The organism is Micromonospora sp. U21 (assembly GCF_018070045.1).
In the GTDB taxonomy this organism is placed as follows: domain Bacteria; phylum Actinomycetota; class Actinomycetes; order Mycobacteriales; family Micromonosporaceae; genus Micromonospora.
The window spans coordinates 1-230,686 of sequence record NZ_JAGPYK010000005.1 but is presented as its reverse complement, the minus strand read 5'-3'; the positions used below and the strand labels follow the sequence as shown (position 1 = coordinate 230,686).

Below are 230,686 nucleotides of genomic sequence, written 5' to 3'. Positions count from 1 at the left end.
GCGCGGGGCCGGCGGTGGAACCAGACGTACGAGTGGCACGTGCTGGGTGTGGCGTACCGACTGGATCTTTTTTGGCCCGTGGAGGGTCTTGCGGTCGAGGTGGACGGCCCGGAGCATCGTGGGCGAATCGCTTTCGCCAACGATCGGCGGAGGGACGTGCAGCTGCAACTACTCGGGCTGGACGTGCTCCGCTTCACCAATGAGCAGGTGCTCTCCGACGTGCTGGCGGTGGTCGACGGGATCTGTCGGCTGCTGGCCCGGCGACGCGCGGACGGCACGCACTCCCACGGAGATGAGACATCATGACGAGCCCGGCGGACGTCCCGCACCTGACGCCGAACCAGATCAACGCCCTCGTGGTGCTGATGGTCGAGGCACGTCGACTCACCAATGTCGAACTACGCGACCTGGCCGGTTTCGCGCTGACCGGCAAAGACAATGAGAAGCTCGTCAAACTTGGCCTGGTCGAGACCGATCGGACCCACCGGCCGTTCTCCCACGAGCTGACCGACGAGGGCTGGCGTGTGGTGCGTCAGCTGCACACCGCAGCGCCGCCGAAGCAGGGCGGCTCGGCGACCCGGTCCCTGTTCGTCGTCCTGTCGAACCTGCACCGTTCGCTGGACCGGCTCCGGCTCAGCCACGGCGACTTCTTCAAGCAGACCGACGCATCGGCCCCTCCGGCCAGCGAACCCCGGCACGACGCACCGGCACCCGCACCCACATCGGCGCGGGACGTGGAGGCGCTGGTCCGGGCGGCGTACCGGGACCTGGCCGGGGCGCCGGGCGCCTGGGTCGGCCTCGCCGACGTCCGGGACCGGCTCGTCGACACCGACCGGACCGCTCTGGACGCGGCGTTGCGAGCCATGGTCGGCCGCCAGGACGTCCGCATCATCCCGGTGGCGAACACCAAGTCGCTGACCCCACGGGACCGCGCCGCGGCCGTCCGGATCGGGAACGAGGACAACCACGCCCTGGCGATCGGTCCGGCGTGATCTCCGACGACGAGCGGGCCGCGCTGGAAGCGGTGAGTCTCAACCCGGCGGTCACTCCGGACGACGTCTGGCGACCCAGCCCGCACAACGTGCCGGAGCTGCACGAGAAGGTGGTCGCGGAGATCCTGCGCGGGGTGGCGCGGGCCCGCACCGACGACACGACCGTGCCGCTCGGCGTGGCCATGCAGGGCCGCGCGGGCGCCGGTAAGACGCACCTGCTCGGGGCGGTCCGCGAACGGATCCAGCGCGACGGCGGCTACTTCTTCCTGGTCGACATGGTCAGCGGAAAGACGTTCTGGGAGAGCGTCGCCCTGGCCCTCGTGGAGGGCATGGGCCGCGCCCACGTCGGCTGGGGCACGCAGCTGAAGACCTTTCTTCGTCGACTCACTCCCCAGCTCGGCCTGCCGGTGGAGGTCCGCGACGCGGTGGCGGGCGCCCGACCCGTGACCCGTGCGGAGCTCGACGCCTTCATCCGGGCGCTGCGCGCCCGCGATCGGGAGGTCGGGCGGGACGCCCAGGACACCGCTCGGGCGCTCGTCCTGCACGGCGCCATCGACTTCGAGGCGCAGGACGTGGGTTACGCCCACCTGATCTCCGAGCCGGGCGACCCGGACGCGCGGGCGGCCTGGGGGTTGAGCGCCACGATCCGGACTCCGCAGCAGATCGTGCAGGACATCTCCCGGCTGATGGCCCTGACCCTGGACCCCACGGTCATCGCCGTGGACCAGCTCGACACGCTCTTCGCCCAGACCAGCACGTCACTGCTGAACCACCACAACGGGCTGGAGGACGGTCAGGCCAAGGTGCTCGGCCCGATCGCCGACGGCCTGCTCAAGCTGCGCGACGCCACCCGCCGCACGCTGGTGGTCGTCTCGTGTCTGCCGGACACCTGGGTCTTGATGACACGGACCGTGCCCACCCCGGTCGGCGACCGCTTCCGTGAGGCGACCCTCCCGGACCGCATCCCCACCCCGGAGATCGGGCAGTCGATCGTCGCGAAGCGCCTCTCCGCCGCTTTCGCGGGTCCGCACTTCGTGCCACCCCACCCCACCTGGCCGATCGCCCCTGTTGCCTTCGCCGACGCGTCCACCCTGACGCCGCGCGCCCTGCTGCGGCGGGTGGACCGCCATGTCGCCTGGTGCCGCGACCGCGACGAGGTGGTCGAGCTCGACCGGCTCATCGACGGCGTCGACTCGACGCCGATGGCCGTCTCCGTCCGCGGTGTGTCCGGCGACCCGACGACCGACGAGAGCCGCCTGCGCGAACTGGACGCACGGTTCGCCGAGCTGGTAGCGGCCGCGGACGTGTCGGCCGCCGTCGCCCCGGCGGGCGAGGACGAGCACATGCCGCCGCTGCTCGCCGCCGGCCTGGCCGCCTGGATCGCCGAACAGGCGCCGACCGGCGTCACCTACAAGTACGATCCGCCGCCCGGGCGCAAACCCGCGCTGCACGGGCGGCTGATCGAGGTTCTCGACGAGGCCACCGAGAACGAGGCGCACTGGTGCTTCCGGGCCATCGCGCACCCGAACGCCGTCGCCGTCACCGCCCGGGTCAAGTCCGCGTGCACACTGTCCGGTTTGGACCGGGACCTGCCGCAACGGCGCCTGGTCCTGCTGCGCAACGGTCCGTGGCCGACCGGGAAGCGTACGACCGAGGTGTTGACCGGCTTCGACGCGGCCGGCGGCCTCCGCCGTGAAGTCTCGGAGGCGGACCTACGGGTCTTCGCGGCGCTGCGCGTGATGGCGACCGAGCCGTCCACGGCCTTGCAGGAGTGGCTGGTGGCCCGTCGTCCGGCTAGCGGCACCGACCTTCTCCGGGCCGTCCTGCCCGGGCTCGACCGAACGCGCGACGGCAGCCCACCAGCAGCACCCGAGAGCGCCGGCCCCGGCGCAGCACCCGAAGGCACCGGCCCGGTGCCGGGCGGAGCCGGTCCCGGCCCGACGAACGCGCCGACCGCCGACGTGACCGGTGGATCGTCGACCGGTCCGGCCGCCGTGCCCGTCACCCCGGACGGCGCCGTCCGCCCCGACGGTCGGGCCGTCGGGCTGGGGCGGACCGTCGACGACGGTCACCCGTTCACGGTCGCCCTGGAGTCGCTGCGCCGGCACGCCGTCGTGTTCGCCGGGTCCGGCTCGGGCAAGACGGTGCTCATCCGCCGGCTGGTCGAGGAGTGCGCCCGCGAGGGTGTCTCCGCCATCGTGCTCGACCCCAACAACGACCTCGCCCGGCTCGGTGACGCGTGGCCCGAGCCGCCGAGTGGCTGGCGTCCCGGTGACGCCGAGCGGGCCACGGACTACCTCGCACACACCGAGGTGGTGGTGTGGACGCCCCGGGTCACCGCCGGCCGGCCGCTGAGCTTCCAACCTCTGCCCGACTTCACCTCGCTGCGGGACTGGCCCGACGAGTTCGACCAGGCGGTCCGCTCCGCCGTGGAGGCGCTCGCGCCCCGGGCCGGCGTCGACCGGTCGAGCAGGCTCGCCCAGCAGGGCAAGGCCGTCCTCACCGAGGCCCTCCAGGGGTACGCGCGAAGCGGGATGGTGGGCCTGCCAGGCTTCACCGAGTTCCTCGCCGACCTGCCCGAAGGAGTCAGTCGGCTGGCCCGCGCCGGCAAGCTCGCCGAGGAGTTGGCCGAGGCGCTCAAGGCGGCGATGGTCACCGATCCGCTCTTCGGCGGGGTCGGTGCTCCGGCCGACCCGGGCCTGCTGCTGACGCCCTCGCCGGGACGGCGGGCTCGGGTGTCGGTGATCAGCTTCGTCGGTCTCACGTCGGACCAGGAGCGGCAGAGCTTCGTCAACCAGTTGCAGATGGCGCTCTTCGCCTGGATCAAGCGGCACCCCGCCGGCGACCGACCGCTGGGTGGGCTGTTCGTGATGGACGAGGCGCAGACGCTCGCGCCGTCGACCGGTACCACGGCCTGCACGGCAAGCTCGATCGCGCTCGCCTCGCAGGCCCGCAAGTACGGGCTCGGGCTGGTCTTCGCCACCCAGGCCCCCAAGAGCCTGCACAACCAGATCTCCGGCAACGCGACGACGCAGTTCTTCGGGCTGCTCAACGCTCCCGCGCAGATCGACGCGGCCCGTCAGCTCGCCGAGGCCAAGGGCGGGCGGCTTCCGGACATCGGCCTGCTGAACAGCGGTGAGTTCTACGCCGCCGGGGAGGGGTTCTCGTTCGTCAAGGTCCGTACCCCGCTGTGCCTCACGCACCATCCGAAGGCACCGTTGAGCCCGGAGGAGGTTGTCGCCCGCGCCCGCCCGGGCGGCGTCGACGGCTGATCAACCCGCCTGGGTAGCCTAAGGCCATGATCTTCATTACCGCCAAGTTCCGCGTCCTGCCCGAGCACGCCGACCGGTGGCCGCAGATCGCCGCCGGGTTCACCGAGGCGACCCGGGCCGAGCCGGGTTGCCTGTGGTTCGACTGGTCCCGCAGCCTCGACGACCCGACCGAGTACGTGCTGGTCGAGGCGTTCCGCGACGACGAGGCCGGCGCGGCGCACGTGCAGTCCGCCCACTTCCGCAAGGCGCAGGAGGATCTGCCGGCCCATCTCGCCGAGACGCCGCGCATCGTGAACACCACCGTGCCGCAGCAGGACTGGTCGCTGCTCGGCGAGATGGCCGTCCCCGAGGGGCGCTGATCACCGCCGGGGCCTGCTCGACTGACGCATCGGCTTGGATGGGCTGATGGACGTCACCAGGGACGGGCGACGCTGGCGGATCGGTACGGCCAGCGACGTCGCCTGGCTCGCTGGTCGAACCACGCACGGCGTCTCGATCACCACGGCGATCCCGCCGGTCTTCGACGCCTACGCCACCTTCCATCCGCCCGATGGCGTCACGCTCGAAGCCCACGAACGCGCGGTGGTCGACGAACTCGCCGAGCAGACCCCCGACCAGCCCTGGTGGCTGGGCTATCTCGACACCGGCGCACACGACATCGTCTTCCCGTTCGCTCCGACGGTTTCCCTCTACTGGGACTGGCGCTATCTGCTGGTCGAGGCCGGCCCCCGACAGGCCCTGACCTGGCGGACCGGCCACATGCGCGGCGAAGGATCGCTGCCCGACCTGTTCTTTCCCGCGGATCACTCCTGGCTCGTCTCCGCCCTCTGGGACGACACCTGGACCGACATCGGCGGCGATGCGGCCCTGGTCACCGCGCTGCACCGCAACCCGCTGGTGAACGCCCGCCCCGTCGGACCCGACGACGACGCCCTCCCGCCAGGGCTCACGCGCGACTGACCCCGACGGTGGCCCCCGCCGCGTCGATCGTGATGGCCCATCCAGGGCCGGGGCTGGCATGCGGGCGGCCCGGCCGTCGCCGGCCGGGCCACTCGATCGGGCGTACGGTCAGCCGCCGAGGCTCGCGGCGGCCGAGGCGATCGTCGAGGCGAAGTAGCTCACCTGGGTGTAGACACCCGGATAGTTGGGCCGGGCGCAGCCGTTGCCCCAGCTGACGATGCCGACCTGGACCCAGGCGTTGCCGGCGTCGCGGCGGAACATCGGGCCGCCCGAGTCCCCCTGGCAGGTGTCCACACCGCCGCTGGCGTAGCCGGCGCAGATCTCCTGTGCGGGGATGATCTCGCCGCGGTAGTAGGAGTTGCAGGTGGAGTCGCTGACGAACGGGACGGTCGCCTTGAGCAGGTACCGCTGCTGCGAGCCGCCCTCGCGAGCGGCGCCCCAGCCGGCGACGGTGAATGTGCCGTTGTCGTACGCGGTCGTGTTCGCGATCTTCAGCGTGCTCAGCCCGGTGACGGGGGTGGCCAGCCGGATCAGCGCCCAGTCCCTGCCGCTTCCGTTGTAGCCGGGAGCCCGGTAGACGTAGTTCGACCGGACGGTGATCCGGCTGGACGACTGGAGGTCGACCACCCCGAGCGTCGCGGTGATGCGGGTGTTGGTACCGGTGGCGCCCACGCAGTGCGCCGCGGTGAGCACCAGCCGTGAGCTGTACAGGGCCCCGCCGCACCCCATCGAGAGCCGGACCATGAAGGGAAACTCGCCCTGGGCGGCCCGGGTGCCTCCGACGACGTTGGGCGTCGGAGTGACGTCGGCCGCGGCCGCCGGCGCCGCGAGAGAGAGGCTGCCCGCGGTCACCACGGCCAACGCGGTGGCCAAGAGGCCGGTGAGGGTACGCCAACGAGCCATGCATTCCTCCGCATCAGGACGGCACGCCTCGTGAGCGCACCTGAATCACGAATGCGGTCATCATATTGAGATCAATGGATCCGAAAGGACATCCTCTCTGGGTCGTACCGCCGGCGCTATGGATCCCCACGGGGGCCGGCCGCTCCGGCTCATGCCGAGCGCAGGTCAGAGTTGGTGGCGGACCCACACGTTCGGTTCGACGTAGACGCCGTGGTCATGCTCGACGTCGCACCAGACCGGGACGAGCGCATCTGGCACGCGCACCGGGCCGGTCTGATCGAAGGGCAGGCCGGTCCAGCGCCGCCACTCCTGCAACGTGCCCGGGATGGTCATCGACCGTGGCGCCACGGAGTCGATCACCCCGCCGGCACGGACGTGCGTCCGCAACCACGGGTCCGCTGGCAGGCCGTCGTCGCGGACGCGGAAGGCGTACCGCTCCATCGGCTCGTCGGGAACCGCGTGCTTGCCGCTGGGGCGTACCGGCGCGACGAGAGTGTCATAGCCGAGCCGGCGGGTGTTCTCGCGCATCGCGTCGACCATCCGAGCGGACAGGCCCCGGCCGCGGGCCTCGGGACGGATGCAGATCTCCAACGCGGAGACGGTGTTCGTGGGCGTGCCGGCGAGGCGGTTGATCGTCGCCCGTTGCACCATCCGGTCCCATCCGCCCGGCGGCAGCCGCTCCTCGGTCCAGGACAGCGGCACGCTGTAGGCCCGCGCCACCGCCCGGCCCGGCTCCGTGGGGTCGATGGCGAGCAGGACGAACTCCGGGTACAGCTCGTCGGCCACCGCGTAGTACAGCGAAGCCATCGGATCCCATTCCATGAACTCCGGCCAGGCGCCGTCGAAGTCGTCCAGCAGCGGCGCGAGGTCGGGCCGCTGCGCGACCGTCACGATTTGAAGATCCATTTGGCGGACGATAGCGGACCGGTTCGGCGACGGCATCCGGGTTTTCCTTCTCGCCCTGCCAGGGTCACCGGTCCGGTCCCGACATGTACGAAGCGGAAGCGCCCTGCCCCGGCGCCGTCATCACTGCTGCTCGTGACTGCCTCTCGATCGCCGTCACACCCCCTACCTGTTTGGCCGGTCGGCGACTGTCACACGGGAATCGTGCTCTCCCGGCGGATCAGCCGGAACGGCGTCTGCACGGTCAGTGGCGCCGTGACCTCCGCACCCTCGATCCGGGCGACGAGGCGGCGTACCGCGAGACGGCCGATCGCCTCCTTGTCCGGCGCGATGGTGGTGAGGGTCGGGGTGCTGAATCGTCCCTCCTCGATGTCGTCGATACCGATCACCGCGACGTCCTGCGGCACCCGGTGGCCGGCCTCGGTCAACGCCCGCAGCGCGCCAATGGCGACCAGGTCGTTGTAGCCGAGCACGGCGTCCGGGAGTTCACCGAGGGCGAGCAGGTCACGCATGGCGTTCCTGCCGTCACGCCGGCCGAACTCGTGGGTGGGGGCGACCAGCCGCGGGCGGTACGGCAGGCCGGCCGCGGCCAGGGCCTCCCGGTAGCCGCGCGTCCGCAGGTGCGCCGACTGCCGGTCGCCGTCGTCGGCAGCTCCGATGAACGCGATCCGTCGGCGCCCGATCTCGACCAGGTGCTGGATCGCCGCGTGACTCGCGGCGACGTTGTCAATGGCGATGTGGTCGTGCGACACGTCGTGGACGCCCTCGCCGATGAGCACCAGCGGGCTGTCGATGGTCCGGGCAAGCACCTCTTCCCTGCCGATACGCACGGGACTGAAGATCAGGCCGTCGATGATGTGCCGCCGCGAGCCGTCGAGAAGCAGCAGCTCCGCCTCCCGGTCCGCGGCGGTGTTCTCCATCAGCAGGGTGTAGCCGAGCCTCGCCGCCTCCCGGATGGCGATCTCGGCGAGCTCGGCGAAATAGGGGTTGTTCAGCTCCGGGATGGCCAGGGCGATCAGCCCGGTACGCCCCCGACGGAGGTGCCGGGCGCTGAGGTTGGGGCTGTACCCGAGTTCGTCGATCGCCTGCTGCACACGCTGACGCGTGCGCTCCCCCACCGGTCGGTACCCGTTGACCACGTTGGAGACCGTGGCCAGCGAGACGCCAGCCCGCCCGGCGATGTCTTTCAGGCTGACGCCCATCCACCGACCCTTCGCGCACCCGACTGACGAGCCGGCAAGACATTGACAAACAAGGATTGACGGCAGGTCCGCCGTGCCTCTATAACGTTATACATGTGGTGATGGGTGTCAATGCAACTGCGATCGGTCGTACGTGGAAATCCCACCGGCATCCGTCGATAACGTCCGTCCCTCGTTCGCGTGACCACCCGATGCCCACCGCCAACGCGCTTCGGGCCAGCTGCACCGCCCGTGGCGACTCGCCCCCCGGAGACGGCATGACACGTCAGGTCCCCATCCGCCCCGCCCTGCCCCTGCTGCTCATCATCGCCCTGGTCGCCGGCGTCCTCGCCGCGCCAGCCCCACGGGCACAGGCCGCGCCGCCGAAGACGCCGCCACTGACGACCCCCTGGACCAACCAGGCGCTGGTCGGCACTCCACTGCCCGAGTACCCCCGACCGCAGATGACCAGGCCGGACTGGCTCACCCTCAACGGGGAGTGGCAGCTCCGGCAGTCCGCCACCGACGACGCCCCGCAGTTCAACACGGACCTGCCCGAGCGGGTCAACGTGCCGTTCCCGGTGGAGAGCGCGCTCTCCGGCATCCAGCGCGCCGCCAACGACAACCGCAACTACCTGTTCTACCGGCGCACCGTCACCGTCCCACCGAACTGGTCGGGCCGACGGACCCTGCTGCACTTCGGCGCGGTCGACTGGCAGAGCACCGTGTGGGTCAACGGCGTCCGGGTCGGCGCGCACACCGGGGGCTACGACGCCTTCACCTTCGACGTGACCCCGCAGCTCACCACCGGGACGAACGAGATCGTCGTCAAGGTGTGGGACCCCACCGACAGCCGGCAGAACGGCAGCCTGCCGCCCATCGGCAAGCAGACCAAGCAACCCGGCGGGATCTTCTACACTCCCAGCTCCGGCATCTGGCAGACGGTGTGGCTGGAGCCGGTGCCCGCGGCCTCGATCAGCAGCGTGGACGTCTATCCGAACCTGAGCGACAACACCCTGCGGGTCCGGGTGTTCACGCGCGGCGACGTGAGCGGCCACAGCGTGCTCGCCGAGGCGCTGAACGGGAGCACCGTGGTCGGCTCGGCCACCGGCGGCTTCACCGACTTCAGCGTGCCGGTGCCCAACGCCCGCCGCTGGTCGCCCGACGACCCGTTCCTCTACAACCTCCGGATCACCCTCCGCAACGCCGCCGCTGCCACCGTCGACCGGACCACGCACTACTTCGGGATGCGTGAGATCACCAACGGCCTGGTGAACGGGGTGCTACGGCCCAAGCTCAACGGCCAGTTCGTGTTCCAGGTCGGCACCCTCGACCAGGGCTACTGGCCGGACGGGCTCTACACCGCGCCGACCGACGCCGCTCTCGCCTTCGACCTGCAGAAGCACAAGGATCTCGGCTTCAACATGGTGCGCAAGCACATCAAGGTCGAACCGCAGCGCTGGTTCTACCACGCGGACCGGCTCGGCCTGCTGGTCTGGCAGGACATCCCGTCGATGACCGCGCAGGACATCAACGCCACCGACGCCCAGCAGGCGCAGTTCGAGACGGAGGCGCGCGAGATCGTCGACGAGCACCGCAGCTCCCCCGCCGTCGTCGTGTACACCCCCTACAACGAGGGCTGGGGCGAGCGGTCCCTGGCGGACACCCGCCGGGTCGCGCAGAACATCAAGAACCAGGACCCGACCCGCCTGGTCAACCCGCACAGCGGTCACAACTGCTGTCAGTCCCTCGGCAACCCCGGCAACGGCGACATCGACGACTGGCACGCGTACCTCGGGCCGGACTCCCCCGCGCCGTCGACCAGCCGGATCGCCGCACTCGGCGAGTTCGGCGGTCTGGGCCTGCACACCCCGGGCCACGAGTACAGCCCGAACGGCAGCTTCTTCGCCTACGAGTGGCAACCCGATTCGACCACGCTCACCAATCGCTACGTGGGCCTGGTGCAGGGCAGCCAGAACCTGATGCTCGGCAAGGGGCTCAGCGCGTCGGTCTACACGGAGATCACCGATCTGGAGGGCGAGCTGAACGGCTTCCTCACCTACGACCGCCAGGTGATCAAGATGGATCAGGCGCGGGTCCGTGCCGCCAACACCGCACTGATCAACGCCTCGAAGACCATCGGCAGCTCGGCCCCCGTCGCTCTCCCGGTCAACACCCGACGGTCGTTGCAGGTGACCACGCCCGGCCACACCAACCGGTACCTGCGGCACCAGGCCAGCCTGGCCTACACCGAGGTGGTCGACGCCGGCAGCCCGACCCTGCTCAAGAACGACGCGACGTACATCATCCGGCCCGGCCTGGCCGACGCCGCCTGCTACTCGTTCGAGTCGGTCAACTTTCCCGGGCAGTACCTGCGGCACCAGGACTCGCGGGTACGCAACTCGCCGAACGACGGCTCGGCGCTCACTCGCGCCGATGCCACCTGGTGCGCACGGGTGGGACTGACCGGCACGGGCGTGTCGCTGGAGTCGTACAACTTCCGGGGCAGGTACCTGCGGCACTACAACTCGGAGGTCTGGCTCAGCAATGGCGCCGGCGGCGACCCGTACAACACGCCAACGCTCTGGGCCGCCGACAGCACCTGGAACATCGCCGCACCCTGGGCACCCTGACCGATGCGGTGACCGCGGCAGATGGTTCGCCGCCACAGAACGACCGCGGGGGTTCCGGCCTGAGCCGGAACCCCCGCGGTGGCGATCAGGGGCGCGGGTGTTACGCGTCCAGCGATGCCCTGGACCGGCGCAGGGTCAGCCGAGCCGCCGTTCCGGTCACGATCAACGCCAGACCGGTGCCGAACAGCCACCACAGACCCGACGCGTCACCGCCGGTGACGGGGAGGGTGGGGGTGACCGTCGGCGGCTGCGTCGGGTCGCCCGCCGGAGGCGCCGTGGGCTGGGCCGGCGACGGTGTCGGCTGGGTCGGGGTCGGGGTCGGCGACGGGCCCAGCGGCCGCTCGCAACGCGCCTCGGCGAGGATGACGGTACCGACCGGGATGTCCAGCAACGGCCCGCCGATGACGCTGCCGGTCAGGCTCAGCGTCGCCTGCACGGCGATGGCGGTGGCGCCGTCCTCGGTGACGGTCTCCACGTTGGTGAGGGTGGCGTTGAGCGCGGCTTCCACCAGGCCGGGGACGGTGACCGCGGCGCTCGCGGTGACGCCGGGCGTGTCCGGGAGCAGCTCGACCGGCTCACCGAACAGTTCCAGCCCGACGAAGGTGGTGTCCGCGGTCTGGGCGCCGACCTGCGGGCAGTTGACCGCCGCAGTGATCACGTCGGCGTCGATGACCGGGGTGCCGAGGACGGCCAGGGCCAGATCCGCGATCTCGGCGTTCGCCGACGAGGCGGTCTCGCCACGTGTGGCGCTGACCTCGACGACCGTGCCGGTGGCGGTGACGCCGAGGGCGCCTGGAATGGCGATCGCCAGCGCGGTGTCGGTGTCGGTGCCGCCGCCCGCGGGTGCGGTGGCCGTGCCGATGACGGCGTCCGCGGTGATGACCGTCGTGCCCAGGACCGCTGCGGACAGGTCCACCACCACCCCACGGGCGCTGGCGTCGCCAGGCGCGGCGAGCGCGGGAGTCACAGTGGACAGGGCCACGGCGCCGGAGGCCGCAACGGCCATCGCCCCGAGAGCCGGAAGTCGCCGGATGAGTCTCACGTTTGCCTCTGCTCTTTCCAGTCCCCTCTCGACCATCGAGAAGGCCGACTCGAAGGTATAGGGCATTCAGTGAGTTATCAGGAGGATTAAGACATTTGCCGTATCCGAAGGAACCACGTTTTCCACAGGGCGATGGTGGTCAGCCGGCGCGGCGCAGGCGTCCGAGCATGCCGTTGAGGTCCTGGACGAACAGGTCGCGGCGGAAGTAGTGCCCGCCGGGCACCTCGCGCCACTCGTGCCGCCGTGCAGCAGGTACAGCACCGGGTAACGCCTGCCGCTGGTGTGGTAGCCGTCGGGCAGCAGCACGTTCACCGCCGGATCCCACCCGATCGCGTCCGTGGCGAAGCGGTAGTACTGGAGGCGGCCGGCGTTCTCGTTGCGGTCGACGATGCGCAGGCCGTACCCGTCGCCGGCGGCCCGGGCAGCGGCCGGCGCGGTGAGGGCGCCGCCGAGCATCCCGGCGGCGGCCACCGCCGCGCCGCCGATCAACCGCCGCCGGCTGATCGGCGAGGACGCGGGAACGTTGGACATCGGAACCCCCTTGGTCCGGTGACAGGGGGAGCCGCGAGCCGGGAGGCCGCGTACGGGCGGGTCAGAGGGTCGTCTCGTTGGGCAGTCCGAAGAAGTCGTGCCACTTGACGCCACCCTGGAAGGCGGTGCCGGTCGAGAGGCCGACGTAGACGTCGTTGAGGCTGCCCCTGGTGAAGGCGATGACGTCGTCCCTGCCGTCGCCGTCGTAGTCGCCGAGGTAGGGGAACTCGCCGGCCAGGCAGAAGAAGTCGTTCCACTTCACGGTGGTCCCGGCGAACGAGGTGCCGGTGGAGACGGCCGCGTAGACGTCCGCGTCGGCGTTGCAGGTGAACGTCACGATGTCGTCGCGACCGTCACCGTTGATGTCCCCGACGCGCGGCTGTTCCGTCCCGACGGCGAACAGGTCGTGCCACGTCTGGGCGGCGCCGAACGAATTGCCCGTGGAGAGCGCGACGATGACGTCCGATGCCGTGGCCGGTCCCTGGGTGAAGGTGATGACGTCGTCCCTGCCGTCGCCGTCGACGTCACCGAGGGCCGGATACTCACCGGCGATCGAGAAGTACTCGTGCCACTTCAACGCCGTACCGGTGAACGACGACCCGGCGGACAGCGCGACGTACACGTCCCCGGCGCCGTCGTGGGTGAAGGCGACGATGTCGTCGCGGCCGTCGCCGTTGACGTCTCCCACCGCGGCGACCTCGGCGTTCGGCGCGAACCAGTCGTGCCATTTCGTGGCGCCCGCGAACGACGACCCGCTCGACAGTGCCACGTACACGTCGGCGAGCGCGCCGTGGGTGAACGCCACGACGTCGTCGCGCCCGTCGCCGTTGAAGTCCCCGGACAGCAGCGTCTCGTCGTTCAGCCCGAAGAAGTCGTTCCACTTCACCGACGTCCCGTTGAACGAGGAGCCGGTGGACGCCGACACGTACACGTCGTTGAGCGATCCACGGGTGAACGCGACGATGTCGTCGCGGCCGTCGCCGGTGAAGTCCGTCGGCGAGCCGGCCAGGTACCGGCCGCCGGACGACCCGCCGCAGTTGTCACTGACCAGGTACTTCTGGTTGTACTGGGCCGGGTAGGGGGCGAGCGAGACGCCGTTGATGACAATCGTCTGCCCGACGCCGTTGTAGAGCTGCTCGTAGTGGACGTGCGGGCCGGAGGAGTTTCCCGTGCTGCCCGTGATGCCGATCTGCTGGCCCTGCTGCACGTACGCGCCGTTGGGCACGGAGTAGGCGCTGAGGTGGAAGTGGTAGGTCGTCCACCCGCCGCCGTGGTCGATGACGATGTAGTTGCCAGCCCCACCGGGTTGCGAGTAGTGCCGCGCCACACCGGCGGCGGAGGCGACCTGCGGGGTGCCTCCGGTGGTGCCGCCGTCGGCGCGGACGAAGTCCAGCGCCTGTCGGACCTCGGCGCTGTGGTGGTCGTACGTCCACCGTTGCCCGCAGGGGAACGGCGCCTTGAAGGTCGGTGCGGCGAACGCGGGCGAGGGCGGCGCCACCACGGCGGCCAGGACCGCCGCGGCCAGGGTGAGAAGCGCGACCAGTGCGCGACGCGCGGGGGTACGCGAATGCCGGAACATGGCGTGACTCCTGTCGGGAGTGCTCAGAGGGTCGTTTCGCCGTTGAGGCCGAAGTAGTCGTGCCACTTGGTGGCGCCGAGGAAGCCGGTGCCGGTGGACAGCCCGACGTGGACGTCGTTGGTGGCGCCCTTGGTGAAGACGATGATGTCGTCCATGCCGTCACCGTTGGCGTCGCCGAGGTACGGGAACTCGCCGGCCAGGCAGAAGAAGTCGTTCCACTTGACCGTCGTCCCGGCGAAGCCCGTCCCGGTCGAGACGGCCGCATAGACGTCGGCGTCGGCGTTGCAGGTGAACGTCACGATGTCGTCGCGGCCGTCGCCGTTGATGTCACCGACCCGCGGTTGCTCCGCGCCGACGGCGAACAGGTCGTGCCACTTCTGCGCGGCACCGAACGAACCGCCCGTCGACAGGGCGACGATGACATCGCTCGCAGCCGCGGGACCCTGCGTGAACGTGATGATGTCGTCCCTACCGTCACCGTCGATGTCACCGAGCGCGGGAAACTCCCCGGGGATCGAGAAGTACTCGTGCCACTTCACGCCGGGCCCGAAGCCGGTGCCGGTCGACAGCGCCACGTAGACATCGGCGTTGGTGTCATGGGTGAAGGTGATGATGTCGTCCCTGCCGTCGCCGTTGACATCGCCGACCGCGGCGACCTCGGCGCCCGGCGCGAACCAGTCGTGCCACTTCAGTCCACCGCCGAATGAGGTACCGGTGGAGAGGGCCACGTACACGTCGGCGAGGGTGCCGTGGGTGAACGCGAGGATGTCGTCCTTCCCGTCGCCGTTCACGTCTCCGGTGAGCAGGGTTTCGCCGGTGAGACCGAAGAAGTCGTTCCACTTGACGGAGGTGCCGGCGAAGGCACTCCCGGTGGAGGCGGCCACGTAGACGTCGTTGAGGCTGCCCTGCGTGAAGGTGACCACGTCGTCCCGGCCGTCACCGGTGAAGTCCGTCGGTGATCCCGCCAGGTACGGACCTCCCGAACCACCGGCGTTGACCAGAGAGATGTAGTGGTTCCAGTTCCAGTGCGGGCCGGGGTCGGTGTGGTCGTTGCCGGGCAGCTCGTTGTGCCCCTTGATCGCCGTGCGGTTCTTGGGCAGTCCGTACTTGTCACAGAGGTAGCGGGTCAGCGCGGCTGACGACCGGTACATGGCGTCGGTGAACCAGGCCGGGTTGTCGACGAATCCCTCGTGTTCGATACCGACGGCGTACGGGTTGGCCGAGCGCGCATGGTAGGCCGTGTCGCCCTCGCGCACCATCTGGGTGATCTCACCGTTGCTCGACTTCACGACATAGTGCGCGCTCACCCCCGAGGACGGGTTCTGGAACCAGCTCACCGTGCCCGCGTACGACCCCTGGGTCACGTGCACCACCACGGTGGTGATCCGCGAGGATCGGCCCGCCTGATAGTTGCCGCCGTTGGCGGCGATCCAACGGGCCGGCCCGTACTCCGGCACCGCGGCGGCGGCGAGGTTCGGACCGGCGCCCGCAGGGGCGACCCGCGCGTAGCGGCCGAGTTCAGGTCGGACCGGGTACGGCGCGACCCGTACCGAGCCAGCCGTGATGCCGGATCGCAGGAGGTCGTAGACGTGGTCGGCGTAGAGGCGGGCCGTCGCGTCGTTGACGGCGGCGCTGTACCGCGCCACGGCCGGATACCAGGCGGAGAGCCGGTCCCGGGCACCGGCCGTCAGTCCTTCGCTGTCGGCCAGGTCGCGGAGCACCGCTGCACCGCCCCGGACGTTGACCGAGGTGACCGAGCGCAACCGGTCGACCGGCTCACCGGTGAGCGTGGCCGCCCGTTCGAGACTGTGCTGGGTGGGGTTGCTGACGAGGTGCATGACGCCGTATCCGTTGGCCTGGCTGGGCAGGCCGCCGTGCTCCTCCAGCCGCGACTCACCGTAGGCGACGGCGACCAGCAGGTCCCGTGGCACGTCGAACTCGCCGGCGGCCCGGTCGAAGGCCGAGGCGAGTGGACCGGCGGCGACGGGATGGGAGGCGGCCGCCGGCGTGGCCGTCATCTGGCCGGCGAGCGCCGTCGCCAGGAGGAGGGCGCAGGCGCGCCACGAGAGCCTGGTCAGTCGCATGGGGGTCTCCAGTTCGCTGCTCACAGCGTCGTCTCGCCGTTGAGGCCGAAGTAGTCGTGCCACTTGGTGGCGCCGAGGAAGCCGGTGCCGGTGGACAGCCCGACGTGGACGTCGTTGGTGGCGCCCTTGGTGAAGACGATGATGTCGTCCATGCCGTCACCGTTGGCGTCGCCGAGGTACGGGAACTCGCCGGCCAGGCAGAAGAAGTCGTTCCACTTGACCGTCGTCCCGGCGAAGCCCGTCCCGGTCGAGACGGCCGCATAGACGTCGGCGTCGGCGTTGCAGGTGAACGTCACGATGTCGTCGCGGCCGTCGCCGTTGATGTCACCGACCCGCGGTTGCTCCGCGCCGACGGCGAACAGGTCGTGCCACTTCTGCGCGGCACCGAACGAACCGCCCGTCGACAGGGCGACGATGACATCGCTCGCAGCCGCGGGACCCTGCGTGAACGTGATGATGTCCTCCGCGCCGTCGCCGTTGACATCGCCGAGGGCCGGGAACTCACCGAACGGGCTGAAGTACTCGTGCCATTTCAGGCCGGGGCCGAACGAGGTGCCGGTGGAGAGGGCGACGTACACGTCGCCGGCGGGATTGTGGGTGAACGCCACGATGTCGGCCCGGCCGTCGCCGTTGACGTCACCGACCGCACCGATCTCCGAGCCCGGCGCGAACCAGTCGTGCCACTTCAGGCCGCCGCCGAACGAGGTGCCGTTGGACAGCGCGACATAGACGTCGCCGGTGTTGCTGTGGGCGAAGGTGACGACGTCGTCCCTGCCGTCGCCGTTGACATCGCCGGTCGAGGCGGTCTCCCCACCGATGGAGAAGAAGTCGTTCCACTTCACCGAGGTGCCGGTGAAGGAACTCCCGGTGGAGGCGCCGACGTAGACGTCGGCGAGAGAGTTCTGGGTGAAGGTGACGATGTCGTCGCGGTCGTCGCCGGTGGCATCGGTGGCGGAACCGCCGGCGATGGCGTGGGTACGGGCCGCCTCGCCGAGCTGGGCTCGGGCGACGGCGGCCACCTGGTCGTACCGGTCGGGGAAGCCCGACCGTTGCACACACTGGGCGACCTGACCGGCGCTGTACCCGGGGTTGTTGCGGTCGCAGACGATCGCCCTGGTCACGTACTGGGTGCTGGCGTAGACCGGGTCCATGATCTGCTCCGGAGTGCCCCAGCCGTAGTCCCAGCGCTGCTGGAACACCCCGAGCGACGACTTGTCGCCACACGGCAGGTTGTTCATGTGTGACTCGACCCAGCCCGCCTCGAAGGCGGACAGCATCACCTTGTCGTTGGCGTTGTGGGCGCGCGCGACCCGGTAGACCACCAGGGTCACGGCGGGGTCGCGGTAGGCGGGGATGGACGGGCAGGCCAGGGTGCCGATCGGCTCGGCGTGGGCCGGCGCCGTCGCGACCGTCGCCACGGCCACGCCGAGGGCGACCAGCAGGGCCAGGAGAGTACGTCTCACGGTGCTCCTCGCGAGGTCGGGGGGTCAGCTTGGTGGCTTCGCGTACCTGTCTCAGGCGTCGATGTCGATTGCCGAGTTTGCCACCAACGCGATGACAGATGTCAATGCTCGGCGAAGATTTCCTTCACGGTGCGGGCAGGAGCGGGCAGGTATTGACATCGACGATCGTCGCAGGTTAACTCGCCAGCAATCGATGTCCAGCCGCCTGGCCGGGAGGAACGACCATGGGCATGCGTCGCCGCTCGTTCATCGGTCGCGTCGCCGCGGTTGGTGCGGCCAGCGCCCTCGGAGCCACCGGGGCCGCCCTGACCGCGGCCGGCCCGGCCCGGGCGGCGACGTGGAAGAAGCGGTTGACCGGCGCGGACCTCGACACCAACAGCCGGTGGCGGGTCGCGGGCACCGATCTGGGCATCCCCTACGTGCTGGAGAACGGGTCGATCGGCTACCTCTTCGGTGACACCTTCGACACGCCGTGGCCGGAGGGCCCACCCCTGCCGAACGACTGGCGGTCACCGGTCATGTTGCGCTCCGCCGTCCACCCGGGCGCGGCGGGCGGAGTGGTCTTCGACAGCGCGGCACGGGTCGCGGGCAACGGTCGCGCCCCGGAGCTGATGCACAACGGCCATCACGGCATCGGCATCGACGGCCTGCCGGAGGTGACGGTCATCCCCAACGACGGCATCAGCTTCCCCGAGACCGGCCGACAGCTCATCTCGTACATGAGCATCGAGAACTGGAACTCCGCCGGCCCCGCGGGACCACACTGGAAGTCGCGCTACGCGGGGCTGGCCTACTCCGACAACGGCAACGACTTCGTCCGTACGCCGCTGAAGTGGTGGAACAGCCCGGACAACCGGGACCCGTTCCAGATGTGGACCATGCAGCGGGCCGGTGACCACGTCTACGTCTTCTCAGTACGATCAGGTCGCCAGAACGGCCCGATGATGCTGCGTCGCGTCCGGTGGGACCGCCTCTTCTACCCGGAATCGTATGAGGGGTGGGGCTGGAACGGCACGGACTGGGGCTGGGGACGGCCCTGCACACCCATTCTCACCGGCCGCTTCGGCGAGCCGTCCGTACGCCGCCTCGGTGACGGCACCTGGGTGATGTCGTACCTGAACTGCCAGAACGGCTGTCTGGTCACCCGGACCGCTCCCGGGCCGGACCAGGCGTGGACGGCGGAGAAGATCCAGGTCACGAGCTGGCAGGAGCCGGCCCTCTACGGTGGGTTCATCCATCCCTGGTCGAGCCGCGACGCGAACGACCTGCACCTGCTGGTCTCAAAATGGACCCGTACCCCGGACGGCCGCAGCACCGCCTATCACGTCAGCCAGTTCGTCGGCTCGGTGTGACCAGGCCGACCCGGTAGAACACCCGCACCGGGCGGACGAACCACAGCAGCCAGATCAACGACGATCGCCACGGCAGCGCCCGCCGAACACGCTCCTTCGGCCACAGGTTCGATCAGCCCGGCAATCGTCACCCGCCGCGTCAATGGCACATCCGGCATTGCCCCAGCCGCGACCAGAGACAACCCCGAGGCGCACCTCTGAATCTCTTGCGGCGGTCAGGTTGAGCATCGCCAGGACCGGCAGGGCGCACCTCGGCACTCCGCGAGCATTCCTACCATCCGGGCCGGCGATCCGATCCCGCGTCACCTGCTGTCCCGGGTGTCGTTTCCCCGGTCATGAGGGAAATGCGGCGACCTGTTATTCCCACCGTCCGTCGTGGTCTGTCCCATCTGGTCCGCCTGCTCCCGGGCACACCGATTCGACCCGCCCAACTGGGCTGACTCAGGCAAGGACCGCTTCGCAACTTGCATCCGGCCGGGATTGACCCGTTCGTTGCACCACGCAATTACGACGTCTTATAAATAGACGTCAGCCAATCTTGACTTGTGCAGCTGGTCAGCGCACCGTGAAGGGTAAGAGGCAGATGCGCGCCATTATCGGCCCGACTGAAGCGGTTCGCTGAATGGGGGCGCTGCCGATTTCACGCCGCGCGCAACAGGAGGCGTTACATGCGGTTGAATCCGTTTACCGGGGCCTATCTCACCGATCCGGCCAGCGTGTGGCGACGCATTCTCGACGATCCCGCCGGGGTGCGATACGCCGAGGATCTGGGCCTGTGGCTGATCAGCAGGCACGAGCACGTCCGGCGCGCTCTCGCCGACGCCGGGACGTTCGGTAACGCCCTCACCCTCGCTCCGGTCTACGAGGTCTGCCCGGAGGCGATGAATGTGATCATGCAGATCGACGCGCCGCCCACCACCGCCGCCGCGGATCCGCCCGTGCACCCGCGCACCCGCCGGGCCCTACGCGCGACCTTCGCGAACACCCCGGACCGGGTCAAGGCCGAGTACGGCCCGATCGTCCGTCGCCGGGTCGACCAACTGGTGTCCCGGCTGGTCGCCCGCCAGGGCGGGCAGGCCGATCTCGTCCCGGAATTCGCCACCGAGCTTCCCCTGCTGGTCGTCCTGGACATCCTCGGAGTGCCCGACGCCGACATCGGCCGGATCCGGAAATGGGCGGACGGCCAGATCGCCCTCATCTGGGGGCAGCCCGACCCGGAGGAACAGGTACGCCTGGCGCAGGACCTGCTGGAGTTCTGGCACTACTGCCAGGAGCTGGTCCGCCAGCGGACCGACAGTGGGCACCTCGGCGACGACTTCATCAGTCGGGCACTGACCTACCGCGACGACGATGACGCCGTGCTGACGGTGACCGAGGTGGCGAGCCTCGCCTTCAACCTTCTGGTCGCCGGCCACGAGACCACCGCCGGGCTGCTCGCCCACGCCCTCGACCAGGCGCTGTCCAGTCCGCAGCGGTGGCGGGCGATCGCCGCCGACCCGCTGTCCGCCCCCGCGTTCGTGGCCGAGACGCTGCGGTTCGCGCCCGCCATCGACGGCTGGCTCAGGGTGACCCGCCGAGAGGTCACCCTGGAAGAGGTGACCATACCGGCGGCGGCACGCTGCCTGCTGTTGATCGGAGCTGCGAACCGGGACCCCGCGGTCTTCGCCCATCCGGACCGGTTCGACCCGCACCGTTCCGACGGGAGAGATCACCTGTCGTTTGGCCACGGGCCACATTTCTGTATCGGTGCGGCATTGGCGCGACTCGAGGCCGGTATCGCCCTCACCCGACTCGCGGCTGCCATTCCCGGCCTACGGCTGACACCCGAGCAGCATCGTTCATACAAGCCCAATGTTGCATTTCGCGCACACCACACACTGGCCGTAACAATCGATATCGGGGCACCGGTCGACGACCCGACGGTGCGGAGGGCGGCGAGCGCCGAGGTGCACGCCGCCTGACCGTGACCGCGATCCGTCCGCACGCCAAGGGGGCTGGCCTGCGGACGGATCGGGCGTGGAGCGGCCGGGCCCACCGCGCACCGCGGGCGCTCCGGAGCGGGTCCGCCGCACCCCTGGTCGCGCTTTCCTCGACGATCCAGGTCGGCCAACGTCTTCACACCCATACCATCATGGGTTAAGAATTGCCCCCTATGAATGTTCGACCCATCAGCTAATCTCGATCGGACGCCCACTGTCGATTCGCTGGTGCCATGAAGGTGAGCGCATGGAACACACGTCCCCGTCGAGCGCTGCTCACTCCGCCGCCACTGAGCGGTTCCGATGGGAACTCCGCAGCTGCCGGGTCCGACGGGGCCTGACGCAGCGGGCCCTGGCGGACCTGGTGCGGTTCAGTCGGGAGACGGTCGCGGCGGTGGAGTCGGGTCGCCGGTTCGGTAGCCACGAGTTCGCGGTCCGCTGTGACGACGTCCTCGACACCGGCGGCCGGCTGGCGGAACTGTGGCCGCAGGTCGCGGCCGAGCAGTTGGCGGCCGATGGCCGCCGCGGCCCCCGCTCCCCGGACCCGGTACGGCCGGACCCACCGGTGCCACACCAGCGTGGTCGGCGCGACGCGCGCGACCCGGGCGCGGTGGTGGACGCCATCGACGAGCTGCGTGAGCTGATCGGCCAGGTGCTCAACGGCCAGCCGGACCCGGACGATGGTGCACGGCGTCGGGCGGCCGGCCCCCACGACGACCAGCGCTGACCTCGCAGACCCGCGTCATCGCCGCCGCGTCACCGCCTGCTGACTCTGGGTACAGATGCTGGTACGGGCAGTTTGTACCACGGTCAGGTCTGGTCTCCGGGCGCGCGTTCCGGCCGAATGGGACTTGCATTCGGCAACGTGCGTATAGACCGTCATCGACGAGTCGTGGGAGTCAATCTTGGCGTCGAGCACGAGGTCCCACGCGGCCCGACCCTACCCGACCCGGCGACGCGGTTGGAAGATCGCCGGACGGATGCGCCTCATCGTCGCGGCACCGCTGGTCGCCGTGATCGGGTTCGCCGGCCTGGCGCTGACCGAGAGCGCCCGCCAGACGACCCGCGCCAGCGATCTGGAGGTGCTGGCGCGTCTCGGCGCCGAGGCCGGTGACCTGGCCTACCGGCTGCAACGCGAGCGCATCGCCGCCGCCGACCTGCTCACCTACGCCGCCCCGGAGCAGCAGGACGCCTTCGGCGCGGAGATGGCCGCCACCGACGATGCCGTCGCTCGCTACCGCCGGCAGCGCGACCGGGTGCCCGCCGACGCCGACGCCAACCGGCCCCTCCTGCGACGCATCGACACGGCCCTGGACGGCCTCGCTCCACTGCGAACCCAGGTGCGCACGGCGGCGCACGCCTCGGTCTCGGCGATGACCTTCAGCTACCGCATCGCGATCGCCGACCTGATCAATTTCCGGGAGAACGTCTCGCACGGGGTGGTCAACGCTCAGCTCGCCGACGGGATCCGGGCCTCGGCGGCGCTGTCGAAGACGGCGGAGGCGATCGGCCAGCAGCAGGTCGCCGTGCTCCGCGCGGTCGCGGCCGGCGAGCTGACCCCCGCCATGCAGCAGGACATCACCGCCGCCCGTACCAGTTACACCGAATCGAGCCTGTCGTTCCTCGCCCTGGCCCCACCCGACTGGAGCCTCTGGTGGGACCAGGTCGGTACCGGCAAGGAGGCGCTCGTACTGCAACGGATGCAGGACGAGGTGTCCCGAGCCCAGCCGGGGACGCGACTGCAACTGGCGACCAACTCCTGGGTGTCCACGACGCAGGACCGTGCCGCCCGCCTCTCCGAGCTGCGGGGCCGGGTCGACGACGCGGTGCTCGACGACGTCCGGGCCGCGCACGCCGACCAGCGCCGCCGGGCCGTGGCCGAGGCGGTCAGCGTCCTCCTGGCACTGCTGCTGACCGCGCTGGTGACCTGGGCCGTGGCCCGGCAGATCACCCGGCGGTTGCGTCGCCTGCGCGACGCGGCCAACGCCGTCGCGTTCGAACAGCTGCCCGCCGTGGTGGCCCGACTCCAACAGCCGGGAAGCGCCGCCGTCGACCCCCACGAGCTGGCCCGCCAGCAGTCCAGCGCCGCCCTCGAACCATCCAGTGACGACGAGATCGGCGAGCTGGGCCAGGCGTTCAGCGCGGTGCACCGGGCCGCCGTGCGGACCGCCGCCGAACAGGCCGTCATGCGCGCCAACACCGCCGACATCTTCATCCACCTGAGCCGCCGTGAGCAGCGGCTGGTCGACGCCGTCCTGGCCCAGGTCGATCTGGTCGAGCGGGACGAGACCGATCCCGACCGGCTCCACCAGCTCTACACCCTGGACAACCTGGCGACCCGGATGGGACGGATCAACGCCAGCCTGCTGGTGCTCGGCGGCGTCGGCGTGGGTCGGGTACGCCAGCACGACGTGCCGCTGCAACAGGTGCTCCAGGCGGCACTGTCGCAGATCGAGCACTACGCGCGGATCCGGCTCGGCATGATCGACGGGGACGTCGCCGTCGCGGCCAAGTCCGTCGACGAGGTCGTGCACCTGCTCGCCGAACTCATGGACAACGCGACGACGTACTCGCCGCCGGGGAGCGAGGCATGGGTGACCGGCCGGAGCCTGGGTGACCGGGTCATCGTCCAGATCAGCGACGGGGGCGTGGGGTTGTCCCCGCAGCGGCTGCAGCAGCTCAACGAACTGCTGGCCCGCCCGCCGGCCATCGATGTCGCCGCCGTACGCGCGATGGGGCTGGTCGTCGTGGGCCAGCTCGCGGCCCGGTTGGGGGCGAGCGTCCAACTGCGACGCGGCCCCCGACGCGGCACCCTCGCCGAGGCGACACTGCCCGCGGCGATGATCCGGTCTCTGCCACCGGAGGAGTACCTGCTCGCACCCGGGCGGCTGTCACGCCGGGCGGCCCGTACGACCAACCCTCCACCGCCGTACCAGCCGCGCCCGCAGCCCACCGCAGGGCGCGCCCCGGTCGAGCGGACCCTGCCGGCGGCGCCGGTGTTCCGACCCGCCCCCACGCCGACGGACCGGGGTGAGGCGTCGACCGAGGAGCTGCTCATCTTCGAACAGGTCAACCACTGGTTCCACACCGATGTCGTCGACGGTCAGGACGGCCGGGAGTGGTCCAGTCCGGCCGACGACGCCTGGCGCACCGCCGCCCAGGCGACCACCCCCGAGGTCGCCACGACCACAACATCCGGCCTGCCCAAACGGCAGCCGCAACGGCATCTCGTGCCCGGTGGCGTCACCGTGCCCCAGCAGCAGCGGTCCGAGTACCGCGATCCGGCCCAGGTGGCGACGGCGATGGCCGCGTACGCGCGCGGAGTGGCGACCCGACGACGTACCCCGATCAACCTCGGCAACAAATGACGCGACAGGAGAGCACGTGAGCGACCAACAGGATCTCGGCTGGCTGCTGGACAACTTCGCCGCTCGCGCGACCGAGGTCAGCCATGCGATCGCCATCTCCAGCGATGGTCTGATGGTGGCCGCCACCCGCGACCTGCCGCCGGATCGCGCCGACCAACTGGCCGCGACGGGCAGCGGGCTGGTCAGCCTGCTGCGGGGCGCGGCGGCCTTCTTCGACGCCGGCGCGGTGATCTCCAACGTCACACAGCTCGAAGGCGGGTTCATGTTCTCGATGGCCTTCAACGACGGCGCCTCGCTGCTGGTGCTCGCGGCACCGGAGTGTGACGTGGGCAAGGTGTCCTACGAGATGACCGAGCTGGCCAACCGGATCGGGGACGCGCTGACCCCCGCGGCCCGGGCTGCGCTCGCCCGCAGCCGCTGACAATCCCGGCGCCCCCACGCCGGAGACCCCTCCCTTCCCCTGGAGAAAGACATGCCTCTCACCACCCCTCGGCGCAGCCGTGCCGTCACCGCCTCGTTGCTCGCGCTCGTGCTGACCGTCGGCACAGCGTGCGGCGACGACGGGCCGGGCACGAGTGCCAGCGGATCGATAAAGATCGGCCTGCTCGCGTCGCTGTCCGGGACGTACCAGGCCGTCGGTAAGGAGATCCGCGACGGCTTCGAGCTCTACCTGGCCACCCACGACGGCAAACTCGGCGGCCGACAGGTCGACCTCGTCGTCGCCGACGAGGGCAACGGCGCCGCGACCGCGGTGCCGGCGGCGACCAAACTGCTCAAGCAGGACCGCGTGGTCGCGCTCACCGGCATCGTCGGTGGCGGCTCGGTCGCCGGGGTCTACCCCCTGCTCAACGAGACCAAGGTGCCGCTCGTCGGCTCCAACGGCCGACCGGAGCTCAAGGAGGTCTCCCGGGTCTGGCACACCTCGTACCTCTCCGACGAGCCCGGGGCGGCGATCGCGCAGCACGTCCGGGACAACGTGAAGGGCTCGGTGTACGCGATCGGCCCGGACTACCAGGGCGGGTGGGACGAGCTGCGTGGCTTCACCGACGCGTTCGCCCAGGCCGGCGGGAAGCTCGCCAACCCCGATGGCAAGACCACGTTCACCCCGTTCCCGGCCACGACCAACTTCACCCCGTACTTCGCCCGGATCAAGGCCTCGGGTGCGGCGGCCGTCTACACCTTCTACGCCGGTAGCGCCGCCGTCGACTTCGTCAAGCAGTACGCGCAGTCCGAGATCAAGGACGTCCCGCTGTACGCGGCAGGGTTCCTCACCGAGGGCGGCGTGCTCAACGCGCAGGGCGAGGCGGCCCGGGACATCTACTCGGTGCTCAACTACTCGCCCGACCTCGACAACGCCGAGAACCGCGCCTTCGTCGCGGCGTGGAAGGCGAAGCACGACGGCTCCCCCACGACGTACGCGCTGGCCTCCTATGATGCGGCGGCGGTACTGGACCGGGCCATCGGGGCCGCCGGGAGCGACCCGACTCCGGAGGCCATCAACACGGCCATCGGTCAGCTCGGCCAGATCGCCAGCCCGCGCGGCACCTGGCAGTTCTCCACCACCACGCACTCGCCGGTGCAGAAGTGGTACCTGCGGCAGGTCCGCCAGGATGGTCGGGCGCTGTCCAACACCGTCGTGGGTGACCTCGCGACCATCGGCCGGTGATCGCGGTGGCGGCCGGCACGAACCGGATCGACCCGTACCTGATCCCGGCGCTGGACGGGGTCGCCTACGGGCTGCTCGTCTTCGTGGCGGCGTCGGGCCTGGTCTTCTGTTTCGGCGTCGCCAACATCCTCAACCTGGCGCACGGCACGCTCTACGCGATCGGCGGGTACACCGCCGCCGCCCTGCTCGACGGCGGCTGGGCGAGCCTGGCGCTGGCACTGGCGGTCGGCGTGCTGGCCGCGGCCGCGGCGGGTGTGCTGCTGGCCGGCCTGCTCACGCCGGTCGCCACGGGCAACCACCTCACCCAGGCGCTGCTGACCTTCGGGGTGGCGCTGGCCGGCGGCAGCCTGCTCGTCGCCGGCTTCGGCCCCGACGATCCGCAGGTCCAGGTCCCCGCCGCCCTGGACGGGTCGGTGGTCGTCGCCGGCCACCGCTACGCCGCGTACCGGCTGGTGTTCATCGTCGTCGCCGCGGTCATCGCCGCCGGGCTCTACCTCGCGGTGCGGCGCACCCGGGCCGGGATGCTGGTCCGGGCGGCCGTCGACGACGCCGAGATGGTCGCCTGCATGGGTGTGAGTCCCGCGCGGATCCGGGCCGGTGTGCTCGCCGCCGCCGGCGCGCTGGCCGGCGCGGCCGGGGTGCTGGGCGCGCCCATCATCGGCCCCGGCGCGGACACCGCCGACACCGTCCTGTTGCTGTCCCTGGTGGTCGTCGTCCTTGGTGGTCTCGGGTCAATGGCGGGCACGCTGCTCGCCGCGCTCGCGATCGGGGAGATCCAGACCCTGGGAGTGGCGCTGCTGCCGTCCGCCGCGCCGTTCCTGCTGTTCGCCGCCATGGCAGCCGTCCTCGCCGTGCGGGCGCGTGGCTTCGCCACCAACCGGAGGGTGACATGAGGGACGAGGTGATCCGCCGGGTACGCGGCGCCGTCGCGGCTCTCGTCCTGGCCGGCCTGGTCGTGGCGCCCTGGGCGGTCGACGACTACACCGCGGCGATCCTCGCCCGGACGCTGGCGCTGGGCCTGGTCGGGGTGAGCGTGGCGCTGCTCACCGGTGTCGCCGGCATGCCCACCCTCGGCCAGACCGCACCGTACGCGGCCGGCGCCTACGCCTGCGCCGTGCTCGGCAGCCAGATCTCCGACGTCGGCGTCGTGCAACTCGCCGTCGCGGCCGGGGCCGGGGCGGTGCTGGCCGCGTTGACTGTGCCGCTCGTCGTCCCCGCCCGGGGGGTGATCGTCCTGATGATCACTCTGGCCATCGGTGAACTCGTCGTGACCGTCCTCGGCCGGTGGCGGTCGGTGACCGGTGGCACGGACGGGTTGGCCGGCATATCCCCGGTCCGCCCGTTCTGGGGCCTGCCGGTCCTCGCGAACGACCAGGCGCGTTACCTGTACACGCTGGTCGTCGTGGCCACACTGGTCGGCGCGGTGCTGCTGCTGTTGCGTACCCGGTTCGGGCTGCTGCTGCGTGCCGGCCGGGACGACGAGACGCGGCTGCGGGCCAGCGGGCACCGGGTGCCGCTGCACCTGTCCGGCGCGCACATCGCCGCCGGCGCGATAGCCGGTGCCGCCGGCTCGCTGCTGGTCGTCGCCCAGCAGTACATTTCGCCCGCCGACTTCGGCTTCGACACCTCCGCGCTGCTGCTGCTCGGTGTCGTCATCGGTGGTACGGCCTCGGTCGGTGGCGCCCTGGTGGGCGCGGCGCTCGTCATCGCCGTGCGGGACTGGCTGTTCGGGGTGCTGCCCGGCCACGCGCCGCTGGTGCTGGGCGCGCTGTTCGTGGCGACGGTCTACCTGCTGCCCACCGGCGTCAACCGGGTCCGGGGCGCACGGGTCAGGTTGCGCCCGCCGACCGCCCCGCCGAGTAGACCGGACGCCCCGGCCGCCCGTGACCACGCCCCGGTACCGGAGCTGCACGCATGACCGGCCTGCTCAGCGCCCAGGATGTCAGCGTGCGCTACGGCTCGCTCGCCGCGCTCGCCGGCGTCGACCTGTGCATCCACGACGGCCAGCGGCACGCGCTCATCGGCCCCAACGGAGCCGGCAAGACGACCCTGCTCAACGTGATCGGCGGGTCGACGAAGCCACACCGCGGCACGGTGCGGTTCAACGGTCGGGACGTCAGTCGGCTCGGCCCGGCCGCGCGGGCCCGCCGAGGCATCAACCGGATACACCAACGGCCCGCGGTCTTTCCGACGCTCACCGCGACGGAGAACGTCGTGGTCGCCGCGCTGCCCCGGGTGATCCGGCGCCGCGGGTGGCGGCCCGGCGGACGTCGACGCGCCGCGCACCACCGGGCGGGCCCGCTGCTGGAGCAGATGGGCCTGACCGACGTCGCGGCGGTGCCCGCCGGCCACCTCGCACACGGACAACGACGCCAGTTGGAGATCGCGATGGCCCTTGCCGGTCGCCCCCGGCTGCTGCTGCTCGACGAACCGGCGGCCGGGCTGTCCGCCACCGAGGTCGGCCGGCTGGTCGAGCTGCTCCGGGCGCTGCCCAGGGCGGTCGCCGTGTTGCTGGTCGAGCATCGACTGGACCTGGTGTACGCCCTCTCCGACGCGGTCACCGTGCTGCGCGACGGCCGGACGTTGGCCGCCGGGACGCCGGACGAGATCCGTACCTCGCCGCTGGTGCGGCAGGCCTACGCCGACGGGGTGTCCTGATGCTGTGTGTGGAGCGTCTCTGCGCCGGCTACGCCGGCGGAACCGTGCTGCACGAGGTGAGCCTGCGGGTGCCTCCGGGCAGCGTCCAGGCCGTGGTGGGTCGCAACGGCGCGGGCAAGAGCACCCTCGTGCACACGATCGCCGGCCTGGTGCGCGCCTCCAGCGGTCGCATCGAGATCGGCGGGGTGCGCGTGGCCGGCCGGCAACCACACCGCATCGCTCAGGCCGGGGTCGGTCTCGTCCCGCAGGGCCGGCGGGTCTTCTCCCGGTTGACCGTGGCCGAGCACCTCGTCCTGGCGGCCGCACCGTGGCGTGCCGCGACCCCCGGCGGCGAGGGCTGGACGGTGGCGCGGATCCTCGAGCTGCTGCCTCGGCTGGCGGTGCGGCTGCGTCACCGCGGGTGCGAACTGTCCGGCGGCGAACAGCAGATGCTGGCGATAGCCCGTGCCCTGCTCGGGCAACCACGGGTGCTGCTGCTCGACGAACCGTGTGAGGGGCTCGCCCCCGACCTGGCGGCACGGGTCCGCGAGCTCATCGGTGGCCTGGCCGCCGACGGGTTGACCGTGCTGCTCGTGGAGCAGCAGCTCCAGCACGCGATCGAGATCGCGGACCGGGTGGCGGTGCTGGAGTACGGCCAGGTGGTCTACGACCGACCGACGGCCGAGGCCCGGACCGATCCGGCCCCGCTGACGGCGATGTTGAGCGTCGCCGCCGCCCCGCCGCCCCCGGCCAACCGACCAACACCTCGGCTCTGGGCCGACACCCCGTAGGTCACCCGACCCCTCTCGGAGAGGTAGACACCGATGGCAACCGCTACCACCGATGGCGCGTACACCTTTGACAACGGCGCACCGGACGCCGTCCCACAGATGCAGGCGCTGGAGTCCTTCCTGGATCCGATCACGATGCGTCGCCTGGCCCGCCCGGTACTGCGCCTGGGGGCGAGGTGCTGGGAGGTCGGAGCCGGCGGGGGCTCGATGGCCCGACGGATCGCCCGGGCGGTCGGCGAGGACGGTCACGTGCTGGCCACCGACATCGATCCCACGCACCTCGTGGCCGATGGCAACCTGCACGTACGCCAGCACGACGTCCGCACCGAACCGCCACCCGGGGACGCGTTCGACCTGATCCACGCCCGGCTGGTGCTGCTGCACCTGCCCGATCGACGACGGGTCCTCGGCACGCTCGCCGGCGCGCTGGCGCCCGGCGGGTGGCTGGTGGTCGAGGAGTTCGACTGCACCGCACCACTGCGGGTGCTGACCGCACCGAGCGACGACGCGGCGAAGCTCTTCGCCCAGGTGATGGACACCATGATGGGTGTCCTTCAGGAGCACGGCGCCGACCTGGGGTGGGCTCAGGACGTGCACACCGAGATGGCCCTCGCCGGTCTGACCGATCTCGACACCATCACTCACTCGCAGAGCTGGGTCGGCGGATCGACCGGAACGTCGCTCTACGAGACGAACTCCCGCCAGCTGGAGCCGGACCTGCTCGCGGCGGGACTGTCAGCCAACCAACTGCACGCGTTCCGCAGGCTGGTCCGCGATCCCGAGTTCGCCGTCATGTCGTACCACTTCGTCTCCACGCGGGGCCGTCTACCGGGCTGAGGGGCAGCTGGACCACCGCGCGGAGAACGGTCGCGCCTCGCGTGCCTGTCGCGCCGCAGCCCACCCCCCGCTGAGCCGGACAGCTCCGCGGAGGCGATGACCGCACCGGCCGGGCTCCCCGCCAGGGAGCCCGGCCACCTGCGTGCCGGCGGGTCAGTGGCGGCGGCCCTCCCCCACCCGGTACGTGCGCAGGTTCGGGTCCGCCTTGATCTGCGCCTCCGTGTACTTGATCGTGTCCCACCCCTTGCCGGAGTAGAGCGCGGTCTGGTCGGCGTACCAGGGCGAGTTCGGGTTGGTCGACTGGGAGTAGGTCAGGATCTGCCGCCCGGACGGCCCGTGTCGGCCCAGCTCGACGGCCATCACGAACGACGAGCCGTGCACCACCTTCGGGTAGCCGGCGCCCGGCACCCGGTTGTTGACGATCATGTTGAAGATGCCGGCCTCGGCGCGTCCGCCATGGATCGGGATACGCCGATCGCCGCGCGGCTCGGTCTGGATGTCGCCGAGTCGGGCGTCGAGCGGGATGCCGGCGAGACGCTGTACGGCGTCGGCGAGCGCGGTGCGCACGGCCGGGTTGGCGGTGTCGAGCCGGCGCGGCGTGCGCACCGGGTCGGTGACGACGAAGGTGTCGGCGAAGCGCAGCCCGTTGGCCAGGACGAACTCGGTGAACAGGTGCGCGCCGCGACTGTCCAGGTCCGCGTGCAGGTCCCAGCGGGCCAGTGCGGCGCAGGCGGCGCGCAGGTCGACCTTCGCGCCGTTCGAGGCGGTGCCGGTGGGCTGGGCGGTGCAGAGCGCGACCAGGTCGTCGCGGACCAGTTCACCGCCGTACACCCGGTTGCCGAAGACCGTCCGCCACAGCCGCTCGGCGGTGAACCCGCGCCCCGGCAGCCCGTCGGTGCCGGCGAGGCGCTGCCGCACCTGGTCGAGGCCGAGACGGGTACGCAGGCTGCGCGGGGTCCGTTCGTCGCCGAGGATCCGCGCGTAGCCCTCCAGCGGGGCCTGCGGGTTGGCCAGCCAGTAACTGTCGTTGGAGTTGGTGACGTAGTCGGTGCGGAAGCGGACCGGCAGGTTCGCCGGGCCGAGGATGCCGGGCACGGCGGCGTCCGGGTCGGCGCCGAGCGCGCAGGCCGACCGGGAACCGTCCAGGACGGCCTGGCCGCTGCTGGCGTAGAGCGGCTGGAACGGCACCGGGATGCAGGCGGCGGCGAGGGCGTCGGTCACCCGGGGCACCACCGAGTGGTCGGCGTAGAGCGCCTCGCCGCGGGCGTCGGCGGCGATCACGTTGACCCAGGGCAGGAACTGGTAGCGGTCGAGCACCCGCTTCAGGTCGCGGACCGTCTCGGCGCGGCCCATCTGCAACCAGCCGTCGAAGGCCCGGTTGTTGGTGGCGTTGATGTCGGTGATGGCGTACGCGGTGCCGGCGGTCCAGTCGAAGGTGCCGGGCACCACCACGACCGGCCCGAAGTGGGTGTCGTGGAAGGTCCGGCTGACCGGTACCGTGCCGCCGTTCGGGCCGGGCACCTGAACGGTGACCGTGCGGGTGGTCATCCTCCGCGGCTCACCGTCGACGTAGTACGAGGTGGGGTCGCCGGGGACCAGCGCGAGGCGGTGCCACACGAACCGGCGGGCTGTGGAGACGGTGTGGCTCCAGGCGAGGGTGCGGTTGTGCCCGATCTCGACGATCGGGTCGCCGATCAGCGCGGCGCCCTCGACGTCGTAGCGGCCGGGCACCTTGAGGTGCATCCGGTAGAAGCGTTCCGCGCCGTCCCACGGGAAGTGCGGGTTGGCCAGCACCATGCCGCCCCGGTTGGCGGTCGCCGCCTCGCCCAGCCCGTACGCGTTGCTGCCCACCCCGGCGGGGGCGCCGTCGCTGGCGGCGAGCACGGCGGCCGCGCCGGGCGCGTCCTGGACGGCGGCCGGGCCGGTGGCGGTGGGCGGCGCGGCGGCGACGATCCCGTCGAGCACCGCCCGCGAGCCGGCCCGGACCATGCTGGCCCAGGTGGTACGCCAGATGTCCAGCTCGGTCAGCGGACGCACCCACGGCCTGGCCCGGCACGCCGGGTCGGTGAGCCTCGACGCACCGGTGCGGCGCAGGTAGGAGTTGTAGCCGGCGACGAAGCCGCGGATCTGGTCGCGGACGTCGTCGGACGGTGAGTGCACGCCGTCGCGGCGGCCGTCGAGCAGCCGCTCCACCGCCCGGTCGTCGATGGCCTTGCGGAAGAACAGGTCGCTGCGCACGTTCGCGTCGGTCGGACCGGTCGCGCCGAAGTAGCGGGAGCGCTCGCCGTTGACCGTCACCACCTTCTCGGCGATGACGCAGAGGTTGTCCTCCGCCTGCACGTATCCGACGCCGAAGCCCAGGTTGGCGTAGCTGGTGGCGGTGATGTGCGGGACGCCGTAGGACGCGCGGCGGATCTCGGCGGAGTAGCCGCGATCGCGCTGGTGCGCGCCGGCCGGGGGCACGCTCAGGCCCGCCATGATCAGGCCCAGGACCACCCCCGCCGCGCCGAGGCGTGTTGATGTTGACACCGCGTCCTCCCCCCGTCGTCCCCCCGGACGCCGCTGCCCGAGGGACATTCACGTTGATCGGCATTCTCGTCGCTGCCGCGCCGCCCCGTACACCCCCGGCGTGCCGACCGCGCGCCGTGGTGCGGTCAGCGGCACCCGCCGGCGCGCGGGGGCGCAGCCGCCACGGCCTCGGCAACGTGTCGGCACGCTCCTGACCCCGGACGGCGGCACCGCCCGGATCAGTGGCTTCGACGTCGTACGTGACGCCGAGCGGGTCCGGCAGACCATCGGCCTCACCGGCCAGTACGCCTCGGTCGACGAGGACGGGGCTCGACCGAGTTAAGCGCGAGGACATGTGGGACGTGGTCCGATCGTTGGTCACGAACGGCTCGACCGTGCTGCTCACCACGCAGTACCTGGAGGAGGCCGACGCGCTCGCGGACGCGATCACGGTGATCGACCGCGGCACGGTCATCGCGTACGACACACCCGAGGGGCTCAAGCGGGTGGTCGGCGGCCAGACAAGCGCGCGGACCACCGCCGTGAGCCGCTCCCCCCGGACCGGCTGGCCGTCGACGGCGAGCGGGCCGAGGATCGTGATCTGCACGCATCCCCCACCCGTACATCGGGCCGCCGGCAACCCGCTCATGGTCATCGGCCACGCGCCGGACAGGGCTAGGGGGTGTGCGCCGAGGTGGCGGCGGACCCGCCGCGGAACAGGCCGAGCCGGAGCGCCCGGAGCACGGTGCCGGGCCGGCTCAGCGTCGCCGGATGGTCCAGCATGGTGGTGACCCGGCCCAGCCGGGCGCTGAGCACCGGATCGGTCAGCGACGTCCGGAAGACCAGGTCACCGAACCACTTCGTGACCTTGTACCCGGGTGGGTACGGGCCGTCGACGTGTGGAAGCTCGATGTCGGCCGAGGTGGAGATCTGCCAGGCGGCGTCGACGACCACCCGCACCTGGTCGAAGTACGCCCGCGCCGGCTCCTCGTGCAGCTCCGGGTCCGAGCGCAGGTACGCCGACAGGCAGGAGGCGTGCAGCATCGCGGAGGTCATGCCCTGGCCGTACACCGGGTTGAAGGACGCGATCGCGTCTCCGGCCGCGACCAGTCCGGCGGGCATCCGGTCGAGCAGGTGGAAGTCCCGGCGTCGGCTGTCCGCCTGGTGGTACGTGGCCACCCCGCCGAGCATCTCGCCATGTTCGGCGATGTCGCCGAACATGTGCGGGTAGTGCTGGCGGCAGCGGGCGGTGAAGTCGGCGACGTCGCGGCTGGGCCGGTCCTCGTCGTAGCCGGCGACCAGCATGATCCAGCGGCCTCCCTCGACCGAGTTGATCCCACCGATCCGGGCGGACCGGCCCTTACCGGCCATGGTGTGGTAGACCACCACCCAGGTGTCGCTGACCGCCGGGTCCTGCTTGTAGAGCGCGGTCGCGTAGTTGAGTTTGATCGGCATCCGCTGCATCGGCGGGCGTGGCCACCCGTTGTCGGCCAGCCAGTCGCTGAGCCGGCTGGACCGGCCCATCGCGTCGACCACGAGGTCCGCCGGTTCGGCGATCGGCTCGGTCCCGCCGTCCGGCACGTACCGGGCGCCGGTGACGCGCCGGTCGGCGAGAACCAGGCCGTCCGCGCGGCCGTACGTGATCCGGATGTTGTCGATCGCGAGGGTCCGCCGCCGGACCAGCGCCTCCAGGAACGGACGCGTGGTGATCAGCATCGGGCCGGTGCCGGACGGTGCCGGTGGCAGCCCCAGCACACCGTTCACGAAGATCTTCGCCGCGCCCTGATCCCCCGGCGGCGGTGGGGCGCCGAGCGCGAGCGCCTCGTCGACGATGCCGGGAAACCAGCGTTCCAACTGGATCTGACCGGAGGGCAGCAGCGCGTGCACCTGGCTGCCCTGCGGCACACCGAGCCGAGGCCCGTCGTCCACATCGGACGGATCCCGCTCGATGATCAGCACGTCGTCGGCGTGGTCACTCAGCACCCGGGCCGCCATGAGCCCGGCGATGCTGCCACCCAGCACCACCGCCCGCCGCATGACCACCCTGGTCTCGGCCGGCCGTTCCGCTGTCGCTATCTCGGAGAAGAGCCGGGACGGCGAGGGGGTCATACGGTCACTCCTCGAGTGGTCGGGGAAACCTCGGCATCCACGACCGTAGCCACCAGATCGGCCGCCGTCAGTGTCAACGACCCGCCAATTCTGGTTGCCACCCACCGGTCTGGCATTCCACGCCGGCTCAGCTATGTCGATGAGCGGAGCGCCGCACGAATTCGCAGGTCCGGACCGTCTTGACAGGCCATCCTCGGGTTAGGTTAGCCTAACCTCATGCAGAAGGAGTTGGCGTCGGCCGCCGGAGAGCACAGCCTGTCGGGCGTCGACCTCCGCCTGGGCTATCACGGCGTGACCGTGGTGCACGGGGCGACGATCGGCCTCCGCCGGGGTGCGGTGACCGCGCTCGTCGGGCCCAATGGCAGCGGCAAGTCAACCCTGCTGCGTGCCCTGGCTCGGCTGCACCCGATCGAGGCCGGCACGGTTCACCTCGCCGACGGCGACGCCGCGGCAAGCCTGCCGGCCAGGGAGTTCGCCCGTCGGGTCACCCTGCTCACCCAGAGCCGGCCGGTACCCAGCGGGGTCACCGTCCGTGACGTCGTGGGGTACGGACGGCACCCCTACCGGGGGCGCTGGCGGGCGGAGGATCCGAACGGTCCCGTCGCCATCGCCCGGGCCATGGACGTCACCGGCGTCACCGCGATGGCGGACCGACCGGTCGACGAACTCTCCGGCGGCGAGCTGCAGCGGGTGTGGCTGTCCACCTGCCTGGCCCAGGACACCCCGGTCCTGCTCCTCGACGAGCCCACCACATTCCTCGACCTGCGCTACCAGGTGGAGATCCTCGACCTGGTCCGTGACCTCGCCGACGACCACGGCGTCGCCGTCGGCGTCGTGCTGCACGACCTCAACCAGGCAGCCGCAGTGGCCGACGAGGTGGTCCTGCTGCACAACGGCCGGGTCCGCGCCACCGGCACCCCGACCGCGGTGTTCACCGAGAACGCCCTGACCGAGACCTACGGGATCCGGATCGAGGTGACCGCCGATCCATTCACCGGACTGGTCACCACCCGCCCCGTGGGGCGGCACCTGACCCGCACCCCGATCTGAACGACCACTCCGATCCGCACCAGAGAAAGATCGTCATGACCCGTACCCGTTTCACCGCCCTCATCGCCGTGGTGGCCGCGCTGTCGCTCAGCGCGTGCGGCACCACCGAGAACGCCGCGACCCCCGAGGCCTCCGCCTCGGCGGCCGGCGGGCCGGTCACCGTCACCGACGGCCGCGGCAAGGCCGTCACCCTCAAGGCCCCGGCGACCAAGGTCGTCGGCCTGGAGTGGGGTGAGGTCGAGATGCTGGTCAGCCTTGGCGTGATGCCCGTCGGCGTCGCCGACGCCAAGGGCTACGGCACCTGGGTCACCGCCGCCAAGCTCGACCCGGGCGTCAAGGACGTCGGCACGCGCGGCGAGCCGAGCGTGGACTCGATCGTCGCCCTCCAGCCCGACCTGGTCGTGATGGAGGACGATCGGGCCGGCAGCCTGGTCAGCCAGCTCGAGAAGTACGTCCCCGTCGTGGTCGCCAAGGGCAGCGACGCCAAGGACAACCTCGGGCGGATGCGCGCGGACCTCACCATGATCGCCAAGGCGGTCGGCAGGACCACCGAGGCGGAGAAGCTGCTCGCCGACTTCGACGCGACCATCGCCGACGGCAGGAAGAAGATCGCCGACGCGGGTGCCGCCGGCCGCCCGTTCGCCATCGCCGACGGTTGGAAGGAGGGCAGCACCGTCAGCATCCGGATGTTCGGCCAGGGTGCGCTCGTCTCCCAGATCGGCATCCAGCTCGGCCTCAGCAACGCCTGGAGCGGCAAGACCGACGAGGTCTGGGGTCTCGGCCAGACCGACGTCGAGGGCATGACCGTCCTCAAGGACCCGAACCTGCACCTCTTCTACAACGCCTCCGACGGTGTCGACGTGTTCGCTGACGGTCTCGCCGGCAACGCCATCTGGAGGTCGCTGCCGTTCGTGCAGCGGGGCAACCTGCACAAGATGCCCGACGGCGTCTGGACCTTCGGCGGCCCGCTGTCCGGCAAGCAGTACATCGACCAGCTCGTCAAGACCTACACGGTGTGAGCGTGCTGATCGCACCCCCGCGCCCGGAGCCGGCCACCCGGCCAGCTCCGGGCGGACGGCTGGCCGTGCCCCGCGTCGTCGCCGTCTTCCTCGCCGCGACCCTGCTGCTGCTCGTGGTCGGCGCGGTGCACCTCACCCAGGGCACCTCCACCGTCGGCGCCCTGGACCTGCTGCGGCTCGCCGCCGGCGCCGACGACGAGGCGGCCCGCGTCCTGGTCGCCTCCCGGCTGCCCCGACTGCTCGCCGGGCTGGCCATCGGCGTCGCGCTCGGTGTCGCCGGAGCCGCGCTGCAATCCATTGCCCGCAACCCACTCGCCTCCCCGGACACCCTGGCCGTCAACGCGGGCGCCCACCTGGCGATCGTCTCCGTCGCCGCGTTCGGCATCTCGCTGCCCGCGCTGCCCGCCGGCGCACTCGCCTTCTGCGGAGGACTGGCCGCCGCCGCTCTGGTGATGGCGATGTCCGCCGGCGGACAGGCCGGCACCACCCGACTCATCCTCGCCGGCTCGGCGACCGCGCTGGCGCTCAGCTCGGTGACCACCCTGCTGCTGCTCCTGTTCGAGCAGGCCACCATCGGCATGTTCGCCTGGGGGAACGGTTCACTGGTGCAGAGCGACCTGGTCGCGCTGACCCAGCTCACCCCGGTGATCGTCGGCGCCGTCATCGTGCTGGTGTTGCTCGGGCACCGCCTCGACATCCTCGCCCTCGGCGACGACACCGCCACCGTGCTCGGTCTCGACGTCCGGCGTACCCGACTCACCGTCACCGTGCTGGCGGTCCTGCTGTCCGCCGCGGCGGTGACCCTCACCGGCCCGGTCGGCTTCGTCGGCCTCTGCGCCCCGGTGATCGTCCGGCTGCTAGCCCCGGTGGTGCCCGGGGTGCACCGGCACCGCGTCCTGCTGCCGCTGTCCGGCATCACCGGGGTCGTCATCGTGCTCGGCTCCGACGTGCTGCTGCGCGCCATCATGGGCGGGCAGGCCGGGGTGGAGGTTCCCACCGGCGTGGTCACCACCCTGTTCGGCGCGGCGATCCTCATCTGGTTGGCTCGCCGGCACCGCGACGCCGGCCCCACGCGCCGCCCGCCCGGCGGGCACGCGGCCGTCCGATCCCCGGCCTTCCACCGCACCGTCGTCGCCGTCACCGCCGTGGTCACCGTCGCCGCCGTGACGGTCGGCATGCTCGCCGGCGACACCTGGGTGCTCCTCGGTGACCTCGTCAACTGGGTCAACGGCAGCACCGGGCCCGCGTACACCTTCGTGCTGGACCAGCGCTGGCCGCGCGTCGCCGCGGCGGTCCTGGCCGGCGCGGCGCTCGCGGTCGCCGGCACCACCGTGCAGGCGGTCTGCCGCAATCCGCTCGCCGAACCCGGCATCCTCGGCATCACCGCCGGCGCCGGACTCGGCGCGGTCGCGCTGCTGACCTTCGTGCCGCTGGCTGGCGTGTGGGCCGTCTCCGGCGTCGCCGGGCTCGGCGCGATGCTGGCGTTCGCCCTGGTGTACGGCCTTGCCTGGCGGGGCGGCGGGCTCAGCTCCGACCGGTTGGTGCTGATCGGCTTCGGCGCCTGGCAGGGCGGCACCGCGCTGATCACATACCTGATCGTCGCCTTCGACCCCTGGAACACCGGGAAGGCGTTGACCTGGCTCTCCGGCTCCACCTACGGCCGCACGTCCACACAGGTGCTTCCGGTGGTGATCGCCCTGCTGGTGCTCACCCCGGCTGTGGTCGCCGCCCGGCGCGAACTCGACCTGATGACGCTGGACGACGACACCCCCCGGGTGCTGGGCGTCCGGCTGGAGCGCACCCGGCTGGTCGCGCTCGGCGCGGCGGCGCTGCTCACCTCCACCGCCGTCTCCGCCGTCGGGGTCATCGGCTTCGTCGGCCTGGTCGCCCCGCACGCCGCCCGAGCGCTCGTCGGCGGCCGGCACTCCCGGGTGCTTCCGGTGGCGGCCCTGCTCGGCGCGGCGCTGGTCAGCATCGCCGACACCCTCGGACGGACGTTCATCGCCCCGGCCCAGATCCCCGCCGGCCTGGTCACCGCCATGATCGGCACCCCTTACTTCGTCTGGCTGCTGTGGCGCTCCCGCGCCGTGGCGAACCACCCCCGGTAGCACGCCGGCCGAGCACCAGAGAGGCACCATGACCGAGACCCGGCCCATCGCCCCGTGGCGCATGTTCGCCGTCGAGGTCCGCGCGGTACGCCGGCTGAGCCCGTCCTTCATCCGGGTGACCTTCACCGGAGGAGACCTCGACCGCTTCGCCGACAACGGTTACGACCAGCGGATCAAGCTGGCTCTGCCGCTGCCCGGCCAGCGCGAGGTGCGCCTGCCGGAGGGACCGGACTGGTACGCGAAGTGGCGGGCCCTGCCCGAGCACCTGCGCAGTCCTGTGCGCACCTACACCGTACGGGCGGTCCGGCCGCACCTGGCCGAGGTCGACGTCGACCTGGTGCTGCACGGCGACGGCGGCCCGGCGACCCGCTGGGCCCGGCGAGTGAGCGCCGGCGACGAGATCGCCATCCTCGGGCCGGACGCCGGCTACGACGGCGACCACGGCGGGATCGAGTTCCGGCCGTCATCGGCGGCGAGCCTGCTGCTGGCCGGGGACGAGACCGCCGTGCCGGCCATCGGCGGCATCTGCGAACGGCTTCCACGCGATGCCCGTGGCACGGTCGTGCTGGAGGTTCCCGACGTCGACGACGTGCTGCCGCTGGTGGCTCCCCCGCGAGTCGAGGTCCGCTGGCTGGCCCGGGGCGCGGGCGGGCACGGCAGCCGGCTGGTGCCGGCCGTCGCCGCCGCGGCGGGGGAACTGCTGGCCGGCGGCGCGACGGGGGCCGCCCAGCCCGTCGCGGACGTGGACGTCGACACCGAGATCCTGTGGGAGGTTCCCGACGAGGTGCCACCGGTTCCGCTGTACGCGTGGCTGGCCGGGGAAGCGGGCGTCATCCGGGCCCTGCGCCGGCACCTGGTCGCGGAGCGGGGTCTCGACCGGCGGGCGGTGGCCTTCATGGGCTACTGGCGACTCGGCCGCGCCGACCCGGCCTGATTCGTCGCCGTGCCCGCCGCCGAAGCGTCCCCGCCCGCCGCACTCCGGCGGCGGGCCAGGTAACCCGCGAATCCCAGTAACAGCAGGGCCTCGGCGAGCAGCACGGCGACCGCCCAGCCGGACCCGAGCCAGCCGGCCAGCGAGACGTACCAGAACCGGACCAGCAGCGTCAGCACGGTGACCGCGAAGACCGCCGAGGCCACGCCGTATCCGGTGTAGATCAGCCGGTCCCTGCGGCGGTAACCGGCGACCGCCGCAGGGCCACCGCGCAGCAACCGACCCCAGAACCGGTAGGTGTCGGCCCGCAGATCGGCCAGGTTGAGGGCGTGGCTGAGCATGTGGTAGCCGTCCAGGCGCAGGAATGGCACCAGGTTGAGCGCGGCGGTCGCGGTGCCGAAGAGCAGCATGGTGCCGGCCAGGTCGCGCAGCGCACCGGGCCCTACCCAGATCCGGATCGCGGCGAACGGCACCAGGGCCAGCATGCTGACGAACACGCCGGCGAACGCGGTGGCCACCCGCCGCCGGGGGGTGAAGAGAACGATGTCGTCGACCTTGCAGTACGGCGCCAGCAGCGGGAACCGCCACATCACCCCGATCTCGGTGACCCGGCCGCCGAAGTGCCGGCAGGTCAACCCGTGCGCACACTCGTGCAGGAAGACGATCGCCCAGGTGGTCACCACCGCCGCCACGATCGCGGCCAGCGGGCGGTGTCCGCCACCCACCCCCTTTATCAGGTCCGGCAGGTGCACCGCGACATAGCCGGTCACGGCGAGCACCGCCAGCAGGGCCGGCAGCACGAACCACCAGCTGAACAGTGGGCCGAGCCGAGGAAGCAGCCGGTTGAAGAGCCGGTCCGGGTCGAAGAGCGGCCACCGGGCCGACAACGGCCCCCGCCGGGCCTTCGCCGCGCCCTCGGCAGCCGAGGCGGTCAGGTGGGCGATCGTCTCCGGGTCGGTGGCGTCGGCGAGCAGCTGACGGCGGTGCAGCATGCCGAAGAGCTGCTGCCAGTTCTCCGGCCCGAGCCTGCGCCGGTACGTCGCGGCGTACTCGGCGGCGAGGTCGTCGAGGGTGCGCGTGCCGTCCATCCGGGAGAGCAGGAAGTGCTCGCGCGGCCCGACCCGGTAGTACCAGCCGGTCTCGCCGTCCTTGACGTGGTGCACGAGCTTCTCGCCCCGCCACTGGCCGGGGCCGAGCACGACGGCGGCGCGCAGTCGGGGGCGGGCCCAGGTGGCGTCGACCGTCGTCATCGTGCGCCGGCCGGTGCGTCGTCGAGCAGCGCGGCACGCATCAGGTACGACAGGTAGATCTCGTCGAGGATGCTCACTCCGAGCCGGTTGTTGGTCATGTGCACGTACGAGCTGAGCAGTATGGGCAGCGCGGCGTCGAGGTCCGTGAGCGGGGTGGGTGCACCACCGCCACGCTGAAAGACCAGCTCGCCATCTCGTGCCAACGCCACCACCCGTTCGCGCAGCGTGCGACAGTGCGCCAGCCAGCGGCCCTCGATTCCGCCCACGCGCGCGGTCGCCTGCTCCCGCGCCGCCGCACGGATGTCGGCGAGCCGGCCGCACAGGGCGCCGCCCATTCGCCGGTAGCTGGTGTCGAAGCTGGCGTGGTAGTCGTCGCTCGGCTCCGAGTAGGAGACCTCCCAGAAGCGCCGGTACTCGTCGAGAAAGCTGGCAATCCGCCGGTCGTCGTCGAGGAAGACGGCGCACATCATCATGGCGAGCTGGGCGGAGAGCCCGAGCAGCACCGGACGGACGTGCACGTTCGTGGTGGCCAGCAGGTCGAGCACCACGTCACTGGACTGCTCGAAGTGCCACTCGGCCAGCTGGACGCCGGCGGGGCCGCCGTACCGGCCGTACTCCCGCTCGTACGGGATGTGGTGGTAGCTGTTGTTCGCCCGCATCGGCATGTCGCCGTTCGGGCCGTACTCCTCGTCCCACCGCTGCCGGCCGTACTCGGCGAGGAACATCTGCTTGTACAGGTCGCCCAGGCCCGCGCTGTCCACCTCGTAGAGCGCGGGCCGGCGGCGCAGGAACGCGCCGATGGCCGCGTCGACCCGGGCGCAGACCAGCGCCGGGTCGGCGCCGGGGGCGGGCAGCACCCGCAACCGGACGTGCGGGCCCTCCATCCAGTACTTGATGAAGAAGTACCGGCTGATCAGTCCCTCGGCGCGCAGCTCGTCCACCAGCGGGCGGACCCCCTCGACCAGCATGGGGTTGGCGTTGCTGGCGTAGAAGACGTGCACGCTGAGCCAGCCGTGGTCGATCGGCGAGGGGTGGTCAGTCATGGTCTGCTCCAACTCGGACACCGTTGAGTTCGACGGTCAGTTCGGTGACGTACGTGCCGGTGCTGTCGTGTAGCACCTGCTCGTCGCGGCCCGGCAGCATCTCGGTCAGCACCAGCCGGCTGCCCGCGGCACGCGCCGTTGCGTCCAGCAGTTGCAGGGAGAAGTGGCTGTCGAAGTCCACGTACAGCGGCTTGTGGTCCGGCCGGGCGCCGCCCTGGGCGGCGTCGTCCCCGGCCGCCGGGGCGAGCCGGGTGCCCTCCGGGGTGGCGAACACACGGCGCGGAAGGCCGTTGTCGCGCCGCCACCGCTGCCACGCGAGGAACCACTCGGCGTCGCTCTGCCCGGCCGTCCGGGAGGGCAGGTGATCCGGGTGCAGCTTCCACATTCGCCGTTGCAGCACCAGGTCGCCGTGCACGATGCGGGGGTATCCGGCGATGCCCCGGCCGGGCAGCGGCACGGTCGTACCGGCCCACAGATCGGGTTGGGCCATGCCCAGGTAGGCGAACGTGAGCAGCACCTGCTGCACCTCCGGCAGCGCCATCGGCAGCAGGAAGCCGAGGTAGACCGGGATGACCTCGGCGTCGAGCCGCCGCGAGCGCAGCAGCAGGCGGTCGGCGACCGGGTCGTGCTCGACGCTGAGGTCGTCCATGTCGATCTGCTCGGCCGCCGGCCGGTGGCTGATCTCCCCCGGGCAGACCAGCTCGTACGGGGTGACCACCGGGTGCAAGTTGAGGTTGGTCGCGTCGTACCCGCCCTTGAGTTCGGCGAGCACCGCGCCGGGCGGCTGGAGCCGGACCAGTTCGGCGCGGAGCGCGCCGGCGAGGTCCTGCTCGGCGAAGAGGTGCGCGAAGCGGGAGAAGAGCAGTGTCATTCCGGAGTAGACCCGGTTGACCACCACCCGGTGCCGCCCACCCTGGTCGGCGAGTTGGAGGAAGAACGACCGGGGGTCGAGCGTGCCGAGCGTCTCCGGCACCATGGCGGCGATGTCGGCCATGAACGCATCGTCGAGGACGAGCTCCTCGGCGCCCGCCGGCAGTCGGTCGTACGCGTCGTTCATCCGCCGGGCCACCTCCAGCCGGGCGTCGTCCAGCGCGGTGATCTCCTCCTGCCGGAACCAGTTCTCCTGCCGGACGTAGCGGTTGTCCGCGTCGAACGCCCGGCGGCGCATCATCCGGCCGCTGTAGTGCTCGAAGAAGTCCTGCTGGAACTCGTGGGCGAAGGTGAGCAGGTCGTCGCAGCGACCGCCGGCGCCGTACCGGGCCCGGAAGAAGCCTTTGGTGGCCAGCCGGCGGGGAAGGTTGATGTCGAACACCGGCATGATCCGGGCGAGCGCCCGCAGGCCGGGTAGAACCTCCCGCTCCCAGCGCTCGCGGTCGGCGGTCACCGGGGCGCCGGTGTGCCGCGTGGCATCCTCGTAGACCAGAGTGCGGGGGGCGGGGACGTCGGGGCGGCCGAGATCGGTGTGGGCGGCGACCAGCTCGTCACGGATCCCGTCGAGCGCCCGGCGACGCCCCGGCAGGTCAGCGGTCGGATAGGCGGAGGCCAGGCGGTTCGCCGCGGCCACCCGCTCGGCCAGCCGGTCGGACCAGTCCCGGCCGATCCGCCGCAGCGCCGCCCGGTAACCCTCCACCGGGTCGTCGGCGTGGATGTCCAGTTGCAGGTTCGGCACCACCAGTAGACCGACCCGGAGCAGGTGGTGCAGGTACTGGGCGATCTCCTCGGCGGGGCGCCCGTCGGTGGCCAGCTCGGTGACCAGGTCGCACATCCGTCGTACCCGGCCACCGGCGAGCGCGTCCAGGATGTCGTGCAGCACCCGGCCGGTGGGGAGCACGAAGAGCGACTCGTGGATCGACTCCAGGGTGATCGCGGCGTCGCCGTCTTCCGAGCTGGTCCGGCGACGGCGCAGGTAGCGCAGTCGGCCGTGGGCGATGCGCCAACCGCTGGTCACGGTCACCGGAAGGTCGGCGCGGAGCGTCTCGTCGGCGAGCACGATGGTCGACAACCGGCCCAGCGCGGCCAGGTTGAGGCGGGCACTGCCCCGCATCGCCGCGCCCGCCTCGTCGGTGCTCGGCGCGACGTCGAGGATATGGCCGGTCCCGGTCTCGAAGGTGCCGACGTTCACGGTGGTCAGCCTGCTGAACGGGCTGGTCTTGGCGGCGGTGCGGTAGGCGTACTCCAGCAGCGACCGCTCTACCCGGCGGGCCCGCTTGCCGAGCGGGCCGGTCCCGGTGAGGTAGCCGGTGAGGTACCGGTCCAGCGACGGGGAGGCGAGCAGGATGCCACCGCGCAGGTTCGGATCGTCGGCGAGGCCACGCAGCACGGTCCGCCGCCGCCCCAGCTCGTCGTCCAGCAGCGCCGGGCCGGCGGCCAGCTCCCGGCGATACGCGGCGAAGGTCTCCAGCCAGTGGGCCAGCTCCCGGTGGGTGTCCCCGCCCAACGCCGCAGCCGGCCAGGCCGACGGGTCTGCGGGGCGGGGCGGGCGGAGGTTGAACACGTCCCGACGCAGCCGGATCAGCCGCTGCCGCAGCCCGTCATCGGTCAGATTCCGGCCCACCGCGACCTGGAGCGCGTCGGCCAGGTCCCGGCCGGTCGTCCGGAGCCGGTCCTCCAGGTCGAGCACCCGGCGGGACCAGCCGGCGGTCCGGTCGAAGGCGAGCTCGTCGGCGACCTCGATCGGCAGTCCGGCGGTGCGCAGCATGAACACCCCGGGCATCCGCCAGGAGATCGGGGTCACCGGGGGTGCGGGCAGGGACACCGTCACGGGTCTCTCCTTCGTCGGCGGATGGTCACGGGTCGGGGGGCCGCCGCTGGCGGGTCGGCGCGGGTCGGGGCCGTCACAGCCGGTACGCCAGGTCGGCGGTGGACTCCGGGTGCCGCCCGAGGAGCAGGAAGAGCACAGTTCGTTCGTCGGTGCCGTCCAGCCCGAGGGCGGTGTTCATGGCGACGTTGTCGAAGCCGAGCACCGCGCCGCAGCCCAGGCGTTGCGCGGTGGCCGCGCAGTACGCCCGCTGGGCGACGGAGCCGACCTCGGCGTTGAGGATCCGGTAGCCCCGCGGGCCGAACACGTCGAGGACCGCGTCCGGCCGACCGGAGATGGCCAGCACCGCGCCGACCTGACCCATGGTGTAGTTGGTGAGGAAGTACTGCTGCTGCAGGAAGGCGGACATCCCGTCCTCGGGTTCGGGACCGGCCGGCAGCAGAGCGTGTCGCCGCTCGCAGTAGGCGTAGCCGCCACCGGGCAGGCCCTCGACGTGGTTGGCGAAGACCCAGAGCCGGGTCAGCTCGGGCCCGCCGTCGGGTCGCTTGACGTCCGCCGGGTAGCGCCGGGCAGCGGCGGCGAAGGCGAGCGTGGTGCCGAGGTCGGCGGCGGTCAGCTCGGGTGGCCGGCGGAACCGGCCGAAGCTGCTCGACCGCCTGGCCAAAACCGTCGAGAGTGGACGGCCGAGCCGGTCCAGCTGCGGCGCGGGCAGCGCGACCGGCTCACCGGGCAGGTCCCGGGGGGCGGCGGCGTCGACGGTGTCCGGGGCCGGCACGGCGGGCGCGGCCGCCGCCCGGTGGACCGCGGTGACCGCGGGGAAATCCCGCACCCGACGGGACCGTTCGAACGCGGGGTGCCGGGCGCGCACCTCCGCGAGGGCGTCCGCCGGCGCCACCGGTGGGCGCGTGTCCACGCCCGTCCAGTCCAGCGGCACGACCGCGAAGACGCTCTCCGCGTCGCTGTCCAGGTCGAGCAGCCGGTCCAGGGGCGCCGGATCGAAGCAGAGCAGCCGCCGCAGCGGTACGCCCAGAGCGGGCGCCAGCAGGTCCCAGGAGCCCAGCAGGGCGCCGAGATCCTGGGTGACCACGTGGTAGCAGAAGCTGTTGTACTTGAACGAGTTCTTCCAGAACCGGACGCCGGCCAGCAGGTAGCTGCCGCCGGCCGTCCCCGGGTCGTCGGCGCCGAGGGCGGCGCGGACGGTGCCGGTGACGTCGCCGAGCAGCAGCCGCTCCAGCACGTGCGCTCCGGTGTGGTAGTGGTAGACGCCGGGCAGCAGCGGCCCACCCGCCCCCACCACCAGGTACAGCTCCATCGGGTACATTCCGCCGCCGGACGCGGTGCCGCGTCCCCACACCGCGTGCTCGAAGTGCGCCCGCTTGGCGACGTCCTGGTTCCAGTTGACCGTCATCCGCCGGTCCAGCACCCCGTACGACAGGCGCAGCAGGGCGGCCAGCCCGGCCAGCGACCAGCCGGCGGTCGGCGGCAGGTTCTCCCCGGTGTGCAGGTCGCGCAGGGTGGGCAGCTCGGGCAGCTCGGCGGGCAGCGGCAGCCGAGACGCGCCGGGGTAGCTCTTGTGCCGGGAGGGCTGGTCGGCCCAGTCCACCTCGTAGTTGAGCGGTTCCATCGGGGTCCGGGCCCGCCCGAACACCGCCTCGATGTAGTCCCGGACGACCTCGCGGGCCTGCTGCATGTCACTGCTCCTACGGGAAGGGGTGCGGGTGGGGGTTGCGGGCGGTCGCGCCGAGCCCGTCCGGTCCGTGCCGGCCCCGGGCCAGGTACCGCTCCAGCCGGTCGCTCCAGAGCACCCGCTGCCGCTGCCAGCCGAAGTCGATCGGGACCAGGGACGGAGCCACCATGGCCATCGTGTGCACCCCGGCGACCTCCTGCTCCGGGCAGGTCTGGTCGACGGCGACGACGTCACCGCCGAGGCCGGCGATCAGGCCGGCGAGGTAGGTCATGTCCGCGCGCAGGTCGTCGTGCTCCGGCCGGACGGCGAGCCAGTCGCCGTACAGCTCCGACATGGACCGCAGCGGCGGGTCGTCCAGGAGGAACGCCGCGTGTCGTGCCATCTCCGGCAGGCCGTAGAGCAGCGCGTGGTGGCTCAACTCGGTGACCCGGGTGTAGTCGCGGACCATCTCTCGCAGCTCGGGTTCGCTGGCGGCGACCCGCTCGTCGAAGCCGGGGACGTAGGAGGCGGTCTCGCAGAGCGCCGCCCGGACCGCGTCGTCCGGGTCGAGGCTCGCTCCCGCGGCGAAGCAGAGCTGACCGAGCCCGTCGCCGCGCCTCACCGCGACCGCGGTGACCACCGGGACCGGCAGGTCGGCGCGGGTGTCGAAGAGCCGGATGTCGTAGCCGAGCAGGTCGACCCGGTCGAGCATGAAGTGCACCCGCTCGTCGCGGCAGGTCGCCGGGTCGATCTCGGCCAGCCGGGCCGAGCCGTACCAGGCGAGCAGGAAGGCGTCCCGCTCGACGAGTTCGAGCATGCCGTGCAGCAACGCCTCCTCCGGGCAGCTGCCGCTGGCGCAGCCGTTGGAGCACTCCTGAACGAACTTGCGTTGGTCGGTGCGGCGGTCCAGGTAGTAGACGAGCTGTTCGGGAACGAGCCGGGGCCGGCTGTCGCGCAGCGACCACCCCCAGACCCAGTGCATCGGCTCGTCCGGCGAGTACGGGGCGTAGTAGAGCCCGTGCCCTTGGTAGAAGGCCGGGTGGTAACCCAGGCCGGCCGGGTCGAGCGCGTCCGGGGCGAGGTTGGCGTAGCTGTCGAAGACCTCGGTGCGCTTGGCACGCGGGAACTGGCCGGCGTACCGCTCCAGCCCCTCCAGCAGCGCGTACGTCTGACTGCCGCCGTAACTGTTGGCGTGCCCGCTCCACCACATCTCGTGCAGGTCGTACCGGCTGCGGACCCGGAAGTAGCCGGTGACCGGTGCGGTGGCGGTGGCGTTGTACGCCCGCAGCGCGTTTCCGCCCAGTGCCCCGGCGACCGGGTTGGCCAGCGCGCCGACCGGCAGGTCCAGCTCGTCGGCCGCACGCAGCCGGTACGAGGTCGGGTCCGGTTTCGGCCGGCGGGTCAGCGGGATGACCGCCGCCTCGGCGGTGTCCGCACGGGTGGTCACGCAGGCGGGGCATTCGGAGTCGGCCAGCACCTCGACGACCGTCGTCTCCAGGGTGTCCATCCGCAGTTGGTGCAGCCGGGCCACACCGGGGCGGTCGGTCCGGGGGCGGCACGCCTGCCGGAACAGCTGCCAGAGAGCGTCGACCGCGAACGGCGTGAGGTGCGGCAGGGGCGCCACCACCCCGACCCGGGCGCCGTGCTCCAGGGCGTGCCGTTCCTCCCGGAGCCGGATGGCCTGCCAGCGCCGTTGGACGCAGAGCGGGCACGGGCCCGGTCGGGCTTCCAGCGGGTCGCTCGCGCCGGCCCAACGGGGACCGACCAGCGCGGTGGCGCCGTGCAGCCAGATCGGCACCACGTCGCTGGTGAGCCCCTCACCGCCGTCGGCGTACGCGTCGGTCAGGCCGAGGGCGGCGATGCGGACGGTGATCCCGGCGGGTAGCGGGCCGTTGTCGGCCGGCTGGCCCGCCCGGTCCTGGAGCCGCTCGTGGAACGCCTCGCCGAGCTGCTTGAGGCTGGCGTCCCACCCGGTGGAGGTGGTCCGGACGTCGACGATCATGCGGTTCACCTGTCTGCGGTCGCTGCGGGTCTGGTGTCGGGACCGGGGCTCCCCGCCGGCGTGGCTCGCCGGCGGGGACGGCTGCGGCGGGGTTACCCGCCGCCGCATCCGGTGCTGGTGCTGCTGCTGCAGCAACTGGATGTGCTGCAACTGCAGCAACTGGAGCAGGAACAGCTGGAGCTGGACCAGTCCATGACCATCGCGTCGATCGCGTCGACGTCCTCAATCTCGAACGTCTCGGTCTCCAACGCGCGGAGTTCCTCCGTCAGATCCGGCATTTCCCTCTACCTCCCCTCGGGCGTCTGCGAACCTCTGCGCCGTCCGACCGTCCGGAGCGGCCGGTGGCGCCGAGGCTCAGCTGGTGCTGCTGCAACTCGACGAGGTGCAGCTGCAACAACTGGACGTGCTGCAGCTGGAGCAGCTCGAGGTGCTGGTGCTGCTGCTGCAGATGTCCATGTGGTCGGCGGACAGATCGGCGATGTCCTCGACCTCGAACGTCTCGGTCTGCAGGTCCCGCAGTTCGCCGCGGACCGATTCGGACAGCGCGGCGGATGACAGGGGTTGTGTCACGGGCCTCTCCTTGAGCCGCGGTCGGCGCCAGTCGTGGTGGGTCTGCGTCCGCACCACCACGATGGAGCCAGCGGAGGCACGCAGGGGCTACTCGCCGGTGTCAGCCGGCGGCGGTTGGTGCGTTCAGATGCGACGTCCCACCGGGGACTGGACTGCGTCAGCGCTGTGGGGGTCAACCCCGTCCACCCGGTCAGCCGCAGCTGGAGGTGCTGGTGCTGGTGCTGCAGCAGCTCGATGTGCTGCAACTGCAGCAGCTCGAGCAGGAGCAGCTGGAGCTGGTAGCAGCGAGCGCCTCGCCGCCGTCCTCAACCTCCTCGATCTCGAAGGTCTCGGTCTCCAGCTCGCGGAGCTCGTCATTCAGTGTGATCGGCATGTTTCCACCTCCTTTCACGGTGCGTGCCTCGCTCGGACCACTGGTGTGGTGGTTCAGTCGGCCGCGCGGCCGTCGTGCCGCAGCAGGACCACGCCGCTGCGAAACGCCCCGCTGGCCCGGAGGTCCCGGGTGGTGGTCTCGACCAGCAGCGCGCTGATCCCCCGCTCGGCGAGGATGGCGAGCACCGCGTGCCGATCGGTGCCGCCGACCGCCGGGGCGCCGTTGGCGGCGCGGCCGGTGAGGGTGGCCGGGTCGAGGTCCGCGAGCACCGGGTCGCCGAGGTCGGCCTCGGTCCCCTCGAAGTGCCGCACCTGGATCCGTCCGACCAGGTCCCGGAGGGCGCTGAGGCGCGTGGCGATCGGGTCGAAGCCGCCGGCGAGCCGCCAGTCGCGGTCGCCACCGCCCGGCGCCGCGGTGACGGCGAGCACGGCGTGCGCCGGTGCGGCGTCGGTGAGGGCGAAGACCGCGAGCTGACGGCCGAAGCGATGGGCCGCCTTCACCACGAACGCGATGTCCTCGTCGGCGACCAGCTCCTCCTCGCCGAGCACGGCGAGGCCACCGTCGCCCCGCATCGCCGCAATCAGGGCGTGGTACGCCAGCGCATCCGCAAGGCCTTGATCGATGACACCGTCGAGGCTGTCGGCGGCCGCCGCGCCGGCGGGGGTCCGCTCGGCGAGGCCCTCGCCGTTGGCAGCCGAGGTGGGCAGCGCCAGCGCCGCTGGAACCCAGACGCTCTCCGGACGGCCCAGCACCGTCGCCGGCAGCCATCGGACCGCTCGGCGCGGGTCGTACGGCACCGCGCCGGTCGCGCTGTGCAGCTCGGTCCACGGCACCGGGTGCCCGCCACGTTCCCGCAGCTGCTCGGCCGTGGCCAGCACGCCAGCGCGTGGGTCGGCGTACCGGGCGGCGTGGTCACGCACCGCCACCCGGTAGGCGGCCAGCCGGGCGCTCAGCACGGTGTGCACGTCGAACGCGGTCACCTCGCGCGGCCCGCGCCGGCCGGGCAGCCGCAGCCGGGCCGTCTTCAGCGGTGCCTGCTCCAACGGGTCGTCCACGAACCGGGTGAAGACCCCCGCGTTCGGCGACACCAACGCCTGGGCGCGCTGGTAGGTCTCGTCGTCGGAGCCGCCGGGCCCGACCGGCTCGGGCACCTCGACGTCCCGGCAGACCGGGCAGGCCGGATGCGGCAGCACCCGTTCGCGGGCGGCCTCCAGGGTGGACCGGTCCAGCAGCAGCACGCCGTCGGCCGTGTCCGGTGCCAGCGCGCCGGTGAGCACCCGGAACAGTTCGAACGCGGCGGCGTTGCCGACCATCCGCGCGGTCACCTCCGGCAGCGGCGCGGGCGCGTCGGGGCCGGGACCGACCGCGAGCTGCCGCCAGAACTCGACGGCGACATCCGCGTCAGCGGCGGCGGTGAGCCTCAGCTGGGCGCAGAGCCAGCAGGGGGTCTGGCCCGGCTCGACCGTCGGCCCCACCACCGCCCGCTCGTCGTCCCACAGCACCGGAACCAACAGCGGGCCGTCCCGGTGGCAGGCACGGGCCAGCTCGGCCAGGCCGGCCAGGCCCGTCCGGTCGGTGCAGTACACCACCGCGTCCGCTCCGGTCAGCTCGACCGGCCCGTCATGTGCCCGGAACTCGGCCGCCAGCCCGTCGTCGCGCAGCTCCGCCACCTCCGGTCGCAACGCCTCGGCGTAGCGCGACGGATCGTCGTCCGGGTACAGGTCGAGGCGGAGACACCCGTTGCGGAGCAGGCCGCTCGCCACGGCCAGCAGGGTCGCTCCCCCACCGACCAGCACCACCCGGGCGGTGTGGAAGCGCAGGAACCGGCCGGTGGGGTCGTCGGTGAAGTGGTCGACGAACTCGATCTGCGGGGCGAACCGCCGGGCCACCGGTTCCGCCAGCTGCGTGCGGTCGCCGGCGTCCTTCGCGAAGCCACGGGCGAGCAACGCGCGGACCAGGGTGAGCACGGTCTGCCGCTGCCCCTGGTCCAGGGACGCGGTGAGCTGCCCCAGGGTGTGCTCCCCGGTCAGATAGGGGCTCAGCGAGGTCAGCCAGCGGAAGGCGGATCTTCCCTTGATCAGGAACGCGGTGTCCGGCCCGCGCAGGTAGGCACCGGCCGGCGCGTCCAGGAAGACCACGTCGTGTCGCAGCTTAGGTCGCACTTCCAGGTTCTCCGCACCGTCCGGCGGCAGGTTCATCCAGGCTCCTATGCCAACGGTCACCATCGACTCGAAAGTGTCTACATGCTGCCCAAGGTCAATTCATTCGTCAACAGATTGTTTCGTAGGGCGCAGCGGCGGAAGTCAATTGGAGGGCACTGAGCTGCGGCTGAGGAAAATTTTCCCGCACCCCGCCGTCGCGGGCCTTCCCGAGCCGATCAACCTCCGCTACTCTGTGGGCGTCGTCGACCCCTCCGCAGGTCAGAGGCTTTTACATCGTTCCAGGCCGGCGGCGGGCAGACGGCGTGATCCCGGGGTTGACGGTCCTCCACCGCCACCTCGACCGCGCCTTAACGAACAGTTAATTGACCGCGCGCAATTAACCCTGCGTCGTGGTCGGGAATCAGTAAGGACCCCTCAGATGAAGGCGAAGGAAAATCCCCTCGGCGGCTTCCGCCACACCGAAGGACGATTGCGGCAATCCGTTGGGGAATGACCGATTCGCCATCGAATTGCACGAGGTCACCAAGCGTTATCCCGGTGGTGTCACCGCGGTCGACGACCTCGACCTGCGAGTGCCCGAGGGGATGGTCTTCGGCTTCCTCGGCCCGAACGGCGCCGGCAAGACGACCACCATGCGGATGCTGGTGGGGCTCGTCCGGCCGACCTCCGGCCGGATCCGGGTGCTGGGCCAGCCGCCCGGCACCCCGGACCAGTTGGCCCGGGTCGGCGCCCTGATCGAGTCACCGGCCTTCTACCCCCATCTGTCCGGCGTGGACAATCTGCGGTTGGCCGCCCGCTACGCGGCAGTGCCCGACAGCGCCGCCGACCGGGTGCTGGCCGAGGTGGGCCTGACCGCACGTGCACGCTCGGCGTTCCGGACGTACTCGCTGGGCATGAAGCAGCGGCTCGGGGTGGCGGCGGCGCTGCTCAAGGAGCCGAGCCTGCTGATCCTCGACGAGCCCACCAACGGGCTCGACCCGGCCGGTGTGTCGGAGATCCGGGAGCTGCTCCGGTCGCTCGGGCAACACGGGCGCACCGTGCTGCTCTCCAGCCACGTGCTCGGTGAGGTGGAGCAGGTCTGCGACCGGATCGCGGTGATCAACCGTGGCCGGCTGGTCGCCGAGGGCACCTCGGACGAGCTGCGGGCGGCGCTCGGCGGCGGCGAGTTGCTCATCGCCGCCGACCCGGTCGACAAGGCCGCCGCGTGCCTGCGCGACCACCGGAGCGTCCGCGCGGTGGAGACGGTCGACGGCCGGCTACGGGTCGACGCCGATCCGGCGCTGGCCGCGGAGCTCAACCGGCGGCTGGTCGAGGCGGGCATCGACGTACGGGAGCTGCGGCCGGTACGCCACTCGCTGGAAGAGGCGTTCCTGGAGCTGACCGGGCCGGACCGGCCCGATCGGGAGGAGTCGACGACCATGGGAAGCAAGCGGTGATCGCCTCGGTACGCGCGGCCTGGTTCGCCGACCGGAAACGGCCGGCGGTCTGGACCGTCACCCTCACCTGGATCGTGTTGGCGCTCGCCTTCGGCATCGGCGTCCCGTACCTGGTGCATCTGACGCTGGCCGGCGATCCGAAGCAGGCGGACTCCGCCGCGTCGCTGCTGGACGCCGTGCTGCCCGGCCAGCTCGTCACCACCGGAATCGGGTTGTTCCCGCTCTTCGGTGGGGCGATCGTGGTCATCCTCGGCGCTCTGGTCGTCGGCAACGAGTACCGCTGGGGCACGCTCAACCTGATCTTCACCCAGCGTCCCCGCCGGGCGCAGGTGCTGGCCGGGCACGCCGTCGCGCTCTGCGCCCTGACCCTGCTGCTCGTCGCGCTCACCTTCGCCGCGATGGCCGGGGTCACCGCGCTGCTCGCGCTGGTCGAGGGGCGCGGCCTGGACTGGCCGGCGGCGAGTGACCTCGCCGGTGCCGTCGCGGCGGCCTGGCTGATCTGCAGCGCGCACGCCAGCGTGGGCTACTTCCTCGCGATCGCGTTCCGCAGCACCGCGACGGCGATCGCCGTCGGCCTGGTGTGGACGCTGGTGCTGGAGAACGCGATCAGCGGCCTCGCCCTGGTACTGAGCCCGCTGGAGATGGTCCAGAAGCTGCTGCTCGCCCCCAGCTCCGGCGCGCTGGCGGGCGCGCTGGGAGCCCGGTCCCAGTTCGACGGGGGCACGCCCGGGGTGATCGAGTCGACCGGCGCCGGGCTGCCCGCCGCCGTCCTGGCGGGATACGTGGTGCTGATGTTCGGACTGGGTATCTGGCTCGCAGTACGCAGGGACGTCGGCTGACCGGAAAGGATGTCGAGATGGACTTCCTTCTCGCCTTCGTGTTGACCGGACTGGTGGCATGCAGTGGCTGGATCGCGTGGGCCGTGGCCCGCGCCTGGGCCCGGGCACGCGACCGGCGGCACGAGCTGCGCCTCGCCCAGGCCCGGTCGGTGGCCGAGCTGCGCCAGGCGGAGCTGACCGCCCGCGTCCGGGAGCAGGAGCTGGCCAACGAGACCTACCAGGACTTCGTCCGGCGCCACCCGGAGAGCTGACCGGAGCGGCGTCACGGCGGTCTGCGGCGCGCGCGGGGTGCATCGGAGGCCGTGTGGTGCGTACAGTTCCGGGTCGGACTTGGGGTGGGCCGGCTGGATCCGGCGCAGGGAACGGGACGAGACAGAGACTCATGACGGCGGACAACGGTACGGAAATCGGTCAACCCGGGATTGACCGGAGCCAGCTGGAGACCTGTCTCAGCGTCTTCGAGGCGTTGGAAGCTCTGCCGTCCGATCACCCCGACGTGGTGCGGGTGCAGCGGGCCACCGCGAAGCTCTACAAGGTGATCAAGCAGCGGCGGCGCGAGGAGCGGCGGGACGCCATCGTGACGGCCGACCGTGCGGTGACGGCGGCCACCGCCACCGGCGCCCCCGGCCGGATCGACGACGAGACGCAGGGCATCCCCCTCGCCTCTCCCACCGCGGGCGCAACGGCCGGCGTCCTGCACAACCCGCGCGGCTGCTACGTCTGCAAGCAGCGCTACCGCGAGGTGGACGCCTTCTACCACCAGCTCTGCCCGTCCTGCGCCGCGCTCAACCGGCAGCGCCGGGACGCCCGCACCGACCTGACCGGCCGGCGCGCGCTGCTCACCGGCGGCCGGGCGAAGATCGGCATGTACATCGCGCTGCGGTTGCTGCGTGACGGCGCGCACACCACCGTGACCACGCGGTTCCCGCACGACGCGGTCCGCAGGTTCGCGGCGATGCCGGACAGCGCGGACTGGCTGCACCGGCTGCGGATCGTCGGGATCGACCTGCGCGACCCCGCCCAGGTGATCGCTCTCGCCGACTCGGTCGCCGCCCAGGGGCCACTCGACATTCTGATCAACAACGCCGCGCAGACCGTCCGCCGCTCGCCCGGGGCGTACTCGCAGCTCGTCGCGGCGGAGGCCGCGGCCCTGCCGGAGGGCCCGCTGCCGGAGCTGATCACGTTCGCCAAGCCCGGCGGTGCGGGCACCCCGGCGGGCAGCCTGACCGCCGGGCCGCAGTCGACCGCGCTCACCCCGCACGCGCTGACCGCGTTGGCGCTGACCAGCGGCTCCGCCTCACCGGAACGGATCGCGGCGTCCACGGCCATCGACGCCGGCGGCCTGGTGCCGGACCTCGACTCGGTCAACAGCTGGGTCCAGCGGGTGCAGGAGGTGGACCCGGTCGAGCTTCTCGAAGTGCAGCTGTGCAACGTGACCGCGCCATTCGTGCTGGTCAGTCGGCTGCGACCGGCGATGGCCGCCGCGAAGGCCCGCCGCAAGTACGTGGTGAACGTGTCGGCGATGGAGGGTCAGTTCGGCCGCGGCTACAAGGGGCCGGGGCACCCGCACACCAACATGGCCAAGGCGGCGCTGAACATGCTGACCCGCACCAGCGCCCAGGAGATGTTGACCGACGGCATCCTGATGACCAGCGTCGACACCGGCTGGATCACCGACGAGCGGCCCCACCCGACGAAGATGCGGCTGGCGGACGAGGGCTTCCACGCCCCGCTGGACCTGGTCGACGGCGCGGCGCGGGTGTACGACCCGATCGTCCGCGGCGAACAGGGCGAAGACCTGTACGGCTGTTTCCTGAAGGACTACGCCCCCTGCGCCTGGTGATCGCCACGTCGGTCACGGCGATCCACTCCGCCGCCGGCTCGCACCCACGACCAGCGGGTTTGCGACAATCAACAGGTACGCCCACTCGACGAGGAGAAGGTACGCATGCCATCTGACCAGGACCCGTGGCCCACGCTGGACGAGCTGCTGCGCGAGGAGAGCGAGCTGGAGCTCGCGGGCCTGTCGGAGACGGACGCGTACGAGTTGGGGATGCTCGCCGTTGCCGCAGCGAGCGAGCAGCGGCTCCCGATCGCGGTGGGTGTGTGGCGGGCCGGGCGCCAGCTGTTCCACTGCGGCCTGCCCGGTTCGACGGCGGACAACGACGCGTGGCTGCGCCGCAAGGGGCGCGTGGTGATGCGGTTCGAGCACTCGTCGCTGTACATGGCCCGGCTCTGCCAGGACAAGCAGGTGACGCTGGCGGAGCGGTTCGGCCTGCCCGCCTCCCGGTACGCGGCCGCCGGAGGCGCGGTGCCCCTGCGCGTTCGCGGCACCGGCGTGGTCGGCTGGGTCGGCGTGTCCGGCCTTCCGCAACTGGACGACCACCGCTTCGTCGTCGACATCCTGCGCAAGACCCAGCGATAGCCGCACGGACCGATCAGCGCGTCCGCCGGTTGGCGCGCAGGGCGCCCAGAATCACGCGGGGTGTGGCCAGCGAGAGCGGGTGCTCCCGCATGGAGACGACCTGGTTGAACCGTCGCGCGGTCGCCACGTCCGTGACGGTCGCCGTGACGATCTGCCGGCTGGCCCAACTGGAGAACCGGTAGCCACGCGGGTAGGGCCCGTCGACGTGCGGCAACGCCAGGTCGGCGGAGGTCGACGTCGACCAGGCGGCGTCGACCACGACCTTCTGCAGGGCGAGATACCGGCGCGCGGGCACGTTCAGATCCGGGCCTGACCGCAGGTACATCGAGAGGCAGGCCGCGTGCAGAGCCGCCGCGGTCATCCCCTGCCCGTACACCGGGTTGAACGACGCGACGGCGTCACCGACGCTGACCAGCCCCGCCGGGAAACGCTTCAGCGCGTGAAAGTCCCGCCGGCGACTGTCGGAGTGGCGGTAGGTCTGGACGTCGCCCAGCATCTCGTTCCCGGCAACCTCGCCGAACTCCGGTGGGAACTGCTCCCGCAGCCGACGGACGAAGTCCTCCGCCGTACGCCCCGGGCGGTTGTCTCCGTAACCGGCCATCATGGCCATCCACCGGCCGTCCTCGATCGCGAAGAACGCGGCACCGGCCACGTCCAAGGACATCTTCGGCGTGTGCAGGGCCAGCACGACCGTCGAAGCCGGGGTCGCCTCGGGACGCCGGAACAGGGCGGTCGCGTAGTTCAGGTGCACGGTCATCCGCCGTGTGACGGGTCGGTCCCAACCGGCCTGCTCCAGCCAGTCGGAGAGCCTGCTCGAACGCCCCATGGCGTCCACCAGGAGGTCACCGCTCTCGACTCCGGGAGCCCCGCCGACGTCGTAGCGGACTCCGGTGGTGATGGCACCGTCGAACACGAGACCCGTGGCGCGGGCGGTGACCGTCTTGACGTTCGGCAGTCGCAGCACCTGCTGGCGGATCAGCCCCTCCAGGAGAGGCCGGCTGGCGGCCAGGCTGTCGGCGTCGTCGGGGACGATCACCTTCAGGCGGCCGTCGAGGTAGTTGCGCCTCGCCGGGGGCGGAGCCTCGATCGCTCCCTGGGCCAGGGCCTGTTCGCGGAATCCCGGGAACAGGCGCTCGAACTGGAGAAGGCCACCGGGCAGCAGCGCGTGCAGCTGCGTCCCCTGTGGCACGCCGGGCCGCTCGCCCGTCACCTCCAGGTCGTCCCGGTCGATGATGACGACGGTTTCCGCGTAGTCGGACAACACCCGGGCGGCCAGCAGCCCGGCGATGCTGCCGCCGAGCACGACGGCCTTGCCCAGCACCGGGGACGCCTGGTCGGGGGGCAGCACAGCATTGAGCGCGGCGAAGACCCGAGCAGGGGAGAGGGACATCGTGCTCTCCAAGGGGTACGAAGTGTGGCGGGACGCACGCCGATCGTTGCATAGGTGCCCGACATCGCCCGGCCCGGTTCGCCGCGCGGGATCTGTCGTGAATCAGCTCCTGATCCGGTCCCGGCCGCGGAGGCGTTCGAGCCCGTCCAGGAGCAGGTTCAGGGTGAACTCGAATTCGAGCTGGCTGTCGCACCAGCCGAGCGTGGGGTCGGTCCCGTCATGCATCTCGGTCGCCACCATGGCCGTCAGGTGCGGCAGAGCCGAGGCCATCGCGGCCAGGTCCGCCTCCGCCACGTCGGCCTCCATGCTCGCACCCGCTGCCGGGCTGAAGACCTCCTGCGCGAACCCGAGCGGCAGGCTGCCGAACGCGTGCAACGCGCGGTGCGCGAGGTGGTGCGAGAACCCGGCCTGGAGCAGGGTGCCCACGATCCCGTCGTAGTACGTGTACAGGCCGACGGGGATGGCGCGGCGCGAGCCCAGCAGCCCTGGCATCCACGGGTGCCGCAGCATGATCTGACGCGCCGCGAGGAACTGCCCGCGCAGCCGCGTACGCCAGTCTTCGCCGTCACCGTTCGCGGAGAGACGGCCGACCACGGCGTCGATCTCCGCGATCACGGTCTCAACGACGCCGTCGAGGAGTGCCTCCTTGGCGGGCAGGTGGTGGTAGAGCGACATGGCCTCGACGCCGAGGTCGCCTGCGAGGCGGCGCATCGTCAGGGCCTGGATCCCCTCCGCGTCCGCCAGGGCGACCGCCGCCGCCAGTACGCGCTTACGGCTGAGCGGTTGCCGAGAAGCCCTTGCTGCCACCTGTCTCCCAACTCTTGCCAGCACCTTACATCGTATGGTTACCTTACGTTGTAAGGGAGCTGGTTGGATCGCGACCACTTCACAAGCCGGTACGGCCTCCCCAAGGAGCCACAATGCCCGCGCTGATCCGTACGGCCCGCACGACCGGGATGCTCTACCTCGGCCTCGCCATCACCGGGGCACTCGGCTTTCTGCTCATCCGGCCACGCCTCTTCGCGGCCGACGACCCCAGCGCGACGCTCGCCAATCTGGTCCAGCACCAATCGCTCGCCCGGGCCGGCGTCGCCTTCGAACTGCTCATCGTCATCACCCAGGCTTTCGCCGCCGCCTGGTTCTACCGGCTGTTCCGCACCGCGGACGCGCGCGCCGCCGGCGCCATCGCCGCGTTCGGCCTCATCAACGCCGTCGTGATCCTCGTCAGCGCGGCGCTGCTCGCCACGGCGCTCGACATCGCGCTCGACCCCGCCGGCGACGCGGCAGCCACCATCCAGCTGCTCTACCTGACCAGCGGAAACCTGTGGGGCGTCGGCGGGCTCTTCTTCGGCCTGTGGCTCATCCCCATGGGCATCTGCGTGCTCCGCTCGAACTGGATGCCCCGCCCGCTCGGCCACATCCTCGTCGGCGGCGGCATCGGATACCTGCTCAGCACATTCATCGGATATCTCGCCCCGGAGGCGCACGCTGTCGCCGACGCTCTCGTCCTACCGGCGACGGTCGGCGAGTTCTGGATGATCGGCTACCTGCTGACGCGCGGCGTCCGCGGCCACGCGCTCGACCAGGCGCTGTCCGACCGGCAGCCGGAAGCCGCACCAGAGACCATCTCGGGATGACGCGCCTCCCGGCCTCGTCCGACGGTCAGCGGTGGCGGCGGATGCGTTCCCAGGTGGTCGGCGGTTCCATCGCGGCCCTGGTGCGTAGCGCCGTGGCGACCGGCTCGCCGTCGCCAGCCGTGGCGGTGAGCTGGCCGTGTTCGGCGCCGGCGGCGATCCGCGACGACACGGCGGGGATCTGCGCGTCGAGCCGTACCCGCAGGCCCGGCCAGCCGACGACCTCGACCTTCTCGGCGGCGTTGATGGTGCTGCCGGTGTCGAATGGGCCGCGCACCGTGGCGACCTGCTCGCCGGCGTCGACGAGCGTGTGGACGGCGAGCGCGGCGGCTGTCGAGCGGAGCAACGACCGGGTCACCGCGAAGACCCGGTCCAGCTGGACCGGGGTGTTGGCGCCGGGCTGACCCAGGACCGCGCCGACGATGCTGAGCTTCCGGCCACCCACGGTGACCACCGCCGCGAAGACCAGGCAGCCGCCGGCCTCGTCGGTGGAGCCGGTCTTGATCCCCACCACGCCGTTGCGGCCGACCAGCTCGTTGTAGTTCTGCACCGTGCCGGCCACCGGTATGGTCGCCTGTTTCTGCTTGACGATCTCGGCGAACGCCGGCAACGCCATCGCCCTGCTCGCCAGAATCACCTGGTCCCGCGCCGTGCTCACGGTGTCGGGGTCGAGGCCGGACGGGTCGGTGTAGTGGGTGTCGGACATGCCGAGGTCGTCCGCGACGGCGTTCATCTTCTCGACGAAGGCGGCGACGCTGCCGGAGTCCCAGGCAGCGAGGATGCGCGCCATGTTGTTCGCCGAGGGCAGAAGCACCGCCTGCAGCGCCTGCCGTTCGGTGATCACTTCCCCGGCCCGCACCTCGACGAGCGACTCGCCGCGTGCCTTCTCCGCCGGGTACGCGGCCGCCTGCTCGGCGCTGACCGTCAGCTTCGGCCCCTGCTCGCCGACGGCGAGAGGGTGCTCGGTGAGGATGACGTAGGCCGTCATCACCTTCGTCACGCTCGCGATCGGCAGCGGCTTCGACCCGCCGAAGGCGCCGAACGTTCCGAGCCCGTCGACCGAGATCATCGCCTGACCCGAACGCGGCCAGGGCAGTCGCGGCGCCGCACCGGGGATGGTCATCGACGCCGGTACGGTCAGCTCGACCGCCGGGGCGGGCAGCGGGTCGCGCAGCGGCGCGACGGCGTACAGCCCGCCGCCGAGCAGCAGCAGGACCAGCAGGCAACCCAGCACCCACGGCAGGCGACGCCGGCCGCGCCGGGCTGGCGGCGCTGGCAGCAGCACGCCAAAATCCTCGGTCGGCGATTCCGCCGGATCACCCATCGTGTTGCCTCCCCCGTGATGGAAACCCGGAGGTTAACAGTCCTGGTCGGCCCGTAGCTGGCCGTGCTCCGGCCCGGGAGTCACCGGTCCATCGCAGCGCCGATGCCGCCGGCTCCTCAGCGCGTGGCGCCGCCGGGTCGACCCGGGCCGGTCCCGGAGCGCCGGTGCGCGACCCGTGGAGCCCGTACCACCGGGGAGTTGCCCGATCCCGGGCGGAAACCTCGCGCCGCACTGGCCACCGTCTCGTCGGGGTCACTCTCGAGAGCCTGCCGGATGTGCGACGGGATGACCTCGGATTTCGCCATCGCCAGTCGGACCAGCGCCGAACGGTCGTCGACCAGGCGTTCCAGATCCGCCTCGTCCAGCTCGACCGCGCGGACCAGCGCGGCGCGGACGTCGACCACCGGGTCCTGGGCGAGCACGCTGCGCTGCGCGGCGGTGGTCCGCGGGTTCCGGGCGACCCCCTTGCGGACGCGGGCGGTGCGATCGGCCATCAGGGCGGTGATCACGTCGGGGTCGTGGGTGTGGGTGGCGAGGCGTTCCCGTACCTCGGGTGACACGTCGTCGATCAGCCGGGCGGCCAGCTCGGGCTCCAACCCCCGCGTCTCCGCGAGGAGACCGCGAAGCTCCTTGTCGGGCGCCTCCACCATCACCTGACGAACCGACTCGTCGCAGGCCGGGTTGCCGGCGACCGCCCAGCGCACCCACCGGTCGGCGTCCTTGACGAGACGCAGGAGATTGCCGACCGAGGTCGAAGAGTTTCTCGCCACGGTCTCCCGGACCTGACGATCAGGGTCCCGGGTCAGCGACCGCAGGGCCTGCGCGGGTGCGTCGGTCCGGGACGCGACCGCCTTGCGAACCACCGCCGACGGGTCGGACGCCAGGTCGATGAGGGTCATCTGTGGCGTTGCGGGGTCCTGCGCGAGGGCGAGCTGCGCGTCCGCGCTGCCACCGGCCCCAGGATGGTTGGTGGTGCCTGACCCGCTGTGACGGTCGGGCCCGCCGACGTCCTGCTGCTTCCCCATGGGCGCAATCATGTCACGGGCCGATCGGGGCAGCGCGAGCCTGACCAGCCCTTCGACGCTGGGTTCCCCATTCTGACGGCCGACGGTCAGGCCGGCGCGCCTCGATCGTCACGCATTCTCGCCTGGGACGGGAGGCGGCGCCGGATCGCGACGACCACCGCCAACACCGCGCCGACCAGCACACCGAGCGGCGCCAGGACGGAGGCGGCCAGCACCGCCAGCCCTCGAACGGGCGTCGTGGAAGCGGGGAGGATCACCGATCGACAGAGACGGCGTCTCGTCCCCAACCGAGGCCGTGCAGGTCACCGTGTACGTGCCGGTCGGCCCGGCACCCTGAGACGACGCCCGGAGCAGGATTCATGCAGGCATGATCGCCGGTTGCCGATGGCCGCGCCATCCCGTTCGCGGTGGATGGTGGCGGCGCCGGCGGGCCCGGCCTGATGCGCGACCAGGCCGGGCCCGTCGTCCGTCAGCCGGTCAGGGCGAACTTCTCCCAGGACCCGATCGCCGCACGGTTGGCGATCAGCGGCGCCGCCCCGGCGTTCTCGGCGGTCACGATCTGGTTGTTGGCCAGGGCGCGCAGGCTGACACTCCCGTCGGAGTTGGTGATGAGCTGGAAGGTCTCCCAGGGGCCGATCGCCGCACGGTTCGCGATCAACGGCGCCGCGCCCGCGTTGTCGGCGCAGACGTACATGCCGTTGACGCGCGACCGCAGGGCGATGTTGCCGTTCCCGGCGTCGACCCGGTCGAACTGCTCCGCCAGCCCGATGGTGGCGGCCTTCGCGATCAGCGGCCCCGCGCCGCCGTTGTCGGCCGTCACGTACTGGCTGTTGACCTGCGCCCGCAGGCTGACCGCCGCACCGCCGCCCGAGCCGGTGGTGAAGGTGAAGGAGTCGACGTCGAACAGGTTCCCGGCCCCGCCCTTGAACACCAGGTACAGCGTGGTCGTCGCGGCGGGCGGGTTGCTGATGGCGCCGGAGACGGTGGTGAAGGTTTCCCAGCCGCCGGTCACCGGGACCGTGACGGTGCCCAGCAGGGTGCCGGTGGCGGATCCGGCGCGCACCTCGATGGTGCCGCCGGCGCCGGCGGATGAGACCCGCGCGGCGAACCGGGTGGTGTTGGCCAGGTGGTACGGCTGGTACGAGATCCAGTCGTTGTTCTCGATGAAGCCGGCGGTCCGGCCACCCTCGGCGCTGGCGTGGTCGGCGATCTGGATGCCGGACTGGGCGCCGAAGTGCTCGCCCTGCCGGTGCTTCGGTTGCAGGGTCTTGATGCTGTGCATGGTGAGCCCGCCGTTGTCGGTGTAGGAGGCGTCGAAGACGCCGTAGATGTTGGCCGCCGTGTCGTGCTCGCCGTCCACCGGGATGATGATGGTGCCGCTGCAGCCGGTCTTCGAGGTGATCTGGTGGGCGTGGCTGTCGTGGCCCAGCGCGTAGTTGACGGTCACCCGCGCACAGTTGATCGTGCCGTCCTGCGGGTCGCTCACGGTGACCTGGAACGGCACGGTGTCGCCGAAGGCGAAGAGCTGCCCGTTGGCGGGCAGGGTGAGCGACACCGTCGGGGCGGTGTTGCCGACGGTGATCACCAGGCTCGCCGTGCCGGCCAGGCCGGTGGGGTCGGTGACCCGCAGGGTGGGGGTGTACGTCCCGTTCGTGGTGTACGTCTTGGTCGGGTTGGCCGCCGTCGAGGTCGTCCCGTCGCCGAACGTCCACAGGTAGCTCAGCGCCCCGCCTTCGGGGTCGGAGCTGCCGGCCGAGGAGAAGGTGACGGTCAGCGGGTTCGACCCGGAGGTGGGGTTCGCCGAGGCGACCGCGACGGGGCTGCGGTTGCCGCCGCCGATGTACTCGACCCGGTAGAGCGCCTGGTTGTTCGCCCCGGTGCCGTAGTCCAGCACGTACAGCGCCCCGTCCGGACCGAAGGCCATGTCCATCACCTGGGTCCCGCTCCACGGGAAGTCGGAGATCTCCCCGCGCGAGCCGTCGGCGTTGACCGCGATCGCCTTGATCCACCGGCGACCGTACTCCCCCGCGAAGAAGCGGCCGTCCAGCGACGCCGGGAACTTGATGCTGGAGTTGAGCCCGGCGTTGTACCGGTAGACCGGCCCACCCATGGGCGACTCCGAGCCGCCGCCGAACTCCGGGGGCGACCCGGCGTCGCCGTACTTGATCCAGCTCGGCTTCGCCGCGGGCAGCGTGGTGAGCCCGGTGTTGCGGAACGAGTTGTTGGTCGGCCCAGTGGCGCAGTTGTACCTGGCCAGCGACGGCCCGGACGGGAAGGTGTACTCGTTGTACGTCTCGGCCGGGGTGTTGGTGCCGGTGCAGTACGGCCATCCGTAGTTGCCGGGCCCGGTGATGCGGTCGAACTCGACCTGGCCGCCGGGACCGCGGTTGGGGTCGGCGGCTCCGGCGTCGGGGCCGTAGTCGCCGAGGTAGACGATGCCGGTCGGCTTGTCGACGCTCATCCGGAACGGGTTGCGGAAGCCCATCGCGTAGATCTCCGGCCGGGTCCTGGCCGTGCCGGGCGGGAACATGTTGCCGGCCGGGATCGTGTACGAGCCGTCCGGCTGCGGCTTGATCCGCAGCACCTTGCCCCGCAGGTCGTTGGTGTTGCCCGACGAGCGCTGGGCGTCGAACTGCGGGTTGCGGTTGGTCCGCTCGTCGATCGGGGTGAACGAGTTGGACTCGAAGGGGTTGGTGTCGTCCCCGGTGGTGAGGTACAGGTTGCCGGCGGCGTCGAAGTCGATGTCGCCGCCGACGTGGCAGCACTGGCCCCGGTCGTTGTCGACCTGGAGCATGATCCGCTCGCTGCCCAGGTTGAGCGTGTTGTCGGCGTTGAGGGTGAACCGGGACAGCCGCAGGTGCCCCTTCCAGCGGTCGAAGTCCGCCGCCGTCCCGCTGGTCGGGGCGTCCCCGGCCGGGGTGTTCAGCGCGGGCGAATAGTAGAGGTAGACGTACCGGTTGGTGGCGAAGCTGGGGTCGACGGCGACGCCCTGCAGGCCCTCCTCGTCGTGCGTGTAGACGGGGAGGGTGCCGGCGACCTTGGTGTTGCCGGCCGCGTCGGTCACCCGCACGGTGCCGTTGCGGGCGGTGTGGATCACTGAGCGGTTGGGCATGACGGCCAGGGACATGGCCTCGCCGAGCTCCGCCGAGCCGGTCGCCAGGGCGACCTGTTGGTAGTCGGCGGCGGGGATCGGAGCCGCCTGGGCGGGGGCGGCGACGGCGAGGGTCACGCTCGCGACGGTGGTGAGCGCCGCGAGGAGTGCCCGGGGCCAGCGCCGGGGGTGAGCGGGCATGATCGTCCTTTCTCGACGACCGGGGGCTGGGCGCGTGGGGGCGCGCCACGGCCGGATGGTGGCGACGGTGTGGTGGCGCGGACCGGGACGGGCGCGGTCAGCCGGTGACGAGGTCGAACTTCTCCCACTGGCCGATGGCGGTCCGGTTGGCGATCAGGGCAGCGGCGCCCGCGTTCTCCGCCACGACGTACCGGTTGTTCACCAGGGCGCGAAGACTGACCGTGCCGTCGGAGTTGCGGACGAGCTGGAAGGTCTCCCAGGCGCCGGCGGCGGCCCGGTTGGCGATGAGCGCGGCGGCGCCCGCGTTCTCGGCCGCGACGTACATGCCGTTGGCCTTGGCGCGCAGCGCCACGTTGCCGCCGCCGAGGTCGACCAGGTCGAACCGCTCGGTGGCGCCGACGGCGCTCCGGTTGGCGATCAGCGCGGTGGTGGCGTTCGGCGCGCTGACGTACTGGTTGTTGGCCCGGGCGCGCAGGCTGGTGCCGCTGGGTGGCGGGGTCGTACGCGGCGTGCAGTCGGCCGCCACGGCGCCGGCGGCGACCCGCAGGCCACCGAGCAGCATCCGGGTGAAGTTCGGATCGGTGTACGACTCTTCGGTGTGCCCGAGCCCCGTGTACCAGGCTCGTCCGCCGCCGTATGCCCGGCACCACGTGATCGGGTGGTCGCCCATGTTGCCGCCGCTGTACGAGGACTCGTCGAGGCTGGCCAGGACCCGCACGTTCGGCCGGGGGTTGGTGCGGTAGTTGTACCACTCGTCGCTGCGGACCCAGGTGTCGCCCAGGTGGGCGGTGGACGGGTTCGTCCGGTCCTCGACCCGGACGGTGGCGGACTGGATCGCCGGGTGCGAGTCGAACCATGCTCCGACCAGCCCCCCGTACCACGGCCAGCTGTACTCGGTGTCGGCGGCGGCGTGCACACCGACGTACCCGCCGCCGGCGGCGATGTACGACTCGAAGGCCGTCTGCTGGCTGGCGTTGAGGACGTCGCCGGTCGTCGACAGGAAGACCACCGCCTGGTACTGGGCCAGGTTGGCGGTGGTGAACTGGGCGGCGTCCTCGGTCGCGGTCACCGTGAACCCGTTGGCGGTTCCGAGCTGCCGGATGGCGGCGATGCCGTTGGGGATGGACGAGTGGCGGAATCCGGCGGTCTTGCTGAAGACCAGGACCTTGGTCAGGGGTGCTGCCGAGGCCGGGGCCGGCAGGGCTACCAGGGTGGCCAGCAACATGGCCAGGCTGGTGACGAGTGCTAAGGCACGGGAACGCATGCTGTGCTCCTCTGCTGAGCGTCGACCCGGGCGCGCACGCCACTGGCATGCGGGCCCGCCGGGGCCGGGTTGGCGGTGGTACGAAAGCCGGGCCGCCGATGCTCGGCTGAGGCGGTGCAGGGTGGTGCGGTGGGGTCGGGTGCTGCCGGCCGCTGGGATCGCGCCGGACGGGTGGCGGCGCAACGCTGCGCCTCAGGCGGTGCCCGCTCCCGTGGGCCTCGCCGCGATGGCATGGCCGAGAGCGCCCGACCGGCCAGTGTGGACGGTCGGAACGCATCGACTTGTATCGCTGAGGCAGTTAACCTCCGATGTCTGCGCTCCGTCAAGCCCGGCTTTCCGGGCCTCCACGCGACACGCCCGCACCACCCTGAATCGGGCCCACTCGGTGCCTTGACCCGCGCTTCCGTAAGTTGTAGCTTACCGTTCGTGGCTACTTACCGAGCTAGTGATGGCTGGGACGCGCTGGGAGACCCCACCAGGCGCGCCATCGTCGCGTGCCTGGCCGAGCGGCCCCGGGCGGTCGGCGAGCTTGCCGACGGGTTGCCGATCAGCCGGCCGGCGGTGTCCCAGCACCTGAAGGTGCTGAAGGACGCCGGGCTGGTCACCGACCGCGCAGCGGGCGCGCGCCGGGTCTATCGGCTCAATCCGGCGGGCGTGGCCGCGCTGCGAGATCAGCTGGAGACGTTCTGGAACCGGGCACTGGACAGCTATCAGGACGTCGTCGAAGAACCGACCGAGGAGGACCAATGACCCAGGCAGCCGCCGTGGTGATCCGACAGATCGTCGTCGAGGCGTCGATCGCACGAGCCTTCACCGTGTTCACCGAGCGGTTCGGCGACTTCAAGCCGCCCGAGCACAACCTGCTCGGCTTACCGATCGCCGAAACCGTGTTCGAACCGAAGGTTGGCGGCCACATCTACGACCGGGCCGCCGACGGCAGCGAGTGCCGCTGGGCGCGGGTGCTCGCCTACGAACCGCCGCACCGCCTCGTGTTCAGCTGGGACATCAGCCCGCAATGGCAGGTCGAGACCGAGCCGGAGAACACCAGCGAGGTCGAGGTCCGGTTCGTCGCCGAGACCCCGCAGCGCACCAGGGTCGAGCTGGAGCACCGCCACATCGACCGGCACGGCCCGGGATGGCAGTCCGTCAGCGACGGCGTCTCCCACGACGAAGGGTGGCCGCTGTACCTCACCCGATACGCCGCCCTGCTCACCCAGGACAGCTGAACCGAACAGTCGCGCCCGTACCACCCGTACCGGCACACGACAGTCGCATTCGCGCACCCCGGACCGGCAGCGAACGCGCCGGGATGACTTGCGTGTGGCCGGGAACCCGGTGGAGAGATCGGGCGGCGCTCGGCGGCGGTCATCAGCCGCGGGCAACACCCGCGCGGGCAGGCAGCACAACCTGAGGAGGTGTGGGTGACCGCGACATCACGGCGGCCAACGCCTGCGGATCCCCGGCCGGACACGTCGATGGGGCGCCGGGTGTCCAGCGGCGCTTCTCGGGACCTGCCTCCGGAGCTGGGGCCCGACGCCGTCGGTGTGCTGGAGGGCCGCACGTTCATGTTCTCCGACGCCGCGGGAAACGTGCCGAAGGGCTCGATCGGCGGTCTCGTCCACGACGACACCCGGTTCCTCGACCAGTGGGAGCTGACCATCGACGACGCCCCGCTGCTGGTGCTCTCCTCCGGGACCGTCGACGCCTACTCGGCGGCGTTCTTCCTGGCGAATGCCGACCTGCCCCACCTGTCCGCGAACCGGGTCGGCGTACGGCGGCAGCGCTTCGTCGGCGACGGCCTCTACGAGCGCGTCGAACTTCGCTATTTCGGCATCGAGCCGACGTCGATCCGACTGCGCCTGGCGGTCGGGACCGACTTCGCCGACCTGTTCGAGATCAAGGAGTCCGGCCGCGACCGCACCGCGGACATCACCCGCCAGGACGGACCCGACGGCTCGGCACTCGCGTTCCACTACCGCAACGGCAGCTACGCCGCCTCCGTACACATCGAGGCCAACCCGCCGGCCGACCTGGTCGACGGCGACGCCCTGGTGTGGGACCTGCGCCTCGAGCGGGGACAGCAGTGGAGCTGTGAGTTGAGTGTGCCGCTGCGCTGCGGCGAGGAGAACCGCCGGCCCGTGGTGCGCGGGTTCGGCGAGGCGTTCGATCACGGGCCGGAGGACCCGTCGACGCGATGGGCGGCCGAGAAGCCGCATCTGCACGCGGAGACGGATCTACTGCGCGACGTCTACCACAGGTCGGCGATCGATCTGGTGTCCATGCGACTCGAGAAGACCATCGCCGGCGAACCGGTCGTCCTCCTCTCCGCGGGACTGCCGTGGTTTCTCACCACCTTCGGCCGCGACACGCTGATCACCGCCTACCAGACCATGACCTGCGGCTCGGAGGTTGCCCGGGGAGCACTGATCGTGCTGGCCAGACACCAGGCCACGGTGTTCGACGACTTCACCGACCAGGAGCCGGGCAAGATCTTCCACGAGTACCGCTCGGGTGAGCTCAGCCAGCTCGGCGTCAAGCCCTACCGCCCCTACTACGGTGGCGCCGACACCACGGCACTCTGGCTGGTCCTCCTGTCCGAGTACTGGCGGTGGACCCGCGACGCCCAGCTGGTGCGCCGGCTGCGCGAGAACGCCGAGGCCGCGCTGCGATGGATCGACCACCACGGTGACCGCGATGGCGACGGCTACGTCGAGTACGCCACCCGCTCCACGCAGGGCCTTGGTAACCAGTGCTGGCGCGACTCCCCCGACGGTGTGCAGTACGCCGACGGGACGATTCCCGTCCTCCCGATCGCCACCTGTGAGACACAGGGCTACACCTACGACGGGAAACTGCGCATGGCGGAACTCGCCGACGGGCCATGGCACGACCCCGCGATGGCTCACCGCCTACGCGCCGAGGCCGCGGGGCTGCGCGAGAGGTTCAACCGGGACTACTGGATCCCCGAACGGGGCGGCTACTACGCCATCGGCCTGGACGGCGACAAAAGGCCCATCGACTCGATGACCTCCAACATGGGTCACCTGCTGTGGAGCGGCATCGTCCCCGACGACCGTGCCGGACAGCTCGCGCGGCAGCTCATGTCTCCGGAGATGTTCTCCGGCTGGGGCGTACGCACCCTGTCGACCCTCGACGTCGGCTACAACCCGATCGGCTACCACGTCGGCACGGTCTGGCCGCACGACAACTCCATCATCGCCGCCGGGCTGGCCCGTTACGGCTACCGGGAGGAAGCGAACCGGATCGCGATGGCGATGCTGGAGGCCTCCCAGCACTCCGATCACCGGCTACCCGAGGCGTTCTCCGGCTACGACCGGTCCTTCGGTCGTCAGCCCGTGCCGTACCCCACCGCCTGCAACCCGCAGGCCTGGGCCAGCGGGGCGCCATTGCTGTTTCTGCGCACGATGCTCGGCCTCGAACCGGGCGAGGACGGCCTCCTCGCCGACGCCCACGTTCCCGACGACCTCGGACGGATCGGCCTGCACCGTGTGCCGGTGGCCGGCCGACATTGGACTGTCGACGCCACAGGTTCCGATTGTCGGGTCTCGCCCGCCGACTAGAACCGCATCGGTCCGGCCGGTCTGACCGGTCACGTCCCCGTCCCCGGGCCATCGTGGTGGCGCACCACGGCGACGGTCAGCCTCCGTTCCACTCGGTTTCGCCGAACCGGTAGTCGTGTCCGGTACCGGGTAGAACAGCGACATGAGCAGTCCCCGCGCGGTGGTGATCGGCCAACTCGCCCGCGATCTCGTCCTTCAGCTCGACCAGTGGCCGGAGGTCGGCCACGCGGCCGACGTCGGGGGGCGGCGCGAGATGCTGGGCGGCAAGGGCGCCAACCAGGCGGTAGCACTCGCCCAGCTCGGCGTGACGGTGGCGCTGGTCGCGGTGGCGGGCGACGACGACATCGGCGACAGCCTGCTCGCGCAGGCCACCCGGGACGGGGTGGACGTCACACAGGTGGTCCGCCGACCGGACACATCCACTGGGCTGATCGTGGAGGCGCTCGACGGGGCCGGGCGGTGGCGGTACCTGCAACACCTGCCCAACGAGGTGCTCCTCACCGCGACCGACGTCGAAGCCTCCGCGGAGCTGCTACGCGCCGCGGACGCCGTACTCGTGCAGTTGCAGCAGCCGCCCGCGGCTACCCTCGGCGCCGCGCGCCTGGCCCACGACGCTGGTCGGCTTGTGGTGGTCGACGGTGCACCGGCCAGCGAGAGCGACCGTCCGGCGTTGCTCGCCGTGGCCGACGTCGTCCGCACCGACGCCCACGAAACACGCCTGTGGACCGCAGCGCCCACCGACGACATCGACCGGGTGCTGACCGCGGCCGGCGACATCCTGGCAGCCGGGCCGCGGCTGCTCGCCTTCGGCGTGAACGCCGGGAACCTCTTCGCCTGGCGCGACCAGCGGTGGGGCGACGGGCACCTGCTCGTCCCCCTGACCGATCAGAAGGTGGTGGACACCACCGGCGCCGGCGATGCCCTCGTCGCCGCGTTGACCGCGGCGCTACTGCGCGGCGACCCGCCGCCGACCGCCGCCCGGCACGCCGTCGCCGCCGCCGGGGCAACCGTCGGGCATCCGGGCGGCCGGCCGAGCCTGAGCCAGGACGCGCTGCGCGCCGGGCTGGGCGACGTTGCGGCGAAGGCGACCACGTCGACAAGCCGGTGAGAGCCGCATGGGCACGCGCTCAATCAGTCGGGTAGCCGGCCGCGACTGCCCGAACGAACCATCTGACGCAGATCTGCCGGCAGCGCCGACTGGAGGCGGTCCATGATCCGACCCTGCGTGGCCTCGTCGACGACTTCGAACACGACACGGGCGGCATAAGCGGCCTGAGGCGGATCCATGCCTGCCCGGTCCGCGACCCGAGCGACGAACGCATCGCGGTCGAACCGAACTCCGGAGCTTGGCGCGGGCGCCGCCTGCCGCAGGTACTCGCCGATCTCCTGAGGCAGCTCCGCGGCCAGGTTGTCGGCCAGCCCTTCAGGAACCCGCTCGCCCAGAGTCTGCAACGTCCCCCGGATCGCCGAGGTCGCCTCCCCGATGTCCGCCAGTCGGGCCCTGGCCTGCACCTGCCCGACGAATTCGTGATGCTGCACGACGCCACCTCCTCTGTTCCGGCTGTCCGGCATGTCGCAATGTCCGTGGTCAAGCCTTTACCGGCCGCCTACCCGAGGGGCACGGACCTACACACGGAGCGCCGCCGTCGAGACGCCCGCCACGCAGCCGTACACCCTTACTCGGACGGGCCCGATCTTGGCGCTGCGCGGACGTGCGCGCGTTCGCCCTGTTTGCCGATCAGGCTGAGGTACTCGACGGGACCGGAACTGGTGGAGCCGAACCAGTGCGGGGTGCGGGTGTCGAACTCCGCGGCTTCTCCGGGTCTGAGGATGAGCGTGTGCTCGCCGAGGACCAGGCGCAGCGTGCCGTTGAGGACGTAGACCCAGTCGTAGCCCTCGTGGGTGCGCAGGTCGGGTTCGCGGTCGTCAGCCCCGGTCGGGAGGACGAACTTGTAGGCCTGGATGCCTCCGGGCCTGCGGGTCAGCGGCAGGACCGTCGACCCGTCACTGCACGCGACGGGGCGCAGGTTGATGCGGGGATCACCGGTAGGCGGCGCGTCGACGAGCTCGTCGAGAGTGACGCCGTAGGCGCGAGCGAGCGGGAGGAGCTGCTCGAGCGTGGGGCGACGCAGGCCCGCCTCGAGCCTGGACAGCGTGCTGGCGGAGATGCCGGTTTCCCCCGCGAGGTCGGTGAGCGTGATGTCGCGGCGGAGCCGCAGGTGCTTCAGCCTCGGCCCGACGGCGTCGAGCGTGCGGTCCAGGTCCGTGTCCATGCCCCCAATTTTGCCATTCGGCAAGAAGTTTTGCGTATCGGTTCGTCGCCGGTCACAGTCGGCAGCAACACACGAAGTCGGTGAAGGGGCAGGTCAGATGGCCGAGCAGGCGATGACGCACGGGTTCGACAAGGACTACTGGGAGCGGCACTGGCACCAGGCGCACCGCGACGGACCCGCAGCGGTGGCCGGGAGTGCCCCGCATCCGTATCTCGCCCGCGAGACCGGCAGCCTGGTGCCGGGCACGGCGTTGGATGCCGGGTGCGGCGCCGGCGCCGAGGCGATCTGGCTCGCCTCGCACGGCTGGCATGTCACCGCAGTCGACATCGCCCCGGAAGTCCTCGCCCGCGCCGCCGAGGCCGCGACGAACAGCGGAATGTTCGAGCGCGTGCAGTGGGTTGAGGCGGACCTGACCGTCTGGGACCCGGGCACGCGGTTCGACCTGGTCACGACGCACTACGCGCACCCCGCGATTCCGCAACTGGCCTTCTATGACCGCATCTCCGGATGGGTGGCGCCCGGCGGCACCCTGCTGATCGTCGGGCACCTGCACACCTCGGGAGCCACCGGGCACGGGCACCACCCTCCAGCCGAGGCATCGGTCACCCTCGCGGACATCACCGCGGGCCTGGACAACACCACGTGGGAGATCACCACCGCCGAAGAGCACGTCCGCACGGTCACCGGCCCCGGCGGCCAGGCGGTCCCTCTGCACGACGTCGTCGTGCGCGCTACACGACGCCCCTGAGCACACCATTTCCTCCAGCCGGTGGGGGCCGTCCTGGCGCCGGTCGCATCTCGGCGAGAACACATCTCGTCACAGTTCAGTGGCTTATGGTGAAAAGCCGGTACGGCCACAGTCGTCCGATTTGATGCCACGCGGGCGTCAGATCAGGACCAGGGACCTGCACGTTGTTCAGCCAGAGGACGGACCGATGACCGAGAGAACGTCGCGGTGCCGCGTGCCGCGCGACGTTCAGCGCTGCTGAGATGGACTGGGCCGGATGGGCGTTGTTCGGGTTGGTCGCCACCGCGGTGCTCACCGCAGTGCTGATCACTGCTCAACTGGCCGGCCTCACTCGCCTCGACTTTCCCCTGGTACTCGGGACCCTCGTCACCGAGGATCCCGACCGGGCCCGGGTCGTCGGGTTCTTCATGCACCTCTGCGCCGGTCAGGGCTTCGCCCTCGGCTACGCGGCCACGTTCGCCCTGCTGCACCGCGCCACCTGGTGGATCGGGGCGCTGCTCGGGACCATCCACGTCGGGGTTGCGCTGACGCTGCTCCTGCCGCTACTGCCGGGTGTCCACCCGCGCATGGCCTCCCAGCGGGCGGGCCCGGCCAGCAGGGCCGTGCTGGAGCCGCCCGGTCTGTTCGCCGTCAACTACGGCATCCAGACTCCCGCGGTCGTGGCTGTCGTCCACGTCCTCTACGGGGTGGTCCTCGGGCTGCTCCTACAGGCCAAGTGACCCGCGTCGCACGACTCCTCAGGGAGCGATCTCCATGACCGGTGGGTACGACACGACGTGTCCCCGGCCCCCGGCGGCGATCAGCGACTATGGATTGCTGGGTGATACACGCACCGCTGCCCTCGTCGCCGGTGACGGCGGGATCGACTGGCTCTGCGTGCCCCGCTTCGACGGCGAGCCCCTGTTCGGCCGGCTGATCGGGGGCCCCGACGCGGGAACGTTCCGGGTCGGCCCGGCCCGACCGGCTACGGTCGTCGAACGGCGCTACCGGCAGTACACCGCCACCCTGGAGACGACGTGGGCGGTGGGCAGCAGCCGGCTCACCCTCACCGAGGGCATGGTGGCCGAGGTGACCGGTCGCCTGCTGCCCACGACACTGATCGTGCGGCGTCTGTCGACCGATGAGGCAGCCGTCGACGCCGTCGTCGAGTTCGACCCCCGCTTCGGCGTACGGCACCGCCGGCCCCGAATCCACCAACGGCGCGAGGCCCTGGTGTGTCAGTGGGGTTCACTGGCGGTTTCTCTGGGCAGCGCACCCACGCTGGATATCGAACCAGGTCGGCCTACCTTGATCACGGTCAGGCCGGGCCGTCCGGTCACACTCGTGCTGGCCGTGGCCCACCGCGAACCGCTGATCCACGTCGAGCCGGCATCGGCCTGGCAACTGCTGACCGAGGACGAGGACCGCTGGCGGGCCTGGACCGTCGACATCGACAGGTCACTGCCCTTCCGGGAACACGTCGTACGAAGCCTGCTGACCCTGCGGCTGCTGACCTACTCGCCCTCACGAGCCCCGGTGGCCGCACCCACAACGTCTCTGCCCGAGGATGCCGGCGGGGTGCGGAATTGGGACTACCGCTATGTCTGGCCCCGCGACGCCAGCATCGGCGTCAGTGCCTTCCTCAGCGTCGGCAAAGCCGACGAGGCCCGCGGCTTCCTCGCGTGGCTGCTGCACGCCAGCCGGCTGCAGAGGCCACGCCTGCCGGCACTGCTCACCCTGTACGGGCGTCATGTACCAGCAGAACGGGAGGTGCCCGGCTGGCCCGGCTATCTCGGCAGCGTCCCGGTACGGATCGGCAACAGCGCCGCCGGGCAACACCAGCTCGACGGTTACGGCTGGGTGACCGACGCCGCCTGGGCGTTCGCACAGGCTGGGCACCGCCTCTCCAGCGAGACGTGGCGGGCGGTGCGCGGCTTCGCCGACGTGGTCACCCGTTGCTGGCAGGAGCCCGACGCCGGCATCTGGGAGGTCCGCGAACCGGCCCAACACGTACACTCCAAGCTCATGGGCTGGCTCGCGCTGGACCGAGCCCTGCGCATCGCCGACACTCACCCCCTGGCGGACCGTCAACGTCGCCGCTGGCAGAAGGCACGAGATGCCATCGCCGCCGAGGTCCGGACATCCGGCTTCAACCCGACGACGGGCAGCTACGTCCGCCGCTACGGCTCGGAGGGCCTCGACGCGGCGCTGCTCGTCCTGCCGCTGCTGAACATCGACAGCGTCGATTCGCCCCGTGTGCACGGCACCATCGACGCCATTCGGGACACGCTCTCCGCTGGCGGTCCGCTGCTCTACCGCTATCCGCCCGGGCGTGACGGCTTCCCCGGCACCGAGGGCGCGTTCCTGCCCTGCTCATTCTGGCTCGTTCAGGCCCTCGCCCGCACCGGGCGCCGCACCGAGGCGGTCGAGCTTTTCCAGACCATGCTCGACCACGCCAGCCCACTCGGCCTCTACGCCGAGGAGCTGGACCCCGCAACCGGCGCCCACCTCGGCAACTACCCCCAGACACTGACCCACGCCGCGCTCGTCCAAGCCGCGCTCGCCATCCGGGACGCCCCCACCAGCTAACGACCGCTTTGAAGGTTTCACCTCATCGTCCTGCTGATATCGACGGAAAGCCTCCACCGTTGGTTCAGCGATACGGTTTAGGGCATGACTGCTGGTATCACAGACGCCGCCCACGTCGTCGACGCTCGTACCGTCATGGCGTTGCTCGCGGCCACGCCGCGGCTGCTTGCCCTGGGCGAGCCCACCCATGGCGAAGGCGATCTCCTCGAGCTGCGGAACGATCTTTTCCAGCAACTCGTCGAACAGGAGGGCTACCGGACGTTCGCCATCGAGAGCGACTGCGTGCTGGGCCTGGTCGTGGACGACTACGTCACCTCGGGCAATGGCATCCTCGACGAGGTCATGGAGCGCGGCTTCAGCCACCAGTGGGGCGCCTTCGCCGCCAACCGTGAGCTGGTGCGCTGGATGCGCGCGTACAACGACGGCCGGCCCGCGTCACAGCACCTGCGCTTCGCCGGTTTCGACGGCCCGCTGGAGATAACCGGCGCCGCGAGCCCCCGGCAGGCCCTCACCGCGCTCCACTCCTACCTCACCACCTGGGTCGACCCCGACCTGCTTCCCTGCACCGAGCAGACGCTCGACCAACTGCTCGGCGGCGACGACCGGTGGACCAACCCCGCCGCCATGATGGACCCGTCCCGGTCCGTGGGGCAGACGCCCGACGCCACACAGCTGCGGCTGCTCGCCGACGAGCTGGTGGCGCTGCTCGACGCGCAGACGCCACGCCTGATCACGGCGTCCTCACGGGAGTACTGGCACCGGGCACGCCTGTACGGGCGCACCGCCATCGGCCTGCTGCGCTACCACTTCGGGATGGCCGACACGTCATCCAGCCGCATGGCGAGGCTGCTCGGCGTACGCGATTCAATGATGGCCGCCAACCTGCTCGCCATCGCGGAGCGGGGCCCGGCGCTGGTGAACGCCCACAACGGCCACCTCCAGCGGGACATGAGCACGATGCGGATGGGCGATCTGCCGGTGAAATGGTGGAGCGCCGGCGCGATCGTCAGCGCCCACCTGGGCGAGGCGTACGCGTTCCTCGCCACAGCCCTCGGCACGATCCGCCACCAGGGCGTGGACGTCCCGGCTCCGGACACCATCGAGGGTCTGCTGTACGCGCTCCCGCAGGAACGTTGCTTCGTCGACGCCCGCAGACTGGCCACTGCCCTCGCCAACGTGACGCCCGCTGCCCGGGTCTCTCCCTGGTTCGGTTACTCCCCGCTTGATCCGGCCAACGTGGCCAGCACCGACGGGATCGTCTTCGTCAAGGATGCCCGGCGGAGCCAGGCTCCCCAACATGCTGGATGACCCCGGTCGGGTTGACCATCCTGCCGCTGATCCGTTCGGTCACGACACTTCCATGCGATCGAGCGCGAGCAGGGCGGCGCCGAGGCGGCCAGCCCCGTCGCCGAGCGCGGCCCGCACCAGCCGCGGCTCCCGGTGAAACGCGAGCCGCCCGCGCAACGCCGCCCGGAGCGGATCGATCAACCCGGCCCCGGCCTCGGCGAGCCCGCCGCCGATCACCATCACCTCCGCATCGTAGAGCGACTGTCCGGTGAGGAGCCCGTCGGCGAGCGCGTCGACCGTGTCGCGCCACACCTGCCCAGCGAGTTCCTCCCCGGCGGCGGCCCGCGCGGCGACGTCAGCCGCGGTGGCGGGCGTACCGGCCAGTTCCGCGTAACGCCGGCCGACCGCGGCCGCCGAAGCGACCGCCTCCAAACAGCCGAGCCGGCCGCAGCCGCAGCGCGGCCCACCGGGACGGACCACGATGTGACCGAGTTCGCCAGCGGCGCCGTGGGCGCCCGCGTAGGCCGACCCGCCGACCACGTGAGCGGCGGCGATGCCGGTGCCTATCGCGACGAAGAGCACGTGCCGGCTACCCCGCCCGGCGCCGAGCCGGGCCTCGGCCACGCCGCCCACCCGAACGTCGTGCCCGAGCGCCACAGGCAGCCCGAGCCGCGCGACGGCGAGGTCCCGCAACGGTACGTCCCGGAAGCCGACGTTCGCCGACCAGACCGCCACGCCGGCCACCTCGTCGATCACTCCGGGCACCGCGATGCCCACCGCCACCGGCGTCAACCCATCGGTGCGGGCCTTGCCAGCCAGCCCTCCGGCGACGGACAGGACGGTCTCCACGACCGCCTCCGGACCCCGATGAGCGCCGGTGGCGTGCCGTTCGGTGTGATGGCTGGTCCCATCCGCCCGGACCAGCGCGGCCTTGATGCCTGTACCGCCCAGGTCCAACGCGACGACCACCGCGTCCTCGCTCACCGCTTCCCCTCGCCACACTCGCACCTGAGGCTGCTGGTCCGGGCACCGGGTCGGGCACGGACAATACCGTTCGTGCCCGACCCCGGAGGTCAGCTCAGCCCGCGTTCGTGCCTACCGGCGCGGCCGGCCGTTGCCGTCCAGCCACGGGTCCTCCGGCCGCGGACGGTCGAACGTGGGGCGCGCCTGCGTCCAGTGGCCGCGCGTGAAGTCGGGCACCTTGACCGACTTGAAACCCTTGCCCTTCAGCGACTCGTGGCTGAGCGGGATCACCGAGCACCACGCCGCCGAGTCGTAGACGTCGATGTCCGGGGTCATGCCCAGGCGCATCAGCTGGACCATCCGGAAGATGGAGATGAAGTCGCCGCCGCCGTGCCCACCGTACTGGCTGGCCAGGTCCTGCAGGGCCGGCCAGATCCAGTGGTCGTGCTGGTTCATGATCGTGCTGAAGGCACTGCCGGTCCGCCACGCGTGGTTCGTGTGACCGAGTGACTCCAGGTAGATCCGGGCGTTGTCCAGTTCCAGTGAACCCCGGGTCCCGGTGAGCGTGGTCTCCCGGCTGTACGGGTGGGGCGAGTTCACGTCGTGCTCGACCCGGATGAACCGGTCGTTGACGGTCTTGATGAAGACCTGCTTGCGGTCCCCGGAGATGTAGGGATCGTCGTCCCAGGACGGGTGGTCCGCGCCGACCCGCGGGTCCTCCTCGCGGAACAGGGCCAGCGCCTTGGGTCGGGAGGCGACCGCGACCAGTTCGTCGAAGCGGTCGCCGCGGTTGATGTCCAGGCAGGCCGAGACCGGCCCGAGCCCGTGCATCGGGTAGTGGGCGGCGTTCATCCGGGTCTGCCAGCGCCGCCGCCAGTGCTCCGGGTGGTAGGCACCCCCGAAGGTGTACGGCCAGCGCAGGTCGTGGACGTAGCCACCGGAGGCGTGCTGCAACTCGCCGAAAAGCCCCGCCTTGGCCATGTTGAACATCTGCATCTCGGGGCGGAAGTAGTTCACGTTCTCCAGCAGCATGCAGTGCTTGCCGGTGCGCTCGGACGTGCGGACAAGGTCCCAGATGTCGTCCAGGTACGGCGCGATGGGCAGCTCGATGGCAACGTGCTTGCCGTGCTCCATGGCCGCCTTGGCCATCGGGTGGTGCCACTCCCACGGCGTGGCGATATAGATCAGGTCGATATCGTCGCGGCGGACGAGCCGCTCGAAGTCCTCCTCGCCGTTGGAGTAGCCGACCGGCTCCTTGTCCTGGAAGCCCTGGTCCATGATCCGGCTGATGGTTTCCGCGACGTGGTCGGGCCGGATGTCGCAGACCGCGGTGATCGTGGAGACGGCGGCCCACCGCATGGCCTGGTCTCCGCCGCGGTTGCCAAGGCCGATGATGCCGACGCGCACCTCGTCGAAGCCCTCGAAGGGCACGTTGACCATGGACTTCTCTTTGCCCTTGATCCGGGCAGGTTCGGCCGCGGGTGCCGCACTGGCCGCCGCTCCCGGAAGCAGGGCACCGCCCAGTCCGGCCGCGGCGCCCAGCGCGCCCACGCCCTTCAGGACGTTACGACGCGACGGGTGGGACCCGGCTGCCGCGGTGGACTCGTTCGGGATGGCTTCGTTGGGACTCACGTGGATCAGCTCCTCTGCGGGAATGTGACGCGTCACGCGAAATTTCAAGCAGTATTGGTCACTCCACTTGCGAGCGCAATGGCCGATCGGAAATCTTTTGCTTGAATCTGATCGTTTGACGCATGATCCTGGCACACTTGCTTAACCCTGCTGGGCCGACGCGAGGCAGTCAGCGCCGGGCCACCTGACCCGGCCACCGGCGGCACCCTGGCCCGGGTGTCGAGCGGTCAGCCGTCGAGGATGACCGACCGGGTCAGGTTGCGCGGCTGGTCGGGGTCGAGCCCTGCTGCCCGAGCTCGCAGCGAACACAACTGGTGGACGCGGACCAGATCGGCGAGCGGGTCCACGTCGGACCACTCGAAGTGTCCGCCGGTGGCGCGGACCTGATCCGGCAGGCCGACGGGGACCTCTCCGAACGCCCAGACGACCCGGCCGGGCGCGGTGATGCTGAGCGGACCGTGCCGGTACTCCATGGCCGGGTAGGACTCGGTCCACAGCTGGGTCGTTTCGCGTAGCTTCAGGGCCGCCTCGTGTGCGAGCCCGACCGTCCAGCCGCGTCCGAGGAAGGTGATCTGGTCGGCCGACGCGGCCGGGCTCGTCGCGTCGCCGCCACGGTCGAGAATCTGTCGTGCCTGGTCGGCGACCGGACGCAGGTCGTGACCGAGGGCCGCCCGCAACAGCGCGAGGGTGGTCGTCGCGAAGCGGGTCTGTACGACCGAACGCTCGTCGACGTCGCCGAGCACGACCGGACGGGCCAGGCTCACCGCCGGGGACGTCGCGTCGGCGGTGATGACGGTGGCCGGCGTGCCGTCCCGGCGCAGCTTGAGGACGTCGAGCACCTCGGTCGTGGTGCCCGAGCGTGTTATGCACAACACCCGGTCGTAGCCACGGCCGAGCTGGTGTTCACTGGCCGGCCACGCGTCGGTGATGCCCTCGCCGGCGCTCTCGCGCAGGGCCGCGTAGGCCTGGGCGATGAACAGCGACGTTCCACATCCGAGCACCGCGACTCGCTCGCCAGGCTGCGGAAGGTCCATCGCCACGGAGGGCAGCACGTCCAGGACACCGAGCCAGTCATCCGGCTGGGTCTTGATCTCGGCCGCCAGGAAGGTTCCGTCACTCATCGGGTGCCTCGTCCTCATGGTTCATGCGAGCGGGTCTAAAGCGACTCCAGAATGGAGCGCTCTGCTCGAATCTGTCAACAAGGCCGTGGAACCGGTCAGGAACATGCATCGGGACGGGGAGAGGCCGCGCGCTATCTGAGCAGCGGTTACAGCGAAGGGCCTTGACGTTGCTCGCGGCGGCACCGCAGAATCCCTCCAAGCGACGGCATGATCGTGCACGGTTCCGAAGAGAACCAGTCAGGAACGATCACAACAAGCCAGGATTCCGATCACGACTTTGGCGATGTCCTTGCGCCGGTGGAGGCGGATATGAAGAGATTCGTGCGTTCGTGGGCAGCCGTAGCGGTTGCCGGCCTGACGCTGACGGGCTGCGGCTTCGGCGGCGGTGACGGTCAGAGTGAGGGCGGCAGCACGCTGTCGTTCCTGGTGCCCAGCTACAGCGACGGCACCAAGTCGCTCTGGGAGGGCATCATCGCCGACTTTGAGACGGCCCACTCGGACGTCAACGTGGAGCTGGAGATCCAGTCCTGGGACAACATCAACGACGTCGTCCGTACCAAGGTCCAGTCGAACGCGGCACCGGACATCCTCAACATCGACGCCTTCTCGGGCTTCGCGGCGGACGACCTGTTGTACCCCGCCGACGAAGTGGTCTCGGCGAACACCGTGGCGGACTTCCAGCAGTCCTTCGCGGACAACGCCTCGATCGACGGCACCATGTACGGCCTGCCACTGATCGCGTCGGCCCGAACCATGTTCTACAACACCGAGCTGTTGGAGCGGGCCGGCGTCGCGGCACCGCCGAAGACGTGGGACCAGCTGCTCGACGCGGCGAAGAAGGTGGCCGGTCTCGGCGACGGCGTCTACGGCTACGGCATGCCGCTGGGCAGCGAGGAGGCCCAAGGAGAGACTTCGATCTGGACCTTCGGCAACGGCGGATCGTGGACCAACGGGTCGACCATCGCGGTCAACACCCCCGCGAACCTCGAAGCCGTCACGTTCATGAAGCGGATGATCGACGAGAAGGCCACCCAGCCCGACCCCGGAGCATCCGACCGGACCCCGATGCTCGACGTGTTCATCCAGGGCAAGATCGGCATGGTGGTGGCGCTCCCGCCCACCGTCGGGCAGATCGCGGAGAAGAACCCGAGCCTCAAGTACGCGAGCGCGCCCATCCCCACCAGGGACGGTCAGCCGATGACCCTCGGGGTCGCCGACCACCTGATGGCGTTCAAGAACAAGGGTGACAAGCAGGAAGCGGTCAAGACCTTCCTGGACTACGTGTTCAGCGCACCGGTCTACACGAAGTTCGTCGACACCGAGGGGTTCCTGCCCACCACCAAGTCCGGTGCGGCGGCGCTGGCGGGCAAGAAGGAGATCGCGAGTTTCCTCGAGGTCCTGCCGAGCGCCCGCTTCTACCCCAGCACGAACCCGCAATGGGCGACCACCCAGGGCGCGATGCAGAGCCTGATGGGACAGATCGGGCAGGGCAAGGAGCCCCGGGCGGTGCTGGATGAAATCCAGGCCAAGGCCAACGGCTAGAGCCTGCGCGGTTCACACATGATGACCAACAAACTCATGGAAGTGCCGGCACCCGCGATCTCGGCGCGTCGTCAGGCACGCCGGGACCTGGTGGCCGCACTTCCATGGCTGTTGCCGGCGCTGACGCTGATTGTCACCATCGTCCTGTTCCCGGCCGGCTATCTGGTCTGGACCTCGACCCGGGACGTGTCGGTGGTCGGAGTGGACCGTGGCCCGGCCGGATTCGACAACTATGTGACGCTGTTCGACTCCCCCGCATTGGGCAGGGTGCTGCTCAACACCGCGATCTGGGTGGTCGGCGTCGTCGTGGTGACGCTGCTCGTCTCTATGGCGCTCGCGCAGTTCCTGGACAAGGCCTTCCCTGGACGCCGACTGGTTCGACTCGCGGTCATCGTCCCGTGGGCGGCCAGTGTCGTGATGACGGCCACCGTCTTCTACTACGGACTCGATCCCTACTACGGCGTCATGAACCAGTTCCTGGTCGACGTCGGGATCTTGGACACCGGGTTCGGCTTCACCCGACAGCCGGTGCCGGCCTTCCTGGTGGCCATGGGAGTGGCGGTGTTCGTCTCGCTGCCGTTCACCACGTACACGATCCTCGCCGGGCTGCAGATGGTGCCGCGCGAGGTGGTGGAAGCCGCCTCAGTGGACGGCGCCGGACCGGTGCGGACGTACTGGAGCGTGATCTTCCCGGTCCTGCGGCCAGCGATCGCCGTCGCCGTGCTGATCAACATCATCAACGTCTTCAACTCGTTGCCCATCCTTCGCACGCTGACCGGCAGCATTCCCGGGTACGACGCGGACACCACCACCACGTTGATCTTCAAATACATCCAGCAGGACCGCCAGGTCGAGACGGCGAGCGCACTGAGTGTCGTGAACTTCGTCATCGTCCTCGCGGTCATCGGTATCTACCTCCGGGTTGTCCGGCCGATGAGGGACGAGTGAGCCTTGGCGACGACGACAACCACATCTCAGGGCGATGAGCGTGCCAAGAAGTCGGTGCGCGCCGGCGGAGACAACGGTCGCACCCGAAGTCGTGGCGGGCAGCGCCGCGGCGGCCGCCGATGGTTGATGGCATTGGCCGGCGCGGTGGTGGCGTTGTTCTTCCTGGCGCCCTACCTGGTGATGTTGATCGGCTCGTTCAAGCGGCACTCGGAGATCCTGCGTATTCCGGCCACATACGTGCCGACCGAATGGGTGCCCTCGAACTACGCGTCGATGTGGTCCACGCCGGAGACGCCGCTCGCCTACAACCTCGTCTCCACCATTGTCATTTCGGCTTGTGGGACACTGCTGGTCCTGGTGGTGGCCATGCCGGCCGCCTATTACACGGCCAAGCACCGCTTTCCCGGACGACTGGCGTTCCTGCTCCTGGTGCTGGTGACCCAGATGCTCCAGCCGACCGTACTCGCGGCGGGACTGTTCCGGCAGTTCCTCGCGATCGGCATCGACGACACCTGGCTCGCTATGATCCTCGTCAACGGCGCGTTCAACCTCAGCTTCGCGGTGTGGATCATGCACAGCTTCTTCGCCGGGGTGCCCAAGGAGATAGACGAGGCGGCAATGATCGACGGTGCCAGCAAACTGCAGACGCTGCGGCGGGTAACCCTGCCGGTGGTCTGGCCGGGCATCGTCACCGCGATCATCTTCACGTTCGTCGCGTGCTGGAACGAGTTCGCGGCCAGCCTCGTCATCTTGACCACGGCGGAGAACCAGCCGCTGACCGTCGCCATCACAAAATTCGTCGGTCAGTACGATTCGGCGTGGCAATACGTCTTCGGAGTCTCTATCGTCGGCATCGTGCCCGTGATCATTCTCTTCGCGTTGGTTGAAAAGCGCCTGGTGGCAGGCCTCACGGCGGGGGCCGTCAAGTGAGCACGGTCGAGGCCGCCACCGACCGGGCGGACGGCCGAGACCGCCCCCAGCGCCTGCAGGCGCTGCTCGACATCCTGGGTGCGCGCGGCAGGCTGTCCGTCGCCGAGGCGGCCAGTGCCCTGCAGGTCTCCGAGGCGACGGTCCGCCGGGACTTCACCACCCTGGCGGAGCAACAGTTGGCGGCTCGGACGCACGGCGGGGTCGTGGCCACGTCCGTCTCGTACGACCTGCCGGTCCGCTACCGGGGCCGGGGCGACAACGGCGCCAAGGAACGCATCGCCGCGATCGCCTGCGAGCTCGTCGAACTGGGCGACGTGGTCGCGTTCAACGGTGGCACCACCACGTCCGCGACGGCCCGACGCCTCGCCGCGCGGGTCGACCTCGCCCAGGCCGTTCAGCGGCCGGCCGTGACGGTGGTGACGAACGCACTCAACATCGCCACGGAGATGGTGCTGCGACGCCACGTCCGTACCGTCATCCTCGGCGGCGTGGCACTGCCCCAGTCGTACGAGCTGACCGGGCCGCTGGCCACGATGGTCCTGAACGAGCTGTGGCTCGACGTGCTGATCCTCGGGGTCGACGCGTTCTCCCCCGACGGCGGCACGTCCTGTCACGACGAGGGCGAGGCCGGCATCGACGCGACGATGGTCCGGCGGTCCCGTCGGGTCGTCGTCGTGGCCGGCTCGGAGAAGCTGGGCCGGCACTCCTTTGCCCGGATCTGCGACGTCAACGCGGTGGACACCCTGGTGACCGACGACGGCGCGGACGCGAAGGTCGTCGCCGACCTGCGCGCCGCCGGGGTCAACGTGCTGCTGGCCTGAGGCCGGCCCGGGACGTCACGGGGCGAGCAGGGTGACCAGATGGGCGACCTGCCCGGCCACCGCGTCCCTGCCCGGACCGAGGTACCTCCGCGGGTCGACCAGGTCCTCGTCGGCGGCGAGCGCACGCCGGACCGCACCCGTCAGGGCCGCATTGAGATGGGTCGCGATGTTGATCTTCGACATCCCGTGCGCGACTGCCGACCGCAGGCCCGCCTCGGAGACCCCGGAAGAGCCGTGCAGGACCAGCGGCACCGGCACCTTCGCCGCGATCGCCGCGATCAGTTCGTCATCGAGGACCGCGTCACGGACCAGCATCGCGTGCGAGGAGCCGACCGCGACCGCGAGCGCGTCGACGCCGGTGGCGGCGACGAAGGCGACCGCATCGTCCGGATCGGTCCGTACGCCGGGCTTGTGCGCGCCGTCCTTGCCCCCGATCTCACCGAGTTCGGCTTCGACCCAGACCCCGCGCGAATGACACCAGGCGGTGAGTTCCGCGGTCAGGGCGACGTTCTTCTCGTACGAGTACCCGGACGCGTCGACCATCACCGAGGGCACGCCGAGTTCGACCGCCTGCTCAACGAGCTCACGCTGGGTGGCGTGATCCAGGTGTACGCAGACCGGCACGGACGCTTCCGCCGCGATCCGGAGGCAGGCCAGCGCCAGCGGTGCCAGACTGCCGTGGTAGCGGGCCGTGTTCTCCGACAGCTGCAGCACGACAGGGCGTACCGCGCGTTCGGCGCCGGCCACGATGCCCTCGGCGTGCTCAAGCTGGATGACGTTGAACGCCCCGACGGCCCGGCGGTCCCGCGCTGCCGGGATGACGAGTTCCGCCATCGAAGCCAGAGTCATACTTCCTCCACTTTCACCTGATCCCGCCAGCGCCGGTAGGCACGGACGTCTACCTCACCGGCGACCGGACGCAGCACCGCTGCCGACGACAGCGCCACCGCGTCGACGAGCAGGCCGCGCCAGTCGACGGCGTCCAGCGACCCGGCGGCCGCGAGTTGCCGGGCGACGGCCGCGCAGGCCGCGTCGCCGGCGCCGGTCGCGTTCCCCTGGATCCGCTCCGGCGGCGCGGCCAGGATGGCCAGATCCGGTCGTACCACAGCCATCCCGTCGGCGCCCAGGGTCAGCACGACCGCGGGGACCCGGCCGGCGGGGGGCAGCAGCCGGCGGGCCGCACGCACGGCCTCGGCCGGCGTCGAGGGCAGGTGAGCAACCAACTCGGCCAGCTCGTCCGCGTTCGGCATCAGCACCGCCCCGCCAGCAGCCGTCGCCGCCTGCAGCGCCGGGCCGCTGACGTCCACGACGGACGGCACTCCGGCGGCCACTGCCGCGCCGACCAAGCGAGCCGGAAGCCCCGGGTCCACGCCGGGTGGCAGGCTGCCGGAGACGACCAGCGCGTCGGCACCGGCCAGGAGTTCGCTCACGTGCCGGGTCAGGGCGTCGGCGGCGGCCGGCGGATCCACCGGTGCATAGCCAGGCTCCCACAGCGACGTCGTCACTCCGTTGGTCTCCTGTACGACCAGCGTGCGCCGGACGTCCGGCAGCACGTCGAGCAGGTCGGACGGCACGCCGGCCCGGTCGAGAGCGGCCTGCAGGGCCACGCCCCCCGGGCCGCCGCACATGCCGGTGACGATGACCCGCTCCCCCAGGTCGTGCAGCACCCGGCCGACGTTGACGGCCTTGCCACCGGGGCGCTCGCTGACGGTTCGCACCCGCTGCACCTGGCCCCGGTGCAGTTCCCCCAGCCCGTAGGTCACGTCGAGCGCCGGGTTCGGCGCAACGGCGAGAATCACGTTTCCCGCTCGGTCATCGCGACTCCTCGTCAGGGGTTGACGCCGGCAGTTCAGCATGGAGTTTCGTGCTCGATATTAACAAGAAGCTGTCGCTATCGCGCACCCCCGCCCGTCCGGTCGCCAATCTCCGACCGGTTGATCCCCGACAGACACAGGCCGGATGGTGGCAGCCCATGAAGGAACACAAGCCCGACCCACCACAGTCCACACAGGACCGGTTCGACCGTCGGCAGCCGAGGTTGGACGGCCAACTCAAGCATTGCTCAAGATCCGGGTCACGCGACCTGTCGATGTGAAGAATTCGCATACACTCACCCCGCTCGGCTCGCTCACAGCCCCGCACGCTCCTTCTCACGACGGCGACCGTCGCCGTACCCAGGCTCACCGTGGGTGAGCTCAGCATGGCTGTCCTAACGGACCGGTCCGGCCCGCTCGTGGGCCGGCCCCGGCATCAACCACAGGCCGCAAACAGAAGGAGGGAAGCATGCAACGCGGACGACCGCGCATCGCGCTTCTCGCGCTGCCCGCCCTGGTGGCGAGCGTCCTCATCGTGCCCGCGCCCGTGCCCGCAGGGGCGGATCCCGCGGGGTCCACAGCCACGGCGGGTTCGCAGCGATCCCACCTCGAGGACCGGGAGTTGGTACGCCTCGTACGCATCCAGCTGACCGGCGCCAACATGCTGGACAAGGTGGTCGCCGCCGGCTTCGACCTCGAGCACGGCCTCAGGCGCGTCCCCCGCGGCATCGAAGGCGAGGCGGTGGTGACCGCCGAGCAGATCGCCGAACTCGAGGCGATGGGCGTCGAAATCCTCGGCGAAGACGAAGGCTTCACCTGGAGCGAAGAGGCCGACGGCGGCATCCAAGCCTTCCGTACGCAGGCTGCCCAGCCGCTCAGCCACGAGGAGACGGTACGGATCGTCCGCGCTGACTGGTTCACCACGAAGGGCCAGGGTTTCCTCTACGTGGAGGCGCGGACCACCGAAGGGCAGCAGGCGGACCCGATCGTCACGATGCAGCTGGAGAACGACTCAGGCCGGCGTACGCCGTTCGGCTTCGCCCGGACGATGAGCCGGTTCGTCGACTCCGGGCAGTACATGTTCCACCGGAATCTGTTCAAGCTCGACGCGCGCCCGAACCAGATCCGGGTCACGAGCTCGACCGGCGGCGTCGTCACCGGTGACGTCTCCGACTGGCTCGAGGACGCTCCGCCGCCGCTGACGGAGAATCGTGGCTACAAGTCGGACTTCGTCGACGGCTACCGGAACCCGCAGCAGCTCTACAGCCGCGCCAAGGAGATCGCCCGGCAGTACCCGGACATCGCCGAGATCGTCTACCTGCCGAACCAGACGAATGGCTACCAGCGCAAGGCGCAGGCCACGATCGGCGGTACCGGGCAGTCTGCGGTCGTCGTCAGCTCGGCGGCGTGGGGCCACGAGGGCGGCAACGACATCACCGTCGAGTTCGTGGACCGGCCGGGTGCGGACCTCCCGCTCAGCGTCGAGGTGGCGGGCAAGGCGGTCCGCGTCCTCCTCGCGAAGGACGCCTCCGCCGGGGTCGCGAGTACGGCTACCGAGGTGGCTGCGGCGCTGGAGACCCGGTCCCAGGGCCTCATCGACCGGGCGCACCCGTACCGGACCAACACGGGCACCGGCATCGTCGCGCCGACGTCCGGCCCGGTCGCTCTGACCGACTTCCTGGACCAGAAGCGCGTCGGCGCACCGGAGGGCGAGGTGCCGCGCGGCCCGGTCACGATCCCCGTTCTGCGGATCGGTAAGCATCGCGACGGCAGGAACCCCGGTGTCCTGATCCAGGCGCAGGACCACGCCCGCGAGTGGGTGCCCGCGACAACCTCGCTGGAGTCGGCCGAGCGTCTGGTGCACAACTACAGGTCCGACAAGGAGACCAAGAAGATCGTCGAGGGCACCGACGTCTTCTTCATTCTGTCCAACAACCCGGATGGGGCGAACTACAGCTTCTACAACTTCGCCTCACAGCGCCGGAACATGACGAACCACTGCCCGGACGAGAACGCCGATCCGGCCCGGCGTGACTCCTGGGGCGTCGACCTGAACCGGAACTACCGGGTCGGGTCGGGTCACGACGGCTACGCGGGTGCGTCGACCAGCTGTGTCAGCAACACCTACCAGGGACCGGAGAAGCTGTCCGAACCTGAGTCGGAGAACATCATCTGGCTGGTCGAGAAGTACTCGAACATCAAGTTCATGATGTCGGTGCACTCCAACGGCGGCCAGCTGTTCTGGCAGCCCGGTGCCTACATCGCGGACGGGCGGATCACCACACCGCGCCCGCCGCTGGGTGACGAGGCGTTCTACTGGCAGTCGGCCGGCCGGATCCTGTCGCAGGTCAAGGCGCACAGGGAGACCGTCGTCACGCCGGAGAACGTCGGCGGCTCGTCGGACGTCCTCTACTCCTCCGCGGGCAACGTGCGCGAGGACCTGTACCACACCTACGGGATCTACGCCTTCGGCTGGGAGGTCGGCGGCTCGGTCTACAACCCTGCCACCGGCAACTGGCAGGGCGGCTCGTTCCAGCCGGTGTGGGAGGGCGATCCCAACCTCGTCAGCGGCCACGCCGAGACGATGGAGTACGCCAACGGGATCATGGAGATGTTCCGGGTCGCGGCGGACTGGGGCAAGGACAAGAAGGACCCGACGTCCAAGCTCGTTCCCGGCGGCGGGAAATACTCCAAGCCCGTCGACGTGCGCTTCGAGACGAGCGAGCCGGCCACCATCTACTACACGACGGACGGCAGCCGGCCCACACTCCAGTCGCCACGCTACGAAGCGACCGAGTTCCGGGAGCCGGGCGAGGTGTTCCACGTGACCGAGACGACGACGTACCACTGGTTCTCGGTCGATGCGGCGGGCAACATCGAACAGAACTACGACCCGACGAAGAACGACAAGCGCAACAACTACCGCAAGGCGACGATCACGATCCGCAAGTAGGCGCCCATCTGGTCCGGGCGGCATCGCGGGTCAGTTGTGTGAGCCCGGTTGCATCAGATTGGTCCGCCGGTGCAGGTTCTCCTCGGAGAACCTGCACCGGCGGACCTCGCACTGGGCCTTCAACCTGTGGATCCGCGGGTCGTCAGTTCCCTGCGAACCAGCATCCTCTGCGGTGCTGGATGCTCGCGCAGCGTACGACGCACGGAAGCGGGCAGGACCCGCGTTGCTCAGCCGACCGGTCCCGTTGTCGCGTGCGGCCGTACCGCCGGCTCGAGGAGCGACAATGTTCGCTGCTGCGCATCGAGGCTGACGCGGATGCCAACCGGCATCGGCAGATTCGGGCCGGCGTGTCCAAACTCAACGTTGCCCAGGACCGGGATGTCACGGTCGCCCAGGACGTCGAGGACAATCTCGGGCAGGGTCGGGGACGCGTCGGGCGCGCCGAGCCCGTCGATCGCGTACGGGACGCCCACGACCATGCCGGAGATCCGATCGAGGATGCCGCAGTGCCGCAGCACCTGCAGATCGCTCCACACCCACGACGCGTAGCCGCCCATCTCCTCCCAGAACAGCACCGCGCCGTCGAACCATTCGAGCGGCAGCGCGTACCGCGTCGCCTGCGCCCGCATGATGCGATTGAGCACCCCGCCGATCAGCCGGCCTTCGGCACGACCGGCACGCCAGCACTCCCACGACCGGGTGGCCGGCAGCGCACCGATCGCCTCCGTACCGGTCAGCAACGTCGAGTAGAGCTTTTCAAGTTCCGCTCGGCGCGCCGCGGGCACAGCCTGCCACGCCCCGCCGAGTCCCGGCGTGGCCAGGTCGGCATGGAACCCGACCAGACCCGTGCGTGCATAGAGCACCAGATGCAGCAGCGAGACGTCGCTGTAGCCGAGGATCGGTTTGGGGTCGGCAGCGATCGCCTCAACGTCGATCAGGTCGAGGTAGCCGAGCGCCGTCTGGCCGCCGTCATGCGCGATGATGGCGCGCACCTCAGGATCACGCAGAAGAGCATTGAATTCCCTGCCGATCTCCGCCGGCGTAGCGGCGCTCCACCAATGGTGCCGCCCTGCTAGGAGTAGCGGTGCCCGACGCACGCGGAACCCCATCCGCTCGAGCACGACTATCGCCTGCTCGAGGTCGGGCTCGTAAGCGGCATGCAACGGCCCGGACAGCGATGCGACAACGACGAGATCTCCGGGCCTCAGGGCACGAGGTCGAAGCAGTCGAGGCAGTGCAGAACCGGTCACCGGCGCAGTGTCCCCACACGGGCAACAACCCGCTACACATTTACCGATCGACCGCCCAGCAGGCCTGGGGCGTGTCCTGCCGATCATGAGCTCGGTGGATCGTCCGGGGCAGCGCCGACACCCAACCAGATGCCATAGTGCCGCGATGAAGGCAGACCTACACAGTTACTTGAAGGGCGGCCGCGACGCGCTGCTGTGGAAGCTCGACGGGCTCGGCGAATACGATATTCGGCGGCCGTTGACCCGGACGGCAACCAACCTGCTCGGTCTGGTGAAGCACTCGGCGGCCATGGAGATCCTCTACTTCGGCGTCGTGTTCGGCCGGGCGTTCGAGCAGGAACTGCCGTACGTCGGCGACGGAGCGGAGACCAATGCCGACATGTGGGCGACCGCGGATGAGGCCCGCGAGGAGATCGTCGCACTGTACCGTCGCGCGATCGCCCACGCCGACAGCACCATTGAAGCTCTTGCACTGGATGAGGTCGGCCGTGTGCCGTGGTGGGGCGATGGAGCGGTCACGTTGCACCACGTCCTGGTTCACGTCATCGCGGAAACACAACGGCACGCGGGCCACGCTGACATCGTGCGCGAACTCATCGACGGCGCGGCCGGGCTGCTGCCCAGGAACGACAACCTGCCCCCCGCCGACGAGTCATGGTGGCTGGACTACCGCCAGCGAGTGGAGCAGGCTGCCCTCGACGCCAGCAAACGGAGTAACTAGGGCCTGTGTCGATCATCGAAGCCAGATGATGGCGGCGATGAAGACCAGGTTGCCCCGGTAGAGGGCTGGACGTTCGGCGTATCGAGTGGCCAGGTCACGCCAAGCTCCGCACGGCCGTCCGCACGGACGAACTCAGACGTGCAGGGTGGGCCGGTAGATGAGCTCCTGAACGCGACCGTCGAGTGTCCGGCTCTCTATCAGCTCCAGGTCGAAGTCGGCCGCCCCCTGGAAGATCGGCTCCGTTCCGGTCTGACCGGTGATCACCGGGAAGAGCGTCACCTGGACGAGGTCGACCAGACCGGCGGCCATCAGCGCCCGGTTCAACGACAGGCTGCCGTGCGATCGCAAGGGCAGCTCGGACTCCTTCTTGAGCCGGGCGACGACGTCGACGGCGTCACCGCTCGCGATGGTCGCGTCCGGCCAGTCGAGGGGTCCTTCCAGCGTGTTCGACACCACCGTCGCCGGGAGGCTCCTCATCCGGGTGACCCAGGCGTCACGGACCTCGGACTCCTCGGTGCTCGCGGCCAGCATCCGCGCGAACACCCGGTACGTGCCGGCTCCAAAGACCATGCGCTGCTCCTCGCCGTACAGGGCGAGTCGGTGTTCAAGCAACTCGGGGCCCTGCTTACCCCAGTAGCCGCCCCAGTTGCCGCTGGTGGTGCCGAAGCCATCGAGGCTGGAAAAGACATCGACGGTGTAGGTGGCGGTCATGATGTTCTCCATTCACGGGTGAGTGCGGTACGACGGGTCTGCAGGAAGGCACGCTCGGTCTCGTTGGTGGCCAGTGCCACGGCCTGGTCGTAGGCGGCTCGGGCCTCGTCGTCACGTCCGAGCCGGGCGAGCAGTTCGGCCCGGGTGGCGGGCAGCCGGTGGTAGCCCGGGAGGTCGACATCCTCCAACGCGGCGAGGGCCACCGCCGGCCCGTGCACCTCGGCGACGGCGACGGCACGGTTGAGCGCGACGACAGGGGTTGGCGCGAGCGCGAGGAGCTGGTCGTACAGTGCCAGGACCTGCGGCCAGTCGGTGGCGGCGCCGTCGGTGTGCACCGCGCTGATCGCGGCCTGGATCTGGTACGGGCCGGGCCGGTTGCGCCGCAGGCAACGGCGGACCAGGTGGTGGCCCTCGGCGATCAGCGGTCGGTTCCACAATGACCGGTCCTGGTCAGCCAGCAGCACCAGGTCGCCGGTCGCGTCGAGCCGGGCCGAACGGCGCGCCTCGGTCAGCAGCAGCAGGGCGAGCAGGCCCAGGACCTCGGGCTCGTCTGGCATCAACGCGGCGAGTTCGCGGGCGAGCCGGATCGCCTCGGTGCACAGATCCGTTCTGATCAGCGGCCCAGCGGTGGACGCGTAGCCCTCGTTGAACATCAGGTAGAGCACGGTGAGCACGGGCGGCAACCGGTCCGGCAGCTCATGTTCCGCGGGCACCCGGTAGGGGATGGCGGCGTCTCGGATCTTCTTCTTGGCGCGCACGATCCGCTGGGCGACGGTCGCCTCCTGAATGAGGTAGGCCCGGGCGATCTCCGGCACTTCGAGGCCGCCGAGCAGGCGCAGCGTGAGGGCCGTCCGCGCGTCCGGAGCGAGCGCCGGGTGGCAGCAGGTGAAGATGAGTCGCAGCTGGTCGTCCTTCACCGGTCCCACCTCTCGTGGCTCGTCCTGTTGATGCAGCAGCAGGGCCTGGGCGTGCCGGGCCTCGCGGGTCGACTCCCGGCGGAGCCGGTCGACGGCCCGGTTGCGTGCGGTGGTCACGATCCAGGCACCCGGGTTCGGCGGTGGGGTCTGCCACTTCTGCAGCGCCGTGGTGAAAGCGTCCTGGACCGCCTCCTCGGCGAGGTTGATGTCACCGAGGAGGCGGGCCAGCGTGGCGACGCAGCGGCCGTACTCCGCGCGGTAGATGCTCGCCAGGTCCATGTCGGAAGACCGGCTCCTGGTCAGGCTTGGGACAGGTCGTCGAAGGGACGTACCTCGACCGGGCCGCAGGCCGCCGAGCACCTCTCGGCCCAGGCCAGCGCCTGGTCCAGGTCCGCGCACTTGATGACCCAGAACCCGGCGATGTGCTCCTTCGTCTCGGCGAACGGCCCATCGCTCATGGTGGTGGTGCCGTTCTCGACCCGGACGACGGTGGCGCTGTCCGGCGACGTGAGTCCCCCGCCGAAGACCCAGGCGCCCGCGGCCTGCATGTCGTCGTTGATCCGGCCCGTCTCCCTGAACATGGTCTGCATCTCCTCGTCAGACGGTGTCGGCGCGCCCTCGACGAAGTGCACGGCCAGCAGGTACTGCTTCATGATGATCCTCCGGTAGCTCGATGGTGGGATGGCGACAGGTCAGGCAGCCAGGCGGCGCGCGACAGCGGGGATCACGATCGCGGCCGCGACCAGGTGGGTGAGCATCAGCAGCGCCTTGGTGGCCGTCCCGGCGTCGGCGATCACGTCCGGCACCAGCGACAGGACCGTCAGCACCACCGTCGTGCGGACGAACATGCGCCGTGGACTCCGAGCGAAACGAGACAGCAGCGCGGCGATGACCACGCCGATCAACGAAAATGCCGCGGTCAGCACGCCGAACCCCACCACCGGAATCGGGGCGCCACCCATATCGAGGCTGACCCCTGCCGCGTGGCCGGCGGCGGCGACGGCCATGGTGGCGGCGCTCGCGGCAACCGTGGCGGTGACACCGGTCCGGATCAGCGCACCGAGAGTCGAAGTGGTGGCGCGGGTCGTGTTCACAGTGGTGGTCATCGTGCCCTCCAGTGGTTGTCTGGCCCGTCTCGGTGCCGGGCTCTCACCAGGGCTACGAAAAGGATCAGCCCCAATCGACAAGCAGACCCAGATCTTTTCGAAGACTTTCCGCTCCGGTGTACGTCGAGGCAGTCGCCGGGCGCAGCGGAGGATCCCCGACGATACGCCGCCGCCGCTCTCGGCCTCGATGAGCCGCGCGGCACGACCCGACGTGCGCCGCCGATACCGACGATCCGCGCGACACGTGGATCGGCGACTTCGATCTTGACGCCAGCAGGCCCAGCGGGTACAGCGCGAGTCGTACGCCGCCGGCGTCGAACTGCACGAACTCGTCGTCACCGCCGTCGCGCTCGGTCCAGCCCCACGAGCGGTGGAACGACCGCAGCGTCGGCAGGTCGCGCGTACCGAGGCGACCGGTCTCACCTGCCCCGCCTTGGCCGCCGGCAGCGTCACCAACCGGTGCGAGTCAGCGGGTCCGGTAGCGCGCGTAGATCAGTCCGCTGTCGAAGGCACGCTCCTCGACCAGCTCGAGATCGAGGCGCACGCCGTCGGGGAAGAACCGCTTGCCGCCGCCGACCACGCTCGTGGTGATGAACAGGTGGTACTCGTCCACCAGGCCGGCCGCGATCGCCTGGGCCGCGAGGTTCGGGCCGTCGACGGTGAGGTCGTGATCAGCCTCGGCCTTGAGCTTGCGCACCGCGGACGGGTCGAAGGTCCGCTCGATCCTGGTCTTCGCACTGGAAACCGACGCCAGCGTCGTGGAGTACACGATCTTGTCAGCGGCCTGCCAGTCGCGGGCGTACTGCAGGATGTGCGGCAGCTGGTCGGGCTCGGTGTGCGCGGTCTCCCAGTAGACCATCGTCTCGTACATCCGCCGGCCGTAGAGGTACGTGCCGACGGGGCGGAAGAGGTCGTTGATGAAGGTGTGCACCTCCTGATCGTCGGCCCCGGTGCCGAGGTCGCCCTCCGCCGCCTCGGCGTAGCCGTCGAGCGAGGTGATCATCGAGTAGATGAGCTTTGCCATGCGTCTCCTTCGGGTACGAGCGCGTCCTTCTGCCAGCGGTCCTACAGGCTGTGACCTCCGCACGACCCGGAACTCATCGCTCGGCTGGCCGGCCGGCACCGCACTCGGTCGGTAGTTGGGCGTTGGGCCCAGAGGTCGCTCGGGCAACCGGCAAGGCCCGACGATGCTACGATCGATCTTCATCGATCCTGCTTCGTACGCCGCGTGCTGTCGGCAGCCAGCATCGGCAACCCACCGACGGGGAGATCATGACGAGCCGCAACCAAACACGCCGTGCGACCTGGTCACGCATCATTCCCGCAACCATCGCGCTCGGCTCGCTGGTCGCGTCCACGATGACCGGGCCGGCGCCCAGCGCCGCAGCCGCGACCTCCGGCACCGGCCCCACCAATCCGGTCGTCACATGGGACCTCAATGCCCAGACGGCGATCTGGGACGTCGCGGCTCAGCAACCGAACGAGCAGGTACGCAGCTTCGCAATGGTGAGCGGAGCCGTCTACGACGCGCTGAACGCGATCGCCGGCACCCCGTACCAGCCGTACCTGGCCGCGCCGCCGTCGAGCGGGACCGAGTCGGCGGACGCTGCCGTCGCCGTCGCCGCGCACAACGTACTCGCCGCCCTTTTTCCCAGTCAGCAGGAGCGGCTTCGGGCACAGTACGACGCGGCTCTCGCCGAGATTCCCGACGGACGGTCGAAGCAGGGCGGCATGACGATCGGGGCACGAGCCGCGGCCGCGATGATCACCGCACGGCAGAACGACGGCGCGTTCGGCGACCAGCAGTGGAGGAACGGGACAAGACCCGGCCAGTGGCGACCCACGCCGCCGCTGTTCCTGTCCCAGGGCGCATGGACCGGACACATGCGGCCGTTCCTCATCCGTCGTGCGTCGATGTTCCGCACACCCGAGCCGCCGCGACTGACCAGCAGCGCGTACACCCGGGACCTCAACGAGGTGAAGGAAGTCGGCTCGGCGACGAGCACGGTGCGCACCCAGGACCAGACGGAGGCCGCGATCTGGTGGCACGACCGGCGTTCCGCGTCCTGGGAGATCAAGCGACAGCTCGCCACCACCCAACAGCTGGACGCCCTGCAGACTGCGCGCTTCTTTGCGATGACCGACCTCATCGTGGCCGATTCAGGAGTGGCGTGCTTCAGCCAGAAGGACTTCTGGAGCTACTGGCGTCCGGTCACGGCGATCCAACTGGCCGACACGGACGGTAACCCGAGGACGGCCGCCGACCCAGGCTGGCAGTCGTTGCTCGTCACGCCCCCCTTCCCCGAGTACCCCTCCGGCCACGCCTGCGGCACCGGCGCACGGATGTCGCTGTACCGGTACTTCTTCGGCCGAGACGACGTCGCGTTCAGCGGATCCAGCGTCGACTCCGGTACGACCAGACAATTCACCAGCTTCTCGCAAGCGCTCAACGAGCTCATCGGCGCGCGCGTCTGGGGCGGCGTCCACTTCCGCAGCGCTGACGTCGAGGGGGCGAAACTCGGTGAGGAGGTCTACCGCTACGCGGTCCGGCACTACTTCCGCCCCCTGAGGTAGCCGGCAGCGGCTCGTGAAGGAGGTCGAGCAGTCATCTGGGCGCGCCGAGAAGGATGATCGCCGAGTCGCTTTCGCAATGCCGAGACTGACGAAGCGAGAAAGCGAGGCAGTAAGCCCGTCCACCACCCGCAACTCAGCACGTGCGCGCGCCGCCACCCGTCAGACGGCTGCACTCCACGACGCGCGGCCTGCGGCACGTGAATTCACCGACGCCGGAGCAGCCCACGTCTGGCCATGAAGGTTCGCAGCGTCTCGGCATCCTCGGCGGACATCAACTGGCGTGGGATCACGGTCGCCGGCATCCGGCCGACGTACACGATCCAGAACTCCGGGGTGCCCCTGACCTGGGCGACCCCGTCCCAGGCGATACCGCCGGACTCCGAGCCGCTGCGCATCATGATGTTGTCATCGGTGATGTCGTAGGCGCCCTCGACAGCGTAGCGACCGGAGCGGCGCCGGGCGCGCCACCGCACCCACGGCCAGTACAGCATCGACAGCAGGCCACCCACGACCATCGCCATCCACAGCGGTGAAATCTGCTCGCCCCACGCGAACCCCCGCGAGACGACCAGACCGATCGCCCCGACCGCCGCCAGCACCGCGCCGACATAGCCGTACCTGCGCAGCCGAACACGGGCGAGCGCAGCGGCCACGCGGCCTGGGTAGGCGGGATCGGCTGGGACGTCAAAACGGATGTGCACGCCAGAACGATAGTGCCCGAGCCGTCTCGGTCAGGTGTGCCAGGGCCGGGGACAGGGCAGGCGTCCAGGTCGTGTAGCCCTGGTCGGGCGGTGACGCTCGAGCAGTCCGAGGCTGTGGCATTCGGCCTGAGCAGATGCGGCTGTCGTTGGCCGGGGCCTGACAGGCTAGTTTGCTTGGATGAGTCTCCTCGATGACGTCGCGAGGCGTGACAGTTGGCGATGCTGGGTGTGCGACGAGCCGGTCGACGCCGACATGTCGGTGAACGACCCGCGGGGTCCCAGCGTCGACAGCCGCACCGCCGACAGGAAGGCCAAGGTCACCGAGCGACTCGCGCACCGTGCCTGCAACACCCGCAAGGGCGCGGTCAAGGTGGTCATCGCCTGGCCGGACCGTCTGAACGTGGTGGAGCCCGCGCCGCTGATCACCGTCGCCGAGCGACTCGAACGCAAGGGTGGCCGCGAGCTGGTCGCCCGCTGTCCGAGCAAGAAGGACGCCCAGGAGGCGGCGGACTGGCTGGTCGACCGGTTCGCCCGGCTGGTGCCCGGACTGCCGGTGACCGCAAGCGTCGACGCTGGCGGCGGACAGTACCTCGTCGCCCTGGCCACCGGCCGCCGCTGACCGGTGGCCCTGGTCGGCAGGCCGCAGCCGACGCAGGGCAGCCCGGACCCGAGCCACCACCGGCGCTGCCGCACACCCGCGACACCACCGCCGCTCACAGTGCCCTTGACGGCGGCAAGCGGTTCGAGCGTTCTCAGCGGCAGATCCGGGCGATGTGGGGGCAGCGTTGACGGCGCGGCGCGCTGTCTGTCGTACCCAACTGTGAGGCTTTGGGTCATGGCGACTTTCGTTCTGATCCACGGCGGCGGGGGCAGCGCCTGGGACTGGCATCTTCTGGTCCCTGAGCTGGCCAGCCGCGGCCACGACGTCGTGGTGCCGGAACTGCCGATCGAGGACGGATCGGCGGGGTTCGTCGAGTTCTGCGAAACGGTCGTCAACGCGGTCGGCGACCGGCGTGACCTTGTGGTCGTCGGGCACTCGTATGGTGCGTTCACCGCGCCGCTGATCGCCGACAGGCTGCCTGTGCGGCTGATCGTCCTGCTCACGCCGATGATCCCGGAGCCCGGTGAGAGGCCCGGCGACTGGTGGGGCAACACCGGTTACCGCGGCGCGGAAGGGCTCAGCGAGGAGCAGCAGTTCTACAACGGTGTGCCGGCCGAGATCGTCGCGGAGGCAGCGGCGCATGGGCGGGACCAGGTCAGCGCGGAAGGGAACGAGCCGTGGCCTCTGGACGCCTGGCCGGACGTGCCGACGAAGGTGCTCATCGCCCGCGAGGACCGGTTCTTCCCGCCGGACTTCCAGCGCCGGGTGGCCGCCGCCCGGCTCGGCGCCGCCCCGGATGAAATCGACGGTTGCCACTCAGTGGCGCTCAGCCACCCGAAGCAACTCGCCGACCGGCTGACCGCCTACCTGCTGCACTGAAGGCGCTGGCAACCCCTCCCACAGCAACGGACGCTCAGCGTCTCGGCGCCGCATCGGGGCATGCCAGTGCGTTCAGCACAGGGTGAGCCGACGCTCGCAATCTGTTCTTTCACCGGCCGACCAGACCAGGCCAACCATGGCTCCGCACCGGACGTGGCACGACCACAGGCCCGTTGCGTGCCAAACCGTCAGATAGGTGACCTGACTCGAGGAAGGCGCGAGCCTGGCAGCTCACGGCCCACAGGGTCTCGTGCTCCCGCACGGCGGCGATCACCCATTCCCCCGTGAGCCAAACGGGCCACCGCGGTCAACTCGGTCGTCTCAACGTCCGCTTCACTCGCGTCGAGTTCGCGAAGTAGACAATGCCCACGACGCTCGGCAACGAGTCGATGACCGTGCCGATCGATGACTTCATCCCCAGCACGTTCCAGGCCACGAGACAGCCGATTGAAGTCGCGCAATACAGGTAGTTGTGGACGATCGCGGCCCGACGCTTGGTGCAGATCAGCCACACCAGAACGAGAATGTAGACGGCGAGGAGGCAGTTCGTCACCACATAGAAGGCGACGTGGCTCCCAGGCGCGAGGTCCGTCATCCCCGCCAGGGACGGGTTCGTGTCGATGACCAGCGTCGCGATCGTCAGACCGATTCCGTGGATGAGCAGCAGCACAAGAAGCACCACGTACCCGACAAGGAGGGCGCCGAGGCGCGGGGCCGACGATCGGGCCGGTACCTGGGCCGCGGCATCGTCGACCGAGGGACCGTCGTGGAGCGATCCCTGACCGGGCGGTTGTTCGACAGGTATCACGGGCTTGACGGTAAGGTCCGGTGCTCCAGCGCACCATGGTGCCAACCCTCGTATCCGACGTCGGGCTAACCCGACCTAGCCGGGCAGCGTAGCGGGCCATCCAGCGGCAAACGGTCACTCCCGCGCGTCCTTGCGGTCAGTCCCCGGGTCAACCGCTCACCGGCGGATGAGGACTTCTCTACTGCTGCGGGCACCCACGGACCGTGCCGCCTTCGGGGTCCGCTGATCGATCCGCGAGGACGGCACGTCCGGCATGGCTGCCCGCAGGTCACGGTCCACACTGGTTTTGGCAACGTGTCGTTGCCCTCGATGCGTTGAGTCCGCACGAGGTGGATCAGCGGGGCCATGGGATTCTGATTGATCTGCTAACGTCGATCTGCCTGCACGACGCAAGAGGACCCATCCAACCCGACGGCTGAACGGCAAACCGGTCCGGCCAGTCAACGCTATTTCAGCATGAGCGAAGTCGACGTCGAGCGTCGACCAAGGAGGCGCAGATGCTCAAGAGACTTGGGTCCTTTCTCGCTGTGGTGGTGACGGCAAGTGCCGCGCTCTTGGTGCCAGGTTCACCTGCGCAGGCGGCTGCAACCGCATACAACACCAAAATCCAGTGGCTGTCCGCGAACCCTAACGGTTCCATGGCCACGTCATGCCAGACCATATCCATCAAGCTGGCTAAAGGGCGGTACGCGTGGGGCAATGTGAGAGGTGCTGAAAACATTTGGGTCGTAGACATAACTCTTGATGCCGGGACCTACACGTGGCGAGCTTGCCTCGACCCACACGACGGCGGCATCTACTACTTCACCTCGACGCTGGACGGGCCTTCTGTCCCCGCCAACATCCACCTATGGATTGGAATTCCGGCAGACGGCCACTGGCGTTGGGGCAGTTACCTGGACCCCTACTTCTAAGGATGTCTCGTAACTCGCTGAAGGTGTTGCCCCGTCCGGACTGGCGGTTCCGCCAGCGAGGATGATGTTGTGGAGATGGGCGATGCCGGAGGCAGCGTCGGTCAATGTGTGGGCGGCGCGCCGGTAGTCGCGGAGGATCTTGAAGTATTTCATCCTGGCCAGGGCGTGTTCCACCTGTGCTCGGACGGTGCGGTGTTCAACTCGAACTCGTCCGCGTCACGGGAGCCGTCGCGTTGATGCCGGCATTGACCCTGCCGGCGAAGGACTCCGCTCTCGCTGTCCGTGACGTTGCCGAAGCCAACCTCAGGCGCCGTCTGGTCGTGGTCACCCGAGACACCCCGCCGGCTCCCGCCCTGACCGCCCTCCTGGCCGCCGTCCCAGACCAGGCGCACAAGCTCACCTGAGTCGGGCCGGACCACATGCTCGACCGCCCGCCGGGCACGCTGACCGCCCTCGAGCCCGGGACGTTCTGACCCGAGCGGGACGCCACTGACCCACCAGCCGTCAGCGTCGTTCCGGCTCGCTCGTCACGCGCTGCGGCAAAGCTATCGAGCCGAGACCGATCACTTCGGTCCTCCCCCGGATGGCTGTCGAAGCCGCTTGCGTCCGTGCCGCGTGGTGGGCCATAGTCACCCCATGATCTCTTCACGGAAGGGCGGCGACGCCCAGGCGCGATGAGCGCCCCCGCGCGGCGCAACGACGCCGCGATGCCTGCACAGGCCGTCTACAGCAACAACGTTCGTGACCTGTGGCAGCAGGCCGTCGGGATTCGGCAGGAGTGGCTCGGCCACGCCTTGTCCACAGAACCGGCTGACAAGTCGACCGCCGAAGGCTGTTTGACCGCCATTTACGCCAGAATGAAGCGGCCACGACCCCGATTTGAATGGGTCGAGTCGCCCGACAAGGCACGCTCCCTGATCACCGGATGGCCCACCCTCGACCAACTCTACGAGTGGATCCGCGACCCTCGCCCGCGCGGAACCCCACCACTGGCGAGCGATCTCGCAATGGTCACCTCGCAGCTCCGTGGCGCGCTGAGCGCGAGCGTCACTCACGCCGACCCGGAGCTGTCACCGATACGCGCGGGCAAGACCAAGGAACCATGGCCCGAACTGGCACCGCTACACGCGCTCGACAGCGGCGTTCCACTCGGTGTCGTGCTGCACCAAGGCGTACGCACGGCACTGCACCGGAGCCTCGCGCACGGGTACTACCTACCCGTGCGGGCCGCAATGGCCGGCAGCGGTCCGGTCCCCGTTTGCTGGTACGGCCAGCAGGACGCGTCCTGGGTCGCCTACTACGACACGCTGCATCGGCTTGGTCTTGCCGGGTACGGGCCGGACGAGGCCGAACACCTCGACGCCTGGGCCAACCTGGCCCGCTCCTGCGGCTGGTGGTGGCCGGGCGAGGACGTCTGCGTCGTGGTGGACCGGCCCCAGGAAATCCGAATCGAGCCGGTCTCCGCAATGGTGCACGAGCCGGTCCGACTGCGACCTCGTGGTGTGCGCTACCGCGACGGCTGGCAACCGCTCCTGAAACTGTGACCTGAGACGATAGCCGGCCGGGTCGGGGCTCCCATCAGGCCCGGCCGGCACCGTCGTCCACCAGCCAGCGGCTTCCGCTACGTCTCCTCTCCTCCACGGACAGAGCACGCACGAGACGTCGCAGGCAGGCTAGGAAAAGGCGATTCCCACGTACTTGCTCTCAAGATATTCCTCGATTCCCTGGGTTCCACCCTCTCGACCGAGGCCCGACGCCTTCATACCACCGAACGGCGCAGCCGGGTTGGAGATCACTCCCTGGTTGATGCCTACCATTCCCGTTTCAAGCCGCTCAGCCAGCCGGATCGCTTTATTCAGGTCGCGGGTGAAGATGTACCCAGCGAGGCCGTACTGTGTGTCGTTGGCAAGAGTTGTTGCCTGCTCGTCGTCGGAAAAGCTGGTGATCGGAGCGACCGGACCGAAGATCTCCTCCGACAGCAGCCGTGCGTCGGCCGGGACATCGATCAGCACCGTCGGCGCGTAGAAGAAGCCTTCACTTTCGAGTCGGCTGCCCCCGGTCAGAACCCGGGCTCCCGCGGTCGCCGCGTCCGAGACCAGCCGCTCCACCTTGCGCACCGCAGCCTGGCTGATCAGTGCTCGCCCGGACCGTTGGTGTCACACACGAAAACCGAGCCTCTATCGAGTACGTCGAACATGCTCCTCTTGGCGTTCAGCGCCTCGACCTCGCAGTGCCCAGGCGTGACGAGGAATTCCTCGGTCTCGCCGGAACCGAGCACCAGACACTTTACGAGTCCCAGGAGGTATTCCCTACGAGTCGTTCGATCCTGACCACGTAGCTGGCGCTGATCCACGAGGGCCTGGTTGCTCCCGCCGGATCCTTTATGGACGAACGCGGATGATCGTCTTTCCCTTGGTCCGCTCGGTCGGGTTGAGGGCGGCGACGGCGTCGTCGAGGGCCGCGACGGTGCCGATGTTCGTCCGCACGCGTCCGTCCCGCAGCCGCCGGGCGATCTCACTCAGCTGGGCGCGGTCAGACACGACAATGAAGTCGATCGCCAGGCCGTCAGCGGGCCGCGCTTCCGGCGGCCCGGTGACGGTCACCAGCGTTCCTCCGGCTCGAACCAGACTCGCGGACCGCTTCTGGATGTCGCCGCCGATGACATCGAAGACCAGATCGACTCCGCCGACGTCTTCCAGGGTGTCGTTGTCGAGGTCGACGAACTCGTGCGCGCCGAAGTCGACTGCGCTCTGCCGGCCGCTGGCACGTCCGGTGCCGATGACGTAGGCGCCGACCTGACGGGCGAGTTGCGTGGCCATCGAACCGACCGCGCCGGCCGCGCCGTGTACCAGGACGCTCTGCCCCTGGAGGAGGTGGCCGTGATCGAACAGCCCCTGCCACGCGGTCAGGCCCGCCATCGCGACGCCGGCGCCCACCGTGAAGTCAACGTCGCCTGGCAGCGGCGCAAGGTTGCGCGCTTCAACGACTGTGTACTCAGCGAGGGTGCCGTCGCGTGTCCAGTCCGTGAGGCCGAACACCCGCTGCCCCACCGACAGGCCGGTTGCTCCATAGCTGAGGGCGGTGACCACACCGGCCACCTCGTGTCCTGGGATCGACGGCGTGCGGTCACGGCCGAGGCGATCGATCCAGGTCGAGGGCCACTCCAGCTCATTCCCGGTGAAGCCCGACGCATGAACTTCAACGACGACATCGCCGTAGTTCGCGCCCTCAAGGCTGGCGAGCCTCGCCGCGTCCGGCTCGGGCCGCTGCGCCAGCGTCATCCCCGCCGTTCCCGCGGCCTGGTCCGTCACCACGATCGCTTTCATCTGAATGCCTCTCTGTATCAGTCCTCGCCCACCCCCGTTACGACGCAACGGGGCCTCAGCTGTCCCCGCGTCCTCATGAACGACCGCTGATAATGGTCTTGCCCTTGACCGACCCGGCCGGGCTTGAGGCGGCCACGGCGTCGTCGAGGGTCGCCACGGTGCCAATGTTCGTGCGCAGCCGACCATCCCTGACCCGCTCGACGACTCGAACCAGGTCCGAACGTCGGGCGGCTACGCCATGTCGTTCTCGAACGCGGTGAGCTCCTCGTCGTGGTCGCCTTCCGCAGGTACGCGCGGAGGGTAGGCGCCGACGCCGGGATGAACCCTGTCGATGAGATCGAGGTATCCCGGGTTGCGGGCAATGAACCTACCCACGACCGGGCAGATGACGGTGATCTTCTTCCCGCTCTCGCGGATCTCGTCCAACACGCGAGCGACGAGCTCCGTGGCCACCCGATTGTGTCGGTAGGCCGGGTCGACCCAGGTCGTTAACAGCACGACACGGCCACCCACGAACCGGTACTGGAGCTCGGCGATCGCTTCGGCGCCGAGCGCGGCGATCCAGCGACCGCGCTCCACGTCGTTGATGACATCGAGCTCCCAGCTGGATTCCACTTCGCTGAGACTTGTCTCGTTCAGAGCAGCGATGACCGCCGCATTGTTCTCTTCCCGGGTGGCCGCCTCGGCCTCAAGATCGATCGTCATCGTCACACAATCCGTCGAAGGAGCTAACAGGTGGGTTCAGGACAAACGGGGATTACCCGGGGTTACACCCGGGTGCTCCGGGTCAATAAGATCCGCGTACTCAGGGTTGTGCTCGATGAAGGAACGCACGATCTGACACATGATGGTGACCGTCTTACCTTGCACCCGCACGTCGTCCAGGACACGTCGGATCAACTCGGTCGCGATGCCCTGCTTGCGGAACTCGGGGAACACCGAGGTGCCCAGCAGCACGAGTCGGTCGTCTCCGGCGACGTTGTAGGTCAACCCGGCCACCTCTCGGTCCCCGACGATGGCGTCGTAGATGCCGAGTTTCTCGTCGTTGACGACTTGGAAGTCGAACGCGGGGGCGTGGGGATCGTCGATTACCTCGTCGCTGAGGGTGCCTTTCTCGTCGGAGTACTCGAAGGCGTAGCGGGTCGGCTCGGTTGGGTCGGTCATGGGGATGTTCCCTCGTTGATGGTCAACAGATCACTTCCGGGTCGTGGCGGTAGTCGTACTCGCCCAGCCATATGTCGTCGACGGGAGGTGAAGACCCCTCGACGTACTTCTCGCTCCTGCGGGGAGGGCTTTCTCCTGCTCGGGCGTGCCGAGTCCTTACGAGCGAACGCGGATGATCGTCTTTCCCTTGATCCGCTCAGTCGGGTTGAACGCGGCGACGGCGTCGTCGAGGGTCGCCACGGTGCCAATGTTCGTACGCAGCCGACCATCCCTGACCCGCTGGACCACCTCACCCAGTTGCACCCGATCGGCCTCGACAACAAAATCCACCGCCAGGCCGTCCACCGGCCGCGCCTCAGGCGGACCAGCAACGGTCACCAACATCCCACCGGCCCGCACCAGACCCACAGAACGCTTCTGAATATCGCCACCGATCACGTCGAAAACCAGATCCACCCCACCGACGTCCTCCAGGACATCATTACCGAGGTCAACAAACTCCTGCGCACCGAAATCGAGCGCGGCCTGACGGTCCCCCGCACGCCCCGTGCCAACAACGTAGGCACCCGCCTCCCTGGCCAACTGCGTCACCATCGAACCAACCCCACCGCCCGCACCATGGACAAGAACACTCTGCCCCGCCTGGAAACGACCATGCACGAACAACCCCTGCCACGCGGTCAAACCCGAGATCGGCAGACTCGCCCCAACCGCAAAATCAACATCACCCGGCAACGACGCAAGGTTCCGCGCCTCCACAGCCACATACTCCGCCAACGTCCCGTCACGACTCCAGTCCGCCAGACCGAACACCCGCTGCCCCACCGACAGACCCCGCGTGCCATAACCGAGCGCGCTGACCACCCCAGCCACCTCATGCCCCGGAACCGACGGCGTCCGATCCCGCCCAAGTCGATCAGTCCAAGTCCCCGGCCACGTCAACTCACCCGGAGTGAACCCCGACGCATACACCTCAACAAGAACATCATTCGCCGTCGCCTCCGGCTCCGCACGCTCCACCAACGCCATCCCGGCCGTCCCCGCAGCCTCATCCGTCACAACAATCGCCCTCATCTGGACACCTCCCTGCATCAGTCACCCACCAGCACGACACTTCACTTCCCCCATTTACTGACGCCAGACGTCCGTGTCCCACCCAGCCGACCGAAAAGATCGGTGACGCGGAGTGCGGCCCGGAGACGGACTGATGAGTCCATCTCCGGGCTTGGCGTGGAGCAAGTTCAGCTGGGGGCGTCTCGACCCTAACCGCCTCTCAGTACAGCTTAAAACACCCTGAGGTGGTGGTTCACGAGGGCCGAGCGGTTCTGGCAACGAGCGATCGACTGGACTATCTGGTCCAGTAAGGCTAGCCTGCGGAGACGGCGGCCAGTGTCTTGCCCGAGCCAGGAGAGTTCGATGGACCCGAGGCCCAGCCATCGCTGAGGGTGCAGTGGAACGTTTGGGGCCGGTAGGGGCGGGCCTTCTTCACGGTGACGCCTAGCTCGTGGCAGGCGTCGCGCCAGGCGGAGGACCTGTAGGCCGAGCCGGTTGTCCGACAGCGCCCGCTCGATGGTGACACCCCGTGCGGTGAACCGGGCGACGGCGTTGCGGAGCACGTCGATGGCGATGGCGGCTTCCTCGTCGTCACGGATCTCGGCGTAGGCGACGCGGGAGTGGCCGTCGATGACGGTTTACACGAACGCGGTCCCGACTTTCGGTGCCCAGTTCCCGGAGGGCGAGCACCGCCGATGGGGAATATCCGGACATCGGGAACCCAACAGCACCCGGCGTACGTTGGCGACTGCGCGCGCCGCGACCGGCGCACGGTCCACCGCGCGGAGCGTAGTCGAAGTTTGATTCACCCCGTACCGCCTTTCGGCAAACATTCCTGAGGTTCGTCCGCGCAACTAACGTGAGTGTCATCCCTTCCAGTCAGGTCGGCCGGCACGGACGGCTAGGACCTGGATGCACCAAAACGGAGGCAGCATGGACAACTGGTTCATCTCAGAGGCGGTGTCACGCAGTGCAGAATCCGAAACTGATCGACGAAGGCTCGCGGCCTTGGTGGATCCAGGGGTGTGCAAAGCCGACCCGGCGGGTGGTGGCTCGCCGAGCGACGCGGCTATCCTCAACTTCGCGCTCAATCTCGAATATCTCGAAGCTGAGTTCTATCTCCGCGCGACAACGGGATCCGGGCTTCCTGACGAGATGACTACCGGCACCGGGGCGCGCGGCGAGGTGACCGGCGGAGGATCAGTCAACTTCAGCAGCAAATTCGTGCAGAGGTTCGCGAAGGAAATCGCCTCCGACGAGATGCAGCACGTGGCCTTCTTGCGATCCGCGCTCGGCAACGCCGCTGTTGCTCGTCCCGCGATTTCGCTGGACGCGAGCTTCACTGCGGCGGCGACTGCCGCTGGTCTAATCAAGCAAGGCGAAAGCTTTGACCCGTACGCGAACGACCTTAACTTCCTCTTTGCGGCGTTCCTCTTCGAAGACGTCGGAGTGTCGGCGTTCAAAGGATCCGCGTCACTGCTGTCGAACAAAACGTACCTTGATGCGGCAGCCGGACTGCTGGCCACCGAGGCATACCACGCGGGGATTGTCCGATCCGCGGTCTACAGCGCCGGACTCGCCGACGAAACAGTATTTGACTCGGTACAAAAGATCTCCGACGCGCGCAACAGTCTTGATGGTCCTGCGGATGACGACCAGGGTGTCGGCACGGCGGCGGACCCGAACTTTATCCCCACGGATGAAAACGGGATGTGCTACGGCCGATCGGCCCAGTCCGTTTTGAACATCGTGTACCTGAGCCTGACCCCGGCGGCTTCGGGTGGCTTCTACCCAGCCGGCATGAACGGCGAAATCGTGGTGAGCGCCGGAACGGCCTGAGGGTTCAAGTCGCCCCGAGCGCGCAGTCCGGAAGACCCTCCGTGTGTGCGGGGACAACGCACGGATGATCATGGCCGGCCGATACAGGTCCAAAAGGCCCCCACGCGTGCGGGGGGGTCCGATGTAGCCGTTGCTGACCCGGATGCTGACCCCGCGGCCCCTGCACGCGGGGTCTTCCCTACCTGAGCCCGGCGGCCGGCATTCCCCTGGTGTCGTCCCCGCACGTGCAGGCAACTTCTTGTCGGACTCATCGTCGACCATCGCCCCGCCACACCTCGCGCCGAGCCCGCCCGGCTCCGCGCATCCTGCACAGCGCCAACCGCACCGCCTCGACACGCAGAACCATCCAAGGCATCCTGCACCGAACCTGGCTGCCCTACCGACACCGCGACCGCGTCAGCTGGATCCCCGCCGACGCGATCGTGGCGTGAAATTGGTCCAACTCGCTGACCTTGCCAGACACAGTGGAGCAATAACCTGGACCAATGCAGGTTCAGCGGCAGGTAGAGCCCGCGTTCCGCGGAGCGTCCCGCCGTCTGCTCGTGGATGGGCTGATCGGGCACTTCGACGAGCTGGCCGGCGGCGGGCCGGCCCGGTGGATCTCGCTGGAGGCCCCGTCCGGGTGGGGCAAGACCCGGGTGATGCGTGAGTTCTACGCGGTGCTGGCGGCCTCCCGGCAGTCGGCGCCACCGTACTGGCCCGCATCAATCCTGGGCGCGACGCGCGAGGGCCCCGCCGTGGGTTCAGGCGGCCCGGGTCCGGTGGGCCAACGCCGCAAGCGCGTTTACCCCATGGTTGTGACACGGCCAGGCGGCTCCCTGCCGGACTGGTTCTGGTGGGGCATCGTATGCGGCAGCCGCAACGGCGTCCCGTCAGTGGCGCTCACCGAAGATCTCCGTCAGCTCGCCGAGCACCAACAGTGGCTGGAGGCGCGCTGGCACAGCCTGGCGACGTTCCGCGAGCGGCACGGGGGTAAGGCCGCACGCGCCGGACGCACGGTTGGCGAGGAGACCGCCGCCACGGCCCGGGATCAAGCCGTCGAAGCCATCGTCGGCCACGCCGTGCCCGGCCTCGGCTTGGCCTGGTTGCTCGGCAAATGGGTGACCGGCCAGGTCCTCACCGCGCGGGATCAGCACCGGTCGGTTGCTCAGGAGGCGACCATCGACACCACGGACGGCGGCGACGTGGTCGACGACACCGCGTCCACGCTGGTCCGGCTCGCCCGCCCAGGGTTTCCGACGGTGATCGCGGTCGAGGACCTGCACCTCGCGGATCCGATCCTGATCGAGCTGCTCGGACGCCTGCTCCGCTCGGACGCTCCGATCCTCCTGCTCACCAGCACCTGGCCGGGCATGCTCGATGCTGATGGCCCGCCGCGCGAGCTGGTGGACGTCGTCGCGGCGGGCAGGCTGCTTCGGATCAGGCACGACCTGACGAATCCACCAGGCATGCCCCCAGGGGCGGGGCTCGGCGTGCTGGACGACGCCGACCTGGCGACGATCGTCCGTTTCTACCATCCGGCGACGACCGACGAGACGATACAGCGGCTGGTCACCCGCTACCCCAATCCCCTGCCCCTGGAGCTGGTCTGCACGTTGCCGCGGGTCCAGCGGCGGGCCACGCGCGGCGCCGTCGCGCTCACCGAGGTCGAGGTCGCCGAGCTTCCCGCTACCGTCGAGGACCTCTACCGGGCGATCTGGCGGGAGCTTCCCGAGCCCGTCCAGCAGGTTCTGGTGCTGGGAGCCTGGAGTACGCCGGGCAGCACAGGCTCACCGTGGGCAGCGGGCGAGGATCGGTGGGAAGCCGCTCTGCTCGCCGATGTGGCCGGAAAGCTCTTCCCAGACATCGCCGATCGAGCCGCGCTGGACAGTACGCCCACCCGCTACGGTTGGGTCCGGCGCGTCGACGACGTTTTCCGGCGCTTCCACGAGCCGGTGCAACGTGATATCGCGCTGAGCGACCCGACAGACCTGTTCGGCCGCGACGAGCGGCACGAGTTCTACCGCGGGCTCGCCGAGCGGTTGTCCTCGGGCACGGATGACGACGACCCGTCCCGGGATCGAGCCGAGCACCAGGCACGGATGGTGCTCGCTCTGCACGCTGGCGGGATCCTGCCAACCAGGCCAACCGTGTTGGAAGCCTGCCGGGTGATCGCCTCCAACCTGCTGCGCCATCCGCGGGAGCTGCAGCGGGTCCTCGAACTGACCGACCTGGCGCTGGGCATCGCCGAGGACGATACGCCTGGCTTCGGAGCCGAGACCGGCGGCACCGCGATCCGGGACGCGCTGTGGTCGATCCGGGAAGTCCGAGCCGTCGCGCTCGGCCAACTCGGTCGTACCGAGCAGGCCATCGAGCTGTGGCAGCAACTTGTCGTCGAACAGCACGCCGCGGTGCCCCCGGAGCATCATCGGATACTGACCGGCTGCGCCATCCTGGCCCGCGAGCTGCGCACTGCTGGCCGTTTGGATCAAGCGCTGGAGATGGCCCGCACTGCGGTGGCGTGGGCCGAACAGGCACTCGGCGCCGCAGCGGCCCGCACTCTGCGGCTGCGTGGAACCCTGGCAGTCAACCTGGCCGCGGTGGGCCAGGTTGACGAAGCCCTGACGGTCAATGCTGAGGTGCTGCATCAGCTCGGCGACGAGCATCCCGACGCGCTCACCATCCGCAGCAACCTGGCATCCATGCTGCAGGACGCCGGTCGCGTCGAAGAAGCGATCACGGAACAGCGTGCTGTGCTCGCTCGGTGTGTGGAGATCTACGGCACCGACCATCCGGAGACCCTGACCAGCCGGAGCAACCTGGCGTACGCGCTGAGTGCGGGCTGGCATCTGGATGAGGCGGCCGCACTCAACGAAGCGGTGCTGGCCGACCGGCTGCGCGTGCTCGGCGCCGACCATCCCAGCACGCTGACCAGCCGGAGCAACCTCGCTTCAGTACTCCGCCGGGCGGGCCGGATCAACGAGGCTGTCGCGCAGCAACGTGCCGCCTACGAAGACCGGCGGCGGATCCTCGGCGGCGACCACCCCGACACTCTGATCAGTCAGGCCAATCTGGCATCGGCGCTGGCAGACGCGGGTCGGCCCGACGAGGCGATCCCGGCGTTGGTCGAGGTGGTGGCGGCATTCGCCCGGGCTCATGGGCCGGACAGGCCGGAGACGTTGATGGCTCGTAATCTGCTGGCCGCGACCTTGATGGACGCAGGCCGGGCCGATGAAGCGATTGCCGAGTTCGAGCCGGTGGTCGAGCGTCGGCTCCGACTGTACGGAGCCGACCACCCGGAAACCATGGGTGCCCGGGGCAACCTGGCGGTGGCGCTGCAGTTCGCGGGCCGGCTCGATGAATCGCTGGCGCTCAACGCGGCAGTTCTGGCCGATCGACGCAGGGTGCTCGGCGACGATCACCTGGATACGCTGACCAGCTACAACACCTATGCCCAGGCGCTGCACAAGGTCGGCCGGCTGGACGAGTCGGTCGAGCTGCAGCGCATCGCCCTCGACATCCGGCAACGCCGTCTCGGTGCGGACCACCCGCACACGCTGAGCAGCGCGAACAACCTGGCCGTCGCTCTGGTGGCCATCGGCCGCGCCAGCGAGGCTGTAGAACTGCACGAACGCACAACCGAGGGTTACCTGCGAACGTACGGCCCCGACCACCCAAACACCTTCACCGCTCGGGACAACCATGCCTCTGCATTACGCCAGGCGGGCCGGCGCGAGGCGGTCGGGTTTCTGATCAACCTGCTGACCGACCGGGTACGAGTGTTCGGGCCGAGCGATCCGCTGACCATCCGGTGCGCCGATCTCCTCGGCAACGTGCTGAGCAGCGCGGGACTGCGCGCCGAGGCGATCGAAATCTTCACCAAGCTCGCCGAGATACGCGCGGAGGCCCTCGGCGCGGAGCATCCAGACACCGTCCGTACCAGGGCGCAGCTCAACGATCTGCGCGGCCAGGCGGAGTAACGCGGCAGACATCCCAGCATGCGAGGTCGACCTCCCCTTGAAGCTGTGAACAACGGGGCATGCGACGGAGGAGTCTGTGAGGGTTGCTGCCGAACGGGCAGCCAAACTGGCGAGCATGAGCGGACGATCGCGAACCGGGACACCGTGTCGAGCACGAGGACCAAGCGGTGGACCGGCGCAGGGCCACCGACTCGTAGTGCGCAGGTCGACGGTTCGATCCTGTCAGGCCGCTCGGCACAGAGCCCAGATCACCGACCCGGACTCTGTGTCAGTGCGGGTACTTCCCGAAGGCGCTGCTCAAGGCGGTCTCCGCAGTGCAGCTCATCTCGCCCGGGGCTAGCTGAGTGTGCGAGGGCCGCCAAAGCTCCGCTCCCTTTGAGGTGGTGCGGGCCAGGATGCAGTCGTACTGCGAGGCTCGCAGACCGACACCAACGGTGCCGTTCCGCGCGCCGACGTCCTGGCGAATCGCCGGGTCGAGCTGCAGGCCGGCGAGCGCCGCGCGGACGGCGTCTTCGTTCGAGCCGGCGGACTGCAGGGCGCTCTTCAGGCGGTCATCGATGCCGGCAAGCGACGGGTCCTTCGTGACCGGTAAGGGGGCACCCGTCGGGCATGCGATGTCGTCGTCGCGGGTGTCGTTCTCCGGGCCGAGCTGGAGACGAAAGCAGATGTGCTCGTCGCGTTCCTTGATCACTGAGCCGTCCGCGCCGATCTCCACGCCATGACCGGCCACCTGGAGCACCAGGGTCACGCCGGTCTGCCAGTGCGTCTCGCCGGTGACCACGAGAACCTTGACGTCGGCGTGCTGGCCCGCGGAGTGTGCGTACTTGTCAGCCTGGTAGAGGTGGTCGTATTCGAACCGGAAGAGGACCCTGTCGACCTTCTCCGCGGCGTCGGCCACTGCGCTCTCGTGCAGCGGGCTCTCCCGAAGGTCGACGATGTCGCCGACCTTCTCCTGGAGGCGACCCTCCAGATTGTCGAGGAAGTGCCACGAGGCGCCGCCCACCAGCGCCATGACCAGGAGCACCGCAGCACCGGACGTCATCCGCTGTGTTCGGCGATCCATGAGTGGAAGTATGCCGGCGCCAGGGAAGCCGCGCCGCCCTGCAAAGGCTGCCGCTGGCGACCGTGCCAGGAATGTTGTTGGAAGGAGCTTGTGGCAGAGCAGCTGCCCGCTGAAGGGATGCAGCGAGCGGGGAAGCAGCAGGAAGGCAGCGAGATTCTCGATCCGGGGTTTGCTCCGAAAAGGTCAACCGATGACGGCCGGCACCTGCTCGTCGGTGCTGCTCGTCACCAGCCGACAGATCGAGACCGCATCCCCCAGCGGGGGTCGGAGATCCCTCCGGACCTGATTGCAGTGCAGCGCAGAAGTACAGCATGCGGCTCCGCCCGGCGGCGTGATGCGTTGGCGCCGCCGAGCCGTGACAGATCTGGACCAGCAAACGGTGAGACAAGTCATGACGTGACCGACAGACGCTGGGGCGACACGATCCGCGCCAGGTCGTCAGTGGGGCCGATAGAAGTGCCGATGGGAGCGGTGGCGCACGCCGTAAGAGTTCCGAAAGGGTTCTCGGCCAGCTCGACGGCTGCGGTGGTCGTACGCTGCCGGGGTGGGAAAACGGATCTTCCGGTCGCCGGTGGCATGGGCCGGTCTCGCCTTCGCTGTCGTCGTGGCGATTCTGGCTGTCTACTGGTTCCAGCCGTGGAAGCTGTTCACCGATACATACGTCGACGAAGCACTTCCCCTCGTAGGGGCGACGTCGGCCACCCCCGCTCCGGCGTCCGCGACCCCGTCCCACGCGGCCTCGGCCGCCGCGCCAGTGGGAAACGTGATTCTGGCTGCCGGCGAGTTCGTCACCCATGAGCACAAGACGACCGGCAGTGCCGAGATCGTCCGGCTCGCCGACGGGCGCCACCAGCTCGTCATTCGAGACCTGAATACGTCGAACGGTCCGGACCTGCGGGTGTGGCTGACCGACCAACCGGTGACCCGAGGCACGGCCGGCTGGCGAGTGTTCGATGACGGCGAATGGGTCGAGCTGGCAAGGCTCAAGGGTAATCGGGGCGACCAGGTGTACGAGCTGGCGGCATCGGTTGACCCCCGCGACTTTCGCAGCGTCTCCATCTGGTGCAAGCGATTCTCGGTCTCCTTCGGCGCCGCCGATCTCAAGACCACCTGACACGCTGAATTCTGCCGGGTCCACCGGGTCATCGAAGTGGATCTCGACGTCACCCACCCTGCCAACCGGAGGCGGGAACCTTCGGGCCTGGCGCCGACGGGGAGGCTGTGACCGTTGTACGCGTCAGGGACGTACAAGAGCCTTTGCCATCAACCGGTGGCGCCGTAAACGGCGGCGCCCATCGGCTCGTCGAGTTCCAGGTCGGTTGCTGCGGCGACCCGGGCGATCATCATGTATTGCCCGATCACCATCAGGAGTTCGACCACCTCGCGCGGGGAGAGTCGCCCTGTCAGTGCGGTGGCGGTTTCGTCGGAGGGGCGGACGTCGCGGACGACTTCGGTCGTGAAATGCAGGACGAGCCGCTGGTCTGCCGAGAAGCAGTCGGCTTCGATCTCGTCGCGCCCAAGCGCGTGGATCATCTCGTCTGTGGCGCCGACGGAGCGGGCGATCGGCTCGTGCTGAACCCACTCGTAATTGACGTCGCTCAGCCGGGCAACTCGCAGGATCGCGATCTCGCGGAGCAGCGGGTCGAGGGCCAGGTCCTTGAGCAGCGTGCTTCCCCAGCGCATCCAGTCCGGAAACGCCGTCTCGGCGTTGGCCATCACGCCGAAGAACTTCAGGGGAAGCGCGGCCTGCAGCGCCTCGCGGACCGCCGCTGGGGCGTCGGCGGGGTTCACGTATGGTAAGCGGCTCACAATTTCCCTCATAATCGGCAAGTCAGGCGTCGGGGATCATTATCCGATCGCCGCCAGCTGCCGGACCGGCATTCGGGAAAGCGCAGATGGTGACGAACCACCCGCCGTCACGGCGACCTGGTGAAGAGTGTCTTCGATGATCTACGCCGGCGGTGGCGGGGAGCCCGTTCAAGCTGGGCCGAGCGGTACCGGCAGCGCCAGGATGATCGAATGCCACACAGTTCATCGATCTATGCCGGCCCGTGCCCCGGCTATCTCGGCGCCCCGTCGCACTGGCCGGCGCCAACCACCATGGGAGCCAGCGCCTTGTGCGAGCACCTCGGACGGCACTGGATGTCAATTGCTCCGGAGCGAGACAAGGTTGCTGCTCATTCTCTGACCTGCGGCAACGATGAGCCGCTGGTAGGGGTGGGTGCAGTTGAGCGCCGTCCGATGCCGTTGGAAGCGGTTTGTGGCGTCAAAGCGAGTGACGCCCAACGGTAACGGCCCCACGCTCGTGCTCTGGGTTTCGCGGCTGATACTGCTCACCGCTGGGTCAAGCGTCCGCAACAATGGTGCTGCGTGCGGGCGGAGGGTGCAGGACCACCACGCGTCCGCCAACCCGTCGGGCCCAGGGGCCGGAGGAATGCGTGAGCCAGGAGGGCGCGGTGGGCGAGCCCAGGTGCGTCAAGCTCGCCCTGCTCGCCGACCCGGACCTGCCCCAGGAGATTGCGCAACGCCTGGCCGCCGAGCTTCCCAATCTGCTCCGTCGATTCGTTGCCGCCGACGTGACCTGGGACGTCACCACGTTCGTGACCGCGGTCGTCGGCGATGAGCAGGTCGACGTGGCGGAACTGGTTCAGGTAACAGACAGGGTGGCGCCGAGCGATGACTGGCGATTGGTCATCGTCCTCACGGATCTGCCGCGCCGCGACGGCACCCGGCCGGTGGCGGCGGAGGTCAGCGTCGATGATCGGGTAGGCATGGTGTCGCTCCCGGCGTTGGGCAGCATCCGCCTCTACCGCCGCGCTCGCGAGACCATCATCGCGGTTGCCCGGGTGCTGGTCGGCACCGCGGACCGGCTGGTCGCGCAGGAGCAGGCAGCCCGGGAACGGGCGGTACTCCCACGCCGCCGCGGTGCCCGAATCAGGATCGAGCCCGATGAGCGGGGCGGCATCCGGTACGTCACGCGTGGGTTCGGGGGGCGCCTGCGGCTGCTCGCCGGAATGGTGCGCGCCAACCGGCCCTGGCGGCTGTTCACCGGCCTGTCGAGGGCGCTCGCCGGCGTCTTCGCCGCGGCCGTCCTCGCGGTCGTCAACGACGTTGTCTGGGATCTCGCGACAGCACTTGGCAGTCTGCGACTGATCCTACTAACCATCATTTCGCTAGCGGCTCTCGTCGCATGGCTCATCATCGATCACGGGTTGTGGGAGCACGGTCACGCTCGGAGCGCCCGCGAACGTGCCGTCCTCTACAACGCATCGACCGTCGCCACCCTGTTCATCGGCGTGCTGTGCTTGTACGTCGTGCTCTACGTCGTGCTCGGCTGCACGGTCGCGTTCCTGCTTCCGCAGGACGTCGTCGCCGAAGCCATCGGCCGTGAACCGAGTTGGGGTGATTACGCCGCCCTCACGTGGTTCACCACGTCGCTGGCGATGCTCGGCGGCGCGCTCGGCGCCGGGCTCGAGGATGAGGCGGCGGTGCGGCGGGCGGCGTACGGGCAACGCCAGCGCGAACGGCAGCTGGACGGTTCGCGCGAGAATTCCTGATCCATGCGGACAGTACTTCCTCAGCTGAGGCGGGCTCCGTCGGACCCGACGGTCAGGGCTGGTACTGGCTGCGGGTGCGGGGCAGCCACTGGGGGTGCTGGTCCCGCAGATAGCGGACCAGTCCCTCGCGCAGGTCGCAGCGCAGGTCCCAGGCGCTGGCGCCGTCCGCGGCCGAGGCCTGCACCTGGATTACCACCGTCTGATGGGTGGAGTCGACCATCTGGAGCACCCACTGGCCGCGATCCCACAGCGGCGAAGACTCAACCAGCCGGCGCGCCTCCCGGCGCAGGTCGTCCAGGTCGGCGGTGTGGTCGACATGGATCTGGATCTTGCCGACCACCCGGGACTCGTTCCGGGTCCAGTTCTGGAACGGCCGCTCGGTGAAGTACGTGGTCGGCAGGATGAGCATCCGCTCGTCCCAGAGCCGAATCACCACGTTGGTCAGCTTCACCTCTTCGACTCGGCCCCATTCGCCGTCGACCACCAGCACATCGCCGACGTGCATCCCGTCGGCGAAGGCGACCTGGATGCCGGCGAACGCGTTGCCGAGCGCGGTTCGGGCGGACAGCCCGATCACTGCGCCGACCACTCCCGCCGACGTCAGCACGGAGATGCCGAAGAGACGTACCGGGGGAAAGGTGATCAGGATCAGGCCGATCGCGACGATCGTGACCACGGCGACGGTGAGCCTCCGCACCGGGCGGATCTGCGTCCGGGCCCGCCGGATCCGCCGACTGGTGACCTCGTCGCCCGGCAGTCGGCTGAACGCGACCGCTTCGGCGGCGTGCAACGCCTTGATCACTAGCCACGCGCCGAAGACGACCAGGACCAGCAGGGTGACATGCCGCAGGTACCGCTGCCACCCGGCCGGCCCGAACGGCAGCGAGTAGTACAGCGCCCCGACCAGCAGAACCGCTGCCGCCGGGCGGCGGCAGGCCTGCCGCAGCGGCTCCAGCAGCCACTTGTAGCGGCCGCGGGCTACCCGGCGGACCAACATGCCGGAGATCAGGTCCACGACCACCGCCGTCGCCAGCGTGGCTACTACGATCAACGCGGTATGCATCAGAGGCCGTTCACCGTGATCCCGATGCCGCCTTTCCCCAGCTCACTGCCCAGTCCACCTGCCCAGGGTGCCATCCGGTCCGTTGGTAGGCCGCGAACATCGACAAACGGTCGATGAATTCGCACCTGGACCTGCGTCAGCCGCGCGGCGGCGGCTTCCCGGTTGTCGGTTTCGCGCCCTGGAAGATGCTGAACAGCCAGAGCAGGGAGGGCGTGAGGAGCAACGCTCCAACGACGAGGACGGCGAGCACGGTGGCAAGCACGGTGGGATCACCGGCCGCCTCGGCGACGGTGAGATCAGGTGGCAGCAGGACCGGGTACTGGGCAGCGCCCCAGGCCCAGAGCACGGCCGCGACCGCAAGGGCGGCGGTCACCCGCACCAGCCGGTAGCGGCCAGTACCGATCAACACCAGGGAGACGATCCCGGCGACGAACGAGAGCAGGACCAGGACGAGCGCCCGGCCGCGCAGCTCGGCGAAGAGGTCCGGTGCGTCCGCGGCGACGACGGCCAGCCCGGCCGCCGCCCCGGCGCCGACAACGACGCCGGTGATCAGGGCGCGGCGCCGGAACTGAGCCACCAGGTCGGCGGCGCCGGCGCGACGGGCGTCGTGGATCAGGTACACCGCGGCGAGGTACGCGCAGACACCGATCGCGAGCAGGCCCGCATAGCCGGAGGTGGGGTTGAGCCAGCTGCGCCAGATGTCACCCTCGGCGATGCCGGGCGGCACGCGGCCGGAGGCGACGGCTCCGACGATACTGCCGAGGAAGAACGGGGTGGCAACCGAGGAGATCGCGAACGTGGCGCCGTAGAGGCGCTGCTCGGCGAGAGTGTGGCTGGCCTTGCGGAAGGCGAAGGCCGCCCCACGGCCGATGATTCCCAGCGCGGCCAGGGTCAGCGGGACATAGAGGGTAGAGGCGAACGCGGCGAACGCGGGCGGAAAGGTGGTCCAGATGAGAGTGATCACCAGGATCAGCCAGACGTGGTTGGCCTCCCACACCGGCCCGATCGAGTGCGCGATCAGCTCCCGACGGGCCGCGCCACGTCGCGCGCCACCGGCGAATAGGTCCCAGATTCCGGCCCCGAAATCCGCGCCGGCAAGCAGGGTGTAGAGCGTCAGGCCGGCCAGCAGCACCCCGAGCAGGACGTCGGCGACGGTCATCGGCCGCTGTCCACCGGCTCGGGGACGCCCTCCTGCGGGGCGACCGGCTCGTCGCGGTGCCTGGCCATCCGCCGCAGCACCGCTACGGTGGCGACGGTGAGCACGGCGTACACGGCGGCGACCAGCGCCAGACCGGTGGCCAGCCCGGGCGCCGGGTTGACCGCCTCGGCGGTGCGCATCACCCCGTACACGATCCAGGGTTGCCGACCAACCTCGGTGACGACCCAGCCGGCCTCGACCGCGACGGCGGCGGCGATGCCGGCCAGGGCGGCGGCCCGCAGGAACCACGGCGAGCGGGGCGGGCCGCGGCGCCGCCACCACGCGAGCGCCCACCAGCCGGAGAGCGCGACCAGCCCGAACCCGATGGCCACCATCAACTGGAACGCCCACTTGACCACCGTCACCGGTGGCTCCTGGTCGTCCGGCACCTGGTCCAGGCCCAACGCGCATGCCGCGATCCAGGCGGAACCCGGGCTGCTATCCGCTGCGGGTGCCAGGCAGCGCCTGCAGGTGTGGCGTTCCAGAAACCTGCGGACGATGCCTCGCCCGCGACGTCCTCATCCGACGCTTCGCCGAGCGCGACCACAACGTGGGCACCGGTCGGAGCATGACCAGGGCCAGCGCTCTTGCGCGTTCGTCGTCGGCATCCGCCAGTTCTTCCGGAAGGTCCGCTGAGTTGGGCGCCCGCCGGTCGGAACTGTCGCCGCGCCGGTCGGGGCTGTTCGACCGGCAGCACTCACCGCGACATTGGCTGCTCCTACCCGACGTCACCGACCACCCCGCCGCCGAGGCAAGCTCAACCTGCGCGATCAAGGACGTGCACTCCGGCTGGATCGTCGGCTACTCCATCGACTCGGGGATGAAGGCGTTAGGTTCAGGCCGACGCGAAGGAGCAGCCCTGCGGCCAGAGACCGTAGATCTTCTGGAGGACGTGGATCGGTCACACGAATTTGCCCTAGATCGACTCTGACTGGTGAGGTATCGGGTACGCGTCAGCGTGGCGGCGAGGCCTGCTCCAGTGGGCGTCCGTGGGCTCGGATCGTGTCCGAGACGGCAACCCCGAGCAGGACGGCGACAGCTGCTGCAGCGACCCCGAGTGGCGGCAGGCCGACCATCACCGGCGCCATGGCCGCGAGGACGAGGATCCCGATCGGCCGTGGCCGGGACACGCGGGCGAAGGCCACGTACTCGAATACTGAGCGCCCGGCGAGGTAGAGCACGGGCCCGCCGAGGATGGTGCCGACCCAGGCGGGTTTGGCGTGTCCGGATGGATCTATGAGGACGAGTTCGGAACCGGCTGAGGTGGCGAGGATGCCGGCCACCATGAGCAGATGGGAGAACTCGGCCAACCGACCGAGCCGGCCGGGGTCGGCGGATGCCGCGATGGCCTCGCCCAAGATCTGGCCGGCTCGGTAGAAGTAGATCCGCCACAGCAACACCGTGGTGAGGAACGACAATGTGAGGGCCAATGTTCGTTCAGCCACGATCGGACCGCGTAGAAGACTCGATCCGGAGGTCAGGATCGTCTCACCAAGCGCGACGATGACGAGCTGCCAGTAACGTTCGGCCAGGTGCTCGCCCGCGACGGCCCACGGCGACACCCGCGAGCGACCCAGCCACGGTACCGGCCAGCCGAGTCTGCCCCCCAGGTAGTCGATCGCCAGGGCCAGCGTCCACAGCGAATTGCGCGTCACCTCAGGTGCGAAGGCTCCGGTGAGCCACGGCACGGCCGACGCGCCGAACCAGACGAGCGCCAGCATGTTGACGCGGCGCAGATCGTGACCCCGCACGAGGACGAAGAAGAGGGTGCGGCCCACCTGGATCGCGACGTACGTGCTCGCGAAGAGCAGGCCAGTCTCCGCGAGAGCCCCGGATATCGCGACCGCCAGGAACAGGCTCCCAAGCATCGTCGCGAGGACAACGAACTGGGTCGCCGGCTGGAACGGATCGAATCTGCTGGTCATCCATGCCGTCTGGGTCCAGATCCACCAGACGGCCAGGAGCAGCAGCAAAGTTTCGGCGTTCTCGGACAGGGAAGTGGTCAACGTGTCGGCGACGTGATCCCTGGTGTAGTCCAGCACCAACTCGTGCACGATCCGGGTAAGCGCGAAGACGTACACGAGATCGAAGAACAGTTCCAGGAAGGTCGGCCGCTGCGGACTCTCACGCATGCGCAGCAGATTGGCCACTCTGTTCGTCGTCACCGGCCCGCCCGCTTCGTCGGCTTTGTCGCTGATGCAGTCGTACCACGTCGCCGCGCCGCCCACGGACAAGACGCACCCTTAATGACTGGGGGCCTGACGGCCGACGAGGGCTGCCACCGCGCCCAGCATCGTGGGCCTGGCGACTCGCCACCCCGCATCGACCATTGATCGAACGCTTGTGCGATGCGCTGGTGGAGGACGTCGCGGGACGCTGGTGCAACGGCACCTTGGATCGACCGGCGTAGCGGAGTCGTCCGTGCTGGTCGCAGCGGCCGAGCAGGAGGTTCTGCATGATCATCGGAGCCGCCGCCGTCCACCTGCTCTCCCGGGCGATGCAGGACCTGCCGGCCGCCTACGCCGTGTTCACCGGCATCGGCGTGATCGGCGCGATCTCGCTCGGAATCGTCGTGCACAGGGACCCGGTCAGCATCGGCCGCTTCACCGCACTGGCATTGATCACCGGCGGCATCATGCTCGCCCGATCACCAATTCCAACTGATCACTCGGCGAGTCCACACTTCGGACCACCCGTCGACAACGCGATCAGCATCGAGGATCATGCATATCTATGTCTACCCGAGCCGCCGACGGCCCGCCGGTCGCCGCGAGCGACGGCCACAGCCCGGTCCCCGCCGCCCCGACCCCTGACCGCTGGGCCCGGTGGCGCTGGTTACGCCACGAATGGACCGGAGCGATGGTCGGTGGCCTGCTGCTCGCGGTGGTGCTGACCTGGCCCACGATGCGGCATCCGGCGAGCACGGTGCCCGGCGACCTCGGCGACCCGACGTTGCAGGCGTGGCAGATGGCCTGGTCGGGCCATGCCCTGCTGAGCCAGCCCCTCGACCTCTGGCACTCGAACACCCTCTACCCGGAGAGGTACACGTTCGCCTACAGCGACACCCTCCTCGGATACGCCCCGATCGGCGCGCTCGGCTCGGGCTTCGAGGCCGCCCTGGTCCACTACAACGTCATGTACGTGCTGGTACACGCGTTGGCGTTCGTCGGGGCGTACGCGTTGGTCCGGCAGCTCGGGGCGGGCCGGTGGGGCGGCGCGGTCGCCGGGCTCGCGTGGGCGTACGCGCCGTGGCGGCTGGCGCACGCGGGTCACCTGAACATCCTCTCCAGCGGTGGAATCGCGTTGTCCCTGGCGATGCTGGCACGCGGGCACGGCTGGTCGTTGCGGCACGGGTACCGGCCCGAGCGACGCCGACCCGGGTGGGCGTTGGCCGGGTGGATCGTCGCCGCCTGGCAGGTCAGCCTGGGCTTCGGCATCGGGCTGCCACTGGTCTACTTCCTGCTCGCCGCAGTGCTGGTGGCCCCCGGCTGCTACGGCTGGTCGTGGTGGCGGCGGCGGGCGCGACTCCCGTTCGGCCGCCGGTTGCTGCTGGCCGATCTGGCCGGTGGGCTCGTCTTCGGCGCGGTGACGCTGCTCCTGGGGCTGGTCTACCTGCGGGTCGTCGACCTCAATCCGCAGGCCGTGCGGTCCCTGGACTGGACGGAGATGTTCTCGCCGCCGCTGATCGGCTTCGTCACCGCCCCGGCGGACTCCTGGTTGTGGGGTGAGCCGCACGCGGCGGCCCGGGTGCAGCTGTCCTGGCCCCCGGAGATGGCGTTGCTGCCCGGCATGGCCCTGATCGGGATGGCCATGGCGGGGCTGTTCGTCTCGGTGTACCCGGTCCGGCACCGGGTCGCGTTGGGGCTGGGCGTCCTAGGGACGGTGCTGCTGGGCCTCGGCGCCACGCTGGGTGGCGATGGTGACCCCGGCTACCTCACGCTGTCCCGGCACCTGCCCGGCTGGGACGCGCTGCGGACGCCGGGCCGGATGATGCACTGGACCAGTCTGCTGCTGGCGGTGCTGGCGGCCGGGCTGGTGACGGCGATCGCCGAGTCGGCGCGACGGTCCCCCACCCGGAGGCGCACGCGGCTGCTGGCGCCGGCGGTTCTCCTGATACCGCTGGCCCTGGTCGGGCTGGAGGGGGTGAACCGGACGCCGCACCCGGTGGTGCCGCGGCCACCGGCCGCGATGCGGGTGGCGGAGGAGCCCGTCCTGCTGCTGCCGATCGGCGGCACGAACGACCTGCACTACATGCTGTGGACGACCGACGGGTTCCCCCGGGTGGCGAACGGGCTGGCCGGCTTCGAGCCCGCCACCCTGGCGCAGACCCGGGCGGCGGCGGCCTCTTTCCCCGATCCCGGGAGCGTGGCCTACCTGCGTGGCATCGGGATCCGGTCGGTCGTGGCCATGCCCGACCGGGCCGTCGGGACGTCGTGGGAGGGCATCGCGGCCCGGCCGGTCGACGGACTGGGCATCACGCGGGAGGAGCTCGATGGTGTGCTGGTCTACCACCTCGGGTGACGGCTCTGCGGGTACGGGCCGGGCGGGGTGACGACGTGCGGCTGTCGGTAGTGGTGCCCTGCTTCAACGAGGAAGCGTCGGTGGAAGGGCTGCACCGGGCGGTGACCGCCGCGCTGGCCGAGCTGCCCGACGTCGATGTTGAGGTGGTCTACGTCGACGACGGGAGCGCGGACGGCACCCTCGTGGCGCTGCGCCGGCTGGCCGCGGGCGACCCGTCGGTGCGGTACACGTCGCTGAGCCGGAACTTCGGCAAGGAGGCGGCGATGCTGGCCGGTCTGGAGCGCGCCACCGGGGACGCCGTGGTCATCATGGACGCCGACCTGCAGCACCCGCCGCGACTGCTGCCCGACATGGTGGCGCTGTACCGCCAGGGATTCGACCAGGTGATCGCCCGCCGGGACCGGCATGGTGACCGGTTCCTGCGGATGCTCGCCTCGCGGTCCTTCTACCGGATGGTCAACTGGTGGATCGACGTACGGCTGCTGGACGGCGCGGGCGACTTCCGGCTGCTGTCCCGGCTCGCGGTGGACGCCGTGCTGGCCATGCCCGAGTACAACCGGTTCTCCAAGGGACTGTTCTCCTGGATCGGGTTCCGGACGGTCGTGGTCGCGCACCGCAACGAGACACGTCAGGCCGGTCGGAGCCGGTGGACGTTCGGCAAGCTCTTCAACTACGGGTTCGACGGTCTCCTGTCGTTCAACAACCGGCCGCTGCGACTGGCCATCTACTGCGGCCTGTTCCTCACCCTGATCGCGCTGGGATACATGATCTGGGTGGTCGCCGACGCCGTCGAGAAGGGCATCGACGTCCCCGGCTACACCACCATCATCGTCAGCGTGATCGGTCTCGGCGGGATCCAGATGATGATCCTCGGCGTCATCGGGGAGTACATCGGCCGGATCTACTACGAGACCAAACACCGGCCGCACTACCTGATCCAGGAGACGGAGGACCTGCTGACGGAGAGCGGGCAGGCCCCGCGCGTGCCGGCCCGGCCGGTGGACCCCGTCCGGCAGCGGATGCCGGCCCGTGAGGAACCCTCCCGGCACGACCGCCTCCGTCGCGCCGCCGACCGGTCCGTGCGGGGCGACGCACCGTAGCTGCCGGGCGGGGACCTGGCGGCCTCCGCGGTGCTGATTCCGCCGGCGGTCATCGCGGGGTCTCCTGGAGTTGTCCGGTGCGGGCGATGCGGGCGAAGACGTGGGCGCTGGGTTTGGGCAACCGGGCGAACGAGTCGTCGACGCTGATGAGTCCGAATCGGGGTCGATATCCCTCGCTCCACTCAAAGTTGTCGAACGCCGACCAGTGCAGGTATCCGCGCACGTCGACGCCTTCGGCGCAGGCCTGGGCGAGGGCTGCCAGGTGGGTGGTGAGATACGTGATCCGTTCGGTGTCGTCGGTGGTGGCGATGCCGTTCTCGGTGACGTAGAGCGGCAGCCCGGTGGCGGCGGCGCGGTGCAGCATCTCCCGCAGGCCGTCGGGGTGCACGGCCCAGCCCATTTGGGTCAGCGGGGTGCCGGTCGGCGGTTCACCGAACCAGGTGGGTGAGGCGGGGTCCACCCATTGTTTGCGGTAATACTGCACTCCGAGCCAGTCACCGCCGTCGGGGCCGGCGAGGTTGTCGAGGTAGCGGTCGACGATCTCGTAGCGCATCAGCCGGTGCAGAGAACGACAGGCGTCGTCGTCGCGGGCCGGGGCGAGCACCGGCAGCTGCACGGCCAGCCCGATCTGGGCGCCACCGGCGGCGCGGATCGCCGGGACCGCTGCGAGGTGTGCGTCGAGCAGAACCGAGCCGACGCGTCTCCACAGGACCGGGTTGGTCAGGCCGGGCGGGTGGTAGCCCTCGAGGTAGCCATGCAGGGCGATCATCTGCGGCTCGTTGAGGGTGCAGATGTACGGCATCAGCGAGCCCAGCTCAGCCGTGACATGAGCGCAGTACCGGGTGAACAGGTCGATGGCGTCCGGGGCGAGCCAGCCGCCGCGGGCGGCGAACCAGCGCGGCAGGGTGAAGTGGTGCAGGGTGACGAAGGCGGTCATGCCGGTGCCGGCGAGCGCGGTGAGGACCCGCCGGTAGTGGGCGATGGCGGTGCGGCTGAACTCGCCGGGCGCCGGTTCGATCCGAGACCACTCGATCGACAGGCGGTGTGCGTTGTGGCCCAGGGAGCGAAGAAGCGCAAAGTCATCGGAGTACCGGTGGAAGTGGTCGATGCCGTCGCCCGACGACGTCTGCGCGGCCGACGTGGGGTGGTGTTCGAAGTCCCACCAGTCGTTGTTGGTGTTGCCGCCTTCGACCTGGTGGGCCGAGGTGGCGGTGCCCCACAGAAAGTCGGCAGGTAGGTCCACGCGAGTCCTCTCGGCAGGTGGAGTCGTGGCCTCCGCGCCCAGGGCGCGGAGGCCACGTCACATCACCTGGTGGTGAAGGTGTAGGTGCCCGACGGCGACCGGTAGACGGAATAGCCGCCCTCGGTGCGCAGGAGCTTCGTGCGGTGCGGAGCGCCGGTCACCTTGCCGCCGAGGGTGGGCACCCACACCTCGGCGGTGCTGTTTGGCGGAACGGTGACGGTCAGCCGCAGGCGGTCTCCGGTACGGGTCCACTCGGAGCGGGCCGTACCTTGCGGGGTCGTGTAGCTGCCCTTGACGAACGTCAGGTTGCCGACCACCTTCGGCTGGATGACCAGGTCGCGGTAGGCGGTGGTGCCGTCGGCAGCACGGATACCTGCCAGGCCGGCGTGGAACCACTCCTCGATCTGGGCGAGGATCATGTGGTTCTTGGAGTCGCCCCGGTTCCACCGCTCCCCCACGGTCGTCATGCCGCCCGGGTTCGCTGTGGTGGACTCCATGAAGTAGCCGTAGCTGGGCTGCTCATCTTCCTGGATGAGGTCCCACAGCACGTCGTCGCGGCCGCCGGCGGACAGCGCCCGCACGGTCGGTGCCATGCCGATGGTGCCGCCGCTGAAGTGCGGACCGTCACCGACCGGATGGAACGTGTAGACCAGTTCCACGAGTGCGTCGAGGACGGGTTGCCGTTCCCCGTCGGGCACCAGGCCGGCGTCGAGGGCGAGGGCCTGCGCCGTCTGGGTGGCGCCCGCGGTGCCTGCGGTGCCGTCGGTGGTGTAGCGGCGCAGAGTCGTGTTGTAGAAGGCCGCGTTGAACGCCGTCTTGATGTCCGCGGCGAGCGCCGTGTACTTCTGCGCGTCCGCGGGACGGCCGGTCAGCTCCGCCAGCTTCGCGAGTTCGCTGATCATGAGGTAGTAACCCCAGGTTCCGGTGATGCGGCCGGAGGTCTGGTCGGCGGACACCCAGTCGGCCAGCGCTGCGTCGACGATGTGCCCGACCGCCTTCTGCCGCTGGATGTAGTCGGCGAACCGCACCATCGGCTCGTAGTAACGGGCCGCCGTCTCGGTGTCGCCGTACAACTGCCGCAGGAGTCCCGGAACCAGGATGATGGCGTTACCCCAGTTGATCTCATCACCGAAACGACCCGAGTAGCCCCAGTCGTAGACGGGGGTCTTGAGCGCAACGTTGCCGAACATCGGGGTGTCCGCCATCGACTGGCCTTCGACCAGGTGCCGCTCGTGGGTGCGCAGATAGGCGGACAGGTCGAAGTTGCGGTGGATAGAGCCCATCGGCATGGTGTAGTCCGCCGGGTAGGACAGCTTCTCCCGGCCAGGGCAGTCGGTGAAGACGGACATGATGTTGCCGGCGAACGAGTACCAGGCCATGTCGTGGATGCGATTGACTCGCGCGTTCGACGTGAGCACGGTGCCGGCAAGGGGCGTATCCGCCTGCACTCGCAGCCCGGTGATGGTGTCCTTGGTCGGCAGATAGCCTTCGGGCAGGCCGGTGACCTGCACCCACTGCATGCCGAAATAGTTGAAGTCCGGCCGCCAGGTCTCCCCGCCGCGTAGCCCACCGGAGGTGTAGGTGTTGAACAGGTCGGTGCCGCGGCTACCTCCGCCACCCATCAACGAGGCCTGATCCACAGTGCCGTCGGCCGCGAGCGACTCGGCTGGCGACAGGCGGATCGTGGTGCCGGCCGGCACACCCGGCTTGAGCGTGAGTTGCGGCAAGCCGACGATGTTCTGCCCGAAGTCGAACACCCAGGTGCCGGGCTTCGGGTTGGTCACCGCGACCGGGGTGAACTTTTCGGCGATCTTGATTGGTGGGGCGGTGCGTCCGACCAGCTTGGTCGCGAGGTTCGGCGGTGGTGCGATTCCGGCGGCGATCCATTCGGCCGGGCTGCCGTCGCGCCGCTTCGCCGTGGCCGTCAGGTCGGCGCCGGGCTGGTCCCATCCGGGCTGCTCGCGGCGGGCGTCGTGATCCGACCCGGAATACCAGGCGTCGGTGACGAGCGGGCCCAGCGAGGTGCGCCACTCGCGGTCCGAGACGATCACCGTCGAGGACCCGCTTGTGTACGAGACCTCGAGTCGGGCGATGAGCCGTGGGGTGACGGCCGCTCCGGCGCTGGCATCGCTGGCTGCGACGTTGTTGCCAGACCCGGTGACCGTGGCGCCGGTGGAGTGCGGTTTGGACAGGCCGGGGGTGAAGGTGATGCCGGTGCCGTCGGCGCCGGCCGTCCCGATCGCGGTGATGGTCCGCGACTCCAGGCTGTCGCCGCCACCCGCGGTGTCGACGTTGATGGTGCCGCCGACGTGGTAGCCGGTGACGCTGTCGAGGCGCACGGTGGTTGCCCCGGCCTCGGTGTCGCCGGTGAGCACGCCGCGGCCTTTGAGTTGGCTCTGCCACCACGAGTACGGGGACGTACGCCCGACCGCCGGGTTGGTGACGCTGCGCCGCACGTACGCCGGGCCGTTGCCCAGCTTGACCCCGACGGTGTTGTCACCCTTGCGAAGCTCGTCGGTGATGTCGAAACCGCGGTACTCACTCGAGAGTTGGTAATTCGAGTAGCCGGGAGCGAGGACCTCGTTGTTCAACTCGCGGCCGTTGACGGTCGGCAGGTGCATGCCGACGCCGGACAGGTAGAGCCGCGCGTGACTGACCTTACGGCGTGGGTCGATGCTGAACTGGCGGGCGAAGATCGGCATCGGTTGGGTGTCGACGCGGTCGGGATACTCGATCCATTTCGCGCTGCCCCAGTCGGATTGCTGGAGCAGGCCCATCTCCCAGGTGGAGCGGGCGCTCCAGGCGGAGGCGCGTCGGTTGGCGTCCCAGACCCGGACCTGCCAGGCGAGGCGTTGCCGGGAGCTGAGTGCCGTGCCGGAGTAGCGGACGCCGGATTGGATGGCGGAGGTGACCTTGCCGGAGTCCCAGATGAGCCGATTGTGGCCGAGGTCGCGGACCTGAATCTGGTAGGCGGTCTGCCGGTCAGCGGCCGCTGACCGAGTTTCGGCGAAGCGCCAGCTCAGCAGGGGGTTGGGGTTGTCCAGCCCGATCGGCTGGTCGGGGCGGCCGTCGACGCGCAGATCCACGACTCGCACGTCGGGACCGATGGCACCGGCCGGGGTGGCAGCGAGGACGGAGGTCGCGGCGAGCGTCGCGGCGAGCCCGAGTGCGGTGATCAGGCTTACGGCTCTCATGATCCTGCCTTGTAGTCGGCGTCCATGTCCTTGAGGACCTCGGCGGCGGTGGCCTGGTCGCTGAAGATCTCCTGCAGGCCGCTGAGCATGGTCTGCTGGACCTTGGCGTTGGGCCACAACTGATCCATGAACGGCACTGTGCGGTTGTCCTTGACGTACGCGGTGAGTTCGGTCAGACCCGGGTCGATGGTGGTGGTGGCGGTGGGCAGGGTCGGCAGACTGCCTTGTGCCTCGTTGAACAGCTTCATGCCCTCCGGTGACATGACGAAGTTGACGAACTTGAGCGAGAGTTCCTTGTTCTTCGCTTTCGCGTTGACGCCATAGCCCATACCGGCAGCGGCAGGCATGAGGAAGCTCGCCGCGTCGTCGGTCGCCGGCAGCGCCTTCATGGTGAACTTGCCGTTCGGGTTCTTCTGCTTGAGCAGGGCGATGACCCAGTTGCCCTGGATGATGCCGAGCGTCTTACCGGTCGCGGCCAGGGTCTGGCTGGCCTCGTAGCTGGTGCTGAGGGGGCTCTTCTGGAAGCAGCCGGCCTTGTTCATCTCCTGGTATTTGGCCATGGCGTTGGCCCACGCCGACCCGGCGAAGGTGGCCTGGCCGCTCTGCATCTTGGTGTCGAAGTCCTTGTCCGTGCCATAGACATCGGTGGCCACCAGGGCGTACAGGGCGAGCTGGGTGACCCAGTTGTCCTGGATGCCGAGGGCGAAGGCGGGGGTGCCCTTACCGGCGGCGGATTTGCAGAAGGCGAGCAGGTCGGTCCAGGTCCCCGGCGTGGTCAGGCCGGCCCTGCTCACCGCCTCGTCGTTGTAGACGGCGCCGATGCCGTTGAGCCCGAACAGCGCGTTGTAGGTCTTCCCCTCGTACTGGGAAAGCTTCTTGAAGGCGTCCGGCAGTTGCGCGGCCCACGGCTGGTCGGACAGGTCGAGCAGGTAGCCGGGCTTGGCGATCACGTAGGTGGCGCCGGGATTGCCGTTGCCCGGCCAGACCGACATCACGTCCGGCGCGGTGCCGGACGACAGTTGCGTACGAATCTGCTGCTGGTGCTGGTCGGCGCCGCTGGTGGTGAGGTTGACCTTCACGCCGGGGTTCGCGGTTTCGAAAGCTTTCACTACCGGTTCGATGGAGCCCTGGTCGACCGAGGCGATGGTGAGGGTGTTGTCGTCGCCGGAGCCGGCGTTGGTGCCGCTGCTGCAGCCGGCGATCAGGGTCGCGGCCATCAGTGCGGCTGCGGCAGCGGTGAGTCTGCGTGAGTTCACGATGTCTCCCACATTGGAGATGAATCAGGCGGGGCGGTGAAGGTGTAGCGGCCCGATGTCAGCGCAGGGTGATCCCTGCGGCGGACGGTTCGGCCCCGAGAATCCCGGGTGTCCCGGCGGCAGGCACGTCATTCTCGCGCGCTGCCGGGATCGGTGGGGATCTGCAGTACGGCGGTGCTTCCCGGCGGCACCGTGTCGATCACGGTGAGCCGGCGCTCTGGTCGATGCCGGCGACCCCGGCCGTAGAGCCAGTCGCCGACGCTGCCGCGGGCGGGGTTCGTCGACGCCGAGCGGTTCGGTGAGCTGCTCGGTCCGCAAGCCGTCAGGAGTCATCCCTTCAGCCCTCCGGCGAAGCCGTTGATGATGCTGCGCTGCAGTGCGAGGTACACGGCGAGAACGGGCACGATGCTGATCAGCAGGGCGGCGAAGATGAGATTCCAGTCGGAGACGAACTGGCCGACGAAGCCGGCGACCGCGACGGGCATGGTCTGCTGGTCGCTGCCGCTGAGGTAGAGCAGCGGGGTGAAGAAGTCGTTCCAGACACTGACCGCGTTGAGCACCAGGGCGGTCACCGTTATCGGTTTGAGCATGGGTAGGACGACGTAACGGAAGGTCGCCAGCGGTGTGCAGCCGTCGATTGCCGCGGCGTCCTCGAAATCACGGGGCAACGCCCGCAGGAAACCGACGTAGAGGAAGGTCGTGAACGGCACCTGCAGGCCGGCGTAGAACAGCACCAGCGACCACACCGAGCCGAGCAACCCGAGGTCGCGGACCGTCTGGTAGAGCGGCAGTGACGCGAGCTGGAACGGCAGGACCAGTCCCAGCATGATCAGCAGGAAGGTGCCGCGCGACCAGCGAGCGGTGGAGCGAGCCAGGGGGTAGGCAGCCAGCGACGAGACGGCGAGCACGATCAGGACGCTGACGGCGGTCACGAGAATACTGTTGATCAACGCGCCACCGAGGCCGGCCTCCTGCCATGCCTGGGTGAAGTTGCCCAGGGTCGGTGCCACGGTGGGACTGATCGGCGACGAGGTATCCGACGGCGACCGCAGGGCCAGGTTGACCAGCACGTAGACGGGGAACGCGAACGCGATGGCCACCGCGATCATGACCACTTCGAGCGCGAAGGTGCGCTTGGTGTAGCGGTTCATGACGCCGCCCTCTCGTTGCGGGACAGCACGGCGTACTGGCCGGCGGAGGCGACCGCGACGATGACGGTGAGCACGACGGCGAGGGCGATGCTGTAGCCGAATTCGCCGAGGGTGAAGGCGTCCTTGTAGATCAGGGTGGAGATGGTGTCGGTGGCGTGGCCGGGGCCGCCGCCGGTCAGCGCGTACACCTGGTCGAACAGCTTGATGCCGCCGATGATCGACAGCATCAGATTGATGGTGATGGCGGGGGCCAGCAGCGGCCGGATGATGGACCAGAAGCGGCGGACCGGACCGCTGCCGTCGATGGCGGCCGCTTCGTAGATCTCCTTGGGCACCGACTGCAACCCGGCCAGGAAGATGACCATGGAGTAGCCGGCGAACTGCCACACCACGACGAGCACGATCATCCACAGCGCCAGGCCTGGGTCGCCGAGCCAGTCCTGCCGCCACGAGCCGAGGCCGACCGCGCCGAGCAGGCTGTTTACGGCGCCGTCGGGGCCGAGCAGGTTGCGCCACAGGTAGGCGGTCACGATCGGGGTGACCACCGCCGGGGCGAACAACAACACCCGCAGGAAGTTCCGGCTCTTGATCATACTGTTGACGCCGAGAGCCAGCAGCAGCCCGACGCCGTTCTGGATCACCGTGACCGCCACCGCGATGAGCAGGGTGTGCCAGACGGCCGACAGGGCGTCGGCGTCGTCGATCATGTCAATGAAGTTGCGCAGGCCGATGACCGCGAAGTTCGGGTCGAGGCCATCCCAGTCTGTGAAGGCGTAGAAGACCCCCCGCGCACTGGGCACCAGGACGACGAAGGCGAACAGCAGCAGCGCCGGGATCATGAACCACCAGGGCGGCGCACTGCCGTGGTGGCGTCTGGGCAGAACCGCCATCGATGGCGAGGAACGTTCTTTCACCTCGAGTGTCACTGGGTACCCACTTGATTGAATCGTTTCAGACGGCCAGGACCGGGGGCTCCACGATTGACGATGCGAACGGTGAGGGGCGCCGGACTCGCACCTCGCGACACGGCGGCGATGCGAGATGCGGGTAACGTTTTCCAAGATGTTTCGCCGACCTTAAGAGTCGATACCGACAAGCGTCAAGAGATGCCCGAGCAAGTCCCCGGCATCCGTGAACCGCCGGCAGCAGGCCGCTGCGTTGATCACCGGGTCTGGTTCCGGAGCTGCGCCTCCCCTAGAGTGGGCAACGTTTCCCAAGATGAGGAGATCGGATGCCGAGAGGTCCAGCACCGGCGCGCCGAGTGACGATCATCGACGTGGCCAGGCACGCCGGAGTGTCCACCACCGCCGTGTCCAAGGTGCTGAACAACGCATACGGCGCAAGCTCGCAGATGCAGGCCAAGGTCCGCGCCGCCATCGACGAGCTCGGCTACCGCCCTTCAGCGTCCGCCCGTGGGCTCCGCGGGCAGACGTACACCATCGGCGTGATGTTGCCCGACATTCGCAACCCGTTCTTCGCCGACATCCTCGACGGGATCAACGCCCAGCTCGACGGCACCGATTACCAGGTGCTGATCGCCGCGTCCTGCAACAACGAGCCCGGCGAAGCCCACGTCACCGACGCCATGATCGACCGCAACATGGACGGCGTCATCCTCATCGCCCCGCTGACCTCACGCCAGCGCCTGGAACGCATCGCGGGCACCATGCCCACCGTCGTCGTCGGCCGGCACGGGCACTCGGCCGTCTACGACACTGTCGCCGACGACGACTTCGTCGGCGCCGGCCTGATCGTCGCCCACCTCGCCGAGCTCGGGCACCGCCGCATCGCCCACATCGAACATCACGAGACCAACCCGGTACGGCTCATCGAGATGCCCAACGCCGTGCGCGCTGACGGCTACCGCCACGCCATGCGTGCCCACAGCCTCGGCGAACACATCGACCTCGCCTCCACCACCTACACCCAGCAGGGCGGCTATCTCGGCGCGAAGCAACTGCTCGCCCGGCCGCAGCGGCCGACGGCCATTTTCGCCGGTGCCGACATCGTCGCCATGGGAGTTCTGGACGCCCTCACCGAAGCCAGCCTGTCGGCGCCCGCCGACATCTCCGTCGCCGGCTACGACAACACCACCTTCGCCGCCTTCGGCCCGATTTCACTGACCACCGTCGACCAAGCCGGCAACCAGATCGGCACCAACGCCGCCCGGCTACTACTCGATCGCATCAGCGACAACAACCGGCCCACGACCCAGGTGAAGCTCTCCCCCACCCTTGTTGTCCGGCGGACCACAGCACCCCTGTAGTTGCGGGTCTTGCCGGCCCGTGCTGCCGCAACCAGCAGAAGTCGATCCAATCCACCCCGGGGCGGGTGGCTCTTCGGCTGCCTTTCGGTCCGCTGTGGCTAACTCGGTGTCGGCGGGTGCCCGCCGTTCCCCGTTCGCCGGGCACCCGCTCCTCACCCCGTGAGACAGGGGTGGACGACATGCGGATCAGCATCAGGACCGGGCTGGCCTTCGCCGGGGAGCGGCCGCAGGTGCTCGTCGACGGCCAATCACCGGCTCCTTCGGTCGTGGGCCAACTCCTCCTGGCGTTACGCCAGGCAGGCGTGGCGCAGGTGTCGGCGCCGCGCTGCGCAGGTGTCGGCGCCGCGCTGCGCGGGTTGCGGCAAGGGCCTGGTGAGGAACATGTGGCGACGCGGCGGGCAGTGGTACTTCCTGGTTGGCCGCGGTCAGCCGCATCGGCCGGGCGGTCGGCCGTCGGGTCATCGGAGCCACCGGTCGAACCATGCGCGGGTGCGGCGGAGCACGTCGAGCTGGTGGTTGCGTTCGCGGATCGAGTGGTTCTCTCGGGGATAGACGACGTACTCGTGCTCGACGCCGAACCTGCGTAGCGCACGGTGGAAGAACTCTGCCTGTGATACCGGAACGTTCGTGTCAATCTCGCCGTGCAGGATCAGCACGGGCGTGCGGACCTTGGAGGCGTACGAGATCGGGCTGAGCCGGTCGTGGCGGTGCGGACCCGTTCCTTCCCAGCCGCTGCTACCACCGAGGGCAGCCTCGAACGGCCCCTGTTCTCCGGTTGCGGCGAGCATTCCCCAGTCGCTGATTCCGGCTCCCATTACGGCGGCCTTGAACCGGTCGGTCTGCCCGACCGCCCAGGCGGCCATGAAGCCGCCGTGGCTCCAGCCGCCGATGCCCAGCCGGTCGGGGTCGGCGACGCCATCGGCGATGAGTAGGTCGATGCCGGCGCAGATGTCGGTCCACTCGTCGAGGCCGACCGCGCCGGCGACGCGCAGGGCGAAGTCGTGGCCGTGCCCCTGGCCGCCGCGCGGGTTCGGCAGAAACACGGCGTAGCCGGCGGTCGCCAGCCACTGGCCGGACGGGTCCCAGCCGAGCATGAGCCGGTCGGCGTGCCGGTCGTACGGGCCGCCGTGGACCAGTGTCACCAGTGGAAAGGGCCCGTCCTTGTGGGACCGGCCGGCGGGCAGGATCAGCAGGCCGTCCAGCGTCAGCCCGTCAGATGCCTCGTACGACAGGCGTTCCTGGACACCCCACCGGATGCTGCGGAGTTCGGGCCTGAGGTCGGTCAGCCGCGTCAGCGGCCCGCTCCTGGGGCCGGCGTAGATGTTTCCGGGCTGGTAGGACGTGCTGACGACCGCCGCGATGGCGTCACCGTGCCGGTTTGTGGTCAACGACGTGGCGAGGCCGTCGACCCGGGACACCTCGACGAAGGTGGGCCCGGCTGGATCGAGCCGGTGGATCGCGGTATCGAGCCCGTCGGCGACCAGCGCCAGCGGCGGACCGGTGTCGACCTGAACCAGGTTGCTCGGGCAGATGGGCCTGCCGACGGTCAGGTTACGGTGCTCGCCCACCGGCCCGTTCACCGGCACGGCGACATCGAGAACCGCGTCTCCGCCGACCAGAGCGGGCGGGGTCTTCGCGACATATGCCAGGTGCCAGCCATCGTAGGCGGACCACCAGACGAGCGACGACGCGTTCGCTGCGGCCGGGCCGAGGTCCCGCGTCCCGCCCCTGTCCGGATCGAGGAGGTGGAGACCGGGCTCCACAAGGCCCGGGTCCACGTCGGGGGTCGACCAGGTCAGTACCGCCAGGATTCGGTCGTCGGGCCGCTGGGCCACCTCGACGACATGGCGATCGGCGAACGCATCCGGTGTCCGGATCTCGCGGCTCCGTACGTCGAGCAGCCGCAGCCGGTCCGGGCGTACGCGTTCACCCCACACCCGAGCGTCGTCACGCTCCCTGCCCCGACGTTCGTCCTCAGCGGACGGTTCATCGGCTGCGATCACCACGACCAGGTCCGGATCGGCTAGTGGAAGGTACCCGGACACCCCAACGGCCCAGGATGTGACCGCCTCCACGATGCCGTCGACCAGCCCTACCCGGTGCAGTTGCGCCGTGCCACGCTCGGCCCGGTCGGAGAGAAAGTAAATCAACAGCGAATCTCCGGCCCACCGCGGCGCTGAATCGTACGCCTCACCCGAAGTCAATCGTCGCGGAGATCCGGTCCCGTCGACGGCGGCGACCCAGAGTTCGCTGACCGGGTGATCACCAGCCCGCCCGACCGGGGCCACCACGTAGGCGACCCACTTGCCGTCCGGCGACAGCGCCAGTGCGTGCGGAACACGACCATCAACCACCAACTGGGGGGTGAGCTGTGCACGGGCCACCGACGCACAGTATCGATCAACTACTACGGCGGCCAACCGCTGCCGCAAACCGCGCTTGGCGAACACCGACCAGATCCGCTGTTGGGAACAGCCGCGCGACCCGGTTCGGGCCGGCGGTGATGCCGTGGGCGGGGAGTTCGTCGGCGATGAACCGGTACCCGAACGCGGGGTCGTCGTGGTGGATGTCGAGGGCGGCGTTGATCAAATACGCGTCGTCGAAGTCCCGACGGGTGACAGGGGTTTTCTTCCACGCGACGCCGACCCCGACGACATAGCCGAGGTCTATCGGCGGCTGGGCCTGCGGCTGACCTACCAGACAGAAACGCAAACGGTGCGCGCTGCAGTGGATCTCAGCGCGCACCGTGGGGTTATGGTTCGTGTCCGCGGGGGGATCTCAACCTTGAATCGATGACCGTCGTTCATGAGGACCTACAACTGATTCCCAAATGACGGCAGCAGTCGTTGCTGGTGCCCGTTGTTTGCGCGGCGGCGGCGCAAGACGACGATCGGGGTCGGGGCTGCTGCCGCCCGATCGCCCTTGGCCGGCGCCTCCTCCGCCTCGCCGTCGACGCCCGGCACATACAGCCACGCCAACTCCGCACCAGGCCAGTTCGCCCTCAACGACGCCACCTGCACGATCGCCTGCCCCGTCCCGGGGAACCCATGGCGGCTTCGCCATCCCGAGGCGGTCCGTCTGTGGGCGTCTCCGGTTCGGCGAGCCGACCCACGCGGTGCGGTGGCTCCGGTATCCATCTGCCGGAGCCACCGCCCGCGGTGGTCAGCGGTAGTTGCTGGCGCAGGTGAAGTTCTTCGCCTCGCTGGTGCTGCCGTGGCCCTTGTACCTGGCCACGAGCGGGTACTGGCAGACGGGGCGGCTGAGTACCGGGTTGCCGGCCGAGTCGTTTCGCTGCCCGGTCAGCTGATTCGGAGCCTTGCCCCGCTCGACCCAGTTCACGACCGCGTCCAGGAGGTTCGTGGGTGCCGCACCCTGGCCACCGCCGCAGTGCCCGACGCCGGGTGCCACGAAGAAGCGGGCGAACTTCTGCGTCTGCTTGGTGCCGCCCATCGCCGCCTCCAGCCGCTGGTAGTAGTCCACAGTGCCGCGGAAGAAGATCAGCGGATCGGCGGTGCCATGCCAGAAGGCCACCTTGCCACCAGCGTCGCGGAATGCGGACAGGTCCGGGTCGTCGGTGGCGATCACGGCCTGGTACTGGAGCACCGACTGCTGGAAGAGCAGCAGGTACTGGTCGTACGTCATGGTCCGCCAGTCCCAGCCCGGGTTCTGCAGCAGGAAGTACCGGAACCACTCCAATCCGACGCCGAAGGGCAGCTGTGTGCCGTTCGCGCTGTTGTTCAAGCTCTGCAGGTTGGCGCCGCGCTCCAGGCCGTACCAGAGGAACTCGCCTTCGGCGTCGCGCGGGCCTTCCCAGATTTTGTTGACCAGGTCCGCGTCGGCGGCGGTGAAGGTGCCGCAGTCGGTTGTCGTGCCGACCAGTTTTCGGGCGTCGAACCGGCAGCCCTGCCAGTCACCAATCATCCCGTCGGTGACCCCGTCGCGCGGGTCACATGCGGTGATCGCGGCTTCGGCCGCCAACGCCAGCTTGCACGGCGCGACGACGTTGCCAGAGAGCATCATCTGCAGCTGTCCCCAGAACTGCGCGGGGTGGAACTTGGTCCAGTTGACTGCCGGGGAGGCGGCGGCGATCCCGTCGTAGTCGCTCGGGTATCTCTGCGCCTCCATCAATGCCTGCCGACCGCCGGTAGAGCAGCCGTTGAAGTAGCTGTAGAAAGAGGAGCCGCCGTAGAACGCCTTGACCAGGGCCTTGCCTGTCACCGTCATCTCGTGGATGCCGAGGTAGCCGAAGTCGGCGATCAGCTGCCAGTTGAGCGTGCGGTCGGGGTTGAGCGCGAAGCTGCCGCTGCCGCCGGTGTGCCCGGCGTCCGTCGCCGCGGCGGCGTAGCTGTCCCGCAGCGCGGCGGCCGGGGTCGCGGTCGGCGAGCCGCCGGAGAAGCCGCCGCCGCCGGTGCCCTGGAACCGGCCGTTCCAGTTCTCGGTCGGCAGCCACACCCCGATCCTGACCTGGTCCTTGGCCGGTGGATTGGTGACGGTCAGCTGCACCGCGCAGTGCGCCGGGACCGACGCGGTCGCCGGGACCGAGGTGGCACTGAGGACCGTGGTGTGGGGGAGGTTCACCGATGCCAGACTCGCGCAGCTGCGAGCCGGGCGGTTCGGGCCCGCGGCGCTGGCGCCGGGTCCGACCGACAGGACAAGCGCGGCGCTGGTGAGCAGGGCCAATCCGCTGAGATAACTGCGTCTGGATCTCATCATCCGTCCTTCCGGTGGAGGTGGGGATACCGTCGCTCCCACCGGAAATCAGGGCAATGAAGTGCTTCCGGCAGATGGAAGGGTCTGGATGGATCCCGCACCACCGGGTCTGCGGATGGTTCGGCTCTGCACGACGCAACTGGATCCGTCGCGCCTGGCCGACGTCGGGCCGGGCGTGGCGTTCACCGGGTCAGGCCGGCTCGCAGGTCCTCCTCGATGCGCTTCGCGGCTGCCAGCAGCGGCGGAAGCAGCTCCCGGCGGATTACCTCGGACGACCCACGGCTGGCATGGGCGGAGACGTTCACCGCCGCGACCACCGCCCCGTGCTCGCCACGAATCGGCGCGGCCAGCGACCGCAGCCCTTCTTCGAGCTCCTGGTCGACGATCGCGTACCCCTGGGCAGCGATTTTCACCAGCAGGGTACGTAGTTTCGCTGGGTCGGTGACGGTACGCCGCGTCAGTGGGCGCAGCTCCGCCTTGGCGAGGTAGTCGTCCAGCCAGTCCGCCGGTTGGGCAGCGAGTAGCACCCGTCCCATCGACGTGGCGTACGCCGGAAACCTGGTGCCGACGCTGATCCCGACCGTCATGATCCTTTTGGTCGGGACGCGGGCGACGTAGACGACCTCGTCGCCGTCGAGCACCGACGCCGAACAGGACTCGTGAACCTGCGCGACCAGCGCCTCCATGTGCGGCTGGGCGACCTCCGGCAGACTCAGGCTCGACAGATACGCATAGCCGAGTTCGAGGATCCGCGGCCGAAGCGAGAAGAGCCGGCCGTCGGTGTGCACGTAACCCAACTCGACCAGGGTCAGCAGGAACCGGCGCGCGGCGGCCCTGGTCAGGCCAGTCAGTCGCGCCACTTCGCTGAGCGTGAGCTGCGGGTGCTCGACGTCGAACGCGCGGATGACGGCGAGCCCGCGCTCCAGCGACTGGACGAACTCAGGGGTTCGCGTCGCCTCCTCGGTCACGGGGCCTCCTGCCGCAGAGTCTGTTGGGCCACCTTGAATGCCCGGTTCGCCGCTGGTACGCCAGCGTAGATGCCGACCTGGAGCAGGACCTCAGCGACCTCCTCCGGAGTCAGGCCGTTACGCAGTGCCGCCCGGACGTGCATCGCCAACTCCTCGTCGTGGTGCAGGGTGGCGAGAATGGCCAGGGTGATGCAGCTGCGGGTCCGCCGGTCCAGACCGGGCCGGGTCCAGATCTCTCCCCAGGCGTAGCGGGTGATGAGGTCCTGGAAGTCCGAGGTGAACTCGTCCGTGCCGGCGACCGCCCGGTCGACGTGCTCGTCGCCCAGAACCTCCCGACGGACCGTCATGCCGGCGTCCCGGCGCTCGTGGTCGTTCATCCGCTCACCACCTGCTCGAAGTGTTCCGACAGCAGCCGAGACACCTGCTCGGGCTGCTCGACGTTGGCCAGGTGCGCGGCCTGCTCCAGTACCGCGAGTCGCGCGCCGGGAATCCGCTCGACGATTGCCCGGCCGTGCCGGACGGGCGTCGCTGGATCGTCCCCCCCGGCGACGACCAGGGTCGCGGCCCGGATCCTGGGCAGGTCGTCGCGCAGGTCCATCGCGGCGATGGCCTCGCAGCAGGCCGCGTAGCCGGTCGCGGGTATGGCCGTCAGCATGGCCCGATGCGCGGCGACCACCTCGGGACGGGTGGCGGCGAGGGCCGGAGTGAACCAGCGGGCCACCACCGCGTCGGCGATCACCTCCAGGCCTGCTGCCCGTACGGTCGCCGCCCGGTCCCGCCACATCTCGGCGGGGCCGAGCGACGGGGACGTGCAGAGCAGCGCCAGCCGGTCGACCCGCTCGGGTGCGCGCGCGGCGACCCACATCGCGACCATGCCGCCGAGGGAGAGCCCGGCGTGGTGCGCTCGCGACACGCGGAGGTCGTCCATCAGCGCCAGCAGCTCCCGGCCGAGCTGCTCGATCGTGTACGGCCCGGGTGGCACCGCCGAGAGGCCGTGCCCGAGATGGTCGTACCGGACGACACGGAACCGTTCGGCGAGCTGCGGGACCTGTCGCTGCCACATCGCTGCGGTGGTGCCCAGAGAGCTGCCAAGTATGAGCACAGGGGCGTCTGGCGGGCCGTCCACGGAGGCGTGCAGCTGGGAGGTCATGCCGTCGACCCGCGGTGCGTCGCTAGGGCCTGGCCGACGAACCGGTCGGCCGACCCGAGCCAGCGGCGTGCGTCGAGGGCCTCGTCCACGTCCTGTTCGCTGAGGTGTGCGCGCACGGCGGGGTCGGCGAGCAGCGCCGCGCGGAAGTCCGGTTGGGCGGTGGCGCGGGTGACCAGGTCATGCGCGGTGCCGCGGCCGAGGGCCGGGGCCAGCCGGGCGGCAACGGCCTCGGCGAGGATCAGGCCCCCGGCACCGTCCACGTTGGCCCGCATCCGGGCGGCGTCAACCTGCAGTCCGGTCAGCATCCGGGCGGTGCGTGCGGCCGCCCCGCCGGCGAGGTGCAGCAGGTCGAGCAGAGGCTCCCACTCGGCGTGCCAACCGCCGGTGGCGCGCTGGTGCTCCTGCACGGCCGCGGTGAACAGGGTGGCGACCAGGCCCGGGGCGCGCCGCGCGGCTGCGGTGACCAGAACGGAGTCGACGGGGTTGCGCTTGTGCGGCATGGCGGACGATCCACCGCGCCCGGCACCGCTTTCGGCGACCTCACCCACCTCCGTCTGAGCGAGCAGCCCGACATCGACGGCGATGGTGCCGGTGGCTGCGACGAGCCCGCCGAGCGCGGCGGCAAGGTCGAGCAGTGGTTGACGGCGGGTGTGCCACGGCATCGGCGGGTCGACCAGGCCCAGGTGCGCGGCGAACCGCTCGACCACCGCCGGGCCGGCCGGGCCGAGCGCCGCGAGAGTACCGACCGCGCCGCCGAGCTGTGCGGGCAATGTGGCGCAGATGTGTTCCAGGCGGACTCGCGCTTGCACCAGGCCGAGTAGCCAGCCCGCTGCGGTGAGCCCGAAGGTGGTGGGTGCGGCCTGCTGGCCGAGGGTACGGGCGAGCTGCACGGTGTCCCGGTGGGTGTCGGCGAGGCCGGCTGCGGCGTCGGCGGCGGCGTCGAGGTGGCGCAGCAGTGGTGCGGCGGCCCGGACGGCCATCAGGACCAGGGCGGTGTCGAGCACGTCCTGGCTGGTGGCCCCGTGGTGCACCCAGGGCCGGGCGGAGCCGCTGACCGCGGCGGTCAGCTCGCGTACCAACGGCACCACCGGGTTGCCGGCGGCGTCGGCCGCCCGGCCCAGCGCGGCCAGGTCGTACCGCTCGGCGCGGCATTGCCCGGCAATCGCCTCCGCCGCCGCGGCGGGCAGCAGGCCGCACTCCGCTCCGGCGCGGGCGAGTGCGGCTTCCACGTCCAGCATTGCCTGCAGCAGCGAGGTGTCGCCGAGTTCAGCGTCGACGTCCGTGGCACCGGAGAGCCTGCCGAGTAGCCGGTCAGACGGCGAAGAAGACGGTTTCATGCTCTCCCTGCAAGCGGATGTCGAAGCGGAATCCATCCGGCGCCGGCGTGGCCAGCAGCGTGTCCCGGCGGTCGGCGTCGATGATGCGCAGCACCGGGTCTTCGGCGTTCGCGGCGGGCTCGTCGGGGAAGTAGAGCCGGGTCACGACGCGATGCAGCAGGCCCCGCGCGAAGACGGAGAGGGTGAGGTGAGGCGCCTCGGTCTCGCCGTTGGGGGCGGGCAGCGGTCCCGGCCGGACGGTGAGGAGCGCGTACTGCCCCGCCGCGTCGGTTTCACTGCGCCCGAAGCCGCGATAGCCGGGGACGGTGGAGGGTTGGGCGCCGCGGGGGTCGTCCGGGTGGTCGAACCGACCGTCCGGGTCGGCCTGCCAGCTCTCCACCAGCGCGTCGACCACGGGCATGCCGGCGCCGTCGACGATCCGGCCACGGATCCAGAACGCTCCAGGCGTGCCTTCGGGCACCGCGTACGGGCCGTCGGGCCAGCGCAGGCCGATGTGCAGGTAGGGCCCGACGGTCTGGGCCGGCGTCACACCGAGTCGTTCACTCATCGTCGTCCCCGTCCTCGAAGGGGGTGCTCTCCCGGCCTCGCAGCACGATGTCGAACTCGTAGGCCAGCGCCCAGGACGGGACGGTCCCGGCATGGTCGTACCGGGCGACCATGCGCTCTCGGGCCTTCGGGTCAGGGACGGAGTTGAAGATCGGATCCTGGAAGAAGAGTGGGTCGCCGGGGAAGTACATCTGGGTGACCAGCCGCTGGACGAAGGCCCGGCCGAAGAGAGAGAAGTGGATGTGCGCGGGCCGCCAAGCGTTGTCGTGATTTTTCCAGGGGTAGGCGCCGGGCTGGATGGTGACGAAACGGTAGTGGCCGTGTTCGTCGGTGAGCGCCCGTCCCACCCCCTCGAAGTGGGGGTCGAGCGGCGCCGGCCAGGTGTCGATCACATGGCGGTAGCGGCCGGCGGCGTTCGCCTGCCAGATTTCCACGAGGGTGTGCGGCACCGGCCGGCCGTCGCCGTCCAGCACCCGGCCGTGCACGACGATCCGCTGCCCCTGTGGCTCCGCGTCGTGCTGGCGGGTGAGGTCGTGGTCGAGCTCGCCGATCCTCCCCTCCCCCAGCAACGGCCCGGTGACCTCGGTCAGCCGCTGGGGCAGGTAGGTCAACGGCCGTTGGGGCGCGCGCAGCACCGTCGAACCGTACCCCGGGCTGAGCAGCGGCGGGTGCGCGTCGACGGCGTCGCGCCGGTACTGCGGCAGCGTCAGTCCGCTACCGATCGGATGGGCGGTCTCCTGGGTCATCAGCCTCTCCCGTCAGGCTTCGAGCACGACGGCCAGCCCCTGGCCGACGCCGATACAGATGGCGGCGAGTCCTCGTCCGCCACCCCTGCGGTGCAGCTGCCAGGCGAGCGAGCCGAGGTCGTCGGGGCGTACGCCGGCCAGGCCGCCGCCGTAGCGTCCGATCGGGGTGCGGACCGCGTCGAGGACGTAGACGTCGCGGCTCATCGGGTTCCCTTCGTCGCTTCCAGGGCACGGAGCACGGCGAGTTCGTCCGTCGTGGGTGGCTCGTTCGTGGTGGGGCGGTCGGCGACGGCGAGATCCCAGCCGGTGGCAGCGCGGGCCTGCTCGACCGTGACACCGGGGTGCAGGTGGGTCAGGGTCAGCGCGCAGGTGTCCGGGTGCGGTTCCAGGATGCCGAGGTCGGTGATGACGATGCGTGGACCGCCGCCGCGCAGGCCGAGCCGCTGCCGGTCGCCGGGCCCGGTGCCGTAGCCGAGAGAGGTGACGAAGTCGACCCGTTCGGTGAACGTCCGCAGGTTCTGTCGGACGATGACCACCACCTCCCCGCAGGAGGCGGCGATCTCCGGTGCGCCGCCGGCGCCGGGCAGGCGTACCTTCGGATCGGTGTAGTCGCCACCGATGACCGTGGTGTTGATGTTGCCGTATCTGTCGAGCTGCGCGGCGCCGAGGAACCCGACGTCGATCCGGCCGGGTTGCAGCCAGTAGTTGAACACCTCGGGTACGGAGACCACGGCGTCCGCCGTGTCGGCGAGCACCCCGTCTCCGATCGAGAGCGGGAGACGGTCGGGCTTCGCGCCGAGGCAGCCCGACTCGTAGATGAGCACGAGGTTCGGAGCGTGGGTCGCCCGGGCCAGGTTGGCCGCGGTGCTGGGTAGTCCGATCCCGACGAAGCAGGCAGTGCCGTCCCGCAACTGACGGGCGGCGGCCACCGTCATCATCTCGTCGGCGGTGTACTGATCGGTCATACCATCGCCTCCGACGTCAGCACCTGCCGCCGCATCCAGTCCTGGAAGGTGTCGCGGTCGCGGCTGATGGCGTCCCAGGCCACGTAGAAGTCGTTGTCTCGCACGGAGTAGCTCTGGGCGTAGGAGGGGTGCGCACCGCCGGGCGCCTCGGCCACCGCCGTGACCGCCCAGCCCGGCAGGACCACCTGGCCGGGCACCGGGACCAGCTCGTCGACCACCTCCTCGACGGTGACCAGGGACCGGCGTGCGGCGAGCACCGCCTCCTTCTGCACCCCGGTGATGCCCCACATCTGCACGTTGCCGGCCCGGTCGGCGCGCTGTGCGTGCACCACCGTCACGTCGGGTCGCAGGGCGGGGACGGCGGTGAGCACCTCGCCGGTGAAGGGGCAGGCGATGGTGCGGATGTTGGTGGTGTGCCGGGGCAGGTCGGTGCCGGTGTAGCCGCGCAGGACGGCGAACGGCAGCCCGGACGCTCCGGCCACGTACCGGTTCGCCATGCCGGCGTGGCTGTGTTCCTCCAGCTCCAGCGGTCGCGGCCAGGCGTTCTGCACCGCGTCGCGGAAGCGGTGCAGTGAACCCACACCCGGGTTGCCGCCCCAGGAGAAGACCAGGCGGCGTGCGCAGCCAGCCCCGATGAGCTGGTCGTAGATGATGTCGGGTGTCATGCGGACGAGGGTCAGGTCCCGCCGTCCCTGACGGATGATCTCGTGCCCGGCGGCGAACGGGATGAGGTGGGTGAACCCTTCCAGGGCCACCACATCGCCGTCGCGGACCAGGTCCGCCACGCCTTCGGCCAGCGAGACGAGCTTCGCCATGAGCCTCCCCGCCTTCTGCGAATCACTATGGACCGCGCGCTGTTCGCTATGCGGACTGCCGTACTTATCTCGAACGTAATGCCCTGCGATGGCATCCGTCAACGAGCAACGGACGCACGGCGAACCAGCGTCCGGCGCGTTGCAGAAATGTTGCGGGGACCCGTTGACGTGAGCCAGACCACGTGCCAACGTTCTATATGAGAACAGCCGTTCGGTAAGCGAACAGGATGTGACACCCCCGGGGGCTTCTCCGGCATGGAGGCCCACCACACCCCCGGTCCCTTCCGGGACCACCGGACGCGGGAGTACCTGCATGCGCCGTCTAGTCATCAGCGCCATAACCGCCGCAGCACTGCTCACAGTCACCACCGCCTGTGGCTCCTCCGACGCCGACGAAGCCGGCGGGCAGGCGGGCGGCACCACCAAGATCAAGGTCGGTGCGATCCCCATCGTCGACGTGGCTCCCCTGCACCTCGGCATCCAGAAGGGCTTCTTCAGCGAACAGGGCCTCGACGTCGAGGTCGTCAACACGACCGGCGGCGCGGCCGCGGTTCCGGGGGTGGTCAGCGGCGAGTTCGACTTCGCCTTCGGCAACCTGGTCTCGCTCATCGTCGCCCGCTCCGAGAACCTGCCGCTCAAGGTGATCGCCGAGGGCAACTCGTCAACGGGTCAGCAGGGTAAGGACTTCGGCGGGATCGTGGTCCCCGAGGGCAGCCCGATCACCAGCGCGGACCAGCTCGCCGGCAAGACGGTCGCCGTCAACAACCTCAAGAACATCGGTGACACCACCGTGCGCGCCTCGATCCGCAAGGCCGGTGGCGACCCGTCCACCGTGAAGTTCGTCGAGCTGCCCTTCCCGGACATGCCCGCGGCCGTCGACGCCAAGCGGGTCGACGCCGCGTGGATCGTCGAGCCGTTCTTCACCATCGCGCAGGACCAGGGCGCCAAGGTGATCGCCTCGAACTTCGTCGACACCGCTCCGAACCTGACCATCGCCGCCTACTTCACCAGTCAGAAGACCGCCCAGCAGAAGGCCGACGTGACCAAGCGCTTCACCGCGGCCATCGAGAAGTCCCTGGCGTACGCGCAGCAGCACCCCGACGAGGCGAGGGCGGTACTGCCCACGTACGCCAAGATCGACCCGGCGGTTGGCGCGAAGATGACGCTGCCGGCCTGGTCCGGTCAGATCAACCGGGAGTCCGTCCAGACGCTCGCGGACCTGATGCTCACCGACGGACTGATCAAGGAAAAGGTCGACATCGCGGAGCTGCTCCCGTGACATCCACGCTCACGGCGCCGGCCCGGGCCTCCCGGGCCGGCGCGGCGAGCCGGGCGGCCCGCGGCACCACGCTGCTGGGCGTGCTGGGTTTCGCCACCTTCCTCGCGCTGCTGGAGGTGGTCCCGCGCAGCGGCCTCGTCTCGCCGGACTACCTGCCACCGCTGAGTCGCATCGGCGTCGCGCTGGCGGAACTCGCCGGCGAGGCCGGTTTCTGGACCGCGATCGTCGACACCGTCCAGGGGTGGTTCCTCGGCCTCGCCATCGCGGTCGCCGCTGGGATCGCCGCCGGATTCGTCATCGGCACCATCCCCGTGCTGCGGGAGTTCACCGCATCGACGATCGAGTTCCTACGGCCCATCCCCTCCGTGGCACTCATCCCGCTCGCCGTGCTGGTCTTCGGCAGCGAGCTGCGCTCCGTGCTCCTGCTGGTCATCTACGCGGCGTTCTGGCAGGTTCTGCTCCAGGTGCTGTACGGCGTGCAGGACGTCGACCCGGTCGCCCAGGAGACCGCCCGCACCTTCGGGTTGCACCGCTGGGCGCGGATCCGGCACGTGACCTGGCCGACCGCGCTGCCGTACGTCCTCACCGGCGTCCGGCTGGCCGCGGCCGTGGCACTCATCCTCGCCATCACCGCGGAGCTCATCATCGGCGCGCCGGGGCTTGGTAACGAGATCGGGGTGGCGCAGTCGGGCGGCGCGGTCGCCCGGATGTACGCGCTGGTCATCGTCACCGGACTGCTCGGCGTGGCGGTCAACGTCCTGGCCCGACGCCTGGAGCGGTGGCTGTTGTCCTGGCATTCGTCGCTGCGCCGGGAGGTGGCATGAGAATCGCGCGCCGCGTCACCCGCGCGATCCTGGCGGCACTAGCGTTGCCGGCCATCCTGCTCACCCTCTGGTGGGTGCTCACCGCCGACAGCGAGAGCTACTACCTGCCGCCGCTGTCGGAGATCCTCGCCGCCGTCGATGACGTGTGGCTGCACTCCGACCGGCTGAGCGCGGACGTGTTGCCCAGCGTGCTGCGTCTCTTCGGCGGCTTCCTCCTGGCCGTGGTCATCGGCGTCGCACTCGGCGTCGCGATCGGCTCGTCCCGCCGGCTGCGGGCGTTCTGCGAGCCGGTGCTGGAGTTCCTCCGGGCGATCCCTCCACCGGTGCTGGTGCCGGTGCTGATGCTCGTCGCGGGCATCGGCGACACGATGAAGGTGCTGGTGATCGTCTCCGGCTGTGTCTGGCCGATCCTGCTCAACACCGTCGAAGGGGTACGCGCCGTCGACGAGGTGCTGGTGGAGACCGCCCGATGCTACGGCGTGCGCGGCCCGTCCCGGCTCTGGAACCTGGTCATCCGGTCGGCCAGCCCGCAGATCGTGGCGGGGCTTCGGCAGGGCCTCTCGATCGGGATCATCCTCATGGTCATCAGCGAGATGTTCGCCGCCAGCAACGGGCTCGGATTCAGCATCATCCAATTCCAACGGACGTTCGCGGTGACCGAGATGTGGACCGGCATCCTGCTGCTGGGTCTGCTCGGTTTCCTGCTCGCCACGCTGATGCGGCTGTTCGAGCGGCGAGCCCTCAATTGGTATTTCGGCCTGCGGCAGGCGCAGCGAGGTGGGAGTCGATGAGCATCATGAGCGAGACCCGGACCCAGACCGCCGACCCACGCACCGAGGCACTGCTCGACGTCCGCGGTGTGCGCAAGGTGTACGAAGGCCACGGCCGGTCCGTCGAGGCCGTCCGGGACCTGACGTTCACGGTCGCGCGGGGTGAACTCGTCTGCGTGGTCGGCCCGTCCGGCGCCGGCAAGACCACTTTGCTCAAGTGCATCGCCGGCCTGCTGGCTCCGACCGGTGGTGAGGTGGTGCTGGAGGGTACCGCGGTCGACGGCCCGTCGCCGGGCATGGCAGTGGTCTTCCAGGAGTACGGCCGCAGCCTCTTTCCCTGGATGAGCGTCCGCAAGAACGTGGAGCTGCCACTGAAGCAGAAGAAGCTGCCCAGGGCGCGCCGGGCCGAGCTGGTCCATCAGGCGCTGGACGCGGTTGGCCTCGGCGATGTGCAGTCCGCCTACCCGTGGCAGCTCTCCGGCGGTATGCAGCAACGGGTCGCCATTGCCCGGGCGATCGCGTACGAGCCGCACATCCTGCTGATGGACGAGCCGTTCGCCGCCGTCGACGCACAGACCCGCGCGGATCTGGAGGACCTGGTCCGGTCCCTGTGGCACCGGCTCGGAGTGACCACGCTGTTCGTCACCCACGACATCGACGAGGCGGTCTACCTGGGCCAGCGGGTGCTGGTGCTCTCCGCCGCGCCGACCGTGGTGCTCGATGACATCGCCATCGACCTGCCCGATGAGCGCGACCAGCTCACCACCCGTTCCTCGGCCCGCTTCGCAGAGCTGCGGGCGCAGGTGTTCGCGCAGATCCAGCGGGCCAAGAAGCACCACGCCGGGGCGGACCACCCATGACGACGGTACGCGAGGCGACCCTCGACGTCCTGCGCCGATACGGGATGCACCGCATCTTCGCCAACCCCGGCTCGACGGAGATCGCGTTCCTCGCGGACCTGCCGGACGACCTGCAGTTCGTCCTGGCCCTGCACGAGGGATCGGTGGTCGGCATGGCCACCGGGCACGCCATCGCCACCGGACGGCCCGCTTTCGTCAACCTGCACACCGCCGCCGGTCTCGGCAACGCGGTCGGCGCGCTGGTCACCGCCCGGGTGAACCGGGCGCCCCTGGTCGTCGTCGTCGGTCAGCAGGACCGCCGCCACCTGGCGCTGGAGCCGTTCCTCGCCGGTCGGTTGGAGGGCTTGGCAGGGCCGTACCCGGTCTGGGTCAACCAGCCGGTGCTCGCCCAGGACGTGCCGGCGGCGATCCGGCGCGCATGGCACGAGGCCATGCAGCATCGTGGCCCGGCCGTCGTCGTCGTACCGATGGATGACTGGATCGCTCAGCTGGACCCGGCGCTCGGGCTGGCCGCGCCGGCGACCGTGCTGCGCGCCGAACCGGCGGCGGGCCCGGCCGCCCGGGAGCTGGCTCAGCTGCTGAACCAGGCGGCAAAGCCGGTGGTGGTGGTCGGCGCTGGCGCCGACGACCAGGACACCTGGGATGCCCTGGTCTCGCTTGTCGAGCGGCTCCGCGCTCCGGTGTGGCAGGAGGCCTTCGGCGCCCGCGCCGGCTTCCCGCAGGACCATCCGTCCTTCGCCGGCCATCTGCCGGCCGGCCGGTCCCGGCTGCGCGCGGTGCTGGCCGCGCACGACGTGGCCCTCGTCGTCGGCACTGGCGCGTTCCGGCAGTACCCGTACGAGCCGGGTCCTCTCGTGCCGGAGGACCTCACCGTCGCGGTGGTCTCGGCGGACCCGGACGAGCTGCACCACAGCCAGGCGGAGCTGGCCGTGCTCGGTGACCCGGCAACGCTGTGCCGCGCGGTCGCCGAGCAGCTGACCGCGAGGACGGCGACGACGCCGACGCCACGCACCGAGGCCGTCGCGCCGCCGTCGGCTGGAGAGCCCATGCGTGCCGCGCACGTCTTCGCCGCACTCGCCGAACGGCTACCCAGGGACGTCGTACTGGTCGAGGAGAGCCCGTCGTCGCGACCGGACCTGCACCGGCTGCTTCCCGCCCGGCAGCCGCGCGGCTTTGTCAGCGCGGCCATGGGCGGCCTCGGGTTCGCACTGCCCGCGGCGGCCGGGCTGCGGATGGGCGACCCGACCCGGCCGGTCGTCGCGGTGCTCGGCGACGGCTCCTCGCTCTACAGCATCCAGGGGCTGTGGAGCGCCGCCCGCTACGGCTGCGGCGCATTGTTCGTCGTCCTGTCCAACGGCCGGTACGCCGTCATGGACCGGCTCGCCGACAAGGTCGGCGGCAAACCGCCCTGGCCCGCCTTCGAGGAGGTCTCGGTGTCCGGTCTGGCGCGGGCCCTCGGCTGCCCTGCGCGCCGGGTGAGCGACCACGCGGAGCTTCTGACCCTCCTCGACGAGGTGGTTCCAACGCTCGCCGAGCGCACCGACCCTCTCCTGCTCGACGTGCCGGTTCACGTCGACACGCACTTCGAACCCTGACCGCGGGCACACCGCACTAACCCCCTATCGAGGAGACCACCATGGCCCTGCTCGACACCGGCATCTGGCACGGCATGCTCTACAGCGACGGCTGGACCGAGCCCACCGGCGGGGCGGCGGCGGTGCGCTCCCCCGCGACCCGCGAGGAGATCGGCGTCGTCGGCGTCGCGAACGCCGACGACGTGGCCCGGGCCTGCGCCAGGGCATCCCAGGCGCAGCGCGCCTGGGCCGCCACCGGGTATACGGAACGGGCGGCGGTGCTGCGTCGGGCCGGACAGCTGTGGGAGCAGCACGCCGCCGAGGTCGGCGACTGGCTGGTGCGAGAGGCCGGGTCGATCCCGCCCAAGGCCGGCGTCGAGACCGACACCGCGGCGCAGGAGTGCTACGAGGCCGCCGCGCTCGCCTCGTGCCCCCTGGGCGAGATCATCCCCAGCGCGCAGCCCCGGCTGAGCCTCACCCGCCGGCTGCCGGTCGGCGTGGTCGGCGTCATCGCCCCATTCAACTTTCCACTCATCCTGGCGATCCGCTCCGTCGCGCCGGCGCTGGCCCTGGGCAACGCGGTGGTGCTGAAACCGGACCTGCGCACCGCGGTCGCCGGCGGGCTGGCCATCGCCCGGATCTTCGCGGAGGCCGGCCTCCCCGAGGGACTGCTGCACGTGCTACCCGGCGGAGTGGAGACCGGAGAGGCGCTGGTCGCCGACCCGCACGTACGGGTCGTCAGCTTCACTGGCTCCACCGCTGCCGGGCGCAAGGTCGGGGAGGCCGCGGCCCGGAATCTCAAGCGAGCGCATCTGGAACTGGGCGGCAACTCCGCGCTCATCGTGCTCGCTGACGCGGACCTGGACCTCGCCGTCTCCGCCGGCGCCTGGGGCTCGTTCCTGCATCAGGGGCAGATCTGCATGACCACGGGCCGGCACCTGGTGCACGAGAGCCTGGCCGACCGGTACGTCGCCGCACTCGCCGAGAAGGCCGACCGTCTGCCGGTCGGCGACCCCGCCAAGGAACAGGTGGCGCTCGGCCCGATCATCGACGAGCGGCAACGGGACAAGATCCATCGCCTGGTGCGGGCCAGTGTCGAGGCCGGTGCGCGCCTGGCCGCCGGCGGCAGCTACGACGGCTTGTTCTACCGCCCGACCGTGCTCGCCGACGTCACCACCACCACCCCGGCATACGCGCAGGAGGTCTTCGGACCGGTCGCCCCGGTGATCACCTTCGCCGACCCGGAGGAAGCGGTGGCCCTGGCCCGGGACACCGAGTACGGCCTGTCCCTCGGCATCCTCAGTGGCGACGTGATGCGGGCGATGGCGCTGGCCGATCGCATCCCGAGCGGCATCGTGCACATCAACGACCAGACCGTCGGCGACGAGGCCCTGGCACCGTTCGGCGGTACGGCCGCGTCCGGCACTGGCTCGCGCTTCGGCGGGGCGGCGGCGAACGTTGAGGCGTTCACCGAGACCCAGTGGCTCACCGTTCAGGGCGACATCACCCGATACCCGTTCTGACCGAGGGAGACCACCGTGGCGGGCGGAATACGGGCCCCGGGCACGTCGGTGACAGCCCGGGTGCTCGCCATCCTCGGCGCGTTCGACGTGGCCCATCCGGCGCTCACGCTCAGCGACCTCGCCCGGCGGGCCGGGCTGCCGCTCGCCACGGCGCACCGCCTGGTCGGCGAGCTGGTCGCCTGGCGGGCGTTGACCCGTGACGCGGACGGCGCGTACCGGATCGGCGTGCGGCTCTGGGAGGCCGGATTGCTCTCACCACTGCACACCCGGCTACGGGAGGTCGCGCTGCCGTTCCTGCAGGACCTGCACACGGCAGTGCGAGAGAACGTGCACCTGGCGGTCCGCGACGGCGACGAGGCGCTCTACGTGGAGAAGGTGACCGGGCACCGGGCAGTGCCGATCATCTCCCGGGTCGGGGGCCGGTTGCCGCTACACGCCACCGGGGTGGGCAAGGCACTGCTCGCCTTCGCCCCACCTGATTTCGTGGCGGCACACCTGCGCCGGCCGCTGACCCGCTGCACGCCGTACACAGTCACCGAGCCCGGCCGGCTGGCTGGGGAGCTGGCCGCTGTGCGGTACCGGGGCTGGGCACGTACCAGTGAGGAGATGACCCTCGGCTCCTGTTCGGTGGCCGTTCCGGTACTCGATGGGGACGGCACGGCGGTGGCGTCGATCGGCGTCGTCGGGCACAGCCTCGGCGCGGTTCCGGAGCGGTTGGCGTCGGCCCTGCGGGTGGCGGCCGAGCGGGTGGCTGCCCGGCTGGCCGACACGGCCGACGACCCGTACCCGACGTTGCAGCACGGCATCGCGATGCGACGCCGGCCCAACGGTCGGGCGAGCGCATGAGGGTGGCACACGAGCGGGCGCCAGCCGGAACGCGAACCGACCGCACGAGCATGGCCGGCCCGCTGACTCTGATCGGCGTGCTGTTGCTGGCGCTCAACCTGCGTGCGGCCATCGCGGTGCTCGCGCCGCTGCTGCCTGACGTCCGGGCCGACCTGCAGCTGGGCAGCGGCGCGGCCGGACTGCTGACCACGCTGCCGGTGCTCTGCTTTGGGCTGCTGTCCCCTTTCGCGGCGCTGCTGGGCCGGCGGATCGGAGTGGAGTGGTCGCTGCTGGTGGCGATGCTGGGCATCGTCGCCGGCAGCGCGCTGCGCGTGCTGCCGGGGCTCTGGGCGGTGGTCGCCGGCACGGTGGTGATCGGTGCCGGGATCACGGTCGGCAACGTGCTGGTGCCCAGCGTGGTCAAGCGGGACTTTCCCCGCCGTCAGGGTGCGGTGACCGCGTCGACGACGGCGGCGCTGACCGGCGGGGCCGCCGTCGCGGCCGCGGTGGCCGCGCCGTTGTCACACGCCGGGCTCGGCTGGCGCGGCGCTCTGCTGCTGGTGGGTGGGCTGGCCGCGGTTGCTGCCGTGGTGTGGTTGCCGCAGCTGCGCCGCCGGCACGTCGCCCCGACGGTGGCGGTGGGTGGTGCCTCGGTGCTGCGCTCGCCGGTGACCTGGGCGCTGGCCGCGTTCATGGGCATGCAGTCGTTGACCTACTACGCACTGCTCGCCTGGCTGCCGACGATGGTGCGGGACAGCGGGGTGTCAGCGGCCGGTGCCGGGTGGGCCCTCGGGCTGTTCAACCTGCTCGGCATCGCCACCGCGGTTGCCGCACCCGTCCTGGCGTCGCGGCTGCGGGATCAGCGCGTGTTCGGTGTGCTGGTGGCGACGACCTGGGCGGTGGGACTTGTCGGGCTGCTGGTGGCGCCGTCGCTGTACCTGCTCTGGGCGACGGTGACCGGGCTGGCGCAGGGGGCCGGGATCGGGCTGGCACTGGCGCTGCTGGTGCTGCGGGCCGGCACCCCGCAGAGCGCCCGCGACCTGTCCGGGACGGTTCAGTCGGTCGGCTACCTGGTGGGCTCGACCGGCCCGCTGCTCCTCGGCCTGCTGCGCGACCGGTCCGGTGACTGGTCCCTGTCACTCGGCGCGCTCTGCGTCGCTGCGCTGGCGATGGCCGTGGCGGCCCTGTGGGCGGGACGTGACCGATCGGTCTGACCGGATCTTCCGCTGGATGGAAACCCGGTGCGGCGAACAGGCCCGGCTGCGGGCAGTCTGGTGCCCTACCCGCAACGGGGTCGCGGCGGTGTCGCGGCCGAGGTGAGGAGGCACGGATGCGTACCCAGGTCGGCATCGTCGGAGCGGGGCCGGCCGGTCTCATGCTGTCGCACCTGCTGCACCTGCAGGGCATCGAGTCGGTGGTGGTCGAGAGCCGCAGCCGGGCGTACGTCGAGCAGCGGGTCCGGGCCGGGGTCCTCGAACAGGGCTCGGTCGACCTGATGTGCCGCGTCGGGCTCGGCGAGCGGCTGCAGCGGGAGGGCATGCGGCACGAGGGCATCGAGCTGCGATACGACGGGCAGTCGTACCGGGTGCCGATGACGGAGCTGACCGGGCGGGCGATCACCGTCTACGGGCAGCAGGAGGTGGTCAAGGACCTCATCGCCGCCCGCCTCGCGGCCGGCGGGTCGATCCTGTTCGAAACCGAGGCGGTGCGCGTGGAGAACCTCGATTCAGCGCCGACGATCTACCTGCGGCAGGGCGGCCGCGACATCGAGCTGCACTGCGACTTCGTGGCCGGCTGCGACGGCTTCCACGGGGTCAGCAGGAACGCGGTGCCCGACGGGGTGCTGCGCACGCACGAGCGGACGTACCCGTTCGCCTGGCTCGGTGTCCTGGCCGCCGCTCCCCCAGCGGTGGACGAACTGATCTACGCCAACCACGAGCGTGGGTTCGCCCTCTACAGCCTGCGGTCGCCGGAGATTTCCCGGCTGTACCTGCAGGTCGCGCCGGACGAGGACATCGCCGACTGGCCGGACGAGCGGATCTGGGCGGAGTTGCGGACCCGGCTGGAGACGGTGCCGGGCTGGTCGCTCAACGAGGGACCGATCGTGGAGAAGTCGGTCACGCCGATGCGCAGCTTCGTGGTCGAGCCGATGCAGTGGCAGCGCCTCTACCTGGCAGGGGACGCCGTGCACATCGTCCCGCCGACCGGCGCCAAGGGCATGAACCTCGCCCTGGCCGACGTGGCGCTGCTCGGCGAGGCCTTCGCGGCCTGGTACGGCGAAGGGCGGACGGACCTGCTGGAGAGCTACTCGACGACCGCGTTACGCCGGGTCTGGCGGGCACAGCACTTCTCCTGGTGGATGACCTCGATGCTGCACCGGCTGGACAGCGACGACCCGTACGAGGCGAAGCTGCAGACCGCGACGCTGCGGTACGTGGCCAGCTCCCGCGCGTACGCCACCAGCCTGGCCGAGAACTACGTGGGCCTGCCCCTCAGCTGACCAGGCGCGGAGACCAACATCGTGCTTCCGTGGGCGGGCTGCCGGCACCGCGGTCAGCCGCAGTCGCGATCAGCGCGTGTCCGCCCACCCGGGAGGCCATGGAACCGGAGATGGCCCGACGCCGCCAGTATCGTCACCGGCGCAGCGCGGTCTCCGCCCGAGACGGGAGCGGCGCCTTCGTCACCGATGCAGACGAACTGCACGCCTCGGCGACCCTGCTCGGCACCTACTACATGGCGTTCGGTGCGGGTGCCCTCGTCGGTGGCTTGACCGTCGGCTAGCCGAGGGGCCTACCAATCGAACGTCTTCCCAGTTCGGTGGTGGGGCAGGGTCAGCTCAGTAGGGCAGCTCCACGCCGAGCCGCAGGGCGAACTCCCGGTGGGCGGCGGTGATGGCGTCGAGCCAGCGGGCGAACATCTCGTCGGCCCGCAGGAAGCGCCCCAGCACCACGTCGAAAACCTCTCGGTCCACGTGGTAGACCTCGACCACGTCCGGCTGGGCGGCGAGCGCCTCCTCGATCAGGTCGTCGTCGACGAAGTCACCACCGCTGTCCACCATGGACTTCACCGCGTCGCCGAGGCCGACGATCCAGGCCAGGCCGTCGCGGGAACTGACGTCGAGCGCCGCGCAGAGCTCCTCGCGACGCAGCGGCTCCCCCTCGGTGAGTGGGAGGAAGGTCTCGGGTACGCGAGCGAACACCGCGGCCACCGGCGGTGTCCGGATGAGCTGGTGACCACGGTATTCGACATGCCGGCCCTCCTCGTTGACCCGAAGCGGCTGGATGCCGGGCACCGCGTACGGGGGCAGCGCGGAGCTTGTCGACGAGTTCATGGCCAGGTGTCCTCCGTCGGACGTCGGTGGGTACTACCGGTGAATCCGGGGCATCGACGAGGATGCCCCGGATTCACCCTACGAGTGGTCAGCGACGCGCTGACGACCTGTCAGTTGGCCGGGAAGTGGATGGTGAACGTGATGTTCTGTTGCACGAGACAGTCCAGGAGGTCATCCCACACCCCGAGGCTGTTGTAGGGGTTGTTCGGCGAGCCACCGCCGTGCGGCATGAAGTGCCAGTGGACGCCCACGACCTTCCTGGTCCCCATCCCCGGGTTGTCCGCCTGGATCTTCGCCTGGTTGGCCAGGTCCTTGTACCACCCGTCCTTCTTGCACTGCTCGATGTCCTCGTCGCGCATCGGGATGCCGGCCTTCACCTCGTGCAGGGTGAAGTTGCCGTTGGCGTCCTCCTCCGCGAAGTCCGGGTAACGGCCACGGGAGTTCGCCGGGAGGTCAGGCAGATCCGGCCTCTTGAGGTAGAGCTTGTTGGAGCCGTGCCTCCCGGTCTTGCCCAGCGACGTCATCAGCTCGACGAGCCGTTCCTCGGCCTGGGTCCACCGGTACACCCAGTCGACGTTGGGCCCGTGGACGTGGTTCGGCTTTTGGAACACCACCTCGTGCAGCTTCTTCAGATCGGTGCGCGCGCCGCGCAGCAGCCGGTCGAAGTTCGACTTGCTCACCCGCCCCGACGAAACCGCCGCCGTCAGTCCCTCGGGCTCGACGAGAGCCGCCCAGACCTCCGGCATGATCAGCTCGTAGGTGACCTCCTTGACCGAGGCCGGGAGTTTGTCGTACTTGGCGACGAACCGGGCCACCTCAGCGAGGCGGTGCACGTACCGCTGGACGAACTTCGCGATCTTGGCGGGAATGGCGACCGCGTCGCCCGCGTACGGAATCAGGCTGAGGACGCTGAAGCCGGCGCTGACCCAGTCGCCGCGAATCGCGGCGGCGACCGCGTCCCGGATGTCGGTGATCGCCCCGACGATCCAGCCGTACACCGGGATGAAGCTCAGGGCGGTGGAGCAGATGTTGCCGGCGAGCCAGGCCATCGAGTCCCGCATCGCGAACTCGCCGGCGACCAGGCCGAGCGCGAAGTCGGCGACGTACGTCCACTTGCTGATCTGCTCGTCCGGGCGGGCGGGGTCCAAGTCCTGGGACTCGGCGTTGGCGACCTCGTAGTCGTCGCGCAGACCGTCGCCGTCGGTGTCCTGGCTGAGTGAACTGCTGCCCCACTCGAGTTCGGTGCCGTCGGACAGACCGTCACCTTCGGTGTCCGGGTTGTCGGCGTTGGTGCCGTCGTCCTCCTCGACGATGTCCGGTGCGCCGTCGCCGTCGGTGTCGAGGTCGGTGGGCACGGGGACGATCGGCGGCACGTCGCCGGGCGCGGGCGGGGCGCGGGGCTGGTCGGCGACCAGTGGATTGCTGCCCTGGGCGACCTCGGTGCCGTCCTTGACGCCGTCACCGTCGGTGTCCGGGTTGGTGGGCGAGGTGCCGAGGTCCTGTTCCTGGAGGTTGGTCAGGCCGTCGTTGTCGACGTCCTCGGCGCCGTCGGCGACCGAGTCCCCGTCAGTGTCGGCCTTGTTCGGCGCGGTCCAGCCGGCCAGCTCGGTGATCTCGAACTTGTCGGTCAGACCATCGCCGTCGGTGTCGACCAGCAGCGGGCTGGCGCCGAGGCGCAGCTCCACCACGTCGACCACGCCGTCGTTGTCGTGGTCGCCGGCGTAGGTGATGCCCAACCGGGCCAGCACGTTGAAGCCGCTCGCCCAGGCCCGGCCGGCCTGGATCGTCGCCGGCACCGGGTTGGCCTTGACCAGCATCTCGTCGGCCTTGGCGAGATTGACCTTCGCCGCCTCGAGATCTGCGAACGCCTCGGTCAGCCCCACCGGGGCGGGCGCAGGGGGCGGGCTGGCCCGGAACGGGCCGATGGTCACCTCGGCGTCCTGGATCGCCGCGTCGGCCAACAGCCGGGCACCGGAGAGGGTTTCCACCAGAGCGCGGACGTGCGCCTGCTCGGCCTCACCGTTCGGCGGGCTCGCGCCGGTCAGCCGGCTCTTGAGGAACGACTCCAAGTGCTTCAGGTTCTCGAACGCGACCTCGCCGTCAGCGGCGCTCTTGAGCCGCGCGCCGTCGAAGTACCGACTCTCGACGTCGGCCAGCACCGGGGCGAGCCGGCCGTCGCCGAGCCCGCCCTCCACGTACGGGCTGAGCGCCTGGCAGGACTCGGTGACGTAGACCTTCGCGTCCCGGGTGTACTCGGCGGTGGGGATCTTTGCGACCTCTACCTGCCACAGCGGCGTCTCGCCTGCCGTCGCCTCGGCACCGAACAGCGCCACCTGCGCCACGACAGCGGTCGCTACCGCCGCAGCCAGGGTCCTTCTTCGTAACCGTCCGCGCACAGAATTTCCCCGTCCGTCAGGTGTGGACATGACGACCGGAGCTTAATGACGTATTTCTATGTCATGGGCCCCCTCAACTCGCGGGTGTCAACGTTTGTCGACGTCTGTCACGGAAGGACGGAGCTTGCGGATCAGCTCAGGGCGACCCGCGGGCCGGAGCCGATCCGGACGGAGGCGAGGCGGCACATCGATGGTGACGCCGTCGCCGCCAGGGCTGAGGATCATGAGTTCACCGCAGCATCCGCACGGCCAGCTGAACCACGCAGGTTCGCGGCACGCATCGTGAGGCATATTCAGAAGGGCGGGTGGTACCCACGAATCTCTTGGACGACCGCGTCGACCTGTTCGCCGACTGGCGGGTATTCCTCGGCGTCGTCACTCGCCGAGGCGGCTACTCGCCAGCCAACCAGCGAGCTGCCGACCGGTCTCCTCTCCGAGCGCAGCCGCCGCTCGCGCCGCCAGCGTGACCAGTTCGGCGTGTTCCGTCGCGGTGGCCTGCAACTCCGGCCGAGGAGCAGAGCTCCACGCGGTCCGCGCAGCATCGCGGGTGATGCGGATGGCATCGGCCTTGCCCCGTTCGGCCAGACGAGGATCCGCGTCAATAGCCAAAATCAGGGCCGCCCGCAGCTCGATGCCGACGCCACGGCCGCGCAGGAGCCTATAGCCGGCTCGACGCAGCTCCACACGGCCATCCCGGAGCAGCTCCCACGGCAAGGCCTGCGGCAGAGCGCCGGCGACCGGGCGCAGCGCCATGGTCACCTCCCGCACCACCGCCGGTGACGGATCTCGCACCAACGTCACCAGCTCCCCCGCCACGGCTGCGTCCAGCAGCCGCAGACTCCGCACCGCTCGGGCACGGATCCGTGCCCGCTCATGGCCGAGCAACCGCCGCAACAAATGGGCGTTTGTTCCCGAGCTGGTCTCGGCAAGCCCGGCGATCGACCCCAAGGGCGGCTCGCCGGCGCCGACGGCGGTCCGGTAGTGCTCCCGCACGTCGACCCTCAGACGCCGGGCCGCGTCCCGGGCCACGGCCCGCACCAACGGCGCATCATCATCGAGGTACCCGGCGACGTCGGCGTCCTGGCCGACCCGCACCAGCCCGGTCAACGCCACCACCCGCACCTCGGCCCGAGCGGACCGCGCCAGCCGGCGCAGGACGTCATGGCGGCGGGTCCAGACCGCGTCACGGCACGCCGCCTCCGCCGCCCGCGCCCGTACCCCCACATCCGGATCCGACTCGGCAAGGGCCACGAGTTCCGGCAAACGCAGCCGACCCTGCGCCAGGACGACGTCGAAGACGAACCGCCGCTCCCGACGATCACCCGAGCCGAGCAGGCCGCGCCACAGCTGCTCCGTCGCCGCCAAAACCGCCACCCGCACCTGGGCGACCGCGAAGCCAGCACGCAGACGCGCCTCAAGGCGCAGCGCCATCGGCAAGACCGCAGGCAGGTAGACGGCAGCGTCGTCGGCGAGCAACACCGCGAGCCCGGCCCGCGCCCGATCCCGCACCGGCCCGACCCAATCCGCGGTACGCACCACCAGAAACGGCATCACCTCCGCGTACGTGCGGGCAACCATCGCCGCGACGGCACGCTCCCGGATCCGCCCGTCACCGTGCATGCTCGCCAGCGCCGTCGCCACCGGCCCCGACGACACACCTGAGAACCGTCCCGCGACCCGCAGCCACGCGGGCTCCCGGTGCCAGCCGTACCACGGTGCCGACCGCGCGTGCTCGTCGAGCCGAACCACCAACCCCGGTACGCCGGCCACCAGCGCCAACGCCGACCGCGCCAGCACCTCATCGCCTACGGCATCGACTTCGAGCAGCACTTCGACCAAACGGTTAACCGCCTCCCATTGGCCTGCCCCGGCGTGCTCGACAGCAACTCGTACCGCCCCAAGCAGCCCGTCCTGCCCGAGCATCGAAGGCGGGAGGACCTGACCGTCGCGTCTGCCCCAGATCACCCCGACATCCTGCCCTGCCAGCCAACCCCATCGAACTAAATTTCCGGGCCGAACGGCGAGCCGGACCAGTCCCACCCAGCGCAACGGAGCCGTAGGCGCCGGCACGCCCGCGGACGACCCGGTTTCCTCGCATCGACGCTGGCCACACCCTGGATCGGCCGCGCTGTCCATCGGCACTTTTTTCAGGTGTCGAACTTAGCCATGTTTCGTTACCCGTCCGTTATTGACGTGACCGCCGCCACTTCGGTTGACTGCGACGGAACCGCTTCCGCAACCGGTTCCGAAACAACGCCTCACCCCTTCGACCTGGGAGCGTCACGTGCCGATCACCATCGCCGATGTCGCCACCCGCGCGGGGGTGAGCAAGACGACGGTCTCCCGGGTGCTCAACGGCAAGGGCGAGGTGCACGTCCGCACCGCCGACCGGGTCCGCGCGGTCATCAACGCCCTCGGGTACGTGCCGAGCGCCCGCGCGGTCGGCCTGGCCCGCGGGCGTACCCGGGTGGTCGGCATGCTGGTGCCCGCCCTGACCTGGCCCTGGATGGGCGAGGTGCTCCAGGGCGCGGCCGACGTGGTCGAGGCCGAGGGGTACGGCATGCTGCTGTTCACCTGCACCCACGGCGACGAGTCGATGCGGCGGTTCGCCTCCCAGGTCTCCGCGAAGTCCTTCGACGGACTGCTCGTGGTCGAGCCGGAGGGCACCCTCGACTACATCACCGAGCTGCACGATCGCGGCCTGCCGGTCATCCTCATCGACGACCGCGGCCACCAGCCCGGCTTCCCGTCGGTGCGCACCACCAACGAGTCCGGCGCGCGAGCCGCGGCGGCGCACCTGCTGGCGCACGGGCGGAAGCGGCCGCTGGTCGTCACCGGCCTGAGCCGCTTCGGCTGCACCCGGGAGCGGCTGGCCGGCTTCGCGGACGGCTACGCCGACGCCGGCCTGCCCATCGACCCCGCCCTCGTCGTGGAGGGCGACTTCACCTTCGAGTGCGGACGGGTCGCGGTGGAGCGCCTGCTCGCCGACAGCGTGCCGTTCGACGCCGTCTTCGCGCACAACGACCTCTCCGCCGCCGGAGCGCTCCAGGCACTGCGCGACGCCGGCCGGCGGGTCCCGGACGACGTGGCGGTGGTCGGTTTCGACGACCTGCCCCTGGCCGGGCACACCCACCCACCGCTGAGCTCGGTCCGCCAGCCGTTGCGGGAGATGGGGGCGGCCGCCGCCCGCACTCTCATCGCCCACCTCGCCGGCACGCCGCTGCCGGACACCCCGACCGTCATTCCCACCAACTTCACCGTCCGCGCCTCGACCGGCGCTACCTGACCTCTCCACCGCTCATCCACCACCCACACCGGCGGGAGCGTCGCGCCCACCGGCGGCAACACCGCACACCCTCCATCCACCACATCCCGCTCGAGGATTGCGGGAGCACCGAGGGAGACCTCCATGAGAAGAAGGCAGTTCCTCGCCGTCGCGCTGGCCGGCGCGATGGCCACCGGCGTCGCCGCGTGCGGCGACAGCCCGAACGCGAACAAGAACAACGGCCAGGCGGCCACGGTGCTGAACGTCGGCATGCCGAACGGCCCGCAGGCCGAGAACAACAACCCGTTCCTCACCACGTCCGCCGCGGCCTCGCTGGGCTACCGCTGGCAGATCTTCGAGCCGCTGATGATGTGGAACCCGGTGAAGCCGGCCGACCCGTTCAAGCCGTGGCTGGCGACCAAGGCCGAGTGGTCGTCGGACTACACCTCGGTCAAGGTCACTATCCGAGAGAACGCCACCTGGTCGGACGGGCAGAAGGTCACCGCCGAGGACGTCGCCTTCACCTACAACCTGGTCAAGAAGTACCCGGCACTCAACGACCAGGGCGTGCCCTACACGGACGCGACCGTCAGCGGCAACGAGGTCACCATCAAGATGGCCAGCCCGCAGTTCGTGAACCAGCAGAAGGTGCTGTGGCGGGTGCCGATCGTGCCCAAGCACATCTGGGAGAAGATCAGCGACCCGACGACCGACACCGTCAAGCAGCCGATCGGCAGCGGCCCGTACACCCTGAAGTCGTTCACCCCGGCCAGCATGACCCTGACGGTGCGCGACAACGGCTACTGGCAGGACCTGCCGAAGGTCAAGGAGCTGCGCTACACGTCCTACACGGACAACAGCGCGCAGACCACCGCGCTGGCCAACGGCGAGTCGGAGTGGAGCTTCGTCTTCATCCCCAACTACCAGGCCGTCTTCGTGGCCAAGGACCAGGAGCACCACAAGGTGTGGGCGCCGGCGATCCTGGGCATCCACGGCCTCTACCTCAACACCACGAAAAAGCCGTTCGACGACCCCACGTTGCGGCGCGCCATGAACATGGTCATCGACCGCGCCGACATCTTCACCACGGCCGAGGCCGGCTACTTCCACCCGCAGGTGAAGAGCGTGACCGGCCTGCCCAGCCCGGCCGGCGACTCGTTCGTCGCGCCCGAGTTCAAGGGCCAGGAGCACAAGGTCGACGTCGAGGGCGCCAAGGCGCTGCTGACCGGCGCCGGCTACAAGCTCGAGGGCAACACCCTCAAGGACAAGACCGGCAAGGCCGTCACGCTGAAGCTGACCGACCCGGCCGGCTGGTCCGACTACCAGACCAGCCTGGAGATCGTGAAGGACAACCTGTCGAAGATCGGCATCGCCGCCACAGTCGACAAGGCCAACCAGGACGCCTGGTTCCGCAACGTCGAGCAGGGCAACTTCGAGGCGACCTTCCGGTGGACCGAGGGCGGCGCCACGCCGTACGACATCTACCGGACCGTCATGGACGGCCGGCAGCTCAAGCCGATCGGCACCGCCTCCCCCGCCGGCAACTTCGGCCGCTTCAACAACAAGGAGGCGACCGACGCCCTGGTCGCCTACGCGAACGCGACCGACGACGCCGCGCGCACCACCGCGATGAACACGCTGCAGAAGATCTTCGTCGACCAGATGCCGATGATCCCGGTCGGCGCGGACAACATCGGCGGCGCGTACAGCACGAAGAACTGGACCGGCTGGCCGGACGACTCGAACCCGTACGGCGCCATGCAGCCCACCCAGCCCAACGCGCTGGACGTGGTCCTGCACCTCAAGCCCGCCAACGGCTGACCTCGCCAACTGCCTCCCCGGCCGGCTCCCCGGCCGGCCGGGGAGGCGCACCCCACGCTCAGACAGGAACTCGGCATGACGTTGAGCGAGAGCGCGGCGGCGCCGGTCGACGAGGTGGTGCTGGAGGCCGTCGGCCTGACCAAGCACTTCCCCGTCCGCAGGCGGCTGCGTGACCTCTTCTCCCGGACGCCGGCAGTCGTGCACGCGGTCGACGACGTATCGTTCGCGCTGCGTCACGGCCGGGTGACCGCGCTGGTCGGGGAATCCGGCTCCGGCAAGTCCACGGTGGCCCGGCTGCTGGCCCAAATCTATCCCCGCAGCGCCGGCGACCTCCGCCTGCACGGCACGTCGACCCGGGTGCGCGGCGGCCGGCCCTTCCGGTCATACGTGCGGCGGGTCCAACTGATCCTCCAGGACCCGTTCGCCTCCCTGAACCCGGTGCACACCGTCCGCTACCACCTCACCCGGTCGCTGCGGATCCACGGCAACGCCGGGCGCGGCGCCGAGGAGCTGGACCAGGCCCTCGCCAAGCTGCTCACCCGGGTCAGCCTCACCCCGCCCGAGCGCTACCTGGACGCCTTCCCGCACGAGCTCTCCGGGGGCCAGCGGCAGCGCGTCGCCATCGCCCGGGCGCTCGGCGCCGACCCGGAGGTGCTCCTCGCCGACGAGCCGGTCTCCATGCTCGACGTCTCGATCCGCCTCGGCGTGCTCAACCTGCTCCAAGACCTCAAGGAGCGGCTCAACATCGCCATCCTCTACATCACGCACGACATCGCCTCGGCCCGCTACTTCGCCGACGAGACGATCGTGATGTACGCCGGCCGGATGGTCGAGGGCGGCGACAGCGAGACCGTCACCCAAAACCCGGCCCACCCGTACACCCGGCTGCTCACCGATTCGGCGCCGGATCCCGAGCGCATCACCGGCGACGGCGCCGGCGTCGACGCGGCCGCCGGGGAGGACCGCGGTCAGGGCGAGCCGCCGAGCCTGATCACCCCGCCCGCCGGCTGCCGGTTCCACCCCCGGTGCCCGCACGCGATGCGGCGCTGCACGGCGGACCTGCCGCCGCCGCTGACCATCGGCGACCGGCCCGGCCACTGGGCCGCCTGCTGGCTCTACGACCCGGCGACCGTCGCCGCCGACACTCCCGGCTCGGCCGCCCCCGACGCCGACCCGGCCGTGCCGCCGCCCCCGGCGGCGGTTGACCGCGCCGAGACAGCCACCCGGGGGGAGCCGCGATGAGATTCCTCCTGCAGCGCACGGCCTTCTACCTGTTTACGGCGTGGGCGGCCATCACACTGAACTTCTTCATCCCGCGGCTGGTGCCGGGCGACCCGGTGCAGTCCCTCATCTCGCGCAACCAGGGCCGGATCAGCGCCGACGCCATCGAGTCGCTGCGCGTGCTGTTCGGGCTGGACGCGAACGAGAACGTCTGGGAGCAGTACCTGCACTACTGGGGACAGCTCCTCCACGGTGACCTGGGGCTGTCGTTCACCTTCTTCCCGGCGCCGGTGTCGACGGTGATCGGCGACAGCCTGCCGTGGACGGTCGGCCTGGTCGGTATCACCACGGTCATCAGCTTCCTCCTCGGCACCGCGCTCGGCGTCGGCGCCGGCTGGCGGCGCGGCTCCTGGGTCGACGGCCTGCTGCCGGCCACCACGTTCCTGTCCTCGATCCCGTACTTCTGGCTGGGCCTCGTCGCCATCGCCCTGTTCGCCGGCCCGGGAAGCTTCTTCCCGTCCTCCGGCGGCTACGAGGCGGGCCTCGTGCCGGCCTTCGACGGGTACTTCATCCCGAGCGCGATCCAGCACAGCATCCTGCCCGCCGCCACCATCCTGGTCTCCTCGATGAGCGGGTGGATCCTCAGCATGCGCAACATGATGGTCACCGTCTCCTCGGAGGACTACATCACGGTCGCCCACGCGAAGGGGCTGTCGGAGCGCCGGGTGGCCCTGAGCTACGCGGCCCGCAACGCGCTGCTGCCGAACGTGTCAGGCTTCGCCCTGTCGCTCGGGTTCATCGTCGGCGGCACGCTGCTGGTGGAGATCGTCTTCTCCTACCCGGGTCTCGGCTACCAGCTGTTCCAGGCCGTCGGCGCCAAGGACTACCCGCTGATGCAGGGCATCTTCCTGATCATCACGATCTCCGTGCTGGTGGCGAACCTGCTCGCCGACGTCGCGTACCTGCTTCTCGACCCGCGGACCCGAAAGAGCTGAGCGATGACCATCTCACCGTCGAGCATCGAGCAGGTCATCCCCGGTCAGGGGGCGATGGCCCAGCCGTCGGCCGCGCCGGGCCGCGTCAAGCGGCGCCGGTTCCGGTTCATCGCCAACGCCAAGGCCGCGACCGGCCTGGTCATCCTGGGCATCTACTGCCTCTTCGCGGTGATCGGGCCGTGGGTGGCGCCGTACAACCCGGACGCGCGCAGCGGCGACGTGCTCCAGGCGCCGTCGCTGCGGCACTGGTTCGGCACCACCCACCTCGGTCAGGACATCTTCAGCCAGATCCTGGTCGGCGCGCGCAGCGTCATGGTGGTGGGCCTGCTCGCCGGCGTGCTGGCAACGATCCTGTCCATCCTCATCGGCGTGACCGCCGGCTACATCGGCGGTGCGGCCGACGAGGGCCTGTCGGCCCTGTCCAACGTGTTCCTGGTCATCCCCGCCCTGCCGCTGATCATCATCGTGACGTCGATCGTCGAGCAGGCCAGCGACACGCTGGTCGCGCTCATCATCGGCTGCACCTCCTGGGCGTGGGGCGCCCGGGTGCTGCGCGCCCAGACATTGTCCCTGCGGCGCCGCGACTACGTCGAGGCGGCCCGGGCCACCGGCGAGCGGCCGTGGCGCATCATCCTGTTCGAGATCCTGCCCAACCTCACCGCGATCATCGCGTCCGGCTTCGTCGGCACCGTCATCTTCGCCGTCATGTCGGAGATCACCCTGGCCTTCATCGGCATCTCGTCGATCTCGTCCTGGAACTGGGGCACCATCCTGTTCTGGGCCCAGGGCCAGCAGGCCCTCGCGCAGGGCGCCTGGTGGTGGTTCGTCCCGGCCGGGCTGGCCATCGCGCTGCTCGGCACCGCCCTCGCCCTGATCAACTTCGGCATCGACGAGTTCGTCAGCCCCCGGCTGCGCAGCGCCGGCAGGACCCGGATCCGCACCGCCGACGGCCGCAGCGTGCGGATGCGGGTCGGCTTCACCCCCGTGCTGGCCCCGACCCCGTCCGTCCCGATGCCACGGGCTGCCACCACCCGAGAGGACGTTGTGCGATGAGCGATCCGGTGCTGGAGATCCGCGGACTGCGCGTCGACTACGGGCTCGGCGACGCGGCGGTGCACGCCGTCCGCGACGTCGACCTGACCCTGCACCGGGGCGAGGTGCTGGGGCTGGCCGGGGAGAGCGGCAGCGGCAAGTCCACCCTGGCGTACGGGCTGACCCGGCTGCTGCCGCCGCCCGGCGTGGTCAGCGGCGGCCAGGTCGTATACCACCCGGTCGACGGCCCGCCGGTCGACGTGCTGACCCTCAGCCCGGCCGAGCTGCGGCAGTTCCGCTGGGCGGAGACCTCGATCGTGTTCCAGGGCGCGATGAACTCGCTGAACCCGGTGCACAAGGTCTCCACCCAGCTGCTCGACGTGATCAAGGCGCACGAGCCGCGGAGCACGGCGGCGAGTCGGCTGGCCCGGGCCCGGGACCTGCTCCGCCTGGTCGGCATCGCCGCCGACCGGCTGGACAGCTACCCGCATCAGCTCTCCGGCGGGATGCGGCAGCGGGTCATGATCGCCATGGCGCTGGCGCTGGAGCCACAGGTGGTCATCATGGACGAGCCGACCACCGCGCTGGACGTGGTGATGCAGCGGCAGATCCTCGGCCAGCTCGCCGAGCTGCGGGAGCGGCTGGACTTCGCGGTGCTGTTCATCACCCACGACCTGTCGCTGCTGGTCGAGTTCTCCGACCGGATCGCCATCATGTACGGCGGCCGGATCGTCGAGGAGGCGCCCGCCGCGCAGCTGTACGGGCGGGCCCTGCACCCGTACACCGAGGGGTTGCTGCACTCCTTCCCGGCGCTACGCGGCCCGCGCCGCGAGCTGACCGGCATCCCCGGCTCCCCGCCGGACCTACGGGCCATGCCGGAGGGCTGTGCGTTCCACCCGCGCTGTCCGAAGGCGTTCGACCCGTGCGACAAGAAGGTGCCGGCACTGGGAGCGCCGGTCGCCGACCCAGGCCGGGCCGTCGCCTGCTGGCTGCACCCCGCCGCCACGCCGGTCCCCCACTGACCTCCCTCCGTCCGACCGAACGACCCGCAACCGCGAGGAGAACCATGGACACCGACCTCACCCGCTCGACCACCACCGGGCAGGCCGACCCGATCGACACCCTCCCGCCGACCTTTCGGTTGGGGGTGGCGACCTCGTCGTACCAGATCGAGGGCGCGGTGGCCGAGGACGGCCGGACGCCGTCGATCTGGGACACCTTCTGCCGGGTTCCCGGGGCGGTGGCCAACGGCGACCACGGCGACGTGGCCTGCGACCACTACCACCGGATGCCGCAGGACGTCGCGCTCATCGCCGACCTGGGTCTGGACACCTACCGCTTCTCGGTGGCCTGGCCGCGGGTGCAGCCGGGCGGGCGCGGGCCGGCCAACCCGGCCGGGCTGGCCTTCTACGACCGCCTGGTGGACGAGCTGCTGGGCCGCGGGGTCGACCCGTGGGTGACGCTCTACCACTGGGACCTGCCGCAGGAGCTGGAGGACACGGGCGGCTGGCCGAACCGGGACACCGCCTACCGGTTCGCCGACTACGCGGAGCTGGTCTTCGGCGCCCTCGGCGACCGGGTGAAGACCTGGACCACGCTGAACGAGCCGTGGTGCTCGGCGATGCTCGGGTACGCGTACGGCAACCACGCCCCGGGCCGGCGGAACCTGGGCGACGGGATCGCCGCGGCGCACCACCTGCTGCTCGGGCACGGGCTGGCGGTGCAGCGGCTGCGTGCGGCGGCGGCCACCCCGATCGAGCTTGGCCTGACGGTCAACCTGTCCACCGCCGACCCGGCCACCGACAGCGCGGCCGACCGGGACGCCGCCCGGGCCGCCGACGGGCTGGGCAACAGGCTCTACCTCGATCCGGTGTTCCGTGGCTCCTACCCGGAGGACGTGGTGGCAGACCTGGCCGCCGAGGGGGTCCGCGTCCCGATGCGGGAGGGCGACCTGGAGGTCATCTCGACCCCGATCGACGTGCTCGGCGTGAACTTCTACTTCGGGCAGGTCCACTCCGGGGTAGATGAGCAGGGCCGGGACCGGGACGAGCACGGGAAGCCGGTGCGCCGGGTGATCCGCCGGGACCTGCCGCGCACCGCGATGGACTGGGAGATCGTGCCGGAGTCCTTCACCGAGCTGCTGGTCCGGCTGCACCGGGACTACCCGGGCGTGCCGCTGGTGATCACCGAGAACGGGGCGGCCTTCGACGACAAGCCGGACGCCGACGGGTTCGTTGCCGATGACGACCGGGTGGCGTACCTGACCGAGCACCTGCGGGCGGTGGCCCGGGCCCGGCAGGCCGGCGCGGACGTGCGCGGCTACTTCGCCTGGTCGCTGCTGGACAACTTCGAGTGGGCGTACGGCTACGACAAGCGGTTCGGCATCGTCCGGGTGGACTACGACACCCAGCGGCGTACACCGAAGCGCAGCGCGCAGTGGTACCGCGACACCGTCCGGCGGGTGCGCGGGGAGCGCTGACCCGGCCGCTCGGGGCGGCCGCTCGGGATCTCCCGGGCGGCCGCACTGGCGTCCACCGCACTCGCGAAACTCGTGTCGATAGCCGATCGTCATGGTGTCCGGTGTGCAGCTTCGGTACAACGACCGCGTCTACCCGACCCTGTGCAGCAGCAGGCCCTGGCGGACCTGAACGTCGCGTACCGGAACTTCTTTGCCTCACTGTCCGGCCGACGCGAGGGGCGCAAGGGTGGCGCCGTCACGGTGACCGCCACGGGCGAGCCGCTGCCGCCGGCCAAGGCCGAGGTGGGCCAAGCAGAAGTGGACTCTCGCGTCCTGAGCCGCGGCCGGGTCGGCGGCACTCCCGCCGCCGGCCCGGTGGCTCAGCGGGTCCGCGACCGGGGCCGCCGCGCCGTCAGCGCCGGCGTCAAGGTCACCCGGGCGGCCGGCTCGCGCGGCACGCCGCCGTCGCGCAGCAGCCGGGCCATTGGCAGGGTGGCCGCGCCCATCGCGACCGCGTCCGGTCCGAGTCGGCACAGCTCGATCGAGGTCTGGGCGTACGGCTGGCGCAGCGCGTGCCGCGCGGTGACCTCGCGGATCTGCGGCAGGTAGCGCTCGCCCAGGGCCAGGCCGGCCCAGCCGCCGAGCACCACCCGCTCGGGGTTGAACAGGTTCACCAGGTTCGCCACCCCGGCGCCGAGGTAGCCGACCGTCTCGTCGAGCACCTTGGCGGCGGTGCGGTTGGTGGCGCGCAGCAGTTCGCCGAAGGCCGTCTCCTCGTCGCGGCCGGTCGCCGGGCGACCGCGGTTGGCCTGGCGGAACCGGTCGAGCACCCCTTCCGCCCCGACGTACGCCTCGAGGCAGCCGAGGTTGCCGCAGCGGCAGCGGCGGCCCCCGTACACGATGGTGGTGTGCCCCCACTCGCCGGCGCTGCTGTGCGCGCCGCGGTAGCCCACGCCGTTGGCCATCACGCAGGCCCCGACGCCGGAGCCGACCAGGGCAACGACCGCGTGCCGGACGTCGCGGCCTGCGCCGAACCACATCTCGGCCTGGCCGAGGGTCTTCGCGCCGTTGTCGATGTGCACCGGGATGTCGGTGCCGGCGCGCAGCATGGCGCCGAGTGGCACGCCGTCCCAGCCGAGGGTCTGCGCGTGCACCACGGCGTCGGCGGCGCGCTCGACGGTGCCGGAGACGGCGACGCCGAAGCCGAGCACCGCCGCCGGGTCGATGCCGGCCTGCTCGATCACCGCGGTGAGACCGTGCAGCAGGTGGTCGGTGACCTGCCGGGGGTCGGGCTCGGCGGCGGCGATCGGGTACTCCGCCTTGGCGAGGGCGGTCATCGCCAGGTCGAAGAGTTCGACCTGCACCCGGGTCTCGCCGACGTCGGCTCCGACCAGGTAGCCGTAGCCGGGGGCGACCCGCAGCAGCACCCGCGGGCGGCCGCCGTCGGACTCGACCAAGCCGGCCTCCTCGACCAGGCCCTCGGCGATCATCTCACCGACCAGGTTGCTCACGCTGGCCAGGCTCAGCGCGGTGGACTGCCCCAGCTCGGGGCGGCTCAGCGGGCCGTCCAGCCAGATCCGGGTGAGCAGAACCGACCGGTTGGCGCGACGCATGTCGCGCACGGTGGTGCGTCTGGCGTCCACGTCCGCCGCCATCCTCTCCCGGCCGCCCCGGCGGCCTGCTTCACGCCGTGAACCAAGTGCTGACAGATTACTGCGCATTCACATTTAACAAAGTTAACTGTCAGCCTCCGGCGCATTGACCATGAGGTATGTCATGCGACTTAGACGTGGGTTGATCGCCGCGCTCGGCGGCGTCGCGCTGCTCGCTGCACCGGGCTCGCCGCCCCGCAAACCGCCCCGGTGGCCTGCTCCGCGCCGGCCTAGGCTAGGTCGCGTTTCCGTCGCGGAAATCGACGTCGACACCGCCTACGAACACCACCGATGGCGACACCACGTCCGCTACCTACGCCCCCGCCTCGACCTCACCCCCGCCGACGTGCCACCGTCCAACGGTCAACGTTGAGGCCCGGTACGAGGACGCGCAGCCCCCGCATGTCGCAGCAGACGCATTCCGGTTCGGGTTTCGCCGCCCCTACGCCCTCCGGACCGATGAGCGCGGCGGCCGCACGTGAGATCGGTGCCGCTTTTCAGCGCTTGACGCGGGCCTTGATCCTCGTAGCTCCGCATGGTGGTCGCCGGAACGGGAAGGTCAGGGTCGCCAGCAGGACTGACCGAGGAGGATGCGCCATGACGGACACACGGGGCACCAGGTCTGGTAGCGCCCCGCCGCCGACCCTCGGCGGCTTCGCAGTCGTGGAGATGTTCACCTCCCAGGGCTGCAACAGTTGCCCTCCCGCCGAGGACGTGTTGTCCGAGATCGACCGCGACGCCCGGGAGCGGGGCGAGCCTGTCTACGCGCTCGGGTTCCACGTCGACTACTGGGACCGCCTGGGCTGGGCAGACCCGTTCGGCGCCGAGGCGCACACCCTGCGCCAGGAGGCGTACGCGCGGGCGCTCGGCTCCCGGGGGTTGTACACCCCCCAGATGATCGTCAACGGCGCCGTTGAGTTCGTCGGATCCGACCGCCGGCAGGCTTCGTCCGCGATCAGCGCGGCCCTTTCGAAGGCGGCGAACACCACACCGCTCGCGCTGTCGTTGCAGGATGCTCCCGAGGGCACGGGCGATGGACGCCGGGTCGTGGTGGAGTACCAGGCCGGGCGACTGCCACAGCCGGCCGCGTTCAACATGGCGGTCGTGGAACGTGGCCTGGAGAACGAGGTACCCAGAGGCGAGAACGCCGGGCGGAGGCTTCGGCAGGACAGCGTGGTGCGCGCCTTCACGTCGATTCCGATGAATGTTGGGCGCGGACGGGTCGACCTCGAGGTGCCGCCAACTCTCGATCCTCGAAAGGCCTCGGTGGTCGGCTATGTCCAGAACGACGGCGACAAGTCCATCGTCGGGGCTGCGTCCGTCGATCTGGCGGCCGGACGACGGACGTGATCGTGCTGTCGAGCATCCGGATGGGAGGGCGAAACGATGACTGACACGACTGAGATGGCGGTTCTGGCCGGCGGTTGCTTTTGGGGGATGCAGGACCTTATCCGGAAACGCCCTGGCGTGCTCGCGACCAGGGTGGGATATACCGGCGGGGATGTGCCGAACGCGACGTACTACAACCATGGTTCCCATGCCGAGGCGATCGAGATCACCTTCGACACTGCCGAGGTGTCCTACCGGGACATCCTCGAGTTCTTCTTCCAGGTTCACGACCCGACCACGAAAGATCGCCAGGGCAACGACGTGGGAGTCAGCTACCGGTCAGCCATCTTCTACACCGACGACCAGCAGCGGCAGGTCGCGGAGGACACGATCGCCGACGTCGACGCCTCGGGCCGGTGGCCGGGCAAGGTGGTCACCGAAGTTAGTCCTGCCGGCCCGTTCTGGGAGGCCGAGCCGGAACACCAGGACTACCTGGAGCGGAACCCCGGCGGATACACCTGCCACTTCGTTCGGCCGGACTGGAAGCTGCCCCGCCGAGGGGGGAACGCTGCGTAGTGGCTACGGCCGTGCGGCCGGCTTCCTCGACGGAGGCGAGCCGTGATCCGCGAATGTCGGCTCCGGTCAAGAGCGAAATGCTGTCATGAGTACGTTTCACCCGTCCCGGCGTTTGCAACAACCCATGAAACGCGATCGGTGCGCGACACTCGCCGTGCGTCGGCGTGTTTCGTCACGGCGCCGACGGTGGGTCGGGCGGTATCCGGCGGATCGTCCGGTGCGGCCGAGGACGCGGGTCTGCATGTCGTCCACTCCAGAGACCAGGAGTGGCCCGCCCCCCCGGGCGGGCCACTCGCGATGCTCAGCCGGTCAGACCGCCGGGTTGGAGTAGGCCTTGCGCCGGAACGCCGCCTTGGTCCCCGCTCCGGCGATGCCGTCGATGACACCGGTGTAGCCGTTGAACTTCTTCAGGTTGGCCTGGAGCGACACGATCGTCCCGGGTCCCACGATCCCGTCGATGGCACCCCTGTAGGGAGAGGGCTGGTCGGGCCAGTTAGCCAGGTAGCGCTGCATCGCCTTCCAGCTGTTGGTCCCGAGCACCCCGTCGATCGCGCCGTTGTAGCCGTACATGGTGAGGATCCACCGCTGGATCCGCTTGGCACCCTGTTTGTCAAGGCCGAGGTTGACCACGGCCGCGCTCGCCGGCCCTGCGAAGCCGACCATCGCCACGCCGGATGCCGCCACCGCCAGCAGCCCGCCTCGGAATAGCCCGCGACGCGAGACGCCGTTGCGCTTGCTCTGCTCCACGCTCTTCCCTCCATTGTCGGGAGTCTTCTCCCGGCTCGGCGCACGAGCCAACCCGGATCGTCTATGTCGAACGATCCGAGTTTCAGCGCGCGGTTGCAGCTTTGACTTGCCGTTCGTTCGAGGGTGACGCGCCTACGGCGGATCTTGGCCACGATCGATTCGGAGGTGGCCGTTCACACGAACGGCTTCGGGTCGCCGTTGAGTACGCGCAGGTACTCCTCGATCGCCTTGACGTCGTGGAACGCTGCCTCAAGCGACTCAAACAGTGGCGTGACCTGGCCACCCGCTACACCAAACGGCATCCCTCTACCGGGCCAGCCTCGTCCTCATTGCCGCCATAATCTGGCTTCCATGATCAACAGGACAGGGCCTGGGCGAGGTCAGCAGGTGCGGGAGTTGTAGGCGGCCCAATAGGGGCCGCCACTCTGAGGCGGGTAGAACCTGTAGTTTCCGTCAGGCGAGCGCTGCAGGACGAATTGGTGCGAGCCGTACGGGCTCCTCGAACCCGTTGCCCCGTGGTACACCACATACAGCCACCCGTTCTGGTTGTCGTGCTGCACGAGCTTGTCGCCAGCCTTTGTCCAGCTGTTCCGGCCTGCTGAACCGTCGGCGGCGAGGCCCTTGTCGCGCTGGAAATTCCTCGTCGCGGCATCGGTCTGGTCGCCGAAGACGCCGTCGACCCCTGACGAGGGCAGGTAACCATTTGCCCAAAGAATGGTTTGCCACAGACAGGCGACGTTCGAGCTGCGGTGCGTGGTGACGTTGACGACGCCCTCGTCATCGAAGTCGTCGGACACCGCGCCGCTGCCGTAGATGTACGCCCTGCCGGTGTAGGAGCCACTGGCCGCGGCCGGCGTGGCGAGCGTGACGTTGATGCCGATGGCCAACACCGCGCCGGCTGCGGGGACAGCGGCCTTCTTGAGTACGCGACGGACGGAGTGGAGCGAGGACATGCATCTCCTTTGGTTGAGACCCATTTCGGGGGCAAGGGTGGTGGCCCGACGGGCGGGGCCCGGTTCGGTCGACGCCCACGTATCCCGCAGGGCGCCTCGATTGAGTTGCCGTTTCCGCCGTAGCCGTAGCGGTGCCGGCGTCATGGGGGTGCTTCGGTTGGGGCGGTGAGGACGGTAGAACGGTACGGTGGGTCACGTACAATCGGCGCACAACTGGCGTATAGATCATCTACTCGCCCGCGTCATCCGGGTGCTGTGCGCTCAGTGACAGATGGCAGCGCCCACATGTGAGGTGCCTGGTTGCGTTTCGAACTCCTTGGCCCGTTCCGGGTGTACCACGAAGGACGGTCGGTTCGGCTGGGCTCGGTGAAGCAGCGTCTCCTGTTGGCCACCCTGCTGCTGCGCCCGAATGAGGTGGTCGGCACCAACGAGTTGGCCGCGATGCTGTGGGGTGACGAAGAGCCGGCGTCGGCCGCCGCGAACCTGCGCACCTATGTGCGCGGATTGCGGCACGCGCTGGGCGGTGGGGCGCCCTGGGATGGGATAACCGCTGTGGCCGGCGGCTACCTGCTGCGGGTGGGCCAGGGCGAGCGGGACCTGGACCTGTTCGACGCCGCGGCGGCGCGGGGCCGTGCAGCTCTCGCCGCTTCGGATCCGGACCGGGCCGAGGCGGAACTCTCCGCCGCGGTGGACCTGTGGCGTGGTCCCCCGCTGTCCGACCTGCCGCTGCGCTCGGCGCTGGCTCGACGGGTGGCGCAGTTGGAGGAGCGCCGGCTGCTCGTCGAGGAGGACTACGCCGAGGCGGTGCTGGCGCTCGGCGCGTCGGCCGACGTGGTACACCGGTTGCGCGGCCTGCTCGACCGGCACCCGCAGCGGCAGCGGGCGTGGGGTCAGCTGATGGTGGGCCTGTACCGCATCGGTGACGTTGCCGGCGCACTGGATGCCTTCCGCCAAGCTCGACAGACGTTAGCGGAGGAGACCGGCCTCGATCCCACGCCAGAACTCATCAAGTTGTACGACGACATCCTGCATCACAGTCCGGGACTGGCAGCGCAACCGCCATCGGGGCCGGACAGGCCAGCGCCGGGCACGGCAGTGGGGCCGCTCATTCAGCGTCCCGAGCAACTGCCGCGTGCGGTGCCGGAGTTCGTCGGCCGCAGCGCCGAGCTGGCGAGGCTCGACGCGCTCCTGCATGGTGCGGAGGGGCCGACGAGCGTGGTCATCTCCACGGTGTCTGGTATGGCCGGAGTCGGCAAGACCGCCCTGGCGTTGCACTGGGCGCACCGGGTGGCCGACCGCTTTCCAGATGGTCAACTCTATGTGAACCTACGCGGCTACGACGAAGCAGACGCGGTGTCCCCGCCCGACGCCCTGTCCAGCTTCCTCGAAGCGCTCGGCGTGCCCCATATCCGGATACCCTCCGGCATGGAGGCCCGGACTGGTCTCTATCGCAGCCTGTTGGCCTCCCGCCGGATGCTCCTGGTGCTCGACAACGCTCGCGACTCCGCCCAGGTGCGCGCCTTGCTGCCCGGCGCGGGCGGCTGCATGGTCGTGGTCACCAGCCGGGACCGGCTCGGAGGCCTGATCGCCGCCGAGTGTGCCACGCCGTTGACACTGGACGTACTCAGGGCGGAGGAGTCGATGAGCCTGCTCGCGAGACGGCTCGGGGCCGGCCGACTCGCCTCCGATCCGGCCGCTGTGGCCGACATCATCGAGGCCGCTGGTCGGCTCCCGCTGGCACTGTCGATAGTGGGGGCGCGCGCCGCAACCCATCCCACGTTTCCGCTCGGCGCGATCGCCGCCGAACTGCACTCAGCCGAGGCGAGGCTGGATGCGTTGGCCGACGGCGACGTCCGGCGCGTCTTCTCTTGGTCGTACCTGGCCCTGGGAAAGGACGCAGCCCGGCTGTTCACCCTGCTGGGGCTGCATCCGGGCCCGGACCTGACCGCCGCCGCGGCCTCGGCGCTCGCTGGCGTGTCGGCTGCGGCCGTCACGCCGCTCCTGCGGGAGTTGACCCGGCTCCATCTGCTGTCGGAGCACGCGCCCGGCCGGTACGCCTTCCACGATCTTCTGCGCGCCTACGCGGCCGAGCTCGCACAGTCGGCGGAGCGCGGCGACGAGCGCGGCGCAGCCCGACAGCGCCTGTACGACCACTACCTGCACGCCGCCTATCCGGCCGCACTGCTGCTCCAGCCGCAGTGGCCCCCGATCGAGCCGGTGCCGCCGCTGCCCGTACCGGCCAGGCAGCCGGTAACCGATCATGACGGCGCGCTCGCCTGGTTCACGGCAGAGCACCGGCTGCTGATCCGGGTGGTCCGCCAGGCCGCCGAGAACGGCTTCGAAGCCTACGCCTGGCAGATCGCGTGGGCGTTGAACACCTTCGTGGCACCGCGCGGCCTGTGGCAGGACCAGCTTGCCATCCAAGGGGTCGCGCTGGCCGCCGCAGAGAAGATCGACGACCTCGTCGGTCAGGCCGTCGCCAACCGGCTGCTCTCCCGCGCACTGACCCGACTCGGCGACCACGCCACGGCGGAGTACCGGCTGAAGCGCGCGCTTGAGCTATACGAACGCCTCGGCGACCCGACTGGTCAGGCCCAGACACTGCACAACTACTGCGAACTCCGCTACCTGGACGGCCGGCTCGACGAGGCGCTCGCACACGGTCGCGAGGCGCTGCGGCTCTACCGGCTGGTCAACAACCATGCGGGGGAAGCCCGGACGCTCAACGCGATCGGTTGGCTGCTCGCCACCACCGGCGACTATGTCCAGGCCATCGCAAGCTGCACTGAGGCACTCGCCCAGCAACGACGGACCGACGACCGCAACGGCCAGGCCGCCACGCTGGACAGCCTCGGCTTCGCCTACGACCGCCTCGGTGAACGCGACCGCGCGGCCGACTGCTACGAGCAAGCAGTCAAACTCTTTCGCGACTCTGCCGACCGGTATCACGAGGCGGAAACCCTCATCCGACTCGGGGACACCCGGGAAGCGATGGGCGACCGGAACGCTGCCGCTGCCGCTTGGCGCCTGGCCGCGCGGATTTACGAGGACGTGGGCGATCCCGCAGCCGAGGAGGTCCGCCGCCGCCTCGAACGTCTGGTTCCGGCCGAGTAATAGGTAGGTATGCCGTTTGCAGATAAAGATTGTTCTGCGACCTGGCGCTTGCCGCGGGCCTGGGCACCAGCGTCGGCGACATCGGCTGCGGGACGGGACGCGTCGCTGGTAGGCGTGGTTTGCTGGTACTCCCTCATCTTCCTGGCGCCGGCCGATCGACAAGCGGCCTTCGGTGAGCTGTATCGCGTCGTCAAGCTGGGCGGCTATCTGGTGACCGCCTTCCACGCTGGGAGCAGTCAGGTCCGACGCGCGGGCCGCAGCACCAATCTTGGCGTCGAGTTTGACCTTTACTGGCAGGCCACGGAGGAGACGGAACGAAGCGTTACCGACGCTGGCTTCACGACTGTCTTCTGGGGCGGCGTCCCCGCCGATGGGCCGGACAGCGCCGCCCAGGGGTATCTGCTGGCCCAGAAACCTGATGCCGATCCACCGCGTTGACGCGCACACCCGCAACTCCGCACGACCGGGTGCCGACTTGATCCGTTGTGGTGACAGTGCGTAGCTGTCGGTCGGCGGCAGATCAGGATGTCGGCGGTGGTCGACGGTGACGACAAGCCAAAGTCGGGTCGGCACATGTACGGCTGGGATGATCGCGGCCATGTGGTGGGAGTCGCGGTGACGGCTACGTCGGATCGTGGAGTGGCGCCGGTACGCGGTTCGTTGGCGGTCTATCCCGGTACGTTCGATCCGTTCACCCCGGGGCACCGCGACCTGGTGGCCCGTGCTCGGGTGATGTTCGACCGGGTCATCGTGTTGCTGGCGGTGAACGCCGACAAGCAACCAACCGCGGAGGCCACGGCCAGGGCCGTACGCGTGCGCGACGCCATGCCGGCGGCCTGGGGCAATGTCGAGGTGGACACCTGGACCGGCCTGACGACTGCCTACTGCCTACGCCTCGGTGCCACGGTCATCGTCCGTGGCGTGCGCACGGCCGCGGACCTTCGCTACGAGTACCAGCTCGCTGCGATGAACGAGCAACTCGGCATTCAGACCGTCTGGGTGCCGGCCCGCCCGCAGCTGGCCGCCACGTCGTCAACGGTCGCACGCGCCTACCGCTCGGCACAGTCGGCCCGTCCGTCACATAACACTGAGGAGTGACGCCCGGTCGGCGGCAAAAGCGTTCACCTGGTCAGGAGCCGCAGACCGCTACCTCGGCTATACAGTTCTGCCGTGTCTGTACGCGAGCCGAAGCGCGGCACGGTGGTGCGCGGAGTCATCTCAGAGATCCACAACTTCGGCGTCTTCGTGCGTCTCGACGGGGATCCGGCCAGTTCGCCCGGCACGGGGTTCATTCGGATTCCGGAGCTGACCTGGGATTACTTCTCCTGCCGAGGTGGTGCACGCAGGCGAGCAGGTCTCCGCCGAGGTGCTCGACGTCAACGTCACTCGTGGACAGGTGCAGCTGTCGCTGAAGGCGTTGCAGCAGGATCCACTGGTCCAGTTAGCGGACCGGGTCGGTCAGGTACTGTCCGGGCCGGTCGTCAAAGTGATGCCGTTCGGTGTTTTCGTCCGCGTCGCGCCGGGCATCGCGGGGCTGCTTCACGAGTCAGTTCTGACCCGGGAGCCAGCGATGGGAGAGATCGTCACCGTCACGATCGCCGAGGTGGACCGGCCGGGGCGCCGAGTGCGGCTGGAGCCCGCGTCGACGCGTTGATTGGTGGCCCACTACGAGCCGCTCGAATCAACAACGTCGACACCAACGAAACCCACACCACGCGCGGATCGCGGCGATGCTTTGGACGAGAACGGACTCGCGTTCGGCCAGCTCCAGCCGCAGTACCGCCGACAGCGGCTGGGATAGGGCCTGTCCGATGTCAGGCAAGCCGGGATGCCGACGGACCGGTGGGATTTGAACGCCCTGAATCCAGCTAGCGGCAGCACCCGCAGGACGACAAATTGCACCATGATCGACTACCGTTGCTCGGGCTGCGGCCAGCGCTATGCGGCCTATCTCCCAGAACATGCCGATGATCGCTGCTACCTCTGTGCCGCCAAGGCCACCTGGGAGTCGCTTCCGCCAGAGACGCAGCGGGCGATCGATGCGGCCATCACTCGTGGAGCGATACCTGGTCTCCTCGCGATGCGAGAAGCGGATCCGCCGATCCTGCTGCCCCAGGCCATGGACGTACTCCAGTTTCGCTCCTACGCCGGGCCGGGTGACGCACCGGTTGCCGAGTAGCCGCCTTACCTTGGGTAGCGAGCGATTCGCGGCAGAAGCGGACTCCGTCTTGCCGCAGGTCGTTCGGCGGCACGTCGGCGGCGGGACCGAGCCGGCCCGGCGGCCCATTCGTTGACAACATCGCTCGCGTCTCAATACGCTTAACATGATGGTTAAGTGAAGGGAGCTTCCGATGGCTGGCACCGATTATCTCAGCGCGGTGTTCTCGGCGCTCGCCGACCCGACTCGACGGGCGATCCTCGCCGAGCTGGCCGAACGCGACGCCACGGTCACAGAACTCACCTCTCCTCTGTCCATCTCGATGCCGGCGGTGTCACGGCACCTGAAAGTGCTCGAACGCGCCGCGCTCATCTCGCGGTCGCGGTCGGGCAAGTGGCGCGCGAGCCACCTCGAGGCTGCCCCGCTGCGCGAGGCGGCCGACTGGATCGAGCGCTACCGGCGGCTCTGGGACTCGTCCCTCACCCGCCTCGATGCCCACCTCGCTGCGGTACAGGCCGCCGGACGGGCAACGGACCGGATGGTCGACGACCCCAGGGAGATCGAATGAGAACGGAAACTCAGCAGCTCGTCATCTCGCGTGTGTTCGACGCGCCGCGGGAGCTCGTCTATCAGGCCTTCACCGATCCCGACCACCTGGGGGCGTGGTGGGGCCCGATCGGCAACTCACTGCCGCGCGACGAGATTGAGTTCGACGTGCGCCCCGGCGGCTATCAACGGTGGACGGAGGTCAATGCATCCGACCCCGGCCTTCGCGTGCACATCCACGTCGACCTCACACACGTCGCCGACGGTGAACTACTCGAAGGCGTCATGCACGTCGGTGGCCGGCTGCAGGAGGGCATCGAGCCGTTCGAGACGAGACTCCGGGTCGAGTTCCACGACGAGGCTGACGGACGGACGCGACTGGAGATCCGCCAGTGGCTCCCCGAACATCTGGCGCACCCCAGCGAGGAGGGTTGGCGCCAGGCGTTCACCAAGCTGGACGCCACGCTGATGAATATCCAGGCTGTTGCAGCTGATCATCGAGAGGTAGAGGCATGGCAAAGCTGATTTACGTGACGAACGTGTCGCTTGACGGCTACATCGAGGACGAACGCGGCGCGTTCGACTGGTTCCCAATCGGCGACGAGGTATTCGCATTCCACACCGACCTCCTGCGGTCCGTGGGCACGCTTCTCTACGGGCGGCGCCTGTACGAGGCGATGGCCCTCTGGGAGACCGACGCCGCTCTGGCCGTGCAGTCCGACCTCACGGCCGACTTCGCGAGCGCCTGGCAGGCGGCGAGCAAGGTCGTCTACTCCACGACCCTCGCCGCGGTGTCAACCGCCGACACCCGACTCGAACGCCGTTTCGACCCCGCCGCAGTACGCGAACTGAAGGCCACGGCCAGCAGCGATCTCACCGTGGGAGGCGCCAACCTCGCGACCCAGGCTTTCAAGGCCGGGCTGGTCGACGAGTGCCAGCTGATCGTCCTGCCCATTGTCGTCGGCGGAGGCAAGCCCGGGCTGCCGACCGGCATGCGCGCCGACCTCGAGCTCCTCGATGAGCGCCGATTCCGAAACGGCGTCGTACACCTCCGCTACCGCCCTCTCGGACAGTGACCGACAGCCCTGTCCGATCGCCGGCGCCTGCATGACACGCGGAGCACTGACGACTGATTCGGCCGGATGAGGCCGCCCATCACGAACTCGGGTTGCGTCAAGTCGCATTATGCGCAGGCGTCAAGCGCCACGTCGGGACGACGGTGGCGACAGCGAACCTCAGTCCGGGGAATGCCCCGAGAACGACCCGCCTTCATCTATCCGTCGGCATGCCAGCCGCACGCTCGCCGACCGCTCCCGACGCACCCGCTCATCGGCCAAATCCGTGCGTAGAGGGCGACGTGGCCGTGTTTGCGGTGGCCGACCAGGTCGCTGGCTGGTCAACTTACCGCTTGTCGGCGTACTCGTTGATGTGGCTGGCTGAATGGAACGGTGATCCGGAACTGTTCCGTTGAGGATCATCTTAGGTTCATGATCGACGGGGGAGGTGGGATCAGCGGGTGAGGCCCCGGAGCTTGTCCGGGTTGCCCTGCATGCGTACGCCGGTGATCCGCTCGCCGTCGAAGTCGAGGCAGATCGCCCCGGCCGGTTGCCCGTCGGCCAGGCCGAGGAGGCCCGGCCCGCCGTTGATCTCAGTGATCACGAGCCGTGCGTTCTGCGTCTCCGGCTTGGCGAAGACCCCGAGCAGCCAGCGGGCGACGTTGTCGGCGCCTTCCAGCGGCCGGCGGGCCGCGGTCACCTTGCCACCGCCGTCCGACCAGCAGATCACCTCGGGCGCCAGGAGTTCCATCATCGCGTTCAGGTCGCCTCCCGCACAGGCCTTGCGGAACCGGTCCACTGCTTCTCGGCGTACGTCTTGGTCGACGTCGAAGCGAGGCCGGCGGGCCGCGACGTGCGCACGCGCCCGGACCGCGGTCTGCCGCACCGCGACCTCGGACCTGTCCAGAATGGATGCGACCTCGGCGTGGTTGTAGCCGAAAACGTCGTGGAGCAGGAAGATCGCGCGTTCGGCGGGGGTGAGCGTCTCCAGAACGACGAGCATCGCCATCGAGATCGACTCGGCCATCTCGGCCTCCTGGCCCGCGTCGGGCGCGGTGAGCACTGGCTCGGGCAGCCACGGCCCGACATACGTCTCGCGGCGGGCGCGGGCCGAGGTGAGTTGGTTGAGCGAGAGGTTGGTGACGGTCTTGACCAGGTACGCCCGGGGGTTCGCGAGCTGGCCGCCGTCGACGTCGCGGCACCGCAGCCAGGCCTCCTGCAGGATGTCCTCGGCATCGGCGACGCTTCCCGTCATCCGGTACGCGACGTCGAAGAGCAGCCGCCGATGCTGAGCGAAGACCTGGCTATCGATCATGGGCACAGGCTAGTGACCGAGCGCCTGCGCCCGCAGCCCGTCCAGCACCGTCGCGTACGCGGGCTGCCACCCGAGCTCGCGGCGGGCCTTCTCGCTCGAGACCCGCATGGTGACGCCGAGCATCAGGTGCATGTAGGGCGCGACCGCCATCATCCACGTGGGCACGGTGAACGGCTTGGGTGTGCCGAAGGTCTCGGCGATCGCCCGGATCATCTCCCCGAAGCCCATGTGGTCATCGACGACGTTGTACGCCTCACCGGGCCGGCCGCGATCGATCGCCGCGACGACGGCGGCGGCAGCGTCGGCCAGGTGCGTCCACGGCGAGATGTGACCGTGGTCGTTGAACGCCGGCAGTTGTCGCTTCCGCAGCATGTGCACCATCGTCTCGGTGCCCCCGGGCCCGTAGAAGAAGCCGAATCGCAGTGAGATCGCCTCCAGCCCCGACTCCCGGGGCAAGCGCTCCTTCTCCCGCATGCCCTCCAGGTGCCGGTTGATGCTCGGGTTCGTCACGGACGCCCCGAACTCGTCGGCCTCGGTCAGAACGCGGTCGCCGAAGTCGCGGTAGCCGTAGCCGACGGCGACGTTCTCGCCGATGAAGCGGCGTACGCCCGCAAGTTTGGCCGCCTCGATCAGGTTTGCGGTCCCGGTGACCCGCAGGTCGTCGGTGCCGAACATGCCCTTGTGCGTCATCGGCGGCTTGCGCAACGCGGTCGCGGCGTGCACCACGACGTCGGCCTTGATCCCCTCGAACGCCCGCAGCAGTCCGTCGCGGTCGAGCAGGTCGGCGCGGATCTCGTTGCCCTCGCCGCGGCCCACGCCCAGCACGGTGTGCCCGGCGTCGGTCAGCGCCTCGCGGATGTGCCGGCCGAAAACACCACTGGCTCCGGCCACGATCACACTCTGGTTCTTCATCTCCGTCATGGCCATGGGACAAGACGGCCTTCCGATCCGTGACATACCCGGGCGTGACCCCGGTCACTCGCGTCCTCCACTCCGGGCCTTGAATTCCAACAGTGAGAGGATCTTGTGGCAGCTCGATAGTCGTCTCGGTGCCGAGTTGGCGATGCAGGTTGAAAACGCCCACGGGAAGCTGTGGCGACGCCTCAGTCGGTGCACCTCTCATCGACATGATCGAGTGCACTGTCATCGGCACGACCGGGTGCCGGCTTGATCCGGTTGTCGTGAAACTGCATAGCGCGCGGTCGGCGGATGATGAGCGGACGCTCGATCTGAGATTCTCGATCGACGTGTGGGCCGCAGCTTCACGTTTCGGCGCGTCCGGCCGATGGGGACCGCAACGGTCGGCTGCGAGCCACGACGCGATCCGTCCCAGTATGGTATTGATCCATGTTGCCCGAGCCTGCCCCGGCGGACCCGATTCGCCTTGACTACGCCCTGACGCACGATGATCTGCGCGACGGTGTCGCGGCCCAGCAACGCCGCGGGTGGGTTCGCTGGCTTGTTCCGATTCTGGCGGTTGCCGTGCTGGCCGCAGTCGTCACAGGACTCGTCTCCGCCGAGGTGTGGGAACTCCCGGCGGATGCTGTCGCGATCGTGGTGGGCGTGGTACTGGTGCTGGCAGCGATCATCGGTGGGGTCGCCGTCCTGTTGGTCCGGCTCGCCCTGGCAGCGATGTATCACTGGCAGGCGCACCTGCTCGTGCGGGGAAACCCGTGGCTGTCCCAGCCGGTCCAGGCCACGGTGACCGATACCGGAATCCACCTCCGGTCCGCGACCGAGGATGCAGCGATCGCCTGGTCCCACCATCCGTTCTACATCGAGACCGACCGGTCGTTCGTCCTGCTGGCGTCGAAGGGCCTCGGCGCAATGTCGGTGGTGCTGCCGAAAAGTGGGCTGGTCGAGGCGGACCCATCGCAACTGCGCGCGATGCTCGCCACCCACGTACGCGAACGCCCCTGAACTGCGCTGCGATACGACATTCAGTCCAACATTTCGTGCTGGCTCATTCCGCTCGTCACAGGATCCACAGGTCGTGCTGTCGACCCCCAAGCCCGTCGTCCGACCCGTATCACGTCCCCCGTTGCTCGCGAGTGCGAAGGCGCTGCTTCCAGGGTTTAGGGGCGGGATCCGGTCGCTACCGTGGTCGCGGCGGCGACCAGCAGATTCCTGAGCCGGGTATGCGGGAAATGCTCCTCGATCTCCGCCGGCGGTGTTACCCGTGTGCTGTAGAAGGAGGCGGCGTCGTGGTCGTCGTCTTGTTCGGCCCACAGGTTTCCTCGACGGCCCGGAGGACCTGTGCTGGTCTACCCGTGGCACGACGGCACAGTTCTCAACCACGCCACCACGCATGGCTCGGACCGGGCCGCACTTGCCCGGTTCCAGCAGTGCCCCTTCCCGGCGTCGAGGCAGCTGTCACCACGATCCTCGACGCGCACGTCGCCATCACGGCGGCCGGCCACGTCGCGGTCGACCTGTATGACGGCTGCTTCCTCTACAACTTCGACAGTCGACAGATGTGGCTGATCGACCTGGACGAGTACCGGCCCGGCCCCTTCACCCTCGACGCCGGCCGCCTGCCCGGATCCCGCCGCTACATGGCCCCGGAAGAGTTCGTCCGTGGCGCCGTCATCGACCAGCGGACCCTGCTTTACACGCTCGGCCGCACCATCCAGCACCTGCTCGACACCCCAGGCGGCTGGCGAGGCTCCCCGGCCCAAAGTCGGCTCGCGACCCACGCCGCCCGGCCGACACCCGAAGATCGACACCCCGACGTGGTGAAGCCGGTCGCCGCGTGGCGATCCACGTGCTCGGCCTGAGACGGGCTCTGGTCGGCCTGGGCAATGGCATTGCGCAGCCACCGGCCCGGCCGGTTAGGCTGATGGCATGACCAGCTCGCACGCGTTCCCGACGACGTCCTCCGACGTCCTGTTCGGCGCGCTGCGACGCCGGCGGTCCAACGACCGCCTGCGCTGACCAATTTTGTCTGCGACCGGCGGATCGAGCCGCCGGTCATCGTCGATCGTCCTCGGTCCGCCCGCATCCTCATCCGGTGATCCGCCCCGCGGATCCGAGCGAGATCGGCGTACCCATGGATCTGGAGAAACTGCTGACCGACCGGCTGGCGCCGGCGTTCGCGACGGTGGCCGGCGTACCGGTGGACCCGGTTGTGCGGCGCTCCCAGCGCGCGGACTTCCAGTCTGACGCGGCGCTGGCACTGGCCCGGCGGCTCGGCCGGCCGCCGCGCGCGATCGCCGCCGAAGTGCTGCAGCACGCCGAGCTGGCCGACCTGTGCAGTGTGGCGGAGGTCTCCGGGCCGGGCTTCCTCAACCTGACCGTCGCCGACGATGCCTTGGCCGGGCTGGTCTCCGCTCTGGCCACCGACCCGCGGCTGGGGGCGCCGGTAACCGCCGAACCGGAGACTGTAGTGGTCGACTACTCGGCGCCGAACGTGGCGAAGGAGATGCACGTCGGGCACCTGCGGTCGACGGTGATCGGCGACTCGGCGGCCCGCCTGCTGGAGTGGCTCGGGCACCGGGTGCTGCGGGCCAACCACCTGGGCGACTGGGGCACGCCCTTCGGCATGCTGATCGAGCACCTGCTCGACCTGGGCGAGGCCGAGGCGACGCAGGAGCTGCCCACGGGTGACCTGGACTCGTTCTACAAGGCGGCCCGGGCCAAGTTCGACGCCGACGCGACATTCCGCGAGCGGTCCCGGCGGCGGGTGGTGGCCCTGCAGGGCGGCGATCCGGCGGCGCTGCGGCTGTGGCGGCTGCTGGTGGAGCAGTCCAAGCGCTACTTCCTGACCGTGTACGACCTGCTCGACGTGACCCTCACCGAGCGGGACTTCCACGGCGAAAGCAGCTACAACGACCTGCTCGGCCCGGTGGTCGAGGACCTGGACCGGCTCGGTCTGCTGCGGGAGAGCGACGGCGCGGCCTGCGTGTTCCCGCCCGACTCGATCGGCCGCGACGGCGAGCCGCTACCGCTGATCGTTCGCAAATCCGACGGCGGGTACGGCTACCCGGCCACCGACCTGGCGGCGATCCGGCACCGGACCGGCATGTTGGGCGCGACCCGACTGCTGTACGTGGTCGGGCTACCGCAGCGGCGGCACTTCGAGATGGTGTACGCCACCGCCGCGCAGGCCGGCTGGCTGGCCCCGCCGGCCCGGGCCGAGCACGTCGGGTTCGGGTCGATCCTCGGGCCGGACGGGCGGATGCTGCGCAGCCGGGCCGGCGGGTCGGTGAAACTGGTCGGGTTGCTGGAGGAGGCGATCGCCCGAGCCACCGCACTGGCCCGGGAGCGCAACCCGGAGTTGGGCGAACCCGAGGCGGCCGAGGTGGGCCGGGCGGTCGGCATCGGCGCGGTCAAGTACGCCGACCTGTCCAGTGACCGGCACAAGGACTACGTGCTCGACTGGGAACGGATGCTCTCGCTGGACGGCAACACCGCGCCCTACCTCCAGTACGCGTACTCGCGGATCCGGTCGATCTTCCGGCGGGCCGGGGTGGCGGCCCGGCCCGAGACGGGAATCTCGCTGGCCGAGCCGGCCGAGCGGGCACTCGCCTTCCAGCTGACCGGCTTCGGCAGGGTCATCGACGAAGTGGCGGAGAACCTGGAGTTCCACCACCTGACCGGATACCTGTACCGGCTGGCCGCCACGTTCAGCACGTTCTACGAGCGGTGTCCCGTGCTGCGGGCCGACGGACCGGTCCGAGAGAGCCGGCTGGTGCTCTGCGACCTGACCGCCCGGGTGCTCCGGCAAGGGCTCTACCTGCTCGGCATTCAGACCCCAGAACGGATGTGATCAGGCACGTGATCACAGGTTCGGCTCGCGGTATGAGCGGATGGCTTGGGGCCGCGCCGCATGCGCTGGAGCCCGCCGCCCATTGCGCTTTCTGCCACCATGCTGACCATGCCGAGTCCTCCACGTTCCTCGCCGTCCGCCGTGCCCGTGGGGGCCAGGCTGGCCGCCGCCACCCTGGGGCTGATACGAGAACCGCTCGTGTCGCTCGGCGGCACCACCGGGTCCGCTTGGGCGTGCGGTGCCGACGTGCTGCGTATCGGCAATCCGGCGGACTTGCGCCGGGAGGTGCTGGTCATGCAGGCCGCCTCCCGCGCAGTGCCTGTGCCCGAGGTCCTGGCAACAGCGGAGTTCATCGACGACCAACAACGACCCCGAGCGGTTCTGCTCTTGACGCGTTTACCGGGACGTCCCGCTGCCGACCTCGCCGATGTGTCACCGGCTCGGGCTCACTGCTGGGGCGACGTTTGCGGGCACCTGCACGCCGCCCTTGCCACGGTGTCACCGCCGCCGGGACTGCGTGCCGCGCCAGCTGTTCCCACGTCGCAGGCAAGCGCAACGCACAGCTTGCTTCACCTGGACCTGCACCCGCTTAACGTGCTCGTCACCGAGGCTGGCGACGTCAGCGGCGTTCTGGACTGGGCCAACGCCGCCGCAGGCCCGGCGGTGCTGGACCGGGCCCGCACCTGGTCGATCCTCACCCTCGCCCCTGAAGTCCTGTCGCTCCGAAATGAGCCTCGCAGCAAGGCGCTGCTGCACGGCTGGACGCGCTCCGCCGGGTTCGAGCACCTACCGACGGCAGCCAGAGCGTGGGCGTGCCGGTTCATGCTTGACGACCTTGCGATGCGTTACCCCGCCTCTCGCCTCGACCACATACGGCAATACCTGACCGACGATCTCGGCGTCGGCACCTGAACAATGCGCCATCCGCTCTTTGGCATGTCCGGAAGGCCACCGGACCAGCTCGGCGTGACGCTGCATAGGGCGCGGATCGCGGCAGATGTGTGCGTCGCAACCTGCCGCGCGAACGGCTCTCCGGGCAGCCTGGCGATCGGCCGTGACGCTGTCTAGGAGTGACTGTCTTGCGGCGAGGCAGGCCGAGCCACGGCGCCAAATCCAGGCGTGCTGCGGCTCCAGCACACTCACGTTGCCCAGCTGGAAGCGATCTCACCACTTCAGGACACAGTCACATCCACAGCACACCCTCGTCCTCGTGCTCGCGCACCCGAAACGCGATCATCCGGCGCAGCAGGTCGACCGGCACAGGTTGGCCGTACGGGAGTTTGACCGTGCCCTTGCCGGTGGCAAAGCCGGCGAGGTCGGCATCGAACTCGTTGCGAGTGCTGGGCGTGAAAGCGACGCTCACGTGTTTAGCGTGACCGCTCACCATAAGAAGTATCGTCCCGGACGGGTGCACCCACGCCGGATAACCCCACTTGATCGCCTCGCTCGCCTGAGGAACCGCCTCGTGGGCCAGTGCGCGCAGCTGCTCAAGCAGCTCGCGGCCCGGCCCGCTGAAGCCCTCGATGTACTCGTCGACCGTCTGAGCCCTGCCCATCGCGCCAGTGTGGCACGCTCAGCTCCGCGCCCCAGGTACGCGACGCCGACGAGTTCACATGCCGTTTCGTCTCACTGCTTGACGGTTTCGACGAGACATCCTGATGTCGGCAGGACCGCGCGTCGGCCGCCACCGCACGCCCGTCACGCACAGCGACGCCCGGCCGCCGGCATGAGTAGCCCTGTGTCATCCATGAAGGAGCGGGGCCGGTCAAGGCTGGGGTTTTGACCTGCTGACGTTGATTCTTCCGTTTTCGGCAATGGGTTTCGGGCAGGCGTGTGTGCGGTGCCGGGGTCAACGGCTGGGCCGTAGGCCCACCCCGCAGGGGCTTGGCCTTGACGCCGGCGCCGTGCGCGCCATGCTCGTGATGCCGGAAGGCGTTGTGCGTGGTCGCGTCACCAGGTTCCGAGTAGATTGTCTGGCGATTGCGGCGTTCCGCGAGCCGACCGTGTGGGGCGCCCACCGTCCCTGTACACGAGGTGCGCTGTCCGATGCTCCGGCAGGCCAGGAGGCGTTGCACGAAAGTCCTGATCTCGATATCGCTGATGGGTCATGCCGAAATGGCTGTGGATCTCATCCGACAGGTATCGGCGAGATCGGCCGCGCCGGCACCGCCCGTTTCGCCCAGAGCGGCTCGATCATCCAGGCGTCTCGAGGGCGTGCCCCGCTGGCGCGGCAGCCGCACTGACGGCTGCAGGCATGGCTGCCTACCGGCGACGGGATCTGGGGGCGTGACTGACACCACTCCGCGCAGTTTCTCGATGCCCGATTGTGGCGTCAGGGCAGCGATTCGGGACCGCCCGGCGCCGTACGCCCGCACCTCGTATCGGCCTGCTGGGCCGATCCGGAGAACATGCGTGTCGGTTGGCTGAATCTGCAGGTAGCCGCTGTCCAGCCGGACGCGTCCCGCCTGGCTGCTCTCCCAGCCGTCGAGCGGGGGCGGCGCCCCGTCCCAGATCTCCAGAGTGACACTGGTGAAATGGTCGGTGTCGCCGGCGCTGAACGCGACGACGCAGTTGGGGAGACCGACAGCCATTCCTCGCCGGACGCGTCGTAGTCGCCCTCGTCGTCCAGCAGCACGATCATGCGCCGAAAGACGAGCAACTCGGTCTCCAGGCGAGTCAGGCGGCGGGGCATCAGGTGTCCTCTCCGGCGGTGACCGTGCCCGCCCCGTCGTCGGGGCGGGCACGGTCGTCAGCGCGTCCACTGCATCGATGGGCTGCCCGGGACGAGTCCGGGACGCTCTGGCGGGTAGGCCGCGTAGACCCTCTCGCGCTCCCGGCGAGCAGCCCTTCTTGGGTCGGATTGATCGTCTTCTGGCCGGTAGGTCGTCAATGACTCGTAGAAGCCGGAGCTGGGGAGCCCATTGCGACCCGCCTTTACGGCCAGTACCGGCAGGAGCACATGCTTCTCCGCCCACGAGCGTTCAGCGACTGCGATCAGCGTCGCGACCATCGAAGGGCCTCGACGGGAGAGCCCAGGGACCTCGTCGCTCAAGGCGGAGTACGACATCGTGCAGCGTTCCTGGGCGACGCGCTTGAGGACCGAATACGCGGCAGTGACGACGGTGGGGTTGGGTTTCACTCGCTCTCCCTTTCGTCTTAATCAGGTGCGGTGACAGATCGTTGCGCCAGGAGGCACGGGTTCGGTTGCCTGCTGTTCCGCCGAGGGCGCGCTCAGGCCGGGTCGAGCTGCACGGTGGCGATCTCCCAGGCGCGCATTGGAAGGCGTACTGTGCCATCGCCTTCGACGACCAGCCGTGCACCCCGCCGGCCGAGCAGGTCGGCCCGCCACGCGCCCTGTAGGGCACGCCCGGCCCGGATGACGGCGACGCTGTCCGCCGGTGTCTGCGCCACCACCCGCAGCTCGATACGGCCGCCTCGGTCACGGACACTCGTCAACGCGACGCCGGGGCCATCCACCGCCAGTCCGGTCACCGGGGCCGGCAGCACGGTGGACGGCTCGGACGTGCCGGAGAAGGCCAGCAGCTCGTGTCGGTAGGCCTCGGTCGCCTCCACCACCCCTGCCTCAGGCCAGGCGCCCCGGAACGGCAGCATCGCCAGCTCGATGCTGCGCCCCCCGCGGCACTGCGCCAGCGCCGTGGGTAGCTGCGGGCCGGCGGGCTCGTCGCGCAGGGCGTGCCGGTTGCGGGACAGCATCCCGATCGAGCGCAGCAGGGTGACGGCGAGTTCGCGACCCGAGTCGGTCAGTTCGTACTCCGTCGGCTGGGTCAGCAGCACGGCCAGCGACCCCTCCGGGCCGCCGGCGGCCACGAACCCCGCCGCCGGGAACGTCGGCAGCGGTACCTCTCCGCCGCCGCCCTCCGCCGTCAGCCCCCGCTCGACGACGGCGAACTGGCCCTCCGCGTACGACGATCGGGCCGGTGACGGCAGCGGCAGGTGCAGGCGTACCCGATGGTCGTCGCAGCGGTTTTCGAAGTCGATGCGCAGCCGGGCAAACCGCTCACCGGCGCGGAGTTCCACGCGGGTGGTGACGGTGATCGTCTCCCGGTCCACCGCGCGGGAGCCGGCGTCGACGTCGGCCGCCGCCGGCCAGCGGTACTCGCGGACCACGTCGACGACGGCGACGAGCGGCCCCTCGTGCCGCAACACCGTCCGTACCGCCCGGGGCTTGTCGATCAGCTCGTCAGCGGCCGGTGGGGCGTAGTTGTAGCTGTCGCCCACGTCGCCGCCATCGACGATGCGGCCCACCCCGTCCACGCCGAGGCCGTCCGGGGTGGACAGCCGCAGCGTGCCGTCCTCGACGACCTCGACGCGGAGCAGGCCGTTGTCCATGGTGCGATCGTCGACCGTCACCGGTCCGGACGCCATCGCAGCACCGGCCGGCAGCGCCACCGGCCGCACGGCGGCGTGCCCGAGCGCGGGTACGTCCACCAGCGCGGCGACGGTCAGCCGGGGGGCGGCGACGATGCGGACCCGCCACCGGTCCGGCTGCCCGGCGTCGGCCAGCGCCAGCCGGACGTCCTCGACGTCGAAGGCGGGGTCGCCGTGCCGGGCCACCTCGAAGGTGAGGGTGGCGTCGGCGCGCGACACCGACCAGCGGCTGATCTCCTGGCCGTAGAGTTCCCGGCCATGCACCCGGGTGAGCACCGCCGGTAGCTCGGCGGTCGGCACCAGGTCGTCCGCGAGCAGCGTCCGGGCCCGGTCGAGGACCTGCGCGGTCACCACCCGGCCGTCCGCGCCGGCCAGCCCCGGCGCCGCGTCGCCGGGCGCCTCGACGTCCAGGCGCACCAGGGCGGTCCGGGGGGTCGGGCTGGGGTTGAACAGCAGGTATCCGTCGTGCGGCACGGCGGCGGCCAGTCGGGCGCCGACCAGGTCGCAGACCGCCCGGCCGAGCTGATCGGCCTCGGCAAGGCGGGCGGCCACCTGCTCGGCGGTCTCGTCGCAGCCGCACCCGGTCACCGAGTCGTGGCAGCTGGCGTCGATCAGCCGGGTCCACGCCATGTCCAGGAAGCGCTGCACGGACGGGTCGTGCCAGAGCGCGGCGAGGGGTTCGGCGTACCGCTCGACCCGGCGCTCGGCGCGGCCCATCGCCTGCTTCAGGTGGGTGCGTACGGAGATCACACCGGGCAGGATGTTGGCCCGGGCGTGCGAGCGCAGCTCGCCAGCCACGACGGGCAGCCCGTCCACGGTGGACGGCTGGGTGGCGAAGTACTCGGCGAGCGTGCCGAGCCGCAGCCGGGTGCCGTCGAGATCGGCGGCGGCGAGCAGGTCAGGGGCGTCCGGGGCCGGCGCCGCGTGGTCGGTGCCGTACATGGCGAGGATCGGGCTACCGCCGCCGTCCGGTCGCCAGGCACCGAGCCGGGCGGCCAGGTCGGTTGCCCGGCGGGTGACGAGCGTGGCGTCGTCCATTAGGCCGGCCGCGTTGCCATACCCGCCGGGCAGGTACTCGGTGCGCACGGCCGTGCCGTCCGGGGCCTGCCAGGCGAACGCATGGGTCCGGACCCGGTCAGGTACGCCGCGGAACACGCAGGCGTGCGCCAGCCCGGCCCCGGCCAGGATCTGCGGCATCTGCGCGATGTGACCGAACATGTCGGGCAGGTAGCCGACCGGCATGGCTCCGCCCAGGTCAGCGCTGCGGGCCAGCCCGCGCTCCAGGTTACGGACGATGTTCTCCCCGGAGCAGAGGAACTCGTCGAGCAGGATCTGCCAGGGCCCGACGGCCAGCCGTCCGGCGCGTACCAGCGCCACGACCTGCTCCCGCCGCTCCGGGCGGACCTCCAGGTAGTCGTCCACCGCGGCGAGCTGCCCGTCCAGGGTGAAGCGCTGCCGCGGGTCGCGCTCCATCCGCTCGAACACCTCGTCGAGCAGGGCCACCAACCGCAGCCGGAACCGCTGGAAGGGCTCGTACCATTCCCGGTCCCAGTGGGTGTGCGGTACCACGATGATCTCGATCGCTTCCGCCATCAGCGTGCCGCCTCTCCGCCGATCGCCGCCCCGGTCAGCTCCCCGAAGCGGCGTACCACCTGTTGGCTCGTGCGTACGTCGGTCGCGCCCTCGGCGATCCCGGTCAACGGCGGGGCGCCCGCGGTGATCATCGCGTGGAACGCGACGAGCTCCTGTTCGAACGCCTCCGTCACCGACCGGAACGCGGCCCGTCGCTCGCCACCGCCCTGGGAGTCCACCGCGGTCAGCGTGGTGGGCGCGTTAAGCAGGTACGGCGAGGGGAAGACCAGCTCCAGGGAGCCCCGGGTGTGGTGCAGGGTTACCGTCTCACGGTAGGCGGGATAGTCCGGCAGGTTGAGCCACCGGATGCCGTAGCGGGCACCACCGCGCAGCCGTCCGCTGACCTCCACCGACGGCTCGACCGGGCCGTTCGGTGCGACGGGCCAGGTCGCGACGTGCTCCACGGTGGCCGGCGGGCCGGTGAAAAGCCGCAGCAGCGACAAGTCGTGGGAAATGCTGTTGATTAAGATCTGGTAGAGCGTCCGTGCAGCGGGGTCGCCGCCCACCGCGGCGTCGAGTAGTCGCGAATCGGCCGCCCGCAACCGGTCCCCCGAGCCGGGCGGTACGTCGCCGGGGGCCGGCGGCAGGTTGGCGAACGCCAGTTGCCCCTCACCCCCGGCGTGCAGGACGGTCACCTCCACCGCGTGGATCCGCTCGGCGCCGCCGAGCTCGTCGAGCAGACGCGCGGCCTCGGTGACCGCCGGGTCGTACTGCTTCATGTAGCCGACCATCAGCGACGGCGTCCCGCCGCTCAGCTCGGTCAGCCGGGCCGCCTCGGCGAGGGTGTAGGCGAGTGGCTTCTCGCAGAGCACCGGCACGCCCGAGCGCAGCGCCAGCGCGGCCAGCTCACCATGCGAGCCGGAGGTCGCCAGCAGCACCGCGTCGTATCCGCCCTCAACCAGCATCGCGCTGGCATCGGTGTACCGCCGCTCCGGTTCGACGCCGTACCGGTGGCCGAGCTCGGCCACCCGGGAGGCAGAGAGGTCGCCGAGCGCGACGACCTCGAACAGGTCCGCACGCCGCTGCAGCAGCGGCAGATGCACCGTACGGGCGACGACTCCGAGCCCGGCCACCGCGATCCTGATCCGCTTGCGCGGCTCCGTCATCGGGCCGCCTCCTCGAGCCACCGCCGGTTGGCGCGCTGGTCGGCCAGGATCCGGTCCAGGTCCCGGCCGAGCGCGGGCGCGTCCTGTTCGATCACCAGCCAGCCGGTGTAGCCGATGGCGTCGAGGCCGGCGAGCACCCCGGCGAAGTCGACGTCGCCGGTGCCCAGGGCGCAGAAGCCGCCGGCGGCCACCACCTCGGTCAGGCCGCCGCCGGCCGCCCGGACCCGCTCGTGGACGGTCAGGTCGCCGTCCTTCAGGTGCACCTGCCCGATCCGGCCGGCCCACCGGCGTACCGCCGCGACCGGGTCCCCGCCAGCCAGCAGCAGGTGCCCGGTGTCCAGGCAGACGGCGACGTCGGTGAGTTCGAGCAGCCGGTCAGCCTCGGATTCGGTCTCCACGTCGGTACCGAGGTGGTAGTGGAACACCGGCTCCAGGCCACGGTCCCGGCAGCGGTCGGCGGCCTGCTGGACCCGGGCGGCGAAGTCCGGCCAGGCGCTGGCCGGTAGCGCCGAGGTCAGGTCCGGCGGGATGCCCGGTCGGGCCATCCTGGCGGGGTTGCCGGGGCAGGCGAGAGTGGGTCGGGGCGCGAACCGGGGGTCGTCGACCGGGGCGGCGGCGAACACGTCGAGTGCCGCGTCGAGCTGGGCCAGGTCGTCGGTGAAGCCGTCCGGGTCAGCGAACCGCAGGTCGACCCAGCCGCCGGCGAGCCCGATGCCGGACTCGCCCAGCCGCCGGGCCAGCAGCTCGCCGGTGCCGAGGTAGCCGATCGGCCCAGAGTCCACTCCGGCGTATCCGTCCCGGTTCAGGGCCGCCAGCAACTCGTCGGGGCCCGGGGATGCGCCGGCCGACTGATAGATGCCGTAGTTGACGGGTGCGCCGGCCACCCGCGTGCGTCCGGTCAGATGCATAGTGCGATCACCTCCATGCGGTGGGACTCCAGGACGTGCAGGCCGTCGCCGGCCGGGAACAGGCACCGGTCACCGCGGACCGCTCGGTGGCTTCCGTCGGGGTAGCCGAGCAGCGTTCCGTCGGCGTCGAGCGCCAGCAGTTCCTCGCCGAGGCGGAGCAGCAGGGGTTCGTCGGGGCCGGCGGAGACAGCGGTACGACCGGCGCGCAGCGCGTCTAGCACGGCGCTGTCGGGCGGCGAGTCGCCGCCGACCAGTACCCAGGTCGTGGGCGAGCCGGGCGGCACGCCGTCGCCGGGGCGGTGGAAGTCGCTACCGCCGACCGGTACGACGTCCGGACGCCACGCCTGCGCCCACGCCAGAGGGGCGCCCCAGGTGCGGTCCCACCAGCCGGAGTGCCAGACCTCGGCCAGCCGGGCCCGAGCGGTCAACGGCTGCCGCCAGGCGCAGTCGGCACCCAGGGGATGGTTCACCGACATCAGCCCGCCGGCCCGTTCCGCGGTGGCCAGCCACTCGTCCGGCGGCTGCCGAAAGTCGATCCAGCCGACCGGGCCGAACACATTGGCGTGTCCCCGGTCGGTGGTCACCTCCTGCCCGGGCACCAGCGCGATGCCGTACCGGGCCGAGGAATCGGGCAGCCAGGGGTGGTGGCTGACCGTGTTGTGGTCGGTGACGGCGAGGAAGTCCAGTCCGCGGGAGGCCGCCAGGGCGGCCAGCTCGTCGATGGTCTGCACCCCGTCGCTGTGCACGGTGTGTGTGTGCAGGTCCCCGGGGAGCCACCGCTGGCCGTCCACGGCGGGCAGCGCCCGGCGGGGCGGGCGGTCGGGGCGCGGCGGAGCGACCGGCTGCGCCGGCGCCTCGGGTCTTTTGGTGCTGACGGTGGTGGTGACCTCGAAGTCCAGCCCGTCCGGCGGGATCCGGTGCAGCCGGAGCAGCACCTGCCACTCACCGGGTTCCAGCTCGCCGGGCAGGTAGCCGGGCGTGGCCCAGTCGGGGGCCACGGTATAGCCGTCGCGGGCGCCACCCGACCAGCCCCGGAAGCCGGCCGGGCCGAGGCAGCCGAGGTCCAGCACGCCGGCCTGTCGGGGGTAGTCCAGTCGTACGGTCAGGGCGGCGGTGCCGGGCGGGACGGTGACCGGGAGGGTCCGCAGCACACTTTCGGCGCGGTCCCGCAACGTCCACCTGCCCCGGTGCACCGCCATGGTCACCGCTCCGCGTCGACGCCGGTCCGGGCGGTAGGCACCGCCGGTGCCGGCGCTGTGCTCACCAGTTCCCCGTCCCGGTAGAGCAGCGATCGTCCGGGCCGCGGCACCACCCACCCGGTGTCACCGGGCTCGGGCTCGCGTCCCTCGGGCACGACGACCTGGAGGGTGGTCCCCGCGACCCCGACGGCGTCACCGACCCCGTCCATCACCCCGTCCCCGGTCGGCACGTCGAGGGAGACCAGCGAGAAGCTGCCCAGGTTCTCCACCACCACCACCTGCCCGCTCAAGGCACCGGGTACCGGTTCCGGGGAGTAGTCGAGGTACTCGGGCCGGACTCCGTAGACCAGCTTCTCGCCGTCGGTCACCCGGTCGTCGGCGTCCTGCGGCATCGGCAGCCGCGTACCGGCGACGGCCAACTCGCCGTCGTGCACCTCGGCGTCGACAAGGTTCATCGGGGTGGAGCCGATGAACCCGGCGACGAACGTGTTGGCCGGGCGGCGGAACACCTCGGTGGGGGTGCCGACCTGGCGGATTCGGCCGCCCTCCATCACCGCGATCCGGTCCGCGAGGGCGAGCGCCTCGGCCTGGTCGTGAGTGACGAAGACGGTGGTGACACCCAGCTCGCGTTGCAGCCGCTTGAGGAACGTGCGCGCCTCCAGCCGCAGCCGGGCGTCGAGGTTGGACAGCGGCTCGTCGAGGAGGAACACCTGAGGGTGGCAGGCCATCGCCCGGGCGAGTGCCACCCGCTGCTGCTGACCGCCGGAGAGCTGCCCCGGGCGGCGCTCGAGCAGCGCGGACAGGCCCAACTCGTCGGCCGTATCCGCGGCCTTGGCGGCGCGGCCGCGGCGGTCCATCTTCCTGATCCGCAGCGGGTAGGCGATGTTGTCCTGGACGGTCATGTGCGGATAGAGCGCATAGTCCTGGAAGACCATCGCCACGTCCCGCTTTCCCGGCGGCAGATTGGTGACGGTGCGCTCGCCGATGCGCACGCTGCCGGCGGAGGCCACCTCCAGCCCGGCGATGGTGCGCAGCAGCGTGGTCTTGCCGCAGCCGGACGGGCCGAGAAGGGCGAAGAACTCGCCGTCGGCAATCTCCAGGTCGAGGGCGTCCAGGGCCCGCACCCCGTTGGGGTAGACCTTGGTCAGCTCGCGCATGGCAATGGCGGACATCAGCGCTTGATCCCTCCGTGGAAGCGAAACCCGTACCGGCTGCTGACGAAGACGAACATGAGCGCGACCGGCAGCGAGTAGAGCAGCGAGAACGTGGAGAGCAACCGCAGGTCGGCCTGGCCGCCCTCGGTGTAGAGGGTGTACATGATCACCGCGGCGGGCGCCTTCTCCGGCCCGCGCAGCAGCAGGAACGGCACCAGGAAGTTGCCCCAGACGTTGGCCACCGCCCAGACCCCCACGGTGGCCAACCCGGGCCGGACCACCGGCACCACGATGTGTCGCATGATCTGCAGCGCGCTGGCGCCGAAGACCCGCGCCGACTCCTCGTAGGACGTCGGTGTCGAATCCATGAAGTCCTTGAGGATGAAGATCGCCGCGGGCAGCAGCCCGCCGCTGAGGATCAGGATGACGCCGAGCCGAGAGTCGATCAGGTTGAGCCGGAACGCCAGCTCGAACAGCGGCACCATGGTGGCCGTGCCGGTCACGATCGACGAGAGCAGCAGCAGCCCGTAGAGCAGCGCGTCGCGGCCGGGCACCCGCACCCGGCTCAGCGCGTACGCGGCCAGCGCCGCGAACGTGACCACCAGGGCGGCGGTGCCGGCGGCCAGGTAGACCGAGTTGAGCAGCGAGCTGAGCGCGTACGGGTTGTCTAACAGGGCGCGAAAGTTGTCGAGGGTGAACTGCGGCAGCGACGCGGTGATCGTCGGGGTGTCGTCGAAAGGCGCGGTCGCCAGCCACAGCAGCGGCAGCGCGAAGAACCCGAGGACGGCGCAGAGGAAGGTGTAGCGCCCGATCCGGGCGAGCAGGTGGCGTACGGCGATGGTGGGGCCCTCGCCCGCCGGATCGGTGGCCGGTGCCGGCGCCGGCGCAGTACCGGTGTTCATGCCTTTTCCTTCCGCCGGCCCAGCATGCGCAGGTAGACCAGCGCGATGACCAGATTGATCAGCAGCATGATGAACGAGATCGCGGCACCGAAGCCCAGTTCACCGCCGGAGAGCGCCACCTTGTAGACGTAGACCGGCAGGATCTCCGAGCGCTGCTCGGGGCCGCCGGCGGTGATGAGGAACGGCGCGAAGTCGTTGAACGTCCAGAGACTGATCAGCAGCAGGTTGGTCAGCACGTGCCCGCGGATGCGCGGGAAGACCACGTCGCGCAGTTGCTGCCAGGTGGACGCGCCGGCCAGCCGGGCGGTCTCCAGGTGCGAGCGGGGGACGTTCTCCAGCGCGGCGGCGTAGAGCATCATCGAGAACGCCGTGCCGCGCCACGTGTTGAAGATGATGATCGACAGCATCGGGTGGTCGAGCAGCCAGGCGGTACCGGGGATGCCGAGCAGCGTGTTGAGCGTGCCGGCGTCCCGATCGAGCAGGGCGATCCACAGGAACGCGACCACCGAGCTGGGCAGGATCCAGGCGAGCATGACGAACGCCTCGACCACCCGGCGCAGCGGGCCGCGGCGGTCGCGCAGCGCGAACGCGATGGCGAAGCCGAGCCCGGCCTGGCCGATGACCGCCGAGCCGAGCACGAACTGGAGGGTCAGCACCAGCGAGCTGCCGAACCGCTCGTCGCCCAGGGCCCGGGTGTAGTTGTCCAGGCCGACGATCTCCGGGTTGGCGGCGGCCAGGCCGGTGAGCCGGTAGTTGGTGATGCCCAGGTAGATCGTCCACGCGGCCGGCACCACGAGGAAGAGCAGGATCAACACCATGCTCGGCACCAGGAACCCGGTGGCCCGGGCCCGGCCGAGGCCGGCGGCGTCGGGGCCAGGGGAGGCGCCCGTGGCCGGGCGCCTCCCCTCCACCACCTGGTCAGGAGGTGACGTTACCTGGGCCACCGACGATCCCTTCGACCTTCTTCTGATACGCGGTGGCCGCCTCGTCGACGCTCTTGCCGCCGGCCACGTCCGCGGTCGCCTCCTGCAGCGCGACCGACACCTGCGGGTAGACCGCCAGCGGCGGCCGGTACGCCGTGACGGGCAGCACCTTGTCGGTGATGAAGCTCAGCATCGGGTCGCCCGCGAGGACCTCCTTGTTGACGTCCGTCCGCGCGGTAATCCGCTTCTCACCGGCGAGTTCGGCCTTGACGCCCTCCGCCGAGTGCATGAACGACAGCAGTTCCCACGCGTGCGACGGGAACTTGGAGTTGGGGTTGAGCACCCGCACGCCGCCGCCGGACATGCTCACAAAGTCCTGCCCGCGGATGCCGGCGCCGGGCTGCTTGGCGGGGATCAGCGCGTAGCCGACGGTGGTGTCCCGGTCGGCCATCTTGGCGATGCCGCCGCTCGGGTTGACGACGCTGCGCCAGAAGTAGTCACCCTCGCCCAGGATGCCGATCTTGCCGGCGGCGAACTCCGCGAAGGACTTGTCTCGCCCCTTCGCCTCCTGCTGGAGCTTCGGGTCGCCGAGGCCCCCGCCGTAGACCTTCGTGTAGAAGTCGAGCACGTCCTTGACCGGCTGGCTGGCGCCGGCCCACTTGTTGTCCTTGTAGATCTCGCCTCCGGCGCCGACGAGCAGCGGCAGCGCGCCCTGCATGCTGGTGGCCTCGCCCATCGCCGTGCCGGCGTTGATCTGGATCGGGGTCACCCCGGGAAGGGCCTTGAGTTTGGTGCCGGCGTCGAGGATCTCCTGCCAGCTCTTCGGCTGCCAGTCGGTGGGCAGGCCGGCCTGGGCGAACAGCTTCTTGTTGTAGTAGAGGACCCGGCCGTCGGTGCCGAGCGGGATGCCGTAGCGCTTGCCCTCGAATGAGCCGAGGCCCTGCACGGTCTCCGGAATCTGCGACCAGCCCTCCCAGGAGTCCACCTCCGAGCCGGCCACATCGGACAGCGGCTTGAGGTAGCCGGCCTGGACGAACTCGCCCACCCAGATGCCGTCCAGGGCGATCACGTCGGCGCCGCCCTTGGAGCGCAGGTCGAGGGCCTGCTTGGTCTTGTACTGCTCGTCGTCGACGCCGCTGGGCACGAATGTGACCTTCGCGGTGACGCCCTTGGCCTTCTGGGCCTCGATGAACTTGGGGATGACCCACTTCTCGATCCACTCGGCGCCGGCGGAGCTCTTGCCGCCTACGATGGAGTTGGCGGCGATGGTGAGGGTGATGTTCTTGGCGTCCTTGCCGGCGGGCTCGGACGAGTCGCCGCAGGCCGTAGCGGCGAGGGCGACGGCGGTTAACGCGGCGAGCACGCCCGCTGCGTGTTTCGGCTTGGCTGACATGGGCTGTTTCCCTTCGCAAGGAGCGACTTCGAAGAGACTCGCGGGTTGCCCGCCGGCCGCAGGTCAGCCGCCAGCGGTGGTTAGCGGCCACAATGTCATGACAGCCTGACGACGTAAATACCTGTCACTGAAATGAGCGCGAAACATCCACCGTCACCGCTCCGCGACGGTCACCTCGAGGGAGTAGCGGGTGGCCCGGTAGATGTGGGCGCCGTGCTCGACGTAGCGGCCCTGATCGTCGTACGCGGTGCGGGTCATGGTGAGCAGTGGCGCCCCGCGCCGCTCGCCGAGCATCTGCGCCTCGGCGGCCGTCGCCGCCCGCGCCCCGATCCGCTGGTGGGCGCCGCGGATCCGCATGCCACTCGCGCGCAGGATCCCGTACAGGCCGTTTGCCTGCAACGCGTCCATGCTGAGCCGCACCAGGTCGGCGGGGAGCCAGTTCTCCATCACGGCGAGGGGTTCCCCGTCGGAGAACCGCAGCCGGCGCAGGTGCTGCACGTCGTCGCCGGGCGGCACGCCGAGTGCCTTGGCGACCTCCGGCGGACAGGGCACGGTGGCCAGTTCGAGCACCGACGTGGACGGTTGCTGGCCCGCCCGCAGCAGGTCGTCGTGCAGGCTGGTCAGCTCCACCGCTCGCCGGATTTCGCCACGCACCACCTGGGTGCCGACGCCTCGGCGGCGGACGATGAGTCCCTTGTCGACCAGGTGTTGGATGGCCTGCCGCACGGTGGGGCGGGAGAGCCCCAGCCGGTCGGCCAGCTGCAACTCGCTGTCCAGGCGATCGCCCGGCGCGAGGTCGCCACGCTGAATCGCCGCGGCGAACTGCTCCGCGACCTGGAAGTAGAGCGGGACCGGGCTGCTCCGGTCGACCGCGAAATCAGGGCCCGTCACGGCACCTCCTCGCCTCGGCCGCGCGGGATCTCACGGCGCGATGATGGGCGCCACTGTACCGAAGCGGTCACCGACCGCAGAGGCGGATGTCATGACAACACATTGACACAACTCATGGAGCACTGTTACCAATCAGGGACAGCAGCGAGCTGGCGGGCACGCCGTCGCCGGCCGGGACGAAGGACGCCACATGCTTGATGTGCTCACCATCGGCCGGGTGGGGGTGGACATCTATCCACTGCAGATCGCCACGCCGCTGGCCGAGGTCGAGACGTTCGGCAAGTTCCTCGGCGGCAGCCCCACCAATGTGGCCGTGGCGGCCAGCCGGCAGGGCCTGCGCGCCGGAGTCATCACCCGCACCGGCGCAGACGCCTTCGGCGACTACGTGCACCAGGCGCTGCGCGACTTCGGCGTCGACGACAGTCAGGTACGCCCGGTCAACGGGCTCCCCACCCCGGTGACCTTCTGCGAGATCTTCCCGCCCGACCACTTCCCGCTCTGGTTCTACCGCACCCCGACCGCCCCCGACCTGCAGATCCGGCCCGAGGAGCTGGACGTCGACGCGATCGCCGCTGCCGGGGTCTTCTGGCTCAGCGGGACGGGCCTGTGCCAGCAGCCGAGCCGCGACGCCCACGCCGCCGCGCTGGCCGCTCGGGACCGCCGCCCGCACACCGTGCTCGACCTGGACTTCCGGCCGATGTTCTGGCCCGACCCGGCGGCGGCCACGGCGGCGATCGCCGAGGCGCTGCCGCAGGTCACCGTGGTGGTCGGCAACCTTGACGAGGTGCAGGTGGCGGTCGGCACCCGCGACCCCGACCAGGCCGCCGGGCTGCTGCTCGACCGCGGGCCCCGGCTGGCCGTGGTGAAGCTCGGGCCGCAAGGGGTCCTCGCCCGCACCGACACGCAGACCGTCCGGGTGCCACCGGTGCCGTTGAAGGTGGTCAACGGGCTCGGCGCCGGCGACGCGTTCGGCGGTGCGCTCTGCCTGGGGCTGCTGCGCGACTGGCCGTTGGAGCGGACCCTGCGCTTCGCCAACGCCGCCGGCGCCATCGTCGCCTCCCGTCTGGCCTGCTCAGCCGCCATGCCCGACCATGCCGAGACCGCGGCGATGGCCCGGACAGACCAGCTGGAACCGGCGCCGTCGACCGCCGCCGTCAGAGGAGAAGTCCGGTGAGCACCGAGTACGACGCGCTGACCCTCACCCGCGCCCACCGGCCGCAGGCGATCGCCGAAGCCGCCGCCGGCCGCAACCGCCGGCCGTGGCCCGACCACGGACAGCCGCTGTTCATCATCGCCGCGGACCACCCCGCGCGGGGCACCCTCGGCGTCCGGGACCGCCCGATGGCCATGGCCGGGCGCGCCGACCTGCTGGACCGGTTGCGCCTGGCGCTGTCCCGGCCCGGCGTCGACGGCGTGCTCGGCACCCCGGACATCCTGGAGGACCTGCTGCTGCTCGGCGCATTGGAGAACCGCTTGGCCATCGGCTCGATGAACCGCGGCGGCCTCTCCGGCGCCACTTTCGAGCTCGACGACCGGTTCACCGCGTACGACGCCGACAGCATCGCCGCCATGCGTTACGACGGCGGCAAGATGCTGTGCCGCATCGACCCGGACGACCCGGGCAGCGCCTCGACCCTGCACGCCTGCGCCCGGGCGGTCACCGCGCTGGCCGCCCACCGGACGATCGCTCTCGTCGAGCCGCTCTGGGTGGGGCGCAGTGACGGGCGGGTCCACGCCGACCTGCGGCCGGAGGCGGTCATCAAGGGCGTCAGCGTCGGTCAGGCCCTCGGTGCCACGTCGGCGTACACCTGGTTGAAGCTGCCGGCGATCGATGAGATGGAGCAGGTGATGGCCGCGACCACGCTGCCGGTCCTGCTGCTCGGCGGCGACCCGGTGGAGGCGCCGGACGTGGTGTACGCGCGATGGGAGGGGGCGTTGCGGCTGCCCGGCGTCCGCGGGCTGGTGGTCGGCCGGGCGCTGCTCTACCCACCGGACGACGACGTGGCCGCCGCCGTCGATCTGGCCCACTCGCTGCTGCCCACGGGCGAGCCGGCATGAGCACACGGAACCCCGACGCCCACCTGCCCTGGGGGACGACCGCGCGGGCGCCCTGGGCGGTGGAGATCACCCCCGAGCGGGCCGGCTGGACCTACGCCGGGCTGCGCGTGCTCTCCCTGCCCCAGGGCGGCCAGGTCACCTTCGACACCGGCGACGAGGAAATGCTGGTGCTGCCGCTGGCCGGCGCCGCAACCGTGCACTGCGACCGGGTGCGGCTCGTGCTGACCGGCCGCGCCTCGGTCTTCGCCGCCGTCACCGACTTCGCGTATCTCCCCCGGGACGCCACCGTGACGGTCCGGGGCGAGGGCCGGTTCGCCCTGCCGTCGGCTCGCGCCACCCGACGGCTCTCGCCCCGCTACGCCGCCGCCCGGGACGTGCCCGTCGAGCTGCGCGGCGCCGGTCCGGCCAGCCGTCAGGTCAACAACTTCTGCGCGCCGAACGCCTTCGACTGCGACCGCCTGGTCGCCGTGGAGGTGCTCACCCCCGCCGGCAACTGGTCGTCCTACCCGCCGCACAAGCACGAGGAGGACCGGGCGTACGACGACGGCCGGGTCGAGGCGGAGCTGGAGGAGATCTACTACTTCGAGGTGGCCGGCGGGGCGCCCGGCGACCCCGACGGCCCGGTCGGCTACCAACGGGTCTACGGCACCACCCGCCGGCCAATTGACGTGTTGGCGGAGGTGCGCGGCGGCGACGTGATGCTCGTCCCGTACGGCTACCACGGGCCGTCGATGGCCGAACCGGGCTATCACCTCTACTACCTGAATGTGCTGGCCGGGCCCGCCCCGGCGCGAAGCATGGCCTGCGTGGACGACCCCCGTCACGGCTGGATCCGCGGCAGCTGGGCCGACCAGCCGATCGATCCCCGATTGCCGCTGGCCGGACCCACCCCGGGAGGCGCGTGATGCCCAGGCTCACGGTGGCGCAGGCGCTCGTGACGTTCCTCGCCCGGCAGTGGTCCGAACGGGACGGGCACCGGCTGCGGCTGATTCCGGCCTGCTTCGGCATCTTCGGACACGGCAATGTCGCCGGGATCGGCGAGGCGCTGGCCGGCCCGGCGGGGACTGACCTGCCGTACCACCTGTGCCGCACCGAGCAGGGCATGGTGCACACCGCGGCGGCGTACGCCCGAATGAGCGACCGGCTGAGCACTCTGGCCTGCACCACCTCGATCGGCCCGGGCGCGACGAACCTCGTCACCGGAGCGGCGGGCGCCACGGTCAACCGGCTGCCGGTGCTGCTTCTCCCCGGAGACATCTTCGCCTCCCGGCCGGCCAACCCTGTGCTCCAGGAGCTGGAGGACCCGCGCTCCTACGACGTGAGCGTCACCGACGCGCTGCGGCCGGTCTCCCGTTACTGGGACAGGATCAACCGACCGGAGCAGCTCCCAGCGGCGCTGCTGGCCGCCATGCGGGTGCTGACCGATCCGGTGGAGACCGGCGCGGTCACCCTCGCCCTGCCGCAGGACGTGCAGGCCGAGGCATACGACTGGCCCGAGGAGCTCTTCGCCGACCGGGTCTGGCATGTCCCACGCCCCCGTCCGGACGACGCGGCGGTCGCCCGGGCGGCTCGGGTCGTCACGGCGGCGCGCCGGCCGGTGGTAGTGGCCGGCGGCGGGGTGATCTACAGCGGAGCCTGCGACGCGCTGCGCCGGTTCGCCGAGAAGCACGGTGTGCCGGTCGCCGAGACCCAGGCCGGCAAGGGCGCCCTGCCGTCCGACCACCCGCTCGCCCTCGGCGCCGTGGGAGTCACCGGCACCAGCGCGGCCAACGAGATCGCCGCCGGCGCGGACCTGGTGATCGGGATCGGTACCCGCTACAGCGACTTCACCACCGCCTCGGGCACCCTGTTCGGCGGGGACACCCGTTTCGTCAACCTCAACGTCACCGGCTTCGACGCCGCCAAGCTCTCCGGCCTGCAGGTCGTCGGCGACGCCCGGAAAAGCCTCGCGGCCCTCGGGGCGGCGTGCACCGGCTGGGCCACCGAGCCGGCCTACCGCGCGTCGGTCGCGGAACTGGGCCAGCGGTGGACGGCCGTGGCGGATCGGGCCCTGTACGCCGACCCCGACGCGCGGCCCACCCAGACCGCCGTCATCGGCGCGGTCAACGACGCCGCCGGGCCGCGTGACGTGGTGGTCTGCGCGGCCGGGTCGATGCCTGGCGACCTGCACCGGTTGTGGCGCAGTGCCGACCCCAAGAGCTACCACGTCGAGTACGGGTACTCGTGCATGGGCTACGAGATCGCCGGCGGGATCGGGGTCAAGCTGGCCGCGCCGGACCGGGAGGTCTTCGTGCTGGTCGGCGACGGCTCCTACCTCATGCTGCCCACTGAGCTGATCACCGCGGTGGCGGAGGGGGTCAAGCTGGTCGTCGTGCTGGTCGACAACCGGGGCTTCGCCTCGATCGGCCGGCTCTCCGAGAGCGTCGGCGCGCAGCGGCTCGGCACCGCCTACCGGGACCGGTCGGGTGCTCCCCTCGCCGTCGACCTCGGTGCCAATGCGGCGAGCCTCGGCGCGGACCTTATCCGGGTGGCGACGATCGAGGAGCTGGGGGCAGCGCTGGCCACCGCGAAGGCGGCCGACCGGACCACCGTCATCCATGTCGAGACGGACCCGCTCGTCGCCGGACCGGACGCCGGGGCCTGGTGGGACGTACCGGTCGCCGAGGTCTCCGCGCGCGGCGAGACGCAGGTCGCGCGCGCCGGGTACGAGGCGGGGCGCAAGGCACGCCGCACGCACCTGCGGCCGGAATGAGACAGCGGACACGAAGAAGGCCTTCATCGACCGCTCGCCGCGATACCCGCCGATCACCGCTGACGCCCGTTCGCTGGACGCCAGCTTTGCCTCACCGAGCACGATCGCAAGGATCAAAGCTGGTTCGATCGAAGGCTGCGACGGGAGGCGCCATGACGGCGTCCGCGGGCGCAAACTGGCAGGAGCGGCCGGCGCGGCGGCATTGGTGTGGAATCGGATCGCCGTGGCGGACCCGGCCCAGGCTCGGGTGCGGGGACGGCTGCGGCACCAAGCGAGTGATCCGACGGTGGGCACGGACGGTGACGAGCGCGCTCGCGGACGCCGCGCTTTGTCAGCGGCAGACCGGCGGTGGCCGTCATCGTCGTCCCCGGCCGGACGGTCACCGTCGACTTCGACGCTGATAACCCGGGCCGCTGGATGGCCCACTGCCACAACGCCTACCACGCCGAGGCCGGCATGATGGCCACCCTCGGCTACCGGGACTGAGGTTGCCTCGACGGTCCCTATCGACAGTCCAGGCACCTTTCGCCAAAGCGGCGCCCCCGAGCGGCACTGCGGGGAGCCGCTCGGAGGCGGCCGTCAGGAGACGACGGCGTCCACGACCTCGGTGGCCCGCCACTCGTGCTGGGCGTACAGCCACCCAAACGCCGACACCTGCACAGTCTGCGCGGCGACGGTCAGCGGAAGGTCCTGCCAGCCGGGGACCTCCAACAGGGCGGTGAGGAACTGATGGGTGGAGTACTCGGGCTTCATCAAGTCCGGAACAGCGCCCCAGCCGGTGCTGGGCCGTTGCTGGAACAGCCCGACGGAGTCGTGGTCCCAGCCGATGGCCTGGTGCGGGTAGTTTTGCGACTCCGGCAGCACGCCGCTGGCGTAGTTGTACAGGTTGCTCTCCTGCATCGCCGTGGCCACCGCGATGACGAGGGCCCGGCGGGGGACGTCCATCTTCTGCCCGGCGCGGACGATCGCCGTCGCGTTGTCCATCTGGGCCTGATCCAGCCCGGCGACCGGGGTGATCCGCTTCGGCTTCGGCCTGGGCTTCGCGGTCGCCTTGGCCGAGCGGGTGGGCTTGGTCGAGGGGGTGGGCTCGGCCGTCGGCGACGGGGAGCCTGAGGGGGCGGGGCTTTCGGTGACCGGGGCGACGGACTCGCGGGCCATTCCGCGGGAGGCGGCGTCGGCTTCCGCCCGCTGGGCGATCTCGGCACGCTGGTCGGGGGTCGGTGACTGGCCGGCGGGGTTCGCGGGAATCAGGGTGAAGCCGATCAGGCCGAGGCAGCAGGCCGCACCGCTGATGATCGCCATTCGGTTCCGGCGCCGCCGGTCGGCGGCCTGGTTATCGAGACCGGCGAGGCCAGCAAGCCGGGACAGGGCGTCGGAGAGTCGGTACTTGAATCCGCTGACTGCCCAATTGGTGGAGGTGACATCGTCCGAACGGTCAGCCGCTCCGCCGAGGCCGTGGTGGTCATCGAGGTTGCCGTCGTTACGCATTGGACGAGGCTAAGCAGGGGCTGCCGCAGTTACACACGGCGATCATGTGGTGATGGCCACACTTTGCCCCTCGGCAACGGGAGCCTCAGGGCCGCGCCGGCGGCCACGGGGCGAACCCTCGCCGACCGGGCGAACCGGTCATTTCCTGGGCCCACCGCAGGGCAAGGCAGGAACGACGCAGCAAGCCAAGCGCCGCCTGATGATCGACTAACTCAACCTTTCAGGTGATACCGGGTTCAGCCGTTCGCGAGAAGACCGATAGCAGATCGGCGCATTCGCCCCTATTTGATCACCGCATCCCACGCCTAGTCGCAGGGGTTGCCGACGCCGTTCACCGGAGGGGCCAGCGGCCAACCGCGCAAGCGGCAGGCGCCTTCGATGGCGCTAGGGTGATGGCCTCCACGGGCGCGTCGTGGCGCATGGTGTCGACCCCGCCGACGCACGACCTCTGTCACCGGCTGCCCCTTCGCCCTGGCACGCAACCCGTCTTCACGGCCATGGCGATCACCACTTTCGGCCTGACCCCTCGGGGGCGCCGTTGCGTTGTGGGATCGGAAGACGCGTTAAGCCCGTGCCGGGTGGGCGGTCAGATCGCTTGGGCGAGTTCGGCAACCGCCGCTGCGACTCGCAGAGCGGGCGGGGTGTCGATGGCGAGTTCGTAGTGTCCGCGGCTCAGGTTCTGCATGAGCGCGTGGCCGCCGATGATCACTTGTGTTGTCGTGTCGGTTCGTAGCCCGCGCATCGGTCTCAACCGGTGTTTGAGCTGGCTGTGATCGGCTTCGATCGGATTGTTGGCGTACTGCTCGACGTGGTGCCACGCGGACGGGATCAGCTCGTCGAGCACGGCAGGGTAGACCGGCGCGGTCGGTGACGATCATGCTCGGTGTCACTTTCAACGACAGCGCGCGTCGGAAGAACCGCCGGGCGGCGCCAGCGTCCCGGCGGGCCGTGACGAGCACGTCGATGACCTGCCCGTACTGGTCGACCGCCCGGTACACGTACCGCCAACCCCGTTGACCTTGACGTAGGTCTCGTCAACGAACCACCGATCACCCGGGCGTAGCGAGCGAACCGGGCGGCGTCGGCCAACAGCGGGGTGAACCGTTGCACCCACCGGAACACGGTGACGTGGTCAATCTCGACACCGCGCTCAGCCAGGACCTCCTCCACGTCCCGGTAGAAGAGGTTGTAGCGCAGGTACCAGCGGACCGCGACGACGATCACCTCTGCGGGGAACCGGAACCCGGTGAACGCCGACTTCGGCGGCGACCAGAGACGATGACGACTCGACCGCAGCACCGGTCAAGCCTGCCTCGATCCCTCGACACGGGCAACGCAACAGAACCCCCTCACTTATCCTTCCGCTCATGCCGGCAAGTCTTTCGCCCCGCCTCGCCGCGATCGTGAACGCGCTTCCCCTCCAGCCGCACTCCCGCGTCCTCGAAATCGGATGCGGGCCCGGGTCAGCCGCACGAGCGATCGCGGCTCGACTCACCACTGGCCACGTCCTGGCAATCGACCGATCGGCCACCGCCATCGCCCAAGCAGAAGCCGCTTCTGTAGAGGAAGTCGCATCTGGCCGCATGACTGTCCGCCATGTCGCTGCCGAAGAGTTCGTCCCGCAGGCTCACGAAGAACCGTACGACGTAGTGTTCGCTGTCTGCGTCGGCGCTCTCGACGGGCGATATCCCCAGGTCGGTCAGCGGGTACTGCAGCGTATCGCCATGGCGACCACGGCAGACGCCCGGCTCTTCATCGACGGCGGCGATCCGCTTCGTGAACTACCCATCCCACGGTCGTGAGGCCAGTCGAAGGGACACAGCGGTCAGTGCTGGAGGGCGGCCTACGGGTGTCCTCACCGCAGTCAAGTCAAGATTTCTCATCCACAAGTATCGGCAATTTCTCCTTGGTGAGGTAGACGCTGCCGTCCGGGGCGCCGACGGTGGCGGTGAGGGCATGGCCCGCGCGCTCGTACAGCTCGATGTTGCGTGCGCTGCGGTGGCCGGTGAACCAGTTGGCAGTGCGTGGTCTCCTCGGGGGCCTGCTCTTCGACGTACGAGAGCAGTCAGGAACCGATGCCATTCCTGGCCTGGTCGGGAGCCACCATGAGGCGGCCGATCAGCGACGCCCGCCCGTGTGCCCCGGCTCGGCCCGCCGCGACGAGGCGTCCGTGCCGGCGTACGCACCACAGCTGCCAGGTCGACATCGATGCGCGCAGATTGTCGAGTGTATCCCGTAGCGGTTCCAGGTCGAGGGTGTCGTTCGCGAGGGCTTCCTGCACCCAGCAGCACCGCTGGAGCACGAGCCTCCGACCTCTCCATCGCCGGCGGGTACGCCGACCGGATGGTGCTGCTCGCCGACGGCCGGGTGGTCGCCGCGGGCCTACCCGGGAGGTACTCACCGAGAAGCTGCTCGCCGAGCACTACCGGGCCAGCGTGCGGGTGGTGGACGGCGAGCACGGGCCGCTGGTGGTGCCGGTGCGGCCGGAGCCGCGCCCGGTCAGGGCGGAGTGGTCCCGAGGATCGAGAAGAACGCCCCCTGCGGATCGGTGAGCACGGCGAACCGGCCCCGCGTGAGGTCGGTCGGCTGGACGGCGAGGGTCGCGCCCATCCCTAGCGACTCGGCGACGACCCTGTCGGTGTCGGTGACCGCGAAGTAGACCATCCAGTGGGACGGGAGGTCACCCCAGTCTTCGCCGATCATGGGCATCATCCCGGCGACGGGGCTGCCATCCAGCTGCCAGGTGGTGTAGGTGATCGGGCCCATCGGTTGGTCGTCCGCCGTCCAGCCGAACACCGAGCCGTAGAACTCCTTAGCCCGGCCCGACTCCCGCGTGGTCAGCTCGGCCCAGGTCAGCGAGCCGGGTACGTCGAACACCTCGGCCCCCGGCATGCCGAGCGACTGCCACACCCCGAACGGTGCCCCGGCCGGGTCGGCGAAGAGCGCCGTCCGCCGGGAGCCGGGGACGTCGGACGGCTCGGTCAGGATCCGGCCGCCGGCGGCGGTCACCCGCTGGCCGGTCCCGTCGGCGTCGTCGGTCGCCAGGTAGGGCATCCAGGCGGGCGGCCGTTGCGGGCCCGTCCCCAGCCCGGCGCCGGCCACCGGTTTGCCCTGCTGATGGAAGACGAGGTGACCGTCAGCCGGGGGTTGCCGGTCTGCCTCGGCGACGGCCCAGCCGAACAGGGGCGCGTAGAAGCTCGCCGCGCCAGCGAGGTCGGTGGTGAACAGGTCGACCCAGGCGGGTGCTCCCGGTGGAATATCCGTCATGGCTTAGGTTTACTTCCTCTGCTCGTGGGGCGGCTCTGGGCGGGATGCCGGCGGGCGGGCCCGACCGCCGTCAGCCGGCACCGGTGCTGGCTGGGCGATGCTGGGGGCGGCCATCGCCGGCACGCCCTGCCGGCATCGTGGCACCGACCCGCTGGCGTACGTGGCGGAAACGGACGAAACGTCCCTGGATCTCCGGCATTCCGACGGCGTACACGCGTACGAAGGGCGCCCGGAACGCCAGGAAGTGCACGTGGTTCAGCAACTGCGCCTCCACAGGCCCTGTGGGGCTCGTAAGGTCATCGCCGCAGGTCGGGATGGTAAAGAGATCTCGGCTGGAACCATGTCCGCGTGATCATCTCAATGCTCTACACGGCGGCCCGCCGGCTGCTGTCCTTCCCCGGAGTGCTGCTGCGCCGCGACACGGCCAAGGACGCCGAGTTGCTTGTACTCCGGCATGAGAACGCGGTGCTGCGCCGTCAGATCGCCGGCTCAGTCCGCTACGAGCCCGCAGACCGGTTCTGGCTGGCTGCCCTCTCCGGCCTGATACCCCGCTGCCGCTGGCGCGAGGTCTTCCCTGTCATGCCCGGGACCCTGCTGGCCTGGCACCGCAGATTCATCGCCGCCAAGTGGGACTACAGCGCCCGGCGCGCCCGCACCGGACGCCCGCAAACCAAGGCAGCACTCAAGAAGCTGATCCTGCAGCTCGCTCAAGACAACGCGAAATGGGGGCACAGGCGGATCCAAGGCGAGCTGGCCCGACTCGGTCACCCATCGCCGCCTCCACGGTCTGGGAGATCCTCCACACGGCGGGCATCGACCCAGCCCCACGCCGTACCGGCCCGACCTGGCGCCAGTTCCTCACCGACTAGGCCCAGGGCATCATCGCCGTCGACTTCCTGCATATCGACACCGCCCTCGGCAGGCGCCTGTACGCGCTGGCGTTCCTCGAACACGGCACCCGGCGCCTGCACGGCGTCACCGCCCACCCCACCCGTGAGTGGGCGGTACAACAGGCCCGGAACCTGGCCGCCGACCTCGGCACGCGCATGGAGTCCCTGCGCTTCCTGCTGCGCGACCGCGACGGCAAGTACGGCCAGTCCTTCGACGCCGTCTTCGACGCCGAGGAGATGGAGATCCTCAAGTGCGCACCGCAGGCCCCTCGGATGAACGCCCACTGCGAGCGGGGCATCGGCAGCATCCGGCGCGAGGCCCTGAACCATGTGCTCATCATGAACGAGGCCCACGCCCGGCACGTCCTGGCCACTACGAGCGGCACTACAACGAACACCGCCCCCTAAAGATCGACGTGGAGGGGTTCGAGGACGCCGTGCTGGCCGGGTTGAGCCGACCCCTGCCGGCGCTGTCCTTCGAGTTCACCACCATCGAACGGGACCTGGCCGCGCACTGCCTGGACCGGCTCACCCGGCTGGGCTTCACCACGTTCACCGTGGCGCTCGGCGACGAGATGGCGTTCGCCCTTGATGGCTGGCGGCCGGCGGGCGAGGTGGCGGCGTACCTGCGGGCGCTGCCCCACGAGGCCAACTCGGGCGACGTCTACGCCCGCGCCCGGCCCGCCTGACCCGCCTGGCGGACGTCAGGCACGGCGAAGGCGGCGAGCCGGTCCAGGCCGGCCGGTTCGGTGATCGGATCACGGTAGGCGCCGGCACGCCCCCGGACGACCCGGTTTCCTCGCATCGACGCTGGCCACACCCTGGATCGGCCGCGCTATCCAGAGGCACTTTTTTCAGGTATCGAACTTAGCCATGTTTCCTTACCCGTCCGTTATTGACGCGACCGCCGCCACTTCGGTTGACTGCGACGGAACCGGTTCCGAAACAACGCCTTACCCCTTCGACCCGGGAGCGTGACGTGCCGATCACCATCGCCGATGTCGCCACCCGCGCGGGGGTGAGCAAGACGACGGTCTCCCGGGTGCTCAACGGCAAGGGCGAGGTGCACGTCCGCACCGCCGACCGGGTCCGCGCGGTCATCAACGCCCTCGGGTACGTGCCGAGCGCCCGCGCGGTCGGCCTGGCCCGCGGGCGTACCCGGGTGGTCGGCATGCTGGTGCCCGCCCTGACCTGGCCCTGGATGGGGGAGGTGCTCCAGGGCGCGGCCGACGTGGTCGAGGCCGAGGGGTACGGCATGCTGCTGTTCACCTGCACCCACGGCACGCCGCACCCGCGAGCAACCGTACATACTTAGTTCGGTAGATACAATCACCTGTAGAACCGTTGGACACGTAGCGTCACATTCGTGATCGACCCCAGCGCGGATCGGGCAGTGTTCCGGCAGCTCGCCGACCTGCTGCGTGACCGGATCACGTCCGGCGACCTCGCGCCCGGCGCGTCGCTGCCGAGCGAGCTGCGGCTGGCTCAGGAGTATGGGCTGAGCCGGACCAGCGTCCGGCAGGCCATCTCGCTACTCCGGTCGGAAGGGCTCGTGATCGTCGAACCTCCGCGCGGCACGTTCGTCCGCAGCATGGAGCCGACCGAAACGGTGACCCTACGCAAGGGAGACACCGCCTCGGCCCGGATGCCCACCCCTGCTGAGCGTCGTGAGCTGGATATCGGCGAAGGCGTCCCGGTCCTGGTCGTCTTCCGCGCAGACGGCTCCCGCGAGCTGTACCCCGCCGACCGCATCCGCGTCGGTCGCTGATCGACGCATTACGAGTCGGTGCCGGGGTGCTGGTCTCCCGCCTGGTCCTCATGCCAGACGGTATGTCCGGGTCCGTGGTCGTCCGCTGATGCTCGTCGGTTTGGCTGCTCACTTGGCTGCTCGGGGTGGTGGGGCGATTGCGGCGATTGCGGTGCATGCGGCGATGGGGGCACCAGCTACTGGTGCTCGATCTCGTACTGGCACTCGCTACATGGCTCTGGCGGCTCAAGTTCCCGCCGATCGTGTCCGCAATGAGGGCATTTCCCGTACCAGCTTTGCCTCCGTCGCACCCTCACAATTCACATTCTCTCGGCAGGCTCTTAACCCGGGGTCGATGTTGGAAGATAGGCATCGAAGCAACGAGGGAGGTGCGTCAACGTGGGTTCGCCAGCGTTACGGCTTCGCGGCAGAGGCGACCGGGTACGGCTGAGCAAGATCGGTATGTGGAATCGCGATCCTCTGGCAGAGCTGACGGTTACCTGCCGTACCACGGTCGCTGTAGACAAGGCATTCGGCGAGTCCGTGCGCGCAGCCCGCCAGGCCGGGCGTAGCTGGTCGGAGATCGCCCACGTGCTGGGCTTGCCCTCGACCTTGTCGAGCTGGGAGGGGATCGCGGCGGCCCTCGCCACGCGCCGGCAGGCGGTGTGGTCGCACATGCGGGCGAGGCCGGACGATAGTTTCGTGATCGAGATCCTGTACTTCGACGGCTGTCCCAACCATGAAGGTCTGGAAGGACACGTGCGTGCCCTGCTCCCCGAGGCGGGCGTCGAGTTGCCCATCACCGTGCGGCGTATCGACTCGGATGCTGAGGCGAAGGCGGAGCGGTTTCTCGGCTCGCCCACCATTCGCGTCAACGGCGTCGATGTCGATCCCACGGCGGCGCCCCGCGACACGTACGGACTCGTGTGCCGGGTCTACCCCACCGGCGGCGGGCTGCGTGGCACACCTCCGGACGCCTGGATCCTCGCCGCGCTGCAGCGCCAGCCACCCGGTGGGAGGGCCGGCTGATGGTCGCCTGGGTCGACCTGCCGCGGCTGCGCTCGCTTCTGGACACCGGCGCCCAGCTCGTTGAGGTGCTGCCCACCGCCGAGTACGCCGACCAGCACCTACCCGGCGCGGTCAATATTCCGCTCAAAACCCTCAACCCCACGACGACCGCGGCCCTGGACCGCGTCCGCCCGGTGGTCGTCTACTGCTGGGACGGCCTTTGAGACATGAGCCCACGAGCCGCGTGCCGGCTCGAAGCCCTCGGGTTCACCGATGTCTACGACTATGCAGCCGGCAAGGTCGACTGGCTCGCGCACAATCTGCCAACCGAGGGCGCCCGGGCCGACGCACCCACCGCCGGCAGCCGCCTGCGCCACGACGTGCCCACAGCCATGCCTAACGAGACCATTACCACCATCCGCGCCCGAGTTGACGCCTCTCCATACGGGTTTGCCCTCGTCCTTACCGCCGATCGCACCCTGCTCGGTCGTCTTCGGCACGCCGACCTCGCTGCCGACTCCGACACCGCAGCCCATGAAGTGATGGAACTGGGGCCTTTGACGCTGCGCCCTCACGAGGCCCTGGCCGACGTCGAATCCGACATGCACGACCACCACCTGACCTACACGATTGTCACCAACCCGGAAGGCCAGCTGCTGGGCATCGTCCACAGCGACGACGACCTACGAGACGCCAACGCGACTTCGTTCGACGAGGGGTCCAGGCCTACGGGCAGCGGACTGCAAATCCGTCGCGAAAGCTACCCAGGTTCGAATCCTGGACCCGCCACCAGGTGCGAGAACGGCCCCTGACCAGCAGAGATGCGGTCGGGGGCCGATCTTGTTTGGTCCCGCCGAGTCCAGCCATTACCCGCCGTCGCTCACGGTTCCGGGCGTATCGGGGGGAGGATCGGGAGCCTGGGTCGGAAAACGGACAACAGCAGCATCCGAGCTACGGGGTCAGGTGGCACGGGCCGTCCTGGCCCCGGCCGAATGAACTTCCGGCCCGGACCGGGAGTCTGGCTTGCCGAGCCGAGTTCGCTCGGCTATGACAGCGGCCGGATCCGGGTGTTCTGGAAGGACGTGTACAGCCACTTGCCGTGGCGCTTCAGAGCGATGTTGGTGTTGATGGAAAGCGCCTCCGCCGAGCAGGTGGACTCGCCGGGCCAGAGGACGCAGCCCGTACGCACGATGATCGCGATGTCGGGCTCGGAAAAGCGGGTCTGTTCAGTCAGCGTCATGATCCGGGTGCCTTGCAGGAATTCGTCGAAGTAGTGCTGCATTCCGGTGGCGATACCGTGCCGGGTGCGCAGGTGGTCGCCGTTGAACGTGACGACATCGGCGTCGGCCGTGTGGATCGCGGCGTAGGCGGAGCCATCGCCCCGGGCCCAGGCATCCTCCTGCTTCTCCCGCAGGTGGCGCAGGGCGGTCAGGTCAGCCTGATGTGTTGCGGACGCTTGGGCCTGATCGGCGGACGCGGACGGCGAAGCTGCAGACGGCACGCTGCCGAGAAGGGCGACGGCGGCGGTGACGGCGACGCTGACGGCGACGGTGGTACGCCGCCAATGGCTGGATTTGGTCACGTGATCCTCCGATGAAGTGGGCTGCCTTACTGAGGCAACCTACATGTAGCCGAGCTACTTATAGGTCGGGGATCGCATCGGGAGTTTCCCTGACATTGCCGAGGTGCTCCCGGGTGGGCGGCGAGACCGTTCGGGACGAGGAGGTCAGTGCCGGATGCGTGCCCGACCTGCGGGTCAACGACGGCACGACCAGCCGTCCGGGCACTGCAGGTTGTCACCCCACCCGATCAGGCGCCCTGTGACGAGGACGGAGAGTGCAGATCAAGGCACGTTCCAAATTAGCTTTTCGTCCCTCTGTCGGCTCCGCCTGAAAACTGACCACGTGGTTCCGGGCGCCCGGCTGCGGCCTACGGGTCAGCGACCGGGCGCGATCCGTTCGATCCAGTACTCCCGTGCCAGCGCGTTGACGCCGGCCTTTGACACCGAGCGCAGCCGCACGGTGTTGCCGTCGGTGCCGGCGATCCGGCCGTGCTTCTGCAGCTCGAGGATGTGGTAGCGCTCCGGGGCGAAGTCGAGCTCGACGTTGACCGCGAACCGGCCGCGGACGTCGCGCTGGTCGCCGACGCCCGAGGCGACCTTGCCCGCTGCTTGTATCCCCAACCAGGCCTGATAGCCGACCACCAGGAGCAAGACGATGGCCATCCGCCGGGCGGTGGGCGTCCGCCAGGCCCTACGCAGCAGCGAGCTCAGACCCTTCACTTTCCCCTCCCTCCGACAGCAGCTCAGTGATGTGGTTAGCGATGCGGCGGAACCCGGGGAGTTCGGTGGTCGCCTGCCACTGTCGGGGCCGGGGCAGGTCAACAGTCACGATCTCCCGGACCCGGCTCGGTCGCCGCGACAGCACGATCACCCGATCGGAGAGGAACACCGCCTCGTCGATGTCGTGGGTCACGAAGAAGACGGTGGGCCGGCGCAGCTCGAACACCCGGGTGAGGTCGTCCTGGAGCTTGCGCCGGGTCTGAGCGTCGATGCTCGCGAACGGTTCGTCCATCAGCATGACGGCCGGTTCGTTGGCCAGCACCCGGGCAACCCCGAGGCGCTGCTGCATACCGCCGGAGAGCTCATGCGGGTATTTGTTCTCGAAGCCCGCCAGCCCGACCAGGTTGAGGTACTCCAACGCGGTGGCCCGGCGCTGCGCGGCTGGCACGCCCTTCATGCGCAGCCCGAAGACCGCGTTGCCCAGCACCGTCTTCCATGGAAAGAGGGCGTGGCTTTGAAACACCACGCCGCGGTCCGGGCCCGGGCCGTCTACCACTCGCCCGCCGACCTTTACCACGCCCGAGGTCTGCTCCACGAAGCCCGCGATGATGTTCAGCACCGTGGTCTTCCCGCAACCGCTGGGGCCGAGGATCGAGACGAACTCGCCCTCCTCGACGGTGAAGGAGACGTTGCCGATCGCCGTGACCTGGTCACCGGTGTAGCTGTCGACGTAGTCCTTGGCGAGCTCACTGATCTCAAGCGCGGTCACTTCGCTGCCTCCACTTGTCGCACCATTCCCCAACGCTCCACGGTGGCCCGCTCGAACGGGGCCAGGATGAGGGCGTCCATCGCGTACCACAGGACGCCGAGAACGATCATGCCGAGGAACACCTCCGAGACGTCGCCGACCCGGCGCGCGTCGAACATCATGAAGCCGATACCGCTGGTGCCGACGATGATCTCGGCGGCGATCAGGGCCCGCCAGCCGTAGCCGAGACCCGTCCGGATGCCGCCGGCCACCGACGGGAGCGCCCCTGGCACGATGACCTCCACGAAGACTCGGAACCGGCCGGCGCCGAGGCTGCGCGCGGCCCGGAGCAGTTCCTGGGGCACCTGCTCGACACCCGCGACGACGGCGAGGATTAGCGGGAAGACGATGGTGTAGACGATGACGAAGGTGACCGCGGTCAGGCTGAAGCCGAACCAGACGATCACGATGGGCAGCCAGGCGATGTCGGCGATGGCCTGGAAGAAGAGCAGCAGCGGCCAGGTCAGCCGCCGGGCCCAGGCCGAGATCGCCACCAGGAAGCCCAGCGGTAGGCCGATGAGCAGCCCGAAGCCCACCCCGTAGGCGAGCCGGGTGAGCGAGTCCGAGAGATAGCCCGGCAACACGCCCTTGCGAACTAGGTCGAGGAACTCGGCCAGCACGGCGTCCGGGCCGACGAAGAACGCTCCCGGGAAGAGCTCCAGCTCTGCGGCGAGCCACCAGAGGAACATGATCGGCACGAAGGGGCCTAGCGTCCGGACCAGGCCGTTACGGGTGATCCGGTGCCGCCAGGCGGTGATCCGACGGTTGCGGCCGCGCTTCGCGGCTCGCCGTGGGAGGGCGCCGCCCCGACCGGCGCGGTCCCGGTTTCCGACTGCGTCCGCCATCTCAGCTCACCGCCATCTTCATGCCCCACCGCTCAACCGTGCGCCGCTCCAGCGGCGCCAGGACCAACCGGTCCATCAGCAGCCAGAGCACGCCGATGATCGCCATGGAGGCGATGACCACGTCGGTGTCGAAGCTCTTCTGCGCCAGGAACAGCGCGTACCCAAGGCCCGCGCTGCTGGCGATGATCTCGGCAGCGACCAGGCCGCGCCAGCCGTAGCCGAGGCCGATCCGCAGCCCGGTCACCACGCTGGGCAGCGCCCCTGGCAGCAGGATCTCCCAGAACATCCGTAGCCGGCCGGTACCCATCGACCGCGCCGCGCGGATCAGTTCGATCGGAATTTGCTGGACGCCGAGCAGCGCGTTGTAGGTGAGCGCGAAGAACATCGCGTTCCACACGATGAAGATCACCGCTTTGTCTGTGTAGCCGAGCCAGAGCGTCGCGATCGGGATCCACGCGATGCCGGCCAGGGCGACCGAGAAGCGCAGCAGTGGCGTGAAGAACGCCGCGAGTCGGGGGCTAGCGCCGAGCGCGATGCCGAACGGCAGGGCCGTCGCCACGGCGAGCAGGGCGCCGACCCCGACCCGCCGCAGGCTGGCACCAAGGTGCCGCAAGAGGTCGCCGCTGGCCCACATGTCCCGGATGGCGGCCCCCACGTCGCTTACCTGCGGGAAGATCCGCATCGGCGTGTCCGTCGCCGCGACCACGACCGCCCAGACCATCAGGAGCAGGGCGAAGGGCAGCACGAACCAGAACGCGGATACGAGGCGCGCCCGGGTGCCCCTGCCAGCCGGAGAGGATGTTCGTCTCCGCGGGCCTCGGCGGGCTGTCCGGGTGAGGGTCATGGACAAGCCTTCACCGCCTCGTCCCGACTGAAGGTGAAGCTGGGGCCGATCGCCGCAGTGGCCGGCACGGGGGCCAGGTCGTCGAAGAGCGCCGGCTCGGCGGACATGACGCCGAGGATCGGCTCCGGCTCGAAGTACCGGCTCACATCGAAGCCGGGCTGCACCACCTTCTGCTCGGCGAGCAGGGCGCTGATCGTGTCGAGGGCGAGGTAGTTACACGCGCTGAGCCGCGGGTCCAGCTGCTTGGTGTTGTACTGCATTGCCTTCTTCGCCACCTCCGGCTTGGTGCCGGGCAGCCATCGGGTCGCCGACTCGCCGGCCTGATCGGGGTTCTTGCGCATCCACTGGTCGACCGTCACCCGGGCGGTGAGGAACTTCTTGATCAGCTCGGGGTTCTGGTCGGCGAACTGCCGAGTGGTGGCGATGTAGCCGACGAACGGGATGTGCCCGCCGCCGCGCAGCACCTCTCGGGCGCCCTGGACCTGCTCGGTGACCACGATCGGCCACGGGTCCCAGATGATCGCCGCGTCGATGCCGCCGGTTTGCAGGGCCACGCCCATGTCCGGCGGCGCGGTGTTGACGATCTTCACCTCGTTGGCCGACAGGCCGGCGGATTCGAGCAGGCCCAGCAGGTAGAGATGGTTGATGGAGGCGACGGACACGCCGATCCGCTTGCCGCGCAGCGTGGTGAGGTTGGCGCCGTCAATGTCGGCGTTGGGAGCAGCCACCACCGCCATCGTCTCGTCGATGCTGCGCTGGGTCGACGAGCCGGTGTAGTTGCCAAGCAGCACCAGGTCGATGCCCTTTTGCGCGGCGGCGATGAGTGGCGTGCCGACCTGGATGATGTCGATGGTGCCGGCCTGCAGTGCGTTGAGCGCGTCGACGCCGGTCGGGAACGGCTGTGCGAGCTCGACGTCGAGGCCCTCCTCCTCGAAGTAGCCGCCCTCGAGGCCCACCGGAAGGCCGATCTGGTCGATGGCGGATACGTAGCCGGCGCGTACCTTGGCCAGCGCCGCTCCGTCGCCGCCGGCGCCATTGTCGTCGTCGACCGTGGAGCCACCGCCACAGGCGGCGGTCAGCAGGGCCGCAGCCGTGGTAGCGGCGGCCAGCCGCAAACCTTTCGCAATGGACATCGATATCGCCTCCGCTAATGCTTCAGAATCGGGTCCTTCGCCAGGGCCGAGCGAATTGCCGCGTCCCGGGGGATCGGATGAACGGCTCCGTGGCCCTGCGTGGTCAGGGCGCCGGCGACCGCGGCGTACCGGGCGGCGTCGGCCGGTGTGGCCCCCTGGACCAACCGGGTGACGAACGCCCCGTCGAACGCGTCTCCGGCACCGGTACTGTCCACCGGGACCACCGAGTGCGGTGGTATCTCACTGGTCCGGCCGTCGTCCCACAGCAGCGCCCCCTGGTCACCCATCTTCAGAACTACGGTCCGGGGCCCGAGTGCGGCAAACCAGGCGAGAATCGCCCTGGGATCGTCTAGGTCGGTCAGGGCGCGCCCCTCCTCAAGGTTGGGCAGGGCGACGTCGCTGAGCTCGATGCTGCGCGCGACGATCGCGCGGGCCCGGTCCAGTGGCCAGAGGGCGGGCCGGTAGTTCGGGTCGTAGCTGACCAGCGTGTTGTGTCGCCGAGCCACCTTCATGGCGTGGAACCCCGCATCACAGGCCGACGCGCTGATCGCCTGAGTGATTCCTGAAACGTGCATCGCTCGGGCCGTGGCGATTGCCGTCTCCGGTACATCTGCCGGGCTCAGTCGGCTCGCCGGGGAGCCTGCACGGTAGTAAGTGAAAGAGCTGTGCGCGGCGTGGCGGGAGATGAAGTAGATGCCGGTGCGGCCGCCGGGCTCGCGGACGACATGATCGGTCCGCACCCCCTCGCGCTGCCAGAGCCCTAGCAGTGCCGTGCCGAAGTGGTCGTCGCCGATTCGGCTGACGTAGCCGGCGGCGGCGCCGCAGCGGCTAGCCGATACGAGGAAGTTGGAAGTGTCCCCGCCGTAACCGACCGCAAAGCTCTCCGCCGCGTCCAACGACTGCTCGTCGGTGACGCTGAACTCCAGCAGCGGCTCACCGATGGCCAGGATGTCCATCGCGGTCAGACCCGGTTATGCTTGGCGAGGCCGGTGAGCAGCGACTTCGACTCGTGGATCAGCTGAGTCTGCTCCCGCTCGGCTTTCTCGATGAGCTGCGCGATCTCCAAGGTTTCGATGATCCGGGCCGCCGACACCCGGACGACGCCATCGCTGTCACCAACGATGAGATCACCCGGGGCCACCACCACCCCGCCGAGCTCGACCGGCTCGTTCAGGCTAACCGCGCGGTAGCGGCCCACCGTGGTTGACGGGACCCCGCCTCGGGCGTAGATCGGAAGCTGGGGGTAATCGCGACGGATTTCCTCGATGTCGCGAACCCGGGCGTCGAGGACGGCGCCGGCCATTCCGTTGACTACTGCGCCGGCGGCCATCAACCCGCCGAAGACCGCGACGTCCGCCGCACCGGCGGCGATACACAGAACGCTACCAGCGGGCGACTCGTCGATGGCCCGCAGAGCGAGCGTCGGCGGCTCCGCGGTGCCGCACGGTTCCTCGAGCACGGTCACCGCCGGGCCGACCAGCTTGCCGGGCAGGACCGGACCGATGGCGCCGGTCATATAGCCGCGCTCACCGGTCTTCTCGACGGCGTCGGCGACGGAGGCGGTGGCCAGGCCGCGGTACGCCTCGATGATTACCTGCGTGAGTACCGGAGTCACGTCGGTTCCCGCTCCTTTCTGGGTTGTCGACAGAAACCGTGCGTCAGCGGCAGAGCCAACCACCGTCGACGACGAGGATGTGCCCGTGGACGTAGTCGGCCGCCGCGGAGGCGAGAAAGATCGCCGGCCCGGCGATGTCTCGCGGGGTGGCCCATCGGCCGGCCGGGATGCGGGCGGTGATCTGGGCCTGGCGCTGCCGGTCGTCGCGCAGGTCCTCGGTGACTGCGGTCTCGACGTAACCGGGCGCGATGGCGTTGACGTTGACGCCGCGTCCGGCCCACTCATTGGCTAGCGCCCGGGTGAGGCCGGCGAGGGCGTGCTTGCTGGCGGCGTAGGACGGGACGAACATGCCACCTTGGAAGCTGAGCACCGAGGCGATGTTTATGATTTTCCCGCCGCCGCGCTCGAGCATCCGCCGGCCGGCCGCGCGGGCCAAGTGGAAGGCGGCGTGGGTGTTGACCTCGATGACGTCGTACCAGTCGTCGTCGGCGAAGGTCTCACTCGGCGCGCGCCGGATCAGTCCGGCGTTGTTGACTAGGACGTCGATGTCGTGGTCGTCGAGGAGTGCCTCGACGAAGCCCGTACGACCGTCGGCGTCGGCCAGGTCGAATCGTACGCAGGCGGCCTTGGCACCGAGTGCCTGCACCACTGCCGCCACCTCGTCGAGATTGTCCCGCTCCGACAGCAGCACCAGGTCAGCGCCGGCCGCCGCGTAGGCGACCGCGATCGCTCGGCCGATGCCGGTTGCGGCGCCGGTCACCAGCGCCTGCCGCCCGTTGAGGGTGAAGGTCGGAGCTGGCTCGTGCGACGTGTGCACCGTCCCTCCTCCCCTCCTCCGACCGCGTCCGGTGGATGTGTGCCGATGACACTAGGCGAGTTGTTGCGGGGCGTTAACAACGGAAACGGGATGGTCCCATCCGCATAACGGATCGGCGGGACGCCTGCTCACCCGGGCGCGGCAACGGTCTCCGCCCCGGACTGGGGCGGCTGTGTGCCCGGCGGCCGCGGCGCCTGGACGATGCGCTGAAGAAGACTGCGTGCGGCCGGGTTCATCGGTCGGGACATGTCGCGATACGCGGCCACCTGGCGCCCGCAGTTGCCCTCGATCCGGCGTATCCACACGCCCTCGGTGTCGGCGATGTGCACGGCCAGCCAGTTGGTCACGCCCACCCCGAGTCCCGCACGGATCAACTCGACGAGGGTCTGCGGCTGGTTGGTCGCCTGCACCGGTTCGAGCTCCAAGTTGTGCTCGCGGAAGAGCCGGTAGACCTCGAACTCCGCGGACTGCGCGTCGTCGAGCCGTCCGATGGAGATCAGCGGATGCGTCGCCACGGCAGCGATGGTCAGCGGCTCAGGAAGCTCGGCGAGCTGGTGGTCCGGCGGGTGCAGCACGACCAGCGGCTCGCGCCACAGTGGATGGCCCACCATCGACGGCGCAGTGGGTGGAGGCGACATCGGCCGCAGGCAGATGTCCACCTCACCGGTGGTCAGCGCGTGGTCGAGTTCCAGCGTCGCGCGCTCGACCAGCACCACCTTAACGTCCGGGCTGGTTCGAGAGAGATCGCGAAGCAGCGCCGGAACGAATGCCGCGCTGGCGCTCGGGTAGCAGCCGAGCGTGACCAGGCCGCGAGCGCCGCCGCGCCATGGCGCCATCGCCGCCTCGGCGGCTTCGAACTCGCGCAGCACCGCCCGGGCGTGCATGGCGAGGACCGCGCCGGCCCCGGTCAGCTCGACAGGCCGCTTGCGGCGGTCGAAAAGGGGGAGGCCGACCTCGCGCTCCAGCGCGGCCACGTGCATGCTTACCCGCGGCTGGGAGCGGTGAGTCGCCTCGGCGGCGGCCACGAAGCTGCCGGTGTCGACGACCCCGAGGAACGAGACGAACCACTCGAGCCGGGTATCCGTCCTGAGCACGTAGAACCCCCTCGCAGGCACGCCGCCGCTCCGGTTCGCACGCCGCAGGTCAGGGCGAGGACCACCACCGATGACGAGTAATCAAGGATGCGGATGACTCCATCCGTAACTCGTTCTTAACAAGCGACGACGGTCGAGGCTAGCGTCTGCCAACACGAACCCAGGTTGATCGTTACTGCGTTGTTATAGGAATCGATCGGCCCCGGCCGACGGCGGTCCGGTCTGTCGAGAGTGGTCATTCGACCGCCACCGGGAGGAACCGTGGCAGGAGACCCGACCGGCGGAACGGGTGGCATCTCAGCAGGTTGTGGCGGCGTCTTCGGCCCCGGCCGAGGCAGCGGAAAAGGGGGATCCACCCCCGGATAGCACACGGCGACATGCTGCGGCCCGCGGAAGGCACCCGTTACCACCGAACGCGTTGAACTAATTTCTGCACCCGATCGTCCGCACCTTGGCATCGTTCGATTATGTCCCGAAAGCGGTCCTCGACGGCCCGGAGAAATGGTTTCGGGCCACCAGATGATCGCTCCGTTCCGCCTTCGCCCACCGGCACCTAAGCCGACGAACGAGAGGTACCGCATCATGGCGCAATCCCGCCGGGACGTCCTCAAGCAAGGTGCATCACTGGCCGCCCTCTCGGCTGCCGGTCTGACCGTCGCCAGTAGCGGCGTGGCCGCCGCCGCGGCGGCACCCGCGGAGACCGTAACGACCGGGCCGGGTGGCATGCCCTACCCCTACCTGAAGTGGCCCGAGCAGGTGAAGGAGAGCACGAACACGCCGCGGCTGTGCCAGTGGTTCTCCCGCAACCCGACCCAGGCGACCGTGCGTCGGTGGCGGCAGGCCGGAGTCACGGGCGCCCTGATCACCAATCCCCCACCGCTGCCCTGGACCGCGGCCACCCTCATCGCCGATCGGCAGCGAATGGAGGCGGCCGGGCTGCACATCACCGCCTATCTGATCAGCATCACAGACAGCATCGTGCGCGGTCAGGAAGGCCGGGACCAGCAGATCGAGTACATCAAGCAGTCGCTGGTCGCGGCCGGCCAGGCCGGCATTCGCGTGGTTGAATACAATTTCTACGTCCACCGCCTCACTGAGGGCTACTACGAGCTGATCGACAATGAGGATCGGCTAGGCGCCGGCTACACGGCGTTCGACTATCACCGTGAGGTCGACGGCGTGCCCGTGAAGGACCTGCCGCCGCGGCCCGGCACACCGCTGCTGACCTACGAGCAGGTCTGGGACAACTACAAGTACTTCCTCGACCGGGTGATGCCCGTTGCCGAGGCGGCCGGCGTCCGGCTCGCCGTGCACCCCAACGACCCGCCTGCGGTGATCAGCCGCGGCAACCCGCAGGTGCTGGCCTCGGTCGCCGACTGGAAGCGGCTCATCGACACGTACGACAGCCCCGCCAACGGGCTGACCGTGCACGCTGGGGTGACGCCGGAGGTGGGCCACGACGCGGTCGACTTCCTACGCTACGTGGGCGCCAAGGACCGGGTGAACCACATCCACTACCGCAACGTGACCGTGGACAAGCCGCGGGAGCGGTACGCGGAGGTGTTCCCCGACACCGGCGAGACGGACATGTTCGCCTTCATGCGGGAGCTGGTCCGGCAGGGCTACGACCGCGGCGTCCTCGCCGAGCACCCGCGGGCGCTCGACTTCGACCGGGAGAACGGCTCGATCAGCGGCCAGTACGCCGGTGTGGGTGGCGGCGGGCACGGCGGCGAACTCTACGACACCGGGTACGCCCGCGCCATGCTCCAGGCCGCGCTGATCATGGAACGCGGTCGCAAGCCGGTGCTCGACGACGCTGAGACGCTAGTGAACCGTTTCTACGCTGCCGGCGCGGTCAAGCTCAGCGACCGCGCCCGCCTCCAGGCCAACCTGAAGGTGGCCGATCAGCTGGCCGAGCAGAGCGAGGCGGCGATCGACCGGTTCGCCGGCGTCGCCCAGGGCATCGAGGATGCGGAAGCGCGCACCTCGCTGACATCGATGGCCGCGTACCTCAAGGCGCAGATCCCCAACTGACGCCGCCCTCGTAAGGGGAGCCGGCCTGTGCGTCGGCTCCGCTTCCCACCGCCCACCGCCGGAAGGACGCGCGCCAATGCCCGAGATCCTGTTCGATGAGCCCGCCCGGCGTCGCCTCCAAGCAGGCATCGACGCGCTGGCCGACGCCGTCAAGGTGACGCTCGGTCCCCGGGGCCGCACCGTCGTGCTCGGCAGACCGGGCGGACCGCCGAGCATCACCACCGATGGCGCCAGCGTCGCCGCGGAACTCACCCTCGGCGATCCTTACGCCGACCTGGGCGCGCGCCTGGCATGCGAGGTCGCCGGCGCCACGAAGACCGAGGCCGGCGACGGCACCACGACCGCGATCGTGCTCGCCCAGGCGATGACCCGGCACGGGTTACGGGCGATCGCCGCAGGCGCCTCCCCGGTCGCCGTCCGGCGCGGCATGGACGCCGCGGTGGACTCGGCCAGCGGGCATCTGCGGCGCAGCGCCCGGCCCGTGGCCGGATACGCCGACCTCGCCGCGGTCGCAACCAACGCGGCTCAAGACCGGGAGATCGGCGAGTTGGTCGCCACCGCGCTCGAAAAGGCCGGGCCGGACGGGGTGGTCACCGTCGAGGAGTCGGAGGCGGCCAGCACCGAGCTGGATCTTCTCGACGGGTTGCGGCTGCCCACCGGCTACCTGAGCCCGTACATGGTCACCAATCCGCAGCGGTTGACGGCGGTCCTCGATGACCCCTACGTCCTGCTGTACTACGGCCGGATCGACACGCTGGCGGAGTTCCTGCCGCTGCTGGAGCGGGTAGTGGCGACCGGGCGGTCCCTGCTCGTGGTCGCCGACGATGTGGTCAACGATGCCCTGGCCACCCTGCTGCTCAACAACGTGGAGGGCTCGTTCCGCAGCGTCGCAGTCAAGGCGCCCGAGCTCGGCAACAGCCGCAAGTCGATCCTGCGGGACGTGGCGGCACTGACCGGCGGCGAAATGATCACGCCGGAGGCCGGCCTGCGGCTCGACCAGGTCGGCTTGGAGGTGCTCGGCCGAGCCCGCCGGATCGTCGTCACCCGCGAGGACACCACCATCATCGGCGGCGCCGGGGACGTGGCCGCAGTGCACCGGCACATCGCCCAGATCCGCACCGAACTCGCCGTAGCTACCTCCGATTGGGAACGAGAACGGCACCGCATGCGGATAGCCCGGCTGGCCGGCGGGGTCTGCGTGCTCCGCGTCGGCGGGCACACCGAGGTCGAGCGGCGTGAACGCAAGCAGCGGGTGGACGAGGCCGTGTCTGCCACCCGCGCGGCAGCCCGCGGCGGTGTCGTCGCCGGAGGCGGGACCGCGTTGGTAAAGGCACGGGCGGCACTGGACAACCTGCCGGCCAGCGGCGATGAGCGAACGGGGGTGGGCATGGTCCGGCGCGCGCTCGCCGAGCCTTTGCGATGGATCGCGGCGAACGGCGGCGCGGACGGGCCGGCGGTCGCCGAGCACGTCGCCGAACTGCCGGAGCACGTCGGGTACGACGCACGCACCGGCAGGTATCTCGACCTGCTGGCCGAGGGCGTCGCCGACCCGGTCAACGTGACGCTCTGCGCCCTGCGCAACGCCGCCTCGGTGACCGGGATGCTGCTCACCACCGAGGCGGCCGTGATCGGCACGGCGAGCAGCCGGGTGGTCGACTTCAACGTCGGACACAGCCACAGCGAGGACGGCCACCACGGCCACCACGGCCAGACCCACGTGCACGGCGACAGCCACAGCCGCGCGCACGGCCACGACCACGTGCACTGAGCGGCCCGGAACCTTCCAACCGACGGACCCGACCGTCGACGACTGATCCGCATCGGCCGGACCGCCCGTCATGCCCTGCAAGGTACCGGCAGCCATATTCCATCGCACCTCAAGGAGAGTCATGGGAAACCTTCACCCCGTCGCGGACTCGCTGGTCCGGGCAGCGGATCTGCCCTGGATCCCGCAGGGCTCCGCCAACGTCTGGTTCAAGCCGCTGCGGATCTCCCCGCACACAGGAAGTTGGGTCAACCTGCTCAAGGTTGCCCGCAGCGGGGTGGTCAGCCGGCACCGCCACCTTTCGGAGGTGGAGGGCTGGGTCATCCAAGGCCGTTGGCACTACGAGGAGCATGACTGGCAGGCCGAGCTTGGCTCGTACGTCTACGAACCGCCGGGCGACGTCCACACGCTGGTCGCCGACGTGACCGACGAGGAGCCAATGTTGACCCTGTTCGCCATCCACGGACCGATCGAGTACGTGACGGAGAGCGGCGACGTCGCGTACGTAGAGACGGCGGAGACGAAGCTGAAGCGGTACGAGGACCACTGCCGCGAGAACGGCATCGCTGCGCAGCCGATCGTCTTTTGACGCGATGACGCAATCGGAGTCCCTCACCGCATCTGCACTGGCCCGCCTCGGACCGATCATCCCGGTCGTCGTGCTGCATCGCGCCGACGACGCCGCAACCCTGGCGCGGGCCCTGCTGCGCGGCGGCGTCCGGACCATGGAGATCACCCTCCGGACGCCGGCCTCCCTTCCCGCGCTGCGGGCGGTGGCCGCCGAGGTGCCCGAGATGGTGGTGGGCGCCGGCACCGTGCTCACGGCCGACCAGGTGGACGAGGCCGTCGCGGCAGGCGCACGGTTCCTAGTCAGCCCGGGCGCGACCGTGGGGCTCGCCCGGGCCGCGGTCGACTCCGGGCTGCCCTTCCTGCCCGGTGCCGGCACGGTCAGCGAGATGATGACACTGGCCGAGCTCGGCCTCACCACGATCAAGTTCTTCCCGGCGGCAGCGAGCGGCGGCCGCGCCTACCTGGCGTCGGTCGCCCAGCCGCTCCCCCACCTGACCTTCTGCCCCACCGGCGGCATCACCGCGACCACCGCACCCGACTGGCTCGCACTGCCCAACGTCGCCTGCGTCGGCGGGTCCTGGTTGACGTCCGCCACCCAGGGCCCCGGCAAAGTCGTGATGGTGTCTGACTTGTGGGTCTTGGAGTAGAAGCGCCGCTGTTGGTGGCAGCAAGACGGGCATGACCTGTTCGGAAGATCATCAAGGTTCTCTACGCCATGCTGATCGTTCGAAGTGAGTCATGCCCGCGCTGCCATCATCGCTGATCTCGTCCTTGTCCTGCGCACCGGCTCTGACCGTGCCGGAAGCCGCTGGTGGGCTGCCCGAAGCGCTCGCCGGTCTGCCTGATCCACGAGCCCGGCGAGGTGTCCGGCACCGGCTGGCGGTCGTGGTCACCGCGGCGGTGTGTGCCGTGGTCGCCGGCTACCGCTCGTACGCCGCGATCGCCGAATGGGTCGCCGACGTGCCGGCCGCGACAGCTCTCGCTCTGGGCATGACTCCCGACCGGCGCCCGTCGGAGGCGATGATCCGTCGATTGTTGCAGGCCGTGGACCCGCAGTTGCTGACGGCGGCGATCGGCGTCTGGCTCACCGGCCGGGCCACCGCCGCTGCCTCGACGACCGGTCGGGCGATCGCCGTCGATGGTAAGACCCTGCGCGGCTCCCGCACCCCCGGCACCGCCGCCCGACACATGATGACCGCCTGCGACCAGGCCACCGGTGTGGTCCTGGGCAGCATCGACGTCGACGGCAAGACCAACGAGATCACCCGGTTCGCGCCGCTGCTCGACCAGATCAGCGACCTGCGCGACACCGTGATCACCGCCGACGCCCTGCATTGCCAGCGTCAGCACGTCATCTACCTCGCGCAACGCGGCGGGCACTGGATCCTGACCGTCAAAGGCAACCAGCCCAGCTTGCACAGCCAACTCGCCGGTCTGCCCTGGCGGGCAGTCCCGGACGCCACCCGCGACTGCGACCGTGGGCACGGCCGCCGCGAGATCCGCAGCCTGAAGATCCTGACGATCTCCACCGGTATCGACTTCCCGAACGCCGCCCAAGCCATCCAGATCCGCCGCCGCAGACGGCGCCTGGACCAGCCGAAACGGTTCACCACCGAGACCGTCTACGCCATCACCGACCTCCGCGTCCACCAGGCGCAACCGGCACAACTGGCGGCGTGGATCCGCAACCACTGGTCGATCGAGAACAAGGTCCACTGGGTTCGCGACGTCACCTACGACGAAGACCGCAGCCAGATCCGCACCGGCACCGGACCGCAGGTCATGGCCGTCCTACGCAACGCCGCCATCGGCGCCCTACGCCTGACCGGCGTCACCAACATCGCCGCCGCCAACCGGCATCACGCCCGCGACAGCACCCGCA

Annotated in this window: 201 protein-coding genes and 11 pseudogenes (1 of these 212 cut by a window edge); 108 read left to right on the top strand and 104 right to left on the bottom strand. The window is 70.0% G+C overall.

Annotated elements, in window-relative coordinates:
* The 5 genes in view from KBX63_RS09140 to KBX63_RS09120 are tightly spaced (at most 46 nt apart) and all read left to right on the top strand, a layout consistent with a single transcriptional unit that may run on beyond the window.
* Positions 1 to 306: the 3' portion of a DUF559 domain-containing protein gene (locus tag KBX63_RS09140; RefSeq protein WP_210910543.1), read on the top strand. 768 nt of this gene lie to the left of the window's left edge; only the last 306 of its 1,074 coding nucleotides appear in the window; the start codon falls outside the window, past its left edge; it ends in the stop codon at positions 304 to 306.
* The gene (locus tag KBX63_RS09135; protein WP_210910542.1) at positions 303 to 992 is read left to right on the top strand and encodes a hypothetical protein; all 690 of its coding nucleotides are present in this window, start codon (positions 303 to 305) and stop codon (positions 990 to 992) included. Before KBX63_RS09140 ends, KBX63_RS09135 begins: the two co-directional genes overlap by 4 nt.
* On the top strand, positions 989 to 4,264 hold the full coding sequence (locus KBX63_RS09130; RefSeq protein ID WP_307871653.1) for a helicase HerA domain-containing protein: 3,276 nt from the start codon (positions 989 to 991) through the stop codon (positions 4,262 to 4,264). The genes KBX63_RS09135 and KBX63_RS09130 overlap by 4 nt, the downstream gene beginning before the upstream one ends.
* 26 nt (positions 4,265 to 4,290) lie before the next feature.
* Positions 4,291 to 4,623, top strand: coding sequence for a putative quinol monooxygenase (locus tag KBX63_RS09125; RefSeq protein ID WP_210910541.1), 333 nt, complete (start codon positions 4,291 to 4,293; stop codon positions 4,621 to 4,623).
* Between the two features lie 46 nt (positions 4,624 to 4,669).
* Positions 4,670 to 5,224, top strand: a complete 555-nt coding sequence (locus KBX63_RS09120) for a hypothetical protein (protein ID WP_210910540.1) — start codon at positions 4,670 to 4,672, stop codon at positions 5,222 to 5,224.
* A gap of 108 nt (positions 5,225 to 5,332) precedes the next feature.
* On the opposite strand, the gene KBX63_RS09115 is transcribed toward KBX63_RS09120, so the two are convergent.
* The 3 genes from KBX63_RS09115 to KBX63_RS09105 all read right to left on the bottom strand — a co-directional run bounded on the left by KBX63_RS09115 (position 5,333) and on the right by KBX63_RS09105 (position 8,232).
* Positions 5,333 to 6,127 (bottom strand): trypsin-like serine protease, encoded by a 795-nt coding sequence (locus KBX63_RS09115; RefSeq protein WP_210910539.1) that lies wholly within the window; start codon positions 6,125 to 6,127, stop codon positions 5,333 to 5,335.
* A gap of 165 nt (positions 6,128 to 6,292) precedes the next feature.
* Positions 6,293 to 7,033, bottom strand: a complete 741-nt coding sequence (locus tag KBX63_RS09110) for an N-acetyltransferase (RefSeq protein ID WP_210910538.1) — start codon at positions 7,031 to 7,033, stop codon at positions 6,293 to 6,295.
* A 188-nt stretch (positions 7,034 to 7,221) separates the two neighbouring features.
* Positions 7,222 to 8,232 (bottom strand): LacI family DNA-binding transcriptional regulator, encoded by a 1,011-nt coding sequence (locus KBX63_RS09105; protein WP_210910537.1) that lies wholly within the window; start codon positions 8,230 to 8,232, stop codon positions 7,222 to 7,224.
* Between the two features lie 257 nt (positions 8,233 to 8,489).
* On the opposite strand from KBX63_RS09105, the gene KBX63_RS09100 reads away from it, so the two are divergent.
* Positions 8,490 to 10,844, top strand: a complete 2,355-nt coding sequence (locus KBX63_RS09100) for an AbfB domain-containing protein (RefSeq protein WP_210910536.1) — start codon at positions 8,490 to 8,492, stop codon at positions 10,842 to 10,844.
* Positions 10,845 to 10,944: 100 nt separating this feature from the next.
* Here the strand turns inward: KBX63_RS09100 and KBX63_RS09095 are convergent, their stop codons facing one another.
* The 5 genes and pseudogenes from KBX63_RS09095 to KBX63_RS09075 all read right to left on the bottom strand — a co-directional run bounded on the left by KBX63_RS09095 (position 10,945) and on the right by KBX63_RS09075 (position 17,543).
* Positions 10,945 to 11,886, bottom strand: coding sequence for a hypothetical protein (locus KBX63_RS09095; protein WP_210910535.1), 942 nt, complete (start codon positions 11,884 to 11,886; stop codon positions 10,945 to 10,947).
* Between the two features lie 222 nt (positions 11,887 to 12,108).
* Positions 12,109 to 12,417, bottom strand: a pseudogene (locus KBX63_RS09090) (alpha/beta hydrolase-fold protein); the annotation flags it as partial.
* Positions 12,418 to 12,478: 61 nt separating this feature from the next.
* Positions 12,479 to 13,996: a VCBS repeat domain-containing M23 family metallopeptidase gene (locus KBX63_RS09085; RefSeq protein WP_247661972.1), complete on the bottom strand. Its 1,518-nt coding sequence runs from the start codon at positions 13,994 to 13,996 to the stop codon at positions 12,479 to 12,481.
* 23 nt (positions 13,997 to 14,019) lie between these two features.
* Positions 14,020 to 16,080, bottom strand: coding sequence for an N-acetylmuramoyl-L-alanine amidase (locus tag KBX63_RS09080; protein WP_210910534.1), 2,061 nt, complete (start codon positions 16,078 to 16,080; stop codon positions 14,020 to 14,022).
* A gap of 20 nt (positions 16,081 to 16,100) precedes the next feature.
* Positions 16,101 to 17,543, bottom strand: coding sequence for a VCBS repeat-containing protein (locus tag KBX63_RS09075; protein WP_210910533.1), 1,443 nt, complete (start codon positions 17,541 to 17,543; stop codon positions 16,101 to 16,103).
* 230 nt (positions 17,544 to 17,773) lie between these two features.
* Between KBX63_RS09075 and KBX63_RS09070 the strand changes: the two genes are divergently transcribed.
* The 11 genes from KBX63_RS09070 to KBX63_RS09020 all read left to right on the top strand — a co-directional run bounded on the left by KBX63_RS09070 (position 17,774) and on the right by KBX63_RS09020 (position 30,173).
* Positions 17,774 to 18,895 (top strand): DUF4185 domain-containing protein, encoded by a 1,122-nt coding sequence (locus KBX63_RS09070; protein ID WP_374102202.1) that lies wholly within the window; start codon positions 17,774 to 17,776, stop codon positions 18,893 to 18,895.
* Positions 18,896 to 19,563: 668 nt separating this feature from the next.
* Positions 19,564 to 20,856, top strand: a complete 1,293-nt coding sequence (locus KBX63_RS09065; RefSeq protein WP_210910531.1) for a cytochrome P450 — start codon at positions 19,564 to 19,566, stop codon at positions 20,854 to 20,856.
* A 265-nt stretch (positions 20,857 to 21,121) separates the two neighbouring features.
* Complete coding sequence (locus KBX63_RS09060; RefSeq protein ID WP_210910530.1) at positions 21,122 to 21,601, top strand: helix-turn-helix transcriptional regulator; 480 nt, start codon at positions 21,122 to 21,124, stop codon at positions 21,599 to 21,601.
* 253 nt (positions 21,602 to 21,854) lie between these two features.
* Complete coding sequence (locus tag KBX63_RS09055; protein WP_210910529.1) at positions 21,855 to 24,242, top strand: nitrate- and nitrite sensing domain-containing protein; 2,388 nt, start codon at positions 21,855 to 21,857, stop codon at positions 24,240 to 24,242.
* Positions 24,243 to 24,258: 16 nt separating this feature from the next.
* Complete coding sequence (locus KBX63_RS09050; RefSeq protein ID WP_089021419.1) at positions 24,259 to 24,663, top strand: roadblock/LC7 domain-containing protein; 405 nt, start codon at positions 24,259 to 24,261, stop codon at positions 24,661 to 24,663.
* A gap of 51 nt (positions 24,664 to 24,714) precedes the next feature.
* A complete protein-coding gene (locus KBX63_RS09045; protein ID WP_210910528.1) occupies positions 24,715 to 25,908 on the top strand; it encodes an ABC transporter substrate-binding protein in 1,194 nt (397 codons plus the stop codon).
* Positions 25,905 to 26,801, top strand: coding sequence for a branched-chain amino acid ABC transporter permease (locus KBX63_RS09040; protein WP_210910527.1), 897 nt, complete (start codon positions 25,905 to 25,907; stop codon positions 26,799 to 26,801). The genes KBX63_RS09045 and KBX63_RS09040 overlap by 4 nt, the downstream gene beginning before the upstream one ends.
* Positions 26,798 to 27,826 (top strand): branched-chain amino acid ABC transporter permease, encoded by a 1,029-nt coding sequence (locus tag KBX63_RS09035; RefSeq protein WP_210910526.1) that lies wholly within the window; start codon positions 26,798 to 26,800, stop codon positions 27,824 to 27,826. The genes KBX63_RS09040 and KBX63_RS09035 overlap by 4 nt, the downstream gene beginning before the upstream one ends.
* Entirely contained in the window at positions 27,823 to 28,566 is a 744-nt protein-coding gene (locus KBX63_RS09030) for an ABC transporter ATP-binding protein (protein ID WP_210910525.1), read from the top strand. Before KBX63_RS09035 ends, KBX63_RS09030 begins: the two co-directional genes overlap by 4 nt.
* Positions 28,566 to 29,336, top strand: coding sequence for an ABC transporter ATP-binding protein (locus KBX63_RS09025; RefSeq protein ID WP_210910524.1), 771 nt, complete (start codon positions 28,566 to 28,568; stop codon positions 29,334 to 29,336). The genes KBX63_RS09030 and KBX63_RS09025 overlap by 1 nt, the downstream gene beginning before the upstream one ends.
* A 33-nt stretch (positions 29,337 to 29,369) precedes the next feature.
* Positions 29,370 to 30,173 carry a class I SAM-dependent methyltransferase gene (locus KBX63_RS09020; RefSeq protein WP_210910523.1) on the top strand — a complete coding sequence of 268 codons (804 nt, stop codon included), beginning with the start codon at positions 29,370 to 29,372 and terminating at the stop codon, positions 30,171 to 30,173.
* A 153-nt stretch (positions 30,174 to 30,326) separates the two neighbouring features.
* On the opposite strand, the gene KBX63_RS09015 is transcribed toward KBX63_RS09020, so the two are convergent.
* Entirely contained in the window at positions 30,327 to 32,651 is a 2,325-nt protein-coding gene (locus KBX63_RS09015) for an acylase (RefSeq protein WP_247662014.1), read from the bottom strand.
* 151 nt (positions 32,652 to 32,802) lie between these two features.
* Here KBX63_RS09015 and KBX63_RS36685 point away from each other — a divergent pair, with 151 nt between their 5' ends.
* Positions 32,803 to 33,024: a hypothetical protein gene (locus KBX63_RS36685; RefSeq protein ID WP_374102199.1), complete on the top strand. Its 222-nt coding sequence runs from the start codon at positions 32,803 to 32,805 to the stop codon at positions 33,022 to 33,024.
* 332 nt (positions 33,025 to 33,356) lie between these two features.
* Here KBX63_RS36685 and KBX63_RS09005 read toward each other — a convergent pair whose 3' ends face one another.
* Positions 33,357 to 34,790, bottom strand: a complete 1,434-nt coding sequence (locus tag KBX63_RS09005; protein ID WP_210910521.1) for an NAD(P)/FAD-dependent oxidoreductase — start codon at positions 34,788 to 34,790, stop codon at positions 33,357 to 33,359.
* Positions 34,791 to 35,006: 216 nt separating this feature from the next.
* Here KBX63_RS09005 and KBX63_RS09000 point away from each other — a divergent pair, with 216 nt between their 5' ends.
* Genes KBX63_RS09000 through KBX63_RS08985 form a run of 4 tightly spaced genes read left to right on the top strand, consistent with a single transcriptional unit; the run spans position 35,007 to position 39,901 of the window.
* Complete coding sequence (locus KBX63_RS09000; protein WP_210910520.1) at positions 35,007 to 35,840, top strand: ABC transporter ATP-binding protein; 834 nt, start codon at positions 35,007 to 35,009, stop codon at positions 35,838 to 35,840.
* Positions 35,841 to 35,875: 35 nt separating this feature from the next.
* On the top strand, positions 35,876 to 36,859 hold the full coding sequence (locus tag KBX63_RS08995; RefSeq protein WP_210910519.1) for an ABC transporter substrate-binding protein: 984 nt from the start codon (positions 35,876 to 35,878) through the stop codon (positions 36,857 to 36,859).
* Positions 36,860 to 36,864: 5 nt separating this feature from the next.
* Positions 36,865 to 38,967: an iron ABC transporter permease gene (locus KBX63_RS08990; protein WP_210910632.1), complete on the top strand. Its 2,103-nt coding sequence runs from the start codon at positions 36,865 to 36,867 to the stop codon at positions 38,965 to 38,967.
* Positions 38,968 to 38,995: 28 nt separating this feature from the next.
* Positions 38,996 to 39,901: a siderophore-interacting protein gene (locus tag KBX63_RS08985; RefSeq protein WP_210910518.1), complete on the top strand. Its 906-nt coding sequence runs from the start codon at positions 38,996 to 38,998 to the stop codon at positions 39,899 to 39,901.
* On the opposite strand, the gene KBX63_RS08980 is transcribed toward KBX63_RS08985, so the two are convergent.
* The 9 genes from KBX63_RS08980 to KBX63_RS08940 form a co-directional block, all read right to left on the bottom strand.
* Positions 39,868 to 41,148, bottom strand: a complete 1,281-nt coding sequence (locus tag KBX63_RS08980) for a M50 family metallopeptidase (protein WP_210910517.1) — start codon at positions 41,146 to 41,148, stop codon at positions 39,868 to 39,870. The two genes, KBX63_RS08985 and KBX63_RS08980, sit on opposite strands and share 34 nt — an antisense overlap.
* Positions 41,145 to 42,191, bottom strand: coding sequence for a thiopeptide-type bacteriocin biosynthesis protein (locus KBX63_RS08975; protein ID WP_247661971.1), 1,047 nt, complete (start codon positions 42,189 to 42,191; stop codon positions 41,145 to 41,147). Before KBX63_RS08975 ends, KBX63_RS08980 begins: the two co-directional genes overlap by 4 nt.
* Positions 42,184 to 44,952 (bottom strand): lantibiotic dehydratase, encoded by a 2,769-nt coding sequence (locus KBX63_RS08970; RefSeq protein ID WP_210910515.1) that lies wholly within the window; start codon positions 44,950 to 44,952, stop codon positions 42,184 to 42,186. The genes KBX63_RS08975 and KBX63_RS08970 overlap by 8 nt, the downstream gene beginning before the upstream one ends.
* Positions 44,953 to 45,025: 73 nt before the next feature.
* The gene (locus KBX63_RS08965; RefSeq protein ID WP_210910514.1) at positions 45,026 to 46,639 is read right to left on the bottom strand and encodes a SagB family peptide dehydrogenase; all 1,614 of its coding nucleotides are present in this window, start codon (positions 46,637 to 46,639) and stop codon (positions 45,026 to 45,028) included.
* 10 nt (positions 46,640 to 46,649) lie between these two features.
* Positions 46,650 to 48,617, bottom strand: a complete 1,968-nt coding sequence (locus KBX63_RS08960) for a TOMM precursor leader peptide-binding protein (protein ID WP_210910513.1) — start codon at positions 48,615 to 48,617, stop codon at positions 46,650 to 46,652.
* Between the two features lie 92 nt (positions 48,618 to 48,709).
* Positions 48,710 to 48,895 (bottom strand): thiazolylpeptide-type bacteriocin, encoded by a 186-nt coding sequence (locus KBX63_RS36680; protein WP_089021435.1) that lies wholly within the window; start codon positions 48,893 to 48,895, stop codon positions 48,710 to 48,712.
* Between the two features lie 76 nt (positions 48,896 to 48,971).
* Entirely contained in the window at positions 48,972 to 49,187 is a 216-nt protein-coding gene (locus KBX63_RS08950) for a hypothetical protein (RefSeq protein WP_307871652.1), read from the bottom strand.
* A gap of 190 nt (positions 49,188 to 49,377) precedes the next feature.
* Positions 49,378 to 49,560: a hypothetical protein gene (locus KBX63_RS08945; RefSeq protein WP_046564715.1), complete on the bottom strand. Its 183-nt coding sequence runs from the start codon at positions 49,558 to 49,560 to the stop codon at positions 49,378 to 49,380.
* A 53-nt stretch (positions 49,561 to 49,613) separates the two neighbouring features.
* Positions 49,614 to 51,758, bottom strand: a complete 2,145-nt coding sequence (locus KBX63_RS08940) for a TOMM precursor leader peptide-binding protein (protein WP_210910512.1) — start codon at positions 51,756 to 51,758, stop codon at positions 49,614 to 49,616.
* A 446-nt stretch (positions 51,759 to 52,204) separates the two neighbouring features.
* Here KBX63_RS08940 and KBX63_RS08935 point away from each other — a divergent pair, with 446 nt between their 5' ends.
* The 5 genes from KBX63_RS08935 to KBX63_RS08915 all read left to right on the top strand — a co-directional run bounded on the left by KBX63_RS08935 (position 52,205) and on the right by KBX63_RS08915 (position 56,422).
* Positions 52,205 to 53,158: an ABC transporter ATP-binding protein gene (locus tag KBX63_RS08935; RefSeq protein WP_210910511.1), complete on the top strand. Its 954-nt coding sequence runs from the start codon at positions 52,205 to 52,207 to the stop codon at positions 53,156 to 53,158.
* Positions 53,155 to 53,997: an ABC transporter permease subunit gene (locus KBX63_RS08930; protein ID WP_210910510.1), complete on the top strand. Its 843-nt coding sequence runs from the start codon at positions 53,155 to 53,157 to the stop codon at positions 53,995 to 53,997. The genes KBX63_RS08935 and KBX63_RS08930 overlap by 4 nt, the downstream gene beginning before the upstream one ends.
* Positions 53,998 to 54,014: 17 nt before the next feature.
* Entirely contained in the window at positions 54,015 to 54,248 is a 234-nt protein-coding gene (locus tag KBX63_RS08925; RefSeq protein WP_210910509.1) for a hypothetical protein, read from the top strand.
* Positions 54,249 to 54,379: 131 nt separating this feature from the next.
* Positions 54,380 to 55,840 (top strand): SDR family NAD(P)-dependent oxidoreductase, encoded by a 1,461-nt coding sequence (locus KBX63_RS08920; RefSeq protein WP_210910508.1) that lies wholly within the window; start codon positions 54,380 to 54,382, stop codon positions 55,838 to 55,840.
* A gap of 105 nt (positions 55,841 to 55,945) precedes the next feature.
* Complete coding sequence (locus tag KBX63_RS08915; RefSeq protein WP_210910507.1) at positions 55,946 to 56,422, top strand: heme-degrading domain-containing protein; 477 nt, start codon at positions 55,946 to 55,948, stop codon at positions 56,420 to 56,422.
* Positions 56,423 to 56,435: 13 nt separating this feature from the next.
* On the opposite strand, the gene KBX63_RS08910 is transcribed toward KBX63_RS08915, so the two are convergent.
* Both KBX63_RS08910 and KBX63_RS08905 read right to left on the bottom strand, forming a co-directional pair.
* Positions 56,436 to 57,812: an NAD(P)/FAD-dependent oxidoreductase gene (locus tag KBX63_RS08910; protein WP_210910506.1), complete on the bottom strand. Its 1,377-nt coding sequence runs from the start codon at positions 57,810 to 57,812 to the stop codon at positions 56,436 to 56,438.
* A 102-nt stretch (positions 57,813 to 57,914) separates the two neighbouring features.
* Positions 57,915 to 58,619: a TetR/AcrR family transcriptional regulator gene (locus tag KBX63_RS08905; protein WP_210910505.1), complete on the bottom strand. Its 705-nt coding sequence runs from the start codon at positions 58,617 to 58,619 to the stop codon at positions 57,915 to 57,917.
* Positions 58,620 to 58,732: 113 nt separating this feature from the next.
* Between KBX63_RS08905 and KBX63_RS08900 the strand changes: the two genes are divergently transcribed.
* Positions 58,733 to 59,449 carry a DUF4386 domain-containing protein gene (locus tag KBX63_RS08900; protein ID WP_210910504.1) on the top strand — a complete coding sequence of 239 codons (717 nt, stop codon included), beginning with the start codon at positions 58,733 to 58,735 and terminating at the stop codon, positions 59,447 to 59,449.
* Between the two features lie 25 nt (positions 59,450 to 59,474).
* Here KBX63_RS08900 and KBX63_RS08895 read toward each other — a convergent pair whose 3' ends face one another.
* The 5 genes from KBX63_RS08895 to KBX63_RS08875 form a co-directional block, all read right to left on the bottom strand.
* Positions 59,475 to 60,731, bottom strand: a complete 1,257-nt coding sequence (locus KBX63_RS08895; protein ID WP_210910503.1) for a D-alanyl-D-alanine carboxypeptidase family protein — start codon at positions 60,729 to 60,731, stop codon at positions 59,475 to 59,477.
* Positions 60,732 to 60,886: 155 nt separating this feature from the next.
* Positions 60,887 to 61,795 carry a hypothetical protein gene (locus KBX63_RS08890; RefSeq protein WP_210910502.1) on the bottom strand — a complete coding sequence of 303 codons (909 nt, stop codon included), beginning with the start codon at positions 61,793 to 61,795 and terminating at the stop codon, positions 60,887 to 60,889.
* A gap of 86 nt (positions 61,796 to 61,881) precedes the next feature.
* Complete coding sequence (locus KBX63_RS08885; RefSeq protein ID WP_210910501.1) at positions 61,882 to 62,052, bottom strand: hypothetical protein; 171 nt, start codon at positions 62,050 to 62,052, stop codon at positions 61,882 to 61,884.
* 212 nt (positions 62,053 to 62,264) lie between these two features.
* Positions 62,265 to 65,087: a carbohydrate-binding protein gene (locus tag KBX63_RS08880; protein ID WP_210910500.1), complete on the bottom strand. Its 2,823-nt coding sequence runs from the start codon at positions 65,085 to 65,087 to the stop codon at positions 62,265 to 62,267.
* Positions 65,088 to 65,184: 97 nt separating this feature from the next.
* On the bottom strand, positions 65,185 to 66,351 hold the full coding sequence (locus tag KBX63_RS08875) for a ThuA domain-containing protein (protein WP_210910499.1): 1,167 nt from the start codon (positions 66,349 to 66,351) through the stop codon (positions 65,185 to 65,187).
* Positions 66,352 to 66,777: 426 nt separating this feature from the next.
* Here KBX63_RS08875 and KBX63_RS08870 point away from each other — a divergent pair, with 426 nt between their 5' ends.
* The 4 genes from KBX63_RS08870 to KBX63_RS08855 all read left to right on the top strand — a co-directional run bounded on the left by KBX63_RS08870 (position 66,778) and on the right by KBX63_RS08855 (position 71,040).
* Complete coding sequence (locus KBX63_RS08870; RefSeq protein ID WP_307871651.1) at positions 66,778 to 67,101, top strand: metalloregulator ArsR/SmtB family transcription factor; 324 nt, start codon at positions 66,778 to 66,780, stop codon at positions 67,099 to 67,101.
* The gene (locus KBX63_RS08865; protein WP_210910497.1) at positions 67,098 to 67,577 is read left to right on the top strand and encodes an SRPBCC family protein; all 480 of its coding nucleotides are present in this window, start codon (positions 67,098 to 67,100) and stop codon (positions 67,575 to 67,577) included. Before KBX63_RS08870 ends, KBX63_RS08865 begins: the two co-directional genes overlap by 4 nt.
* Positions 67,578 to 67,772: 195 nt before the next feature.
* Positions 67,773 to 69,932, top strand: a complete 2,160-nt coding sequence (locus KBX63_RS08860) for a glycogen debranching N-terminal domain-containing protein (RefSeq protein ID WP_307871650.1) — start codon at positions 67,773 to 67,775, stop codon at positions 69,930 to 69,932.
* A 142-nt stretch (positions 69,933 to 70,074) separates the two neighbouring features.
* Positions 70,075 to 71,040, top strand: coding sequence for a PfkB family carbohydrate kinase (locus KBX63_RS08855; protein WP_210910496.1), 966 nt, complete (start codon positions 70,075 to 70,077; stop codon positions 71,038 to 71,040).
* Between the two features lie 23 nt (positions 71,041 to 71,063).
* Here KBX63_RS08855 and KBX63_RS08850 read toward each other — a convergent pair whose 3' ends face one another.
* Both KBX63_RS08850 and KBX63_RS08845 read right to left on the bottom strand, forming a co-directional pair.
* A complete protein-coding gene (locus KBX63_RS08850; RefSeq protein WP_210910495.1) occupies positions 71,064 to 71,504 on the bottom strand; it encodes a DUF2267 domain-containing protein in 441 nt (146 codons plus the stop codon).
* Positions 71,505 to 71,608: 104 nt separating this feature from the next.
* On the bottom strand, positions 71,609 to 72,205 hold the full coding sequence (locus tag KBX63_RS08845; protein ID WP_210910494.1) for a helix-turn-helix domain-containing protein: 597 nt from the start codon (positions 72,203 to 72,205) through the stop codon (positions 71,609 to 71,611).
* Positions 72,206 to 72,302: 97 nt separating this feature from the next.
* Here KBX63_RS08845 and KBX63_RS08840 point away from each other — a divergent pair, with 97 nt between their 5' ends.
* The 4 genes from KBX63_RS08840 (at position 72,303) to KBX63_RS08825 (ending at position 76,829) form a co-directional block, all read left to right on the top strand.
* Positions 72,303 to 72,953 (top strand): bifunctional 2-polyprenyl-6-hydroxyphenol methylase/3-demethylubiquinol 3-O-methyltransferase UbiG, encoded by a 651-nt coding sequence (locus KBX63_RS08840; RefSeq protein ID WP_247661969.1) that lies wholly within the window; start codon positions 72,303 to 72,305, stop codon positions 72,951 to 72,953.
* Positions 72,954 to 73,195: 242 nt separating this feature from the next.
* Positions 73,196 to 73,672 carry a hypothetical protein gene (locus tag KBX63_RS08835; protein WP_210910493.1) on the top strand — a complete coding sequence of 159 codons (477 nt, stop codon included), beginning with the start codon at positions 73,196 to 73,198 and terminating at the stop codon, positions 73,670 to 73,672.
* Positions 73,673 to 73,706: 34 nt separating this feature from the next.
* Positions 73,707 to 75,521 carry a glycoside hydrolase family 15 protein gene (locus tag KBX63_RS08830; protein WP_210910492.1) on the top strand — a complete coding sequence of 605 codons (1,815 nt, stop codon included), beginning with the start codon at positions 73,707 to 73,709 and terminating at the stop codon, positions 75,519 to 75,521.
* Between the two features lie 84 nt (positions 75,522 to 75,605).
* The gene (locus tag KBX63_RS08825; RefSeq protein ID WP_210910491.1) at positions 75,606 to 76,829 is read left to right on the top strand and encodes an erythromycin esterase family protein; all 1,224 of its coding nucleotides are present in this window, start codon (positions 75,606 to 75,608) and stop codon (positions 76,827 to 76,829) included.
* A gap of 39 nt (positions 76,830 to 76,868) precedes the next feature.
* Here KBX63_RS08825 and KBX63_RS08820 read toward each other — a convergent pair whose 3' ends face one another.
* The 3 genes from KBX63_RS08820 to KBX63_RS08810 all read right to left on the bottom strand — a co-directional run bounded on the left by KBX63_RS08820 (position 76,869) and on the right by KBX63_RS08810 (position 80,524).
* Positions 76,869 to 77,792 (bottom strand): ROK family protein, encoded by a 924-nt coding sequence (locus KBX63_RS08820; protein ID WP_210910490.1) that lies wholly within the window; start codon positions 77,790 to 77,792, stop codon positions 76,869 to 76,871.
* Between the two features lie 111 nt (positions 77,793 to 77,903).
* A complete protein-coding gene (locus KBX63_RS08815; RefSeq protein WP_210910489.1) occupies positions 77,904 to 79,403 on the bottom strand; it encodes a Gfo/Idh/MocA family protein in 1,500 nt (499 codons plus the stop codon).
* Positions 79,404 to 79,630: 227 nt separating this feature from the next.
* On the bottom strand, positions 79,631 to 80,524 hold the full coding sequence (locus KBX63_RS08810) for an SIS domain-containing protein (protein ID WP_210910488.1): 894 nt from the start codon (positions 80,522 to 80,524) through the stop codon (positions 79,631 to 79,633).
* 309 nt (positions 80,525 to 80,833) lie between these two features.
* Between KBX63_RS08810 and KBX63_RS08805 the strand changes: the two genes are divergently transcribed.
* The 4 genes from KBX63_RS08805 to KBX63_RS08790 are packed head-to-tail and all read left to right on the top strand — an operon-like array spanning position 80,834 to position 84,765.
* Positions 80,834 to 82,066, top strand: a complete 1,233-nt coding sequence (locus tag KBX63_RS08805; RefSeq protein WP_210910487.1) for an extracellular solute-binding protein — start codon at positions 80,834 to 80,836, stop codon at positions 82,064 to 82,066.
* Between the two features lie 21 nt (positions 82,067 to 82,087).
* A complete protein-coding gene (locus tag KBX63_RS08800; RefSeq protein WP_210910486.1) occupies positions 82,088 to 83,014 on the top strand; it encodes a carbohydrate ABC transporter permease in 927 nt (308 codons plus the stop codon).
* A 3-nt stretch (positions 83,015 to 83,017) separates the two neighbouring features.
* Positions 83,018 to 83,944 carry a carbohydrate ABC transporter permease gene (locus KBX63_RS08795; RefSeq protein ID WP_210910485.1) on the top strand — a complete coding sequence of 309 codons (927 nt, stop codon included), beginning with the start codon at positions 83,018 to 83,020 and terminating at the stop codon, positions 83,942 to 83,944.
* Complete coding sequence (locus KBX63_RS08790) at positions 83,941 to 84,765, top strand: DeoR/GlpR family DNA-binding transcription regulator (protein ID WP_374102198.1); 825 nt, start codon at positions 83,941 to 83,943, stop codon at positions 84,763 to 84,765. The genes KBX63_RS08795 and KBX63_RS08790 overlap by 4 nt, the downstream gene beginning before the upstream one ends.
* 15 nt (positions 84,766 to 84,780) lie before the next feature.
* Here the strand turns inward: KBX63_RS08790 and KBX63_RS08785 are convergent, their stop codons facing one another.
* Positions 84,781 to 85,614: a class II fructose-bisphosphate aldolase gene (locus tag KBX63_RS08785; protein WP_247661967.1), complete on the bottom strand. Its 834-nt coding sequence runs from the start codon at positions 85,612 to 85,614 to the stop codon at positions 84,781 to 84,783.
* Entirely contained in the window at positions 85,611 to 86,564 is a 954-nt protein-coding gene (locus tag KBX63_RS08780; protein WP_210910484.1) for a 1-phosphofructokinase family hexose kinase, read from the bottom strand. Before KBX63_RS08780 ends, KBX63_RS08785 begins: the two co-directional genes overlap by 4 nt.
* Positions 86,565 to 87,048: 484 nt before the next feature.
* On the opposite strand from KBX63_RS08780, the gene KBX63_RS08775 reads away from it, so the two are divergent.
* Positions 87,049 to 89,532, top strand: a complete 2,484-nt coding sequence (locus KBX63_RS08775) for a M14 family zinc carboxypeptidase (protein WP_210910483.1) — start codon at positions 87,049 to 87,051, stop codon at positions 89,530 to 89,532.
* A gap of 227 nt (positions 89,533 to 89,759) precedes the next feature.
* On the opposite strand, the gene KBX63_RS08770 is transcribed toward KBX63_RS08775, so the two are convergent.
* Positions 89,760 to 90,782 (bottom strand): LD-carboxypeptidase, encoded by a 1,023-nt coding sequence (locus tag KBX63_RS08770; protein ID WP_210910482.1) that lies wholly within the window; start codon positions 90,780 to 90,782, stop codon positions 89,760 to 89,762.
* A gap of 145 nt (positions 90,783 to 90,927) precedes the next feature.
* Between KBX63_RS08770 and KBX63_RS08765 the strand changes: the two genes are divergently transcribed.
* A complete protein-coding gene (locus KBX63_RS08765; RefSeq protein WP_210910481.1) occupies positions 90,928 to 91,503 on the top strand; it encodes a DinB family protein in 576 nt (191 codons plus the stop codon).
* A gap of 132 nt (positions 91,504 to 91,635) precedes the next feature.
* Here KBX63_RS08765 and KBX63_RS08760 read toward each other — a convergent pair whose 3' ends face one another.
* The 5 genes from KBX63_RS08760 to KBX63_RS08740 all read right to left on the bottom strand — a co-directional run bounded on the left by KBX63_RS08760 (position 91,636) and on the right by KBX63_RS08740 (position 95,261).
* Positions 91,636 to 92,214 carry a dihydrofolate reductase family protein gene (locus KBX63_RS08760; protein ID WP_210910480.1) on the bottom strand — a complete coding sequence of 193 codons (579 nt, stop codon included), beginning with the start codon at positions 92,212 to 92,214 and terminating at the stop codon, positions 91,636 to 91,638.
* On the bottom strand, positions 92,211 to 93,410 hold the full coding sequence (locus tag KBX63_RS08755; protein WP_210910479.1) for an RNA polymerase sigma factor: 1,200 nt from the start codon (positions 93,408 to 93,410) through the stop codon (positions 92,211 to 92,213). The genes KBX63_RS08760 and KBX63_RS08755 overlap by 4 nt, the downstream gene beginning before the upstream one ends.
* Before the next feature lie 20 nt (positions 93,411 to 93,430).
* Positions 93,431 to 93,784, bottom strand: a complete 354-nt coding sequence (locus KBX63_RS08750; protein WP_210910478.1) for a YciI family protein — start codon at positions 93,782 to 93,784, stop codon at positions 93,431 to 93,433.
* 39 nt (positions 93,785 to 93,823) lie between these two features.
* Entirely contained in the window at positions 93,824 to 94,237 is a 414-nt protein-coding gene (locus KBX63_RS08745; protein WP_210910477.1) for a DUF6069 family protein, read from the bottom strand.
* A gap of 466 nt (positions 94,238 to 94,703) precedes the next feature.
* The gene (locus tag KBX63_RS08740) at positions 94,704 to 95,261 is read right to left on the bottom strand and encodes a dihydrofolate reductase family protein (protein ID WP_210910476.1); all 558 of its coding nucleotides are present in this window, start codon (positions 95,259 to 95,261) and stop codon (positions 94,704 to 94,706) included.
* A gap of 248 nt (positions 95,262 to 95,509) precedes the next feature.
* Between KBX63_RS08740 and KBX63_RS08735 the strand changes: the two genes are divergently transcribed.
* Positions 95,510 to 96,811, top strand: a complete 1,302-nt coding sequence (locus tag KBX63_RS08735; protein WP_210910475.1) for a vanadium-dependent haloperoxidase — start codon at positions 95,510 to 95,512, stop codon at positions 96,809 to 96,811.
* A gap of 203 nt (positions 96,812 to 97,014) precedes the next feature.
* On the opposite strand, the gene KBX63_RS08730 is transcribed toward KBX63_RS08735, so the two are convergent.
* The gene (locus KBX63_RS08730) at positions 97,015 to 97,512 is read right to left on the bottom strand and encodes a YcxB family protein (protein ID WP_210910474.1); all 498 of its coding nucleotides are present in this window, start codon (positions 97,510 to 97,512) and stop codon (positions 97,015 to 97,017) included.
* A 178-nt stretch (positions 97,513 to 97,690) separates the two neighbouring features.
* Here KBX63_RS08730 and KBX63_RS08725 point away from each other — a divergent pair, with 178 nt between their 5' ends.
* Entirely contained in the window at positions 97,691 to 98,131 is a 441-nt protein-coding gene (locus KBX63_RS08725) for a hypothetical protein (protein WP_210910473.1), read from the top strand.
* Positions 98,132 to 98,347: 216 nt separating this feature from the next.
* Positions 98,348 to 98,992 (top strand): alpha/beta fold hydrolase, encoded by a 645-nt coding sequence (locus tag KBX63_RS08720; protein ID WP_210910472.1) that lies wholly within the window; start codon positions 98,348 to 98,350, stop codon positions 98,990 to 98,992.
* 109 nt (positions 98,993 to 99,101) lie between these two features.
* On the opposite strand, the gene KBX63_RS35105 is transcribed toward KBX63_RS08720, so the two are convergent.
* Positions 99,102 to 99,254, bottom strand: coding sequence for a YrhB domain-containing protein (locus KBX63_RS35105; protein WP_374102201.1), 153 nt, complete (start codon positions 99,252 to 99,254; stop codon positions 99,102 to 99,104).
* Positions 99,255 to 99,299: 45 nt separating this feature from the next.
* Positions 99,300 to 99,800, bottom strand: a complete 501-nt coding sequence (locus KBX63_RS08710) for a hypothetical protein (protein WP_210910471.1) — start codon at positions 99,798 to 99,800, stop codon at positions 99,300 to 99,302.
* Between the two features lie 497 nt (positions 99,801 to 100,297).
* On the opposite strand from KBX63_RS08710, the gene KBX63_RS08705 reads away from it, so the two are divergent.
* Complete coding sequence (locus KBX63_RS08705) at positions 100,298 to 100,714, top strand: hypothetical protein (RefSeq protein WP_210910651.1); 417 nt, start codon at positions 100,298 to 100,300, stop codon at positions 100,712 to 100,714.
* A gap of 51 nt (positions 100,715 to 100,765) precedes the next feature.
* Here the strand turns inward: KBX63_RS08705 and KBX63_RS35100 are convergent.
* A pseudogene (locus KBX63_RS35100) lies at positions 100,766 to 100,909 on the bottom strand (IS5/IS1182 family transposase); the annotation flags it as partial.
* Between the two features lie 41 nt (positions 100,910 to 100,950).
* Here KBX63_RS35100 and KBX63_RS08700 point away from each other — a divergent pair.
* Together KBX63_RS08700 and KBX63_RS08695 are read left to right on the top strand one after the other, a co-directional pair.
* Positions 100,951 to 101,118 (top strand): hypothetical protein, encoded by a 168-nt coding sequence (locus KBX63_RS08700; protein ID WP_247661964.1) that lies wholly within the window; start codon positions 100,951 to 100,953, stop codon positions 101,116 to 101,118.
* 270 nt (positions 101,119 to 101,388) lie between these two features.
* Positions 101,389 to 102,258 carry a DUF6745 domain-containing protein gene (locus tag KBX63_RS08695; RefSeq protein ID WP_210910470.1) on the top strand — a complete coding sequence of 290 codons (870 nt, stop codon included), beginning with the start codon at positions 101,389 to 101,391 and terminating at the stop codon, positions 102,256 to 102,258.
* Between the two features lie 129 nt (positions 102,259 to 102,387).
* On the opposite strand, the gene KBX63_RS08690 is transcribed toward KBX63_RS08695, so the two are convergent.
* The 6 genes and pseudogenes from KBX63_RS08690 to KBX63_RS35095 all read right to left on the bottom strand — a co-directional run.
* Positions 102,388 to 102,846, bottom strand: a complete 459-nt coding sequence (locus KBX63_RS08690; RefSeq protein WP_307871667.1) for an aldehyde dehydrogenase family protein — start codon at positions 102,844 to 102,846, stop codon at positions 102,388 to 102,390.
* A 249-nt stretch (positions 102,847 to 103,095) separates the two neighbouring features.
* A complete protein-coding gene (locus KBX63_RS08685) occupies positions 103,096 to 104,040 on the bottom strand; it encodes an NADP-dependent oxidoreductase (RefSeq protein WP_210910469.1) in 945 nt (314 codons plus the stop codon).
* Between the two features lie 231 nt (positions 104,041 to 104,271).
* The gene (locus KBX63_RS08680; protein ID WP_210910468.1) at positions 104,272 to 104,745 is read right to left on the bottom strand and encodes a GNAT family N-acetyltransferase; all 474 of its coding nucleotides are present in this window, start codon (positions 104,743 to 104,745) and stop codon (positions 104,272 to 104,274) included.
* Between the two features lie 36 nt (positions 104,746 to 104,781).
* Entirely contained in the window at positions 104,782 to 105,204 is a 423-nt protein-coding gene (locus KBX63_RS08675) for a GNAT family N-acetyltransferase (RefSeq protein ID WP_210910466.1), read from the bottom strand.
* 156 nt (positions 105,205 to 105,360) lie between these two features.
* Positions 105,361 to 106,233 (bottom strand): NADP-dependent oxidoreductase, encoded by an 873-nt coding sequence (locus KBX63_RS08670; RefSeq protein ID WP_247662004.1) that lies wholly within the window; start codon positions 106,231 to 106,233, stop codon positions 105,361 to 105,363.
* 400 nt (positions 106,234 to 106,633) lie between these two features.
* Positions 106,634 to 106,922: pseudogene (locus KBX63_RS35095) on the bottom strand (DDE-type integrase/transposase/recombinase); the annotation flags it as partial.
* A gap of 268 nt (positions 106,923 to 107,190) precedes the next feature.
* On the opposite strand from KBX63_RS35095, the gene KBX63_RS08665 reads away from it, so the two are divergent.
* Both KBX63_RS08665 and KBX63_RS08660 read left to right on the top strand, forming a co-directional pair.
* Positions 107,191 to 108,096 carry a ferritin-like domain-containing protein gene (locus KBX63_RS08665; protein WP_210910463.1) on the top strand — a complete coding sequence of 302 codons (906 nt, stop codon included), beginning with the start codon at positions 107,191 to 107,193 and terminating at the stop codon, positions 108,094 to 108,096.
* A gap of 641 nt (positions 108,097 to 108,737) precedes the next feature.
* The gene (locus KBX63_RS08660; RefSeq protein WP_210910461.1) at positions 108,738 to 112,055 is read left to right on the top strand and encodes a tetratricopeptide repeat protein; all 3,318 of its coding nucleotides are present in this window, start codon (positions 108,738 to 108,740) and stop codon (positions 112,053 to 112,055) included.
* Positions 112,056 to 112,323: 268 nt separating this feature from the next.
* Here KBX63_RS08660 and KBX63_RS08655 read toward each other — a convergent pair whose 3' ends face one another.
* The gene (locus KBX63_RS08655) at positions 112,324 to 113,118 is read right to left on the bottom strand and encodes a hypothetical protein (protein WP_210910459.1); all 795 of its coding nucleotides are present in this window, start codon (positions 113,116 to 113,118) and stop codon (positions 112,324 to 112,326) included.
* Between the two features lie 544 nt (positions 113,119 to 113,662).
* Here KBX63_RS08655 and KBX63_RS08650 point away from each other — a divergent pair.
* Entirely contained in the window at positions 113,663 to 114,232 is a 570-nt protein-coding gene (locus tag KBX63_RS08650; RefSeq protein ID WP_210910457.1) for a DM13 domain-containing protein, read from the top strand.
* A 149-nt stretch (positions 114,233 to 114,381) separates the two neighbouring features.
* Here the strand turns inward: KBX63_RS08650 and KBX63_RS08645 are convergent, their stop codons facing one another.
* Positions 114,382 to 114,909, bottom strand: coding sequence for a carboxymuconolactone decarboxylase family protein (locus KBX63_RS08645; RefSeq protein WP_210910455.1), 528 nt, complete (start codon positions 114,907 to 114,909; stop codon positions 114,382 to 114,384).
* 647 nt (positions 114,910 to 115,556) lie between these two features.
* Between KBX63_RS08645 and KBX63_RS08640 the strand changes: the two genes are divergently transcribed.
* Positions 115,557 to 116,675 (top strand): hypothetical protein, encoded by a 1,119-nt coding sequence (locus KBX63_RS08640; protein ID WP_210910453.1) that lies wholly within the window; start codon positions 115,557 to 115,559, stop codon positions 116,673 to 116,675.
* 52 nt (positions 116,676 to 116,727) lie between these two features.
* On the opposite strand, the gene KBX63_RS08635 is transcribed toward KBX63_RS08640, so the two are convergent.
* From KBX63_RS08635 to KBX63_RS08620, 4 genes are all read right to left on the bottom strand, one after another.
* Entirely contained in the window at positions 116,728 to 117,738 is a 1,011-nt protein-coding gene (locus KBX63_RS08635) for a mechanosensitive ion channel family protein (protein ID WP_210910451.1), read from the bottom strand.
* 136 nt (positions 117,739 to 117,874) lie between these two features.
* On the bottom strand, positions 117,875 to 118,897 hold the full coding sequence (locus KBX63_RS08630; protein WP_210910444.1) for a cytochrome d ubiquinol oxidase subunit II: 1,023 nt from the start codon (positions 118,895 to 118,897) through the stop codon (positions 117,875 to 117,877).
* Positions 118,894 to 119,340: a cytochrome ubiquinol oxidase subunit I gene (locus KBX63_RS08625; protein ID WP_247661963.1), complete on the bottom strand. Its 447-nt coding sequence runs from the start codon at positions 119,338 to 119,340 to the stop codon at positions 118,894 to 118,896. Before KBX63_RS08625 ends, KBX63_RS08630 begins: the two co-directional genes overlap by 4 nt.
* Positions 119,341 to 119,889: 549 nt before the next feature.
* Complete coding sequence (locus tag KBX63_RS08620; protein ID WP_307871649.1) at positions 119,890 to 121,164, bottom strand: low temperature requirement protein A; 1,275 nt, start codon at positions 121,162 to 121,164, stop codon at positions 119,890 to 119,892.
* Positions 121,165 to 121,391: 227 nt separating this feature from the next.
* Here KBX63_RS08620 and KBX63_RS36675 point away from each other — a divergent pair.
* From KBX63_RS36675 to KBX63_RS08605, 3 genes and pseudogenes are all read left to right on the top strand, one after another.
* Positions 121,392 to 121,499 (top strand): annotated as a pseudogene (locus KBX63_RS36675) (SMR family transporter); the annotation flags it as partial.
* 170 nt (positions 121,500 to 121,669) lie between these two features.
* On the top strand, positions 121,670 to 123,457 hold the full coding sequence (locus KBX63_RS08610; RefSeq protein ID WP_307871648.1) for a hypothetical protein: 1,788 nt from the start codon (positions 121,670 to 121,672) through the stop codon (positions 123,455 to 123,457).
* A gap of 35 nt (positions 123,458 to 123,492) precedes the next feature.
* A complete protein-coding gene (locus KBX63_RS08605; RefSeq protein WP_210910440.1) occupies positions 123,493 to 124,557 on the top strand; it encodes a glycosyltransferase family 2 protein in 1,065 nt (354 codons plus the stop codon).
* Positions 124,558 to 124,606: 49 nt separating this feature from the next.
* Here the strand turns inward: KBX63_RS08605 and KBX63_RS08600 are convergent, their stop codons facing one another.
* The 5 genes from KBX63_RS08600 to KBX63_RS08580 all read right to left on the bottom strand — a co-directional run bounded on the left by KBX63_RS08600 (position 124,607) and on the right by KBX63_RS08580 (position 132,291).
* On the bottom strand, positions 124,607 to 125,800 hold the full coding sequence (locus KBX63_RS08600; RefSeq protein WP_210910438.1) for a glycoside hydrolase family 1 protein: 1,194 nt from the start codon (positions 125,798 to 125,800) through the stop codon (positions 124,607 to 124,609).
* A gap of 62 nt (positions 125,801 to 125,862) precedes the next feature.
* Positions 125,863 to 128,994: an alpha-L-rhamnosidase gene (locus tag KBX63_RS08595; RefSeq protein ID WP_210910436.1), complete on the bottom strand. Its 3,132-nt coding sequence runs from the start codon at positions 128,992 to 128,994 to the stop codon at positions 125,863 to 125,865.
* Positions 128,991 to 130,250 carry an extracellular solute-binding protein gene (locus KBX63_RS08590; protein WP_307871647.1) on the bottom strand — a complete coding sequence of 420 codons (1,260 nt, stop codon included), beginning with the start codon at positions 130,248 to 130,250 and terminating at the stop codon, positions 128,991 to 128,993. The genes KBX63_RS08595 and KBX63_RS08590 overlap by 4 nt, the downstream gene beginning before the upstream one ends.
* 329 nt (positions 130,251 to 130,579) lie before the next feature.
* On the bottom strand, positions 130,580 to 131,401 hold the full coding sequence (locus KBX63_RS08585) for a carbohydrate ABC transporter permease (protein WP_210910434.1): 822 nt from the start codon (positions 131,399 to 131,401) through the stop codon (positions 130,580 to 130,582).
* The gene (locus tag KBX63_RS08580; protein ID WP_210910433.1) at positions 131,398 to 132,291 is read right to left on the bottom strand and encodes a carbohydrate ABC transporter permease; all 894 of its coding nucleotides are present in this window, start codon (positions 132,289 to 132,291) and stop codon (positions 131,398 to 131,400) included. The genes KBX63_RS08585 and KBX63_RS08580 overlap by 4 nt, the downstream gene beginning before the upstream one ends.
* A 341-nt stretch (positions 132,292 to 132,632) precedes the next feature.
* On the opposite strand from KBX63_RS08580, the gene KBX63_RS08575 reads away from it, so the two are divergent.
* A complete protein-coding gene (locus KBX63_RS08575; protein WP_210910431.1) occupies positions 132,633 to 133,667 on the top strand; it encodes a LacI family DNA-binding transcriptional regulator in 1,035 nt (344 codons plus the stop codon).
* 458 nt (positions 133,668 to 134,125) lie between these two features.
* On the opposite strand, the gene KBX63_RS08570 is transcribed toward KBX63_RS08575, so the two are convergent.
* The 12 genes and pseudogenes from KBX63_RS08570 to KBX63_RS08515 all read right to left on the bottom strand — a co-directional run bounded on the left by KBX63_RS08570 (position 134,126) and on the right by KBX63_RS08515 (position 144,904).
* Positions 134,126 to 136,051 carry a S9 family peptidase gene (locus KBX63_RS08570; protein ID WP_307871665.1) on the bottom strand — a complete coding sequence of 642 codons (1,926 nt, stop codon included), beginning with the start codon at positions 136,049 to 136,051 and terminating at the stop codon, positions 134,126 to 134,128.
* Between the two features lie 15 nt (positions 136,052 to 136,066).
* Positions 136,067 to 136,331, bottom strand: a pseudogene (locus KBX63_RS08565) (IS3 family transposase); the annotation flags it as partial.
* Between the two features lie 498 nt (positions 136,332 to 136,829).
* Positions 136,830 to 138,245: a tannase/feruloyl esterase family alpha/beta hydrolase gene (locus tag KBX63_RS08560; RefSeq protein ID WP_210910429.1), complete on the bottom strand. Its 1,416-nt coding sequence runs from the start codon at positions 138,243 to 138,245 to the stop codon at positions 136,830 to 136,832.
* 314 nt (positions 138,246 to 138,559) lie between these two features.
* Positions 138,560 to 139,345 carry an IclR family transcriptional regulator C-terminal domain-containing protein gene (locus tag KBX63_RS08555; RefSeq protein ID WP_210910421.1) on the bottom strand — a complete coding sequence of 262 codons (786 nt, stop codon included), beginning with the start codon at positions 139,343 to 139,345 and terminating at the stop codon, positions 138,560 to 138,562.
* Entirely contained in the window at positions 139,342 to 139,722 is a 381-nt protein-coding gene (gene pcaC / locus KBX63_RS08550; RefSeq protein WP_210910419.1) for a 4-carboxymuconolactone decarboxylase, read from the bottom strand. The genes KBX63_RS08555 and pcaC overlap by 4 nt, the downstream gene beginning before the upstream one ends.
* Positions 139,719 to 140,495 (bottom strand): 3-oxoadipate enol-lactonase, encoded by a 777-nt coding sequence (gene pcaD / locus KBX63_RS08545; RefSeq protein ID WP_210910417.1) that lies wholly within the window; start codon positions 140,493 to 140,495, stop codon positions 139,719 to 139,721. The genes pcaC and pcaD overlap by 4 nt, the downstream gene beginning before the upstream one ends.
* A complete protein-coding gene (gene pcaB, locus KBX63_RS08540) occupies positions 140,492 to 141,832 on the bottom strand; it encodes a 3-carboxy-cis,cis-muconate cycloisomerase (protein ID WP_247661961.1) in 1,341 nt (446 codons plus the stop codon). The genes pcaD and pcaB overlap by 4 nt, the downstream gene beginning before the upstream one ends.
* Positions 141,807 to 142,379 (bottom strand): protocatechuate 3,4-dioxygenase subunit alpha, encoded by a 573-nt coding sequence (pcaG, locus tag KBX63_RS08535; protein WP_210910408.1) that lies wholly within the window; start codon positions 142,377 to 142,379, stop codon positions 141,807 to 141,809. Before pcaG ends, pcaB begins: the two co-directional genes overlap by 26 nt.
* The gene (pcaH, locus tag KBX63_RS08530) at positions 142,372 to 143,124 is read right to left on the bottom strand and encodes a protocatechuate 3,4-dioxygenase subunit beta (protein ID WP_247661960.1); all 753 of its coding nucleotides are present in this window, start codon (positions 143,122 to 143,124) and stop codon (positions 142,372 to 142,374) included. The genes pcaG and pcaH overlap by 8 nt, the downstream gene beginning before the upstream one ends.
* Before the next feature lie 12 nt (positions 143,125 to 143,136).
* Positions 143,137 to 143,328 carry a hypothetical protein gene (locus KBX63_RS08525; protein ID WP_210910650.1) on the bottom strand — a complete coding sequence of 64 codons (192 nt, stop codon included), beginning with the start codon at positions 143,326 to 143,328 and terminating at the stop codon, positions 143,137 to 143,139.
* Complete coding sequence (locus KBX63_RS08520; RefSeq protein ID WP_210910406.1) at positions 143,325 to 144,089, bottom strand: CoA-transferase subunit beta; 765 nt, start codon at positions 144,087 to 144,089, stop codon at positions 143,325 to 143,327. Before KBX63_RS08520 ends, KBX63_RS08525 begins: the two co-directional genes overlap by 4 nt.
* The gene (locus tag KBX63_RS08515) at positions 144,086 to 144,904 is read right to left on the bottom strand and encodes a CoA transferase subunit A (RefSeq protein WP_210910399.1); all 819 of its coding nucleotides are present in this window, start codon (positions 144,902 to 144,904) and stop codon (positions 144,086 to 144,088) included. Before KBX63_RS08515 ends, KBX63_RS08520 begins: the two co-directional genes overlap by 4 nt.
* Positions 144,905 to 145,217: 313 nt before the next feature.
* Between KBX63_RS08515 and KBX63_RS08510 the strand changes: the two genes are divergently transcribed.
* From KBX63_RS08510 to KBX63_RS08465, 10 genes are all read left to right on the top strand, one after another.
* The gene (locus KBX63_RS08510) at positions 145,218 to 146,183 is read left to right on the top strand and encodes an ABC transporter substrate-binding protein (protein WP_210910397.1); all 966 of its coding nucleotides are present in this window, start codon (positions 145,218 to 145,220) and stop codon (positions 146,181 to 146,183) included.
* A complete protein-coding gene (locus KBX63_RS08505; RefSeq protein ID WP_307871646.1) occupies positions 146,180 to 147,007 on the top strand; it encodes an ABC transporter permease subunit in 828 nt (275 codons plus the stop codon). Before KBX63_RS08510 ends, KBX63_RS08505 begins: the two co-directional genes overlap by 4 nt.
* Positions 147,004 to 147,798, top strand: a complete 795-nt coding sequence (locus KBX63_RS08500; protein ID WP_210910395.1) for an ABC transporter permease — start codon at positions 147,004 to 147,006, stop codon at positions 147,796 to 147,798. The genes KBX63_RS08505 and KBX63_RS08500 overlap by 4 nt, the downstream gene beginning before the upstream one ends.
* Complete coding sequence (locus tag KBX63_RS08495) at positions 147,795 to 148,637, top strand: ABC transporter ATP-binding protein (protein WP_247661959.1); 843 nt, start codon at positions 147,795 to 147,797, stop codon at positions 148,635 to 148,637. Before KBX63_RS08500 ends, KBX63_RS08495 begins: the two co-directional genes overlap by 4 nt.
* Positions 148,634 to 150,232: a thiamine pyrophosphate-dependent enzyme gene (locus tag KBX63_RS08490; RefSeq protein ID WP_210910393.1), complete on the top strand. Its 1,599-nt coding sequence runs from the start codon at positions 148,634 to 148,636 to the stop codon at positions 150,230 to 150,232. The genes KBX63_RS08495 and KBX63_RS08490 overlap by 4 nt, the downstream gene beginning before the upstream one ends.
* A 41-nt stretch (positions 150,233 to 150,273) precedes the next feature.
* Entirely contained in the window at positions 150,274 to 151,734 is a 1,461-nt protein-coding gene (locus KBX63_RS08485; protein WP_210910391.1) for a benzaldehyde dehydrogenase, read from the top strand.
* Positions 151,735 to 151,749: 15 nt separating this feature from the next.
* Positions 151,750 to 152,580, top strand: a complete 831-nt coding sequence (locus tag KBX63_RS08480; RefSeq protein WP_210910389.1) for an IclR family transcriptional regulator — start codon at positions 151,750 to 151,752, stop codon at positions 152,578 to 152,580.
* A gap of 50 nt (positions 152,581 to 152,630) precedes the next feature.
* Positions 152,631 to 153,773 carry an MFS transporter gene (locus KBX63_RS08475; RefSeq protein ID WP_210910387.1) on the top strand — a complete coding sequence of 381 codons (1,143 nt, stop codon included), beginning with the start codon at positions 152,631 to 152,633 and terminating at the stop codon, positions 153,771 to 153,773.
* Between the two features lie 116 nt (positions 153,774 to 153,889).
* Positions 153,890 to 155,059 (top strand): 4-hydroxybenzoate 3-monooxygenase, encoded by a 1,170-nt coding sequence (locus KBX63_RS08470; RefSeq protein ID WP_210910385.1) that lies wholly within the window; start codon positions 153,890 to 153,892, stop codon positions 155,057 to 155,059.
* 110 nt (positions 155,060 to 155,169) lie between these two features.
* The gene (locus KBX63_RS08465) at positions 155,170 to 155,340 is read left to right on the top strand and encodes a hypothetical protein (RefSeq protein ID WP_210910649.1); all 171 of its coding nucleotides are present in this window, start codon (positions 155,170 to 155,172) and stop codon (positions 155,338 to 155,340) included.
* Positions 155,341 to 155,395: 55 nt separating this feature from the next.
* Here KBX63_RS08465 and KBX63_RS08460 read toward each other — a convergent pair whose 3' ends face one another.
* The 3 genes from KBX63_RS08460 to KBX63_RS08450 form a co-directional block, all read right to left on the bottom strand.
* Positions 155,396 to 155,890, bottom strand: coding sequence for a hypothetical protein (locus KBX63_RS08460; protein WP_210910383.1), 495 nt, complete (start codon positions 155,888 to 155,890; stop codon positions 155,396 to 155,398).
* Between the two features lie 110 nt (positions 155,891 to 156,000).
* Positions 156,001 to 158,232 (bottom strand): hypothetical protein, encoded by a 2,232-nt coding sequence (locus KBX63_RS08455; protein ID WP_210910381.1) that lies wholly within the window; start codon positions 158,230 to 158,232, stop codon positions 156,001 to 156,003.
* A gap of 429 nt (positions 158,233 to 158,661) precedes the next feature.
* Positions 158,662 to 160,251, bottom strand: coding sequence for a hypothetical protein (locus tag KBX63_RS08450; RefSeq protein ID WP_247661958.1), 1,590 nt, complete (start codon positions 160,249 to 160,251; stop codon positions 158,662 to 158,664).
* 319 nt (positions 160,252 to 160,570) lie between these two features.
* Between KBX63_RS08450 and KBX63_RS08445 the strand changes: the two genes are divergently transcribed.
* From KBX63_RS08445 to KBX63_RS08415, 7 genes are all read left to right on the top strand, one after another.
* Positions 160,571 to 161,572 carry a LacI family DNA-binding transcriptional regulator gene (locus KBX63_RS08445; RefSeq protein ID WP_210910379.1) on the top strand — a complete coding sequence of 334 codons (1,002 nt, stop codon included), beginning with the start codon at positions 160,571 to 160,573 and terminating at the stop codon, positions 161,570 to 161,572.
* Positions 161,573 to 161,695: 123 nt separating this feature from the next.
* Entirely contained in the window at positions 161,696 to 163,372 is a 1,677-nt protein-coding gene (locus KBX63_RS08440) for an ABC transporter substrate-binding protein (RefSeq protein ID WP_210910371.1), read from the top strand.
* Positions 163,373 to 163,447: 75 nt separating this feature from the next.
* Positions 163,448 to 164,614: an ABC transporter ATP-binding protein gene (locus KBX63_RS36670; RefSeq protein WP_210910369.1), complete on the top strand. Its 1,167-nt coding sequence runs from the start codon at positions 163,448 to 163,450 to the stop codon at positions 164,612 to 164,614.
* Positions 164,611 to 165,588, top strand: coding sequence for an ABC transporter permease (locus KBX63_RS08430; RefSeq protein ID WP_210910363.1), 978 nt, complete (start codon positions 164,611 to 164,613; stop codon positions 165,586 to 165,588). The genes KBX63_RS36670 and KBX63_RS08430 overlap by 4 nt, the downstream gene beginning before the upstream one ends.
* A 3-nt stretch (positions 165,589 to 165,591) precedes the next feature.
* Positions 165,592 to 166,641, top strand: a complete 1,050-nt coding sequence (locus KBX63_RS08425) for an ABC transporter permease (RefSeq protein ID WP_210910359.1) — start codon at positions 165,592 to 165,594, stop codon at positions 166,639 to 166,641.
* Positions 166,638 to 167,642, top strand: a complete 1,005-nt coding sequence (locus KBX63_RS08420; RefSeq protein ID WP_210910357.1) for an ABC transporter ATP-binding protein — start codon at positions 166,638 to 166,640, stop codon at positions 167,640 to 167,642. Before KBX63_RS08425 ends, KBX63_RS08420 begins: the two co-directional genes overlap by 4 nt.
* Before the next feature lie 44 nt (positions 167,643 to 167,686).
* Positions 167,687 to 169,099, top strand: a complete 1,413-nt coding sequence (locus KBX63_RS08415; RefSeq protein WP_210910355.1) for a GH1 family beta-glucosidase — start codon at positions 167,687 to 167,689, stop codon at positions 169,097 to 169,099.
* Between the two features lie 359 nt (positions 169,100 to 169,458).
* Here KBX63_RS08415 and KBX63_RS08410 read toward each other — a convergent pair whose 3' ends face one another.
* Entirely contained in the window at positions 169,459 to 170,721 is a 1,263-nt protein-coding gene (locus KBX63_RS08410) for an ROK family protein (protein ID WP_210910353.1), read from the bottom strand.
* Positions 170,722 to 171,399: 678 nt separating this feature from the next.
* Here KBX63_RS08410 and KBX63_RS08405 point away from each other — a divergent pair.
* Both KBX63_RS08405 and msrA read left to right on the top strand, forming a co-directional pair.
* Positions 171,400 to 172,080: a thioredoxin family protein gene (locus KBX63_RS08405; protein WP_247661995.1), complete on the top strand. Its 681-nt coding sequence runs from the start codon at positions 171,400 to 171,402 to the stop codon at positions 172,078 to 172,080.
* A gap of 36 nt (positions 172,081 to 172,116) precedes the next feature.
* Complete coding sequence (gene msrA, locus KBX63_RS08400; protein WP_210910349.1) at positions 172,117 to 172,635, top strand: peptide-methionine (S)-S-oxide reductase MsrA; 519 nt, start codon at positions 172,117 to 172,119, stop codon at positions 172,633 to 172,635.
* Between the two features lie 309 nt (positions 172,636 to 172,944).
* On the opposite strand, the gene KBX63_RS08395 is transcribed toward msrA, so the two are convergent.
* A complete protein-coding gene (locus KBX63_RS08395; protein WP_210910347.1) occupies positions 172,945 to 173,382 on the bottom strand; it encodes a hypothetical protein in 438 nt (145 codons plus the stop codon).
* Between the two features lie 230 nt (positions 173,383 to 173,612).
* Here KBX63_RS08395 and KBX63_RS35075 point away from each other — a divergent pair.
* Positions 173,613 to 173,737, top strand: a pseudogene (locus KBX63_RS35075) (IS5/IS1182 family transposase); the annotation flags it as partial.
* A gap of 25 nt (positions 173,738 to 173,762) precedes the next feature.
* Here KBX63_RS35075 and KBX63_RS08390 read toward each other — a convergent pair.
* Entirely contained in the window at positions 173,763 to 174,335 is a 573-nt protein-coding gene (locus KBX63_RS08390; RefSeq protein ID WP_210910345.1) for a peptidoglycan-binding protein, read from the bottom strand.
* A gap of 330 nt (positions 174,336 to 174,665) precedes the next feature.
* On the opposite strand from KBX63_RS08390, the gene KBX63_RS08385 reads away from it, so the two are divergent.
* The 9 genes and pseudogenes from KBX63_RS08385 (at position 174,666) to KBX63_RS08345 (ending at position 181,229) form a co-directional block, all read left to right on the top strand.
* Entirely contained in the window at positions 174,666 to 177,449 is a 2,784-nt protein-coding gene (locus KBX63_RS08385) for a BTAD domain-containing putative transcriptional regulator (protein ID WP_307871663.1), read from the top strand.
* Between the two features lie 114 nt (positions 177,450 to 177,563).
* A complete protein-coding gene (locus tag KBX63_RS08380) occupies positions 177,564 to 177,887 on the top strand; it encodes a class I SAM-dependent methyltransferase (protein WP_210910341.1) in 324 nt (107 codons plus the stop codon).
* A gap of 177 nt (positions 177,888 to 178,064) precedes the next feature.
* Positions 178,065 to 178,547 carry a pantetheine-phosphate adenylyltransferase gene (coaD, locus tag KBX63_RS08375; protein WP_307871645.1) on the top strand — a complete coding sequence of 161 codons (483 nt, stop codon included), beginning with the start codon at positions 178,065 to 178,067 and terminating at the stop codon, positions 178,545 to 178,547.
* Between the two features lie 72 nt (positions 178,548 to 178,619).
* Positions 178,620 to 178,754, top strand: a pseudogene (locus KBX63_RS36665) (S1 RNA-binding domain-containing protein); the annotation flags it as partial.
* Between the two features lie 28 nt (positions 178,755 to 178,782).
* Positions 178,783 to 179,103 (top strand): S1 RNA-binding domain-containing protein, encoded by a 321-nt coding sequence (locus KBX63_RS35070; RefSeq protein WP_210910340.1) that lies wholly within the window; start codon positions 178,783 to 178,785, stop codon positions 179,101 to 179,103.
* A gap of 249 nt (positions 179,104 to 179,352) precedes the next feature.
* Positions 179,353 to 179,628 (top strand): hypothetical protein, encoded by a 276-nt coding sequence (locus KBX63_RS08360; protein ID WP_210910338.1) that lies wholly within the window; start codon positions 179,353 to 179,355, stop codon positions 179,626 to 179,628.
* A gap of 172 nt (positions 179,629 to 179,800) precedes the next feature.
* Positions 179,801 to 180,175, top strand: coding sequence for a helix-turn-helix transcriptional regulator (locus KBX63_RS08355; RefSeq protein ID WP_210910336.1), 375 nt, complete (start codon positions 179,801 to 179,803; stop codon positions 180,173 to 180,175).
* On the top strand, positions 180,172 to 180,678 hold the full coding sequence (locus tag KBX63_RS08350; protein WP_210910334.1) for an SRPBCC domain-containing protein: 507 nt from the start codon (positions 180,172 to 180,174) through the stop codon (positions 180,676 to 180,678). Before KBX63_RS08355 ends, KBX63_RS08350 begins: the two co-directional genes overlap by 4 nt.
* Entirely contained in the window at positions 180,666 to 181,229 is a 564-nt protein-coding gene (locus tag KBX63_RS08345; RefSeq protein WP_210910332.1) for a dihydrofolate reductase family protein, read from the top strand. Before KBX63_RS08350 ends, KBX63_RS08345 begins: the two co-directional genes overlap by 13 nt.
* A gap of 433 nt (positions 181,230 to 181,662) precedes the next feature.
* Here KBX63_RS08345 and KBX63_RS08340 read toward each other — a convergent pair whose 3' ends face one another.
* Entirely contained in the window at positions 181,663 to 182,523 is an 861-nt protein-coding gene (locus KBX63_RS08340) for an RNA polymerase sigma-70 factor (RefSeq protein WP_210910325.1), read from the bottom strand.
* Positions 182,524 to 182,532: 9 nt separating this feature from the next.
* A complete protein-coding gene (locus KBX63_RS08335) occupies positions 182,533 to 183,435 on the bottom strand; it encodes an NAD(P)-dependent oxidoreductase (RefSeq protein WP_210910323.1) in 903 nt (300 codons plus the stop codon).
* 435 nt (positions 183,436 to 183,870) lie between these two features.
* Here KBX63_RS08335 and KBX63_RS08330 point away from each other — a divergent pair, with 435 nt between their 5' ends.
* From KBX63_RS08330 to KBX63_RS35065, 4 genes are all read left to right on the top strand, one after another.
* A complete protein-coding gene (locus KBX63_RS08330; RefSeq protein ID WP_210910321.1) occupies positions 183,871 to 184,443 on the top strand; it encodes a YcxB family protein in 573 nt (190 codons plus the stop codon).
* A gap of 425 nt (positions 184,444 to 184,868) precedes the next feature.
* On the top strand, positions 184,869 to 185,300 hold the full coding sequence (locus KBX63_RS08325) for a hypothetical protein (protein ID WP_210910319.1): 432 nt from the start codon (positions 184,869 to 184,871) through the stop codon (positions 185,298 to 185,300).
* Between the two features lie 272 nt (positions 185,301 to 185,572).
* Positions 185,573 to 187,291: an arginine--tRNA ligase gene (gene argS / locus KBX63_RS08320; protein WP_210910617.1), complete on the top strand. Its 1,719-nt coding sequence runs from the start codon at positions 185,573 to 185,575 to the stop codon at positions 187,289 to 187,291.
* A gap of 99 nt (positions 187,292 to 187,390) precedes the next feature.
* Entirely contained in the window at positions 187,391 to 188,203 is an 813-nt protein-coding gene (locus KBX63_RS35065) for a phosphotransferase (RefSeq protein ID WP_247661956.1), read from the top strand.
* Between the two features lie 271 nt (positions 188,204 to 188,474).
* On the opposite strand, the gene KBX63_RS08310 is transcribed toward KBX63_RS35065, so the two are convergent.
* The 10 genes from KBX63_RS08310 to KBX63_RS36370 all read right to left on the bottom strand — a co-directional run bounded on the left by KBX63_RS08310 (position 188,475) and on the right by KBX63_RS36370 (position 201,788).
* Positions 188,475 to 188,846, bottom strand: a complete 372-nt coding sequence (locus tag KBX63_RS08310; RefSeq protein WP_210910317.1) for an iron chaperone — start codon at positions 188,844 to 188,846, stop codon at positions 188,475 to 188,477.
* Between the two features lie 1,676 nt (positions 188,847 to 190,522).
* Positions 190,523 to 193,273, bottom strand: coding sequence for a glycoside hydrolase family 38 C-terminal domain-containing protein (locus KBX63_RS08305; protein ID WP_210910315.1), 2,751 nt, complete (start codon positions 193,271 to 193,273; stop codon positions 190,523 to 190,525).
* Positions 193,273 to 194,418 carry a Gfo/Idh/MocA family protein gene (locus tag KBX63_RS08300; protein WP_210910313.1) on the bottom strand — a complete coding sequence of 382 codons (1,146 nt, stop codon included), beginning with the start codon at positions 194,416 to 194,418 and terminating at the stop codon, positions 193,273 to 193,275. Before KBX63_RS08300 ends, KBX63_RS08305 begins: the two co-directional genes overlap by 1 nt.
* Positions 194,415 to 195,326 carry a sugar phosphate isomerase/epimerase gene (locus KBX63_RS08295; RefSeq protein ID WP_210910311.1) on the bottom strand — a complete coding sequence of 304 codons (912 nt, stop codon included), beginning with the start codon at positions 195,324 to 195,326 and terminating at the stop codon, positions 194,415 to 194,417. Before KBX63_RS08295 ends, KBX63_RS08300 begins: the two co-directional genes overlap by 4 nt.
* On the bottom strand, positions 195,317 to 196,525 hold the full coding sequence (locus tag KBX63_RS08290) for a CehA/McbA family metallohydrolase (protein ID WP_210910309.1): 1,209 nt from the start codon (positions 196,523 to 196,525) through the stop codon (positions 195,317 to 195,319). The genes KBX63_RS08295 and KBX63_RS08290 overlap by 10 nt, the downstream gene beginning before the upstream one ends.
* A gap of 2 nt (positions 196,526 to 196,527) precedes the next feature.
* Positions 196,528 to 197,697, bottom strand: coding sequence for an ABC transporter ATP-binding protein (locus tag KBX63_RS08285; RefSeq protein ID WP_210910307.1), 1,170 nt, complete (start codon positions 197,695 to 197,697; stop codon positions 196,528 to 196,530).
* A complete protein-coding gene (locus tag KBX63_RS08280) occupies positions 197,697 to 198,581 on the bottom strand; it encodes a carbohydrate ABC transporter permease (RefSeq protein WP_210910305.1) in 885 nt (294 codons plus the stop codon). Before KBX63_RS08280 ends, KBX63_RS08285 begins: the two co-directional genes overlap by 1 nt.
* Positions 198,578 to 199,495, bottom strand: a complete 918-nt coding sequence (locus KBX63_RS08275) for a carbohydrate ABC transporter permease (RefSeq protein ID WP_210910303.1) — start codon at positions 199,493 to 199,495, stop codon at positions 198,578 to 198,580. Before KBX63_RS08275 ends, KBX63_RS08280 begins: the two co-directional genes overlap by 4 nt.
* A 4-nt stretch (positions 199,496 to 199,499) precedes the next feature.
* Complete coding sequence (locus KBX63_RS08270; RefSeq protein WP_210910301.1) at positions 199,500 to 200,897, bottom strand: extracellular solute-binding protein; 1,398 nt, start codon at positions 200,895 to 200,897, stop codon at positions 199,500 to 199,502.
* A gap of 153 nt (positions 200,898 to 201,050) precedes the next feature.
* A complete protein-coding gene (locus tag KBX63_RS36370; protein WP_074308795.1) occupies positions 201,051 to 201,788 on the bottom strand; it encodes a GntR family transcriptional regulator in 738 nt (245 codons plus the stop codon).
* A 190-nt stretch (positions 201,789 to 201,978) separates the two neighbouring features.
* On the opposite strand from KBX63_RS36370, the gene iolC reads away from it, so the two are divergent.
* The 5 genes and pseudogenes from iolC to KBX63_RS08240 form a co-directional block, all read left to right on the top strand.
* Positions 201,979 to 202,962, top strand: a complete 984-nt coding sequence (gene iolC / locus KBX63_RS08260; protein ID WP_210910294.1) for a 5-dehydro-2-deoxygluconokinase — start codon at positions 201,979 to 201,981, stop codon at positions 202,960 to 202,962.
* Positions 202,959 to 203,846, top strand: a complete 888-nt coding sequence (locus KBX63_RS08255) for an aldolase (RefSeq protein WP_210910292.1) — start codon at positions 202,959 to 202,961, stop codon at positions 203,844 to 203,846. Before iolC ends, KBX63_RS08255 begins: the two co-directional genes overlap by 4 nt.
* Complete coding sequence (gene iolB, locus KBX63_RS08250; RefSeq protein ID WP_210910290.1) at positions 203,843 to 204,751, top strand: 5-deoxy-glucuronate isomerase; 909 nt, start codon at positions 203,843 to 203,845, stop codon at positions 204,749 to 204,751. The genes KBX63_RS08255 and iolB overlap by 4 nt, the downstream gene beginning before the upstream one ends.
* Entirely contained in the window at positions 204,751 to 206,598 is a 1,848-nt protein-coding gene (gene iolD, locus KBX63_RS08245; RefSeq protein ID WP_247661955.1) for a 3D-(3,5/4)-trihydroxycyclohexane-1,2-dione acylhydrolase (decyclizing), read from the top strand. The genes iolB and iolD overlap by 1 nt, the downstream gene beginning before the upstream one ends.
* 354 nt (positions 206,599 to 206,952) lie before the next feature.
* Positions 206,953 to 207,084: pseudogene (locus tag KBX63_RS08240) on the top strand (multicopper oxidase domain-containing protein); the annotation flags it as partial.
* A 93-nt stretch (positions 207,085 to 207,177) separates the two neighbouring features.
* On the opposite strand, the gene KBX63_RS08235 reads toward KBX63_RS08240, so the two are convergent.
* Positions 207,178 to 208,086, bottom strand: a complete 909-nt coding sequence (locus tag KBX63_RS08235) for a peptidase M23 (RefSeq protein WP_210910274.1) — start codon at positions 208,084 to 208,086, stop codon at positions 207,178 to 207,180.
* A 586-nt stretch (positions 208,087 to 208,672) separates the two neighbouring features.
* Positions 208,673 to 209,382 (bottom strand): annotated as a pseudogene (locus KBX63_RS08230) (IS6 family transposase).
* A gap of 71 nt (positions 209,383 to 209,453) precedes the next feature.
* Here KBX63_RS08230 and KBX63_RS08225 point away from each other — a divergent pair.
* The gene (locus KBX63_RS08225; RefSeq protein WP_210910272.1) at positions 209,454 to 209,888 is read left to right on the top strand and encodes a cyclopropane-fatty-acyl-phospholipid synthase family protein; all 435 of its coding nucleotides are present in this window, start codon (positions 209,454 to 209,456) and stop codon (positions 209,886 to 209,888) included.
* A 263-nt stretch (positions 209,889 to 210,151) separates the two neighbouring features.
* Here KBX63_RS08225 and KBX63_RS08220 read toward each other — a convergent pair whose 3' ends face one another.
* Positions 210,152 to 210,367: a hypothetical protein gene (locus KBX63_RS08220; RefSeq protein WP_210910648.1), complete on the bottom strand. Its 216-nt coding sequence runs from the start codon at positions 210,365 to 210,367 to the stop codon at positions 210,152 to 210,154.
* 23 nt (positions 210,368 to 210,390) lie between these two features.
* Here KBX63_RS08220 and KBX63_RS08215 point away from each other — a divergent pair.
* A pseudogene (locus KBX63_RS08215) lies at positions 210,391 to 210,638 on the top strand (hypothetical protein); the annotation flags it as partial.
* Here the strand turns inward: KBX63_RS08215 and KBX63_RS08210 are convergent.
* The gene (locus KBX63_RS08210) at positions 210,586 to 211,353 is read right to left on the bottom strand and encodes a VOC family protein (protein WP_210910270.1); all 768 of its coding nucleotides are present in this window, start codon (positions 211,351 to 211,353) and stop codon (positions 210,586 to 210,588) included. The pseudogene KBX63_RS08215 and the gene KBX63_RS08210 overlap by 53 nt on opposite strands.
* A gap of 1,046 nt (positions 211,354 to 212,399) precedes the next feature.
* Between KBX63_RS08210 and KBX63_RS08205 the strand changes: the two genes are divergently transcribed.
* From KBX63_RS08205 to KBX63_RS08175, 7 genes and pseudogenes are all read left to right on the top strand, one after another.
* Positions 212,400 to 212,651: a hypothetical protein gene (locus KBX63_RS08205; protein WP_210910647.1), complete on the top strand. Its 252-nt coding sequence runs from the start codon at positions 212,400 to 212,402 to the stop codon at positions 212,649 to 212,651.
* A gap of 8 nt (positions 212,652 to 212,659) precedes the next feature.
* Positions 212,660 to 212,932 carry a hypothetical protein gene (locus tag KBX63_RS08200; protein WP_247661954.1) on the top strand — a complete coding sequence of 91 codons (273 nt, stop codon included), beginning with the start codon at positions 212,660 to 212,662 and terminating at the stop codon, positions 212,930 to 212,932.
* Positions 212,933 to 213,222: 290 nt separating this feature from the next.
* Positions 213,223 to 213,525 (top strand): annotated as a pseudogene (locus KBX63_RS08195) (LacI family DNA-binding transcriptional regulator); the annotation flags it as partial.
* A gap of 84 nt (positions 213,526 to 213,609) precedes the next feature.
* Positions 213,610 to 214,011 carry a GntR family transcriptional regulator gene (locus KBX63_RS08190; RefSeq protein ID WP_210910268.1) on the top strand — a complete coding sequence of 134 codons (402 nt, stop codon included), beginning with the start codon at positions 213,610 to 213,612 and terminating at the stop codon, positions 214,009 to 214,011.
* A gap of 378 nt (positions 214,012 to 214,389) precedes the next feature.
* Complete coding sequence (locus KBX63_RS08185) at positions 214,390 to 215,019, top strand: hypothetical protein (protein ID WP_210910266.1); 630 nt, start codon at positions 214,390 to 214,392, stop codon at positions 215,017 to 215,019.
* The gene (locus KBX63_RS08180; protein WP_210910265.1) at positions 215,019 to 215,222 is read left to right on the top strand and encodes a rhodanese-like domain-containing protein; all 204 of its coding nucleotides are present in this window, start codon (positions 215,019 to 215,021) and stop codon (positions 215,220 to 215,222) included. Before KBX63_RS08185 ends, KBX63_RS08180 begins: the two co-directional genes overlap by 1 nt.
* Positions 215,223 to 215,225: 3 nt before the next feature.
* The gene (locus KBX63_RS08175) at positions 215,226 to 215,810 is read left to right on the top strand and encodes a CBS domain-containing protein (RefSeq protein WP_210910257.1); all 585 of its coding nucleotides are present in this window, start codon (positions 215,226 to 215,228) and stop codon (positions 215,808 to 215,810) included.
* A gap of 233 nt (positions 215,811 to 216,043) precedes the next feature.
* Here the strand turns inward: KBX63_RS08175 and KBX63_RS08170 are convergent, their stop codons facing one another.
* From KBX63_RS08170 to KBX63_RS08125, 10 genes are all read right to left on the bottom strand, one after another.
* Positions 216,044 to 216,580, bottom strand: a complete 537-nt coding sequence (locus KBX63_RS08170) for an SgcJ/EcaC family oxidoreductase (protein WP_210910255.1) — start codon at positions 216,578 to 216,580, stop codon at positions 216,044 to 216,046.
* A gap of 354 nt (positions 216,581 to 216,934) precedes the next feature.
* Positions 216,935 to 217,279, bottom strand: coding sequence for a hypothetical protein (locus tag KBX63_RS08165; protein WP_210910248.1), 345 nt, complete (start codon positions 217,277 to 217,279; stop codon positions 216,935 to 216,937).
* Positions 217,251 to 218,048, bottom strand: coding sequence for an ABC transporter ATP-binding protein (locus tag KBX63_RS08160; protein WP_210910246.1), 798 nt, complete (start codon positions 218,046 to 218,048; stop codon positions 217,251 to 217,253). Before KBX63_RS08160 ends, KBX63_RS08165 begins: the two co-directional genes overlap by 29 nt.
* Positions 218,045 to 218,932, bottom strand: a complete 888-nt coding sequence (locus KBX63_RS08155; RefSeq protein WP_210910244.1) for an ABC transporter permease — start codon at positions 218,930 to 218,932, stop codon at positions 218,045 to 218,047. The genes KBX63_RS08160 and KBX63_RS08155 overlap by 4 nt, the downstream gene beginning before the upstream one ends.
* A gap of 1 nt (position 218,933) precedes the next feature.
* The gene (locus KBX63_RS08150; RefSeq protein ID WP_210910242.1) at positions 218,934 to 219,677 is read right to left on the bottom strand and encodes an ABC transporter permease; all 744 of its coding nucleotides are present in this window, start codon (positions 219,675 to 219,677) and stop codon (positions 218,934 to 218,936) included.
* A gap of 95 nt (positions 219,678 to 219,772) precedes the next feature.
* On the bottom strand, positions 219,773 to 220,909 hold the full coding sequence (locus tag KBX63_RS08145; RefSeq protein WP_210910240.1) for an ABC transporter substrate-binding protein: 1,137 nt from the start codon (positions 220,907 to 220,909) through the stop codon (positions 219,773 to 219,775).
* A 14-nt stretch (positions 220,910 to 220,923) separates the two neighbouring features.
* Positions 220,924 to 221,865 carry a sugar kinase gene (locus tag KBX63_RS08140; protein ID WP_210910238.1) on the bottom strand — a complete coding sequence of 314 codons (942 nt, stop codon included), beginning with the start codon at positions 221,863 to 221,865 and terminating at the stop codon, positions 220,924 to 220,926.
* Positions 221,866 to 221,870: 5 nt separating this feature from the next.
* Positions 221,871 to 222,524 carry an RraA family protein gene (locus KBX63_RS08135; protein ID WP_210910231.1) on the bottom strand — a complete coding sequence of 218 codons (654 nt, stop codon included), beginning with the start codon at positions 222,522 to 222,524 and terminating at the stop codon, positions 221,871 to 221,873.
* A gap of 43 nt (positions 222,525 to 222,567) precedes the next feature.
* The gene (locus KBX63_RS08130) at positions 222,568 to 223,341 is read right to left on the bottom strand and encodes an SDR family oxidoreductase (protein ID WP_210910229.1); all 774 of its coding nucleotides are present in this window, start codon (positions 223,339 to 223,341) and stop codon (positions 222,568 to 222,570) included.
* Positions 223,342 to 223,469: 128 nt separating this feature from the next.
* Positions 223,470 to 224,435 (bottom strand): LysR family transcriptional regulator, encoded by a 966-nt coding sequence (locus KBX63_RS08125; protein WP_210910227.1) that lies wholly within the window; start codon positions 224,433 to 224,435, stop codon positions 223,470 to 223,472.
* A gap of 582 nt (positions 224,436 to 225,017) precedes the next feature.
* Here KBX63_RS08125 and KBX63_RS08120 point away from each other — a divergent pair.
* The 5 genes from KBX63_RS08120 to KBX63_RS08100 all read left to right on the top strand — a co-directional run.
* The gene (locus KBX63_RS08120) at positions 225,018 to 226,469 is read left to right on the top strand and encodes a mannonate dehydratase (RefSeq protein ID WP_210910225.1); all 1,452 of its coding nucleotides are present in this window, start codon (positions 225,018 to 225,020) and stop codon (positions 226,467 to 226,469) included.
* A gap of 76 nt (positions 226,470 to 226,545) precedes the next feature.
* Positions 226,546 to 228,237, top strand: a complete 1,692-nt coding sequence (gene groL, locus KBX63_RS08115) for a chaperonin GroEL (protein ID WP_210910224.1) — start codon at positions 226,546 to 226,548, stop codon at positions 228,235 to 228,237.
* 121 nt (positions 228,238 to 228,358) lie between these two features.
* A complete protein-coding gene (locus tag KBX63_RS08110) occupies positions 228,359 to 228,823 on the top strand; it encodes a 2,4'-dihydroxyacetophenone dioxygenase family protein (RefSeq protein WP_210910222.1) in 465 nt (154 codons plus the stop codon).
* 4 nt (positions 228,824 to 228,827) lie between these two features.
* Positions 228,828 to 229,451, top strand: coding sequence for a bifunctional 4-hydroxy-2-oxoglutarate aldolase/2-dehydro-3-deoxy-phosphogluconate aldolase (eda, locus tag KBX63_RS08105; protein ID WP_210910219.1), 624 nt, complete (start codon positions 228,828 to 228,830; stop codon positions 229,449 to 229,451).
* A gap of 148 nt (positions 229,452 to 229,599) precedes the next feature.
* The coding region (locus KBX63_RS08100) for an ISAs1 family transposase (RefSeq protein ID WP_210910217.1) at positions 229,600 to 230,686 on the top strand (1,087 nt) is incomplete at its 3' end.

Coding starts and splice junctions, on each gene's coding strand:
- KBX63_RS09135 (WP_210910542.1), top strand. CDS start 303: ATGACGAGCCCGGCGGACGTCCCGCACCTGACGCCGAACCAGATCAAC.
- KBX63_RS09125 (WP_210910541.1), top strand. CDS start 4,291: ATGATCTTCATTACCGCCAAGTTCCGCGTCCTGCCCGAGCACGCCGAC.
- KBX63_RS09120 (WP_210910540.1), top strand. CDS start 4,670: ATGGACGTCACCAGGGACGGGCGACGCTGGCGGATCGGTACGGCCAGC.
- KBX63_RS09115 (WP_210910539.1), bottom strand. CDS start 6,127: ATGGCTCGTTGGCGTACCCTCACCGGCCTCTTGGCCACCGCGTTGGCC.
- KBX63_RS09110 (WP_210910538.1), bottom strand. CDS start 7,033: ATGGATCTTCAAATCGTGACGGTCGCGCAGCGGCCCGACCTCGCGCCG.
- KBX63_RS09105 (WP_210910537.1), bottom strand. CDS start 8,232: ATGGGCGTCAGCCTGAAAGACATCGCCGGGCGGGCTGGCGTCTCGCTG.
- KBX63_RS09100 (WP_210910536.1), top strand. CDS start 8,490: ATGACACGTCAGGTCCCCATCCGCCCCGCCCTGCCCCTGCTGCTCATC.
- KBX63_RS09085 (WP_247661972.1), bottom strand. CDS start 13,996: ATGTTCCGGCATTCGCGTACCCCCGCGCGTCGCGCACTGGTCGCGCTT.
- KBX63_RS09080 (WP_210910534.1), bottom strand. CDS start 16,080: ATGCGACTGACCAGGCTCTCGTGGCGCGCCTGCGCCCTCCTCCTGGCG.
- KBX63_RS09070 (WP_374102202.1), top strand. CDS start 17,774: ATGCGTCGCCGCTCGTTCATCGGTCGCGTCGCCGCGGTTGGTGCGGCC.
- KBX63_RS09065 (WP_210910531.1), top strand. CDS start 19,564: ATGCGGTTGAATCCGTTTACCGGGGCCTATCTCACCGATCCGGCCAGC.
- KBX63_RS09060 (WP_210910530.1), top strand. CDS start 21,122: ATGGAACACACGTCCCCGTCGAGCGCTGCTCACTCCGCCGCCACTGAG.
- KBX63_RS09055 (WP_210910529.1), top strand. CDS start 21,855: ATGCGCCTCATCGTCGCGGCACCGCTGGTCGCCGTGATCGGGTTCGCC.
- KBX63_RS09045 (WP_210910528.1), top strand. CDS start 24,715: ATGCCTCTCACCACCCCTCGGCGCAGCCGTGCCGTCACCGCCTCGTTG.
- KBX63_RS09035 (WP_210910526.1), top strand. CDS start 26,798: ATGAGGGACGAGGTGATCCGCCGGGTACGCGGCGCCGTCGCGGCTCTC.
- KBX63_RS09030 (WP_210910525.1), top strand. CDS start 27,823: ATGACCGGCCTGCTCAGCGCCCAGGATGTCAGCGTGCGCTACGGCTCG.
- KBX63_RS09025 (WP_210910524.1), top strand. CDS start 28,566: ATGCTGTGTGTGGAGCGTCTCTGCGCCGGCTACGCCGGCGGAACCGTG.
- KBX63_RS09020 (WP_210910523.1), top strand. CDS start 29,370: ATGGCAACCGCTACCACCGATGGCGCGTACACCTTTGACAACGGCGCA.
- KBX63_RS09015 (WP_247662014.1), bottom strand. CDS start 32,651: ATGGCGGGCCTGAGCGTGCCCCCGGCCGGCGCGCACCAGCGCGATCGC.
- KBX63_RS09005 (WP_210910521.1), bottom strand. CDS start 34,790: ATGACCCCCTCGCCGTCCCGGCTCTTCTCCGAGATAGCGACAGCGGAA.
- KBX63_RS09000 (WP_210910520.1), top strand. CDS start 35,007: ATGCAGAAGGAGTTGGCGTCGGCCGCCGGAGAGCACAGCCTGTCGGGC.
- KBX63_RS08995 (WP_210910519.1), top strand. CDS start 35,876: ATGACCCGTACCCGTTTCACCGCCCTCATCGCCGTGGTGGCCGCGCTG.
- KBX63_RS08985 (WP_210910518.1), top strand. CDS start 38,996: ATGACCGAGACCCGGCCCATCGCCCCGTGGCGCATGTTCGCCGTCGAG.
- KBX63_RS08980 (WP_210910517.1), bottom strand. CDS start 41,148: ATGACGACGGTCGACGCCACCTGGGCCCGCCCCCGACTGCGCGCCGCC.
- KBX63_RS08975 (WP_247661971.1), bottom strand. CDS start 42,191: ATGACTGACCACCCCTCGCCGATCGACCACGGCTGGCTCAGCGTGCAC.
- KBX63_RS08965 (WP_210910514.1), bottom strand. CDS start 46,639: ATGCAGCAGGCCCGCGAGGTCGTCCGGGACTACATCGAGGCGGTGTTC.
- KBX63_RS08960 (WP_210910513.1), bottom strand. CDS start 48,617: ATGATCGTCGACGTCCGGACCACCTCCACCGGGTGGGACGCCAGCCTC.
- KBX63_RS36680 (WP_089021435.1), bottom strand. CDS start 48,895: ATGCCGGATCTGACGGAGGAACTCCGCGCGTTGGAGACCGAGACGTTC.
- KBX63_RS08945 (WP_046564715.1), bottom strand. CDS start 49,560: ATGCCGATCACACTGAATGACGAGCTCCGCGAGCTGGAGACCGAGACC.
- KBX63_RS08940 (WP_210910512.1), bottom strand. CDS start 51,758: ATGAACCTGCCGCCGGACGGTGCGGAGAACCTGGAAGTGCGACCTAAG.
- KBX63_RS08925 (WP_210910509.1), top strand. CDS start 54,015: ATGGACTTCCTTCTCGCCTTCGTGTTGACCGGACTGGTGGCATGCAGT.
- KBX63_RS08920 (WP_210910508.1), top strand. CDS start 54,380: ATGACGGCGGACAACGGTACGGAAATCGGTCAACCCGGGATTGACCGG.
- KBX63_RS08915 (WP_210910507.1), top strand. CDS start 55,946: ATGCCATCTGACCAGGACCCGTGGCCCACGCTGGACGAGCTGCTGCGC.
- KBX63_RS08910 (WP_210910506.1), bottom strand. CDS start 57,812: ATGTCCCTCTCCCCTGCTCGGGTCTTCGCCGCGCTCAATGCTGTGCTG.
- KBX63_RS08900 (WP_210910504.1), top strand. CDS start 58,733: ATGCCCGCGCTGATCCGTACGGCCCGCACGACCGGGATGCTCTACCTC.
- KBX63_RS08890 (WP_210910502.1), bottom strand. CDS start 61,795: ATGGGGAAGCAGCAGGACGTCGGCGGGCCCGACCGTCACAGCGGGTCA.
- KBX63_RS08880 (WP_210910500.1), bottom strand. CDS start 65,087: ATGCCCGCTCACCCCCGGCGCTGGCCCCGGGCACTCCTCGCGGCGCTC.
- KBX63_RS08875 (WP_210910499.1), bottom strand. CDS start 66,351: ATGCGTTCCCGTGCCTTAGCACTCGTCACCAGCCTGGCCATGTTGCTG.
- KBX63_RS08865 (WP_210910497.1), top strand. CDS start 67,098: ATGACCCAGGCAGCCGCCGTGGTGATCCGACAGATCGTCGTCGAGGCG.
- KBX63_RS08855 (WP_210910496.1), top strand. CDS start 70,075: ATGAGCAGTCCCCGCGCGGTGGTGATCGGCCAACTCGCCCGCGATCTC.
- KBX63_RS08850 (WP_210910495.1), bottom strand. CDS start 71,504: ATGCCGGACAGCCGGAACAGAGGAGGTGGCGTCGTGCAGCATCACGAA.
- KBX63_RS08845 (WP_210910494.1), bottom strand. CDS start 72,205: ATGGACACGGACCTGGACCGCACGCTCGACGCCGTCGGGCCGAGGCTG.
- KBX63_RS08840 (WP_247661969.1), top strand. CDS start 72,303: ATGGCCGAGCAGGCGATGACGCACGGGTTCGACAAGGACTACTGGGAG.
- KBX63_RS08835 (WP_210910493.1), top strand. CDS start 73,196: ATGGACTGGGCCGGATGGGCGTTGTTCGGGTTGGTCGCCACCGCGGTG.
- KBX63_RS08830 (WP_210910492.1), top strand. CDS start 73,707: ATGACCGGTGGGTACGACACGACGTGTCCCCGGCCCCCGGCGGCGATC.
- KBX63_RS08825 (WP_210910491.1), top strand. CDS start 75,606: ATGACTGCTGGTATCACAGACGCCGCCCACGTCGTCGACGCTCGTACC.
- KBX63_RS08810 (WP_210910488.1), bottom strand. CDS start 80,524: ATGAGTGACGGAACCTTCCTGGCGGCCGAGATCAAGACCCAGCCGGAT.
- KBX63_RS08805 (WP_210910487.1), top strand. CDS start 80,834: ATGAAGAGATTCGTGCGTTCGTGGGCAGCCGTAGCGGTTGCCGGCCTG.
- KBX63_RS08800 (WP_210910486.1), top strand. CDS start 82,088: ATGACCAACAAACTCATGGAAGTGCCGGCACCCGCGATCTCGGCGCGT.
- KBX63_RS08785 (WP_247661967.1), bottom strand. CDS start 85,614: ATGACTCTGGCTTCGATGGCGGAACTCGTCATCCCGGCAGCGCGGGAC.
- KBX63_RS08775 (WP_210910483.1), top strand. CDS start 87,049: ATGCAACGCGGACGACCGCGCATCGCGCTTCTCGCGCTGCCCGCCCTG.
- KBX63_RS08765 (WP_210910481.1), top strand. CDS start 90,928: ATGAAGGCAGACCTACACAGTTACTTGAAGGGCGGCCGCGACGCGCTG.
- KBX63_RS08760 (WP_210910480.1), bottom strand. CDS start 92,214: ATGACCGCCACCTACACCGTCGATGTCTTTTCCAGCCTCGATGGCTTC.
- KBX63_RS08755 (WP_210910479.1), bottom strand. CDS start 93,410: ATGGACCTGGCGAGCATCTACCGCGCGGAGTACGGCCGCTGCGTCGCC.
- KBX63_RS08750 (WP_210910478.1), bottom strand. CDS start 93,784: ATGAAGCAGTACCTGCTGGCCGTGCACTTCGTCGAGGGCGCGCCGACA.
- KBX63_RS08745 (WP_210910477.1), bottom strand. CDS start 94,237: ATGACCACCACTGTGAACACGACCCGCGCCACCACTTCGACTCTCGGT.
- KBX63_RS08740 (WP_210910476.1), bottom strand. CDS start 95,261: ATGGCAAAGCTCATCTACTCGATGATCACCTCGCTCGACGGCTACGCC.
- KBX63_RS08735 (WP_210910475.1), top strand. CDS start 95,510: ATGACGAGCCGCAACCAAACACGCCGTGCGACCTGGTCACGCATCATT.
- KBX63_RS08725 (WP_210910473.1), top strand. CDS start 97,691: ATGAGTCTCCTCGATGACGTCGCGAGGCGTGACAGTTGGCGATGCTGG.
- KBX63_RS08720 (WP_210910472.1), top strand. CDS start 98,348: ATGGCGACTTTCGTTCTGATCCACGGCGGCGGGGGCAGCGCCTGGGAC.
- KBX63_RS08705 (WP_210910651.1), top strand. CDS start 100,298: ATGCTCAAGAGACTTGGGTCCTTTCTCGCTGTGGTGGTGACGGCAAGT.
- KBX63_RS08700 (WP_247661964.1), top strand. CDS start 100,951: ATGCCGGCATTGACCCTGCCGGCGAAGGACTCCGCTCTCGCTGTCCGT.
- KBX63_RS08695 (WP_210910470.1), top strand. CDS start 101,389: ATGAGCGCCCCCGCGCGGCGCAACGACGCCGCGATGCCTGCACAGGCC.
- KBX63_RS08685 (WP_210910469.1), bottom strand. CDS start 104,040: ATGAAAGCGATCGTGGTGACGGACCAGGCCGCGGGAACGGCGGGGATG.
- KBX63_RS08680 (WP_210910468.1), bottom strand. CDS start 104,745: ATGACGATCGATCTTGAGGCCGAGGCGGCCACCCGGGAAGAGAACAAT.
- KBX63_RS08675 (WP_210910466.1), bottom strand. CDS start 105,204: ATGACCGACCCAACCGAGCCGACCCGCTACGCCTTCGAGTACTCCGAC.
- KBX63_RS08670 (WP_247662004.1), bottom strand. CDS start 106,233: ATGGCGTTGGTGGAGCGTGCGGAGCCGGAGGCGACGGCGAATGATGTT.
- KBX63_RS08665 (WP_210910463.1), top strand. CDS start 107,191: ATGGACAACTGGTTCATCTCAGAGGCGGTGTCACGCAGTGCAGAATCC.
- KBX63_RS08660 (WP_210910461.1), top strand. CDS start 108,738: ATGCGTGAGTTCTACGCGGTGCTGGCGGCCTCCCGGCAGTCGGCGCCA.
- KBX63_RS08655 (WP_210910459.1), bottom strand. CDS start 113,118: ATGGATCGCCGAACACAGCGGATGACGTCCGGTGCTGCGGTGCTCCTG.
- KBX63_RS08635 (WP_210910451.1), bottom strand. CDS start 117,738: ATGCATACCGCGTTGATCGTAGTAGCCACGCTGGCGACGGCGGTGGTC.
- KBX63_RS08630 (WP_210910444.1), bottom strand. CDS start 118,897: ATGACCGTCGCCGACGTCCTGCTCGGGGTGCTGCTGGCCGGCCTGACG.
- KBX63_RS08610 (WP_307871648.1), top strand. CDS start 121,670: ATGTCTACCCGAGCCGCCGACGGCCCGCCGGTCGCCGCGAGCGACGGC.
- KBX63_RS08595 (WP_210910436.1), bottom strand. CDS start 128,994: ATGAGAGCCGTAAGCCTGATCACCGCACTCGGGCTCGCCGCGACGCTC.
- KBX63_RS08585 (WP_210910434.1), bottom strand. CDS start 131,401: ATGAACCGCTACACCAAGCGCACCTTCGCGCTCGAAGTGGTCATGATC.
- KBX63_RS08580 (WP_210910433.1), bottom strand. CDS start 132,291: ATGGCGGTTCTGCCCAGACGCCACCACGGCAGTGCGCCGCCCTGGTGG.
- KBX63_RS08575 (WP_210910431.1), top strand. CDS start 132,633: ATGCCGAGAGGTCCAGCACCGGCGCGCCGAGTGACGATCATCGACGTG.
- pcaC (WP_210910419.1), bottom strand. CDS start 139,722: ATGAACGACCACGAGCGCCGGGACGCCGGCATGACGGTCCGTCGGGAG.
- pcaD (WP_210910417.1), bottom strand. CDS start 140,495: ATGACCTCCCAGCTGCACGCCTCCGTGGACGGCCCGCCAGACGCCCCT.
- pcaB (WP_247661961.1), bottom strand. CDS start 141,832: ATGAAACCGTCTTCTTCGCCGTCTGACCGGCTACTCGGCAGGCTCTCC.
- pcaG (WP_210910408.1), bottom strand. CDS start 142,379: ATGAGTGAACGACTCGGTGTGACGCCGGCCCAGACCGTCGGGCCCTAC.
- pcaH (WP_247661960.1), bottom strand. CDS start 143,124: ATGACCCAGGAGACCGCCCATCCGATCGGTAGCGGACTGACGCTGCCG.
- KBX63_RS08525 (WP_210910650.1), bottom strand. CDS start 143,328: ATGAGCCGCGACGTCTACGTCCTCGACGCGGTCCGCACCCCGATCGGA.
- KBX63_RS08520 (WP_210910406.1), bottom strand. CDS start 144,089: ATGACCGATCAGTACACCGCCGACGAGATGATGACGGTGGCCGCCGCC.
- KBX63_RS08515 (WP_210910399.1), bottom strand. CDS start 144,904: ATGGCGAAGCTCGTCTCGCTGGCCGAAGGCGTGGCGGACCTGGTCCGC.
- KBX63_RS08510 (WP_210910397.1), top strand. CDS start 145,218: ATGCGCCGTCTAGTCATCAGCGCCATAACCGCCGCAGCACTGCTCACA.
- KBX63_RS08500 (WP_210910395.1), top strand. CDS start 147,004: ATGAGAATCGCGCGCCGCGTCACCCGCGCGATCCTGGCGGCACTAGCG.
- KBX63_RS08495 (WP_247661959.1), top strand. CDS start 147,795: ATGAGCATCATGAGCGAGACCCGGACCCAGACCGCCGACCCACGCACC.
- KBX63_RS08490 (WP_210910393.1), top strand. CDS start 148,634: ATGACGACGGTACGCGAGGCGACCCTCGACGTCCTGCGCCGATACGGG.
- KBX63_RS08485 (WP_210910391.1), top strand. CDS start 150,274: ATGGCCCTGCTCGACACCGGCATCTGGCACGGCATGCTCTACAGCGAC.
- KBX63_RS08475 (WP_210910387.1), top strand. CDS start 152,631: ATGGCCGGCCCGCTGACTCTGATCGGCGTGCTGTTGCTGGCGCTCAAC.
- KBX63_RS08470 (WP_210910385.1), top strand. CDS start 153,890: ATGCGTACCCAGGTCGGCATCGTCGGAGCGGGGCCGGCCGGTCTCATG.
- KBX63_RS08465 (WP_210910649.1), top strand. CDS start 155,170: ATGGCCCGACGCCGCCAGTATCGTCACCGGCGCAGCGCGGTCTCCGCC.
- KBX63_RS08460 (WP_210910383.1), bottom strand. CDS start 155,890: ATGAACTCGTCGACAAGCTCCGCGCTGCCCCCGTACGCGGTGCCCGGC.
- KBX63_RS08440 (WP_210910371.1), top strand. CDS start 161,696: ATGAGAAGAAGGCAGTTCCTCGCCGTCGCGCTGGCCGGCGCGATGGCC.
- KBX63_RS36670 (WP_210910369.1), top strand. CDS start 163,448: ATGACGTTGAGCGAGAGCGCGGCGGCGCCGGTCGACGAGGTGGTGCTG.
- KBX63_RS08430 (WP_210910363.1), top strand. CDS start 164,611: ATGAGATTCCTCCTGCAGCGCACGGCCTTCTACCTGTTTACGGCGTGG.
- KBX63_RS08425 (WP_210910359.1), top strand. CDS start 165,592: ATGACCATCTCACCGTCGAGCATCGAGCAGGTCATCCCCGGTCAGGGG.
- KBX63_RS08420 (WP_210910357.1), top strand. CDS start 166,638: ATGAGCGATCCGGTGCTGGAGATCCGCGGACTGCGCGTCGACTACGGG.
- KBX63_RS08415 (WP_210910355.1), top strand. CDS start 167,687: ATGGACACCGACCTCACCCGCTCGACCACCACCGGGCAGGCCGACCCG.
- KBX63_RS08405 (WP_247661995.1), top strand. CDS start 171,400: ATGTTCACCTCCCAGGGCTGCAACAGTTGCCCTCCCGCCGAGGACGTG.
- msrA (WP_210910349.1), top strand. CDS start 172,117: ATGACTGACACGACTGAGATGGCGGTTCTGGCCGGCGGTTGCTTTTGG.
- KBX63_RS08390 (WP_210910345.1), bottom strand. CDS start 174,335: ATGTCCTCGCTCCACTCCGTCCGTCGCGTACTCAAGAAGGCCGCTGTC.
- KBX63_RS08360 (WP_210910338.1), top strand. CDS start 179,353: ATGATCGACTACCGTTGCTCGGGCTGCGGCCAGCGCTATGCGGCCTAT.
- KBX63_RS08355 (WP_210910336.1), top strand. CDS start 179,801: ATGGCTGGCACCGATTATCTCAGCGCGGTGTTCTCGGCGCTCGCCGAC.
- KBX63_RS08350 (WP_210910334.1), top strand. CDS start 180,172: ATGAGAACGGAAACTCAGCAGCTCGTCATCTCGCGTGTGTTCGACGCG.
- KBX63_RS08345 (WP_210910332.1), top strand. CDS start 180,666: ATGGCAAAGCTGATTTACGTGACGAACGTGTCGCTTGACGGCTACATC.
- KBX63_RS08340 (WP_210910325.1), bottom strand. CDS start 182,523: ATGATCGATAGCCAGGTCTTCGCTCAGCATCGGCGGCTGCTCTTCGAC.
- KBX63_RS08335 (WP_210910323.1), bottom strand. CDS start 183,435: ATGAAGAACCAGAGTGTGATCGTGGCCGGAGCCAGTGGTGTTTTCGGC.
- KBX63_RS08330 (WP_210910321.1), top strand. CDS start 183,871: ATGTTGCCCGAGCCTGCCCCGGCGGACCCGATTCGCCTTGACTACGCC.
- argS (WP_210910617.1), top strand. CDS start 185,573: ATGGATCTGGAGAAACTGCTGACCGACCGGCTGGCGCCGGCGTTCGCG.
- KBX63_RS35065 (WP_247661956.1), top strand. CDS start 187,391: ATGCTGACCATGCCGAGTCCTCCACGTTCCTCGCCGTCCGCCGTGCCC.
- KBX63_RS08310 (WP_210910317.1), bottom strand. CDS start 188,846: ATGGGCAGGGCTCAGACGGTCGACGAGTACATCGAGGGCTTCAGCGGG.
- KBX63_RS08305 (WP_210910315.1), bottom strand. CDS start 193,273: ATGGCGGAAGCGATCGAGATCATCGTGGTACCGCACACCCACTGGGAC.
- KBX63_RS08300 (WP_210910313.1), bottom strand. CDS start 194,418: ATGACGGAGCCGCGCAAGCGGATCAGGATCGCGGTGGCCGGGCTCGGA.
- KBX63_RS08295 (WP_210910311.1), bottom strand. CDS start 195,326: ATGCATCTGACCGGACGCACGCGGGTGGCCGGCGCACCCGTCAACTAC.
- KBX63_RS08290 (WP_210910309.1), bottom strand. CDS start 196,525: ATGGCGGTGCACCGGGGCAGGTGGACGTTGCGGGACCGCGCCGAAAGT.
- KBX63_RS08285 (WP_210910307.1), bottom strand. CDS start 197,697: ATGTCCGCCATTGCCATGCGCGAGCTGACCAAGGTCTACCCCAACGGG.
- KBX63_RS08280 (WP_210910305.1), bottom strand. CDS start 198,581: ATGAACACCGGTACTGCGCCGGCGCCGGCACCGGCCACCGATCCGGCG.
- KBX63_RS08270 (WP_210910301.1), bottom strand. CDS start 200,897: ATGTCAGCCAAGCCGAAACACGCAGCGGGCGTGCTCGCCGCGTTAACC.
- iolC (WP_210910294.1), top strand. CDS start 201,979: ATGCTTGATGTGCTCACCATCGGCCGGGTGGGGGTGGACATCTATCCA.
- iolB (WP_210910290.1), top strand. CDS start 203,843: ATGAGCACACGGAACCCCGACGCCCACCTGCCCTGGGGGACGACCGCG.
- iolD (WP_247661955.1), top strand. CDS start 204,751: ATGCCCAGGCTCACGGTGGCGCAGGCGCTCGTGACGTTCCTCGCCCGG.
- KBX63_RS08235 (WP_210910274.1), bottom strand. CDS start 208,086: ATGCGTAACGACGGCAACCTCGATGACCACCACGGCCTCGGCGGAGCG.
- KBX63_RS08225 (WP_210910272.1), top strand. CDS start 209,454: ATGCCGGCAAGTCTTTCGCCCCGCCTCGCCGCGATCGTGAACGCGCTT.
- KBX63_RS08210 (WP_210910270.1), bottom strand. CDS start 211,353: ATGACGGATATTCCACCGGGAGCACCCGCCTGGGTCGACCTGTTCACC.
- KBX63_RS08205 (WP_210910647.1), top strand. CDS start 212,400: ATGGAGTCCCTGCGCTTCCTGCTGCGCGACCGCGACGGCAAGTACGGC.
- KBX63_RS08180 (WP_210910265.1), top strand. CDS start 215,019: ATGGTCGCCTGGGTCGACCTGCCGCGGCTGCGCTCGCTTCTGGACACC.
- KBX63_RS08175 (WP_210910257.1), top strand. CDS start 215,226: ATGAGCCCACGAGCCGCGTGCCGGCTCGAAGCCCTCGGGTTCACCGAT.
- KBX63_RS08155 (WP_210910244.1), bottom strand. CDS start 218,932: ATGGCGGACGCAGTCGGAAACCGGGACCGCGCCGGTCGGGGCGGCGCC.
- KBX63_RS08145 (WP_210910240.1), bottom strand. CDS start 220,909: ATGTCCATTGCGAAAGGTTTGCGGCTGGCCGCCGCTACCACGGCTGCG.
- KBX63_RS08140 (WP_210910238.1), bottom strand. CDS start 221,865: ATGGACATCCTGGCCATCGGTGAGCCGCTGCTGGAGTTCAGCGTCACC.
- KBX63_RS08120 (WP_210910225.1), top strand. CDS start 225,018: ATGGCGCAATCCCGCCGGGACGTCCTCAAGCAAGGTGCATCACTGGCC.
- groL (WP_210910224.1), top strand. CDS start 226,546: ATGCCCGAGATCCTGTTCGATGAGCCCGCCCGGCGTCGCCTCCAAGCA.
- KBX63_RS08110 (WP_210910222.1), top strand. CDS start 228,359: ATGGGAAACCTTCACCCCGTCGCGGACTCGCTGGTCCGGGCAGCGGAT.
- eda (WP_210910219.1), top strand. CDS start 228,828: ATGACGCAATCGGAGTCCCTCACCGCATCTGCACTGGCCCGCCTCGGA.